This window comes from Marinobacterium aestuarii, from assembly GCF_001651805.1.
Classification (GTDB): domain Bacteria; phylum Pseudomonadota; class Gammaproteobacteria; order Pseudomonadales; family Balneatricaceae; genus Marinobacterium_A; species Marinobacterium_A aestuarii.
The window spans coordinates 2129377-2360062 of record NZ_CP015839.1 but is presented as its reverse complement, the minus strand read 5'-3'; the positions used below and the strand labels follow the sequence as shown (position 1 = coordinate 2360062).

210 protein-coding genes, 1 tRNA gene and 3 pseudogenes (2 of these 214 running past the window's edge) are annotated in these 230686 nt (G+C 59.8%); 96 read left to right on the top strand and 118 right to left on the bottom strand.

All coding sequences use genetic code 11. The features are described from left to right. Positions 1 to 1275 carry the 3' portion of a sigma-54-dependent Fis family transcriptional regulator gene (locus A8C75_RS10395; RefSeq protein ID WP_067381697.1) on the top strand. It extends 444 nt beyond the left edge of the window, so only the last 1275 of its 1719 coding nucleotides appear in the window; the start codon falls outside the window, past its left edge; its stop codon occupies positions 1273 to 1275. 1 nt (position 1276) lies between these two features. Here the strand turns inward: A8C75_RS10395 and A8C75_RS10390 are convergent, their stop codons facing one another. Continuing rightward, positions 1277 to 4678 carry an adenylate/guanylate cyclase domain-containing protein gene (locus A8C75_RS10390; protein ID WP_067381694.1) on the bottom strand — a complete coding sequence of 1134 codons (3402 nt, stop codon included), beginning with the start codon at positions 4676 to 4678 and terminating at the stop codon, positions 1277 to 1279. A gap of 285 nt (positions 4679 to 4963) precedes the next feature. On the opposite strand from A8C75_RS10390, the gene A8C75_RS10385 reads away from it, so the two are divergent. Then, on the top strand, positions 4964 to 6517 hold the full coding sequence (locus A8C75_RS10385; RefSeq protein ID WP_067381691.1) for a PAS domain-containing sensor histidine kinase: 1554 nt from the start codon (positions 4964 to 4966) through the stop codon (positions 6515 to 6517). A 60-nt stretch (positions 6518 to 6577) separates the two neighbouring features. Next, on the top strand, positions 6578 to 7192 hold the full coding sequence (locus A8C75_RS10380) for a response regulator transcription factor (protein ID WP_067381688.1): 615 nt from the start codon (positions 6578 to 6580) through the stop codon (positions 7190 to 7192). Between the two features lie 14 nt (positions 7193 to 7206). Here A8C75_RS10380 and A8C75_RS10375 read toward each other — a convergent pair whose 3' ends face one another. From A8C75_RS10375 to A8C75_RS10365, 3 genes are all read right to left on the bottom strand, one after another. Next, positions 7207 to 8040, bottom strand: a complete 834-nt coding sequence (locus tag A8C75_RS10375) for an alpha/beta fold hydrolase (RefSeq protein WP_067381685.1) — start codon at positions 8038 to 8040, stop codon at positions 7207 to 7209. A 32-nt stretch (positions 8041 to 8072) separates the two neighbouring features. Next, the gene (locus tag A8C75_RS10370) at positions 8073 to 8501 is read right to left on the bottom strand and encodes a PaaI family thioesterase (RefSeq protein WP_067381682.1); all 429 of its coding nucleotides are present in this window, start codon (positions 8499 to 8501) and stop codon (positions 8073 to 8075) included. Between the two features lie 77 nt (positions 8502 to 8578). Beyond that, the gene (locus A8C75_RS10365) at positions 8579 to 10222 is read right to left on the bottom strand and encodes an AMP-binding protein (RefSeq protein ID WP_067381678.1); all 1644 of its coding nucleotides are present in this window, start codon (positions 10220 to 10222) and stop codon (positions 8579 to 8581) included. A gap of 235 nt (positions 10223 to 10457) precedes the next feature. Here A8C75_RS10365 and A8C75_RS10360 point away from each other — a divergent pair, with 235 nt between their 5' ends. The 7 genes from A8C75_RS10360 to A8C75_RS10335 all read left to right on the top strand — a co-directional run bounded on the left by A8C75_RS10360 (position 10458) and on the right by A8C75_RS10335 (position 18035). After that, on the top strand, positions 10458 to 11009 hold the full coding sequence (locus A8C75_RS10360; RefSeq protein WP_067381675.1) for a TetR/AcrR family transcriptional regulator: 552 nt from the start codon (positions 10458 to 10460) through the stop codon (positions 11007 to 11009). A 375-nt stretch (positions 11010 to 11384) separates the two neighbouring features. Then, complete coding sequence (locus A8C75_RS10355; protein ID WP_067381672.1) at positions 11385 to 12551, top strand: isovaleryl-CoA dehydrogenase; 1167 nt, start codon at positions 11385 to 11387, stop codon at positions 12549 to 12551. A 30-nt stretch (positions 12552 to 12581) separates the two neighbouring features. After that, positions 12582 to 14189 (top strand): carboxyl transferase domain-containing protein, encoded by a 1608-nt coding sequence (locus tag A8C75_RS10350; protein WP_067381670.1) that lies wholly within the window; start codon positions 12582 to 12584, stop codon positions 14187 to 14189. A gap of 35 nt (positions 14190 to 14224) precedes the next feature. Next, the gene (locus A8C75_RS10345) at positions 14225 to 15019 is read left to right on the top strand and encodes an enoyl-CoA hydratase/isomerase family protein (protein WP_067381668.1); all 795 of its coding nucleotides are present in this window, start codon (positions 14225 to 14227) and stop codon (positions 15017 to 15019) included. 4 nt (positions 15020 to 15023) lie between these two features. Continuing rightward, positions 15024 to 15152 carry a hypothetical protein gene (locus A8C75_RS24140; RefSeq protein WP_257737043.1) on the top strand — a complete coding sequence of 43 codons (129 nt, stop codon included), beginning with the start codon at positions 15024 to 15026 and terminating at the stop codon, positions 15150 to 15152. Then, on the top strand, positions 15142 to 17136 hold the full coding sequence (locus tag A8C75_RS10340; RefSeq protein ID WP_067381665.1) for an acetyl-CoA carboxylase biotin carboxylase subunit: 1995 nt from the start codon (positions 15142 to 15144) through the stop codon (positions 17134 to 17136). Before A8C75_RS24140 ends, A8C75_RS10340 begins: the two co-directional genes overlap by 11 nt. Continuing rightward, positions 17136 to 18035, top strand: coding sequence for a hydroxymethylglutaryl-CoA lyase (locus tag A8C75_RS10335; protein WP_067381662.1), 900 nt, complete (start codon positions 17136 to 17138; stop codon positions 18033 to 18035). Before A8C75_RS10340 ends, A8C75_RS10335 begins: the two co-directional genes overlap by 1 nt. A 293-nt stretch (positions 18036 to 18328) precedes the next feature. Here the strand turns inward: A8C75_RS10335 and A8C75_RS10330 are convergent, their stop codons facing one another. The 5 genes from A8C75_RS10330 to A8C75_RS10310 all read right to left on the bottom strand — a co-directional run bounded on the left by A8C75_RS10330 (position 18329) and on the right by A8C75_RS10310 (position 21404). Then, positions 18329 to 19351: an LLM class flavin-dependent oxidoreductase gene (locus A8C75_RS10330; RefSeq protein ID WP_067381659.1), complete on the bottom strand. Its 1023-nt coding sequence runs from the start codon at positions 19349 to 19351 to the stop codon at positions 18329 to 18331. Between the two features lie 153 nt (positions 19352 to 19504). Next, positions 19505 to 19726 (bottom strand): hypothetical protein, encoded by a 222-nt coding sequence (locus A8C75_RS10325; RefSeq protein ID WP_067381656.1) that lies wholly within the window; start codon positions 19724 to 19726, stop codon positions 19505 to 19507. Then, entirely contained in the window at positions 19723 to 20259 is a 537-nt protein-coding gene (locus tag A8C75_RS10320) for a hypothetical protein (RefSeq protein ID WP_067381653.1), read from the bottom strand. Before A8C75_RS10320 ends, A8C75_RS10325 begins: the two co-directional genes overlap by 4 nt. 2 nt (positions 20260 to 20261) lie before the next feature. Beyond that, a complete protein-coding gene (locus A8C75_RS10315) occupies positions 20262 to 20900 on the bottom strand; it encodes a glycine-rich domain-containing protein (RefSeq protein ID WP_067381650.1) in 639 nt (212 codons plus the stop codon). Positions 20901 to 20975: 75 nt separating this feature from the next. Further along, a complete protein-coding gene (locus A8C75_RS10310) occupies positions 20976 to 21404 on the bottom strand; it encodes a CBS domain-containing protein (protein ID WP_067381647.1) in 429 nt (142 codons plus the stop codon). A gap of 311 nt (positions 21405 to 21715) precedes the next feature. On the opposite strand from A8C75_RS10310, the gene A8C75_RS10305 reads away from it, so the two are divergent. After that, positions 21716 to 22642, top strand: coding sequence for an ABC transporter ATP-binding protein (locus A8C75_RS10305; protein ID WP_067381644.1), 927 nt, complete (start codon positions 21716 to 21718; stop codon positions 22640 to 22642). Then, on the top strand, positions 22639 to 23400 hold the full coding sequence (locus A8C75_RS10300; protein ID WP_067381641.1) for an ABC transporter permease: 762 nt from the start codon (positions 22639 to 22641) through the stop codon (positions 23398 to 23400). Before A8C75_RS10305 ends, A8C75_RS10300 begins: the two co-directional genes overlap by 4 nt. A 65-nt stretch (positions 23401 to 23465) precedes the next feature. Here A8C75_RS10300 and A8C75_RS10295 read toward each other — a convergent pair whose 3' ends face one another. Continuing rightward, positions 23466 to 23981 (bottom strand): hypothetical protein, encoded by a 516-nt coding sequence (locus A8C75_RS10295; RefSeq protein ID WP_157890260.1) that lies wholly within the window; start codon positions 23979 to 23981, stop codon positions 23466 to 23468. Between the two features lie 580 nt (positions 23982 to 24561). Between A8C75_RS10295 and A8C75_RS10290 the strand changes: the two genes are divergently transcribed. Together A8C75_RS10290 and A8C75_RS10285 are read left to right on the top strand one after the other, a co-directional pair. Beyond that, entirely contained in the window at positions 24562 to 25644 is a 1083-nt protein-coding gene (locus A8C75_RS10290; protein WP_227819884.1) for an extracellular catalytic domain type 2 short-chain-length polyhydroxyalkanoate depolymerase, read from the top strand. Between the two features lie 31 nt (positions 25645 to 25675). Further along, positions 25676 to 26182, top strand: a complete 507-nt coding sequence (locus A8C75_RS10285) for a hypothetical protein (protein WP_067381636.1) — start codon at positions 25676 to 25678, stop codon at positions 26180 to 26182. An 82-nt stretch (positions 26183 to 26264) separates the two neighbouring features. On the opposite strand, the gene A8C75_RS10280 is transcribed toward A8C75_RS10285, so the two are convergent. Both A8C75_RS10280 and A8C75_RS10275 read right to left on the bottom strand, forming a co-directional pair. Next, positions 26265 to 26846, bottom strand: coding sequence for a hypothetical protein (locus A8C75_RS10280; protein ID WP_067387179.1), 582 nt, complete (start codon positions 26844 to 26846; stop codon positions 26265 to 26267). A 139-nt stretch (positions 26847 to 26985) separates the two neighbouring features. Then, positions 26986 to 28986, bottom strand: a complete 2001-nt coding sequence (locus A8C75_RS10275; RefSeq protein ID WP_067381633.1) for a sigma-54-dependent Fis family transcriptional regulator — start codon at positions 28984 to 28986, stop codon at positions 26986 to 26988. Positions 28987 to 29278: 292 nt separating this feature from the next. Here A8C75_RS10275 and A8C75_RS10270 point away from each other — a divergent pair, with 292 nt between their 5' ends. The 11 genes from A8C75_RS10270 (at position 29279) to A8C75_RS10220 (ending at position 39583) form a co-directional block, all read left to right on the top strand. Beyond that, complete coding sequence (locus A8C75_RS10270) at positions 29279 to 29905, top strand: helix-turn-helix transcriptional regulator (RefSeq protein WP_067381630.1); 627 nt, start codon at positions 29279 to 29281, stop codon at positions 29903 to 29905. Positions 29906 to 30218: 313 nt separating this feature from the next. Next, entirely contained in the window at positions 30219 to 31205 is a 987-nt protein-coding gene (locus A8C75_RS10265) for a thiamine pyrophosphate-dependent dehydrogenase E1 component subunit alpha (protein ID WP_067381627.1), read from the top strand. 75 nt (positions 31206 to 31280) lie between these two features. Continuing rightward, positions 31281 to 32309, top strand: coding sequence for an alpha-ketoacid dehydrogenase subunit beta (locus A8C75_RS10260; protein ID WP_084783955.1), 1029 nt, complete (start codon positions 31281 to 31283; stop codon positions 32307 to 32309). A 1-nt stretch (position 32310) separates the two neighbouring features. After that, positions 32311 to 32544, top strand: coding sequence for a biotin/lipoyl-containing protein (locus tag A8C75_RS10255; RefSeq protein WP_067381624.1), 234 nt, complete (start codon positions 32311 to 32313; stop codon positions 32542 to 32544). 62 nt (positions 32545 to 32606) lie between these two features. Then, a complete protein-coding gene (locus A8C75_RS10250) occupies positions 32607 to 33299 on the top strand; it encodes a 2-oxo acid dehydrogenase subunit E2 (RefSeq protein WP_067381621.1) in 693 nt (230 codons plus the stop codon). Positions 33300 to 33304: 5 nt separating this feature from the next. Further along, positions 33305 to 34036: a lipoate--protein ligase family protein gene (locus A8C75_RS10245; protein ID WP_227819883.1), complete on the top strand. Its 732-nt coding sequence runs from the start codon at positions 33305 to 33307 to the stop codon at positions 34034 to 34036. Positions 34037 to 34124: 88 nt separating this feature from the next. Beyond that, positions 34125 to 34673, top strand: a complete 549-nt coding sequence (locus A8C75_RS10240; protein ID WP_067381618.1) for a gluconate 2-dehydrogenase subunit 3 family protein — start codon at positions 34125 to 34127, stop codon at positions 34671 to 34673. A 2-nt stretch (positions 34674 to 34675) separates the two neighbouring features. Further along, positions 34676 to 36256, top strand: coding sequence for a GMC family oxidoreductase (locus A8C75_RS10235; protein WP_067381615.1), 1581 nt, complete (start codon positions 34676 to 34678; stop codon positions 36254 to 36256). Positions 36257 to 36448: 192 nt separating this feature from the next. Beyond that, positions 36449 to 38122 (top strand): pyrroloquinoline quinone-dependent dehydrogenase, encoded by a 1674-nt coding sequence (locus A8C75_RS10230; RefSeq protein WP_067387174.1) that lies wholly within the window; start codon positions 36449 to 36451, stop codon positions 38120 to 38122. Positions 38123 to 38202: 80 nt separating this feature from the next. Further along, the gene (locus A8C75_RS10225; protein WP_067381612.1) at positions 38203 to 38661 is read left to right on the top strand and encodes a c-type cytochrome; all 459 of its coding nucleotides are present in this window, start codon (positions 38203 to 38205) and stop codon (positions 38659 to 38661) included. A gap of 64 nt (positions 38662 to 38725) precedes the next feature. Then, positions 38726 to 39583: a substrate-binding periplasmic protein gene (locus A8C75_RS10220; protein WP_067381609.1), complete on the top strand. Its 858-nt coding sequence runs from the start codon at positions 38726 to 38728 to the stop codon at positions 39581 to 39583. Positions 39584 to 39662: 79 nt separating this feature from the next. On the opposite strand, the gene A8C75_RS10215 is transcribed toward A8C75_RS10220, so the two are convergent. Continuing rightward, a complete protein-coding gene (locus A8C75_RS10215) occupies positions 39663 to 40277 on the bottom strand; it encodes a cytochrome P460 family protein (protein WP_084783953.1) in 615 nt (204 codons plus the stop codon). Between the two features lie 117 nt (positions 40278 to 40394). Here A8C75_RS10215 and A8C75_RS10210 point away from each other — a divergent pair, with 117 nt between their 5' ends. The 7 genes from A8C75_RS10210 to A8C75_RS10180 all read left to right on the top strand — a co-directional run bounded on the left by A8C75_RS10210 (position 40395) and on the right by A8C75_RS10180 (position 48612). Beyond that, complete coding sequence (locus A8C75_RS10210) at positions 40395 to 41210, top strand: AraC family transcriptional regulator (RefSeq protein ID WP_067381602.1); 816 nt, start codon at positions 40395 to 40397, stop codon at positions 41208 to 41210. A 303-nt stretch (positions 41211 to 41513) separates the two neighbouring features. After that, positions 41514 to 42122 (top strand): VOC family protein, encoded by a 609-nt coding sequence (locus A8C75_RS10205; RefSeq protein WP_084783951.1) that lies wholly within the window; start codon positions 41514 to 41516, stop codon positions 42120 to 42122. Between the two features lie 54 nt (positions 42123 to 42176). Next, the gene (locus A8C75_RS10200) at positions 42177 to 43493 is read left to right on the top strand and encodes a HupE/UreJ family protein (RefSeq protein ID WP_067381599.1); all 1317 of its coding nucleotides are present in this window, start codon (positions 42177 to 42179) and stop codon (positions 43491 to 43493) included. A 375-nt stretch (positions 43494 to 43868) separates the two neighbouring features. After that, positions 43869 to 44489 (top strand): hypothetical protein, encoded by a 621-nt coding sequence (locus tag A8C75_RS10195; RefSeq protein WP_067381596.1) that lies wholly within the window; start codon positions 43869 to 43871, stop codon positions 44487 to 44489. Positions 44490 to 44658: 169 nt separating this feature from the next. Beyond that, positions 44659 to 45387 (top strand): response regulator, encoded by a 729-nt coding sequence (locus A8C75_RS10190; protein WP_067381593.1) that lies wholly within the window; start codon positions 44659 to 44661, stop codon positions 45385 to 45387. After that, positions 45387 to 46226 carry a substrate-binding periplasmic protein gene (locus A8C75_RS10185; protein WP_227820011.1) on the top strand — a complete coding sequence of 280 codons (840 nt, stop codon included), beginning with the start codon at positions 45387 to 45389 and terminating at the stop codon, positions 46224 to 46226. Before A8C75_RS10190 ends, A8C75_RS10185 begins: the two co-directional genes overlap by 1 nt. Continuing rightward, the gene (locus A8C75_RS10180) at positions 46198 to 48612 is read left to right on the top strand and encodes an ATP-binding protein (protein ID WP_084783949.1); all 2415 of its coding nucleotides are present in this window, start codon (positions 46198 to 46200) and stop codon (positions 48610 to 48612) included. Before A8C75_RS10185 ends, A8C75_RS10180 begins: the two co-directional genes overlap by 29 nt. A 49-nt stretch (positions 48613 to 48661) precedes the next feature. Here the strand turns inward: A8C75_RS10180 and nhaC are convergent, their stop codons facing one another. From nhaC to paaN, 18 genes are all read right to left on the bottom strand, one after another. Continuing rightward, complete coding sequence (nhaC, locus tag A8C75_RS10175) at positions 48662 to 50191, bottom strand: Na+/H+ antiporter NhaC (RefSeq protein ID WP_067381587.1); 1530 nt, start codon at positions 50189 to 50191, stop codon at positions 48662 to 48664. Between the two features lie 239 nt (positions 50192 to 50430). After that, positions 50431 to 50892 (bottom strand): GNAT family N-acetyltransferase, encoded by a 462-nt coding sequence (locus A8C75_RS10170; protein ID WP_067381584.1) that lies wholly within the window; start codon positions 50890 to 50892, stop codon positions 50431 to 50433. Positions 50893 to 51253: 361 nt separating this feature from the next. Continuing rightward, complete coding sequence (locus tag A8C75_RS23335) at positions 51254 to 52141, bottom strand: S1 domain-containing protein (RefSeq protein ID WP_120785181.1); 888 nt, start codon at positions 52139 to 52141, stop codon at positions 51254 to 51256. Positions 52142 to 52398: 257 nt separating this feature from the next. Further along, positions 52399 to 52938 carry a hypothetical protein gene (locus tag A8C75_RS10165; protein ID WP_067381580.1) on the bottom strand — a complete coding sequence of 180 codons (540 nt, stop codon included), beginning with the start codon at positions 52936 to 52938 and terminating at the stop codon, positions 52399 to 52401. Positions 52939 to 53045: 107 nt separating this feature from the next. Next, positions 53046 to 53606, bottom strand: coding sequence for a hypothetical protein (locus A8C75_RS10160; protein WP_067381576.1), 561 nt, complete (start codon positions 53604 to 53606; stop codon positions 53046 to 53048). 571 nt (positions 53607 to 54177) lie between these two features. After that, the gene (locus A8C75_RS10155) at positions 54178 to 55305 is read right to left on the bottom strand and encodes an ISAs1 family transposase (protein ID WP_067381573.1); all 1128 of its coding nucleotides are present in this window, start codon (positions 55303 to 55305) and stop codon (positions 54178 to 54180) included. A 693-nt stretch (positions 55306 to 55998) separates the two neighbouring features. Beyond that, positions 55999 to 56739, bottom strand: coding sequence for a hypothetical protein (locus tag A8C75_RS23605; RefSeq protein WP_157890259.1), 741 nt, complete (start codon positions 56737 to 56739; stop codon positions 55999 to 56001). 87 nt (positions 56740 to 56826) lie between these two features. Further along, positions 56827 to 57210: a hypothetical protein gene (locus A8C75_RS10150; protein ID WP_067381570.1), complete on the bottom strand. Its 384-nt coding sequence runs from the start codon at positions 57208 to 57210 to the stop codon at positions 56827 to 56829. Positions 57211 to 57308: 98 nt separating this feature from the next. Next, positions 57309 to 57635 carry a hypothetical protein gene (locus tag A8C75_RS10145; protein WP_067381567.1) on the bottom strand — a complete coding sequence of 109 codons (327 nt, stop codon included), beginning with the start codon at positions 57633 to 57635 and terminating at the stop codon, positions 57309 to 57311. A gap of 1678 nt (positions 57636 to 59313) precedes the next feature. After that, entirely contained in the window at positions 59314 to 60027 is a 714-nt protein-coding gene (locus A8C75_RS10140) for an RluA family pseudouridine synthase (protein ID WP_067381564.1), read from the bottom strand. Between the two features lie 661 nt (positions 60028 to 60688). Next, positions 60689 to 62065, bottom strand: coding sequence for a flavin-dependent monooxygenase QhpG (gene qhpG, locus A8C75_RS10135; protein ID WP_067381561.1), 1377 nt, complete (start codon positions 62063 to 62065; stop codon positions 60689 to 60691). A gap of 128 nt (positions 62066 to 62193) precedes the next feature. Further along, positions 62194 to 63156: an MBL fold metallo-hydrolase gene (locus tag A8C75_RS10130; protein WP_067381558.1), complete on the bottom strand. Its 963-nt coding sequence runs from the start codon at positions 63154 to 63156 to the stop codon at positions 62194 to 62196. Between the two features lie 127 nt (positions 63157 to 63283). Continuing rightward, complete coding sequence (locus tag A8C75_RS10125; protein WP_067381555.1) at positions 63284 to 63508, bottom strand: DUF2783 domain-containing protein; 225 nt, start codon at positions 63506 to 63508, stop codon at positions 63284 to 63286. A gap of 14 nt (positions 63509 to 63522) precedes the next feature. Further along, a complete protein-coding gene (locus A8C75_RS10120; protein WP_067381552.1) occupies positions 63523 to 65199 on the bottom strand; it encodes an FAD-dependent oxidoreductase in 1677 nt (558 codons plus the stop codon). 151 nt (positions 65200 to 65350) lie between these two features. After that, the gene (locus A8C75_RS10115) at positions 65351 to 66286 is read right to left on the bottom strand and encodes a LysR family transcriptional regulator (RefSeq protein ID WP_067381550.1); all 936 of its coding nucleotides are present in this window, start codon (positions 66284 to 66286) and stop codon (positions 65351 to 65353) included. 189 nt (positions 66287 to 66475) lie between these two features. Then, a complete protein-coding gene (locus A8C75_RS10110; protein WP_067381547.1) occupies positions 66476 to 67261 on the bottom strand; it encodes an enoyl-CoA hydratase-related protein in 786 nt (261 codons plus the stop codon). Positions 67262 to 67321: 60 nt separating this feature from the next. Continuing rightward, positions 67322 to 67915: a phenylacetic acid degradation protein PaaY gene (gene paaY, locus A8C75_RS10105; RefSeq protein ID WP_067381544.1), complete on the bottom strand. Its 594-nt coding sequence runs from the start codon at positions 67913 to 67915 to the stop codon at positions 67322 to 67324. A 6-nt stretch (positions 67916 to 67921) separates the two neighbouring features. After that, a complete protein-coding gene (gene paaN, locus A8C75_RS10100) occupies positions 67922 to 69610 on the bottom strand; it encodes a phenylacetic acid degradation protein PaaN (protein ID WP_067381541.1) in 1689 nt (562 codons plus the stop codon). A 494-nt stretch (positions 69611 to 70104) separates the two neighbouring features. On the opposite strand from paaN, the gene paaF reads away from it, so the two are divergent. The 15 genes from paaF (at position 70105) to A8C75_RS10025 (ending at position 86967) form a co-directional block, all read left to right on the top strand. Beyond that, positions 70105 to 70878: a 2,3-dehydroadipyl-CoA hydratase PaaF gene (paaF, locus tag A8C75_RS10095; RefSeq protein ID WP_067381538.1), complete on the top strand. Its 774-nt coding sequence runs from the start codon at positions 70105 to 70107 to the stop codon at positions 70876 to 70878. Positions 70879 to 70976: 98 nt separating this feature from the next. Then, the gene (paaG, locus tag A8C75_RS10090; RefSeq protein WP_067381535.1) at positions 70977 to 71768 is read left to right on the top strand and encodes a 2-(1,2-epoxy-1,2-dihydrophenyl)acetyl-CoA isomerase PaaG; all 792 of its coding nucleotides are present in this window, start codon (positions 70977 to 70979) and stop codon (positions 71766 to 71768) included. A 13-nt stretch (positions 71769 to 71781) separates the two neighbouring features. Then, entirely contained in the window at positions 71782 to 73302 is a 1521-nt protein-coding gene (paaH, locus tag A8C75_RS10085; protein WP_067381532.1) for a 3-hydroxyacyl-CoA dehydrogenase PaaH, read from the top strand. Continuing rightward, entirely contained in the window at positions 73295 to 73807 is a 513-nt protein-coding gene (paaI, locus tag A8C75_RS10080) for a hydroxyphenylacetyl-CoA thioesterase PaaI (RefSeq protein WP_067381530.1), read from the top strand. Before paaH ends, paaI begins: the two co-directional genes overlap by 8 nt. Beyond that, a complete protein-coding gene (pcaF, locus tag A8C75_RS10075) occupies positions 73804 to 75015 on the top strand; it encodes a 3-oxoadipyl-CoA thiolase (protein WP_067381527.1) in 1212 nt (403 codons plus the stop codon). Before paaI ends, pcaF begins: the two co-directional genes overlap by 4 nt. Before the next feature lie 386 nt (positions 75016 to 75401). Continuing rightward, positions 75402 to 76712: a phenylacetate--CoA ligase PaaK gene (paaK, locus tag A8C75_RS10070; protein ID WP_067381524.1), complete on the top strand. Its 1311-nt coding sequence runs from the start codon at positions 75402 to 75404 to the stop codon at positions 76710 to 76712. A 149-nt stretch (positions 76713 to 76861) separates the two neighbouring features. Beyond that, the gene (paaA, locus tag A8C75_RS10065) at positions 76862 to 77848 is read left to right on the top strand and encodes a 1,2-phenylacetyl-CoA epoxidase subunit PaaA (protein ID WP_067381521.1); all 987 of its coding nucleotides are present in this window, start codon (positions 76862 to 76864) and stop codon (positions 77846 to 77848) included. 15 nt (positions 77849 to 77863) lie between these two features. Beyond that, a complete protein-coding gene (paaB, locus tag A8C75_RS10060) occupies positions 77864 to 78145 on the top strand; it encodes a 1,2-phenylacetyl-CoA epoxidase subunit PaaB (protein WP_067381518.1) in 282 nt (93 codons plus the stop codon). Positions 78146 to 78157: 12 nt separating this feature from the next. Further along, a complete protein-coding gene (gene paaC, locus A8C75_RS10055; RefSeq protein WP_067381515.1) occupies positions 78158 to 78919 on the top strand; it encodes a 1,2-phenylacetyl-CoA epoxidase subunit PaaC in 762 nt (253 codons plus the stop codon). A 41-nt stretch (positions 78920 to 78960) separates the two neighbouring features. Beyond that, positions 78961 to 79521, top strand: coding sequence for a 1,2-phenylacetyl-CoA epoxidase subunit PaaD (gene paaD, locus A8C75_RS10050; RefSeq protein ID WP_084783946.1), 561 nt, complete (start codon positions 78961 to 78963; stop codon positions 79519 to 79521). 321 nt (positions 79522 to 79842) lie between these two features. After that, positions 79843 to 80913, top strand: coding sequence for a 1,2-phenylacetyl-CoA epoxidase subunit PaaE (gene paaE, locus A8C75_RS10045; protein ID WP_067381512.1), 1071 nt, complete (start codon positions 79843 to 79845; stop codon positions 80911 to 80913). 345 nt (positions 80914 to 81258) lie between these two features. After that, positions 81259 to 82278 (top strand): TRAP transporter substrate-binding protein, encoded by a 1020-nt coding sequence (locus A8C75_RS10040; RefSeq protein ID WP_067381509.1) that lies wholly within the window; start codon positions 81259 to 81261, stop codon positions 82276 to 82278. Positions 82279 to 82289: 11 nt separating this feature from the next. Further along, complete coding sequence (locus tag A8C75_RS10035) at positions 82290 to 82838, top strand: TRAP transporter small permease (protein ID WP_067381505.1); 549 nt, start codon at positions 82290 to 82292, stop codon at positions 82836 to 82838. A gap of 24 nt (positions 82839 to 82862) precedes the next feature. Further along, positions 82863 to 84191: a TRAP transporter large permease gene (locus tag A8C75_RS10030; protein ID WP_067381502.1), complete on the top strand. Its 1329-nt coding sequence runs from the start codon at positions 82863 to 82865 to the stop codon at positions 84189 to 84191. A 160-nt stretch (positions 84192 to 84351) separates the two neighbouring features. Next, on the top strand, positions 84352 to 86967 hold the full coding sequence (locus tag A8C75_RS10025) for an AMP-binding protein (RefSeq protein ID WP_067381499.1): 2616 nt from the start codon (positions 84352 to 84354) through the stop codon (positions 86965 to 86967). Between the two features lie 81 nt (positions 86968 to 87048). On the opposite strand, the gene A8C75_RS10020 is transcribed toward A8C75_RS10025, so the two are convergent. After that, positions 87049 to 87666: a zinc-binding dehydrogenase gene (locus A8C75_RS10020; protein WP_269465730.1), complete on the bottom strand. Its 618-nt coding sequence runs from the start codon at positions 87664 to 87666 to the stop codon at positions 87049 to 87051. A gap of 383 nt (positions 87667 to 88049) precedes the next feature. Between A8C75_RS10020 and A8C75_RS10015 the strand changes: the two genes are divergently transcribed. Continuing rightward, positions 88050 to 88388 (top strand): LysR family transcriptional regulator, encoded by a 339-nt coding sequence (locus A8C75_RS10015; RefSeq protein ID WP_067381495.1) that lies wholly within the window; start codon positions 88050 to 88052, stop codon positions 88386 to 88388. 43 nt (positions 88389 to 88431) lie between these two features. Here the strand turns inward: A8C75_RS10015 and A8C75_RS23755 are convergent, their stop codons facing one another. After that, positions 88432 to 88710, bottom strand: coding sequence for a type 2 periplasmic-binding domain-containing protein (locus tag A8C75_RS23755; protein ID WP_162272090.1), 279 nt, complete (start codon positions 88708 to 88710; stop codon positions 88432 to 88434). On the opposite strand from A8C75_RS23755, the gene A8C75_RS10005 reads away from it, so the two are divergent. Beyond that, positions 88709 to 89350 carry a DMT family transporter gene (locus A8C75_RS10005; protein WP_227819882.1) on the top strand — a complete coding sequence of 214 codons (642 nt, stop codon included), beginning with the start codon at positions 88709 to 88711 and terminating at the stop codon, positions 89348 to 89350. The genes A8C75_RS23755 and A8C75_RS10005 overlap by 2 nt on opposite strands. Before the next feature lie 29 nt (positions 89351 to 89379). On the opposite strand, the gene A8C75_RS10000 is transcribed toward A8C75_RS10005, so the two are convergent. The 7 genes from A8C75_RS10000 to A8C75_RS09970 form a co-directional block, all read right to left on the bottom strand. Then, positions 89380 to 90780 carry an ABC transporter ATP-binding protein gene (locus tag A8C75_RS10000; protein WP_067381487.1) on the bottom strand — a complete coding sequence of 467 codons (1401 nt, stop codon included), beginning with the start codon at positions 90778 to 90780 and terminating at the stop codon, positions 89380 to 89382. After that, positions 90777 to 91610 carry an ABC transporter permease gene (locus A8C75_RS09995; protein WP_067381484.1) on the bottom strand — a complete coding sequence of 278 codons (834 nt, stop codon included), beginning with the start codon at positions 91608 to 91610 and terminating at the stop codon, positions 90777 to 90779. The genes A8C75_RS10000 and A8C75_RS09995 overlap by 4 nt, the downstream gene beginning before the upstream one ends. Beyond that, positions 91610 to 92545: an ABC transporter permease gene (locus A8C75_RS09990; protein ID WP_067381481.1), complete on the bottom strand. Its 936-nt coding sequence runs from the start codon at positions 92543 to 92545 to the stop codon at positions 91610 to 91612. Before A8C75_RS09990 ends, A8C75_RS09995 begins: the two co-directional genes overlap by 1 nt. Next, entirely contained in the window at positions 92542 to 94059 is a 1518-nt protein-coding gene (locus A8C75_RS09985) for an ABC transporter substrate-binding protein (RefSeq protein WP_067381478.1), read from the bottom strand. Before A8C75_RS09985 ends, A8C75_RS09990 begins: the two co-directional genes overlap by 4 nt. A 259-nt stretch (positions 94060 to 94318) precedes the next feature. Then, on the bottom strand, positions 94319 to 95050 hold the full coding sequence (locus A8C75_RS09980) for a siderophore-interacting protein (protein WP_067381475.1): 732 nt from the start codon (positions 95048 to 95050) through the stop codon (positions 94319 to 94321). Positions 95051 to 95106: 56 nt separating this feature from the next. Beyond that, positions 95107 to 95547 carry a MarR family winged helix-turn-helix transcriptional regulator gene (locus tag A8C75_RS09975; protein WP_067381472.1) on the bottom strand — a complete coding sequence of 147 codons (441 nt, stop codon included), beginning with the start codon at positions 95545 to 95547 and terminating at the stop codon, positions 95107 to 95109. 224 nt (positions 95548 to 95771) lie between these two features. After that, positions 95772 to 97346, bottom strand: a complete 1575-nt coding sequence (locus A8C75_RS09970) for an alkaline phosphatase family protein (RefSeq protein ID WP_067381469.1) — start codon at positions 97344 to 97346, stop codon at positions 95772 to 95774. Between the two features lie 132 nt (positions 97347 to 97478). Here A8C75_RS09970 and A8C75_RS09965 point away from each other — a divergent pair, with 132 nt between their 5' ends. The 4 genes and pseudogenes from A8C75_RS09965 to A8C75_RS09950 all read left to right on the top strand — a co-directional run. Then, positions 97479 to 98270 carry a helix-turn-helix domain-containing protein gene (locus A8C75_RS09965; protein ID WP_067381466.1) on the top strand — a complete coding sequence of 264 codons (792 nt, stop codon included), beginning with the start codon at positions 97479 to 97481 and terminating at the stop codon, positions 98268 to 98270. Positions 98271 to 98389: 119 nt separating this feature from the next. Further along, positions 98390 to 100282, top strand: coding sequence for a TRAP transporter permease (locus A8C75_RS09960; RefSeq protein ID WP_084783942.1), 1893 nt, complete (start codon positions 98390 to 98392; stop codon positions 100280 to 100282). 101 nt (positions 100283 to 100383) lie between these two features. Then, on the top strand, positions 100384 to 101412 hold the full coding sequence (locus A8C75_RS09955; protein ID WP_067381460.1) for a TAXI family TRAP transporter solute-binding subunit: 1029 nt from the start codon (positions 100384 to 100386) through the stop codon (positions 101410 to 101412). Between the two features lie 26 nt (positions 101413 to 101438). Continuing rightward, positions 101439 to 101810, top strand: a pseudogene (locus A8C75_RS09950) (dicarboxylate/amino acid:cation symporter); the annotation flags it as partial. A 9-nt stretch (positions 101811 to 101819) separates the two neighbouring features. Here A8C75_RS09950 and gdhA read toward each other — a convergent pair. The 9 genes from gdhA to A8C75_RS09910 form a co-directional block, all read right to left on the bottom strand. Next, positions 101820 to 103172, bottom strand: a complete 1353-nt coding sequence (gene gdhA / locus A8C75_RS09945) for an NADP-specific glutamate dehydrogenase (protein WP_067381454.1) — start codon at positions 103170 to 103172, stop codon at positions 101820 to 101822. A gap of 333 nt (positions 103173 to 103505) precedes the next feature. Next, complete coding sequence (locus A8C75_RS23015; RefSeq protein WP_157890258.1) at positions 103506 to 103667, bottom strand: putative quinol monooxygenase; 162 nt, start codon at positions 103665 to 103667, stop codon at positions 103506 to 103508. A 57-nt stretch (positions 103668 to 103724) separates the two neighbouring features. Then, complete coding sequence (locus A8C75_RS09940; RefSeq protein ID WP_067381451.1) at positions 103725 to 103979, bottom strand: zinc-binding dehydrogenase; 255 nt, start codon at positions 103977 to 103979, stop codon at positions 103725 to 103727. 63 nt (positions 103980 to 104042) lie between these two features. Then, complete coding sequence (locus A8C75_RS09935; RefSeq protein ID WP_067381448.1) at positions 104043 to 104747, bottom strand: NAD(P)H-dependent oxidoreductase; 705 nt, start codon at positions 104745 to 104747, stop codon at positions 104043 to 104045. A gap of 594 nt (positions 104748 to 105341) precedes the next feature. Continuing rightward, positions 105342 to 106286 (bottom strand): LysR family transcriptional regulator, encoded by a 945-nt coding sequence (locus A8C75_RS09930; protein ID WP_067381445.1) that lies wholly within the window; start codon positions 106284 to 106286, stop codon positions 105342 to 105344. 48 nt (positions 106287 to 106334) lie between these two features. Next, the gene (locus A8C75_RS09925; RefSeq protein ID WP_084783934.1) at positions 106335 to 107627 is read right to left on the bottom strand and encodes an MFS transporter; all 1293 of its coding nucleotides are present in this window, start codon (positions 107625 to 107627) and stop codon (positions 106335 to 106337) included. A gap of 173 nt (positions 107628 to 107800) precedes the next feature. Continuing rightward, entirely contained in the window at positions 107801 to 108121 is a 321-nt protein-coding gene (locus A8C75_RS09920; protein ID WP_067381442.1) for a hypothetical protein, read from the bottom strand. Positions 108122 to 108274: 153 nt separating this feature from the next. Beyond that, a complete protein-coding gene (locus A8C75_RS09915; RefSeq protein ID WP_067381438.1) occupies positions 108275 to 108718 on the bottom strand; it encodes a VOC family protein in 444 nt (147 codons plus the stop codon). A 46-nt stretch (positions 108719 to 108764) separates the two neighbouring features. After that, the gene (locus A8C75_RS09910) at positions 108765 to 109130 is read right to left on the bottom strand and encodes a SpoIIAA family protein (protein ID WP_067290143.1); all 366 of its coding nucleotides are present in this window, start codon (positions 109128 to 109130) and stop codon (positions 108765 to 108767) included. Between the two features lie 280 nt (positions 109131 to 109410). Between A8C75_RS09910 and A8C75_RS09905 the strand changes: the two genes are divergently transcribed. Beyond that, positions 109411 to 109851: a TetR/AcrR family transcriptional regulator C-terminal domain-containing protein gene (locus A8C75_RS09905; protein WP_335623200.1), complete on the top strand. Its 441-nt coding sequence runs from the start codon at positions 109411 to 109413 to the stop codon at positions 109849 to 109851. A gap of 188 nt (positions 109852 to 110039) precedes the next feature. On the opposite strand, the gene A8C75_RS09900 is transcribed toward A8C75_RS09905, so the two are convergent. Both A8C75_RS09900 and A8C75_RS09895 read right to left on the bottom strand, forming a co-directional pair. Next, positions 110040 to 110507 carry a GNAT family N-acetyltransferase gene (locus A8C75_RS09900; RefSeq protein ID WP_067381432.1) on the bottom strand — a complete coding sequence of 156 codons (468 nt, stop codon included), beginning with the start codon at positions 110505 to 110507 and terminating at the stop codon, positions 110040 to 110042. Continuing rightward, positions 110504 to 111163, bottom strand: a complete 660-nt coding sequence (locus tag A8C75_RS09895; RefSeq protein WP_067381429.1) for an SGNH/GDSL hydrolase family protein — start codon at positions 111161 to 111163, stop codon at positions 110504 to 110506. Before A8C75_RS09895 ends, A8C75_RS09900 begins: the two co-directional genes overlap by 4 nt. Positions 111164 to 111481: 318 nt before the next feature. On the opposite strand from A8C75_RS09895, the gene A8C75_RS09890 reads away from it, so the two are divergent. The 7 genes from A8C75_RS09890 (at position 111482) to A8C75_RS09860 (ending at position 125241) form a co-directional block, all read left to right on the top strand. Then, positions 111482 to 112267 (top strand): efflux RND transporter periplasmic adaptor subunit, encoded by a 786-nt coding sequence (locus A8C75_RS09890; RefSeq protein ID WP_067381426.1) that lies wholly within the window; start codon positions 111482 to 111484, stop codon positions 112265 to 112267. Then, positions 112264 to 113583, top strand: coding sequence for an efflux RND transporter periplasmic adaptor subunit (locus A8C75_RS09885; RefSeq protein ID WP_067381423.1), 1320 nt, complete (start codon positions 112264 to 112266; stop codon positions 113581 to 113583). Before A8C75_RS09890 ends, A8C75_RS09885 begins: the two co-directional genes overlap by 4 nt. Continuing rightward, on the top strand, positions 113584 to 115680 hold the full coding sequence (locus tag A8C75_RS09880) for a site-2 protease family protein (RefSeq protein WP_193788193.1): 2097 nt from the start codon (positions 113584 to 113586) through the stop codon (positions 115678 to 115680). Positions 115681 to 115851: 171 nt separating this feature from the next. Further along, positions 115852 to 116436 (top strand): GNAT family N-acetyltransferase, encoded by a 585-nt coding sequence (locus A8C75_RS09875; protein WP_067381419.1) that lies wholly within the window; start codon positions 115852 to 115854, stop codon positions 116434 to 116436. 91 nt (positions 116437 to 116527) lie between these two features. After that, a complete protein-coding gene (locus A8C75_RS09870) occupies positions 116528 to 117094 on the top strand; it encodes a phage tail protein (RefSeq protein ID WP_067381416.1) in 567 nt (188 codons plus the stop codon). 128 nt (positions 117095 to 117222) lie between these two features. Continuing rightward, the gene (locus A8C75_RS09865; protein WP_227819880.1) at positions 117223 to 123696 is read left to right on the top strand and encodes an Ig-like domain-containing protein; all 6474 of its coding nucleotides are present in this window, start codon (positions 117223 to 117225) and stop codon (positions 123694 to 123696) included. Positions 123697 to 123744: 48 nt separating this feature from the next. Then, entirely contained in the window at positions 123745 to 125241 is a 1497-nt protein-coding gene (locus A8C75_RS09860; RefSeq protein ID WP_067381409.1) for a TolC family protein, read from the top strand. A 188-nt stretch (positions 125242 to 125429) separates the two neighbouring features. Here the strand turns inward: A8C75_RS09860 and A8C75_RS09855 are convergent, their stop codons facing one another. From A8C75_RS09855 to A8C75_RS09840, 4 genes are all read right to left on the bottom strand, one after another. Then, a complete protein-coding gene (locus A8C75_RS09855) occupies positions 125430 to 126710 on the bottom strand; it encodes a TRAP transporter large permease (RefSeq protein ID WP_067381406.1) in 1281 nt (426 codons plus the stop codon). Beyond that, positions 126707 to 127282, bottom strand: coding sequence for a TRAP transporter small permease (locus tag A8C75_RS09850; RefSeq protein ID WP_084783932.1), 576 nt, complete (start codon positions 127280 to 127282; stop codon positions 126707 to 126709). Before A8C75_RS09850 ends, A8C75_RS09855 begins: the two co-directional genes overlap by 4 nt. Positions 127283 to 127285: 3 nt before the next feature. Then, positions 127286 to 128263, bottom strand: coding sequence for a TRAP transporter substrate-binding protein (locus A8C75_RS09845; protein WP_157890257.1), 978 nt, complete (start codon positions 128261 to 128263; stop codon positions 127286 to 127288). 192 nt (positions 128264 to 128455) lie between these two features. Next, positions 128456 to 129625, bottom strand: coding sequence for a dihydrodipicolinate synthase family protein (locus A8C75_RS09840; RefSeq protein ID WP_067381396.1), 1170 nt, complete (start codon positions 129623 to 129625; stop codon positions 128456 to 128458). A 218-nt stretch (positions 129626 to 129843) separates the two neighbouring features. On the opposite strand from A8C75_RS09840, the gene A8C75_RS09835 reads away from it, so the two are divergent. Further along, entirely contained in the window at positions 129844 to 130866 is a 1023-nt protein-coding gene (locus tag A8C75_RS09835) for a LacI family DNA-binding transcriptional regulator (protein WP_067381394.1), read from the top strand. Between the two features lie 232 nt (positions 130867 to 131098). Here A8C75_RS09835 and A8C75_RS09830 read toward each other — a convergent pair whose 3' ends face one another. From A8C75_RS09830 to A8C75_RS09765, 14 genes are all read right to left on the bottom strand, one after another. Beyond that, a complete protein-coding gene (locus tag A8C75_RS09830; protein WP_067381391.1) occupies positions 131099 to 132688 on the bottom strand; it encodes a GMC family oxidoreductase in 1590 nt (529 codons plus the stop codon). A 25-nt stretch (positions 132689 to 132713) separates the two neighbouring features. Then, a complete protein-coding gene (locus A8C75_RS09825; protein WP_067381388.1) occupies positions 132714 to 133487 on the bottom strand; it encodes a 3-ketoacyl-ACP reductase in 774 nt (257 codons plus the stop codon). Continuing rightward, positions 133484 to 135022 (bottom strand): FAD-dependent oxidoreductase, encoded by a 1539-nt coding sequence (locus tag A8C75_RS09820; RefSeq protein WP_227819879.1) that lies wholly within the window; start codon positions 135020 to 135022, stop codon positions 133484 to 133486. The genes A8C75_RS09825 and A8C75_RS09820 overlap by 4 nt, the downstream gene beginning before the upstream one ends. A gap of 13 nt (positions 135023 to 135035) precedes the next feature. After that, complete coding sequence (locus A8C75_RS09815) at positions 135036 to 136154, bottom strand: ABC transporter ATP-binding protein (RefSeq protein WP_067381385.1); 1119 nt, start codon at positions 136152 to 136154, stop codon at positions 135036 to 135038. Positions 136155 to 136159: 5 nt separating this feature from the next. Next, the gene (locus A8C75_RS09810; RefSeq protein ID WP_067381382.1) at positions 136160 to 137041 is read right to left on the bottom strand and encodes a carbohydrate ABC transporter permease; all 882 of its coding nucleotides are present in this window, start codon (positions 137039 to 137041) and stop codon (positions 136160 to 136162) included. Continuing rightward, positions 137038 to 137970 (bottom strand): carbohydrate ABC transporter permease, encoded by a 933-nt coding sequence (locus A8C75_RS09805; RefSeq protein ID WP_084783928.1) that lies wholly within the window; start codon positions 137968 to 137970, stop codon positions 137038 to 137040. The genes A8C75_RS09810 and A8C75_RS09805 overlap by 4 nt, the downstream gene beginning before the upstream one ends. Positions 137971 to 138058: 88 nt before the next feature. Next, the gene (locus A8C75_RS09800) at positions 138059 to 139324 is read right to left on the bottom strand and encodes an ABC transporter substrate-binding protein (RefSeq protein WP_120785242.1); all 1266 of its coding nucleotides are present in this window, start codon (positions 139322 to 139324) and stop codon (positions 138059 to 138061) included. A 92-nt stretch (positions 139325 to 139416) separates the two neighbouring features. After that, positions 139417 to 140958: an aldehyde dehydrogenase family protein gene (locus A8C75_RS09795; RefSeq protein ID WP_067381379.1), complete on the bottom strand. Its 1542-nt coding sequence runs from the start codon at positions 140956 to 140958 to the stop codon at positions 139417 to 139419. Positions 140959 to 140963: 5 nt separating this feature from the next. Then, positions 140964 to 141743: an enoyl-CoA hydratase/isomerase family protein gene (locus tag A8C75_RS09790; protein ID WP_067381376.1), complete on the bottom strand. Its 780-nt coding sequence runs from the start codon at positions 141741 to 141743 to the stop codon at positions 140964 to 140966. Further along, positions 141740 to 143323: an acyl CoA:acetate/3-ketoacid CoA transferase gene (locus A8C75_RS09785; protein WP_067381373.1), complete on the bottom strand. Its 1584-nt coding sequence runs from the start codon at positions 143321 to 143323 to the stop codon at positions 141740 to 141742. Before A8C75_RS09785 ends, A8C75_RS09790 begins: the two co-directional genes overlap by 4 nt. 56 nt (positions 143324 to 143379) lie before the next feature. Continuing rightward, entirely contained in the window at positions 143380 to 144390 is a 1011-nt protein-coding gene (locus tag A8C75_RS09780) for a Gfo/Idh/MocA family protein (RefSeq protein WP_067381370.1), read from the bottom strand. A 425-nt stretch (positions 144391 to 144815) separates the two neighbouring features. Continuing rightward, positions 144816 to 145301 carry a hypothetical protein gene (locus tag A8C75_RS09775; protein WP_067381367.1) on the bottom strand — a complete coding sequence of 162 codons (486 nt, stop codon included), beginning with the start codon at positions 145299 to 145301 and terminating at the stop codon, positions 144816 to 144818. 319 nt (positions 145302 to 145620) lie between these two features. Beyond that, positions 145621 to 146853, bottom strand: coding sequence for a cytochrome-c peroxidase (locus A8C75_RS09770; protein WP_227819878.1), 1233 nt, complete (start codon positions 146851 to 146853; stop codon positions 145621 to 145623). Positions 146854 to 146958: 105 nt separating this feature from the next. After that, positions 146959 to 147762: an AraC family transcriptional regulator gene (locus A8C75_RS09765; RefSeq protein WP_157890256.1), complete on the bottom strand. Its 804-nt coding sequence runs from the start codon at positions 147760 to 147762 to the stop codon at positions 146959 to 146961. Between the two features lie 145 nt (positions 147763 to 147907). On the opposite strand from A8C75_RS09765, the gene iolE reads away from it, so the two are divergent. The 4 genes from iolE to iolG all read left to right on the top strand — a co-directional run bounded on the left by iolE (position 147908) and on the right by iolG (position 152252). Then, positions 147908 to 148825, top strand: a complete 918-nt coding sequence (iolE, locus tag A8C75_RS09760) for a myo-inosose-2 dehydratase (RefSeq protein ID WP_067381361.1) — start codon at positions 147908 to 147910, stop codon at positions 148823 to 148825. 44 nt (positions 148826 to 148869) lie between these two features. Further along, complete coding sequence (locus A8C75_RS09755; RefSeq protein WP_067381358.1) at positions 148870 to 150042, top strand: Gfo/Idh/MocA family protein; 1173 nt, start codon at positions 148870 to 148872, stop codon at positions 150040 to 150042. A gap of 72 nt (positions 150043 to 150114) precedes the next feature. Next, positions 150115 to 151257 (top strand): Gfo/Idh/MocA family protein, encoded by a 1143-nt coding sequence (locus A8C75_RS09750; protein ID WP_067381355.1) that lies wholly within the window; start codon positions 150115 to 150117, stop codon positions 151255 to 151257. Next, positions 151254 to 152252: an inositol 2-dehydrogenase gene (iolG, locus tag A8C75_RS09745; protein ID WP_067381352.1), complete on the top strand. Its 999-nt coding sequence runs from the start codon at positions 151254 to 151256 to the stop codon at positions 152250 to 152252. Before A8C75_RS09750 ends, iolG begins: the two co-directional genes overlap by 4 nt. Positions 152253 to 152318: 66 nt before the next feature. Here iolG and mdoH read toward each other — a convergent pair whose 3' ends face one another. The 4 genes from mdoH to A8C75_RS09725 form a co-directional block, all read right to left on the bottom strand. Beyond that, the gene (gene mdoH / locus A8C75_RS09740) at positions 152319 to 154433 is read right to left on the bottom strand and encodes a glucans biosynthesis glucosyltransferase MdoH (RefSeq protein ID WP_084783924.1); all 2115 of its coding nucleotides are present in this window, start codon (positions 154431 to 154433) and stop codon (positions 152319 to 152321) included. Next, positions 154430 to 154684, bottom strand: coding sequence for a hypothetical protein (locus A8C75_RS09735; protein WP_067381349.1), 255 nt, complete (start codon positions 154682 to 154684; stop codon positions 154430 to 154432). Before A8C75_RS09735 ends, mdoH begins: the two co-directional genes overlap by 4 nt. Positions 154685 to 154687: 3 nt before the next feature. Further along, on the bottom strand, positions 154688 to 156223 hold the full coding sequence (locus A8C75_RS09730; protein ID WP_227819877.1) for a glucan biosynthesis protein G: 1536 nt from the start codon (positions 156221 to 156223) through the stop codon (positions 154688 to 154690). Between the two features lie 662 nt (positions 156224 to 156885). Further along, on the bottom strand, positions 156886 to 158676 hold the full coding sequence (locus A8C75_RS09725; RefSeq protein WP_067381343.1) for an acyl-CoA dehydrogenase C-terminal domain-containing protein: 1791 nt from the start codon (positions 158674 to 158676) through the stop codon (positions 156886 to 156888). A gap of 275 nt (positions 158677 to 158951) precedes the next feature. On the opposite strand from A8C75_RS09725, the gene A8C75_RS09720 reads away from it, so the two are divergent. Then, positions 158952 to 159341: a DUF1840 domain-containing protein gene (locus A8C75_RS09720; protein ID WP_227819876.1), complete on the top strand. Its 390-nt coding sequence runs from the start codon at positions 158952 to 158954 to the stop codon at positions 159339 to 159341. Between the two features lie 31 nt (positions 159342 to 159372). On the opposite strand, the gene A8C75_RS09715 is transcribed toward A8C75_RS09720, so the two are convergent. Continuing rightward, complete coding sequence (locus tag A8C75_RS09715; protein ID WP_067381340.1) at positions 159373 to 160434, bottom strand: substrate-binding domain-containing protein; 1062 nt, start codon at positions 160432 to 160434, stop codon at positions 159373 to 159375. 125 nt (positions 160435 to 160559) lie between these two features. Between A8C75_RS09715 and A8C75_RS09710 the strand changes: the two genes are divergently transcribed. The 6 genes from A8C75_RS09710 (at position 160560) to A8C75_RS09685 (ending at position 167293) form a co-directional block, all read left to right on the top strand. Next, positions 160560 to 161051, top strand: a complete 492-nt coding sequence (locus A8C75_RS09710) for a formate dehydrogenase subunit gamma (protein ID WP_067381337.1) — start codon at positions 160560 to 160562, stop codon at positions 161049 to 161051. Beyond that, a complete protein-coding gene (locus tag A8C75_RS09705) occupies positions 161051 to 162586 on the top strand; it encodes a formate dehydrogenase beta subunit (RefSeq protein WP_067381335.1) in 1536 nt (511 codons plus the stop codon). Before A8C75_RS09710 ends, A8C75_RS09705 begins: the two co-directional genes overlap by 1 nt. Positions 162587 to 162606: 20 nt before the next feature. After that, the gene (gene fdhF / locus A8C75_RS09700) at positions 162607 to 165510 is read left to right on the top strand and encodes a formate dehydrogenase subunit alpha (protein WP_067381333.1); all 2904 of its coding nucleotides are present in this window, start codon (positions 162607 to 162609) and stop codon (positions 165508 to 165510) included. Then, the gene (gene fdhD, locus A8C75_RS09695) at positions 165510 to 166409 is read left to right on the top strand and encodes a formate dehydrogenase accessory sulfurtransferase FdhD (RefSeq protein ID WP_084783923.1); all 900 of its coding nucleotides are present in this window, start codon (positions 165510 to 165512) and stop codon (positions 166407 to 166409) included. The genes fdhF and fdhD overlap by 1 nt, the downstream gene beginning before the upstream one ends. Before the next feature lie 11 nt (positions 166410 to 166420). Next, entirely contained in the window at positions 166421 to 166669 is a 249-nt protein-coding gene (locus A8C75_RS09690; RefSeq protein WP_067381330.1) for a formate dehydrogenase subunit delta, read from the top strand. A 288-nt stretch (positions 166670 to 166957) separates the two neighbouring features. Continuing rightward, positions 166958 to 167293, top strand: a complete 336-nt coding sequence (locus tag A8C75_RS09685; RefSeq protein WP_067381327.1) for a hypothetical protein — start codon at positions 166958 to 166960, stop codon at positions 167291 to 167293. A 96-nt stretch (positions 167294 to 167389) separates the two neighbouring features. Here the strand turns inward: A8C75_RS09685 and A8C75_RS09680 are convergent, their stop codons facing one another. Both A8C75_RS09680 and A8C75_RS09675 read right to left on the bottom strand, forming a co-directional pair. After that, the gene (locus tag A8C75_RS09680; RefSeq protein ID WP_067381324.1) at positions 167390 to 168349 is read right to left on the bottom strand and encodes an agmatinase; all 960 of its coding nucleotides are present in this window, start codon (positions 168347 to 168349) and stop codon (positions 167390 to 167392) included. Positions 168350 to 168464: 115 nt separating this feature from the next. Further along, positions 168465 to 169976 carry an aldehyde dehydrogenase family protein gene (locus A8C75_RS09675; RefSeq protein WP_067381321.1) on the bottom strand — a complete coding sequence of 504 codons (1512 nt, stop codon included), beginning with the start codon at positions 169974 to 169976 and terminating at the stop codon, positions 168465 to 168467. A 332-nt stretch (positions 169977 to 170308) separates the two neighbouring features. Here A8C75_RS09675 and betA point away from each other — a divergent pair, with 332 nt between their 5' ends. Continuing rightward, on the top strand, positions 170309 to 171988 hold the full coding sequence (gene betA, locus A8C75_RS09670) for a choline dehydrogenase (protein ID WP_067381318.1): 1680 nt from the start codon (positions 170309 to 170311) through the stop codon (positions 171986 to 171988). A gap of 217 nt (positions 171989 to 172205) precedes the next feature. Here the strand turns inward: betA and A8C75_RS09665 are convergent. Both A8C75_RS09665 and A8C75_RS09660 read right to left on the bottom strand, forming a co-directional pair. Next, a pseudogene (locus A8C75_RS09665) lies at positions 172206 to 172450 on the bottom strand (transposase); the annotation flags it as partial. A gap of 54 nt (positions 172451 to 172504) precedes the next feature. Next, the gene (locus tag A8C75_RS09660) at positions 172505 to 173956 is read right to left on the bottom strand and encodes an NCS1 family nucleobase:cation symporter-1 (protein WP_227819875.1); all 1452 of its coding nucleotides are present in this window, start codon (positions 173954 to 173956) and stop codon (positions 172505 to 172507) included. A 478-nt stretch (positions 173957 to 174434) separates the two neighbouring features. Here A8C75_RS09660 and A8C75_RS23330 point away from each other — a divergent pair. Then, a pseudogene (locus A8C75_RS23330) lies at positions 174435 to 174769 on the top strand (cytosine permease); the annotation flags it as partial. Between the two features lie 50 nt (positions 174770 to 174819). Here the strand turns inward: A8C75_RS23330 and A8C75_RS09650 are convergent. Further along, the gene (locus A8C75_RS09650) at positions 174820 to 178248 is read right to left on the bottom strand and encodes an adenylate/guanylate cyclase domain-containing protein (RefSeq protein ID WP_067381309.1); all 3429 of its coding nucleotides are present in this window, start codon (positions 178246 to 178248) and stop codon (positions 174820 to 174822) included. Positions 178249 to 178743: 495 nt separating this feature from the next. Here A8C75_RS09650 and A8C75_RS09645 point away from each other — a divergent pair, with 495 nt between their 5' ends. After that, the gene (locus A8C75_RS09645; protein ID WP_067381306.1) at positions 178744 to 179682 is read left to right on the top strand and encodes a LysR family transcriptional regulator; all 939 of its coding nucleotides are present in this window, start codon (positions 178744 to 178746) and stop codon (positions 179680 to 179682) included. 129 nt (positions 179683 to 179811) lie between these two features. Here A8C75_RS09645 and A8C75_RS09640 read toward each other — a convergent pair whose 3' ends face one another. The 8 genes from A8C75_RS09640 to A8C75_RS09605 all read right to left on the bottom strand — a co-directional run bounded on the left by A8C75_RS09640 (position 179812) and on the right by A8C75_RS09605 (position 184718). Continuing rightward, positions 179812 to 181302: a purine-cytosine permease family protein gene (locus A8C75_RS09640; protein ID WP_067381303.1), complete on the bottom strand. Its 1491-nt coding sequence runs from the start codon at positions 181300 to 181302 to the stop codon at positions 179812 to 179814. Between the two features lie 2 nt (positions 181303 to 181304). Beyond that, on the bottom strand, positions 181305 to 181511 hold the full coding sequence (locus A8C75_RS09635; protein ID WP_067381300.1) for a hypothetical protein: 207 nt from the start codon (positions 181509 to 181511) through the stop codon (positions 181305 to 181307). A gap of 156 nt (positions 181512 to 181667) precedes the next feature. After that, positions 181668 to 182660: a Vgb family protein gene (locus tag A8C75_RS09630; RefSeq protein ID WP_067381297.1), complete on the bottom strand. Its 993-nt coding sequence runs from the start codon at positions 182658 to 182660 to the stop codon at positions 181668 to 181670. Between the two features lie 69 nt (positions 182661 to 182729). After that, entirely contained in the window at positions 182730 to 183197 is a 468-nt protein-coding gene (locus tag A8C75_RS09625) for a VOC family protein (RefSeq protein ID WP_067381294.1), read from the bottom strand. Positions 183198 to 183292: 95 nt separating this feature from the next. Next, positions 183293 to 183538, bottom strand: coding sequence for a response regulator transcription factor (locus A8C75_RS09620; RefSeq protein WP_067381291.1), 246 nt, complete (start codon positions 183536 to 183538; stop codon positions 183293 to 183295). A gap of 50 nt (positions 183539 to 183588) precedes the next feature. Next, positions 183589 to 183792 (bottom strand): CsbD family protein, encoded by a 204-nt coding sequence (locus A8C75_RS09615; RefSeq protein ID WP_067381288.1) that lies wholly within the window; start codon positions 183790 to 183792, stop codon positions 183589 to 183591. Positions 183793 to 183868: 76 nt separating this feature from the next. Next, a complete protein-coding gene (locus tag A8C75_RS09610; RefSeq protein ID WP_067381286.1) occupies positions 183869 to 184054 on the bottom strand; it encodes a hypothetical protein in 186 nt (61 codons plus the stop codon). A 91-nt stretch (positions 184055 to 184145) separates the two neighbouring features. Then, positions 184146 to 184718 (bottom strand): outer membrane lipoprotein, encoded by a 573-nt coding sequence (locus A8C75_RS09605; RefSeq protein ID WP_067381284.1) that lies wholly within the window; start codon positions 184716 to 184718, stop codon positions 184146 to 184148. Positions 184719 to 185151: 433 nt separating this feature from the next. Here A8C75_RS09605 and A8C75_RS09600 point away from each other — a divergent pair, with 433 nt between their 5' ends. From A8C75_RS09600 to A8C75_RS09590, 3 genes are all read left to right on the top strand, one after another. After that, complete coding sequence (locus A8C75_RS09600; protein WP_067381280.1) at positions 185152 to 185856, top strand: Crp/Fnr family transcriptional regulator; 705 nt, start codon at positions 185152 to 185154, stop codon at positions 185854 to 185856. Positions 185857 to 186071: 215 nt separating this feature from the next. Beyond that, a complete protein-coding gene (locus tag A8C75_RS09595) occupies positions 186072 to 186383 on the top strand; it encodes a BON domain-containing protein (RefSeq protein WP_067381277.1) in 312 nt (103 codons plus the stop codon). Between the two features lie 56 nt (positions 186384 to 186439). Further along, positions 186440 to 186604, top strand: coding sequence for a DUF1328 domain-containing protein (locus A8C75_RS09590; protein ID WP_067381274.1), 165 nt, complete (start codon positions 186440 to 186442; stop codon positions 186602 to 186604). Between the two features lie 203 nt (positions 186605 to 186807). Here A8C75_RS09590 and A8C75_RS09585 read toward each other — a convergent pair whose 3' ends face one another. After that, positions 186808 to 187026 carry a glycine zipper 2TM domain-containing protein gene (locus A8C75_RS09585; RefSeq protein ID WP_067381271.1) on the bottom strand — a complete coding sequence of 73 codons (219 nt, stop codon included), beginning with the start codon at positions 187024 to 187026 and terminating at the stop codon, positions 186808 to 186810. 289 nt (positions 187027 to 187315) lie between these two features. Between A8C75_RS09585 and A8C75_RS09575 the strand changes: the two genes are divergently transcribed. The 3 genes from A8C75_RS09575 (at position 187316) to ptsP (ending at position 191860) form a co-directional block, all read left to right on the top strand. Further along, complete coding sequence (locus A8C75_RS09575) at positions 187316 to 188035, top strand: Crp/Fnr family transcriptional regulator (RefSeq protein ID WP_067381266.1); 720 nt, start codon at positions 187316 to 187318, stop codon at positions 188033 to 188035. 162 nt (positions 188036 to 188197) lie between these two features. After that, positions 188198 to 189256 carry a PA0069 family radical SAM protein gene (locus tag A8C75_RS09570; protein ID WP_067381263.1) on the top strand — a complete coding sequence of 353 codons (1059 nt, stop codon included), beginning with the start codon at positions 188198 to 188200 and terminating at the stop codon, positions 189254 to 189256. Between the two features lie 312 nt (positions 189257 to 189568). Beyond that, entirely contained in the window at positions 189569 to 191860 is a 2292-nt protein-coding gene (gene ptsP, locus A8C75_RS09565; protein WP_067387150.1) for a phosphoenolpyruvate--protein phosphotransferase, read from the top strand. Here the strand turns inward: ptsP and A8C75_RS09560 are convergent. Genes A8C75_RS09560 through A8C75_RS09550 form a run of 3 tightly spaced genes read right to left on the bottom strand, consistent with a single transcriptional unit; the run spans position 191857 to position 194128 of the window. After that, positions 191857 to 192753, bottom strand: a complete 897-nt coding sequence (locus tag A8C75_RS09560; RefSeq protein WP_067381260.1) for a LysR family transcriptional regulator — start codon at positions 192751 to 192753, stop codon at positions 191857 to 191859. The two genes, ptsP and A8C75_RS09560, sit on opposite strands and share 4 nt — an antisense overlap. A 34-nt stretch (positions 192754 to 192787) precedes the next feature. After that, positions 192788 to 193648, bottom strand: a complete 861-nt coding sequence (locus tag A8C75_RS09555) for an SPFH domain-containing protein (RefSeq protein WP_193788192.1) — start codon at positions 193646 to 193648, stop codon at positions 192788 to 192790. A 27-nt stretch (positions 193649 to 193675) separates the two neighbouring features. Next, positions 193676 to 194128 carry an NfeD family protein gene (locus A8C75_RS09550; protein WP_067381257.1) on the bottom strand — a complete coding sequence of 151 codons (453 nt, stop codon included), beginning with the start codon at positions 194126 to 194128 and terminating at the stop codon, positions 193676 to 193678. 351 nt (positions 194129 to 194479) lie between these two features. On the opposite strand from A8C75_RS09550, the gene A8C75_RS09545 reads away from it, so the two are divergent. The 3 genes from A8C75_RS09545 (at position 194480) to A8C75_RS09535 (ending at position 197072) form a co-directional block, all read left to right on the top strand. Next, positions 194480 to 194776 carry a SemiSWEET transporter gene (locus A8C75_RS09545; protein WP_067381254.1) on the top strand — a complete coding sequence of 99 codons (297 nt, stop codon included), beginning with the start codon at positions 194480 to 194482 and terminating at the stop codon, positions 194774 to 194776. Positions 194777 to 194995: 219 nt separating this feature from the next. Further along, on the top strand, positions 194996 to 195412 hold the full coding sequence (locus A8C75_RS09540; protein WP_067381251.1) for a universal stress protein: 417 nt from the start codon (positions 194996 to 194998) through the stop codon (positions 195410 to 195412). A gap of 46 nt (positions 195413 to 195458) precedes the next feature. Further along, positions 195459 to 197072 (top strand): BCCT family transporter, encoded by a 1614-nt coding sequence (locus tag A8C75_RS09535; protein WP_067381248.1) that lies wholly within the window; start codon positions 195459 to 195461, stop codon positions 197070 to 197072. A 169-nt stretch (positions 197073 to 197241) separates the two neighbouring features. On the opposite strand, the gene A8C75_RS09530 is transcribed toward A8C75_RS09535, so the two are convergent. The 4 genes from A8C75_RS09530 to ylqF all read right to left on the bottom strand — a co-directional run bounded on the left by A8C75_RS09530 (position 197242) and on the right by ylqF (position 200310). Next, on the bottom strand, positions 197242 to 198372 hold the full coding sequence (locus tag A8C75_RS09530; protein ID WP_067387147.1) for a BaiN/RdsA family NAD(P)/FAD-dependent oxidoreductase: 1131 nt from the start codon (positions 198370 to 198372) through the stop codon (positions 197242 to 197244). A 189-nt stretch (positions 198373 to 198561) separates the two neighbouring features. Continuing rightward, entirely contained in the window at positions 198562 to 198813 is a 252-nt protein-coding gene (locus tag A8C75_RS09525) for a CDGSH iron-sulfur domain-containing protein (RefSeq protein WP_067381245.1), read from the bottom strand. Positions 198814 to 199024: 211 nt separating this feature from the next. Further along, entirely contained in the window at positions 199025 to 199405 is a 381-nt protein-coding gene (locus tag A8C75_RS09520) for a hypothetical protein (RefSeq protein WP_067381243.1), read from the bottom strand. Beyond that, positions 199402 to 200310, bottom strand: a complete 909-nt coding sequence (gene ylqF, locus A8C75_RS09515) for a ribosome biogenesis GTPase YlqF (protein ID WP_067381240.1) — start codon at positions 200308 to 200310, stop codon at positions 199402 to 199404. The genes A8C75_RS09520 and ylqF overlap by 4 nt, the downstream gene beginning before the upstream one ends. A gap of 147 nt (positions 200311 to 200457) precedes the next feature. Here ylqF and A8C75_RS09510 point away from each other — a divergent pair, with 147 nt between their 5' ends. The 3 genes from A8C75_RS09510 to A8C75_RS09500 are packed head-to-tail and all read left to right on the top strand — an operon-like array spanning position 200458 to position 202723. Then, a complete protein-coding gene (locus tag A8C75_RS09510) occupies positions 200458 to 201684 on the top strand; it encodes an EAL and HDOD domain-containing protein (RefSeq protein WP_067381236.1) in 1227 nt (408 codons plus the stop codon). A 53-nt stretch (positions 201685 to 201737) separates the two neighbouring features. After that, positions 201738 to 202166, top strand: coding sequence for a MaoC family dehydratase (locus tag A8C75_RS09505; RefSeq protein WP_067381233.1), 429 nt, complete (start codon positions 201738 to 201740; stop codon positions 202164 to 202166). A gap of 11 nt (positions 202167 to 202177) precedes the next feature. Beyond that, a complete protein-coding gene (locus A8C75_RS09500) occupies positions 202178 to 202723 on the top strand; it encodes a hydrolase (protein WP_067381231.1) in 546 nt (181 codons plus the stop codon). Positions 202724 to 202845: 122 nt separating this feature from the next. Here the strand turns inward: A8C75_RS09500 and dsbD are convergent, their stop codons facing one another. Further along, positions 202846 to 204774, bottom strand: a complete 1929-nt coding sequence (gene dsbD / locus A8C75_RS09495; RefSeq protein ID WP_257737042.1) for a protein-disulfide reductase DsbD — start codon at positions 204772 to 204774, stop codon at positions 202846 to 202848. Positions 204775 to 204986: 212 nt separating this feature from the next. Between dsbD and A8C75_RS09490 the strand changes: the two genes are divergently transcribed. Then, on the top strand, positions 204987 to 206054 hold the full coding sequence (locus tag A8C75_RS09490; protein ID WP_067381226.1) for a 3-deoxy-7-phosphoheptulonate synthase: 1068 nt from the start codon (positions 204987 to 204989) through the stop codon (positions 206052 to 206054). Positions 206055 to 206527: 473 nt separating this feature from the next. On the opposite strand, the gene A8C75_RS23780 is transcribed toward A8C75_RS09490, so the two are convergent. Together A8C75_RS23780 and A8C75_RS09485 are read right to left on the bottom strand one after the other, a co-directional pair. Continuing rightward, on the bottom strand, positions 206528 to 206686 hold the full coding sequence (locus tag A8C75_RS23780) for a hypothetical protein (RefSeq protein WP_169822845.1): 159 nt from the start codon (positions 206684 to 206686) through the stop codon (positions 206528 to 206530). Between the two features lie 89 nt (positions 206687 to 206775). Continuing rightward, a complete protein-coding gene (locus A8C75_RS09485) occupies positions 206776 to 207642 on the bottom strand; it encodes an NAD(P)-dependent oxidoreductase (protein WP_067381223.1) in 867 nt (288 codons plus the stop codon). 132 nt (positions 207643 to 207774) lie between these two features. Between A8C75_RS09485 and A8C75_RS09480 the strand changes: the two genes are divergently transcribed. Then, entirely contained in the window at positions 207775 to 208272 is a 498-nt protein-coding gene (locus tag A8C75_RS09480; protein ID WP_067381220.1) for a TlpA disulfide reductase family protein, read from the top strand. 44 nt (positions 208273 to 208316) lie between these two features. On the opposite strand, the gene A8C75_RS09475 is transcribed toward A8C75_RS09480, so the two are convergent. The 7 genes from A8C75_RS09475 to A8C75_RS09445 form a co-directional block, all read right to left on the bottom strand. Further along, entirely contained in the window at positions 208317 to 209492 is a 1176-nt protein-coding gene (locus A8C75_RS09475) for an ABC transporter permease (RefSeq protein ID WP_067381217.1), read from the bottom strand. Beyond that, positions 209489 to 210490, bottom strand: a complete 1002-nt coding sequence (locus A8C75_RS09470) for an ABC transporter permease (RefSeq protein WP_227819874.1) — start codon at positions 210488 to 210490, stop codon at positions 209489 to 209491. Before A8C75_RS09470 ends, A8C75_RS09475 begins: the two co-directional genes overlap by 4 nt. Continuing rightward, the gene (locus A8C75_RS09465) at positions 210490 to 212406 is read right to left on the bottom strand and encodes an ABC transporter substrate-binding protein (protein ID WP_067381215.1); all 1917 of its coding nucleotides are present in this window, start codon (positions 212404 to 212406) and stop codon (positions 210490 to 210492) included. Before A8C75_RS09465 ends, A8C75_RS09470 begins: the two co-directional genes overlap by 1 nt. Beyond that, positions 212403 to 214280, bottom strand: a complete 1878-nt coding sequence (locus A8C75_RS09460) for an ABC transporter ATP-binding protein (RefSeq protein ID WP_067381212.1) — start codon at positions 214278 to 214280, stop codon at positions 212403 to 212405. The genes A8C75_RS09465 and A8C75_RS09460 overlap by 4 nt, the downstream gene beginning before the upstream one ends. Before the next feature lie 549 nt (positions 214281 to 214829). Further along, on the bottom strand, positions 214830 to 215588 hold the full coding sequence (gene mtnN / locus A8C75_RS09455) for a 5'-methylthioadenosine/S-adenosylhomocysteine nucleosidase (protein ID WP_067381209.1): 759 nt from the start codon (positions 215586 to 215588) through the stop codon (positions 214830 to 214832). 282 nt (positions 215589 to 215870) lie between these two features. Then, positions 215871 to 216605 (bottom strand): pseudouridine synthase, encoded by a 735-nt coding sequence (locus tag A8C75_RS09450; RefSeq protein WP_067381206.1) that lies wholly within the window; start codon positions 216603 to 216605, stop codon positions 215871 to 215873. A gap of 42 nt (positions 216606 to 216647) precedes the next feature. After that, a tRNA-Ser gene (locus A8C75_RS09445) sits at positions 216648 to 216735 on the bottom strand. A gap of 119 nt (positions 216736 to 216854) precedes the next feature. On the opposite strand from A8C75_RS09445, the gene A8C75_RS09440 reads away from it, so the two are divergent. From A8C75_RS09440 to A8C75_RS09415, 6 genes are all read left to right on the top strand, one after another. Next, a complete protein-coding gene (locus tag A8C75_RS09440; RefSeq protein WP_067381203.1) occupies positions 216855 to 217520 on the top strand; it encodes a Bax inhibitor-1/YccA family protein in 666 nt (221 codons plus the stop codon). Between the two features lie 181 nt (positions 217521 to 217701). Beyond that, entirely contained in the window at positions 217702 to 218094 is a 393-nt protein-coding gene (gene tusD, locus A8C75_RS09435; RefSeq protein WP_067381200.1) for a sulfurtransferase complex subunit TusD, read from the top strand. 1 nt (position 218095) lies between these two features. Beyond that, entirely contained in the window at positions 218096 to 218461 is a 366-nt protein-coding gene (tusC, locus tag A8C75_RS09430) for a sulfurtransferase complex subunit TusC (RefSeq protein ID WP_067381197.1), read from the top strand. Positions 218462 to 218463: 2 nt separating this feature from the next. Then, entirely contained in the window at positions 218464 to 218751 is a 288-nt protein-coding gene (gene tusB / locus A8C75_RS09425; RefSeq protein ID WP_067381194.1) for a sulfurtransferase complex subunit TusB, read from the top strand. A gap of 1 nt (position 218752) precedes the next feature. Continuing rightward, positions 218753 to 219088 carry a TusE/DsrC/DsvC family sulfur relay protein gene (locus tag A8C75_RS09420; RefSeq protein ID WP_067381191.1) on the top strand — a complete coding sequence of 112 codons (336 nt, stop codon included), beginning with the start codon at positions 218753 to 218755 and terminating at the stop codon, positions 219086 to 219088. Between the two features lie 8 nt (positions 219089 to 219096). Next, positions 219097 to 220026, top strand: coding sequence for an NAD(P)-dependent oxidoreductase (locus A8C75_RS09415; RefSeq protein ID WP_067381188.1), 930 nt, complete (start codon positions 219097 to 219099; stop codon positions 220024 to 220026). A 44-nt stretch (positions 220027 to 220070) separates the two neighbouring features. Here the strand turns inward: A8C75_RS09415 and A8C75_RS09410 are convergent, their stop codons facing one another. The 13 genes from A8C75_RS09410 to acpP form a co-directional block, all read right to left on the bottom strand. Further along, positions 220071 to 220490, bottom strand: a complete 420-nt coding sequence (locus tag A8C75_RS09410; RefSeq protein WP_067381185.1) for a secondary thiamine-phosphate synthase enzyme YjbQ — start codon at positions 220488 to 220490, stop codon at positions 220071 to 220073. A gap of 43 nt (positions 220491 to 220533) precedes the next feature. Continuing rightward, the gene (locus A8C75_RS09405) at positions 220534 to 220989 is read right to left on the bottom strand and encodes a DUF1223 domain-containing protein (RefSeq protein WP_067381182.1); all 456 of its coding nucleotides are present in this window, start codon (positions 220987 to 220989) and stop codon (positions 220534 to 220536) included. A 74-nt stretch (positions 220990 to 221063) separates the two neighbouring features. Then, positions 221064 to 222098: an MBL fold metallo-hydrolase gene (locus A8C75_RS09400; RefSeq protein WP_067381179.1), complete on the bottom strand. Its 1035-nt coding sequence runs from the start codon at positions 222096 to 222098 to the stop codon at positions 221064 to 221066. Between the two features lie 111 nt (positions 222099 to 222209). Further along, positions 222210 to 222860: a class I SAM-dependent methyltransferase gene (locus tag A8C75_RS09395; protein WP_067381176.1), complete on the bottom strand. Its 651-nt coding sequence runs from the start codon at positions 222858 to 222860 to the stop codon at positions 222210 to 222212. 221 nt (positions 222861 to 223081) lie between these two features. Further along, positions 223082 to 224182, bottom strand: coding sequence for a malate dehydrogenase (locus tag A8C75_RS09390; protein WP_067381173.1), 1101 nt, complete (start codon positions 224180 to 224182; stop codon positions 223082 to 223084). A gap of 222 nt (positions 224183 to 224404) precedes the next feature. Further along, positions 224405 to 225181 carry a TatD family hydrolase gene (locus A8C75_RS09385; RefSeq protein WP_067381170.1) on the bottom strand — a complete coding sequence of 259 codons (777 nt, stop codon included), beginning with the start codon at positions 225179 to 225181 and terminating at the stop codon, positions 224405 to 224407. A gap of 30 nt (positions 225182 to 225211) precedes the next feature. Beyond that, on the bottom strand, positions 225212 to 225562 hold the full coding sequence (locus tag A8C75_RS09380; protein WP_067292278.1) for a PilZ domain-containing protein: 351 nt from the start codon (positions 225560 to 225562) through the stop codon (positions 225212 to 225214). Between the two features lie 22 nt (positions 225563 to 225584). After that, entirely contained in the window at positions 225585 to 226595 is a 1011-nt protein-coding gene (locus A8C75_RS09375; protein ID WP_067381167.1) for a DNA polymerase III subunit delta', read from the bottom strand. Next, the gene (gene tmk / locus A8C75_RS09370) at positions 226588 to 227229 is read right to left on the bottom strand and encodes a dTMP kinase (RefSeq protein WP_227819873.1); all 642 of its coding nucleotides are present in this window, start codon (positions 227227 to 227229) and stop codon (positions 226588 to 226590) included. The genes A8C75_RS09375 and tmk overlap by 8 nt, the downstream gene beginning before the upstream one ends. Positions 227230 to 227232: 3 nt before the next feature. Next, complete coding sequence (gene mltG, locus A8C75_RS09365; protein ID WP_227819872.1) at positions 227233 to 228267, bottom strand: endolytic transglycosylase MltG; 1035 nt, start codon at positions 228265 to 228267, stop codon at positions 227233 to 227235. After that, complete coding sequence (gene pabC, locus A8C75_RS09360) at positions 228261 to 229106, bottom strand: aminodeoxychorismate lyase (protein WP_067381158.1); 846 nt, start codon at positions 229104 to 229106, stop codon at positions 228261 to 228263. The genes mltG and pabC overlap by 7 nt, the downstream gene beginning before the upstream one ends. Before the next feature lie 54 nt (positions 229107 to 229160). Then, positions 229161 to 230399, bottom strand: a complete 1239-nt coding sequence (gene fabF, locus A8C75_RS09355) for a beta-ketoacyl-ACP synthase II (RefSeq protein ID WP_067381155.1) — start codon at positions 230397 to 230399, stop codon at positions 229161 to 229163. Positions 230400 to 230489: 90 nt separating this feature from the next. After that, on the bottom strand, positions 230490 to 230686 hold the 3' portion of the coding sequence (gene acpP, locus A8C75_RS09350) for an acyl carrier protein (RefSeq protein ID WP_067381152.1). It continues 37 nt past the right edge of the window; 197 of the gene's 234 nt are visible here — the last part of the coding sequence; its start codon lies off the right edge, out of view; it ends in the stop codon at positions 230490 to 230492.

Here is a 230686-nt window from a genome sequence, read left to right as displayed (position 1 = left end):
ACCCTGATCGGATATGCCAGCGGATTTACGACCTTTTACATGGGCCGGACCATTATCTACAAGGAGCAGGAATGCGCCGGCTGCGGTGCCGATCACTGCCGCATTATCGGCAAACCGGTGGAAGAATGGGAAGACCGTGCCGAACTCGAGCGCCTGCTGCTGCCCGACCCTATCGCCGATGAGCTGTTTGCCCTGCGCCATGAACTCAGCGAGCTGCGGGACAATGCGCGCTATTCCCCCCAGGACACGGACCTGCTGATCAACTCAGTGGGGCGCTCCAGCGCCTTTATGAACGTCTGCCAGCTGATTCGACGCGCCTCCAGCAGCCGCGTTACCGTGCTGTTGCAAGGGGAAACCGGCGTCGGCAAGGAAGTGGTGGCCAAAGGCCTGCACCTGAGTTCGGATCGCGCCGACAAGCCCTTCATCGCCGTAAACTGCGCCTGCATCCCGCCGGATCTGATCGAGGCCGAGCTGTTTGGCGTTGAAAAAGGTGCCTATACCGGCGCCACCCAGTCCCGTGAAGGCAAGTTTGAACGTGCCGACAAAGGCACACTCTTTCTTGATGAGGTGATCGAACTGTCGCCCCGGGCACAGGCGACGCTACTGCGCGTGCTGCAGGAAGGCGAACTGGAGCGCGTCGGCGACAGCCGCAGCCGCAAGATCGATGTTCGCGTCGTCGCCGCCACCAACGAGGATCTGGAGACAGCGGTCAAAAACGGTACCTTTCGTGCCGACCTCTTCTATCGGCTTAATGTCTTCCCGGTACATATCCCGCCGCTGCGTGAACGTACCGAAGACATTGCGCTGCTGATCGAGCATTTCCTCGAGAAGTATCACAGCCTCTACAACAAGCGCACCCTCGGCGTTTCGGACATGGCGCTGCAGGCCCTGCTGCAGTACAAATGGCCGGGCAATATCCGCGAACTGGAAAACATGATCGAGCGCGGCATTATCCTCAGCGACAACAACCATACAATTGATATCGAAGCCCTGTTCCCGTCGCTGTCCGAACCCAGCCACCCGCTGAACACCATTAACCGGGCAGGCAAGATCGGCATGAACAGTGCGACAGCCGATGACGCAGCCGCCGACACATCCATACAGGCCCTGTGTCACCAGGCCATCAGGGATGAAGTCAGCCTGGAACAGCTCGAAAGCCAGATGATTCACACCGCCATGACCAAGGCGGACAATAATGTTGCCCAGGCCGCCCGCCTGCTGGGCATGACGCGGCCGCAGCTGGCCTACAAACTGAAAAAGCACCCAACAGGATAAGTCAGGGCTGCAACTGTTCGAGCAGTGCCAGAGCGGCATCGAGGTCACCGTCACGCCCATCGTCCAGGGTTTCACAGAGCCCGGCGAGCGCAGCACGGGCTTGCGGTGCCCGCCCCTGCTGCAGCCAGAGTCGACTGCGGCTCAATACCGCACGCAGTTCCAGCGCCCTGGCGCCCTGGCGGTGCGCGGTCTCGATCGCGCGTTCGAAGCAGGCCTGAGCCAGCAGCTCCTCGTCGCCGCCCCTGTCCGCATCACTGCGCTGCATCAGCATCAGATCGCCCTCGAGCCGCTGCAGTTCGGCCTGGTACATCCACTCGCCCGTCTGCGCCACCGCGTCCCTCGCCTGGGCCAGCCGCTCCAGAGCCGCGTCTGTCCTGCCTGCCCGGCCCAGGGCTTCGGTCAGCAGCGCCAGGAAATGCGGGCACCAGAGCTCCGCCCCCGTCGCACGGAAAGACACAAGCCCCGCCTCCATCCGAGCGATGCCTGCATCGCTGCGCCCGCCCTGACACAGACCCGCCCCCAGCAGCACCGCCGCCCAGCTCCCCCAGAAGGGATAACCGTACTCGCCGGCCAGTGCTACCGCCGCATCCGCGCGCTCGCAGGCCAGATCCGGGCGCCGCTGCTGCACATCGACCTCAGCCGCGAGCACCAGGGCGTAGGTGGTGACATAGGGAATATTCAGCTGCTGCGCGAGTTTCAGGGCCTCACCCGCACACTGTCGGGCAGATTCGGGACAGCCCAGTAGCGACAGTACCCAGCCCAGATATCCCAGCGCGAACACGCCGGGGTCAAGACCATAGCGGAACAGGTGGGCCTGGTGCTCACCGCGGTCGTACAGCTCGACCACCCGCTCGAAATGCGCCCTGGCCTCTTTCGGCTCGCCCTGGTTGAAACAGCTCGACCCCAGCGCCCGGTACGCCTCCAGTAACAGGGATGGGTCCTGCGAACGCTGCGCCAGCGACAGCAGGCACTGGGCATAGTCCCGGCCACTCTGCATCTGGCCCCGCACATGGTGGTAGTTGCGCAATCCCAGCAGCACCGGAAACAGCTGCTGCTCGGTACCCGCGCCCCCTTTGAGTTCCAGCGCCCGGCTGTAGCTCTCGCCAACCTCAGGCGCGGCGTAACCCTGAACGGCGATCAGCGCAGGTCCGAGATCGAGGCGGATAGCGAACTCCAGGCGGTCGCGCTCAGTGCTGTCCGGCAGGTTGCGCAGCAGTTTCAGCGCCGAACCGAAGTGCCGTACAGCTTCCGCCACCGACGACTGCTGCATCGCCTGGCCGCCGGCGCGGTGCAGGTACTCAACCGCCTTGTCGATATTGCCGCTGCGGCTGTAGTGATGCGCCAGCTCCTTGCAGTGTGCCTCCAGGCGCCCTTCAAACAGTGTTTCGATGGCCCGACCTATATGTTCGTGCAGCTCACTGCGCTGCACCCGAAGCAGGGAGTTGTACGCCACCTCCTGGGTCAGGGCATGCTTGAAGGTATAATCGATCTCGGGAAAGGCCGTGCGCTCGTACAGAAATTCGCCGCGCTGCAACCGTGCCAGCAGGCGACGCAGCCTGTCTTCCGGCAACGCCACAACCTGGCGTACCAGGCTCCATGGAAACTCCTTGCCGATCACCGCCAGGGTCTGCAGCAGCGCCTTATCCCCGGCATCGAGCCTGTCCATGCGGGCACAGAGCACGCCCTGTACCGTGGTCGGAATCTGCAGGCTGTCCGGCTCCCGCTCGAGACGGTAGTGCCCCACATCGCCGCCGAGCACCTGTTCTTCGACGAGCGTCTGTACCAGCTCCTCGATAAAAAAGGGATTGCCCTGGGCCTGGCCTCGGATCAGCGGTTTCAGGGGCAACAGCGAGACATCCTTGCCGAGCAGGGTTTCCAGCAGCGCCTCGGACTCGGACTGCGCCAGGGGCTGCAACCGCACCTCTGTGTAGTCGCGGCGACCGTCCCAGTGGTGGCGGTACTCCGGCCGGTAGTTCAGCAGCAGCAGAATGGCGGCGCCATCAAGGGTATCCACCAGCGCATTGAGAAATCCCTCGGTGTCGCTGTCCAGCCATTGCAGATCCTCGAAAATCAGCACCAGAGGGCCGTTGCGGCTCTCGCGGATCAGCAGCCGACGGATCGCATCCAGCGTGCGCTGACGTCTGAGCTGGGCATCCATCCGCGCCAGCGCCCTGTCCGCTTCGGCCATGCCCAGCAGATAGGAGAGGTAGGGCAGACAGTCCTCCAGCGCCGGGTCCAGCGCCCGCAGCCTATCACTCAACTGGCGACGCTGCAGGCCGTTATCATCCTGCGGACTGATCTGCAGATACTGCTTGAGCAGCTCGATTAGCGGCAAAAAGGCAAAGGCCTTGCCGTGGGACACCGAGAAGGTTTCCAGCACCCGGCTGCGCGCCTGCAGCCGCTGTTTGAACTCCAGAAAGAGCCGCGACTTGCCAACACCGGGCTCCCCCATCACGCTGACGACCTGACCCCGCCCGGCCTGCACCCGGCCGAACGCCCGCTCAAGCCTGGCCAGTTCCGGACCACGGCCAACAAAGCGGGCCAGGCCCCGGTGTGCCGCGACCTGCAACCGCGTGCGCAGCGGCCCGTTGCCCAGCACTTCGTAGGCGTTCACAGGCGCGCTCAGCCCCTTGACCGCCGTCGCACCGAGATCGCGAAACTCGAAATAGCCCCGCACCAGGCGGTGGGTCGCTTCGCTGACGACAATGCTGCCGGGCGCCGCCAGCGATTCCATCCGCGACGCCAGATTAATCGAAGGCCCCACGGGGTCGTAGTCGACCTGCAAGTCCTCGGTCCGCACCGCCCGCACCACCACCTCGCCGGTGTTGACGCCGATGCGGATCTGCAGCCCAATCCCCTGCGCGCGCTGAACCCCATCGGCATACAGACGCATGGCCTGCTGCATGCGCAGGGCGGCGTAGAGCGCACGCTGGGGGTGATCTTCATGGCTGATGGGCGCACCGAACAGCGCCAGGATGCCGTCGCCCAGGGATTTGGCGACATAACCCTCGTAATGGTGCACCGCCTCCATCATCAGCGACAATACAGGGTCGATCAGACGGCGGGCATCTTCCGGATCAAGGTCGGCCACCAGCGCGGTGGAGCCTGCCATATCGGCAAAGAGTGCCGTGACAATCTTGCGTTCACCACCGTCCGCGCCGCGGGCTGCCAGCAGTGCCTGTTCCGCGAGGATGCGTTCAGCCAGGTGCACCGGCGTATACTGAATGGGCGCCGCGGGTACGCCGGCGTCCGCCTCCAGGCGGCTACCGCAACTGTCACAAAACCGCGCCTCAGGCCGCAGCCGCTGACCGCAGCTGAAGCAGGTTTTGCACAGCGCGCCGCCACAGCTGCCACAGTGATTTGCGTTAGCCTGATTGTCGTACCCGCAATGCTCGCAACCCATGACGCCTCACCGGGCGACGGTCCATTATGGCGCGGCACCCTGGCTGGAAACACAAGACTCAACCCTATCCCTGCAAGCTTCAAAAAGCCGGTCACCCAGAATCTGAATTCTCCGTCCGCGGCACGCGATTGCAACAGCCATGACGGACACTATCAAGCATAGTTCAGGCGAGCGTACAGCCCGTTCAGCGGGCCACTACGACCAGTTTGCGAGGGTATTCCCCTAAGGCTTTGGGTACACTGGGGGCTCAAGCGCCTGCCGCATGTTGTTCAGACAGAAACCGCCATGACCCTGACCGCAGCCCAGCACGATAAACTGCTCGCAGAACTCGATGAATCCCGCCGCGAGGCGCAGCGTTATCGACTGCTGGCAGAACAGTCCACCGACATGATTTCACGCCACACGCCCAGTTCCGAGTGGACCTATGTCGACGTCAGCCCCGCCGTCGAACGCCTGCTGGGCTACAAAACGTCAGAGATTATCGGTACACCCGGCTACGACCTGTTCCACCCGGATGATGCCGACAACCTGATAAAGCGGGCCGAGTCGGTGAGTTATCGCGGGGGTCTCTACACCAACGTCTACCGTTATCGTCACAAGGAGGGTCACTATGTGTGGCTCGAGACCACCAGTCGCACCATCCGTGATGACAGTGGCGATCCGATCGAAATCATCTGCGTCTCCCGCGATGTCACCCAGCGGGAACAGGCCCAGCGGGCCAATCGCCGGCTGGCGCGGGTGGTGGAATCCAGCTCCGACATGATCATGTTCTGCAGCCCCGACACCCTGGCGCTGACTTACCTGAACGAGGCCGCCTCCAGCACCCTTGGCAGCGGCCCGGACGGCACCATCGCGCTCAATCTGCGTGAACTCGTCGATGCCCACAGCTACAGCACCCTGCTGCTGGCAGGCCTCGAACACGCCGCCCAGCACGGCTGCTGGTATGGCAGCATCGCGCTGCAGCTGCCCGCGGGCAAGGATTCACGCATCGCCGAAATTCGCGAGATCATCGCCCACTGCAATCATGTCGAAAACCGCCGGGTGGAGTACTACTCCATCATTGGCCGCGATATCACCCTCAAGCGCAGGGCCGAAGACGCCGCACGGCGCCAGCAACTGGAGCTGGCCCATATGTCGCGCCTGTTGTCAGTGGGTGAAATGGCCACGGGGCTGGCCCATGAAATCAACCAGCCCCTGGCCGCCATCCTCAACTACTGTCGTGGCACGCTGCGCCGAGCGGAAGACGGCAAGGATCTTAGCCTTGCGCAGGCATTGCACGCCATGCAGCTGATCGGCGGCCAGGCCAAGCGTGCCGCCGAGATCATCAAGCGCATTCGCAGCTATGTAAAACGCACCGAATACCAGCGAATCGAATTTCCGATCAACGACAGCTGCCAGGATGTGGCCGGCTTTCTGCGCCAGGAAGCCAGCGACAATCGCATCGAGTTCATCTTCGACCTCGCCGCTGAAGACCCAAGCCTTACCGCCGACCGCATTCAGATCGAACAGGTGCTGCTCAACCTGATACGCAACGCCATCGAGGCCTACAGCGATTGTGAGCAGACTCTGCGAACGGTTACCATTAGCAGCCGCTGCGACCAGGGCCATATTGAGGTGACGATTACCGACTGCGCCAAGGGCGTGAGTGCCGAGGCGTTGAGCCAGCTGTTCGATGCCTTTTTTACCTCCAAGCCCAGCGGGCTTGGCATGGGGCTGGCCATATCCAGAACCATTATTGAAAGCCACGGCGGCCAGCTGTGGGCCCAGAGCGATGGCCACAGCGGCACTGTGTTCAAGTTCAGACTGCCCGTCAGCCGGCATCAGGACCAATGGCCCTGACCCCATGCGCCTTTACCACGGCACACCCTACTCTATCGATTCAACTATTCAGGATGAGTTATGAAGACTCCACCGGACGGGACGGTTTTTATCGTCGATGACGACGATGATTTTCGCGCCTCCATGCAGTGGCTGCTTGAGTCAGACGGCCTTAGCGTTACCAGTTTCAATTCTGCCCGGGCCTTTCTGGATGGCTATGACGGCAGCCCCGGCTGCATGTTGCTGGATGTGCGCATGCCGGACATCAGCGGTCTGGCGCTGCAACAGATGCTGCTGGAAAAGGGTATTGAGCTGCCCATCATTGTGCTCAGTGGCCACGGCGATATTCCCATGGCGGTGACCGCCATCAAGAACGGCGCCATGGATTTTCTGGAGAAACCCTTCGACGACGCTCTGCTGCTGCACCGGGTTGGCCTGGGCCTGCGCCAGGCCTGCGAACTGCAGCAGCAAAAGGATCAACAGGCGCACACCCGCGGCCGCTACGACAGCCTGAGTCGGCGGGAAAAGGAAGTCATGGCGCTGGTCGTCGCCGGGCGCGCCAACCGCGAGATCGCCGAGGATTTAGGCATAAGCCCGAAAACAGTGGAAGTTCACCGCGCCCGGGTGATGAACAAGATGGAGGCCAGCAGCCTGCCCGTATTGGTCACCCAGGCGGCGCAGCTCGGCCTTTCTTAAGCCAGCCTGGCGCCCTATGACGCTTCCAGACTTGCCACAAAGTCGGCAATCGCCGGCAGAGTGGCAGCCGGTGTTTCCAGGTGCGGGATATGGCCACAACGGGGTATCAACAGCGGCTGCGCGCCCGGGCCTATGCCGGCACAGATATCGCTCACCTGCTCAGACACGCCATACTGATCATCCTCACCCTGCATGATCAGCGCCGGACAGCGGATATCGCTGAGCCAGGGGCTTAGATTGAAGGCGGTATAGGCCGGCCTGGCCCAGGTTTCATGCCAGGCCCGGAACAGCAGATCGGTACGCTCGCCATGATAACGCGCCAGGCGCGCCGGCAGGTCACTGTCAGGCGCCCGGTAACGCGCCACCGTCTCGCGAATCCCCGCCAGGGTCAGGTGATCGATATAGATATGCGCCGCCATGGTCACGAGTCCCCGCACCTGCGCGCCCAGTACTGCCGCGCCCACCAGGGCGATAGAACCGCCATCGCTGTGGCCCACCAGAATCACCGGGCCCGTAATACCGGCACTCTCCAGTATCCCGGGCAACCAGTCACGGCCCTCCTGCTCCAGATAGTCATCCGGGCGTGGCAGCGTAATCGGGCTGGAGCCGCCATATCCCCTGCGCTCGTAAACGAAGACATCAGCGCCGGTCAGCGCCATCAGCTGTTGTGGCACCGCTTTCCACATGGCGATGCAGCCCAGGGCTTCGTGCAGCAGCACCAGGGTTGGGCGCGGCGCTTTCGTATCAACGTCGGTATCAATCTGGGTATCAAAATGCCGACCATGCAGGGCATGAATATTCACACCCGGCTCCAGCGCCAGCTCAACGCTATTCCACTTAACGCTCATGGGTCATCCCTCTGTATGTATCCAGGCCCAGATCACTGCGGAATGGCATAGGTCAGGGTTGCGTGGGCAACCGGGTCCGAAGCCTCTGCCGCCGCCGCTTTACCCGAATACAGATAGACCTCACCCACCGCCAGCATTCGGCCCACTTTCAGCATGCGGGCATCGGCAATCAGATCCGCATCCGCCAGGGGCTTGCGCAAAAAATTGATATTGAGATTGCTGGTCACCGCCAGCGCCACCGGGCCAATGCGGGTCAGTAGCGCCGCATAGACCGCGACATCGGCCAGCGCCATCATGGCCGGCCCCGACACAGAACCACCCGGACGCAGGTGCTGCTCGGACACCGCCAGGCGCATCACCGCCGACCCGCGCCCCACCGACTCAAGCACGCCGTATTGATCACCCTGGGGGAAATGCTCGGCAAGAAACTGATTCAACTGCTGCAGATCCAGTACAGGCATGGATGTATTCCTTGTTAAATTGGCTGCATCACCAGCGCACACGGGCGCCGGTGATAAGGTTGCGTACAAGGTGGCTGCTAACCCGCTTCGCTCTCTTCCCGTGCCTGGTTGCGCAGCACGAAGCGCTGGATCTTGCCGCTGGGTGTCTTGGGCAGTGCCTCGATAAACTCGATTTCGCGGGGGAAGGCATGGGTCGAAAGGCGCGAACGTACCAACTGTTTGAGCTCGTCCGCCAGTGCTGCGCTGGGTTCGCACCTGGATTTGAGCACTACATAAGCCTTGATGATGGCGCCGCGCTTCAGATCCGGCTTGCCCACCACGCCACTCTCGGCCACCGCCGCGTGCTCCAGCAGCGTGCTCTCGACATCGGCGGGACCAACACGGTAGCCTGCGGTGGTGATGATATCGTCATCACGACCGGTAAAGGAATAGCTGCCATCGCCATGGCTGATCACGACATCACCGGTGAGGTAATAGCGGCCGTGGAAGGGGTCTTTCTCGCCCCAGGTATACCCCTGGAAAAAGAACAGCGGCGACTGGGAGGTATCCACCGCCAATTGGCCAATTTCGCCTTCGCCGATTTCGTTGCAGTCCGTATCCAGTGCCACTACGCGATGCCCCGGCATCGAGAAACCCATGGAACCGACCCGCAGCTGATGCTCCAGCTTATGATGATTGCAGCAGGTCATGCCGGTTTCGGTTTGGCCGTAATGATCCATCACCGGGCAGCCCATGCGGCGCTTGACCCAGCTGATCACCTCCGGATTCAGCGCCTCGCCGGCACTGCTGGCCAGGCGCAGACCCAAACCTTCTCCGCTACCATCGTCATTGGCCATCAGTAGTCGATAGGCCGTGGGTGCCGCCGCCAGGTTGGTAATACGGTACTTGCGCAGCATGTCGTAAGTGCTGTCGGCGGTAAAAGCATTCTCATTGAAATGGGTGGCATTTCCCAGCAGCAGGGGTCCGACCACCGCGTAGTAGAGACCGTAGGCCCAGCCTGGATCCGCCACGTTCCAGTAACGATCCTGGGGTTCAAGCCCTATGACATGACGCATATAAACGTAGAACGACAGCAGCGCTCGGGCCGGCACAGCCACACCCTTGGCCTTGCCCACGGTGCCTGAGGTAAACATCTGCAGAAAGGGATCGTCGGCGCCAATGCGTACCGGTTCAAAGCGATCAGATTGAGCGGCGAGCTCAGTTTCAAAATCTGCATCGGTGGCGTACTCGGCAGCCGCTGCATCACGGCCGACCAGCAGAATGGGCGGGCAGGTTTTTACGCTATCGAGCTTGCTTCGATTGGCGGCATCGGTGACCACCAGCCGCGTACCGGCACGCTCCAGACGATACTCGATGGCGCCGGAGCCAAAAGCGGTAAACAGCGGCTGATAGACGGCACCGGCCCGCAGCGTCCCCAAAATAACGACTAAGAGTTCCGGCGTACGGGGCAGCAGACCTGCTACCCTATCACCCTTGCCGATACCCTGGGCACTAAGGTAGTTGGCAAAACGCGCCGCCTTTTCACGCAGTTCGGCAAAGCTGTGTTCGCTTGCGGGCCGCGCTACACCTTCGTAGTACAGGCCGATGCGGCCATCCTCGACCCAGCGGTCGCAGATTTCTTCGCAGACATTGAAACCTGTTGCCAGATCGCCGATCAGGTGCGCTTCCACCTGTGCCGGCGTGAAGCCTTCGCTGAATGCGGCATACGTTTGACTGCTCATGATGCTCTGCCTCGCTTATTAATGTTGTCAGGCCAGTTCATATCGAGCCCGGCTAGGGGCCCGCCTAAGAAATGAAAATAAGGGAATACCCCTAGTAATACCATCATGTTGACGTAAACGTAAAGATTAAATTATCAAAACCTGCACCAGAGCAGGCCGGCGCGTCACGCCCATACGTTTACGTATATTTGGATTTTGAGGTACCCTGTGCCAGAGCGTATCCAGGGATTAGAAGATGAACGTCAAACTGAGCCGCGAGCAGTGGATCAACGAAGCCTTCACGGTACTGGCCGAGGGCGGCGTCGACAGTATCAAGATCGAAGGGCTGGCCAAGCGTCTGCGTGTCACCAAGGGTGGTTTCTACTGGCACTTTCGCAACCGCGACGAACTGCTGCAGAACATGCTGGAGCAGTGGCGCCTGCGCCGCATCGAGATTATTCACGAGCAGACCCGGGATGAGGAACACGCCGCCGATACGCTGAAGTACCTGATTCGCCTCTACACCGACAACACCAACCCCCGGGGTAACGCCATAGAGCTGGCGGTACGGGGCTGGGCACGCATCAACGCCCAGGCGGCCAGTGCCGTGCAATCCGTGGATGAAGAACGCCTGAAATGTGTCTCCGGCCTGTTTGAAAAGCTCAAGCTGTCAGCGGAAGAAGCCTATTCCCGCGCCTATCTGTTCTATGCCTTCGTCTTCGGCCAAAGCCTGCTCAATGACCAGAGCTGCAGCCTGGACCCCAAAAAAATCAAGCAGCACTGCACCCGCTTCCTGATCGAAGACTGACGTCTTTCGGGGTGCTTAGAGCTTTCAGCCGTAAGCTTAAAGCTGTCAGCTTACGGCTGAAAGCTTGCCTTCGCCCCCCCCCAAAATCTTCGCTGCGGGGCGCATCTCCTACGGGCGTTCCCTTCGCTCCCTTTCACCTTGAACCTTGAACCTGCCCCTTGCACCTCGCCCCTTTTACCTTGCACCTTGCACCTCGCCCCTTGCACCTTTCACCTGCTCTGCCCGGCATTAGTCTACGCTTGTAGTCAGGCATCGAACTCAAACATACGCACCCGTATTGACACAACCGAAAAGCGAACATACGATAGCGTATAGTTAATTTTAGCGCGGGTTTTCCCGTACCGAATATTTACCGCACTGCGAGGGCTGACAAAGATGATTTCTCAATACTCCGAGCTAAATTTTGGTCTGGGCGAAACACTGGACATGCTGCGCGAACAGATAAACGCCTTCGCGACCAAGGAAATCGCCCCACTGGCCGAGGAAACCGACCAGAAGAACGAATTTCCCAACCAGCTGTGGCGCAAGTTTGGCGACATGGGCCTGCTGGGCATCACCGTCAAGGAAGAGTACGGCGGTGTCGACATGGGTTACCTGGCCCACGTCATTGCAATGGAAGAAATCAGCCGCGCCTCCGCCTCCATTGGCCTGTCCTACGGTGCCCACTCCAACCTGTGCGTTAACCAGATTCACCGCAACGGCAGCGAAGAGCAGAAACAGCAGTACCTGCCAAAGCTCATCAGCGGCGAGCACATAGGCGCCCTGGCGATGTCCGAACCCAACGCCGGCTCAGACGTGGTGTCCATGAAGCTCAGCGCCCGTGACAACGGCGATCACTACGTGCTTAACGGCAACAAGATGTGGATCACCAATGGCCCTGATGCCCATGTCTATGTGGTCTACGCCAAGACCGACCACGCCAAGGGCGCCCATGGCATCACCGCCTTTATCATCGAACGAGACTTCCCCGGTTTCTCCCGTGCGCAGAAGCTCGACAAACTGGGCATGCGCGGTTCCAACACCTGCGAACTGGTATTCCAGGACTGCATAGTGCCCAAGGAAAACATCCTCGGTCAGCTCAATGGCGGCGTTAAGGTGCTGATGAGCGGGCTGGATTACGAGCGTCTGGTGCTCTCCGGTGGCCCGCTGGGCATAATGCAGGCGGCCATGGACGTGGTGGTGCCCTATATCCGCGAGCGCACCCAGTTTGGCCAGGCCATCGGTGAATTCCAGCTGGTACAGGGCAAGGTCGCCGACATGTATACCCTGATGAACGCCGCCAAGTCCTACGTCTATATGGTGGCCCTGGCCGCCCAGCGCGGCGAAACCAGCCGCAAGGACGCCGCCGGCGCCATTCTGTATTCCGCCGAGAACGCCACCAAGCTGGCGCTGGATGCCATCCAGCTGCTGGGCGGCAACGGCTATATCAATGAATTCTCCACCGGGCGCCTGCTGCGCGATGCCAAGCTGTACGAAATTGGCGCCGGCACCTCCGAAATCCGCCGCATGCTGATCGGCCGCGAACTGTTTCTTAACAAGTAAGCGACCCTTCAAATTTCCGAGGATTTTGTCATGACCCAGCTACAGTCCAAGATCAATCCGCGCAGCGACGAGTACCGTTACAAGTACGACGCCATGGCCAAGGCCGTGGGCGACCTGCGCGAAAAGGTCGCCACCGTGGAACAGGGCGGCGGCCCGGCCTACCAGGCGCGCCACACCGCCCGCGGCAAGTTGCTGCCCCGCGAGCGCATCAACCGCCTGCTGGATGAGGGTTCGGCCTTTATCGAACTGTCGCAGCTGGCGGCCTACCAGGTGTACGAACATGATGTGCCGGCGGCCGGCATTATCACCGGCATAGGCCGGGTTTGCGGCCTTGAGTGCATGATCATTGCCAACGATGCCACCGTCAAAGGCGGCACCTACTTTCCGCTGACGGTGAAAAAACACCTGCGGGCCCAGGAGATCGCCGAGCAGAACCACCTGCCCTGCATCTACCTGGTGGATTCCGGCGGCGCCAACCTGCCCCAGCAGGACGAGGTTTTCCCGGATCGCGACCACTTCGGCCGCATCTTCTACAACCAGGCACGCATGTCCGCCAAAGGCATCGCCCAGATCGCCGTGGTCATGGGCCTGTGCACCGCAGGCGGTGCCTATGTGCCGGCCATGGCGGACGAATCCATTATCGTGCGCAACCAGGGCACCATCTTCCTGGCGGGCCCACCGCTGGTAAAGGCCGCCACCGGTGAGGAAGTCTCGGCCGAGGATCTGGGCGGTGCCGATGTGCACTGCCGCGTCTCGGGCGTAGCGGATCACTACGCCGAAAATGATGTGCATGCGCTGCAGATCGCCCGCAGCTGCATCGCCAACCTCAATCGCACCAAACCCATGGAGCTGGCCATCAAGCCGGTACAGGCTCCGCTGTACGACAGTGAAGAGCTGTACGGCATTGTCGGCACCGATCTGAAAAAGCCGTTCGATGTGCGCGACGTTATCGCCCGCCTGGTCGACGGCTCCGAATTCGACGAATTCAAGCAGCTCTACGGCACTACCCTGGTGACCGGTTTTGCCCATATTCACGGCTACCCGGTGGGTATCGTCGCCAACAACGGCATCCTGTTCGCAGAATCGGCCCAGAAAGGCGCCCACTTCATCGAGCTCTGCTGCCAGCGCAAGATTCCGCTGCTGTTCCTGCAGAACATCACCGGCTTCATGGTGGGCCGCAAGTACGAAGCCGAAGGCATCGCCAAGCACGGCGCCAAAATGGTAACGGCCGTGGCCTGCGCCGATGTGCCCAAGCTCACGGTACTGATCGGCGGCAGCTTTGGCGCCGGCAACTACGGCATGTGCGGCCGCGCCTATGGCCCCAACTTCCTCTGGATGTGGCCCAACGCCCGCATCTCGGTGATGGGGGGCGAACAGGCCGCCGGCGTTTTGGCTACCGTCAAGCGCGATGGTCTGGAACGTGATGGCAAGGACTGGTCCGCCGAGGATGAGAAAGCCTTTAAGCAGCCCATCAGCGAGAAGTACGAAGCCCAGGGCCACCCCTACTACGCCAGCGCCCGGCTGTGGGACGACGGTGTCATAGATCCCGCCCAGACCCGCGATGTCATTGGCATGGGGCTTTCCGCGGCGCTGAACAAGCCCGTCAGCGACAGCAAATTCGGCGTCTTCCGGATGTAAGTCAGCTGACGTAACGGGATCTAACGGAGAACCCCATGAGCGATCAAACAGTTCTGCTGGATATTCAGCCCGATGGCGTCGCCCGCCTGACGCTGAACCGGCCCGAGATTCACAACGCCTTTGACGATGCCATTATCCAGCGTCTGACCGAACACCTGGTCGCGCTGGATGAAAACCCGGCGGTAAGGGTGCTGGTGCTGGCCTCCAACGGCAAGAATTTTTCCGCCGGCGCCGACTTCAACTGGATGCAGCGCATGGCCGCCAACAGCCATGCGGAAAACCTGCAGGATGCCCTGGGCCTTGCCGGCCTGATGTCGACACTGAACGGGTTAAGCAAGCCGACCATCGCCCTGGTACAGGGGGCTGCCTACGGTGGCGCCGTGGGCCTGGCGGCCTGCTGCGATATCGTCATCGCCACCCGGGCCAGCCGGTTCTGCCTCTCCGAGGTGCGCATCGGCCTGACCCCCGCCACCATCAGCCCCTACGTGGTACGGGCCATTGGCGAGCGTCAGGCCAGACGCTACTTCCAGAGCGCCGAGGCCTTCAGCGCCGAACAGGCACAGCACTTTGGCCTGGTGCATGAAGTAGTAGAGGACAATGCTGCCCTCGATACCGCCTGCAGCAGCCTGGTCCAGGCCCTGCGCCGCAACGGCCCCCGTGCCATGCAGGCCGCCAAGGAACTGGTGTTCGCCGTCAGCCAGAAACCCATCGACAGCGCCCTGATTAACGATACCGCCCGGCGCATCGCCGATATCCGCGTCAGCGACGAAGGCCAGGAAGGGCTCAGCGCCTTCCTGCAAAAGCGCACGCCGAACTGGATCGAGGACTAGAAGTATGTTTAACAAGAAACTGATCGCCAACCGTGGCGACTGCATGCGCAGCATTGCAGCGGCGAAGCCATTTCGACTGAGCTGCGCAGCAGCTGCAGGCGATCTCGACACGGAGACTTACCATGTTCAGTAAAATATTGATCGCCAACCGTGGGGAGATCGCCTGCCGGGTCATCAAGACCGCCCACCGCCTGGGCATTCGCTGCGTTGCCGTCTACTCCGAGGCCGACGCCAATGCCCGCCATGTTGCCATGGCGGACGAAGCCTTTTTGCTCGGGCCTGCCCCCAGCAGCGAGAGTTACCTGCGCGCCGACAGGATCATTGAGATCGCCATCGCCTGCGGCGCCGAGGCCATACACCCGGGCTACGGTTTTCTGTCCGAGAACACCGGCTTTGCCCAGGCCTGTGAAGACAACGGCATTGCCTTTATAGGCCCGCCGGCGTCGGCCATTGCGGCCATGGGCTCCAAGTCCGCTGCCAAGGCCATCATGCAGGATGCCGGCGTCCCCCTGGTGCCTGGCTACCATGGCGATGACCAGACACCGGCCGTCCTCAAGCGGGAAGCCGAGAAATGCGGCTTCCCGCTGCTGCTCAAGGCCGTCGCCGGCGGCGGTGGCAAGGGCATGCGGGTGGTCGAAGCGCTGTCCGAGTTTGACGAGGCGCTCGCCTCCGCCTGCCGCGAGGCAAAGAATGCCTTCGGCAATCCGGACATGCTGATCGAGCGCTACCTGACCCAGCCGCGCCACGTCGAGATCCAGGTGTTCTGCGACAGCCAGGGCAACGGCGTCTACCTGGCCGAGCGCGACTGCTCGGTGCAGCGCCGTCACCAGAAAGTCATCGAGGAAGCACCGGCACCGGGGCTGTCCGACGCCACCCGCAAGGCCATGGGGGAAGCCGCCGTGCTGGCCGCCAAGGCGATCGACTATGTCGGTGCCGGCACCGTGGAATTTCTCTACGACGTCGACGGCTCCTTCTTCTTTATGGAAATGAACACCCGCCTGCAGGTGGAGCACCCGGTCACCGAGATGATCACCGGTCAGGACCTGGTGCAATGGCAGCTGCTGATCGCCGCCGGCGAGCCGCTGCCGCTGCAACAGCACGAAATCAGCATCAATGGCCACGCCTTTGAAGCCCGTATCTACGCCGAAGATCCGGACAACGATTTCCTGCCGGCCACCGGGCGCCTGGACTACCTGCGCACGCCCACCGAATCAGACCATGTGCGCGTGGACACCGGTGTGATCGAGGGCGATGAGGTCAGCGTCTATTACGACCCCATGATCGCCAAGCTGATCGTGTGGGACGACAACCGCGAGCGCGCCCTGGCCCGCCTGGCCAAGGCGCTGGGTGACTACCGTATCGGCGGCATCAAGACCAACGTGCGTTTTTTGCGCAACCTGGCCCTGGCCGCGCCCTTCAAGGCGGCGGACCTGGATACCGGCTTTATCGACAAGCACCACACACTTCTGTTCCCGCCGGCCAAGCTCGACACCGCCGAGTGCCTGCTGATGGCCGCCTGCTTCTTCCTGCAGAGCGACAAGGCGGGACTGCCCGGCGGCAACGACCCCTACTCGCCCTTCGGTCGCCAGACCGGCTGGCGACTCAACTCCAGCTTCGCACGCCCGATGCAGCTGGTGCAGGGTGAAAAACAGCATGATCTGCGGATACTGGAGCAGGACCAGGGCTATGACATCAGCCTGGACGGTGCGCGCTATAACGTCAGCGCCACGCTGAACGGTGACACCCTGGATGTGATCATCAACGGTCACCGCCGCACCGTCTTTGGCCATCGCAACGGCCCCCGCCTGACCCTGCTGGACCAGGGCGAACAGTTTAGCTGCCAGCTGCACGTCGAGACCTTCGGCGAAGCAGATCATCAGGGTGATGCGTCCCTGACAGCCCCGATGAACGGTGCTGTGGTCGCCGTGCTGGTCGAACCTGGCCAGGCCGTCAGCAAGGGTGACACCCTGGTGGTGATGGAAGCCATGAAGATGGAGCACAGCATCCGCGCGCCAAGGGATGGCGTTGTCAGCGCCGTCTACTTTGCCGAGGGCGAACTGGTATCCGACGGTGCCGAGCTGGTGGCCCTGGATGCCAACATCGAGGAGGCATCCTGATGGCGCTTCCCGACAAGGTACGCCTGGTGGAGGTCGGCCCGCGGGATGGGCTGCAGAACGAAGCCAGCCAGATCAGCACGGCGGTGAAAATCGAACTGGTGGCGCGCCTGGGCGCCGCCGGAGTCCGGCATATCGAAGCTGCCAGCTTCGTTTCCCCCAAGTGGGTACCGCAGATGGCGGATTCCCGCGAGGTGATGGCGGGCATAGAACGCCGCAACGGCGTGATCTATGCCGCGTTGACTCCCAACCTCAAGGGGTTTGAAGGCGCCCTGGCAAGCGGTGTGGATGAGGTGGCGGTTTTTACCGCCGCCTCAGAAGCCTTTACCCAGAAGAACATCAACTGCTCCATCGCCGAGAGCCTCAGCCGCTTCACCCCGGTGATCGAGGCGGCCAGGGCCAACGGCATCCGCGTGCGCGGTTATGTTTCCACGGTGCTGGGTTGCCCCTACGCCGGTGATATTGCGCCGGCGCAGGTGGCGGCGGTATCCCGCGAACTGCTGGACATGGGCTGCTTTGAAATATCGCTCGGCGACACCATAGGCACCGGCACACCGCTGAAAGCCAAGCGCATGCTCGAGGCCGTGGCCCGCGAGGTGCCGATCGGCCAGCTAGCAGCACACTTTCACGACACCTACGGCCAGGCGCTGGCCAACCTCTACGCGGTGCTGGAAGAAGGCCTGGCCGTGGTGGATGCCTCAGTCGCCGGTCTTGGCGGCTGCCCCTACGCCAAGGGCGCTTCAGGCAATGTCGCCAGTGAAGATGTGATCTACCTGCTACAGGGCCTGGGCATCCGGACCGGCATCGACCTGGAACTGCTGGCCCAAACCGGTAACTGGATCAGTGCCCAGCTGGGTCGCAGCAACGGCTCCAAGGTGGGCCAGGCCATGGCCTGCAGCTAAACCATGATGTCATGGGCGCCTGTGGGAGCTCGCTCTGCGAGCGAATAGCCAGTTTCCAAACCCACGCGGGGCCCTGCTCTAATTCCAGACTTGGGGGTCCCACAGATATGGCAGAACGGTGCCCACCCCCCCTCAGCAGCCGACGAGCACCGGGATTATGTTCCGATCAGACCCAAAGGGGTGAGGCAGGGACTGCCGAGCCGCCGATTGGGGACAAAGCAATCAAAGGAACCTCGGTCGACAGATAAGTGTTTCGTGAAAATGCTCTAACCATTCGCCCGGAGGCCGGGCTCCTACAATACCGTTGCGTTCTGCGCCGCCAGCAGTTCGTAACTGCGCAGCCGGTGCTCGAAATCATGGGTGACCGTAACGATGCCGATTTCATCGGTGCCGTAACGCTCACCCAGTGCCAACAGGCGCGCCTGGCACTGCTGCGGTGAACCGCACACCACCGAGGCCAGGGTCTGGTCAAAGTATGCCTGATCAGATGGTCCAAGTTTTGTTTTTAAATCAAGCGATTCGCTGGGGGACTTAATTGTATCCCGCACCCCGTGACGAAAGGCTTTTACCTTCCAGTACACCTGGGAGGCCGCCAGGTACTCCGCCTCCTCCTGTGTGTCCGCACAGACTGCCGCCACCGCGATCAGTGTCTCAGGGTCACCTTCGTGACCCGCCTCACGCCAGGCGTTCTGGTAGTCATGCACTATGCTCACAGGCCTGTCTTCGGGGCCAATAAAGAGCGCCAGCGCCATCTTCATGCCAACCTGGCCCGCCAGTGCCGCACTGCCGCCGCTGGACCCCAGCATCCAGAGCTCGGGACAGGGTGATTCATCCGGCATGACCTGCAGATCGTGGTACGGATGATGATCCGGTATGCTGCGGGTCAGAAAGCCTTTTAGCAGCGCCGCCTGCTGGGCGTAGTGATCCTCCCGCGCCTGGGCGTAGGGGTACGCCAGCGCATGACTGGCCAGCCCATCACCGCCCGGCGCCCGGCCGATGCCCAGATCGATACGCCCGGGAAACAGCGTTTCCAGCAGCTTGAACTGTTCGGCCACCTTGTAGGGGCTGTAATGGGGCAGCATGACACCGCCGCTGCCCACGCGCATGCGTTCGGTAATACTGGCGATATGGCTGATCAGAATCTCGGGGCTGGGGCCGGCAAAGTTAACGCTATTATGATGCTCTGCCACCCAGTAGCGGGCATAGCCGGCCCGTTCACAGGCCTGAGCCAGCCTGGCGGAAAGCGCCACGGCGGACAGCGGTTGCGCCTTGCCGGGAACCGGCGACTGGTCGATAACGGTGAGTTTGAGTGTCATAGCGCGGTAAACCTGAATCCTTTAACTGGTAAACCCCGGCGCGCGGCTGCTGTGTCGGAACCCGGCACCCAGGCCACAGGGGTAGACAAGGCTAAACCAGTCGGTCGGTTTTGGCCACGCCGCGCGGGTGAAAACCTGGAAACCGCTCCTGTTTTACCGGCGCCGCCATACAAGAATGGCTGCTGGCACCGCCAGAAGGCTGTACACCAGGACGTAGCAAAAACTGGCCGGCCCCGAGTGCCCGACCAGTTCGATTGCCAGCCCCGCTTCCAGCCAGGACCAGAGCGGCATCAGCAACAGCGTTAGCAGCAGAGCCAGCGGGATCAGTGCCAGTAATACCGCCAGCCATTTGAAACAAACGCCGGCCCTGATCATTCGACACCCGCACAGGGGGGCTCGGGCATCTTCAGGCTCAGGCTGTAATAGGTGTAGGGTTTGCCACCCACATGGGGCAGCGGCACCCACCAGAGTAGCCAGTCGGCGGCATATTTACGCACCCTGACCGGCACCGCAGGCCCGTCACAGTTGGGGGTACTCAAACTGACGCTGTGCACACGATCAGCCCAGCGGGGAATCCAGCGCGCCTGCGCCTCGAAGCACGTCTGCCAGGCGCTGCGCCCGGCTGTCGAACCCATTGCAGCCTGCTCGGCCACATTACAGTCCCCCACCTGCGGATGGACAAGGCGCACGAAGTTGTACTGGCTGTCCGTACGCCCACGGGCCAATTCAAGTCCCATTGCATCCCGCAGGATAACATCGGCGCCGGGAACAAAGCCCCTAATGCCCTGCTCCTTGTCCGCCGCCAGCCGCAGCGTGATCGAGAAAGCCCCGTGGGTGGTGCCATGCCAGTAGCCGTACCCCAGCACCAGGGCCACAACAAGCCCCAGTACGAACAGCACCCGCAGCATACTCAGTCCCCGCCACAGCTGCTGCAACCGCTGCCACTGTCGGCACCGCAACCCGCGCCACCACAGCCTGAGCCGCAGCCGATATGACCGGCACAGTAGGCAGCGGCATTACGCGCCTTGCAGTCCAGCGCATAGTGAAAGCCATCCGGTATGGCCAGCTGTGCATCCAGGGCAAACAACAGCGACAAATGCTGCGGTGAGCCCGGCGCGATGCGCTCGCGCTGACACGACAGTTTCCAGGCGCGCTTGATACCCTCCGGCGCCACCGTGGCAGAGCGCATGGCCTCGGCGGGACAATGGTGCAAAAAGCGCCCGAAGGCCCGCTCACAGAACGCCTGGTACTGGCGGGTATGAAGTATGAATTCGTGCCAGGCACTATCGACGGCCTGGGATGGCATCGATACCAGGCGGCCACCGGAGGCGTGGCACAGATGGAAGTACTCCCGCAATCCGGCCAGTACCTGGTGGCTCTGCGCCTCGCTCAGGTGGGGGTATTGGCCGGAAATTTTCGGCCGGAGCATGCCGGGCAAGGGGTAACGGTCAATCAGGCGGGTACGGCGGCTGCGGCGATAACGCCGATAAAAATGCCAGAGAACAAGGCCGGCACACAGCAGTAGCAGCCCAGGGACGAGTTGATCCATCACCGTCTGTAGCCATTTTCAGGGGACAGGAGTTTCAGCATAGCCCGGCTATGTGCCAGCCGTCACCCCGGCCCGTCAACCGGGGTGGGACATTTCGGACAACTTGTGCACCAGCATTTTCAGAATATGGCGCCTTGTGATAACGCCGATCACCCGGCGCTGTGCGTCCAGCACGGGATAGGATTTGGGTTTCTGATGGGGCACGGGGCTTAGCATCTGCCGGGCCAGATCCAGCGGATGATCCGCCAGCGACACCGTCAGCACGTCGGTGCGCATGATGTCACGCACATTGGCGACCCGCTGATTGTGATAGACCACCTGAATGGTGACCTGCAGGCACTCCTGCTCGGAAATCCAGCCCACCAGCTCGCGATTTTCGTTTACCACGGGGCCGCCCAGCATGGCCTTCTGGATAAGTTTTGCCGATGCCTCATCCACCTGCATATCGGGCGTGATGATGGCAAAGTCGGTGCTCATGTACTCACGGATCGAACCTGAATCCATCGCTCTACCCTCAATCTGGTATATCTCGAATCAACCGGGAGAGATGCCTGCCCGGCCATGGCAGTGACTCCGGTGGCATTGCATGTTCCGCACAAAGGCAGCACAGACAGCGCCGAAACCGCACCTGCCAGCAACACTCAAGCCACCCGAAACCTGTTTTACGCACAGCAGGTTCTGGCTCAAGCCCCTGTTAAAACATAGCCCATGGCCTGCAAAACGGCTGCTACTCAGGTCCCCCGTGGTGTGCGCTTTGGGTTACACTCCCGTCTGGCCGTTGTCGGGCGGCCGTTTCAGCAAAGCAAGGAGCCCGCGTGCAGCACGTTATTTCGGTTAAAAACATCAACAAGACCTATGCATCCGGATTTACCGCACTGCATGACGTCAGCCTCGATATCCGCCGCGGCGAGATCTTTGCGTTGCTGGGCCCCAACGGGGCCGGCAAGACCACCCTGATCAGCATTATCTGCGGTATCGTCAACGCCACCCGTGGCACCGTCAGCGCCGACGGCCATGATATCAAGACCGATTACCGCGCCGCCCGCAGCAAGATCGGGCTGGTACCCCAGGAGCTGGCCACCGATGCCTTCGAAAGCGTACTGGCGACGGTAAAATTCAGCCGCGGCCTGTTTGGCAAGGGGCCCAACCCCGCCTATATCGAACAGCTGCTGCGCCAGCTTTCCCTCTGGGAAAAGCGGGATTCGCGCATCATGGCGCTGTCCGGCGGCATGAAGCGCAGGGTCATGATCGCCAAGGCTCTGTCCCACGAACCCGCCATTCTGTTTCTCGACGAACCCACCGCCGGCGTCGATGTGGAGCTGCGCCGGGACATGTGGAACATGGTTCGCGGGTTGCAGGAAACGGGGGTGACCATCATTCTCACTACCCATTACATCGAAGAGGCCGAAGAAATGGCCGACCGCATCGGTGTCATCAACAAGGGGCGGCTGGTCTTGGTGGACGACAAAACGGCTCTGATGGAAAAGCTCGGTACCAAACAGCTGAGCCTGCACCTGCAAACACCGCTGGACGCCCTGCCGGCCTCCCTCGCACCCTTCAACCTTGAGCTCAGTGCAGACGGTCAGCATCTCACCTACAGCTTCGACGCCCAGCACGAAAACACCGGTATCACCGAACTGATGCGGGCCCTGAGCGCCCAGGGGCTGGATTTCAAGGACCTGCACTCCAAACAGAGCTCACTGGAAGAAATCTTCGTCAACCTGGTGAGGGAACAGGCATGAATTTTTACGGCATAGCCGCGATCTATAAATTCGAGATGGCGCGAACCGGCCGCACCCTGATGCAGAGCATCGCCTCGCCGGTACTGTCGACATCGCTGTATTTCATCGTTTTTGGCACCGCCATAGGTGCACGCATGGGCGACATCGACGGCATCAGCTATGGCGCCTTTATTATCCCGGGTCTGCTGATGCTGTCGCTGCTGAGCGAGAGTATTTCCAATGCCTCCTTTGGCATCTTCTTTCCCAAGTTCTCCGGCACCATCTACGAGGTGCTGTCGGCGCCGGTCTCGCCCGTTGAAATCGTTGCCGGCTACGTAGGGGCTGCTGCCAGCAAGTCGATTATCCTCGGGCTGCTGATTCTTGCCACCTCGCGGCTGTTTGTTGATTACAGCATTGAGCATCCTGTCTGGATGCTGGCCTTTCTGGTACTCACCGCCATCACCTTCAGCCTGTTTGGCTTTGCCATTGGCATCTGGGCGGACGACTTTCAGAAACTGCAGATTATTCCGCTGATGGTCATCACGCCGCTCACCTTTCTGGGCGGAGCCTTTTATTCCATCAACATGCTGCCAGAGCCCTGGCAGAGCCTGACGCTGTTCAATCCCGTGGTATACCTGATCAGCGGCTTTCGCTGGTCGTTTTATGGTGTATCCGATGTGAACATCATCCTGAGCCTGTCGATGACACTGGTATTCATGGCATTGTGCATGGCCGTTATCGGCTGGATCTTTCGCACCGGCTATCGCATCAAGCCCTGAGCCGGCTATCCAGAACTCGGTGCACCAGGCAACCTGAGATCTGCGCGCCCCCCCTTCACAACAGATTAGGGGTTGTGGCGCACATAGGCTTCGCCGTTCCAGCGATACAGCGGGAAGGCCGCGAAGCCCGGACCGCCAACTTCAATATCGGGCCAGCCCTGATGGCCCGTCTCCCTGATCACCGGGATACCCACCGCTTCGACAAGAATCCGCCAGCCGCTCGGCTCCCGGGTCAGCAACACAAAGTACTGCGCCGTATTGCCATAACAGAACAGACTGCTTTCAGTCACCCAGGCCTCATGCTGACCATCGCCGTTCAGATCCGCCAGCTCCGCCTTGCCGGGCTGATAGGACAGGGTGACGGGTTCTTCACTACAGCGCTGATACTGGCCATTGCCGGCCAGACTAAAACCCGCGGCATTAAACAGCGCCCCCTCTTCACTGGCGGACAAGCCCTCAACAATACTGCCGCCCCGCACCGGCCCGACCGCCAGCAGGGACACCGTCGTCACCAAGGCTGCGGCCAGCGTCAACAATCCTGTATCGCCGGCCCCTATTAACCAACGTCGACTGAGTTTCATGACAACTACTCCCCTTGCCCTGAATGGGCCCGCTGGGGCAACACTGCTGGACAGCAATGCTGAAACAGCCCACACCCGTTCGCTGCCCTTAAGTATGGCTGCCTGTCCTCTGGCTTCAAGCATCTGCCAGGCACCCTTGATGTAATAAAGCAGACAGACAGCACTCTGTGACACGCCGTCTGTGATAAACAATGAAATCGCCACAGACAGTCTCACAGGCGCCCGAGAACGTATAACGCAGCGCAACATAAATGTCTCTTAAGACCGACAGAATGGGTTATATCAACCTGGGCACTTCACAAACGAGCATTCAATAATGCAGCTAAAATCAGAAAAAACTGCAACTTTATGAATAATTGACGGTATTAATACGATTGTTTAACTTTCATGGGGCAGTGAAAAATAAAGCACTACAAAAATTTGTGCAGGTGCGTTATAACATCCAATACATCGACACTGCCGTGCGCCAAAATCACAGTCCCAGGGACAGGTAAAAACCATGAAACCAGCTCTTAGCTCTTTTGACGGCCAGATAAAAGCGCCGACGTTCGCCCCGCGCCACTCAGGGCCATGCAACGCCATGAGCGGCCTTCTGGCGGCAGCTATCCTTGTCACAGCCGCCATTGCAACCCCGGCCCTGGCAGCAGGTGAAAAGACCGACAATAATGCAGCCTCTGTCGCGGCCCTGCCTGCAATAGGTGCGGACATCAAGCGCACCTCAGTGTCGGGGCTGTCATCCGGCGCCTTCATGACCTCGCAGCTGTATGTGGCCTACTCCGACATTATGGTAGGTGCAGGCATCATCGCCGGCGGCCCCTATCTGTGCGCCAAGTCCTGGTCACTGAGCCCGCTGGTCATTAATGCCACCACCAGCTGCATGAACCCGCTCACCCCTGCGGTCGGCCCCAATACACCGCTGCTGGTAAAGCTCAGCCAGGCACTGCAAGAGACCGGCGACATTGCTCCGCTGGACAACCTGAAAGACGATCACCTCTACATCTTCAGCGGCCAGAAAGACAAGACCGTGACCACCACTGTGGTTGATCAGACCGAAAAATACTTCGAAGCCATCGGGGTTCCAGCCAGTGCCATCCAGTACGACACCAGCGTCGCCGCCGGCCATGCCATCATCACCAACAGCAGCCAGGACAGCGACTGCCCGGTGACAGCCGCACCCTATATCAATGACTGCAACTTCGAGCAGTCGACCCGCATTCTCGATCAGATTTATCCCAACATGAAAGCGCCGGCCACCTTGTTGAGCAGCGCCGTGCTGGCATTTGATCAGTCCGCCTTTCTGGACTCCAAAACCACCAGCATGAGTGACACGGCCTACGCCTATATCCCGGCCACCTGCCAGGCGGGCAAGCAATGCGCAGTACATGTGGTGTTTCACGGCTGCAAGCAGGGCGCTGCGGTGATTGGCGACAAGTATTATGCCGACACCGGCTACAACTATATGGCCGAGGCCAATGACCTGATCATGCTCTACCCCCAGGTACAGCCATCCAATGGCGCGCCGCTGAACCCCGAGGGTTGCTGGGATTTCTGGGGCTACTCATCCCCAACCGACGCGCAGCCGGATTTCTATTCGCGCAAGGCGCCGCAGATTAGCGCCGTGTACCGCATGATCGAACGTCTTTCCCAACCCCGTGCCCTTTGAGACACACCTTAAAAATAACAGGAGACCTGTGATGACCCAAACCACACCGCTGATAGACCCTAACCTGACCGATGCCTTGCAGCACTGGAATCAGTACTGCGCCGAGAGCCGACAGAACGCCCTCATCCTGCTGAATGCCATCACACCGCTGAAGGATCAGATTCAGGTCACCGGGCAGTTACTGGAAAGCGCCCAGAAGACCAACTGGCTGGAAGCAAGCACCAAGTTCACCGACCCGACGACACTGGCCGGTGCTTTCGGTGAGCTGGCGGATATCCAGATCGCGGCTCTGGGCAAAATGCAGGAGGGGTACAGCGCCTTTCTGAAAACCGCCCAGGCATCGGGCGATCAGTTAAGCAAGCTGGGCAAGGATGTCGACTCCCCCCAGGCACTGCTGGCCGCAAGCCTTGAGACCAGCCTGAATATACTGAAGCAGTACGAAGCCGATGCCACTGAAGAGGCCAGCAGCATGAGCACCATCCAGGCGGCCTACCGCGCCTGGCTGCAGAAAAATCTGCTGGCCCTCGGCGGCGCCTGAGCCAGGCCACAGAGCCTGGGCCGCCCGGCCCAGGCTTTCTTATTTTCTTATTCAGTCGGCGACTGTTCGGCTGCTGCCAGTCTCAGGGCCAGACGTCCCCTGCGGTACAGTCCGCCACATGCAGCACATTGTTGCGGGCATCATTGGGGATATACACCTGGTTAACGGCGGATTTGGCGTAGGTCATCTGTTTGCACTGCGCACTCTGGCCCGGCCCCACCACGAGTTTTGCACCCACTTTAAGGGTACAGGCGCTCATGCGATCCAGCTCGCTCCAGGACGGGCAGATACTGTTATCCTCGCGGTACTGCAGGCGCGGCCCCTCGGGCATCTGAAACGACCACCAGCTACCGTAACGGGTATAGTCCCGCGCACTGTCCCACACCCGATACACGGTGACCGGCTGCTGGGCTATGAGTACCTGGCCTGCACAGAGTTCACCGGCGCCACTGGCCCCCAGAGCCTCCTGCAGCAAGGCATCATCCGATACCACCGCAAGACCCGGCGGCGGACTCTTGATCTCGCCAACACAGGCCACACCATCAATACCTGCAAGTGCCGCGGGCTCCGGCTGTTTATCGGCACTGTCGAAACCGGCACAGCCGGTCAGCAACAGCAGCAGCCCAATTCCCGCGCCTCGCAGCACGCGTCCTTGTATTCTCATGTCGAACTCCTTTTCTTGCAGATAGATAATGGAAGGCAAAATGTAGCCTGCGCTGCCGATACCGACGCGCCAACAGCCTGGCAGGGTCAGCGAACAGAAGCACTGAGCCGAAACAAGGTTACAAGGCCGGCCCTGGAAATCAAGCCTCGCTCAGGCCGTATTTTTTGATTTTACGGTGCAGTGTCGAGCGGCTGATGCCCAGTGCCTGGGCGGCACGCAGCACCACCCAGCGATGTTGACGCAGTGTCGCCAGAATGCGGGCGCGCTCATCCTGCTCAGCGCTCGCAACAGACTCATTCCCTAGCACAGCGGTACCCAGCGACATCAGCCGATCCGGTGGCAGCTGACCCGTCGATGGCCCGTTCTGCGACGAAATTGCTGCATCGGTCAGACTGGCAGACCCCATACCCGGCTCGCCGGGCGCCTGCGGAAAAACCTCATCCGGCAGATCGGTAATGCGCAGGGCACGGCCGTCACACATGCACAGCGCAAATTGCAGCGCGTTTCTAAGCTGGCGGATATTACCTGGCCAGTGATAGGCCCCCAGCACCTGCAGCGCAGGTTCATCGATCTGTATGGATTCGGATTCTCGCAGCTGCGAGAAGACCTTTTCGATCAGGGCCTGTCGGTCCTGACGGTCACGCAGCGCCGGCAGGCCAATGCGGACACCGCTGATGCGGTAGTACAGATCCTCGCGAAACTCGCCCAGGCTCACGGCTTCGATCAGATCCCGGTGGGTGGCGCAGATCACATGCAGATCAACTGCGACCGGCTTGATCTGACCCAAGGGCGTGATCTCCCGTTCCGCCAGTACCCGCAACAGGCGCGCCTGCAGCATTAATGGCATATCGCCTATTTCATCCAGAAACAGGGTGCCGCCGTTACTGGCCTCGATCTTGCCGACCTTGCCACCTTTCAGCCCGCCGGTAAAAGTACCGGCGCTGTAGCCAAAGAGCTCGCTTTCGATAAGAGATTCCGGGATAGCGGCGCAGTTGAGCGTAACGAAAGGCTTGTCATGTCGCATGCTGCTGGCATGAATCGCCCGGGCCCAGACTTCCTTGCCGGTACCGGTCTCGCCCTGCAGTAAGATGCAGATATCGCGATTCAGCACCCGGTGACAGATATCCGCATTGCGCTGCAAGGAGGGATCCGTGCCAGCGGCCTGATAAAGCGGTGAGTCGAGGTTGGCGCGAGGCGTTGTACCCGATACGGCCGGTGCCACTGACACAGGCGCCCGCCGCGTTTCACCCGCCAGGCGCATCAGCCAACAGCTATTGCTGCCGCCAGGCTGCAGCGACCAGGGCGCACGCTGCACCTCATCAAGCGTCGCTCCGGTCAGGGCCGCCAGCCCCTGCCCGACGATCAAACAGCGCTCAGGCACACCCAGCTGCATAAGCGCCGCCGAGGTCGCCCCCAGTATCCAGCCGGAATCATTCACCGCCAGCAGCGCATTGGACTGACTGGCATCGGCCAGGGGTGAGCTGACCAGTGCCAGCACCTGATGGCGGGCAAAGGCATAGCGAAACATCGACGCTTCGATCTGATCGGCGGTATCGCACACCAGATTCAACGCCAGCCCCTGGCCGATCTTGTCACCCTGGGCATAGGTCGAGATATCCAGCGCGCCTATAATGTTGCCATCGGGTGCAATCAACGGTGCCGTGGAACAGCTGAAACGCTGCAACTCGCGGCCAAAGTGCTCACCGGCATAAACGGTCAGCGCCTCACCGGTAGCCAGGCAGGTCCCCAGACCGTTGGTGCCAACCAGGTTTTCAGTCCATACAGTGCCCAGACTCAACCCTTTCTCGGCCAGCTCCTGGCCACGGTTCGAATCGATATATTCGCGCAGGACTATGCCGCTGGCATCGGTGACCAGTACACAGTAACCGGAATTTCCACCCAGATAACGCAGGCGCTCAAACACGGGTTCAGCCGAATGCAGCAGGCTGTCCTGCAGGCTGCGGGCCTCGCGTACTTCGCTATCGCTCAGGCGCGGAGCTCTCAGGTTACGGCCCGGATCCAGCTGGTAATCTTCAATACAGCGCTGCCAGGATCCGACTATTTCGGGGCCCGCCTGCTCAGGTGCGCTGCGCTGCGGAGCAGCCTGGGGATGGTTTCGCGGAGAATTACGGCTAGTCATGGGAGGTTTGGACTTTTCCCGTCAGTTTATTGTTGTTATCAGGCCCATCATAGGCTGGCCGTCCGTCTGATGTCCACTTGCCCGCGGGCAGCAGTGCGACACTGTCACCCTATTGTTGCGACACCGCAATGGAACAGTTCGTCGCATTGCACAACCCGCGACCCGACTCCAAGCCCCGGACGCCCCCTACCCGCTGCCGCCCCCTGACTTGGTTCGGTTCTTGCTGCGAGCTCAGATAATGCGCTTGCGATTGAAGCGCAGACTTCATGCAACAAGAAGAAGAGGCCCGCCCATGAACAGCCCCCTGAACATTCTCATCGCCCACCGCTCGCCGCTGTACCGCCGCGGCCTGGAACTCGTCCTGGAGCAACAGGGCATTCACTACCAGAGCCGCCACTGCGACACCTTTCGCGACCTGTCGCAGCACTGGCTCAGCGCCAGGGGCCATAGCCTGCTGCTACTGGATGACAGCCTGCCGGGCCTGTCCTGCCTGTGCAAACTGACCGACCTGGTGGAACAGCATGCAGCCCCGGTACTGCTGTGCAGCGCCGTTACCGACAGGGCCCTGATCGCAAAATTTCGCCGCAGCGGTGTGCGCGGCCTGCTTCCCGCCGCCATGCAGGCGGCGCATCTGGTGGCCGCGCTAACACAACTGCATGAAACTGACAGCTGGATCCAGCCCACGCTGGCGCCGCCGCGACCGCAATTGAGCCCGCCTTCGCTGCACCGCCTCACCGCAACGGAAATGCGCGTGCTGCACTCCCTCGGCGATGGCCTGGCCAACAAGCAGATTGCCGACAGCCTCAACCTCAGCGTGCATACCGTAAAAACCCATATGAGCAATATCTTTCGCAAGCTCGATGTCAGCAACCGCACCCGCCTGGTCATGAGTCTGCAGCAGATACGACTGTCCGCCTGACCTCTGCATGTCCTTTTCGCTTTTCCTTGCACCTTGCGACTTGCCCCTTGCCCTTTGCTCCAGAGATGAGCCTTCTGTCCGTCCTGCCCATGCGCCCGAAAACTGTGTCAGCGGGCGCGACAGTCTGTGTCAGGGCTGCGGCAGCCGTCGCGACAGCCTGTACCAGCGCTCTCAATAAAAACTCGAACCTCTCCATAAATAATAGAGAAAACAGTGAGTTATAAAACTGGCACGGTGGTTGCTCTACCTATTACAGGCATCAGGCGTGCACCTGAGCTGACACCGAACATCAAGAATAAAAGGAGTGGTTTCCATGAAGCCCAGCAAAGAACAACAACTCTGGATGTACGAGCACATGCTCCTCAGCCGCTACTTTGAGGAATCCATCGAAACCATCTACATGGAAGGCAAGACACCTGCGTTCAACATGGCCAAAGGGCCTATTCCCGGCGAGATGCACCTGTCCAACGGCCAGGAACCCTGCGCCGTGGGTGTCTGCGCTCACCTCAATGCCGCCGATGTCGTCACCTCCACCCACCGTCCACACCATGTTGCCATCGCCAAGGGCGTGGACCTGGATCGCATGACCGCAGAGATCTTCGGCAAGAAAACGGGTCTGTCGGGCGGTCGCGGCGGCCATATGCACATCTTCGATGCGGCGGTGAACTTCTCCTGCTCCGGCATCATTGCCCAGGGCATGGGGCCGGCCGTCGGCGCTGCCCTGTCACGCCAGATGCAGCAAAAGGACGGCGTTGCCGTGGCCTTTCTAGGTGAAGGCGCCGCCAACCAGGGTGCCTTCCACGAGACCCTGAACCTGGCCGCGGTCTGGAAACTGCCGGTGGTGTTCGTCATCGAAGACAACGCCTGGGGCATCTCGGTTTCCAAGAGCGCCTCCACTGCTATCGAGCGCAACTCTCAGCGCGCCGCCGCCTACGGCATGCCCGGGCACTTTGTTCCCGGCAACGACCCACTGGCGGTGTTCGAGGCCGCCGGTGAAGCCATAGAACGCGCCCGCCGTGGCGAGGGGCCAAGCCTGATCGAAATCGAAACCTACCGCCTGGCCGGCCACTTTATGGGTGACGCTGAAGGCTATCGTCCCGAGGGCGAGAAAGACGCCCTCTTTGCCAAGGATCCGATTCCCAAACTGCGCGCGCACCTGCACGCCCAGTACGGCTGGACCGACAGCGACGATGCAGCTCTGGTGACACGCTGCAACGCCCGGGTCGACAGCGCCATTGCCTTCGCCCGGGACAGTGCCTACCCGGCACCGGAAGAAGCCATGGAAAAGGTTTTTGTGTAATCCGGCCTTTACGTTGAACTTGCCCGGAACCATGGCGCAAGAATTCCCCTATTCCAAGAACAAGAGGAGCAGCAAATGACTGTTGCCACTAAAGAACGCAAGCTCACCATTGCCCGGGCCATGGCAGAAGCCATCGCCCAGGAAATGCGCATCGACGAAAAAGTATTCGTCATGGGTGAGGATGTAGGCACGCTCGGCGGTGTCTTTGGTAACACCCGCGGCCTGCACGAAGAATTCGGTTCAGTGCGTGTACGCGATACACCTATCTCCGAAACCGCCTTTATGGGGGCCGCCGTGGGCGCCGCCTCCGATGGCATGCGCCCGATCGTCGAACTGATGTTTGTCGACTTCTTCGGCGTCTGCTTTGATGCCATCTATAACCTGATGGCCAAAAACACCTATTTTTCCGGCGGTGAAACCCCGGTGCCGGTGGTACTGATGACCTCCACCGGTGGCGGCTACAGCGATGGCGGCCAGCATTCCCAGTGCCTGCATGCCACCTTCGCCCACCTGCCGGGCATGAAGGTCGTTGCGCCCTCCAACGCCTACGATGCCAAGGGACTGATGACCGCCGCCATTCGCGACAACAACCCGGTGATCTTCATGTTCCACAAGGCGCTGCAGGGCATGGGCTGGCTGGGCACCGAGAAGGACGCCATCGTCCATGTACCTGAAGAAGCCTACGAAGTGCCCATCGGCAAGGCCGCGATAGTACGTGAAGGCAGCGATGTCACCATCGTCGGCATTACCTCAGGCGTGCACCACGGCCTCAAGGCCGCCCGTACGCTTGCCGAACGCGGCATCAGTGCGGAAGTGGTAGATCTGCGCTCCCTGGTGCCGCTGGACCGCGACACCGTGCTGGCGTCGGTACGCAAGACCGGTCGACTGATCGTGGTGGATGAGGATTACCACAGCTACGGCATGAGCGCCGAGATCATCAGCAGCGTGGCGGAACAGGGTGTGACGCTGAAAGCCCCGCCCCAGCGCGTAGCCTACCCCGACATCCCGATTCCCTTTACGCCGGTGATGGAGCAGTGGGCCTTGCCCAGCCCCGAAAAGATCATCGCTGCGTTTGAAAAAATGCAAAAAATGGAGACCCGCTAAGATGAGTATTGAAGTCCGTGTGCCCGAAACCCTGTGGGAAGAAGACAGTGAAGCGGTCATTACCGCCTGGCTGGCCAGTGAAGGCGGCGACGTGCAGCAGGGCGATGTGATCGCCGAGCTGATGGTGCAGAAAATTCAGTACGAACTGGAAGCACCCGCCAGCGGCACCCTGCAGATCCTCAAGGATGTCGACGATGTCATCGCCAAGGGCGAACTGATCGGTCATATCGGCTGAAAGAGCCCGTAAAACGATGCGCGGAGGTCAGGCAAGCCTGGCACCCGCGCCGGAGAATAATAATGTCCACCAGCACAGTCGAGGCCCAGAGCCTCAACGTCATACCGCTACGCGGTGTGCGCGGCATGATCGCCGACAATATGCGCAAAAGCCTCGATGAGGCTGCACAGTTGAGCCACCATGCCGACTGCGATGCCACGGCACTGTTTGAAACCAAGGTGCGCCTGGCCGAACAGGGCATCAAGGTATCGATTGAAGACCTGATCGCCCAGGCGCTGATCAGCACCCTGGCCCGACACCCCGATGTGAACGGCCGCGTCGAGGGCCGGGAAATCCAGCTCAATCCTGCGGTACATCTGAGTTTTGCCATGGCACTGCCCGGCAACCTGCTGGTCGCACCCACCCTGTTCAATGCCGACAGTCAGTCGCTGATAGAGCGCAGCGATGCACGCCGCGCGCTACAGACCCGTGCCCGCAGCGGCAAGCTCAGCGTACCTGAGATGACCGGTGGCACCTTTACCATCAGCAACCTCGGCCTGTCCCGGGTGCGCCACTTCACCCCCATCGTCAACCTGCCCCAGATCGCGATTCTGGGCATCGGCGAAACCCGCCTCAAGCCCTGGGTCATGCCAGAGGGTCAGATCAGCGTGCGTCGCATTATGGGGCTGTCGCTGAGTTTTGATCACCGCGCGCTGGACGGCGGCCCCGCCGGCGCCTTTCTCAGCGATCTGTGCGACCAGATCGAACAGGGGTGAATCCCATGATCAGCCCGATGCCTGCAACACCCGAAAACACAGCCACTCAGCCCGTGCTCAGCCCTGAGGAAGGCCTGAAGCAGGAGCTGGCATTGCTCGAGCGTGTGGTGCAGGGCCAGCAAAGCTCAGGTGTTTTTCTGTGGCGCTGCGAACCCTGCCTGGTGGTGCCGCGCAGCCTGTGCCGCAGGCCTGGGTTCGACCAGGCCAGTGTGGCCATGCAGGCCCAGGGCTGGCCCGTGGTGGTACGGGACACCGGTGGCGATCTTACGCCCCAGGCACCCGGGCTGATCAATATCGCCATCGCCTTTCGCCAGCGCCGCACGCCGGGGGCCATTCGCGACAGCTACCTGCGCCTGTGTCAGCCCCTGATTGAAAGCCTGGCGAGTCTGGGGATTGAAGCCTACTGCGCCTCGGTGGAAGGCGCTTTCTGCAACGGCGATTACAACCTGGTGGTGGAGGGCCGCAAGCTCGCCGGCACCGCCCAGCGCTGGCGCAAGGTGGCAAGCCACACGGGGGCCGCCGCGGACGAATTCGCCGTACTGGCCCATGCCGTGATCCTGTGTGACGAGAGCCTTGGGGCACTCTGGGCCGCTGGCAACAATTTCTATCAGGCATGCGACATGCCTGATCGCATAGACCCCGCGCTGCACGTATCCCTGGCCGAATTGCTGCCAGGCAGTACGGAAAATCTGATCCAGCACAGCCTGCAGCGCTTCAGCGCTTGCCTGCAAAGCTGAATCCGCAGACAGAACCTAACGACCCACAAAAACAACAACACGACAGGCGCGTCGGCTCTTCGGCCAGACGCCACCTGAAGGAGGCTCCATGAACAAGAATAAAACCGCAGTTCCCAGCCCCAACCTGAGCCGTCGCCGCTTTCTGGCGCGCAGCACAGTCGCCGCAGTGGGCGCAGGTGCCCTTGGCAGCGCCCTGCTGTCACCGGCGGCCTGGGCCGCCAGTGCCATTGGCGATCATGCCAGCACGACCCTGCTGCGCATGGCGCGGGACGTTTTCCCCCACGACAGCCTGGAAGATAAATATTACGCCCAGGTGATGAGTCCGCTGGCCGAACAGGCGGCAAAGGACAGCGATCTGCAGACTCTGCTCAAGGACGGCGTTGCAGCCCTGGATGAACAGGCGAAAAAACGTTTTGGCAAAGTCTACCTGGAGGTTGCCACCGAAGCCGACCGCGTCACGATTCTCAAGGCGCTGCAAGACAGCCCCTTTTTCCAGAAGATCAAGGGCGATCTGATGATGGGCATCTACAACAACCAGGAACTCTGGCCCCGCTTTGGCTATGGCGGTTCGGCCTGGGAAAAAGGCGGTTATGTGAACCGCGGCTTTGACGAAAACGACTGGATTGAGGGAGTCTGAGCATGACAACTACATTTGATCTCAATGACGACAGCCTGGTCGTCATCATAGGCTCAGGCGCCGGCGGCGGCACCCTGGCCAACGAACTGGCCCAGAAAGGCATCAAATCGGTGGTGCTTGAAGCCGGCAAGCGTTTCAAGATGGACGACATCGAAAATGACGAGTGGAAGATGTTCGGCAAGATATCCTGGCTCGACAAGCGCTACGTCGAAGGCCCTGCGCGCCTGGCAAAGGACTTCCCCAACCTGCCCGCCTGGATCGTCAAGGGCGTGGGCGGCGCAACTGTGCACTGGGCCGGGGTTGCCATGCGTTTTCAGGAACACGAGTTCAAGATGAAGACCCTCAATGGCGTGATCCCCGGCGCCAATGTGCTCGACTGGCCCGTCACACTGAAGGAAATGGAGCCTTATTACGTCAAGGCCGAGCTGAAAATGGGTGTCTGCGGTACCGAAGCCACCGGCATGCCCTACCACCGCAAGAGCAGCCATTATCAGGTGGTGGCGGAAGGTGCCAAACGCATAGGCGCCAACTGCGAACAGGCCAAGCTCGCCATCAACACCGAAGTACGTGACGGCCGACCGGCCTGCCAGGTGGCGGGCTTCTGCATGCAGGGCTGCAAGATAGGCGCCAAATGGTCGACCATGTACACCGAAATTCCCAAGGCCGAAGCCACCGGCAATGTGGAGGTACGGCCGCAATCCATGGTGCTGCGCATCGAACACGACAAGACCGGCAAGGTCACAGGCGTGCTCTATGCCGACAAGGACGGCAACCAGCAGCTGCAGAAAGCCCGCCTGGTCGCGGTGGCCGGCAACTCCATCGAGTCACCGCGCATGCTGCTCAACTCCGCCTCCAGCCTGTTCCCCGACGGCCTGGCCAACGGCTCCGGTCAGGTCGGCCAGAACTACATGACCCACACCACCGGCGGTGTTTACGCCGAATTTGAAAAACCCGTGCACATGTACAAAAGCACCGTAGTGCCTGGCATCGTCAAGGAGTGGCAGAACAATGACCCGAGCCGTGGCCATGTGGCGGGGTACGAACTGGAAATCCTGCATCTGGGTCTGCCCTTCATGTCGGCCTTCATGAAGCCCGGCAAGGGCGGCTGGGGCCGTGAACTGGCCGACTCCCTGGCCAACTACGACAACATGGCGGGCTTCTGGATCTGTGGCGAAGACATGGCGGTGGAATCCAACAACATCACCCTGCATCCCACGGAGAAAGACCAGTACGGCCTGCCGGTGCCTGTGGTGTACAAGACCGACCATATCAACGACACCCGCATGCGCAACCATGCCTATGACCGTTCCAAGGAGCTGTTCGACTCCATCGGTGCCCTCAAGGTCAACAACCTGCCACCCTACCCGGCCAGCCACAACATGGGCACCAACCGCATGAGCGAGCATGCCCGTGATGGTGTAGTGAACCGCTGGGGCCAGAGCCACGAGATCAGCAACCTGTTCGTCTCCGATGGCAGCCAGTTCACCTCCAGCGGCACTGAAAACCCGACCCTCACCATCGTCGCCCTCGCGATCCGCCAGGCCGATTACATCGCCGAACAGATGAAAAAACAGCTGATTTAACACCCGACCTTCCAGGTCATCTTGGCGCGCACTCCACGCGCCCTTTTTATCACCGGGTGCGCCGCCAGCCGCTGCGCGGCGCACCCATAACCCCCAAACCCGGACAGCTGAACGCCTGCGATGAACATCACAGGCGCAGCTCTCCACGCCCGACAGATGACACCTCACAACAATTACAACGAGGCCTTTTCCATGCGTGCACTGAAAAAACTGCTTTTGATCTCGGCACTCAGCTCAGCCGCCCTGCTCAGCGGCCCCCAAAGCGCCCAGGCGGGCGAGCCCGCCGCCGATAACCCTGACAACTGGCCGCAGTACCACCGCACCTCCAATGCCTGGCGCTACAGCCCGCTGGACCAGATCAGCCCCGACAATATCAAGAACCTCAAGGTCGCCTGGATTCATCAGCCCGGTGATATTCAGATGGGACTGCAGGCCACTCCCATAGTGATTGACGGCATCGTCTATTACATAGGCCCCAACAACAATGTGTTTGCCGTGGAGGCCGCCAGCGGCAAACAGATCTGGCACTACCAGCCGGATCTCGATGACGTGGCCTATGAGGTGTTTTACGTTGCCGCCAGCCGCGGTGTCACCCTGGGGCACGGCAATGTCTATATAGGCTCGCTGGACGGGCGTTTTATCGCCCTGGACCAGAAAACCGGCAAGGAAAAGTGGTCCACCCAGATCACCCAGCCACGGGAATGCTATGGCTGCCTGTTCTCATCGCCGCCGCAACTGGCCGGCGACATACTGTTTGGCGGCACCACCGGCGGCGATCAGCCCACCCAGGGCAAAATCTACGCGGTTAACGCCATCACCGGTGAAAAGGCCTGGACCTTCGATATCCTCGACAAGGACAACCCCGCAAGCTGGCCCGGTGACTCCGGCGAAGTCGGCGGCAGCGGCGCCTGGTTGCCGGGTACCTACGATGAGGAAAGCGACACCATCTTTATCGGCACGGCCAATGCGGCACCGGACTTTTACGGCGCCGAACGCGAGGGGGACAACAAGCACAGCGCCAGCGTGCTGGCGCTGTCACCCAAGGATGGCTCGCTCAAGTGGGCCTACCAGGAAATCCCCCATGATGTGTGGGATTTTGATTCCGCCTACGAAGTCATCAGTCTGAAGCGTGACGGCAAGGATTTGCTGGTACACCTCAACAAGAGCGGCTTCGTGTTTGTGCTGGAAAAAGACACCGGCAGCCTGGAAAACGTCTGGCCGCTGGCGCAAAACATCAACTTTGTTGAGAGCATCGACACGAAAACCGGTGCCCTGATCGGCCGCCTGGACATGCCCGAAGGCGAAGAAACCACCGTCTGCCCTTACCTGCTGGGGGCGCGCAGCTGGAATCACGGCGCCTACAACCCCGATACCGGCCTCTGGTACACCAATGCCATGGAAGTCTGCAACCAGGTGGTACCGGCACAGCAGGAACACGAAAGCGTGGGCATTGCCGGCCTCTACCTGGGTGTCAGCAAACTGGTAGCGGTACCACCGCCAGGCGGCAAGGCCTCTGCGCGCCTGGACGCCCGCGACCCCATTAGCGGCGAGCTGAAGTGGACCGTCGACTACCCGCTGCCGGGCCTTGGCAGCGTGCTGACCACCGGCGGCAACCTGGTGTTTAACGGCGACCCCCGCGGCGTTATCCATGCCTATAACGCTCAGAACGGCGACGAAGTATGGAACTTCAACGCGGGTTCAGGCCTGCGCGGCGGTATCGTCAGCTATGCCGTGGATGGCAAGCAGTACATTCTCGCCGCCACCGGTTTTGGCTCCCATGCGCCTGGCTTCATGGCCAGCGCCTTCCCCGAGGTAAGCGGCCTGCCAGGCGGTGCCGCCCTGGTGGCCTTCACCCTCGCCGACTAGCACCCACTAAGGGACTCATCAACCTCTACGCCACCCGGGGGCCTGGCTCCCGGGTACGGCTGTACTTTCGGAACACCACTATGTCTTCTAACGCTCTCAATACCTTCAACAGATTAAAGGCAACAGCACTCTGGCTATCGCTGTCACTGTTGCCGGCGACCAGTTTCGCCGTCGCACCGCCGGCCGATACAGGCAACACCCACCCAGCCGCCGGCGCATCGTCCAAGGCCTCTACTGCAAGCGCCGATGCCGCTGCCAAAACCCAGGTGTTTGACGACCTCGACCAGTCCGTCGCCAAAGGCGAAAAGCGCTTCAACCAGGCCTGCGTTTACTGCCACGGCAACCGCGGCTCAGGCGGCAAGGCGAAAAAACTGCAGGGGCGCAATTTCGACGCCGACTACCTGTTCAAGACCATCACCAAGGGCAAGCGCCGTGGTGCCCTGGTCATGCCGCCCTGGGAAAAAACCTTTTCAGATCAGGAACGCTGGGAACTGGTGACTTTCATTCTGTCGCTGAGCCCGCCAGGCAACCAGAAGTAAGAAGTCCGCACCGACAATTTTCCCTCGGCTCTCCCATGATCGATACGCAACAGGGACACTCACCATGACCATAGCGCGACTGCGCCCATCGCTCCTGCTGGGGCTGGCGATACTAACCTTTGCAGGCACCGGCGCCCGGGCGGCGAGCCTGGATCATATTCAGGCCAGCCAGCAGCTGGAGCTCTGCGCTCACCCCGATATGCTGCCCTTTTCCAAACAGTCAGAGCCGCCGTCTGGCTTTCAGGTCGAGCTGGCCCAGGCACTGGCTGACAGGCTCGGCGTCGAGCTGGACATTTCCTGGATCATCAGCCGGCGCAGCGCCAGCAAAACCGGCTGCGATCTATACGCCGGCGTCGCCCGCATCGATGACGCGCCATCCAAGTACCTCAAACTGACCGATGCCTTTATGCGCATGGAATCCGTGCTGGTAACCGCTGCGCACAGGCCTGCCCTGCACTCCATCACCGACCTGCAGGGCATGACCGTGGGTGTGGCGCCGGGCAGCGTTGCGGCGCACCGGCTGAATCAGCAGGGCATCCGCACCTCCACGCGTTTTCTGGATGAAAGCAAACGCCTGCAGGCACTGCTCAATCACGCAATAGACGCAGCCGTGGTCACCCAGCTATCCGCCGGCTGGCTGCAACAGCAGTTACAACAGCAGCAAGAGGATGATGAGAAGAGAGCGGAGAATGAGAAACACAGCGCACTGAACATTTTGGATGCTGAACAGCTGCTTGGCGCCAGGCTGAACTACGACTATGCCCTGGGGCTGCGCAAAGCCGACCAGAGCACGCTGGAGCATTTCAACGCCCTGCTGGCGGAGATGAAAGCCGATGGCAGCCTGGCCGGGCTGTTGCGCCACTACGGGCTCGATGCCGCCGGCCATATTGCCCTAAGCTCTAAGCCAATCACAACTAACTAATAACTAATAACTAATAACTAATCACCACTTACGAATCACCAATAGCCGCCCCGGGCTCCACGAGCCCGGGGCTACGTCTTTATTTCATCATTGGTGCCTGCAGGGTCGGGTAGCCCTCGGTGAAGACCCAGTCATTCTGCTGCGCAGGTACATGGCAGCCCTTGCAGGTCTCGGTAAAGCTTGCCGACGCATTCACACTGGCATCGTCCGCCTTGAACAGCGCCCAGCCCCAGCCTTCGCCCCAGTGCGGAGTATCAAAGCGGGCCTGATTGTCCTTCACCATCACAAACCAGACCGCCGGATCCTTGGCCCAGAGCGCAGGGCCTGTAGTCTTGGCGCCGGATTCAATGGTGCGGATTTCCTTGATCAGTACGGCACCATCGGGAAAGACACCCTTTTCACGAAAAGACCTGGCGGCCTCTGCCTGAGTGTAGACATCATGAAAGCCGGCCCCCGGCGCTGTCGCCTCCGACACGACCCAGGACCCCAGATGGGTCCAGCCGAGACGAAAATCCTGCGGCAGTGAAATGCTGCCGCTGGCGTCGACATAACGACTGTAGGTTTCTTCTGCCAGTGACTGCGCCTGTGCTGCGGTGGAACCTGCCAGCAGGGCTGCCAGAGCGCCTGCTTTCAAAGCTCCCGTCATGCCGACCCTCAAGCCTGGCAACACCCGTTGCGTCATCATCCTGTTCATGCTGCACCTCCGATACATTGTTTTGGCTGTAGCCCCTAAGTGAACAAGGCAAGTGTGGACGACAAAGCGAGACTGCTGGTATCTTTTAGTCTCCATTATTTATCCAGGCGTATCTTTATGGACAGGCTTGCCGCCCTGCTGCAACATTTTCATTTGCGCGCGCGCATTTTCAACAGCGGCCCGCTGTGCGAAGCATCCCGTTACGACAGCACCGATGGCATAGGTCACATCCATCTGCTGAAAAAAGGCAGCCTGCGCCTGCAGGTCGATGGCGCCCCCGACCGCCTGGTGGCAGAGCCCAGCCTGATCTTCTTTTTGCAGCCCACCGGGCACAGCCTGGTACCGGGCACAGAAGGTGCCGAAACCCTGTGTGGCAATTTCAGTTTCGGCTCGGCCCGCAACCCGCTGTCCCGTGCGCTCAGCGGCCCAATACTGCTCGAGCTGGCACAGCTCGACGGCCTGAGTCGCACCCTGGAGTTGCTGTTTGACGAAGCCCTGATCGACCGTTGTGGCCGCCAGGCGGCGATGGACAGATTGTGCGAACTGCTGATCATCCAGCTGTTTCGCCACCTGATGGACAGTGATGAAATCGACGTCGGCCTGCTGGCGGGCCTGGCCGATCCGCGCCTGGCCCGCGCCCTGATCGCGCTGCACGATCAGCCCCAGGCACCCTGGACCCTGGCGCAAATGGCCTCGGAAGCCGGCATGTCCCGCGCCCGCTTTGCCGCCGCCTTTCGCGAGACCCTCGGGCAAACCCCTGGCGACTACCTCACCCAGTGGCGCATCAGCCTGGCCCAGTCATTGCTGCTGGAGGGGCGCCCCACCGATTGGGTTGCCCAGGCCGTGGGTTACAGCGGCCCACCAGCGCTGGCCAAGGTGTTCCGCCAGACCCTCGGGCTATCACCGACGCAGTGGCTGAAAAACAGCGACTGAAACCCGTTCTGTTGCCTCATCACATAAAGGCCCCGCCCCCGCACACAAGAAACAGCTCAAGCCCTGCCACAGACTGTCGCACAGACCGCTGCGACAGTCTGACCCCGGCGTAGCGCCACTGCGGCACTTCCCCCCTGCGAGTCCGAAAATTCAGCCCCTGAACATCTGCCCATGCCCACCTGAACAGCCTAGAAGGCCCGTAGTTTCTGGCTTTTCCAGTAATTCGCCCGACATAAAGACGGGCTGGCATCCAATTTGCTTTGTCTTGCTGGCAACCCCATAACCACAAGAAGGAAAATATTTATGGCTTCCCGTTATCGCAAGGCGCTCTCAGTGCTGCTACTCAGTTCTATCGGCGTGCTCAGCACCTTAGGCGCATCCGCCAATGCAGGCAGCACACCCGGCGTACGCGGCACCGATCATTTCGGCTTTACCGTACCGGACACCGATCAGGCGGTGAACTTTCTGGTGGATGTGATGGGCTGTCAGGCCTTTTTTACCATTGGCCCCTTCGGCCCCTTTGAAGACAACTGGATGCAGGACAATCTGGATGTAAACCCCCGCGCCGAAATTCCGGTGGCCCACCTGGTGCGTTGTGGCAACGGCACCAACTTCGAGATCTTCGAATACAGCTCGCCGGATCAGCGCAAGACACAGCCCAAAAACAGCGATATCGGCGGTCACCATATCGCCTTTTACGTCGATGATCTGGATGCCGCCATCGCCGCAATGAAGGCCGAGGGCGTGCGTTTTCTGGGCGAACCCCACCCCTTCACCGATGGCCCCCTGGCCGGCCTGACCTGGATCTACTTCATGTCACCCTGGGGCATGCAGATGGAGCTGGTCTCGGCGCCTGATGGCAAAGCCTACGAGAAAACCACCCCGGATCGTCTCTGGGATCCGCGCGGCTGATCGTACCTACACAACCGCCGCCCGCCGGGCGGCGTTTTCGGGAGTCTAGCGATCATGCATTCATTCACTGGCCGAATCAGATCCACACTGGCACCGACACTGGCGCTGTGTCTGCTGCTGGCCGCGACACAGGTCCAGGCCCACTTTCAGAATTTCCTTGCCCGCATCGTGCATATAGAAGCCCATATGGGCGGCACCCTGATCCATGCCCGCCTGCCCCTGGCATCGGTACTGCTCCCCAAAGACTGGAATCCACAGGAGCCGCTACGAGGCGTCCCCTATGTCGCCTCCAATAGCGCAGAGGACAGCCCCGATGCACTGCTGCTGGATACCCGCGCCCTGCAGGCGGCGCCACAACAGCTGGAAACACGGCTGGCCCAGGCGCTGCAGCTGCTAAGGCCCAGACCGCAAAACGCCAACACAAGGCCCATTGAGACCGCGCCTGTCATCAGTACCATCCGCATTCAGGCTGTAACCGAGCGCAGCCCTTTCACCCATCTGCCACAGATCCGCGCCGCCCTGAACCTGCCCCTGGATATCAGCCAGGCGCCCCGGGAGATGGCCGATGCCCTGGTGGATTTTCGTGCCTTTTACCCGGATATTCCGTTCAGCGATCTGATCGAAATCCGCAGCAGTCCGGCTGAGTGGGCCGATATTGCCGCCCGCTCGATCAATATCATTACGCTCTATGGCAGCGACACTGGCAGCAAGGGTCAGCGCACCCGCCTCACCTCGTCCGGCGTGCTGGCACAGCGCCTTGGCAGCGACAGCCAGCTTGAATGGCGCTTGCGCGACAGCCTGGGCTCGGGTTTTCACCATGTAATGATCGGGCTGGATCATGTGCTCTTCATGCTGATTCTGATTCTGGCGGCACGCCACTGGCGCGGCTTTGTGCGCAACTCCCTGGCCTTTACCCTCGGCCACTCCATCACCCTGGCCCTCGGTGCCGCGGGACTGGTCGCCCGCGCGCCCTGGTTTATACCCCTGATAGAAACCGGCATTGCGCTGTCGATACTCTACAGCGGTGCCTGTCTGCTGCTGGGCGCACAGCAACGCCTGCTGGCCGGACGGGTGTTCCTGATCGGCCTGCTGCACGGCCTGGGCTTTGCGTTCATGCTGCAGCAGGCCAGTGGCCAGGCCCCTGGCGACACGCTGCTGCTTTGGTTTGGTTTCAATCTTGGTGTTGAACTTGCGCAACTCTCGATCTATGCCCTGGCACTGCCGCTGTTCTGGCTGCTGGGGCGTTACTGGCCACCCCGGAGACTGCCGTTTCGCACCCTGCTGGCCACCCCCTGCGTACTGGCGGCACTGATCTGGTCGGGCCAGCGCAGCCTGGATCTGATCAATGTCATGGGCCAGCACCTGTCCTGAATACCCACCCACCAACAGGCACGCCGGTGTCAGACAACAGCTCTACAGGCCGGTTTGCTCAGGTATAACGCCGCCCCACCGCGCCCCACCGCGCCTCGCACAGCGCTCCCTTCGCTGCCACCGCGCACTGCTGCCCAGCGCCGTTACAGGCGCTGGCGCGGCGCCTGTAACTTGGCTATACTCGCCGCCGCGATACAGCGCTCCCTCCTGCATTGGCGCGGCAGGGCGGCCAGATCGCCCCTGATGACTCAACCGCAACACTGCTCGCGCGACCCGACATCCATCCAGTGGCGGAACCGGCGCTCTGCAGCCTGCGGGGCGGAGCCCTTCATGCCGGAGCTGGCGCCTGCGCGAACTTCGACAGATACTGCTTTTATGAACAACCGTTCTCATACCACCACAGTCCTGCGGGCGATGGTTCGCTTTTTCGTGCTGGCCATGGCCATGCTCTGGGTTCCCCTGGCCCTGACCCTGGACACAGGCCTGTTCCATGACAGGGTGTCAGAAACCAGCGTAACCGAACTGTCCCAGGAGCTTCTGCTGCTGGGGTCCACTGGACTCTTCTGGCACCTGTCGGCACGCCGCCCTTTCGGGCGGGGCTTCTATACGCTGGTCGCGGGCTTTTTCAGCTGCATGTTCATCCGCGAGCAAGACGCGGTTTTCGACCTCATCAGCCATGGTTTCTGGGTCTATCCCGCCCTGCTGGTAACCGCGATTACCCTCACGCTCGCCGCCTTCCAGCGCAAGACCATCTTGCCGGCAATGGCGGCGGCAACACACTCAGTCCCCTTCACCCACATCATGATCGGCCTCGCCATTCTGCTGTTTTTCAGCCGCGTTCTGGGCACCGGTTCCGTGTGGGAACTGGTCCTGCCCGCCCCGCATCACTCACTGGTTAAAAACATGGTGCAGGAAGGACTGGAACTGCTGGGCTATATACTGATTTTCTACGGCACCCTGCTGTTCCGGCGCAGCAGCAAGCTCGATCCCCGTTAGGCTGCTGATCTGTAATAGCCGCACTTAAAAGCCCGGCGCTTGAGCGCTCTTGCCTGACAGGCACCGCCCTGTGCGCCATTGCGACAGCAACCCCCCGCCTTGCTGTCGACGCCGGTGTTTATTGGGTACACTGGCCGCGATGCCCCCGATGTACGGAGTTGCCCATCCCATGTCTGCCGTCGCCACGGTCATGGTCGTCGACGACGACGAACTGACCCGCCAGTGCCTGTCGAGCTACTTCGAGAACGAAGGCTTTCGGGTGTTCTGTGCCAGCAACGCCGAAGACGCTGAAACCCTGCTCAGTGAAGAAAGTATCGAGCTGGTGCTGCTGGATATCCGCCTGCCCGGCAAGGACGGCCTGACCCTGACCCGCGAGCTGCGCGTCGGCTCCGAGATTGGCATCATTCTGGTCACCGGCCGGGACGACGATATAGACCGGCTGATCGGGCTCGAATGTGGCGCCGATGACTATGTCACCAAGCCCTTCAACCCCCGCGAAATCCTGGCCCGGGGCAAGAACCTGATCCGCCGCGTGCGCCGCTGCCAGCAGCCACTGGCCGGCGCCAAACCCAGCGCCAATCTGAGAAAGTTCGACCGCTGGACCCTCAACATGGACAGCCGCCAGCTCAGCGACGAGCAGCACAACAGTGCCCCGCTCACCGAAGGCGAGTTTCAGCTGCTGACCACCCTGATGCGCCACGCCGGCCAGACCCTGAGCCGCGACCAGTTGATGGACCGGATGCGCAACCGCCAGTGGGCACCCAGTGACCGCACCATCGATGTGCTGATCGGCCGGCTAAGGCGCAAGCTGCAGGACAACCCCGCCGACCCGCGCCTTATCCTCACGGTGCATGGCGCCGGTTACCTGTTCACACCCCAGAGCACCGATTGCAGCTGATGCGGGCCTTCCCCATCCTGCTGGCCTGGCTTGTGCTCGCAGGATCTGCGCGGGCGGCCGAGCCGCTCGTCGCCTGTGGCCACCCGATCTACCCGCCGCTGTCCTGGGACCAGAACGGCCAGCTAACCGGCGTGGCACCCGATGTGGTGCAGCGCCTGTTTGGCGAGCTGGGTTACAGCGTGCAGCTGGATGTACGCGGCAACTGGAAGCGCTGCCTGCGCGAGGCTCGCGAAGGTCAGGTCGATATTGTGGTCAGCGCCTATATCACCGATGAGCGGCGGGAATACCTCAGCTATGCCAGCGAATACGTGGTCAACGACCCGGTGGCGGTCTTTGTTAACCGCCAGCACAGCTTTCCCTTTCAGCAGCTGGATGACCTGAAAGACAAAACCGCAGGCCTGCTGCTGGGCGACAGCTTTGGTGACCGTTTCGACCGTTATGTGCGCCGCGAAGGCCATATCGAATGGGTCTCCAGGGGCGAGCAGAACTTTGCCAAGCTGGCACTGGGGCGCATCGACTACATGCCGCTGGGGCGTGAAACCGGCCGCCTGCAAAGCCTCAGACTCAAACTGCACGGCATCATTGAGCCGCTGCCAGGCGCCCTGACCACCGAGCATTACTACATTGCGGTGCGCCGCGCAGGCGCGCTTGAAGCGCACCTGGCCTACATCAACCAGCGCCTGCGCGAACTGCACGCCGATGGCACCCTGGCGCAATTGCAGACCCACTACAGCCAGCAGTATCTCAACGCCGACACCTCGAGTCCTGCACAGCCCAGCCAGGCCTCGCCCAGCCTAAAGGCCAGTCCCGATGAAACGCCCACGCCACCCGGCCCTTAACGGCCTGCTGCGCTACCCCCGCGAACACCCGCTGGGCTATCGCATGATGCTCTGTGTACTGGGCTGCAGTTTCGTGTTCATCCTGCTCTCCACCGCACTGCAGCTGAGCCTCGATTACCGTCGCGAAATGCAGGCCATCGAACAGCGCCTCGAACTGATTCGCAGCAGCTACCTGAGCTCCCTCGCCAAAAGCCTGTGGGATCTGGATGAAGCCCAGCTTCGCCTGCAGCTCAACGGCATCCTGACCCTGCCCGACACCGTACAGCTGCAGCTTGAAGACACAGGCCCCAGCTCTGATCTTGGCATGAACCGCAGTTCCACCCCCGTAACCGGCGCCCGCCTCAGGCACGAGTTCGTACTGGTACATACCCTGGCAAACGGCGAGCAGCGCGGGCTCGGGCGTCTGTACGTCAGCACCGACCTGCAGGCGGTCTATCAGCGGCTGTGGAACACAGGCCTGAACATCCTGTTCAGCCAGAGCGCGCTGGTACTGCTTATCACCCTGGCACTGCTGATTATCTTCCAGCGCCTGGTCACCCGGCACCTTGAAAGCATGGCGCGCTTCAGCCACCAGATCGGGGCCGGCGAACTCCAGAGCCCGCTGCAGCTGGCACGCCAGCAACCCGGCCGCGCCGACGAGCTGGACCAGCTGGTCAATGCCCTGAATGACATGCGCCTGGCCATTCGCCAGGATATAGACCGCCGCGAACAGGAACAGCAGGCACTGCGCTACAACCGTGACCAGCTCAAGGCCCTGGTGGACAAGCGCACCCGCAGCCTGCAAACCGCCAAGGACATCGCCGACGCCGCCAACCAGGCCAAGTCGCAGTTTCTGGCCACCATGAGCCACGAAATCCGCACCCCCATGAACGGCATGCTCGGCATGATTCAGCTGCTGCAGCACGCCAGTCTGGGCACCGCGGAACAGCAGCAGCTTGATGTGCTGCACCAGTCCACCGAAGCCCTGCTCGCAACCCTTAACGCTGTGCTGGACTATGCCCGGCTGGAAAACGGCGTGCAGATTCCGCCGCCGCGGGACTTCTCACTGCGCCAGCTGATCGACACCCAGGTGCGGCTGATGTCGGCCCGGGCCGAGCAGCAGGGCCTGCAACTGAGCGTGCAGCTGGACGCCAATCTGCACGACGCCTGCCACGGCAGCGAAACCGGCCTGCGCCAGATTCTCGCCAACCTGCTGAGCAATGCCATCAAGTTCACCCGCCAGGGCCAGGTCAGCCTGGCGGTACACCGGCTTGAGAGCCCGCCGGGTAAACAGCGGCTGCAGTTTCGCATTGCCGATACCGGCATCGGCATTCCCCGCGACATGCAGCAGCATATCTTTGAGCGCTTTACCCAGGCCGACGACAGCATTACCCGCAGCTTTGGCGGCACCGGCCTTGGCCTTGCGATCTGTCGCCAGCTGGCCGAGGCCCTGGGGGGCGACATAGGCGTAGAGAGCGAGGTAGGCACGGGCAGCACCTTCTGGTTTGAACTCAGTCTTGACTGCCTGGCACTGCTGCCGCAGGTACCGCGCATTGAGAGCCCAAGGCTAGAGAGCCTCAGCCTGCTGCTGGTCGAGGACATGGCCATCAACCAGCAGGTTGTCACCGCCCTGCTGGAGCGCCACGATCACCTGGTGACGCTCTGTGAAGACGGTCACCAGGCCATCGCCTGCTGCAAGCAGCAGCGCTTTGATGCCATTCTGATGGACATGCACCTGCCACACCTGAGCGGGCTCGATGCCAGCCGCGAGATCCAGCATCAGACGGACTCCCTCAACCGCGATACACCCATCATTGCCCTCACCGCCAGCGTGGGGCCCGAAGACATTCGCCGCTATCTGGCCCAGGGGCTGCGCGATGTAGTCGCCAAACCCGTGCACTGGGAGCAGCTGCACCGGGCGCTGCATGGCGCCTGTCAGGCCCATGCAGCCCTGACCTCGCAGACAAGCGGCGAAACGCGCTTTGAGACGCTGGCGCCAGGCTTCAAGCCGGCGCTCAGCTCGAGCCTGAAAACAGATAAGACTGAGCCGCCGTTGCTGGATAGCCAGCTGCTGCAGGTGCATCGGCAGGTGCTGGGCGACGACAAGCTGCGTGCCCTCTTTGGGCTTTTCTGCACCAGCTACGCTGAGCTTGAGCCCCAGTTGCAGCAGGCCATTGCCACCGCTGACCCCTTCGAAGCCGCATCCCTGGCCCACCGTCTGGCCGGCAGCTGCGATACCCTGGGCCTGGCCCGCGCTGCCAGAGGGCTGCACGCCCTTGAACGGCTGGCGGAACAGGCGCAGAGTGACCCGCCGCAGCACCAGCAACGGCTGCAACAGGCGTGGGCCCAGCTAAGCCCCGTGCTGCAGCAAAGCCTGGCAGACGCAAAAAAGCGGGCCGGTGATTAACCGGGCCCGCTTTATGTAACAGCTTTCAAACTTTTAAGCTTTCAACAGATCAACTCCTGGCGGGCGCTGCGCCTTGGGCGTTGGCAGCTGAAGCCGATACCGCAGCATCATCGCCGTCAGTGTCGTACAGAATGGCTTCGGACTCGTCGTGCCAGCGCTGGCGCTCGGCCTTGGACGCCCTGGGTGAGAACCAGCCCAGGTAACCGTAGGCAATGCCCAGCAAGGGCGACAGCCAGCAGGCAAAGGCCAGCGGAATATAGAGCAGGTTTTCGATCTGGCCATCACTGATGCCAAGGCCCAGCGCCGTGATCACGAAGGCGCCACCGGCATTCCAGGGCACCAGCGGAGACACCAGGGTGCCACCTTCTTCCACCGCCCGGGACAGGTTCAGGGTCGAATAGCCCTTGCCACGGTAGGCCGGTGCAAACATGCGCCCCGGCAGCGCGATAGACAGGTAGGGATCGCCCGCCACCAGGTTAGTCGCCACCGCGGTACCGACGGCCGACGCCTGCAAGCTGCCAAAGCGTTTGGCGCGGCGCAAAATGGCGGTAATAATCACCTCCAGACAGCGGGTTTTCTCCAGTGCGCCGCCAAAGCCCAGCGCAATCATCACCAGGGTAATAACCCAGGTCATGGACTGGATACCGCCGCGGTTCAGCAGGCTGTCGATCTCACTGACGCCAGTTTCAAGCTTGTAGCCGTTCTGCATGTAACTGAAGACATCATGCAGACTCTGCCCCTGCATCACCATCGCGAGCGCGGCCCCCACCAGCGCTCCAGCAAAGAGTGACGGCAGGGCCGGCATTTTCATGACAGCCAGACCAAGTACCAGAATGGCCGGAATCAACAACACCCAGGACAGATCGAAATTCTGATCCAGTGTGGCGGTAATCAACTCGATCTTGCTGAAATCCACCGCCTCGTTACCGATGACGTTAAAGCCCACCACCAGGTAGATCACGAAGGCGATCAACATGGCTGGCACCGTGGTCGGCAGCATGTTGCGGATATGATCGAACAGGTTAACCCCGGTCACGGCCGGCGCCAGGTTGGTGGTATCGGACAGCGGCGAGATCTTGTCGCCAAAGAAGGCGCCGGACACCACCGCGCCTGCAGTCCAGTACATCGGAATATCAAAGCCCGCACCAATGCCCATCAGCGCAAGACCCACGGTGCCGGTGGTGCCCCAGGACGTACCCAGAGATACCGACACCACCGCACAGAGCAGCATGCCGGCGGCCAGGAAGATATCAGGCGTAAGCGCCTGCAGGCCGTAGTAAATCAGCAGCGGCACAGTACCACTGGCGATCCAGACGCCAACGATCATGCCGACCGTCATCAGAATGGCGATGGACGGCAACCCCACCCGCACCACGTGCAGAATGCCCTCTTCCATGTCCACCCAGCGATAACCCTGCATCCAGCCGATGGAGGCCGTGATCGCCAGGCCAATGGCCAGGGGAATATGGGGCGTGAAATCGCCAAAGTAAAACAGCTGCACGCCCAGCACAGCCAGCGTCAGCACTATGGGTAACAACGCAAGCACAAGGCCTGGTCGAGGTTTATTGTTATCGGTCATTCACCTTTCCTCTCAGTGTAAGGCCAGGAGCCAAGACGGCAGAGTGTGCCGCCCTGTCCCACAGCGCCCTGCATCTCGCAGGACTGAAAGTCAGGCTATCAAGCGCGTGTAAATGGCATACCGGATGGATGTTCGATCTTGTAAATGAAATAACAATGGGCTGTTTACATTTGCTCGGCCCCTGGCGCAAGCGCAGTGACCGGCAGCCGGGCCAGCTGCCGACGCTTCACCTCCTGCATTCATCCAAAAGCCCTATGGTAGCCAATCACCCCTTTGGGCACCGTGCCGCCTGCACGCAACACTTGAATAACAAAATATTCAGCCGGTACGCCGGGCAAGGTGAGATCAGGGTTGGCCTTGAAACCAAAGCGCCCGTAATATGCCGGCTCGCCCAGCAGTACGACACCGCCAGCCCCCCGCTTCTTCAATCTTTCCAGACCATTGCGTATCAGCTGGCTACCGATACCTTCTCCCTGACGTTCGGGCTTCACCGATACAGGGCCCAACCCAAACCAGTCAGAATCCCGGCCATTAATGGTGACAGGCGAAAAAGTTATCTGGCCGACAATGGCGCCGTCCTCTTCTGCTACCAGGGAAAGCGTCAGCGCACCGGGTTCGTGATGCGGGTGGTTTTCAAATGCCTGATAGGTCAGCGTCTCTATGGCTTCACCATCACCCGCCTTTTCTTCCCGTATGTTCATCCGGCTTCCGCTTTTTGCATTGCAAATACCGGGTAGCCATAGTTACCCAGGTGTTGCTGATGAATATTCAGCTCTTTCTCAATATCGCTCAGAACGTTTGAGTCAAAGTCCCGTCTGGAAAACTCTGCCAGCTTGGCACGGAGGAGTCACGGAGTCACATCAGACTTTTGCCTTCAGATGCAACTAAAGCAAAAGGCAAGACCACCGTCAGCTAATGGGTGACCCCATTCGCCCTGTTGGCTATAATTCGAGCGAAGCGAGATAGCCATCTCTATTTTTTCCTTGTTGAACAGCTTATTAGCCACATTTAGTCACATTCATACATATATTTCTGACTAGACAGCTATTATTACACTTAGGTTCAGCCATTTATATTCTTATATGAAACAAAACTTTTAACCCGTGAGTCCGTATATTTATTACTTAACCCTAATCTACGGCAAAGTTCTTTATAGTGCTTAGGATCAATGCCACCATCAAATACCCACTGACTTGAAGAATTTTCCATTTCCAGTTTTCCTGCTAAATTTTGATACTTATCACCCAATCTATTTTTAACAATATAATTTGAAACTTCGTGTGATTTTGTAAGCCTCACCTCAAGATTTTCGACTTCATTAACTAATAGCTCAAATTCAAACAAGGCAGGATTAGCAATAGCACGTTCCCATTTTACTACCGCCGAGTCACGCTCTCTTTTGATTTGTTCTAATTGTTTTTTGAACGATCTCAATTCATCACGCAAATCTTCGCATTCTTTTTTTGTTACTTCATGCAACTCTTTCGGTACAGTTCTCAGCATACTAAGACGGTTTTGTTCTTCGATAATTTTAAGATTCTCACTTTCTCTTTGTTTTATATTTCTTTGTGAGTTTAAATGTTCAATATCCAAGTCGAATGTTGCTGATGCCAACTCCAACCATTTAGGGGTACTATTTGATATATCTAGCCAGTATGACTCTAACTTAGATGTAAATATTTCAAGGTCATTTATTTGTTCAATAATATCGGATTCTCTAATAGTGGTTGTGACCTCAAAACCTTTTTTTCCCTTTATAAAATCGAACCAAAAGTAATAAGAATTATCGTAATCATCTGATTTTAACTTATTTACAAGAGATTTATTTTTGATTGTTGATATATGAAAGAAAATTGATTCAACTCGTTTATCATGCATGAACACAGGTTTAATAAACCCAAACCCCTTATCACTCAGATACTTATCTACTTTACCTAAAGCTAATGACATATATTACCTTTATAACTTATCTATAAATTAAAACTAAACATTACGACTATATGCATAAAATTCGATACAATATTTGCAATATTTGGGGTCAGAGTAAATACTTTTTAAGAGACCCTCAATAGATGTTTGTTGCCGCATTCATCGGCGGTCAACGGACCGGAAATGCGAAGCGGGCAGATCGAATTGTTGAAAAACAAGCATGAGCAAAAAGCCTAGAGCTTTTTAATGCCTATTGACGTGGGGACGGCTCATAGGTGTTATGTAATTCTGTGTTTGTATGAGTCACTTACCTGCCTGAAAAATGACTCTCTAAGCTCTTTGATTTCAGACTTTGCGGTCTCCATTTCGGCCTCAGTCATTTTCATGTTCTCGCAGTAAAAGGTACGCCGAAATTTAATTACCTTTTCCGCATAAGCACGAAGTGCTTCATAAGCCCTACTCTCGCCGACCAAGAGCAGTTTCGCTTCGGCTGACGTGACAGCCTTGAAGGCATGGAATAGCTCTTCTTTTACTTTTTCGAGCTCTTCCTTTCGTGTCTCGGGCCACTGATTATTGCCGTTTTTGTATCGCAGCCATTCAACCACTAGCGCCCAGTACTTGAGGTAGACATGATTCACCGACTCAAGGTTATCAGCAACTTCTTCCAAAATGGAGCGATACCTTTGCCTGTATTCTTTTTCTGCGTCGGCGCTGTTCTTCAGTTTCGTTACCCAATAGGTACTGACGCCACTGATGAGCGCGCCTATGCCGATCTTTACTGCTGTGTCCACGACATCGAGAATCGTTTTATCAGGCATACTTACTCACATAACGCCGTGGTTTGGGGCTGGAACGAAGCGCAGCGCAGTGGAGGTTCCAGCCGCGACAGCGGCGAACAACACCACTTTGTTATGCGCAAATTCTCTCATAGCTTGAGTACTCTCCGGACAGCTTCAATAGAAACAGCGGATACTATGGCTGCTTGGATATCAGCAGTCGCTAAAACAAGCAAATCTAGTACTAAATTGACACATATCCATACCAAAATATAAGCTCTCCTAAATGCGATAGTTTGATAAAGCAATTCATGCCTCATTCCAAATCGAACTCTATTGAGTAGGAGAGAACCATCTTCTTGAACAAGCTCTGCTTCATCGAAGTCCGATTCAGGCTGAAGAAACAAATACTGCTTAAAATACTTATAGTAAAGAACTTGATAAAGTCGTTTTCTTAGTAGGTTTGTAAACAGTCCTGCAGGGACGAGATTACTTACATGTAAGAAATGTCCTACCTTCTCAATCTTTCCCTCATTATAAGCAGAAGTAATTATAAGCTGCTCTAATATTTCCGCGCCAAAAAATATCTCTATTACAGTCAAAACTATCCAATCAGAAAGCGTTATCTCTTGTACTCGCTCACCGCGTCGAAAAACCAAGCTAAAATAAGAGACCGGAGTCTTTGGATCATTGTCTCTTATTTCTCTCACAAATTCACTCCTGCCTAATTCGCATAACAGTCTGTTAATGAGGCCTTCGCCCTCATAATAATTATTAGAAAGTATACCTTTTAATTTTCCCCATCAACCCCAGCATGGCATCTATCACATTGATTTTCATATAAAAACCACCCCCTTAAAGACGCTATTGAATGGCAAAAAAGGTATTTTTCTCGACAGCAGCCCGCCCAAAAGGTATCAGTGTAGACTTTCTGAAGATTTCAAGGACAAGGTCTCGGCAATCCGTGCAGGCTGTCTGGGGATACTGGCCTGCGGGGCCATTTGCACTACATAGGGTCCTGTACTCGATACCTCTGTTGCCCTGCCCTGCCCTGCTCTTCCCTTCTCTTCTCTTCTTAACGGTCTGAACGAACTGAAAAACCACGCTACCGCCCTAACGATGACGAAATACGGACTGCCTGCGATGTAGGCAGAGCCAGGAAGAACGGAGAGATTGAGATTGGGGAGGGAGAATTCACCCAGCCTGGCTTCCGTTGCTCAGCTGACGATTGTGCTTTTATGACGATCAAATCATGCACCAATACACAGGGCAAACGCATGATCACATTTTGATCTCCCCAAGCACTTTGAGCATGTAGTCGAGGTCCCAGCCACAGGCTTTGCGCTTGTTCTTGATGCCCACCTTGTGCGTCGTATCCTGCTTGAGAAGATTCAAGACGATTTGCCGGGCCGTCGCCAAATTTTCGGCGGCAAAGCCTTGGCGGGCACGAGAGCGGTCTTCGTCGAAGGCTACATCCAGCACCCAGTGCAGACAGTTTTCGACCTGCCAGTGCTCGCGAGTAGCGGCCAAGACCTCCTGGGCCGTCAACGTGCGGCTGGAGATGTAATAACGGATCATGGTGTCACCCTTGCGAGCGTCCTGGCGGTCCAACTGCACGGCCGCCACCGTCTTGGCCTGCCAGCGCTTCGCGGTGGCCAGTGCCGACGGCTCGTTCAGAACCCAACAGCGACGGTGTTCCTGGCGGCCGTGCTGATGCTCTGCTCGCTCGGCAAACACGGGGCCCGGCGCGTCTTCAGGGGTGTTTTCCCAGTACCGATCGAAGTACTCGGCCACCTCTTTATGCAGACTCTTCTGGTTGGCTTTGACCGCCAGCAGATAGTCGGCACCGCGCTTGAGGATGCTATCGGCGATGCGCTTCTGGCACCCCATCGCATCCAGGGTGACCAAGCACCCTTGAAGCTCCAGCAACGCCAACAATTTGGGGATAGCGGTGATCTCATTGGACTTACCGTCCACTTTGTATTGCCCCACCGCCATGCCCAGGTCGGTGGACCAGGCATTGACCATATGAATGGCGTCCTTGCCCTTGTTCCAGGCGGATCCTTTGACCGTCTTGCCATCGATAGCGACAGTGCCTGACAGACCGCTACCCACCATCACGTCCTGGACCCAGGTAATGAACAGGGTTCGGAAAGCTTTCGGGTCCAACAGGCTGAACATGCGATTGAAGGTATCGTGGGAGGGAATACCACCAGGCAACGTCAGGTGCTGACGGAACCAGCCCTCTCGAGTCTGGGCAAACAGGGCGATAGAGTTCCAGTCGTCGGCCCCACAGAGGATTCCGCAGATACTCATAAACATAACTTCGGCAAAATTGTGAGTGCATTTTGCGCTTTGTCGAGGGTCTTCAATCTCTTGGAGATGGCTGAGCAGAGAACGCTTTGACATAGGGTATTCGCGCCTGTCCTATGATGGAAATTCTCTGAATACCAGCCGGGCTTGTCGGTTGCAAGAGAGAAGTAAGATCCGTGCTGCGCTGTGCAAAAAACGTTCATGCGTTTGCCCTGCACCAATACACCGTTGGTGCTCGAAGCATGATGCCGAAAGCAGGGGCAACGAGCAAGGGGCTAGACGAAAGGTTAAAAAGCAACAGCTGATTCGTGATTAATCATGGCGGCCGGTACATTTCAGCACCACCGGCATAACAGAGCGGCTTCGATCCCCCTCAGCGGCCGACGAGCACCGGGACTATGCTCCGATCAGACCCGAAGGGGTGAGGCAGGGACTGCCGAGCCGTCGATTGGGGACATGGATGTCCCCTGAGCGACGTCCGGGGCATCGTTCCGGCGCACAGTGTAGCCGAAGGCCGGCTGATGGGTGGCGCGCTTCCTTTGCCTACTTTCCTTGTCGCGTAACAAGGAAAGTGGGTCGCCGAGAGGCGAAACACAGACTCTCAGAGAACCTCAAGGCTATCCGTCCACACAGCCAGTTATATAGTCCCACCGTATACTTGTCATCCACGACCATATAGCGCGAGTATGTCTCGGGGTCAGATTTTGCCTATTGCCCTCAGATGAAACTATAGCAAAAGGCAAGACCTGACCCCATTCGCCTTTTTGGGTCAAGTGCTTACTCTTATTATCAGTTAAGTTCTTCAATCCAGTAATCCCCAGCATAGTAGTGAGGAAATGGATTAATATTACCTTCTTTAAGGTTACGTATAATATTATCTAGAATAGTACCCGCCATATTGCTAAGAAAGCTTGCTGGATAGACAAGCTCAATCCGCATAGGAATAGTTGATTGTACTTCATCAGGCTTCAAAATTACTTGGTAAAAAGGCTCTTTAGGATCAGAAGGTAAAATCTCATCTGCTCTAGATTGAAATTGATGAACAAGTGCATTTCTCATCTTATAGAGGAGATTGCTGTGAGTGAATAAGTCAATTGAGAGATCAATACCCGACTCCTTATCCTTCTTCCAGCTAATACGCTTAATATCCGTATCGCTTAGCCTTGGATCTTCAGAAATGAGGATATTCTCATTTTGCCTTTCTCTCCAACGATCTAACACCGGTCTTACATATTTTCTAACATCACTCAATGATGGATGAGGATTACTATAAACGTATTTTCCCAAATGAGTTATACTAACTCTATCTCGATCATCCCAGTGCGAGAATCTTTCAACAGTTGATATAAAACGATCACGATTGCCCTTTCTAGGGAAAACACATGCAGCAAGGGAATCAATAAAGGATACATATATTATCTTTTTGAAAAGGGCGCTATCATTACCTGTCATTTCCTCTACAGAGCACAGCTTTGATTTCAAAAATCGCTCAAAATTCTCTATATTTCCAGAGTAATCTTTAATAATCATAAACTATCGCTCCGATGTACTGATAACGCTGAACTCAGCCGCGCGCTTTAGCGCGTCGGCTGCAGTGACTTGTTAAAAACTACGCTTTCATGGAGTTCCTCTCAACCGCTCGACTACTGCAACAGCCTCAGAATGATTTTCTTTAAAGAAATAGCTCGCAAACGAATATGCATCCTGCCAGTTAGGATGCGCCAGCTCAAACTTTCTGATCTTGTCTAAAAGCTCATTGATAACTTGATCCGAAGATGTTGATTCTTGAATAACTCTATCCAGAACCATTGATTGAAGAGTGACCTGTAGCATTCCCAAGAACTTAGAGTATGACTGCTGCCCTTTGTCACGACCAAAAAAAGTTTTTTTGCCTGAATTCTTTGTTACCGCAGCCATTGCCATAACTAGTTTTGTGAGGGCATTGTATGTATGCGGCGAATGGAGACGCAATTGCTCCTGAAATAATTGATTACCAGCCATAAAATTACCTCCATGTCTATTTTTAACGTCTGTAACAGCGGCCGAGCGTAGCGAGGTCCAGGCCCGCAGGGCCGATGCTGCTTGCACTTGTTAACTGGCTACCAGCCCTTAAAGTCACCATTAAGATTGCGCGCAATCTCACCCAAGTCAGCTTCCCTATAATTAGGGCCGGGATACCCTTGCTTACAAGTACGGCAAGTCCAGTAATCCTCTCCATTATCTTGCAACCTAATCTGCTTTTCAGAACTGTCGTAACATTGTTGACAAAAAGGACCATCTCTCTCAGAACCATTTCCTTTCCAGTAAAATGGGGCTTCATAGACCAATTTGGACTTTTCAGATAAAGCCTTTTCCAGAGCCCTAACTTTTTCTTTCAGCTCTAAGTTTTCTTCTTGAAGTTCAAGAGCAGCCTCCCTCAACTCCATTATTTTCTCTTGAGCTTCAACCGTAGCTCCTTTTTTTCACTAGCTCAGCTATATCTTTATACCGAGGTAACATGATTTCTCCTTGCCAGTTAACATTTGTATCGTAGCCTCGGAGGCCGATTTGCCTGAGGCCAGTATTTCCTGATAAATTTTCGTCAAAAAACGGGCGCAAAGCCAAGCGGCATAAGTCGCTCAGGTCATTTTCTCATTCGAACACCATTTTGACAAAACGATCACCAAGCCTCATATCCACATTTGGGCGTTACACTGTAAATTCATGATTTCAAAAAAGTATCAGCACAGTTTAGGTCATTTGCCAAGATACTGGCCTACGAGGCCGTTTGCACTGCATACGGCCCTGAACTCAATACCTCCACCTCGTTGCCCTGCTCTTCTGAAAGGGCTGAACGGGCTGAAAAACCACGCTACCGCCCTAACGATGACGAAATACGGACTGCATTCGATGCAAGCAGCGCCAGGAAGAACGGAGGGATTGAGATTGGGGAAAGTTCACCCAGCCTGGCTTCCGTTGCTCAGCTGACGATTGTGCTTTTATGACGATCAAAACATGCACCGGTACTCCGTTGGTGCTCGAAGCATGATGCCGAAAGCAGGGGCAAGGAGCAAGGGGCGAAAGCGAGGAAAAAGGGGCTAGGTGAAAGGTTAAAAAAGCAACAGCTGATTCGTGATTCGTGATTAATCATGGCGGCGTACCGGCCCACGGTGCAGTTCAGCACCACCGGGATATCAGAGCGGCTTCGATCCCCCTCAGCAGCCGACGAGCACCGGGACTATGCTCCGATCAGACCCGAAGGGGTGAGGCAGGGACTGCCGAACCGTCGATTGGGGACATGGATGTCCCCTGAGCGACGTCCGGAGCATCGTTCCGGCGCGCAGTGTAGCCGAAGGCCGGCTGATGGGTGGCGCGCTTCCTTTGCCTACTTTCCTTGTCGCGTAACAAGGAAAGTAGGTCGCCGAGAGGCGAAATGCAGACTGACAGAAAACCTCAAAATTATCCGCCCACACAGCCAGTCATATAGCCCCACCGTATGCCTGCCATCCATGGCCATATGTCGGCGAGCACTGGCGCTATTGTGCGATCAGGCCCGCAGGGGCGATGACAGGGACTGTCGAGCTGCAGATTAGGAACAGGATGTTCCGACTCTTCACCTTGAAGGCAGGCCCCCGCACAAGAGCGTCAGAGCGCAGCGTCAAGGCTTCATCGGGGCACCAGCTTTCAAGGTAAAGAGCCTTGCACTCTTCCCCTTGTAAAAAGCCCTTGTCGCGTAACAAGGGCTCTCTACAAGGTGAAGTAGGTCGCCGAGAGGCGAAATACAGACTGACAGATAACCTCAAGGATATCCGTCCACAGAGCCGGTTATATAGTCCTACCGTATGCCTGCCATTCACGGCCATATACCGCGAACGACCAGCCAGCAGGCGCGAAGACAGGAGATGTCGAGTTGCCTATTAGAAACAGGATGTTCCGACTCTTCACCTTGAAGGCAGGCCCCCGCACAATGGCGTCAGCGCTCCGCGAAAATACTTCTGCGGCAGCGCATTCTTGAAGGTAAAGAGCTTTGGTTACTTTCTTTGCGCGTGCACGACCGCCCGGTCGACACAGGGATAACCAGTAAGCCACCGACGCTCTCGATGAACACACTCAAGACATCCTCGATCAAAACGGGCAAGCACAGTCCCCATGAAACGCCTCACCTGTACCTGGATGCTCAAAATACAAATCACTGGCATGCAACAGCAAACGCTCTGCCATCTGTTCACTCTGCTCGCTTTTATACAGATCACACCCAAGAATGGGATGGCCCATTTCCAGGCTGTGAATGCGCAACTGGTGTGTACGCCCGGTAAGCGGATTAAATTGCACCCGGCTGCACCGCGGTTGCTCCAGGCGCTCTAATACCCGGAATTCACTGATGGCTGCTTTACCGGTGCTGTGGCAAATTTTCACCCGGGGAAAATGGTTTTTATCTTTCGCGATGGGCGCTGTGATCTGCCCCTGATCGTCGGGAACCCAGCCCTGGAGCAGAGCCAGGTAGCGCTTTTGAATCCTGCGCGCTTGAAACTGTTGATTGAGATGTTGTGCCGAGGCTGCATTCAGCCCCACCACCATAATGCCGGAGGTTCCAAAATCCAGTCGATGGGGTAACTTTGCTTGCGGGAATGCGGGGCTCTGCCCCGCCTGGCCGTGCACCAAACGGTAGTGCACCGAATCCCAGTTGAGGGGATTTTTGCCCGACAAACTGAGCAGGCCACTGGGCTTGTTGATCAGCAAGATATCGTCATCCTGATACAGAATGACCACCAAAGCGTCACACACCGGCGCCACAAAGTCATCAACGATGGCATTCATCGGCGGGCTTGCACTGGACATCTAAAATTCCCCGCTATTGATATGCATAGGCCCTGGCAGACAGTGTGGGCTGGCGGTACTGGTGACTGTTGTTCGAAAAATGACGGCCATTATCGCACCGACCCAAGCACGACGACCACCGAAACATCAGAGCGGCTCCAATTCCCCTTCTGAGCAGAAAATTGCTCCTGCATTTTCTGGCTACTGGCCATCCATGGCCATATGCCGGCGAGCACTGAGGTCATTCGGCGAAATGGCCCGCAGGGGCGCAACAGGGACTGTTGCGCCTCCGATGAGGTACATGGATGTACCGTCAGCGGAGCCCGTCTAATGATCTCAGAGCGCAGCGAACAGGCTTCTGCGGGGGGCGCATTCTTGAAGGTAGGAGCTTGGTTACTTTCTTTGCGCGTGCACAGAAAGTAACACGACCAGGAGATCGTAACAGGGATTATCAGATAACCACCGAAGCTGGATGTAGTGCGGATCCCTCCGAAGAATGCCCTCATCACCGATGGCCAAAACCCGGAAGGGTTACCCATGTCATTGAATTGAACTGTTACCTATGTGGTTGAACTGTAACCGGGCTTTCTTTGGATTCTTTAATTACACGAGTAAAGAAAGTATCGCGCCAACAACTCTGGATTCTCCGCGACTCCCGGCGCAACCACAGCCCCCAATAAAACTACACCCAGCCCGCATTTTTCATCCACAGCAACAGCGCACCCGCCTGGGCCCGGTGCTGGCCAAGCGCCCGCGCCAGCGCGTCCTCTGGCTGATCCGGCGCATCCCGACAAGCCCGCAACAGTGGCGCCAGGGCGACACCGTTGAGGTGCCACATTCCCAGCGGCTGATCCGGCGTCACCACCACCTCGGCCTCGTCGATCAGATCACCATTGAGCACCACCCGGCGGGCAATCTGCACCTGGGTGGGGGTTACGCTCTGGTGCATGGCCTCGGTATCCGGCCAGGCACGGCGCGCCTGCCAGAAGGGCTCACCGGCACAGTCCTGCTCCATGTCATAAAAGTCCCGCCCGATACGGGCAAAGCGATAGAACAGATGCTCCACCCGCGCCTGGTGAAAGGCACGGGCCTGGGCGCTGCGCTCGGGGTGGCGCAGCAGCGTATTGATCACCGCCGGCGCCTGCAGCGCACTGGAGAGCGACTGGAAAATACCATTGCCAGACAGCGGATCCACCGCCATGGCCGCATCCCCTACGCGAATCCAGTTATTCCCCACCGGCTCCAGACACAGGATAGGCGTGCTGGTGCGGGCCTGGGGCTGGCCTATGGGCGCCGCATCCTGCATAAAGGGCTGCGCCTGGGACAGGCTCGCAAGGCGCTTCACGCAAAATTCGGTGAGCTGCTCCTTGGGTGGCAGGGCGGCACTGGCAACATCCAGCGTCAGCTGCAGATAGCGCTGCCCGTCCGCCGTGGCGGCCATCCAGGCCCAGCCGGCATCGAAACTCTGCACCGCCGAGCGCGGCGCCATGGCAGGCCCCTGCCAGGCTTGCAACAGGCTCACGGTTTCAGGCCCGCGCAGGCGTTCAAGCCCGGCGCCAGGGGCTGCGCGCCCCCGCGCTTCCACCAGGAAATCCGCCTCCAGCATGAACGGGGGGTCACCGCCGGCTTGCACTTCGACGCTATAGCCCTCGCACCCGCCATCCTGCACCTGAGACAGGGACTGGGCACGACTGCTGCGCACCCGCCCGGCAATCAGCTTTACACCCTGGGCCACAAGCTCAACACCGATGGCCAGATCCAGCTCGACGCGGCGAATCAGACGCTCGGTATTGGCGCCACTGGTCTCGCCATTCCAGGTGACCTGGCGCGGCGACGGCGCTGGCATTGCGGCCAGCGCCTGAGCAAAGCCCGCCTGTTTAAGGCCCGCCAATACCCGCTCGGACACGCCTTCAAGGGCGGCAAAGGGCCTGGGTTCGGCCACCACCGTGACCCGGTAGCCCAAACGCCGCAGGCCGAGCGCCACGGCACCGCCGGCAGGCCCCGCCCCCAGCACGACTATATGCGGATCGGCTCTGTGCAATTTTTCAGTCGCCGCCATCTATCGGTCTCCAAGCGCTAGCCAAAGGTGAAAAATGAACCAGTGTAGCGGCTGGGCCTCACCGGATACAGACGCAAAAAAGCCGATGCACCCAGGGGCGCATCGGCTTTTTGTTCTTCTAGCCCAACTCAGTCCTGCAGCTTGTCCCAGACTTCCTGATCGCGCTCGTCGGTCCAGATACGCGGCCAGTCGATACCATCGAACTCGTCCCACAGGCGCTGCACGTCGAACGGCAGGCAGTGCTCGAAGATCGGCCACATGCCGAACTTGGGCGCCAGGTGATCACGGGTCGCCTCGAAGGCTTCCTTTACAGTACCGCCACGCTTGTGAACCTCACCGACCTTCTCTTTCATGCCGTTGAGGAAACCACGGGTCTGCTCGATGGCGGCATCCACGTCTTCACGGCCATGGGCCACAGCACCGCGGCCACCGATCAGGGTCTCGGCGCCATAGGCTTTGACCTTGTCCAGGGTCTCGGTGGACCAGTCAAAGTGGAACGCATCACCGGTGTAGAGCGCGGCGGCCGCTTCCACCAGGTCACCGGCAAAGAGGATCTTGTGCTTGGGCAACCAGGCCACAATGTCGCCAGCGGTGTGGCCACGGCCACAGTATTCCAGAATCAGGCTGCCACGGTCGCCGCCCAGCGGAATTTCCAGACGGTCGTTAAAGACGATATCCGGATGGGTCAGGCCCGGGATGCCTTCAGGTTCGCGGAACAGGCGCGGCATGCGGCCGAACTCGCTGGCCCAGTCCTGCATGCCGCGCTCTTCGATCAGGAATTGGGTCTTTTCGTGGGCGATGATGCTCTGGGCTTCATAGGCAGAGGCACCCAGTACACGCACGGCGTGGTAGTGCGACAGCACCAGGTATTTCACCGGCTTGTCGGTGTATTCACGCAGCTGTTCCAGCCAGTCACGGGCCGCCTTGGGGGTGGCGCGGGCTTCGAAGGCGATCAGGAAGTCTTCAGCTTCGATCACGCCGACATTCGGGTCCCCTTCGGCGGTGAGGGCGTAAACGCCATCGGCCAGCACTTCGAGGGTTTCTTTCTTGTCGCCAAGGTCCGCAGAGGACGCAAAAGGTTTTTTAGCCATTGTTCTCATTCCTGCATCAAGTCAGTTATCCGCCAGGCCCTGAGACCCGCCGCGATAGGGTTTGGCACCAGGCTGCGCTATACAGTGCCCCCGGATACCTGCTTAAAATTCTGTGTAGCGCTATTTACTAAATATCTTTCGCCAGGGTACTGGCCGCCGGCAGATGTTCGCGGGCGATACGGGCTGCCTCGGCCAGCACGTCCAGGTCGCCGATATGATTACCCAGCAGCAACAGCAGGCGGGCATTCACATCCATGCACTGGGCTGGCTCCAGCTCGCGGTACAGTTCAGTCAGCATGGCGTAGTAGTCGTCCGGTACGGCCAGATTGTTGTCTGTTATCAGTTGCGGCATCTGTCCTCTCCTCTTCAGTGTCCGGTTGCGGTGCGCTGCATGGCCTGGATGCGCTGCGGATCGAAGCGGCGTCCGCGCCCGCAGACATGCTGATCGGGCCGCATCAGGTAAAAGGTGCCGGGCATGGCATCAAAGCGCTCGGCCACAACCTCCCGATGATCCACCAGCAGCTCAACCCCCGCCGGCAACTCGATATCAAGCGCCACCGGGGACACCAGGCGGGTTTTGATCGGCACGGGTTGGGCGCCAAGCTGCGCCAGCGCGGCCATGTCGGCGGCATCTGGCAGGCTATCGCCATCGATAAACCAGAGCGCATTGAAATCATTACCCAGGGCGCTGAGCAGATAGTCATCCTGGTGGTTTCGCAGTACCGGGCCATCGGTGCTGGGCGCACCGGGCACCATTGCGCCGGCAAAGGGCTCGGTATCGGCGGTATTCAGGCTGGAATCGACGTAGACCGAGGGCAAGGAGAGCCGGCCGGAATTCACCAGATTGCGGGCAAACGGATAGCTGCGCGACAGGTTCAGCACGGCATCGCGCAGCGCCCGGCTGGCGTCGTTTTTAGGCGTAATAAAGTCGGTGGAACGGGTCGAGTTGAGGATGTTTTCATCCGCCGCCTGCAGACGCTCGCGGGTGTAGCTGTCCAGCAGCGCTTCGGGCGCCTGGCGATTCAGTACCAGCGCCAGCTTCCAGCCCAGGTTGTCGGCATCCTGCACACCGGAATTGGCGCCGCGGGCGCCAAAGGGCGATACCTGGTGCGCCGCATCACCGGCAAAGATCACCCGGCCGTGGCGAAAATCATCCATGCGGCGACAGCAGAAGGTATAAACGCTGGCCCACTCCAGTTCGAACTCGACATCATCGCCGAGGAAGGCCTTGACCCTGGGAATGATATTTTCGGGTTTCTTTTCCTCCTCCGGGTCCGCATCCCAGCCAAGGTCAAAGTCGATACGCCAGACGTTGTCAGGCTGGCGATGCAGCAGGGTCGACTGGCCATCATGGAACGGCGGGCTGAACCAGAACCAGCGCTCCGGCGGAAAACGCTTGGGGTCCATCAGCACATCAGCGATCAGGAAGCGATCCTGGAATACCTGGCCGCTGGAGCTCAGGCCGCAAAGCCCTCGAATATCGGAGTTGGCGCCGTCGCAGGCCACCAGATAATCGGCTTCAAGCTGATAGGGGCCATCCGGGGTATCGACACTCAACAACACGCCCTCGCCCTGCTGTTCCACCGCGGTAATCTTGTTCTTCCAGCGCAGATCGACCTGTTCCAGCTCGCCGATACGCTCCACCAGATACTGCTCGACATAGTACTGCTGTAGATTGATAAAGCCGGGACGACGATGGTGAGATTCGGGTAGCATGTTGAAGCTGTAGACCTGATCCTCTTGAAAGAAAACCTTGCCCAGATTCCAGGTCACGCCCTTTTGTATCATGCGCTCGCCAACCCCCAGGCGATCCATGATTTCCAGCAGGCGCTTGGCATAGCACACCGCCCGGGAGCCGACACTGACGGTGTTGTTGTCATCCAGCACCACCACCGGAATCTCGTGCAGCGCCAGGTCAACCGCCAGCGCCATGCCGATGGGGCCGGCGCCGCCAATCACCACCGGACGACGCACAGGCGTCGCGCTGTCCTGATCGGCGCTGCGCACATAGGGATAGGTCGGAAATGCGTAGGTTTTAATCATAGTCCCGCTCTTCTTCTTGTGGCCCGTCCCGGGGCTGCAACTCTGGCAGCAGCGGGAATCAGTCTTGAGTGGGACCAGCATAACCAAGCAGTACGGCGGGATAATCAGGCGTAGAAGAAGAACTTTATTTCCATACAGGAAACAAACCGGCTCAGACAGCGCCCTTGTCTGCCGGCGGCAGGCTCTGGGGCAGGTGCTCGTTAAGCCAGCCGGCAAAGAAATCGACAAAGCGACTCACCTTGAGCGTGACCGACTCACGGTTGGGGTAAAACGCATAGGCGGCCAGGCGCTCGGGCTCGGCATGGGGAAACACCGGCACCAGCTCGCCGCGGGCGACATGGGGCGCAATAATGAAGGATGCCAGGTTGGCAATGCCGCGATGCGCCAGCAGGGCTTCGCGCACTACTACACTGTTATTGGCGCGCAGATCGCCGCTGACCGTGGCCACCTGGGGCGCCTCGCCCGGGGCACCCAGTTGCCACTGATGGGCGTTTTCGGCATGCACGAAGATCAGGCAGTTGTGGCCCTGCAGCGCCTGCACCGAATCGGGCACCCCCTGATCGGCCAGATACTGCGGTGTGGCGCAGATAAACATCGGGATATCGCAGAGCTTGCGCGCCACCAGGCTGGAATCCGGTAGCTGGGAACCCTTGATGCGAATCATCAGGTCGTAGCCCTCGCGCACCATGTCCGGCATGCGGTCATCCAGCGTTACTTCAAGGCGAATATCGGGATAGCGCGCCATGAATTCGGGCAGCGCCCGTGACAGCACCAGCTGACCAAAGGTCATGTTGCTGGAAATGCGCAGCAGGCCGCGGGGCTCACCCTGAAATTCAGCCACCAGATTTTCGGCCCCCGCCACCTCCTCCAGCACCACCTTGCACTGGCGATAAATGGCCTCCCCTATATCGGTGACATTGAGGCTGCGGGTGGTACGGTGCAGCAGGCGCGCCTTGAAGTGCTGCTCCAGCATGGCGACCTGCTTGCTCACCGCAGAACTGGACACCCCCTGATCATCTGCCGCCTGGGTAAAGCTTCGCAGCTCGACCACCCGTACAAAGACCCTCATCGCCGACAGCAGATCCATCCTTCAGCCTCCCACATGCGTTAACCGGCGTCGCCGGCAGAGCGCCAAGGCTGACATATTTATTCCTGATTAGCATCAATCCACTTTCAGACCGCAGTACCCGCAACAGCAGTACCGCCCGGCGCGACCAGGCCCGGAATGCAAAACGGCGCCCTAAGGCGCCGCTGGGCGAAAACACTACCACGACAATCAGCGGTGCTTGAACTCTGGCCTGCGCTTTTCGGCGAAGGCGGCCATGCCTTCAGTGCGATCTTCAAAACTGAAGCTGGAAGCAAAGGCCCTGCGCTCGAACATCAGGCCCGCGCTAAGTCCTGACTCGAACGCCTGATCCACCGATTCCTTCACCATCATGGCGATGGGACGGGACATGGCGGCGATGCGCGCCGCGGTTTTAATCGCTTCGGCTTCGAGCTCCGCCACCGGCACTATGCGGCTGACCAGCCCGACCCGCTCGGCTTCCTCGGCATCCATCATGCGCCCGGTAAGACACATTTCCATCGCCTTGGCCTTGCCGACTGCCCGTGCCAGACGCTGGGTACCGCCGGCACCCGGCAGGGTACCGACACTGATTTCCGGCTGGCCGAAACGCGCCGTGTTACTGGCCAGAATAAAATCACAGGCCATGGCCATTTCACAGCCACCGCCGAGCGCATAGCCCGACACCGCCGCGATCACCGGCTTGCGCCGGCGCTCCAGTCGCTCCCAGCCGGAGCCCGGCAACTGCGGAAAGTCGGTAAGGTAAAGCTCGGTAAACGCCTTGCTCTGCATCTCCTTCAGATCGGCGCCAGCGGCGAAGACCTTTTCACCGCCGCTGAGGACGATGGCGCCGATAGCCTCATCCTGTTCCAGCGCCTGCAGGGCGACCCCGACCTCATTGATCAGAGCGACCGACAGTGCATTCATGGCATCAGGCCGGTGCAGCCGGATCAGGCCCACCGCACCCTGGATTTCAACCTGAATCAGTTCATAACTCATGGCAATGATTCACTCTGTTTGATTCACTTTGCATCTTTCACTCTGAACCTAAGGCGCGTATCAGGACTGATACTTGGGCTTGGCCGTACCACCATCGCAGCGGGGACGGTTGGGTTCCACTTCCGTCTGGGCCTCACAAAGCTCCATGCTCTCCAGGCAGCGGCGCGTCAGGCGGTGGTACTCGGCGGTACCCTCCGCCTTCCAGCGCACTTCCTCGGCGCTGAGGGTGCGCCGGACCTGGGCCGGCGAGCCCACCAGCATGGCGCGCGGCGGACAGTCAAACCCCGCCTTGACGAACGCATTGGCGGCGACAATGGACTCTGGGCCTATATGGGCGCCGTCCATCACCACGGCGTTCATGCCCACCAGGGCATTTCGCCCCACGCGACACCCATGCAGGATGGCACCGTGGCCAATATGGCCGTCCACCTCGACCACGGTATCGGTCCCCGGAAAACCGTGCATCACACAGTTGTCCTGCACATTGGCGCCCTCTTCCAGCACCAGGCGACCGAAGTCCCCCCGCAGGCTGGCATTGGGACCCACGTAACAGCCCGGGCCTACAATGACATCGCCGATCAGCACCGCGGTGGGGTGCACATAGGCGCTGGGGTCTATAACCGGTGTCACACCCTCGATTCGATAAATAGGCATCGGCGGTTACTCGGCAGCAGGTGGTGGTACATCACGGCGGCTCTGCACCACCACGAAGCGACGGCTGACAAAAGCGCCATCGGTGAGGCTGGCATTGGCCGCAGGGTTGCCCCCGGTGGCGTGAAAGTCACTGAACGCCGCCGACTGGTTGACAAAAACGCCGCCTGTCAGGTTGCACGACAGCGCCACTTTCACATCCAGTGCCAGTTCCTGCGCCTGATCCAGCACGCTGTCAGACGTGGAGTAGACCCCCAGGGTGATAGCACCCTTCTCGCTGATGACCTTGCGGGCCAGGGCAAAGCTGTGCTCGGTGCTGTCGGTGGCGATCAGGAAGGTCACAGGCCCGAAGCGCTCTTCGCTGTAGGTCTCAATAGCGGCGGCATCGACCTTGAGCAGCAGCGGCGTGCGAATGCGCGCATTGGCGAAATCAGGATGCGCCAGGGTTTCACTGGCCAGCAGTACCTCGCCAAGGCCCGCACATTCATCGATGCGCGCCAGGGTGTCCGTGCTCTGGATCGCACCCAGCACATTCACCGCCACCTCGGGGTTGGAAAGAAATTTGGAGATGGAACCGCTCAGGGTAGCCGCCACCTCATCAAAGCTCAGGTGACCGTCGTCGGTGTCGATACCGTCGCGGGGAATATAAATGGCCTGGGGCGTGGTACACATCTGGCCGGAATACAGGCTCAGGGTGAATGCCAGGTTGCGGCCCACAGGCTTCAGGCTCGCGGCGCTGTCGATAATCAGCGTATTGACGCCGGACTTCTCGGTAAAGACATCCGCCTGGGGACAGTTCTGTTCCAGCCAGTTGCCAAAGGCGGAAGAGCCGGTGAAATCGATCAGTTTGACCGCCGGGTGCTGCGCCAGGGCCTTGGTGACGGGGCTCTGCCTGCTGTCCGGTGCCATGGAGACCAGGCAGGGATCAAAGCCCGCCTCTGCCAGCACCTCCTGTGCAATCTGTACGCTGATGGCCACCGGCAGCACCGCGCCCGGGTGGGGTTTCACGATCACCGGGTTGCCGGTCACCAGGCTTGCGAACAGGCCCGGGTAGGTATTCCAGGTCGGGAAGGTGGCGCAGGCCACCACCAGGCTGATGCCCTTGGGCACCACGCGGAAGGTTTTCTGCATCGCCAGTGCCGGATGCTTGCCCTGGGGCTTAACCCAACTGGCGCTTTGCGGCACCTGCTGCATTTCGGCAAAGGCGCGGGCCACGGCTTCAAGGCCGCGATCCTGGGCATGGGGGCCGCCGGCCTGAAACGCCATCATGAAACCCTGGCCGGTGGTGTGCATCACCGCATAGGCCATCTCGAAGCTGCGTTTGTTCAGACGGTCGAGAATCTCAAGACAAACACCGGCGCGGGCCTCTATTCCTGCATCACGCCAGGCCGGCATGGCCGCCAGCTGACGGGCGATCAGGGCCTCGGTATCGGGGCGGTCATAGCCAATGTTCAGCGCCAGACCATAGGGCGACTCTTCCTCGCCCACCTGCTCGGCCACGGCTGGAACCTCGAGCGCGAACGGCTGGCCCAGATAGCCATCAAAGCGGGCACGGCCATCGATATTGGCGGTTTCGCCATAGATACGTCCGCTGGCGACTTCCGGATAGGGTGACCAGAATTCCCGCGACCGGTTCGTCGCTATGGCCTTTTCCAGCGTGCCTTGGTGCGCATCATAAAAACTCTGAGCCTTGGACATATACCGATACTCCTGTTCGTGACCATAAAGGCGCCGCAGGTTGCGCCACGCCTAGGGCGGAGCCGCCTGAGCAACCCCCCTGGCGCTACAGAAACCCCTGTTCCTGCGTCGCCCTGCAATGATCGAATCCTAATTACACGGTTTTTATTTGTCAAAGACATATTTTGTAACATTAAATATATGCACCTTCAGACAGCAACACTGCAGCCCTGTTTTCCGGGTATCGAAAAAACGCTAACAAAACCCACTTAATTAATACAAAACAGCTAGTTACAATCCAATTACGATCATTAAATCAGTCTATATCAGGCGTCGATATCGGCCCGGCTCAGGCCTCAACCCTCTTTAAAAACAGGACACCATCATTACAAATAGACACGTAAAATTACTATTTATCTATTTATTAGTATCTCTTTAGAGATTATCCTGAGCTTCTCAGCTAATCACTGCGCACAAACACAGCAGCGCGGACAGACAGAACAAGAGGGAGAAGGATGCTGAAATTCCTGCTTGCCGAGACAGCCAGCGAGGGCGTACTGCTTATCCGCCTTAACCGCCCCGAGGCGCTGAATGCACTCAACACCGAATTGCTGGGAGAACTGGCAGACCTGCTGGACGCTGCCGCCATAGACCCCCAGGTACGCGCGGTGGTGATCACCGGCAGCGACCGCGCCTTTGCCGCCGGCGCCGACGTGCGCGAGATGGCACAGCTTGACGCCGTGGGCGTACTCAAGGATGCCCGCGTGGGGCACTGGGCCCGCATCGCCGCCTTCCCCAAACCGCTGATCGCAGCCGTTAACGGCTTTGCCCTGGGCGGTGGCTGCGAACTGGTGATGCACGCCGACATAGTCGTGGCCGGGCACAGCGCCCTGTTCGGCCAGCCGGAAATCAACCTGGGCATCATTCCCGGCGCCGGCGGCACCCAGCGCCTGATTCGCACCGTCGGCAAGGCGCTGGCGTCTCAGATGGTCATGACCGGTGAGCCGATCAGCGCAGAGCGCGCCCGCCAGGCAGGCCTGATAAGCGAGATCACCGAACCCGAACTCACCCTGGAGCGCGCCCTGACCCTGGCCCAGACCCTCGCCACCAAGGCACCGCTCGCGCTGCAACAGGCCAAGGATGTACTGGCCCGGGCGCAGGAGTCGCACCTTGGCAGCGGCCTGGCCTATGAGCGCAAGGCGTTCTGTCTGCTGGCGGCCACACAAGATCGCAACGAGGGCATCAGCGCCTTCCTGGAAAAACGCACACCGACCTATAAGGGACGCTGATCGCGCTTTCAACAGCAGAGTACTGCTCTGCTGGTCTGAACCACCCCGACAGCCGCACCCCTGTTCCAACGACAAGCATCGCCAAGGAGCCCTTGCCCATGACGTACCAGCACATCGAATACAGCGTTGAAGAAGGTGTCGCCCTGCTGACCCTGAACCGCCCCGCCAGCCTCAACAGCTTTAACACCCAGATGCACGAAGAGGTGCGCGACGCCCTGAAAAGCGCCCGCCGGGATCCCGCCGTACGCTGCCTGATGATCACCGGCAATGGCCGTGGCTTTTGCGCCGGCCAGGACCTGTCGGATCGCAACGTGGCACCGGGGGCCGAACGGCCGGACCTGGGCCTGTCGATCGAACGCTACTACAACCCCATGATCCGGACACTGCGCAATTTCCCGGCGCCGGTGATCTGCGCCGTGAACGGTGTCGCCGCCGGTGCCGGTGCCAATATTGCACTGGCCTGCGACATCGTCTTTGCCGGTCGCTCCGCCAGCTTTATACAGGCCTTCTGCAAGCTTGGCCTGCTGCCGGACTCCGGCGGCACCTGGACCCTGCCCCGCCTGGTGGGCCAGGCCCGGGCCACCGCCCTCGCCATGCTGGGTGACAAGATCAGCGCCGAACAGGCCGCCCAGTGGGGCATGATCTGGTCCTGCGTGGAAGACAGCGATCTGCACGCCACCGCCCTGGCCTGCGCCCGACACCTGGCAACGCAGCCCACCCAGGGGCTGTCGATGATCAAGCGCGCCCTCAACGCCAGCAGCACCAACAGCCTGGACGAGCAACTCGATCTGGAGCGTGATCTGCAGCGCCTGGCCGGGCGCACCGACGACTACCGCGAAGGTGTCGCCGCCTTTATGGCCAAACGCAGCCCCGCCTTCAAAGGTCACTGAGGAGACAGCATCCATGCACGCATTGGACACAGAACAGAGCGTCGCCGTGATCGGCGCCGGCGCCATGGGCGCCGGCATTGCCCAGGTCGCCGCCAGCGCAGGCCACCCGGTGATGATCTATGACACGGCAGCCGGTGCCGCCCAGGCCGGTATCGCCAGCATTGCCAAAGGACTCGAGCGCCAGGTGGCACGCGGCAAGATGGACAGCGCCCAGCGCGATGCCATACTGGCGCGCCTGAGCCCGGTCAGCGATCTGCAGGACCTGACACCGGCCCGCCTGGTGATCGAGGCCATCGTCGAGAACCTCGCCGTAAAGCAGCAGGTACTGGCCCAGGTCGAGGCAATCTGTGGCGTCGACTGCATCCTGGCCAGCAACACCTCGTCGATCTCGATAACCTCAATCGCCGCCGGGCTCACACGACCACAAAACCTGGCCGGGCTGCATTTTTTTAATCCGGCCCCCGTAATGAAACTGGTGGAAGTCGTTGCAGGGCTGGATACAGACCCCGCCATCGCTGACTGCCTGCTGGCCACGGCCCGCGGCTGGGGCAAGCAGGCCGTGCTGGCCAAGTCCACGCCGGGCTTTATCGTCAATCGCCTGGCACGGCCTTTTTACGCCGAAGGTCTGCGCCTGCTGGAGGAAGGCGCCGCCGACAGCGCCACCCTGGACGCACTGATGCGCGATGCCGGCGGCTTTCCCATGGGACCTTTCGAGCTGATGGATCTGATCGGTCACGACGTCAACTACGCCGTCACCCGCTCGGTATTCGATGCCTACTACGGTGACGACCGCTTTCTGCCATCCCTTACCCAGCAGGCACTGGTCGAGGGCGGCCGACTGGGGCGCAAGAGCGGCCGCGGCTTCTACGATTACCGCGACGGTGCGGCACCTGCCGAGCCCCGCAGCCTGACCGGCGACGGGAGCATACCCAGCCAGGTTCTGGTGGAAGGCTCGCTCGGCCCGGCCGAGGGTCTGGTGCAGCGTTTCAAGGACAGGGGCATCGAGGTGGTGCGCCGCGATGGCAGCGGCCTGATGCGCATCGGCGACAGCGTACTGATGCTCAGCGATGGCCGCATGGCCACCGAGCGCGCCGCCGTTGAGGGTATCAGCAACCTGGTGCTGTTCGATCTGGCACTGGATTACAGCCGTTGCCGTCGCCTGGCGATCAGCCGCTCCAACCAGGCCGCTAGCTGCGCCCTCGCGCCCGTTGTCGCGCTGCTGCGCGCCGCCGGCATTGAAGCCTCTCTGCTGGATGACGCACCGGGCCTGGCTGTCTTGCGTACCGTCGCCATGCTGGCCAACGCAGCCGCCGATGCCGTACACCAGGGGGTGTGCAGCGCCAGCGACGCCGATACCGCCATGCAGTTTGGCGTGAACTACCCGGCAGGTCCGCTGGCCTGGGCTGACCGACTGGGCCTTGAGTACATTCACCGCACCCTGACTCATCTGCAGCAGAGCTATGGCGAAACCCGTTACCGCCCCTCGGTGCTGCTGCGCCGCAATGCCTTTGCAGGAGTATCCATGCATGACTAACTTAAACACCCAACCAGACCCGGCCGGGATGAGCCCGCAACAGCTGGCAGAGGCCTGCGCCCAGGCCATGTTCGCCAGAGACACCGCCACCCAGGCACTGGAAATGGAGATCCTTGAGATCGCCCCCGGCAGCGCCCTTATCCGCATGCCGGTTGGCCCGCGCATGATCCAGGGTCACAACAGCTGCCACGGCGGCTATATCTTCACCCTGGCCGATTCCGCCTTTGCCTTCGCCTGCAATACCTACAACGCCATTACCCTGGGCGCCGGCTGCAGCATCGACTACCTGGCTCCGGCCAAGCTTGGCGACCTGCTCTGCGCCCGCGCCCAAGAGCGCTCGCGCAGCGGCCGCACTGGCGTCTATGACGTGACCATAGAAAATCAGCATGGCGACTGCATCGCCCTGTTTCGGGGTAAATCCCACCAGGTTCGCGGCACCCTTCTGCCCGAGCCTGCAGATACACAGCTCTCAGACCAACCAGCTGTAAAGGAGACGCGCGCATGAAAGAGGCTCTGATTATTGATGCGATACGCACCCCCATCGGTCGCTATGCCGGCAGCCTCGCAAGCGTGCGGGCCGATGACCTGGGTGCCGTGCCCATCAAGGCCTTGATGGCGCGCAACAGTTCGGTGGACTGGGGCCAGGTGGATGACGTTCTCTACGGCTGCGCCAACCAGGCCGGTGAGGACAACCGCAACGTGGCACGCATGTCCGCGCTGCTGGCGGGCCTGCCCGTGACCGTACCCGGCACCACCCTGAACCGCCTCTGCGGGTCGGGCATGGATGCCGTGGGTCTCGCCGCCCGTACCCTTAAGGCCGGCGAGGCTGATCTGATGATCGCCGGCGGCGTGGAGTCCATGTCCCGCGCGCCCTTCGTGATGGGCAAGGCCGAATCTGCCTACAGCCGCAGCGCGGCGATGTTCGACACCACCATTGGCTGGCGCTTCGTCAACCGGCTGATGAAGGCCCAGTTCGGTGTAGACTCCATGCCGGAAACGGCGGAAAACGTGGCAGCGGATTTCAATATCTCCCGTGCAGACCAGGATGCCTTTGCGCTGCGCAGCCAGCAACGCACCTGTGCGGCCATCGAGGCCGGGCGTCTGGCCGAGGAAATCGTGCCGGTGAGCATCCCGCAGCGCAAGGGCGATGCAGTGCTGTTCGACACCGACGAGCACCCGCGCGGCGACACCCGCATCGAAACCCTGGCAAAACTCGCCACGCCCTTTCGCGAGGGTGGCAGCGTCACCGCCGGCAATGCCTCGGGTGTCAACGACGGTGCCTGTGCCCTGCTGCTGGCAAGCCGGGCGGGCGCTGAACGGTACGGCCTCAAGGCCCGTGGCCGCGTTGTCGGCATGGCCACCGCCGGCGTGGAACCGCGCATCATGGGCTTTGGCCCGGCGCCGGCGGTGCGCAAGGTACTGGCCCAGGCGGGTCTTGCACTTGAACAGATGGATGTCATCGAGCTTAACGAAGCCTTCGCTGCTCAGGCCCTGGCCGTGCTGCGCGATCTGGGTCTGCCGGATGACGCCGAACACATCAACCCCAACGGCGGCGCCATTGCGCTCGGTCATCCGCTGGGCATGAGCGGTGCCCGCCTGGTCACAACGGCCCTGAATGAACTGGAGCGCCGCCAGGGCCGTTACGCGCTTTGCACAATGTGTATAGGCGTGGGCCAGGGTATTGCCATGATCATTGAGCGCCTGGGCGACTAACCCCATGCCAGCGCCAGTACGAACAATGCGGAGCGACGCCAGGGCCGGTACGCCCTTTGCAGCATCTGCATCAACATCTGCATCGGCGTGGGCCAGAGCATCGCCATGGTCATAGAACGCCTGGGCGACTAACCCCATGCCAGCGCCAGTACGAACAATGCGGAGCGACGCCAGGGCCATTACGCCCTTTGCAGCATCTGCATCAACATCTGCATAGGCGTGGGCCAGGGCATCGCCATGGTCATAGAACGCCTGGATGCTTGATACCGATTCGCCTTAGTCCATTTGCCTTATGTCTTTTTAAGAATGCCCCAGCCCGCCGCAGCGCTGCAGTAACGCGACAGCGCCAGGCAAAGCGACAACAATAAAGAACAGGAATGACTGCCATGAACAGCCCGGTAAAAAAAATGACTCATCTTCTGGACCCGATCGAAACGGCCAGTATCGACGCGCTGCGCCAGACCCAGCTTGAGCGCATGCGCTGGAGCCTGCTGCATGCCTACGAAAATGTGCCCTTCTACCGCCAGAGCTTCGATGCCGCCGGCGTGCATCCGAGCGAGCTTAGCAGCCTGGCGGACCTGGCGAAGTTCCCGTTCACGGTAAAAAACGACCTGCGGGACAACTACCCCTACGGCATGTTTGCCGTGCCGATGCGGGATATCGTGCGCCTGCACGCCTCCAGCGGCACCACCGGCAAACCGACGGTCGTGGGCTATACCCAGAAGGATATCGATACCTGGGCCAACGTTGTGGCCCGTTCCCTGCGGGCCGCCGGTGCCCATGCCGGCGACATCGTCCATGTGGCCTACGGCTATGGCCTCTTTACCGGCGGCCTGGGGGCGCACTACGGCGCCGAGCGCCTGGGCTGCACCGTGATCCCGATGTCCGGCGGCCAGACCGAAAAACAGGTCCAGCTGATCCGTGACTTCAACCCCGATGTGCTCATGGTCACACCGTCCTACATGCTCAACCTGGCCGATGAAATGGACCGCCAGGGTGTGGATCCGCACCAGTTGAACCTGCGCCTGGGCGTGTTCGGCGCCGAGCCCTGGACCGGCACCATGCGCACGGAACTGGAACGGCGCCTGGGCATTGATGCCATGGACATCTACGGCCTGTCCGAGGTGATGGGCCCCGGTGTCGGCATGGAGTGCCTCGAAACCAAGGACGGCCCCACCCTGTGGGAGGACCTCTTCTACCCGGAAATCATTGATCCTGCGACCGGCGACGTGCTGCCGGACGGCGACTATGGCGAGCTGGTGTTCACCACCCTCACCAAGGAAGCCCTGCCCATTATTCGTTACCGCACCCGGGACCTCACCCGCCTGCTGCCGGGCACCGCAAGGCCCATGCGCCGTATCGACAAAATTACCGGCCGCAGCGACGACATGCTTATCATCCGTGGCGTCAATGTGTTCCCGACCCAGGTCGAGGAACAGATACTGCGCCTGGCGGAACTCTCGCCCCACTACGAGATGGTCATCAGCCGCAATGGCAACCTGGATCAGGTGGAAGTGAAGGTCGAGCTCAAACCCGAGGCCGCCGGCATTGGTGCCGAAGGCAAGGCCCGCGTGATCAAGACTCTGTCACACCATATCAAGTCCTATATCGGCATCAGCACCGCCATCAGAGTCACGGCGCCCGGCAGCCTGACCCGCTCCGAAGGCAAGGCCAGGCACGTTACAGACCTGCGCTGATACCACTGCGGGCAGGCCCTCACAGGTCTGCCCTTTTTTTAATCTTAATATGACACGTATTTTTATCTTTACTTATTATTATCGTGTCATATAATCCTAATCAACAGACAGCGCCTGGGCGCATGCAGTTGAAATGAACAGGAGCCTTTATGTACGCACAACTGGTAGATACCGGCGTTAAACGCGTCAAGACACTGGATGAAATGGCCCCCCAAGAGCGGCACTTCCAGGAAAAAATCGATGCCGACATCAAGATCGAAGCCAAGAACTGGATGCCGGAAGCCTATCGTCGCACCCTGATTCGGCAGATGTCGCAGCACGCCCACTCCGAAATCGTCGGCATGCTGCCAGAGAAGAACTGGCTCACCCGGGCGCCAAACCTCAAGCGCAAGCTGCAGCTGCTGGCCAAGATCCAGGATGAAGCCGGCCACGGCCTGTACCTGTACAGCGCCGTGGAAACCCTGGGCGCCGACCGGGATGAAGAACTGGAAAAGCTGCACAGCGGCGAAGTGAAATACTCCAGCATCTTCAACTACCCGTCCCGCAGCTGGGCCGATATGGGCACCATCGGCTGGCTGGTCGATGGCGCCGCCATCGTCAACCAGGTTGTACTACAAAGAACATCTTATGGCCCATATTCCCGTGCCATGATTAGAATTTGCAAGGAGGAGAGCTTCCACCAGCGTCAGGGTTACCAGATCCTGCTGGAGATGATGCACAACGGCACCGAGGAACAGAAAGCCATGGTGCAGGACTCGATCAACCGCTTCTGGTGGCCCTCTCTGATGATGTTTGGCCCCCACGACAGCGACTCGCCAAACTCGGCGCAGTCCATGCAGTGGAAGATCAAGCGCATGAGCAACGATGACCTGCGCCAGCGCTTTATCGATCAGACCATCCCGCAGCTCGAACTGCTGGGCTGCACCGTGCCGGACCCCGAGCTGAAGTGGAACGAAGAGCGCGGTCACTACGACTTCGGCGCCATCGACTGGAGCGAGTTCTACAGCGTGCTCAAGGGTAACGGCCCCTGCAACAGGGAGCGCCTCAAGACCCGTCGCGACGCCTACGACAACGGCGCCTGGGTGCGCGAAGCCGCCCACGCCTACGCCAAAAAACAGCAACAAGAAGCCGCTTAAAACGAGGACACGCCCATGTCTGACTGGACCCTTTTTGAAGTATTTGTACGCAGCAAGCACGGCCTGAATCACAAGCATGTTGGCAGCGTGCACGCCGCCGATGCCACCATGGCCCTGGAAAACGCCCGCGAGCTGTACACCCGCCGCAGCGAAGGTGTCAGCCTCTGGGTCATGCCCTCGGCGCAGATCACCGCCTCATCGCCGGATGACAAGGACCCGCTGTTCGACCCCAATGACGACAAGGTCTATCGCCATGCCACCTTCTACGATCTCCCCAAAGAAGTCGGCCACATGTAACGGAGGCACCGCATGACCACGCAACACGCCTTGACCGAATACCTGCTGCGCCTGGGCGACAGCAATATCATCCTCGCCCAGCGACTGTGCGAATGGATTGGCCACGCCCCGGTGCTGGAAGAAGAGCTGGCGCTGGGCAACGTGGCACTGGACCTTTTCGGCCAGGCCCGCAGCTGGCTGGAGTACGCGGCCCAGCTGCAGGGCGAAGGCCGCAGTGCCGACGACCTGGTGTTTGGCCGCAACGAGCGCGAATACCGCAACCTGCTGATCAGCGAACAGAGCAATGGCAACTACGCCGATACCCTGGCACGTCAGTACCTGTTCGATGCCTGGCACTATTACCTGCTGCAGGCACTGCAGCACAGCACCGATGAGCAGGTCGCCGCCATTGCTGCCAAGGGCCTGAAGGAAGTGACCTACCACCTGCGCCGTTCCAGCGCCTGGATCAAGCGCCTGGGGGACGGCACCGAGGAAAGTCACCAGAAGATGCAGCAGGCCATAGACGACATCTGGACCTACAGCGGCGAAATGATGATGACCGACGCCATCGATGCGCCCCTTGTCGCCGCCGGTATCGTCCCCGACATGACCGCCATCACGGCACAGTGGCAGGCCCATGTAAGCACCACCCTGACCGAGGCAACGCTGTGCTGCCCGGCACAGGACAGCTACATGCAACGCGGTGGCAAACAGGGACTGCACGGCGAACAGCTGGGCTTTCTGCTGGCCGAAATGCAGTTCCTGCCCCGCGCCTATCCGGACGCGGTCTGGTAGGCCGATTCAGAACCCTAGCGTCGAATACTGGAGGTATCGCCATGCGTCAGCCACCGCTTATGAGCCACAGGGCCAATAGCCTGATCGTCAGCGACCGCACGCCGCTGATCAGAGCGCAGTTGCCGTCGCTGCAAGGCGTCTGGGACATACTGGACAGGGTGCTGGATCCGGAGGTGCCGGTGGTGAGCGTGGTGGAGCTGGGCATTATTCGAGACCTGGAATGGCAGCAGCAGCGCCTGCAGGTCACGCTGACGCCCACCTACTCCGGCTGCCCGGCCACCGCCTTTATCGAGGAGGAGATTCTGCAGGCGCTGCACCAGGCCGGTATCCCGGATGTGCAGCTCAGGCAGCAGCTGGCACCGGCCTGGACCACCGACTGGATCAGCGAGAGCGGGCGCAACAAGCTGCGTGACTACGGCATAGCCCCACCGGTGGGCAGCGCCAGCAAACGCAGCCTGCTGGGGGAAGATCCCATCGTCGCCTGCCCGCAATGTGGCTCGGAGCACACAGAGCGGGTCAGCGAATTTGGTTCCACCGCCTGCAAGGCGCTCTATCGCTGCACCGACTGCCTCGAACCTTTCGACTACTTCAAGTGCATATAAACAGCTGCTGCCCATAGCACCTGTGGACAGCCGTTGAGTAACGAAGGTTAGGTTCCGGAATCTTGGGTTTCGGACTGTTGGGTTGCGCTGCGCTCCATCAACCTACGAATCACGAACCACGAACCACGAACTACCAATCACCAATCACCAATTACCAATTACCAATTACCAATTACCAACTACAAATGACATTTCAGAATTCGTAGAACGCAGGGCCAAAACCCAACACAGACACAGCATGCACGGCGCTAACCCAACAGCAGCCTTGCCAGACGCGAGCCTGACCGCTAACCGAACAGAGCTAACAAGAGTGAGAAAATTATGAGCCGTTTTCATCTGCTGGACGTTGCGGACGTACGCCAGGAAACCCGGGACGCGGTATCCATTGCCTTTACTGTCCCCGCTGACCTGAAACAGGAATTCAGCTTTACCCAGGGCCAGCATCTGGTGCTGCGTACCACCCTGGATGACGAAGAAGTGCGCCGCTCCTACTCTATTTGTAGCGGCGTTAATGACGGCGAACTGCGTATTGCCGTCAAACGGGTGTCCGGCGGTCTCTTTTCCAACTACCTGAATGACAGCGCCAGGGCCGGCATGCAGCTCGAAGCCATGCCGCCCTCAGGGCATTTCTACACGGAGCTCGACAGCGCCCGCAGCGGCAGCTATCTGGCCGTGGCTGCGGGCAGCGGTATCACGCCCATCCTGTCGATCATCAAGAGCACCCTGGAAGCCGAACCCAACAGCCACTTCACCCTCTTCTATGGTAATCGCGCCACCGCCAGCACCCTGCTGCGCGAACAGCTCGAGGACCTGAAGAACCGCTATATGGGCCGCTTCAACCTGGTGTTCATCATGACCCGCGAGCAGCAGGACATAGAGCTGTACAACGGCCGCATCGACGCCGACAAGTGCCGCGCCCTGTTTGATCGCTGGCTCGATGTACCCAAACTCGATGCCGCCTTCCTCTGCGGTCCCCAGACCCTGATCGAAACGGTGACTGAAGAGCTGCAAGCCCACCAGCTCGACAAATCTCGCATTCACTTTGAACTCTTTGCCGCCACCGGTGCCCAGCAACAGCGCCGGCGTGAAGCGCCAGCGGATGCCCCAACCGAGCTGTGCCAGGTGACGGTGATTTCCGATGGTCGCCAGCTGGCGTTTGAGCTGGCCAAGAACAGTGACAGCATTCTGGATGCCGGCAACGCCCATGGCGCCGACCTGCCCTACTCCTGCAAGGCCGGCGTCTGCTCGACCTGTCGCGCCCGGGTGCTGGAAGGTGAAGTGGAAATGGACGCCAATTTCGCCCTGGAAGAATACGAACTGCGCGAAGGCTACGTGCTGTCGTGCCAGTGCTATCCACTGACTGACAAGGTGGTGCTGGACTTCGATCACTGACAGGGATTGAAAAGCTACCTGCATGGCCAATTCAGCGTTAAAAATCCGTTCAAAATCCTCATTTACAACACGTAAACTGCGGTTTCTCACGGATTTTTGCCTTGTCTTGGCTGCTTCGCCAACGCTTTTCAATACCCTGTAAACCAACCCCGATTCCTGCGGTAACAACACCGCAGGAGCCAGGATTATTTCCACAAAAGAAACAATGTTGTGAGCAAGACCCCGATGATCAGCGCCCGTGCCGGCGTTAATCTGGATAGCATCCATGCTGCGACCTAAGTGCGGCCTGGCGGCTTTAGCACCGATCATTGCACGAAAGTTGATAACCATAATAAGGATACTTCGATGAACGCCAAAAAACTCATTGCCCTCGCGACCTCCGTCCTCGCCCTGTCCGCGACCTCCGTGCTGGCCGAAACCCAGATGCACGTGGCCAGCTGGCTGCCACCAACCCACCCGCATAATGCCGTGGTGCTGCCCACCTGGGGCAAGTGGATAGAGGACGCCACCGAGGGCCGTGTCAGCCTTAAAATCGACTACGACCTGGGTCATCCCAAGGACATGTTCACCCTGGTGGAAGACGGCGTGGCCGATGCCGGCTGGTCCTTCCACGGTTACGTACCGGGGCGCTTTCGCCTGACCCAGATCGTTGAGCAGCCACTGCTGGGCGCCAATGCCGAGGCGGCCTCCGTGGCCTACTGGCGCATCCACGAAAAATACCTGGCCCAGGCCAACGAGCATGTCGGGCTCGAGGTGGTCGGCCTGTTCACCCATGCCCCCGGCCAGATTCAGACCGCGGCCCCCGTCAACAGCCTGGCGGAGCTTGAGGGCAAGAAAATTCGCCTGGGCGGCGGCGTCCAGAGCATCCTGGGTGAACGCCTGCATGTCACCGCCGTCAACGCGCCGGCCCCCAAGGTCTACGAAATGATGCAACAGGGTGTGATCGACGGCGCCCTGCTGCCGGTGTGCGAACAGAAAACCCTGCGCCTGAGTGAAGTCGCCACCCACCTCACCCTGCTACCGGGCGGACTCTACCTGGGTAGCTTCGGCATCTTCATCAACCAGGACTTTATGGCTGACCTGTCGGAGGCCGACCAGGCCGCCATTCGCAGCGTCTCCGGCGAGAAACTGTCGCGCCTGGCGGGGGAAGTCTGGGACCAGTGCGGTACCGATGCCCTGGCCGAAAGCCGCAGTAACGGCGTCAATGTCGTCGAAATCGACACCAATGCCCCCATGATGGACGAGTTCCGCACCCTGGCCGCGGGCCTGGATGATGTATGGCTGCAAGAAGTCAGCGACCTGGACGTGGATGCAAAGGCCGCTTTGCAGGAACTGCGCGACGCTGCCCGTAGCTATCAGCACTGAGGAGTCACCCCATGCATTTCTCTGCCTGGCTGCACCAGCACTACAAAGAGAAAGGCCCGGTTCGCTGGCTCGCCTTCGCCCTTGAGGCGTTGGCGGCCCTCGCCCTGGCGCTGCTGATGCTGCTGACCTGCGCCGATGTCATCGGCCGCTATTTCTTCAGCAATGCGGTGGATGGCGCGGTCGAAATGACCGAAATCGCCATCGCCATTATCGTCTTCGCCGAGATACCGGTGATCACCTGGCGCGCCACCCATGTGGTGGTCGATATCATGGACAACCACTTAGGCCCCGCCTGGGTACGCGCCATGGAAGTGCTGTCGGTACTGCTGATTTCGACCGCACTGTTCTTTCTCGGCCAGCAGGTATTTGCCCAGGCGGCGCGCTCGATCCGTCGCAACGAAGTGACCGAGCATCTGCAGATGCCCACCGGTTACGTGGTGCAGTACATCGGCGCGATGTGCTGGATCGCCGCCGCCGGCACCCTGGGCTGGGGCCTGTACCGCCTGTTCGCGGGCCGCACTCCCGGACACGGCAGTGACGCCCAAGACATCCCGCAATAAGAACAATATTCGGAACCCAATGCCATGACTGTCGCCCTGATAGGCTTTGCCCTGCTTTTGTTGCTCATTGTAATGGTGCGTATTCCGTTGGCCTTCGCCATGGCCCTGGTGGGCTTTTTCGGCTTCGCCTACCTGTCGGGCCTGCGCATCGACAACCTGATGGATTTCCGCTGGACGGCCCCGCTGGCCATGGCGTCATCCCGGGTCATTTCCACCGCCCAGGAATACAGCCTGTCGGTGATTCCGCTGTTTATCCTCATGGGCAACCTGGTCACCCGCTCAGGACTGTCCCATGAGCTCTACCGCGCCTCCAACGCCTTTATGGGCCACATGAAAGGCGGCCTCTCGATGGCCACCGTGGTTGCCTGCGGCGGTTTCTCCGCCATCTGCGGCTCGAGCCTCGCCACCTCCGCCACCATGGCCAAGGTCGCCATGCCACCGATGCGCAAATACGGTTACGATGACTCGCTCGCCACCGCCTCCATTGCCGCCGGCGGTACCCTGGGCATCCTGATTCCCCCCAGCGTGATCCTGGTAATCTACGGCCTGCTGACCGAAACCAGCATCCGTGAACTCTTTGCCGCCGGCTTTATCCCCGGCATGATCGGCATACTGCTGTACCTGGGTGCGGTGCGCTGGGTGGTCTGGCGCAACCCCGAAAAGGGCCCCGGCGGCGAGCGTCAGAGCTGGCCGCAACGCCTGAGTGCACTCAAGGATGTGCGCGATATCCTGCTGCTGTTCATGCTGGTGATGGGAGGCATTTACCTCGGCGTCTTTACCCCCACGGAAGCGGCCGGCATAGGCGCCGGCGGTGCCTTTGTGATCGCCCTCTTGCGCAAGTCCCTGACGCTGAGTTCGCTGTTCGAACTGCTAACCGACACCGCCCGCACCAGCGCCATGCTGTTCACGGTGCTGATAGGCGCGCTGATTTTCTCGAACTTCATCAACCGCGCCGGCCTGCCGGACGAGTTGCTGACCTTCGTTACCTCGCTGGACATATCGCCCATGGCGGTGATCTTCGTCATCCTGATGATCTACATGATCCTGGGGATGGTGTTCGAAAGCCTGTCGATGCTGCTGCTCACGGTACCGATCTTCTTCCCGCTGGTGCAGAGCCTGGGCTTCGATCCGGTCTGGTTCGGCATCGTCGTGGTGATCGTCACCGAGATCAGCCTGATCACCCCCCCGGTAGGGATGAACGTCTTTGTGCTCAGCGCCGTGCTGCCGGATGTGCGCACCGGCACCATCTTCAGGGGCATCACCCCCTTCTGGTGCGCCGATATCATTCGTCTGACGCTGATCACCCTGGTCAGCTGGGTATCCCTGGTGCTGCCCCAGCTACTGTACCGCTAGAGCGCAGGGCAGGCCCCGAACACAGGGGCCTGCTCTTAAACGCATCAATAATACGACTTACTCTTATTTACAAAAGTGAATAGGAACTACTCGCATCTATGGTTACAATAGCCGGCTGAGCCCCCGACCCTGTTGCACCCGTACGACACGAGTAGTCACGATGTTTTTCGATCTCGACCACCTCCGGGCCTTCGGCGCCCGCCCCTGCCTGCTGGACACCCAGGGCACGACGCTAAGCTATGCACAGCTTGCCGACCAGGCAGACGCCTTTGGCGCCAACCTGGCCGAAAGCCTGGGTACGCCCGCTGCAAAGCAGCCGGATCAGCATGGCAGCCGCCGACTGATAGCGATTGAAGCCGCCTCGGATCCGGTGGCGATCAGTGCTTACATTGGCACCCTGGCCGCAGGCCATGCGGTGCTGCCGATACCCGCAGGCGCCACTGATGCAGCACAGGCGCTCGAGCAGCGTTTCCGCCCCGCCGCCAGCTTTCGCCACATCGACGGCCGCTGGCAGCTGCGCACCCATGCTGGCCCGGCAACGCCGCTGCATCCGGACCTGGCACTGCTGCTGCAAACCTCGGGCAGCACCGGCCAGGGACGCGGGGTGCGACTCTCGGCCGCGGCGCTACAGGCCAATGCCGAATCCATCGCAGAATACCTGGAACTCAATGCAGCGGATCGCGCCGCCCTGGTCCTGCCGCTGCATTATTCCTACGGCCTCTCGGTGCTGCACTCGCACCTGCTGTGCGGCGCAAGCCTGTGGCTGCATCCCGACACGGTACTGACCCCCGGTTTCGGTGCTGCCCTTGCACAGAGCGGCGCTACCAACCTTGCCGGCGTGCCGCATCACTTCAGCCTGCTCGAAAGCGCCGGGCTGGACCGATCCCTGCCTTCCAGCCTGCGTTTCCTGAGCGTCGCCGGTGGCGCCATGGCACCACAGAATGTGAGCCAGTGGGCGGCACGGATGGAAGCCCGCGGGGGGCGCTTCCAGGTCATGTACGGCCAGACCGAGGCCTGCGCCCGTATCGCCTGGCTGCCGCCTGCGCTGGCGCAACAGGCACCCGATGCGATCGGTATCGCCATTCCCGGTGGTGAACTTGCACTGCGCGATGAACAGGGCCGCACCCTCCAGGCACCCGAGGCCGAAGGCGAACTCATCTACCGTGGCGCCAATGTAATGATGGGCTATGCCCAGGACCAGACGGACCTGGCCCGCGGCGCCGAACTCAGGGAACTGGCCACCGGTGACCTGGCCCGGCGCGACAGCAACGGCATTTACCGTATCACCGGGCGACTGTCACGCATGTCCAAGATTGCGGGCCTGCGCATCGGTCACGACGCCCTGGAACGCGCCCTCTGTGATGCCGGGCGCGAGGTTGCCGTCTGGGGGGATGACCGGCGCATCGGTATCGCCGTGATCGGCGCCACCCACGATCCGGGGGAGATCCGGGCCCGCGCCGCCGAGCTCAGCGGCATCGGGCTGCAACATTTCGATATACAGCTGCTAGAGGCGCTGCCAAGACGCAGCAACGGCAAGGTTGATTACCCCGCGCTCAAGGCACAGTTCGCCAGCAAGCCGCGCAACAACAGCGTACTGGCCGCCTACCGCGCCACTTTCGCCCCGCGCCCCGTAGAGGCCGGGGACAGCTTCGCCAGCCTGGGCGGCGACTCCCTCAGCCATGTGGAACTGACCCTCGCACTGGAAGAGCGCATCGGCGGCGTACCCCAGGGCTGGGAACGCATGAGCATCGCCGACCTCGAGCAGGCAGAGCCCCCCCGGGGCCAGAGCGTGCCCACCGAGCTGGTGGCCCGGGTACTCGCGATCATGGCCGTGGTAGTGTCGCACCAGACGCTCTGGCCCCTTTATGGCGGCTCGGCGGCAATGATCATCCTGATGGGCATGAGCATTGCCGCCTATCGCTGGGATGCCCTGGCCAGCGGCGACATGCGGGCCTATTTCACGCCGATGCTGGGGGTGCTGGTGCCCTACTATGGGGTACTGGCGGGCTATTCCCTGGCCTGGGGCGAGATACCCTGGGTATCGGCACTGCTGCTGGGGAACTTTGCCCTCACCACACCTGAAACCCAGCAGATGCTGCCCTACCTCTACTGGTTCGTGGAGGCCTACGTACAGATCTCGCTGCTGATCGCCATTCCCTTCATGATCCCGCCCCTGCGGCGCGCCCTGGCAGGCAACACCCATACCCGGGACAAAAAGCGCTTCGGCTTTGGCCTCTGCCTTTTCGCCGTCGCAGCAGCCCTGCGGTTTACCGTCCCTGAAATCTGGCCCATGCAGGGCCGGGCACTCTTTACCGTGCCCTGGGTTCTCTACATGTTTGCGCTGGGCTGGTGTATCAGCACGGCCCAGACGCAACGCGACCGCCTGCTTGTGCTGGGCCTGGCCTGCCTGATCATGCCCCTGGCCGCGTACCTGGGCGGCAACTGGCTTGGTGGCTGGATCAAGTACATGAGCCTGCTCGCCCTCGTGGGGTTATTGTGCTTCGTGCCACAGGTCCACCTGCCCCGCTGCGCCATACGGCCGGTCATGCGCCTCGCCCAGGCCGCTTTTCCCATTTACCTGCTGCACCGGCTGGTGCCCGAGGTACTGCTGCCCCTGGCGGGTATCGAGGCCCGCGGCCCGGTGATCGATATCATCGCCATCACCGGCGGTATCGGCCTCGGGCTGCTCGCCGCCACCGCGCAGCGTCGCCTGCTGGCACAGCGCCTGGAACGCAAGGAACGGGAGCCGGAACAGCTCGCGAGCGCCGCTCGGTAAGCGGCGCCCGGCACCACCTGGCAAAGGCTGGCGGCTATACCGAGCCGCCACACCCGGCTGCGCCTGGTTTGTGGCCGGGGATCAAGCCTTCTCCTGTGGCGGAACCAGCACCAGCTTGCCGGTAAAGGTTTTCGCCATGAAAGCCTCCTGCGCCTCCACAATCTGTTCCAGCGGATAGCTTTTTGCCACCAGCGGGCGAATCTCGCCCCGTTCGATATAGCCAATCAGGTTCTCGAACACGGCCCTTGGCTGCCAGGTACAGCCCAAAAAGGTCAGATCCTTGAGATAAAGCGTGCGCACGTCCAGCTCCACCAGCGGCCCCGCGATGGCACCGGACACGGTATAACGCCCACCCCGGCACAGCACCTCACATAGCTGCGGCCACTGCGGCCCGGCCACCAGATCCACCACCACATCGACGCTGTCCGCGCCCAGCGCCGCCACCAGATTTCCACCCCGGGCGATCACCTCATCTGCGCCCAGTGCCAGCACGTCATCGCGCTTTTGCTCACCACAGACCGCGATCACGTAAGCACCACGACGCTTGGCCAGCTGCACCGCCGCCGAGCCTACACCACCGGACGCACCGGTAATCAGCACCCTCTCCTCTGCGCCCAGCCGGGCACGTTCGAGCATGCCCTCCGCCGTGGAGTAGGCGCAGGGTGTCAAAGCCCTGGGCTGCGCCCTGGTTGGTGGCACCTCTGACACCCTTGGAATACCAGCCAATCCGGGTATTGATGTCGGTATTGTTGATACCCGCCGCGCCCACGCGGATCAATACCTCGCCGGCCCCCGGTTGCGGCACGGCAAGATCCTGCCGGTACTGCAGCTTGTCGAATCCACCGTGCCCACTGAGCTGGACGCCCGCCATCTGCTTCGCAATGGAATTGCTGTTCATGTCATCTCTGCCGTCGGTTCGTATGCAAAAAGATCAATACTGATCATCTCTTGCCTGACACCTTAAAAAGCCTGCATATTTCAGCCAAACAAATACAAGTAAACCATTAATTCAATATTTATGAAGAACCAGGGTCTACTTCCGCCCGAATGCCTCGCGGATGTCCCCATAACCGGGAGTCACAATGGAACCTGTACTCGATCTTGAACTGCTGCGCACCTTTTGCGAGGTCGTCAAGGCCGGCGAGTTGAAAAAGGCCGCCGCTGCTGTATTTCGCTCCCAGGCCGCGGTCAGCATGCAGATCAAGCGCCTCGAAGAACAGCTCGGCGCCCGCCTGCTGGAGCGCAGTAACCAGGGCATCCGCCTTACCGCGGCCGGGGAAACCCTGCTTGATTACAGCAAGCAGCTGCACATCAACCTGTGCTGGTCAGCGACAATCGACCAGACCGCGGTGCAACAGGTTGCCAGCTGCATGCAACAGGCCGCCGCGCAGCTGAACAGCCGGCAATCCGGCGCGGCATAGCTTATGGCTTGTTATTGCTGCTCCCATCTCTCGCTTCCCGGGCCTAGGCCAGCAGCCAGCTGATAACCCGGCCACAGGCGGACTCCGGCCGCACCGGCTGCGACGTAATAATGTAAAAGCCCGCCTCGCTATCCAGGCGGTACTCGTCCCCCAGCGCCTGTACCAGGCTCCCACAGCCCAGCGCCGCCTCCACGAAAAGTGAGGGTACCAGGGCGACACCCATCCCCTGCTCCGCCGCTTCAATCGCATGGCTGGTTTGGGAGTACCTGTTGATGGGTGAGAGCCTGCGCCATACCAGTGCCGCCCACGTGGTGATTTTCATGTACACGGCACCGCTGTTCTCCGCCCTCGGGCTGCACTTCAAGGTCGCATCGGAACGCCTGGCGCCCCTGCAATGGCTTGGTATACTGCTGGCGTTTTCCGGCATTGCCGTGGCCTTTCTGGGCCCGGCATCCGAGACCGAAACACCGGACCTTGGGTCCATGCTCTGGGGCGATACCCTGGCACTGCTGGCCGGCGCCGCCTGGGGCATGACAACGGTGGTACTCAGAACCACCGGCCTGTCCCGCCTGCCGGCCACCCATACCCTGATGTACCAGCTGGTCGTCGCCTTTGTCGTGTTGATGATTTTTTCGATCTGGCAGGGTCAAACCACCTTTAACCCGACGCCTGCGGTCTGGGCGAGCCTGGCGTTCCAGTCCGTGGTGGTGTCCTTTGCCAGCCTGCTGCTGTGGTTCTGGCTGCTAAAACACTACCTGGCATCGCGTCTGGGAGCTTTTTCTTTCCTGACGCCCCTGTTCGGCGTGGCACTGGGCGCCTGGTTACTGGATGAGCCGATCGAGCCCCGCTTCCTGCTCGGCGCCCTGTTCGTGCTCACAGGCATCCTGCTGGTCAGTGGGTACACCACGGTGCAGCAGGCCCTCGCGTCCCTGAAACACCGTGCCGGCCCGAAAACGACCTGAGTTGCTCTCCAGCAGCGCCGGTTGCGCTCTTAGCCTTGCAGCACGCCACTGGACGTAAACTGCAGGGTGCGGTCGGCGACCTTGCTGACCAGCTCGGCTTCGTGGCTCACCAGCAGCAGGGCACAGCCCCGATCCCGGGCCAGATCGGTCAGCAGTTTAATCGTCTGCTGCTGGGTCACCAGGTCCAGGCGGGAGGTGGGCTCATCGGCAAACAGCAACACCGGATCCAGCAGCAGGATGCGCAGGATTGCCAGCCGTTGCAACTCGCCACCCGACACTTCCTGCGGCCTGCGCGCCAGCAGACCTCGCGAAAGCCCCAGCTGCGGCAACAGCCGTTCCACTTCGGCCCAATCCTTTTTGTGCAGCCGCACCACATCCCTGAGGCTCTGCCCCAGGCTGCAATAAGGCGCGAAAGCGGCGGGAGGATCCTGGTAGAGTTTCTGGTAACGCAGGCGAGGCAAGGCTGCATCGCGCCATACAGTGCCGGCATCCGGCTCCAGCAGCCCCAAACAGAGACTGCCCAGGGTACTCTTGCCGCAGCCGCTGGGGCCCACCACAGCCATCACCTCACCCCCGTGAAGCTCGAAAGACAGATCCTGAAACAGAAGGCGGTCGCCTCTTGCCTTGGTCAGCCCCTCGACCCTGAGTACCGGGCCGCCGGCCTTGAGTGGTGCAAGTGCGGGCCAGGCAGCGGGTTCCGCCGCCAGCAGGGCCCGCCCGTAATCACTGGTTGGCGCCCTGAGTACCTGCTCTGCCGGGCCAGACTCCAGGACCTCGCCGTTGCGCACTATCATCACGTCGCCACCCAGCTGCCGGGCCACCGCGATGTCGTGGGTGATGGTCAGCAGGCCTCCGCCCCCCTGCGCCACCTGCCTGAGCAGGCCGGTTACCTGGTCTCTGCTGGTCGCATCCAGCCCCTTGGTGGGCTCATCGGCAATAACGATATTGGCACCGCCGGTACTCGCGGCCGCAAAAGCCAGTCGTTGCATCATCCCGCCCGAAAGCTGGCCCGGCAGCCAGTGGATGGCGTGGCCCAGACCAAGCCGGGTCAGATCCTGTGCCGCCTGGCTGCGCGCCTGAACCCAGTCGGCCCCGGCCACGTAGCGGTACCCTTCGGCCACCTGCTCACCGGCCTTCATGGTCGGATCCAGTGCCAACCAGGGTTCCTGGGGCAACATGGCCAGCTCTCGCCCCCAAAGCCTGCGTCGGGCGGCGACATCGAGTGCGGTGAGTTCCTCGCCGCGCAGCCAGACCTGCCCCCGGCCGCGCAGCGCCGCCGGAAGGTTGCCCATAATGGCCTGGGCAATCAGGCTTTTTCCAGAGCCGGTTTCCCCCAGCAGGGTCAGCGGCCGACCGGCCTTGAGGCTGAACGACAGCGGTTGCACAATGCCCGCCACAGCCAGCTGTTCCACTTGCAACAGTTCGGTCATGGCTTGCGCCCTCCTGCCAGCAGATTAAGCGCCAGGACCAGCAGGAACACCGCCGTGATGGGCTGTAACAGCACCCAGGGCGCATCATGGTAATAGGGCAACAGCTCGGTCATCATTAGCCCAAGCTCTGCGGTCGGCGGGCGCAGCCCCACACTGACAAAGCCCAGAGCCGCAATGGCCAGGATCGCAGTGGCGGCGCCAAAGGCGCCCAACGTCAGCACCACCGGCGCCAGGGCCGGCCAAAGGTGGCGGCGTAGGATGTAGCCAGGGCCAAAGCCAAGCAGCCGCGACGCTTCTATCTGGGGCGAGACCATCAAACGCACAGTGGTCTGTCGTACCACGCGGAAATATTCAATCCACAGTACCAGGGCAATGCCCACATACAGGGCCCAGAAACTGCCGGGCGCGATGGCGACCAGCAGTAGCACCAGCAACAATCCCGGTAACGCCAGCAGGGTATCGGCCAGTACAGTCAGGCAGCGGTCGACCCAGCCACCGCGCCAGCCGGCCAGCACTCCCAGCAGTACGCCGGGCACAGCCGCAGTGACGACCCCAAGCAAGGCAAGGCCGAGGGAAAGCTGCACGGCCGAGGCCATGCGGGCCAGCATGCTGCGACCCAGATGATCGGTACCGAACGGCTCGGCCAGGCTCGGAGCTGCCAGGATCTGGCTCAGGTTCTGACGGGCCGGATCCAGATCACTGATCAGTGGCAGGCCAAAACCCAGTAACGCCAGGGCCAGCAACAGGCCGACCCCCAGACGCTGACGGGAATTTAACAGGCGGCGCTCGACGGTGACCGCCGCCGGCGTGACCAGAGTGGCGGTTTGCATCAGGCTTCCCTCCTTCGTGGATCGATACGGTGGCACAGCAGATCCACCAGGGCATTCATCAGCACGAACATCAGTCCCAGTACCAGGGCGGTGCCCTGGATCATGGGTACATCCCGCGCCACGATGGCGTGCACAAGGGCATGGCCGATACCGGGCCAGGCGAACAGGGTTTCCACCACCACCACTCCTTCAATCAGGTACACCAGCTGCATGGCCTGATGGGCCAGCACCGGCACCGCCACGTTGCGCAGGCCGTGCCGGCTGAATACCCGCCTCTCGCTAAGACCCTTGGTGCGACCAAAGGCATAAAAGGCCGAACCGGCCACGTCCTGCATGGCGTTGCGACTCACTCGGCAAGCCACAGCGGCCAGCCCCAGCGCCAGGGTCAATGCCGGCAGCAGAGTATGCGCCGCCGTGCCGTGACCGGCAGCGGGTAACCAGCCAAGCTGTACGGCAAGCAGCATCACCAGCAGAATGCCAATCACGAATTGTGGCAAGGCCCGCAGCACGGTAGCCAACAGCAGGGTCAGCCGATCAATCCGGCCACCGGGGTGAAGCCCAGCCAAAATGCCGATAGGCGGGCCCAGCAGCATCGACAGCCCCACGGCGGCAACGGCCAGCTGCAAGGAATGACCCAGCTGATGGCGCAGCTCATCGACCACCGCCTCCCCGCTCACCAATGACTGACCCAGATCCAGGCGCAGCAGGTCCCACAGCCAGTAACCCAGTGCCTGCCAGGCGGGCAAGCCCAGCCCCAACTCGGCGCCTACCGCTGCAGCGGCGGCGGCATTTACATAGTCGTAACCGTAGCGACCGGCGGCGATGCGAAACGCCATGTCCCCGGGCAGGGCATGGGTAAGGATAAAGGTGAGCACCCCGACCATCAGTGCCACCAGAACGGCCTGCATCAGCCGATAACTCAACACCGGAATCACTGCACCCACCTCATGTCACTCACCCGGTAACTGCGCTCGAATGGATCGATGCTAAAGCCGGCCACCTTGCTGGATACAGCGGCACTCTGCTGATACCAGGCTAACGGGATCATCGGCAGCTCCCTGTGCAGCAAGCGGGCCGCTTCCTGGCGCAACCCGAGCGCAGTCTGGCTGTCGGTTTCCTGCAGCAATTGCTGCAGGATCTCGCCCAGACGCGCCGAGTGCCAGTTCATGGCACCCCAGTCGCCTCCCCGGGGACCGAAGTCCTGCAACAGGGTGCCCAGAGGATCAGACACCAGAGCAAAGTTGCGGGCAACCAGGGCCAGCTGCAGGCTGCCATCTCGATGGCCGGCCGGAATTTCACTGGCGTTACTGACATTCACCACCAACGCAACGCCCAGTTCGCGCAGCTGAGCCTGGATGGCAGTCGCCAGCAACGGCAGCTCGGGCCTGTCCGCGAATGTGGTCAGGGTCAGGGTAAATGGCTTGCCATTGCGGCTCAGCATGCCCTTGTCGTCTGCCTTCCAGCCCAGCCCGGCCAGCAATGCCCTCGCCTGCTCCAGATCCCGCTCGGCACCGGATAATGCCTGCAGGTGCCAGTCGCCCATAGTGGGTGGAAACAACTGACTGGCCGCCGCCTCAGGGGTTCGCAGCAACCCTGCCGCCATGCCACGGCGATCCAGCGCCAGGCTCAGGGCCTGCCGCGCCTTGGGATCGGCCAGAAAGGGATGGCCGGCATTGATCTTGAGAGACAGGGTGCGGGAAATGGCCACCCCGTGTACCTCGAGCCTGCTGTCACGCTGCAGCCGTGCCTGGCTGGCCGGGTCCAGGGTAAAGACGATGTCGGCATCACCGCTTTGCGCCATCAACGCCCGGGTTTCACCCCGACCAGCGGCCAGGTAACTGAGCTTCGCTATGGCAGGAGTCTCACCCCAGTAATCGTTAAACACTGTGGCACTGAGCTTTTGCGGCATCTGCAGTCGCTCGATACGGTAAGGGCCGGTGCCAATCACCTGGCTGGCCTCACCCGCCTCATTGTAGGAAGCCGGTGCCAGAATCTGGGTAGAACTGTGAGCCAGCAACGCCGGTAGCGGCGCAAAGGGGCTGGATAAGCGCACCACCACCTGATCCCCGTCTACGCCTATCGCCTCGATCGGCGCCACGGCCAGCATGCCCGGCTTGGCCAGAGCCCGCTGCAACGCCCTGGCCGCCACCTCGGCGGTAAGCGGGCTGCCATCATGGAAGCGCACACCCTGGCGCACGGTAAAACGCCAGCTCAGCTGATCATCAGAGATTGTCCAACTCTCGGCCAGACCGGGTCGGGGCTTGCCCTGATCGTTTACCTCAACCAGGGTTTCGCCGATCTGCAGCCGGGTATACACATAGCCGGCCTTGGCAGGATCAGTACTGCCAACTTCCCAGGGCGCCACTATGTCGAGTACGCCATCGGAAGCATGCACAGATACGGCGGCCAGCATGCTGGCACCAATAAGGATTGAACGCAGTTTTATCATGATGCGAGTTGCCAGGGTCAGAACGAAAGCGAGATGTTATAATATAACCAATAACACAAAGTCAATCGCGAGCAACACCTGCCTGTCGGCTCTGACCCGGGAACTCTGCTCATCGGGCATCTGCCTGCAGAGGATCAACGCCCAGTGCACCAGAGCCTTGGATGCACGCCGCTGCGCTGGCTTACAGCCCAGCGCAATGCAATGCACAGACTGACAGTCGGGGTCCCCTTGCAGGCCCCTTACCCGCCGTGGAGCGCCCTCAACTGTCAGCCCGTTTCAGTACCTTGTGCGCTTCCTCGCCAACCCCAAGCTTCCAGTAGCTGGAAATATAGAGGTTGCTCCGGTCGAGTTCCGGCCGGGCACGCAGATGCTCGCGTAGCCTGCGCATGCTGGAAAACTCACAGGCACACCAGACGCTGGGGCGCCCCTCAAACCAGGGCAGCTGCTGCACCTGGTCGAGGAGAACGTTGTCGCGGGTGCCCGGGTGTGGATTCAGCACCCAGTGGATGTCGATATTGTCGGGGGCCGCCAGCGGCTGGATGTCAGCCTGGTCAATGATTTCGATCACCGCATAACCCCTGGCATCTCGCGGCAGCTGTTCCAGATTCACGCTGATGGCCGGCAGGGCTGTCATGTCGCCCGCGATCAGAAACCAGTCGGCACTGTAATCAAGCATCTTTTTCGGGCCCGGGCCACCCACCCGAATGCGATCACCCGGTTGCGCCTCCAGTGCCCAGCGCGATGCGGGGCCGCCATCCTGGTGGATTACAAAATCTATATCAATTTCCGCCTCCCGCTGCGCCCGTACCGTATAGGTACGCATCACAGGCCGGGCCCCGCCCTGGGCGGCAAAAATCAACTTCACGTAAGCACTGGCCTGGTCGGCCGGGAACTCGGCCATGGCACTGCCCCCGAGCGTCACACGCAGCATGTTGGGCGTCAATTGGGCTTTGCGAAGCAGGGTCAATTCGCGGGGTAAAGGTCGGGTCATGGGATCTCCGTAGAAAGATAAGTGCCGAAACGGGGTCGCCAATACGGCAGGACGGTTCAGGGCTTGAGATTGCGTGTCATGCCTTTGGCCAGACGGACAAAGGTATGCACCTCATCCTCGTTCAACCCCTTGGCCATACGCTGGCTCGTATGCCGCTCCGCGGCCTGGATACGCGCATACATTGCCTCCCCCGCCGGGGTCAGGCGCAGGATCTGACTGCGCCGATCCTGCGCGTTGTCCTGTTTCTCGATCAGCTCTGCCGCCAGCAGGTCCTTCACCAGGCGGGCGATCTGGGCCTTGTCACGCTGCAGCCGTGCAGCAATTTGCTGGGCGGTACAATCGGATTCAGGCGACGCCTGAGCAGCACGAATCACTTTAAGGGAACGAATATGGGCGATACCAAAGGTAATGCCATGCTCCAGGAAGGACTGCTGCAACGCCCTTTTATAGGCATGGAGCAGTTGATGCAGGGCTTCGCCCATCGCGCTGTCTGTCATGGAATACACCCATATTAGTTGATCCTATCAACCATAAAGACAATAGTTGATGTTGTCAACCATATAAATACCTCGTTAGTAGGCAGCTGCTCAGTACCCCGTGCTCTGCAAAGCCCCACGCTCAACCGAGTCGCAAACTGGAAAATGACAAAAGCCGGACATTGAGTACCGGCTTCAGGAAAGACAAGGTGCCGCACAACTCCGGCACAGGATGCAGCTGGGGTTTACCAGAGCCCGAACAGGTATCCTCGCTTGTGGGCAGAGCCCGTGCTGGCCGCAACCTGGCTGTTGCTGATGGTAATGCGCATCTTGCGTTCACGGAACCAGCGATTCAGTGCCTCAGCCAGCTCCTCGCCGACCTCGGCGTATTCCGGATTGCTCGCAAGGTCGCGCAGTTCGCCAGGGTCAGCCACCAGATCAAATAACTGCGGGCTGAAATGTTCGTAGTACACATATTTCCAGCGGCCGTCGGTCACCATGAAGGCTCTGGCCTCGTCTGCTGCCAACCCCAGCTCTGTACGTGCCGGGCGCCATGCATAATCGGCTTCACTAAAGGCATGGCTACGCCACTGGGCAGCGGACTCGCCCCGGATCAGCGCCAACAGCGAGCGGCCTTCCAGCACATGCTCGAAGTTCCCACCCCCGGCAGACTCGACAAAGGTCGGCACCAGGTCAATTGCTTCTACCAGCCTGTCTGAGCGAACACCGCGGGTTGCATCAGCCTCTGGCCGCGGATCGACCAGAATCATCGGGATCCGCGCACTGGCATCGTGGAAAAGCTCCTTCTCGCCAAGCCAGTGATCACCCAGGTAATCACCGTGGTCGGATGTCAGCACGATCAGTGTATTGTCGAGCTCTCCTTGCTGCTCCAGGAACGCCACCAGTCTGCCAACATGTTCATCCAGCTGGGTAATGAGCCCCATGTAGGTCGGGATCACCCGTTCCCGGACTTCATCCTGGGCAAAGGCGGTGGATTCGGGATGCCCCATAAAGGCGCCCACCACCGGATGCGGCTGCGCTCGTTCCTGTTCGCTGCGCACCACCGGCAGGATATCGTCCTTGCCATACATCTGGTGGTAAGGGGCGGGCGCCATGTAGGGCCAGTGCGGCTTGATGTAGCTCAGATGCAGGCACCAGGGGCTGCCCTTGGATTGCTCGATAAACTCCATGGCGCGCCGGGTACTGTAGGCGGTTTCCGAATCTTCCTCCCGTACCCGGGCAGCAAGGTGGCTGTTGCGCATGTACCAGCCGCTGACGACTTCGCCATCCGCTCCCAGGGCCGAGTTGGCATAATCATGCCAGGGGTTCTTGCCCTCGTAGCCCTTGCTACGCAGGTAATCGTTGTACTTCAGATCCGGATTGACCGACTGGTCCGGGTGCAGACCATCATCCCGCTCAAAGGGTTCGAAGCCACATTCACTGACCAGAACACCGCGGGAAGATTGCACATCAATACCCAGGCGTTGCATGCCCTCGTCGTCGCGTCGCATATGGGTTTTACCCACCAGCGCCACGCGGTAACCTTCGGGCCTCAGGTAGTCACCCAGGGTTTTCTCGCCGATGCGCAACGGTACGTTGTTGTAGCTGGCACCGTGGCTTGAGGCGTAGCGACCGGTATAAAAGGACATGCGTGAGGGCCCGCACACTGGGGCCTGGCAATAGGCGCGGGTAAAATTCACTCCCCGTGCGGCCAGCGCATCGATATTGGGCGTCTTGATCGTTGGATGACCGTTGCAGCCCAGATAATCTGCCCGCAACTGGTCAGCCATGATAAACAAAATATTGGGTTTCTTAACCATATCAACCTTCCAGACAACGCTGTGCGACACCGGGGCAGGTACAGGCACCGGTCTAAGTGTCGGTCTACTTTCCATTGACAGAGGTGATGAAACAATCCAGCCTTTCACCAGGTGAAATACTGGAGACCTGGAATGACGAAACAGATACGCGCACTGGCCCGGGGACTGACCGTACTCAATGCTATCAACGCAGCGCCAGGCCCCGTCAGCCTCGGTGACTTGCATCAGGCGACGGGCATTGACCGGGCCACACTGCTGCGCATTTTGGCCACACTCGACCAGGAAGGCTGGATCTTCAGGGGCATGGGCGATCGCCTTTACCGCCTGGCATACAAACTGCATGAGCTCGCAGAGCAAGTGCATATCCACGATGCCATCGCCCAGGTTGCGGCGCCCGTACTGGAGCAACTGCAACAACGACTGCACTGGCCCTGCGATATATCCGTGTTTGATGGCGAAGGCATGGCAATCATCGAAACCTCGCGCTCGCGCAGTCCCTTTGTATTGAACCGGGAAGTGATCGGCTACAAGCCCAGCATGCTCAAGTCCGCCATCGGGCGCACCTATCTCGCCTACTGTGATCCCCGCCGACGGGAATCTATCCTCAGGCGTATTCGTGAACAGGGTGGCGAAGAAGGACGATTGGCGGCGGACAGCAGCTACATCGAACGCATCCTGCAGGAAGTGCGTGAGCGCGGTTATGGCATACGCGATCCCAGCGTCATGAGTTTGCCCGCCGACACCCTGGAAGAGTTCAGCGCCATAGCGCTGCCGATTATTGTGCGGGACGACATTCAGGCCTGCCTTTCCTTTGTCTGGATGAAATCGGCCGCTGCCCTGGACAGTGAAGACAACTTCTACCGGCAACTCAAACCCGGTGCTGACAAGCTGGCAGAGCTGTTTGAACAGAACGGTCTGTACTGAAACGAGCGGCGCACACAGACATTTTCACCTGGTGAAAACCTGTCTGTAAAAGTTTACCTCAAGCCCCTAGAGTGAAGCCGTATATCACTCAAGCTCGTCTGTAGCCTAAAGGTTGCCTAATGATAACGATAAATCCAGACACGACTTTACTGCGTTGGGCCCGGTTGCTGCGCCATGGCCTGTTCCTGCTGCTGGCGACCATCCTGATCGTCGGCACTTTCTATACTGCCCGCTTCGGTATCTACGACGACACCCTGGTGAGGGTCGGTGGTCTTGCGCTGGGTATTCTGCTCCTGCTGAGCCGCCCGGGACCTGCAACGACACCCATCAAGCTGATCGTGGATATTGCGCTCTGTGCCCTGCTGCTGGCCGCCCTCGCACGCTACGCGCTCATCGCCCAATCCCTGGAAACCGGCCTCTATTTTCTCGAGCCGATCGACGTCTGGCTCGGCATCGGCGCCCTGGTCGTGGTGCTGGAAATGGCACGCCGCAAGGTCGGCCTGCCGCTGGTGCTGGTCTGCGCCATCGCGATGGGTTACGGCCTCTACGGTGAGCAACTCGGCGGCATTCTCAGCCATACCGGCGTTAGCTGGCCGGACATGACATTCACCCTCTGGTACAGTTTCGACGGCGTTTTCGGCCGTCCCCTGGCCGTGGTCGTCAGCACCATCATTATATTCATCATCTTTGGCGCCCTGTTGGAAGTGCTCGGCGCTGGCGACGTCCTGCTGAAACTGGCCATGCGCAGCCTGGGCTGGCTGCGCGGCGGCTCGGCCCATGCCGCAGTCCTGGCGAGTGCGCTTTTTGGCTCCGTCTCCGGTTCTGCCGTTGCCAACGTGGTGGGCACCGGTGTGGTAACCATTCCGATGATCAAGCGCAGCGGCTTTTCGGCCCGCTTTGCCGGTGCAGTGGAAACGGCGGCGTCCAGCGGCGGGCAGATTATGCCCCCCATCATGGGCGCTGTGGCCTTTATCATGTCCGACCTGACCGGCATCCCGTACCTGCAGATATGCCTGGCCGCCCTGATCCCGGCAGCTCTCTACTACGGCAGCCTCTTCGCCTGCATTTCCGCCGAAGCACGCCGTGCCGGCATCGAGCGCCCGGATCGCGACTCTCTGCCGCGCATGACTCGCCACGACTGGCTGATGCTGTCCATCTTCGCTGTACCACTGGTCACCATTGTCGCCATGCTCATGGACGGTAAATCACCGGCCCTGGCCGGATTCTGGGCCACCGTTATCGCCCTGGTTCTGGGCCTTGGCATCAACCCCAAGGTTCGCTCACTGACAACCCTGCGCAACGCGGTAGCCAGTGCCGCATCCGCCAGCGCAACCATCCTGGTCGCGGTCGGAGCCGTGGGCATCATTGTCGGCGTTATGAACCTCACCGGCCTGGGCCTGCGCTTCGCCGCCCTGGCTCAGACCCTGTCCGACGGCTCCCTGCTCATGTCTTTGCTGTTAATGGCACTCGCCTGCCTGGTCATGGGCATGGGCATGCCGACCGTCCCGGCGTACCTGATCATCATTCTGGTGATGGGGCCTGCAGTCGAAGCGCTTGGCGTGCCCACAGTGGCGGCGCACCTGTTCGTGGTGTACTTCGCGGTCATGTCCGCCATAACGCCCCCGGTAGCCCTGGCAGCCTTTGCTGCGGCCTCAATCGCCAAGGCCAACCCAATGGGTATCAGCCTGACAGCGGTGCGCCTGGCACTGATCGGCTTTCTGGTGCCCTTTGCCTTCGCCTTTAACCCGTCACTGCTGCTGATCGCCGATTTTTCGGTTACCGAGTTCTGCTGGATCATGCTGCGCCTGGGTTTTGCAATCTGGATGCTGGCGGCCATGGCCGGGCGCAGCACTCTCTGGACACTGTTCAGTATTGCCACTGCCGTTTGCCTGATCATGCCCATGCTGAGCCTGCAGATAACGGCCCTGCTACTGAGCCTGGGAATTGAAGTGTTCTACCGTATTCGATGCACGGCGAATAACCGTTCATTGGTACAGCCCGATAAAATCTGAAGCGACTTAACGAACCTGGAAAAGGCGGTCCCAAGTGCGCCCGCCATTTTCAAAATATTACCGCAACCAAGCAACATCACGATAAAAAGAAGGTACACAATATGCTTAATACGCTATATCAGAAAACTCTTGGCCTGGCGGCAACCGCCGCGGTATCACTGGCTGTCGCCATGCCTTCCCAGGCCACGGAAAATTTGCGGATGTCGACCCTGGGGCCCGGCACTTCCCCCTATGTGGTGATGAACACCTTTGCCAATATCATCAATGAGAAACTGCCGGAATACAGTATTCAGGTGAATGCCACCGGCGCGGCAACTCGCCATGCGGTAGAAACCGCCATGGACAAATCGCAGTTCTTCATGTCTTCCCCCAACCTGCATCATTTGATGAAGACCGAAACAGGCCCATTCGCCAAGGCCAAGGGGGTCGGTAAACAGTCAGAAAAACTGCGGGCGATCTTCAACTTCCCGATGGGCTACTACCATATAGCGACCTTCGCCGACTCAGGCATAGAGGAGTTCAAGGACCTGAAAGACAAGCGTGTGTTCCTCGGCCCTCCCGGGGGCGTGGCCTACCAGACGTCACGCATGATCATTGAGGCCATGACGGGATTCAAGCCTGACGAAGACTACAAGGTCGTCAGCCTGGGCTGGGATGCCGCCGCCCAAAGCTTCCAGGACGGCCATATTGATGTCTACTTTAACCCCACCCTGCCGCCGAGCCCGGCCATAAGCCAGGTCGTGATGACAAACAGCATCAGGTTGCTGGGGCTTCCCCAGGACACCAGCAATATCAGCGGGTTGCAGACACTGATCCAGCGTCCCGGGTACCGGCTGGGCAAAATCCCCGCTGGCGTTTATGGCGAAAATCAGGTCACTGCCGGGGATATCAGTACCGTGAGCGTCACCGTCGGTATCGTCACCAATCAGGAGGTATCGGAAGATACCATTTATAAAATGACAAAAACCTTCTGGGAGAATATCGGCCAGCGTGCTGAGCAGACCAAATTACTGGGCAATATTACCCTGGACAATGCCCTTGTAGATCTCAACCTGCCACTGCACCCCGGGGCCGCACGCTACTACCGTGAAGTCGGTATTGAAATTGCTGACGAACTGACCGCACGCTAAGGTACCGTGGCACTGGCACCGCGCTCAAGCATGACGGCGCGGCGGTACTGCAGGGTTTCAATGCCCTCTTTGTCGCCCAGCTGTTCAACATCGACATCACCAGCTCGCTGGTGATTACGGTCTTCACCACCGGCTTGCTGGTGAGCTTTTCCACCGCCGGTGTACCGGGCGCAGGTCTGGTGGCGATGACCACAGTACTGGGCGCTGCCGGCCTGCCCCTGGAAGGCGTTGCGGTAGTGGCCGGGGTCGACCGTTTCACCGATGGCCTGCGTACCGCCCTTAACGTGATGGGCAACTGTGCCAACGCCGCCTTGCTTGAGCGCCTTGATGGCCGCCGCACGCTCACACTGTCACCCGATGAGATCGGCGATAGCCCAACGGCTCAGGCACGGCGCTAAGCCCGGAGGTTAAACGAGCCCCTGTTCGATCATTGCATCGGCCAAGCGTACAAAGCCGCTGATATTGGCGCCCAGCACCAGGTTGCCCGGCTGGCCATAGGCCTGCGCCGTATCCCGCGTGCGCTGGTAAATACCGGCCATGATCTGCTGCAGGCGCCGATCGACTTCCTCGAATGTCCAGCTCTGCATGCTCGCGTTCTGGGCCATTTCCAGCTGACTGGTGGCGACACCACCGGCGTTGGCGGCCTTGCCGGGACCAAAGCTGACGTTGGCGGCCAGGAAAACATCCACCGCCTCCTGAGTGCTGGGCATGTTGGCGCCTTCCGACACCGCCAGACAACCATTGGCGACCAGGGCCTCGGCATCGGCCAGGGTCAGTTCGTTCTGGGTGGCGCAGGGAAAGGCAACCTGGCCTGAAATTCGCCAAACAGCATGACCATCCGCCGGATAATCACTGAGCGGAATAAACTCGGCTTGCGGATGCTCCTGAAGGTACTCAGCCAGGCCTGCCTTGCGGCCTTCCTTGAGCCTTTTCAGGCAATCCAGGTCGATGCCCTGGGGATGGTGCAGCGTGCCGGTGGAGTCGGAACAGGTAACGGGCAACGCACCCAGCTGGTAGAGCTTTTCGATGGTATAGATGGCGACGTTGCCGGCACCGGAAACCAGGCAGGTCTTGCCGATCAGATCCTGCTCCCGGTCCTGCAGCATGTGCTGTGCAAAGTAAACGCAGCCATAGCCGGTCGCTTCCTTGCGCACCAGGGAGCCGCCCCAGAGCAGACTCTTGCCGGTCAATACACCTTCATAGCGGCCGGTCAGGCGCTTGTACTGGCCAAACATGTAACCAATTTCCCGCGCGCCAACACCGATATCGCCGGCCGGCACATCGGTGTTAGGCCCCAGGTGCCGGTACAGCTCGTTCATGAACGACTGGCAGAACCGCATGATCTCCGCATCCGAACGCCCCTTGGGATTGAAGTTCGCCCCGCCCTTGCCCCCGCCAATCGGCAGCCCGGTCAGAGCGTTCTTGAAGATCTGTTCGAAGCCCAGAAACTTGATGATGCCGGCATTAACACTGGGATGGAAACGCAGGCCGCCCTTGTAAGGCCCCAGCGCTGAGTTGAACTCAATACGATAGCCCTTGTTAACCTGCACCATGCCCTGATCGTCCATCCAGGGCACACGGAACATGATCTGCCGCTCAGGCTCGACCAGTCGCTCGATAATGGCGTGGCTGCGATACCGCTTTTCGGTTTCCAGAACCGGCTGCAGTGAGTCCAGCACTTCTTCCACGGCCTGATAAAACTCAGCCTGGGCAGGGCTACTTTTCTGCAGCTTTTCAATAGTGTCGTGAACGTGAGTCATGCGGCGCCTACGCTGAAAATTTAGGAGCAAGAGACTATCACAGCAACACTTTTGGTAACAATTGTGACACGTTCTTACTGCCCAACAGTCATGCCAAGCGTCGATGCCTCTGAAGTTGCACAGGACTGTCCCATTGCCGGGGTGACGGGGTGACGGGGTGACGGGGTGATTTGTGATTTGTGATTTGTGATTTGTGATTTGTGATTTGTGATTTGTGATTCATGATTCGTGATTCGTGATTCGTGATCAGGCACTGAGTGCCAACACTGCGGTTGAATGCGATACAAAAACGGGCGCTCCCTTCAAGGAGCGCCCGTCTTTTTTGGCTCGGAATCAGACTGTTTTAAGCAGCTGAACCGACATCTGTAGCTCATCTTTGCTGAAGGCGGTGATGAATGCCTGGAAATGCGCCGAAGCACCGTGGGACTGCAGCGCCGCAGCGTCGCGCCAGCCTTCAAGCACCACTAAGTCACCGCCCGTGTTGGGCTTTTGCATCCGGTGACGCATGCAGGGTCACAACCATCTGAATGGGGAATGTCATTGGCCTTCTCCTTAATACTTGATGGCGATCTTGCCGATGGTCTTGCCGCTTTCGCTGCGACGGTGTGCCTCCTTGAGGGTCTCGACACTGAAGCCTTCTAGGGTTGCACCCAGAGTGGTGCGAATACGCCCGGCATCCACCAGCGCGGCCAGCTGGGTCAGAATATCCTGCTGACGGGCTATATCCTGGGTACCAAACATGGAACGGGTAAACATCAGCTCCCAAATGAAACCTGCGGACTTGCCCTGCAGTGCAGACAGATCCACGCCGCCTTCGCACTCGACGATGGACGAGATCAGCCCCTTGCAAGTCGACAGACTTCTGCCTGATCAGGCCCAGGTCACCATCTGATCCAGCGCGCGACGAGTCTTGGGATGCGCCGGTGCATCAGCACGGTAGCCAAAGGCCAGCATCACCGCCGGCTGATAGATGGCCGGATCTATATCAAAATGCTCCGCCAGCACGGCGCTGGTCTTGTCCATTTCAAAGCCTTCAATCGGGCAGGAATCGATGCCCATCAGCGCAGCCGTGGTCATCATATTGGCCAAGGGGATATAGGCCTGACGGGCCGACCAGTCGGTAATCTGGCGATCGCCTTCGATATGGAAATCCTGCTGCTGGAATTTCTGGTAGGCGCCATTGATAAACCCGATCACATCATCCGGCAGCTGCTTCACGTCTTTCATGTGCTTTTGCAGGTAGTCGGAGTGGTGCGTCATGGTGGCGCCGGTATGGGCGAGCAGAATGGCAAAATGACTGGCGGTACCCAACTGGCCGGCGGAACCGTTGAAGGCACCGTTGGCACCCCAGGCAAAGTCGCGGAACAGTTCGCGCTTGGCCGGATTCTGCACAATCAGCAGATGCCAGGGCTCCATGCCAAAGGAGCTCGGCGACAGGCGGGCAGACTGGAGAATGGTTTCAAATTCGCTGTCATCAATCTTGCGATCGGCGTCAAACACCTTGGTGGCATGCCGGAAGTTAAACGCCTGAACGATCAGGTCCTGGATATCGGATGTGGCGGTTTGCTGAGTCATGGTGAGTGCTCCGTAGTTGATGAGCACAGAATATCCACCCAAAGGACACAGCACTATCGAGCAAAACCCGAAAACATTATCCTGCCAGACGGAATAATAGCCCCTGGCTATCGCCCAAAGATCGGGATAATCCTGCGGTTATTGGACTAGAGCATTTTCACGAAACACTTATCTGTCGATCGAGGTTTTTTGAGTGTTTCCATACTTCGAGGTCGCCGGATATGGGGCGAGGTAAGATGAAAGTGCTCGAAACATCAGAGTGGCTCTTGTTCCCCCTTATGAAGCCGGCGAGCACTGAGGTCATTCGGCGATCAGGCCCGAAGGGGCGCAACAGGGACTGATGCGCCTGCGATGAGGTACATGGATGTACCGTCAGCGCAGCCCGCCGAATGATCTCAGAGCGCAGCGAATAGGCTTCATCGGGGCGTGCTTTCTTTGGTTACTTTCTTTGCACGAGCAATGAAAGTAACGCGCCAGCAAGGCGCAACATGAGCCATCAAACCGCTCCGATACCCTAGCCTGCACAGGCTCCAACACAGCCCCCCCTAATCTCGTCTTAACCATCGCAATGGGTCGATGTAAGATGAAAATGCTCTAGTCCGCGCGGCGGATGGCACCGCTCTCATCGAGCAGACTGGCGTACCGACTCGCATTGGTTTCGACAATCCGCGCCTGCATGAAATCCAGAAACGCCTTCACCCGCGCCGCCATAATGCGACCGGGCGGGCGCACGGCCCAGATTTTCGCCTCGGGCCAGACACGGTACTCCGGCAGCACCGGCACCAGACGGCCCGCTGCAATATCGGGCCCTGCATACCACAAGGACGCCAGGCCAATACCCATCCCCGCCAGCACCCATTCACCCAGCGCCTCCCCCAGGTTGACCGACACAGGCCCCGACACTTTGACCTCGTGCAGGGTTCCATCCGCTGCAATCAGCTTCCAGGCACGGGTATCCCCCAGGGGCAGACAGGCATGCTCGGCCAGGTCCTGGGGTACTTTGGGGTGCCCACGTCGGGCGAGATAGTCCGGCGATGCCACCAGTGCCAGCGGGTTGTCATCGATCTTGCGCGCCAGCAGGCTGGACGGCGCCAGGTCACCGATACGAAAGGCCAGATCGACCCCCATCTCAACGATATCCACCACCGTATCGGTGAGATGCAGATCCAGCGTCACACCGGGGTACAGGCGCAGGAATTCCGGCACGAATGGCACTATATGGGAGCGCCCAAAAGAGGCTGAAGCCGTTACCCGCAGTGACCCCGAGATCCGTTGGGTGGTTTGCGACAGTAGGTTACGGGCGGCCTCAACCTCATCGAGAATGCGTTTGGCATGCTCCAGCAAGAGCTCGCCATCCGGCGTCAGGGACACCGCCCGCGTCGTGCGGTTGAGCAGCTTGACCCCGAGCTCCTCTTCCAGCGCTTTGAGTCGCTGCGTCGTGTTGGTCGCGGACAGATTGAACTCGGCCCCTGCCCGGCCAATGACTCCGAGTGAGGCTACGCGAACAAACAGCTCCAGGTTCTTCAAATCAAAAGACAAATGTTCACTCCAGTGTCACGCCTTGGTCTGGTACAAGCTTCACATCCGTCAGACTCCGGCTGAGCTTTCCCTGGCCTTGCTGCCGGATTCTCCGCCGTTGCCTTTGGCACCGTTCGTACCCGAGGGCACCGGGCGCATATCAAGATAATCCCGTTTCACAAGGCTGGGGAACCAGTACACCCAGAGCGCCACCACACCCAGAGTACCCACACCGCCGACAATGATCGCCGGCACTACTCCCAGCCAGGCCGCCATAACGCCGGACTCGAACTCGCCCAGCTGGTTGGAGGTGCTGATGAAAATCGAATTGACGGCGCTGACACGGCCACGCATTTCATCCGGAGTTTCGAGCTGCACCAGTGTCGAGCGGATCACCACGCTCACCATATCGGCGGCGCCCATAATCAGCAGCGACAGGATCGACAGCCACAGCATTTCCGACAGGCCAAATACGATGGTCATGCAGCCGAATATCGCCACGGCAATAAACATCTTCACGCCCACGGTACGTTTCACCGGGCGCCAGGCCAGGTAAACCGACATCAGCACAGCGCCCACGGCCGGCGCACTGCGCAACAGCCCCAGACCCCAGGGCCCGGTTTCCAGGATGTCACGGGCGACGATCGGCATCAGCGCTGTGGCGCTCCCCACCAGCACGGCCAGCATATCCAGCGATATAGACCCGAAGATCACCGGATTATTCCAGGTAAAGCGCAGCCCGCCCAGCATGGAGTCTAGGGTCACCGGCTGCTTCTTGCGCGCTTCATGGCGATAGCGCAGATTCGCCAGAATAACCGCCGAGAGCAGGCACAGCAGCGTACTGGAGCCGTAGAGCGCGCCGGCACCGAAGATATAAATCACACCGCCGAGCGCAGGCCCGACGATGGTGGTGGCCTCACGCCCCGAGGCCGTCCAGGTCAGTGCTGGCGCCAGCAGATCCGCGCCGACGATATTGGGCACCATGGCCTGGGTCGCCGGCATCTCGAACGCCCTCGCCGTGCCCATCACCACGCAGCAGCCGTAGATAATCGCCGGGCTGATAATGCCCAGCACACTGGTCACAGCCAGCACCGCGATACTCAGGGTCAGTACCAGCCGACACTGCATCATGATCCTGTGGCGGTCGTTGTTATCGGCCACGTGACCGGCATAAAGCGTCAGCACCAGCTGGGGCAGATAACGCGCCAGGCCCACCAGCCCGAGACTCAGGGCGCTGTCGGTGAGGTTGTAGATCTGCCAGCCGAGCCCCACCATCAGCATCTGGAACGCCAGCGACGACGCCATCTGACCGATCCAGAAACGCATAAAGGTACGGTGTTTGAAAAGCGAATTGGACGTCATTTAAATCCCTGCAAACAGACCGAAAACAGCGCGGCGCCACACCCGCGCTGGGTATGGTACTGAATAACCGCAGCCAGTCACATCCATACCCGCAGATAGCCTGCCCAGGCAACACAACCAAAACTGCGATGGCCGCTACAAACCGCTGATGTTTAGGAAGTGAAACCTGACTATCAGGGCGTGCGAGACCGGCCTATGCTCATGGCATAAAGACCGCTGAGAATGACCACCGATGCCCCCAGCAGGGAGCGCAGCAGTTGCAGCCGCGGATGCGCCGAGCGCGCCGCCTTCATGAGCCCGCCGTTATAGTGCGCATAAATCAGGGCGAAGACTGTAAATGCCCAGTAGCGCACCAGCAACAGCTGGGATACCGCCATGTCCTGTATCAGCATTTTGACAATGGCATCCTGGCCGGCAAACACCAGCATCGCCAGCAAACACAGCAGTATGCCCCTGCGGCTGGTATCGCTCGCCACCTGCGCTAATTCACTCACTGTCCATTTCCCTGTGTAATTGATCAGTGCAAGGCTTTAACCTCTGCGGGTTAAGCTCCGCACAGCAATATTCAGTAGAGGAAAACCCAGCAGACGCCACTGTACAGGTCTATTCCCGCCAGCGGCGCTTGAACTTAAGGCCGGTATCAGAAATCACTCATCGGGATCAGGCCAGTGCGGATTCCAGGCGACCTCCCACAGATGAGCATCGGGGTCCTGAAAATAACCGGCGTAGCCACCCCAGAAGGTGTCCTCTGCCGGTTTCAATATACGGGCGCCGGCCGTTGCAGCCTGTGCCATCACCTGATCGACCTCCGCCTTTGAACCTACATTGTGCGCAAGACTGAATTCCGGCGCGCCACGCGAGAGTGCAGTCGCCCTGTCACCCGCTGTCAGACCGGCATCCCGCGCCAGGTTTTTGCGCGGGAAAAGCCCCAGCTTGAGCCCGGTTTGCAGATCGAAAAAGGCCACGGCGCCGGCCTCAAACTCGGCGCCGACAATACCTTCGGTGGCCAGCCCCAAACCATCACGGTAAAAGGCCACGGCTTCTTCCAGGTCATCGACACCCAGGGTTATCAGGCTAATGCGTGGTTTCATCCAGACGCTCCATAGCATTGGTATTCAGCAACAGGAATACCCCATCTTAACGGGCCAGCCAGGCTTCCGCCGCGGCCACTTCATCGTAATCAAAGGCCTTGATCTCAAGCCCGGGAAACAGATGGCCTTCAAACTCGCTCATGCGCTGAATCCACTTTTTGTCCGACAGCACCGCCGCACGGTCGAACCGGTGAATCAGCCCAAACAGCGACGGCAGGCGCGACAGCTCAACGCCTATGGCACCGAGCGTCGGAAAATCAAAATCACTGATTCGGTACAGCATGCGGCCATGCTTGATATCTTTGGTTTTGCTGACCAAGTCATCCAGCGCCACCCGCATCTCTTCACTGTTCAGCTTACCGGCAAGCTCGATATCAATACGATCCGGTGCGGTTACATCAATCCTGAACATGATTGCGTCCCTCCTGAAGTGCCGGCAGCGACGCTGCCTGACTGCAGTATAGAGGGTCAGGCTCTTTGCAACCGGCGGCATAGAGCACCCAAACAGGCTCCGAATAACGCCCGTACCCTGCGGCCAGGCAAATGACAGCCGCCCATCAGGGCTGCTGTACCAGCAGCGACTCATCAGGCGCCATCTCTTCTCGCCACCAGACATGGATATGCTCGCTCGCATGGCGCAGGTCTCCAAGCGTACGGTCTATAACCATTTTGGGAGCACGGAAGCGCTCATCATGCACCTGATTAGCGAGATGTGGCGCCAGGCGACGCTTCCGATAGGACTTTCCTACGACACACACAGACCCCTGTCCGAGCAGCTGTGTGCCGTTATCGAAGCAGAGATTGCGATGATCGGCGCAACCGAGTCCATCGAGCTGAATCGTGTGGTTTTTGGCCACTTTTTCTACCAACCGGACCTGTTGCAACGCGAAGTGCAGAAATTCTCCGCCCACGAAACAGCCGCAAAACGCTGGATTCGTGCCGCCCACGCGGATAAGCGCCTGAAGGATCTGGATATCGAGGTCGCCAGCGCACAGATCCATAGCCTGATAAAAGGCAGCTGCTTCTGGCCACAGTTAATGCAGATAACACCCCTGCTGGACGCCGAGCAACGCCACGACCTGGCCGAACGCACCGCCGCAATCTTCCTGAGTCATTACGCGGAATCGCAGTAGGTTGAGAATTGCCGGACAGCCTCCTAGCAGCCTGTCGGACTTGGCCGATCGTAGCGAGGGAAAGTCCGTTTTGAGGCAGTTTTTGAGCTCTTTTTAGGCAAATAGTGGTTCTATTTAACAAAAAAGAGCACGAAACATGACCAAAATCGGCTTTTCCGCAGTAGATCAGTGGTAAGCCCGACAGGCTGCTAGGCTATATCCCGCCTATGCATGCGGTAATTGATCAGCGTCTGGCCGCGACGACTGACGTTATTCTGTGCCTGCAGCTCAAAGCCGTGGGCTTCGAAAAATGCTCGGGCGGGTTTGCTCGCCTCGACATGCAGCTGCGTAATGCCAAAATTGCTGGTCTCCTGCATCAGGTGTTCTAGCAGTCGACCGGCAATACCCTGGCGTTGATACTCAGGATGCACATAAAGACAGTCGATATGCCCGTCTGGCTCCAGCTCGATAAAGCCGACAACCCGGCCAACGTAATCGGCCACCCAGGGCTGTCGCTGCTCAAGGCGCAGCTGCCAGGCGGCATAGTCCGGCGGTGTGGGCGCCCAGGCCTCCCGCTCTGCCGCGCTGTAGTCCCTGTCATCGAGTGCGTGTACCGCCGCGTGAAACAGATCGGCGATAGCGCGACAATCTGCCGCTCTATAGTTGCGAATAATCATGCCGTCTTGTTCTGCTCTTGGAGTAACAGGGTGTTCACAGTACGGGCCAGTGCCTCGCCGAGGCGGCGATGCTGATCTTCGTCCAGATGTACGCCATCCACGCGGCTGGTCGGCGTGACGGACCCCGCATCGAAAAACTGACAAGCACGCTCCCGGGCGAGCGCCTCAATCGCCGCCGTGAGACCAAGCGCCCGACTTTCGCAGCCCTCGAATTTTGGCGCTATAGCGCCTTTGGCCTTTTGCAGGGGTGGCGGTGCAACCATCAGAATCGGTGGCACCGGCATGCCGGGTTCAATGGGGGCGCCACGAATGGCACTGATGAGCGCACCCAGGCCCTGGGCCGAGTGCCAGGCGTTATACCCGTGCATGGACTGGAAATCGTTGGTGCCCAGTAGCAGGATGACCAGCGAGAGCGGCGAGTTCATTTCGATACAGCTATCAAGCCCCTGCAGACCGTTGCGCCCAGCCTTGAACGGGTCTTCCCATACGGTACGACGCCCGTTAAGACAGTTCTCGATCACCCGCACCGGCATCCCTGCGCTTGCCAGCGCCAGTTCCATGACGCCCGGCCAGCGCTGATCAAAGCGAAAGCGTTGCCGTGTATCGGGGATAATGCCCCAACTCAGGGAGTCGGCATAAACCAGAATTTGATGCACCCAAAGCCTCCTGCGAAATCAGCACAGTGTAGTCGACAGACACCTATTGCCCGGAATTCGAGTCCCCATATCAGCCCCCGAGCAGACAAGGCAGCGGAGGCATCAAGAGCCGGCTTAATATACCCGTATTTCCCGCCTGCACGGCACTAAAGCACCCACACACAGCCGTACTTTACGCCATAAAAATCAATACCGCCGGGGTCGCCCAGCCCTGTAGCAGCCCGCCGCTTCCGGGCCCGCGCTATCTGCAGCCTGCGATTTACCCCCGGGCCTGTCTCCTTTACACTGCTGCCATCGTTTATCTTGCAGGGAACGCAAATGCAGCGAAACATCAGCCCGATCTGTGCGCTCTTGTGCCTTCTGTATGCCGGCCACGGAACGGCCGCGACACAATCCGACGACCCTCTGCTCGATATCCCCATTCAGACCCAGAACACAAGCGAGCGCAGAGCGCGCGGCGTTCTGCGTGCCCGCGACCAGGCGGTACTGTCGAGTGAACTGGCCGGGCGCATCATCGAGATGCCCTACACCGATGGCCAGGCATTCAAAAAAGACGCCGTGCTGGTACGCTTCGATTGCAGCGCCTACCAGGCCCAGCTGAATGCCGCCCAGGCGGCGGTGCGGGCCGCGCGCGAAGAACTCAACCACAAGAAGCAGCTGGCGTCGTTTAACTCCGTCGGCCGCTTCGAAGTCGCACTGGCCGAAGCCCGCCAGGCCCAGGCCCAGGCCGAAGCCAGGGTCTATCAAGTGCAGGTGCGTCGCTGTACCGTCAGCGCTCCCTTTGATGGTCAGGTCGTGCAGCGCCAGGTACAACCGCACGAAAGTGTCTCCGGCGGTACGCCTCTGCTGGGCATCGTCGACAACCGCACCCTGGAAGTACAGCTGCTGGTGCCCTCGAACTGGCTGGGCTGGCTGCACCCGGGACAGCGATTTGAATTTGTGCCGGATGAAACGGGACAGCCCCTTGCGGTTGAGGTCAAACGCCTGGGCGCACGCATTGATGAGGGCAGTCAGACCCTGCTGCTGATCGGCACCCTGCCACCGGATGCTGCAGGCCTGCTGGCCGGCATGAGTGGCAGCGCGCGCTTTCTGGAAGCACCATGAGCGCCAGAGTACCGGACCCCACCGAACGCGTCTTCGCCCAGCTGCTGGCACTGCAAAGCCAGACCCGCGCCGCCGTGGATATCAACAGCTTGGCCTATAGCCTGGTCAACGATGCCCAGGCACTGTTCGGCTACCGTCATGCAGCCTTGCTGATCGCCGGACGCACCCAGGCGGTGACCGGCATCAGCCAGGTCGAGCCCCATGCGCCCTTCGTCGCCTTTGTCGAACGCGCCGCGCTTGAGCTGCAGGAACTAGGCATGGCGACCCAGGCGCAGCAGGTTGATACTGCAGCCCTGAGCGAACAGACCCGTGCCGACTGTCAGAGCCTGTCGGCCAGCGCGGTCTTCTGGCTACCCTTGCTCGATCGACAGCAAGTGCTCTTTGGCGGCCTCTGGATCGCCCGCGAGCAGCCCTGGAGCCATGCCGAACAGGCCATTCTGGCCCAACTGGGCGATTGCTACAGTCACGCCTGGCTCGCGCTGCAACCTCGCACGCCCTGGCGGTTGCGCTGGCCCAGACGCAAGATTCTGCTGCTTGCGCTGGCCGCCGCCCTGTTGCTGGCAGTGCCGGTGCGCCAGTCGGTGCTAGCGCCGGCCGAAGTGGTCCCCCTCAACGGTCGCGTCGTCACGGCACCGCTGGATGGCGTGATCGCCGAATTTCTGGTCAAACCCAATCAACCGGTCAAACGCGGCGAACTATTGCTGCGCTTTGATGCCACCTCGCTGCGCGCCCAGGCCGATGTCGCGGCGCGCAGCCTGGACGTGGCCGAGGCCGAGCTGAAAAGCAACGCCCAGCGCGCTTTCTCCGATACCGACGCCAAGGCGCGGCTCGACCTGCTGGCCGCCAGAGTGGAGCAAAAGCGCGCCGAACGGGACTATGCACAGGCGCTCCTCGCCCGCAGCGAAGTACGGTCCGAGCGCGACGGCATCGCGGTATTCGCCGATGCCGAACGCTGGAGCGGCAAGCCGGTGCAAACCGGCCAGCGCCTGATGGATATCGCCGACCCGGGCCAGGCAGAGCTGCGTATAGAGCTGGCCGTAGCCGATGCCATCGACCTGACACAGGGCGCCGAGGTCGCCCTGTTTCTGGACAGCGACCCACTGAATCGTCATGCGGCCAGGCTGCAGCGCCTGGCCTACGAGGCCCAGACCAGCGCGGCGGGCCAGCTGGCCTACCGGCTGGATGCAGGCTTTGTCGCCACCGCTCCGCGTATCGGACTGCGCGGCACGGCCAAACTCTTCGGTCAGCGCGTGCCCCTGGTACTCTATCTTCTGCGTCGCCCGCTGGCCGCGCTGCGTCAGGGGCTGGGACTGTAAATGATGCTACCGGCGCTGCGCCCTGACCTGCAACTGTCCCCCGCCGCCAACGCGCTCGACGGCTCGCCGCAATGGACCCTGGCCGACCCCTTGCGCGGGCGCTACTTCAAGCTCGGCGGCACGGCGCTAAGACTGCTGCGCCACTGGGCGCTGGGGGATCCGCAGCGCGTTCTCAAGGCCGCCAATGCACAGCCCGGCATAGCACTGGGCGAAACGGATCTGCAACAGCTGCTGCGCTTTCTGCGGGATCACGATCTGATTGCCGCACTCGATGCCGAACAGCGCGCCAGCTACGCCACCAAGGCCGCCGCACGGCAACAGAGTCTGTGGCAGCGACTATTGCACCAGTATCTGTTCTTTCGCATTCCACTGTGGCGCCCGGATGCCTTCCTCAACCGCACCTGGCCCTGGCTTGAACGCCAGGGCCCAGGGCTGCTGCGCATCGGCCTGCCGCTGGTCCTTGGCCTGGGGCTCTTTCTGGTAGCGCGGGACTGGCAACGATTTCTGGCCACCTTCCCGCACCTGTTCAGCCTCGGTGGCGCCCTGGCCTTTGGCCTGGCGCTGGTATTCGCCAAACTGTGCCACGAATTCGGCCACGCTTACATGGCCAAGCGCGCCGGCTGTCGGGTACAAAGCATGGGGCTGGCCTTTATGGTGCTGTTTCCGCTCTTCTATACCGATGTCAGTGATGCCTGGCGGGTAAATGACCGCCGCTCGCGCCTGCTGATCGGCGCCGGCGGCATGCTCGCCGAACTGCTGCTGGCGGCCATAGCCCTGCTGGCCTGGTCACTGCTGCCGGACGGCCCCGCCCGCACGGCCGCTTTCATGCTCGCCAGCGCCACCTGGCTGACCACCCTGGTGGTGAACCTCAATCCCTTCCTGCGCTTTGACGGCTACTACCTGCTCAGCGACCTGTGGCGGGTGGAAAACCTGCAGCAGCGGGCCTTTGCCCTGTGCCGCTGGCGCCTGCGCGAAGCCCTATTCGGCTACAAAGAGCCGATGCCGGAACCCTGGTCAGCCTCGCTCTACCGCCGACTGCTGACCTGGGGATACTGCGCCTGGCTCTGGCGGGCGGCACTGTTTTTTGCCATAGCATTGATCGTCTATCACCTGTTTTTCAAGCTGCTGGGCAGCGTCCTGATGCTGCTGGAACTGGCCTGGTTCATTGGCCTGCCTATCGGGCGGGAAATGGGCGAATGGTGGCAACGCCGCCGCCAGGCCCACCCCGGACGGCGGCTGTTCATCGCCGCCCTGCTGCTGACGGGTCTGGCCCTGCTGCTGGTGCCCTGGCGCAGTGCCGTTGAAGTCCCGGCCGTACTGGATGCCACGCGGGCCAGTGCCCTGCACCCACCTATGCCGGCACGTCTGAAGCAGCTTATGGTCAGCGATGGTCAACAAGTGCAGGCCGGCGACCTGCTGCTGGAACTCGAGTCGCCGGACCTCGATGCCCGCCAGGCCATAGTGCACAACCAGATACGCATCCTGCAGCTGCAACTGCGGCGCCAGTCCGGGCGCAGCGAAACCGCCGCTGACGCCGCCGTGCTCGAACAGCAGCTGGCCGAGTCACTGGCCGAATACCGCGGCCTGGCCGCACAACGCGAGCGGCTGCTGCTGCGTGCGCCCCACGCCGGCGTCATTCGGGACCTGCTGCGGGATCCAGCAGCAGGGCGCTGGCTGATGCCCGAACAGCCGCTGGCGCAGGTGGTAGAACAGCAGATACGTCTGCGCGGCTACCTGCCGGAAGAATCCCTGTGGCGCGTTGAAACCGGCGCCAGGGGGCGCTTCATCGCCGATGACCCGCTGCGCCCGGCACTGAAAGTGCGCCTGACATACATCAGTGCCACCGGCACAGCCTATCTGGATATAGAGTCACTGGCCTCGGATCACTCAGGCCCCATTGCCGTGCGCCGCGATGCCCAGCAACGCGCTCAGCCTTTGCAGGCACAGTATGGAGTGAGCCTGGCACTGGAAGATGAACAGGCACTGCCGGCGCAACCGCTGCGCGGCCTGGTGGTATTGCAGGGACGCCAGGAATCCATACTGGGCACTCTCTGGCGCCGCCTGGCAGCACTGGGCATACGGGAGAGCGGATTCTGAGCAAAACTGACACCCAAACGGCAAAGCTGGACACCAAGGTTCCCGCATTACCGGCCGATATCGACGGGCAATGTCTTGCTTGACAAGATGCCTCGATAGAGTAATCTGATCCCACGCTATATAGGTTGCAGCCGGACGCAGCAACCACACGATTGTCAAGGATGCTTATCTGTGCCCAGCTCTGACTACCAAATTCGTGCGCAACAAGCCATAGATCACGCCTTTCTTCAGCGCCTCTACGCCTCCACCCGCACCACAGAACTGTCCGCCTTTGGCTGGGAAGTATCGGCGATCAATGCCTTTTTGCAACAGCAGTTTTTGCTGCAGTCACGCTACTACCAGGACCATTTCCCCAACGCAGATTTCTGGCTGATCGAACGCCACGACCAGCCAATTGGCCGGCTTTATCTCTTGTGGGACCAGGCCTCCGTGCAACTGATCGATATCGCCCTGCTGCCCGAACAGCGTGGTGCAGGCCTGGGGAGCCGGTTGCTCAATGAGCTGCTGGCCCGCACCGATACCTGCGGCCTTGCCGTCAAACTTCATGTTGAATCACACAATCCGGCGTTGCGCCTTTACCTGCGCCTGGGCTTTGGCATCATCGCCGACAAGGGCGTTTATCTGGAAATGCAGCGGCCTCCCCGGTCGGCAACCACAGACCGTTTCGCCGATGTAACGCTCCCCAAACTCTGGCCGGATCAAAACATGCCACTTAGCCTCCCCTCTGCGGAGCGCGTAGCGGCGCGGCCAAACTAAGGTCTGGAACAACACAAAATTGCCATAGTGGCAACGGAGTACGGGCACCTCTGAACGCCCGTACACAATAAGCACGACAAGGAGAATAATAATGAGTGAACCCTTTATCGGCGAAATCCGCCTGGCCGGTTTTGACTTTGCCCCCCGCGGCTGGGCCAAGTGTGACGGTCAGCTATTGCCCATTTCCCAAAATACCTCGCTGTTTTCGTTGCTTGGCACCCAGTACGGCGGCGACGGTGTCACCACTTTCGCCCTGCCCGACCTGCGCGGACGCAGCCCGGTCGGGGCCGGCCATGGCCCTGGACTCGAGACTATCATTCAGGGAAAAACAGGCGGCACTGAGTCCGTGACTCTGCAACAAGCCCAACTGCCATCTCACAGCCACCAGGCCCAGGCAAGCATTGCCATTCCGGCCAACAGCACCAGCTCCGATACGACCCCGGCACCGGCTACCAACACCGTACTGGGACCGGCCAGCAACTCAGGTCGACCCGGCGCCCTTTACAGCACCGAAACGCCCAACACTACACTGGAACCCTTTAACAACCCCGTGACGGTGCAGCCGACAGGCGGCAGCCAACCTGTACAGATCCGCAATCCCTTTCTGGGCAGCAACTTCATCATCGCACTGCAAGGCCTCTACCCTTCGCGTAACTGATGACCCGCGCCGCCAATCCTGTCACTGGGCAGGACTGGCGGTACAGCAGGTATTCAACACCCAAAGACATCACTGTATGCGGCTCTCGACACTGCGTGGCGGCGACATGGATAGCACGGAGACAGCTTATGAAGTGGTTCACTAACTCAGGCAGAAGAACAGGGGCCGGCATGCATGCCCGCTCCGCAGCGGCGGTTGCACCTCTGGCCATGGCACTGGAACCACGCATGCTGTTCGACGGCGCCATTGCGGCCACCGTGATCGATACCCAGGACAGCAGCCCGGAGCCTGCCTCTGCAGACGATACATCTTCCGCTCCAGGCATAGACGCTACTGCGGTCGCGGGCAGTGCCGACAACCGCCAGGAAATCGTCTTCGTCGACACCCAGGTGCAGGACTACCAGCAGCTGCTGGCCGGGCTGCCCGCGGACGTCGAGGTAGTGATGTTTGATGGCTCCAGTGATGGCTTGCAGGTTATCGCCGATACGCTGGCCGGGCGCAGTGCTATCGATGCCATCCATATTCTCAGCCACGGCGACAACGGCCAGGTGCAACTGGGCAACGACTGGTTTGACAGCGCCGATATCGCCGCGCGCGGTGATCTGCTTGCCACGATCGGCCAGTCGATGAGCGAGGATGGCGATATCCTGCTCTACGGCTGTACCCTAGGCGGTGATGGTGCCGGCGTGGAGTTTATCGACGCCCTGGCCAGCGCCACGGGGGCGGATATTGCCGCCTCCAATGACCTGACCGGCGCGGCTGACAAGGGCGGCGACTGGGTACTTGAATCCTCATCAGGCGCCATAGAAACTCAATCGCTGGCATCCTATGACTACAGTCACTTGCTGGCGGTTCCCGCTGACCAAAATTTCGATGGCGAAGCCGTTGCCAGCCTGGGCAGCAACTCGGTCACCATCGGCAACGTCACTTACACCAATAACGACAGTTTCAATATTGCCATTGTCAATAATGGTGATCTCGCCTCAGGCGCCGACCATGCTCTGGCTTTCCGAAGTACCGGGTTCGGCACCTCCACGGAAGTCAGTTTCAAATCGGCAGACGGCTCCGAGTTCAAGCTCAACAGTTTCGATATTTCCAGCGGCCTCGGTGGTACTTTGGTATTTACCGTCAAGGGATATCGCGATAACGCCGAAGTCGCCAGCACCACCTTTGACGTTAGTGGCCTTTTCGCTGGAACCTTGAATGTCGCGGGAGACAGTAGCTGGGAAAATATTGACGAAGTCCGGATCAGCGGAACGGATCTGGATGTCGACATAGATAATCTGGACTTTGGCGCAGCTGTAGCCGCGGCTCCCCCCACCATTACCCGCGCCACCTACAATGCCGCCACCGGTGTGCTCACCGCCACCGGCACCAACATGACCACCGGCGACAATATCGATGTGAGCACACTCACGCTCACCGGTGAAGGCGGCAGCACCTACACCCTGACTGACAGCAGCAACGTGACGGCCAGCAGCAGCACCACTTTCTCCGTCACCCTCAGTGCTACCGACAAGGCCGCACTGAACCTGATCGCCAACAGGAATGGCTCCAGCTCCACCGGCGGTACCACATTCAACCTCGCCGCTGCAGATGACTGGAATGCAAACGTTACTGCGGGCGACACCGCAGATGCCACTAATGCCGTGACCGTCAGCAGCGTCGCCACACCCACCATTAGCCGCGCCACCTACGATGCCGACACGGGTGCAATGGTGGTCAGCGGTAGCGATTTCCTGTCCCGCAGCGGTGCCAGCAATGATATAGTCGCCAGCAAGTTCACGCTGACCGGTGAAGGCGGCGCCACCTACACCCTGACCGATACGGCCAATGTCGAGGTCACCTCAGGCACCAGCTTTACCCTGACCCTGAGCGCCACCGATTTGGCCCAGCTTAACCTAATCATGAACAACAACGGCACCAGCTCCACCGGCGCCACTACCTACAACCTGGCCGCTGCCGAAGACTGGGCCGCCGGCGCCGATGTGACTGTGGCGGTCGCCGACCTCACCAGCAATGGCATTACCGTCAGTAACGCAGCGGATACGACCCCGCCGACCGCCTCCATCCTGGTCGCCGACACGGCACTGGCGGCCGGTGAGACATCACTGGTAACCATCAGCTTTAGTGAAGCCGTCACCGGGCTCACCAGCGCCGACTTTACAGTCGCCAATGGCGCATTGAGCGGGCTGGGTAGTACTGATGGTGGTATCACCTGGACCGCAACCCTCACCCCCACGGCCGATGTGACAGACACCAGTAACCTCGTGACCCTCGATAACAGCGGCGTTGCGGACACCGCGGGCAATGCCGGTAGCGGCAGCACGAATTCCAACAACTATGCCATCGATACCCTGCGCCCCACCGCGAGCATTGTGGTGGCCGATAGCTCGCTGATCGCCGGTGAAACCTCAGGCGTTACCATTAGCTTTAATGAAGCGGTGACCGGCCTGACCAGCGCCGACTTTACAGTCGCCAATGGCGCATTGAGCGGACTGGGTAGTACTGATGGCGGCATCACCTGGACTGCAACCCTGACCCCCAGCGCCGATGTGACCGACGCCAGCAACCTCGTGACCCTCGATAACACCGGCGTTGCCGATACCGCGGGCAATGCCGGCACAGGCAGCACGGACTCCAACAACTACGCCATCGATACCCTGCGCCCCACGGCAAACATCGTGGTGGCTGACACAGCACTGGCGGCCGGTGAAACCTCCGGCGTTACCATTACCTTCAGTGAAGCCGTCACCGGCTTGACCGTCGGCGACTTCACAGTGGCCAACGGTGTGCTCTCCAGCCTCAGTTCTGCCGACGGCGGTATCAGCTGGACGGCAACACTCACTCCCAGCACCAGCGTGGAAGACAGCAGCAACCTGATCAGCCTGGATAACACCGGCGTTGCCGATACCGCGGGCAATGCCGGCACAGGCAGCACGGATTCGAACAACTACGCCATCGATACCCTGCGTCCCACGGCAAGCATCGTGGTGGCTGACACCGCGCTGGCGGCTGGTGAGACATCCGGCGTCACCATTACCTTCAGTGAGGCGGTAACGGGCCTGACCGTCGGCGACTTCAGCGTCGCCAATGGCGCGCTCTCCAGCCTCAGCAGTGCCGATGGCGGCATCAGCTGGACGGCGACCCTGACCCCCACTGCCGATATAACAGACGCCAGCAACCTCGTGACCCTCAATAACACCGGCGTTGCGGATAGCACGGGCAATGCAGGCACAGGCAGCACGGACTCGAACAACTACGCCATCGATACCCTGCGCCCCACCGCCTCGATTGTTGTCGCCGACACAGCACTGAGCGCCGGCGAAACGTCCGGCGTCACCATTACCTTCAGTGAAGCCGTGACCGGCCTGACCGTCGGCGACTTCAGCGTCGCCAATGGCGTGCTCTCAGGCCTCAGTTCTGCCGATGGCGGCATCAGCTGGACGGCAACCCTCACGCCCAGCACCAGCGTGGAAGACAGCAGCAACCTCGTGACCCTCGATAACACTGGCGTTGCGGATAGCGCCGGCAATGCAGGCACAGGCAGCACGGACTCCAACAACTACGCCATCGATACCCTGCGCCCGACGGCCTCGATTGTGGTGGCCGACACGGCACTGGCGGCCGGTGAAACCTCCGGCGTTACCATTACCTTCAGTGAAGCCGTCACCGGCCTGACCGGCGGCGATTTCACAGTGGCCAATGGCGTGCTATCAGGCCTCAGCTCTGCCGATGGCGGCATTACTTGGACGGCAACCCTCACGCCCAGCGCCAGCGTGGAAGACAGCAGCAACCTGATCAGCTTGGATAATACTGGCGTTGCGGATAGCGCCGGCAATGCAGGCACAGGCAGCACGGATTCGAACAACTACGCCATCGATACCCTGCGTCCCACGGCAAGCATCGTGGTGGCTGACACCGCGCTGGCGGCCGGTGAGACCTCAGGCGTTACCATCACCTTCAGTGAAGCCGTCACCGGCCTGACCGTCGGCGACTTCAGCGTCGCCAATGGCGTGCTCTCGGGCCTCAGCAGTGCCGATGGCGGCATCAGCTGGACCGCAACCCTGACACCCAGCGCCAGCGTGGAAGACAGCAGTAACCTGATCAGCCTGGATAACACCGGCGTAGCGGACACTGCGGGCAATGCCGGCAGCGGCAGCACGGATTCGAACAACTACGCCATCGACACCCTGCGCCCAACGGCCTCTATTGTTGTCGCCGATACCTCGCTGATCGCCGGTGAAACCTCCGGCGTTACCATTACCTTCAGTGAGGCGGTAACGGGCCTGACCGTCGGCGACTTCAGCGTCGCCAATGGCGTACTCTCCAGCCTCAGCAGTGCCGACGGCGGCATCAGCTGGACCGCGACCCTCACGCCCAGCACCAGCGTGGAAGACAGCAGCAACCTCGTGACCCTCGATAACACCGGCGTTGCCGATAGCGCGGGCAATACTGGCACAGGCAGCACGGACTCCAACAACTACGCCATCGATACCCTGCGACCCACCGCCTCGATAGTAGTGGCCGATACAGCGCTGGCGGCCGGTGAAACCTCCGGCGTTACCATTACCTTCAGTGAGGCGGTAACGGGCCTGACCGTCGGCGACTTCAGCGTCGCCAATGGCGTACTCTCCAGCCTCAGCAGTGCCGATGGCGGCATCAGCTGGACCGCGACCCTCACGCCCAGCACCAGCGTGGAAGACAGCAGCAACCTCGTGACCCTCGATAACACCGGCGTTGCCGATACTGCGGGCAATACCGGCTCTGGCAGCACGGATTCGAACAACTACGCCATCGATACCCTGCGTCCCACGGCAAGCATCGTGGTGGCTGACACCGCGCTGGCGGCCGGTGAGACATCCCTGGTCACCATTACCTTCAATGAAGCCGTTACCGGCCTGAGCGTCGGCGACTTCAGCGTCGCCAATGGCGTGCTCTCGGGCCTCAGCTCTGCCGACGGCGGTATCAGCTGGACGGCAACACTCACCCCCAGCGCCGATGTAACAGACACCAGCAACCTCGTGACCCTCGATAACACCGGCGTTGCCGATACTGCGGGCAATGCCGGCAGCGGCAGCACGGACTCCAACAACTACGCCATCGATACCCTGCGCCCCACGGCAAGCATCGTGGTAGCTGACACAGCACTGATCGCCGGTGAAACCTCAGGCGTTACCATTAGCTTTAATGAAGCCGTCACCGGCCTGACCAGCGGCGACTTCACAGTGGCCAACGGCAGTCTCAGCGGCCTCGCCACCACCGATGGCGGTATCAGCTGGACCGCAACCCTGACGCCGTCGGCCGATATCGAAGACAGCAGCAACCTGATCAGCCTGGATAACAGCGGCGTTGCCGATACTGCGGGCAATGCCGGCAGCGGCAGCACGGACTCCAACAACTACGCCATCGATACCCTTATTCCTGCAGTGACTTCGGTTGCCGTGCCTGCCGACGGCACTTATGTCGCAGGACAGAGCCTCGATTTCACCGTCAACCTGAGTGAAGCAGTCCTGGTCGATACGACCGGCGGTACGCCGCGCCTGGCCGTTACCCTCGATGTTGGCGGTACTGTCTATGCCGACTATGTTTCGGGCTCCGGCAGTACAGCGCTGCTTTTCAGCCTGACCGTCCTTGGCGGTCAGCTCGATACCAACGGTATCGCACTGGGTACAAACATCGAACTTAACGGCGCGACCCTGAGCGATGGTGCCGGCAACAATGCCACCAGCGCACTTAACAGCATTGGCTCTACCGCCGCCGTACTGATCGATGCCGTGGCACCCTCCGCGACCTCGATCAGCGTGCCGAGCGACGGCGCTCTGGTCGACGGTGAAATGTATTTTGAGCTGGTGTTTGATGAAGCTGTGTCCGGTGTCGACATCGGCGACTTCAGCCTGCTCGCCACCGGCAATGTGATCGGCACCCTGGATAACGTGCAACAAATCGACCCAAGTACCTATCGGATAATGCTGACCGGCATCAACGGCAATGGCTCACTGAGCCTGTCGCTGAACGCCATTGGCAGCGGTATCGAAGACAACGCCGGCAACCCTCTGGCCGCCGGGCTCACAGGCCCAGGCTATGACGTTGCGACCCTGACGGGAGATCCGGAGTTTCGTACCAGCACCCTCGGCGCCAGGCCTGCGAGTACGGCATCTCCCCTGTTCGCACCTGCCATACCTGAAATACCACCTTCGCCATACCAGTCGCCGTTGCAGCCACCGCAGCTGTTTGCTGCACCGACACTCGGCAGTGGCATCCCGACGCTCAGCGCCCTCTTTATCAACAATGGAGCCCCGGCACCCAGTTATATCGCCCAGGTTTTTGGCGGCAATGGCCACGGCCAGGGTTTTCTCGAATTCGGCGGTAGCGATGCCGGTGTCTTTGGCCACAGTACCCTGTCGAATATTTTCGACCCGGATTCAGAACTGGAGCCCATATCTTTGCCAACAGGGTTGGGTGACGTCTTTGGCACACCCGGCTCCGGCGCCCCGACACTGGGCCAGCAGTTAGAGCACATGCAGAACACCGAGCAACGTCAGATAGAACAACTCGCCAAAGCCTTGAGCGAGATTCAGCCTGGCGAACCACATGCCTGATCAGGAATGCGACCAGAAATTCAGCCGCGACAAGGGGGCGGCCCAAGGATGAAAACAAGCCATAAAGTATTCAGCACCAGCCTGCTGGTGCTGGCCATCAGCGGTTGCGCTGTCACCAGCCAGCCGATTGATCGCAGTATCAGCGAGCAACGCGCCAAGGCCGACCTGCTCAACATGTTCAAGGATCAGGAGCCGCTTGCCGGCGAACTGACACTGCACGACGCCATGGCACGGGCCTTGAAATACAACCTCGAAGGTCGCCTCAAGATCATGGAAGAAGCCCTGGCCAATCGCCAGCTCGACCTTTCCAGCTTCGATATGCTGCCACGCCTGGCGCTGCAGGCCGGCTACGCCGGACGCAGCAATATCAGCGCCTCCAGCAGCGAAAGCATTCAGACCGGCACCCAGTCACTGGAGCCATCCACCTCTCAGGATCGCGAGCGCGGTGTGGCAGACCTGACCATGGTATGGAACGTACTGGACTTCGGTGTCAGCTACGTCAGCGCCAAGCAGCAGGCCGACCAGCGCCTGATCGTGCAGGAGCGGCGCCGCAAGGTGGTGCATACCATTATTCAGGACGTACGCTCGGCCTATTGGCGTGCCATGGCGGCCGAAGGCCTGCTGACGAAAATTGACAGCCTGATGGCCCGCGTTGATACCGCACGCGCGAATAGCCAGCGTTTGAGTGAAGAGCGTATCGGCGACCCGATTCAGGCCCTGAGTTATCAGCGGGCCCTGATCGAAGCCACCCGCCAGCTCGAAGAACAGCACCGGGCGCTCTCCCTGGCCAAGACCGAACTGGCCGCGCTAATCAACCTGCCCATGGGCACGCCCTTCCGTCTGGCCGCTGCGGGTGGCTACGAGGAACCACAGCTGAAGGTGGAACTGAGTCAACTCGAAGAGGAAGCCCTGGCCAACAGACCCGAGCTGCGCGAGCAGGATTACCAGGCGCGCATCAGTGCCGCGGAAACACGCAAAGCCATGCTGCGACTGCTGCCGGGGCTTGAGTTCTCCGCCGGCAGGCACTACGACAGCAACTCCTTTCTGGTCAACCAGAGCTGGGCCGACTACGGCGTAAAGGTCACCTGGAACCTGTTTAATGTACTCTCGGGGCCGGCTGCAATCGATGTCGCCAAAGCCAGCGAAGCGGTTGCCGAAGCACGGCGCCAGGCTATGTCCATGGCCATCCTGGCCCAGGTTCATGTCGCCAATGCCAACTTTCACGAAGCCCTGCGCCAGTTCCATACCAGCCAGGAACTGGCGCAGCTTGATGGGCAGATCGTCGAACAGCTGCGCAATCGCTACAAGGCACAGGGGATCGGCGAGCTCGACCTGATCCAGGGTGAACTCAACACCCTGCAGGCAGACCTGCGTCGCGACCTCGCCTATGCTGCGCTTCGCAACAGCTACGGCCAGCTGTTCGCCAGTGCTGGCATGGACCCCCTGCCCGCCGAGCTGCCCTCAACCGGTCTGGACGCCATATCCCAGGCCCTGGCCAACAGCGAAGCCCGCTGGCAACAGGGCGACCTGCAACCCGGCTCCTGATCAGGAGCCCAGGCTTCACAACAAAGAACGCCGGGCGCAAAGCCCGGTATCGACATCGATTACTTTGCACTTTTCAGACGTGGTATCACACCAGAGCCCCTCCTAACCGCCCCTCGTCCATAGACAATATTGATTGGGAGGCAGGCTCACAGTACCGGCTTATTCAACAGCGCCAAAACGAGCGGTGTTTAAAGCAATTTTGGTAACGCCGTTGTCAGCTTCGGAATAAAAATAACGGCCAGCAAAATAATGCACATGACACCGAACAGCAGCATCGTTTCCTTTAGCGCCTTGTGCATGGGTATGCCGCCAATCGATGACGATATCAGCAGGCACAAGCCATAGGGAGGTGTTATCAGCCCCATCGACAGAGCAATGCAGGCAACCAGGCCAAAGTGCACCGTATCGATGCCAGCAGCCAAAACCGCGGGGACAAAGAGCGGTCCTATGATGATCGCAACAACCAATGCGTCCAGGAAGGTACCCAGCACCAGACAAATCAACGCAACCGCGATCAGAAGCACAGGCCCGCTGTCGATGCCACTGGCCAGCTCTGCCAGGATCACTGGCAAACGATAGTAAGACAGTAGATAACCGAACAGACCAGCAGATCCAAGACAGAAGAGCGACAGGCTTACCAGGCGTGCGCTTTCTCCCAACTGATGCCAAAGACTGGCGCCATTGAGGGTCCGATAGATAAGTGCCCCGAGCAATATTGCATACATGACTGCCAGGATCGACGCCTCCGTCGGCGTGGCGAAACCAAACATGATCCCACCGACGATAATCACCGGCAGGAACATGCCCAGCGCGGCTGACCGAAAACTGGCAGTCCATTGCTGGAAGGACTGGCGAGGCTCCATAGGAAAGCCCTCCCGCCTCGCCCGGTAGGCGGCATACAGCATTTGACTCATACCAATAAGCAGACCCGGCACCATACCGCCGGCAAACAGCTTGGCTACGGACGTATTGGTAATAGCGCCCCAGACAACCAGCATGATGCTTGGGGGAATTATGACGCCCATCACCGATGAGGCCGCGGTTATGGCCACCGCAAACTCTGCGCTATAGCCTTTTTTCTTCATCGCCGGAATTAGTACGGAACCCACCCCTGCCGTGTCTGCCGTCGAAGAACCCGATACACCGGCAAACAGCATACTGACGAAGATGTTGATATGGGCCAGTCCTCCCCTGAAATGCCCGACAGTAGCATCGGCAAACTTAATCAGACGATCTGTCACCGAGGTCGCATTCATCAAGTTGCCGGCCAACAAAAAGAACGGGACGGCCAGCAGTACGAAGCTGTCCAGGGTGTTATAGGTTCTTTGAGCGATCATGACCAGGGTCAGACGGTCTTCCAGTATTAGTGCCGGAAGGGCCGACATAAGCAGAGACACCGCAATTGGTACGCCCATTAGGATACAAAGGCTAAAGACCCCAAGCATCCAGAGTACGGGTTCGGGAATCATTTTCCAGCGCTCCCATTCAAGACATATTTTTTGTTCCGGCCAGGCAATATCATTTCTCCAAGATTAATGATCGCACCCAGCGCGATAAGGCCACCGCCCACAATCAGAGCGCTGTAGGTCCAGACGATGGGCAAGCCTGACGCAAAGGATATACGCCCCCAGCCACGCTGGGTGAACTGCACACCAGACACCAGGGTGAGAATGCCGCACACCATTACAATAAGCTGAACCACAATGTGCACCTTACGCTTGGTGGCAGGCGACAGGCCATCAACAAAGGCCGACATCAGGAAGTGTTCCTGTCTCAGGAAACCATAGCCGGCACCCAGCATCACCAGCCAGATAAGAAAGCCGCGGGAGACTTCCTCTGTCCACAACAATGGCGGCACAAAGGGCAGATGGCGGGCAAATACCTGATAGGCAACCAGCAAGCAAAGCGCTGACAAAACACTGGCCATCACCGACAGCAGTGCTTTCTCAAATAATATTCTCATGACCCTCTCCAGTATTGGTAAGGAATTGGCAGCGTAATAAATGACTGCTGCAAGCCTGGTGCTCCAGCAGCCAGACATTAATTACTGACTCAAGATGTCCCCAACCAACTCTTCCAGCCCCTGATTTTTAATGACAGGAACAAGCGCTTTTTGAACAAAGCTCTGGAAATTACCCTTGTCGACTTCAACGAGTTTCATGCCGTGCTCATTCGCAAGTTCCAAGCGACTGGCGGCGTCAAGTCGGTGTTCAAGCTCGTACTCAAATTCCGCAGCTTCCTTGCCTGCCTGAAGCACCGCAGCCTGATGCGCAGAGCTCAGAGACGCGAAGGTTTTGCCGGAGAACAGGAACGGACGGGTAACGATTTCGTGCTCGGTCAGCACATAGGTCTTTGCCTGCTCATAAAATTTCATTCGCAGAATCCACTCGGGCTCATTTTCCAGCCCGTCGACCACACCCAGCTGCAGGCCATTATAAATCTCGCCATAGGCCATAACAGTCGGTTGAATGCCGACTGAGCTCCAGGCGGTGGTCAGTATCTCGGATGGATGCAAGCGAATACGTAAGCCTTTCAGATCATCCAGGCTGGAAACCTCGGTGCGGGTAACCAGATTTCGTACCGAGCCACCAAAATAGCCAAGCACCTGAATATCAGCCTTGTCCTTAACAATAGCATTTATTTTATCGGCGACAGGGCCGTTTACCGTACGCTTCCAGTGCTCAAAATCACGGAAAACAAAGGGCACGACCAGCGCCTGAATCTGCGGGGCATATTCAGCCAGCACACCCGGTACGCCAACACCGATATCGATCTGGCCACCCTTGAGCTGCTCAAACGTTTCGTTGAGCCCGCCCAGCTGACCATCGTAAAAAACCTGAACCGTCAGCTCCCCCTGGGTCAGCTCCTCCAGACGCTCGCCGAATTTTTTCATGGCCTGCCCCTGCGCCGTGTCGGCCGGCCCTACGTTGGCCGCCACCAATTCCTTAGCCTGCGCAGTTAAAGGCATTGCCATAACGCACATGGCCAGGACACTCGCTTTAAAACACCGATTGATTTTCATTTTTATAATACCTTCCTTTATTGTTAGCATTTGATAAATGCCTGACTTGATCGGGTATGTACTCCATATTCACACAGCCGAATAGCCCGAATATCCAACTGTAAAACCCTGCGAACACATAAGGTCACCAGATTCGCTGTTAATCCTTTAACAAGCATTAACCCACCCCTGAAGGAGCGGGGATAAACTCCGCTACTGAGTGACGCCATAAACCGCCAGCAGCTGCTGCATGCGCTGTGCGGCGAGCTGTGGGTCTTTCAGCACCCCGGCTCTATCCGCCAGGCGAAAAACTTCAGCATAGTGACTGATGGAACGGCTCGACTGCATGCCGCCGGCCATGCTGAAGTGATCCTGATAACCGTTCAGCCAGGCGATGAATACCACGCCGGCCTTGTAGAACTGGGTCGGGGATTCAAAGATCTTGCGCGACAACGGGATGGTCGGCTGCATCAGGGCGCGGTATTGCTCATTGTTTCCCAGTGCCAGCGCTTCCAGCGCCTTTGCGGCCACAGGCGCAATGGGGTCGAAAATACCCAGCAAACCATGCGAGTAGTGCTGACCATCCCCCTCAATCAGCTCCGGGTAGTTGAAGTCATCACCGGTGAACATCTTGACGCCGGCAGGCAAACGCTTGCGCAGTTCACATTCATACTCTGTTTCCAGCAGCGAGATTTTGATGCCATCGATTTTATCGGCGTTGTCGTTGATGATCCCCGTCACCGTATCCATGTTCTGCCACACATCATTGCTGCCCCAGTAGCCGGCCAGCTGACCATCGAACATGTCGCCCAACCAGTGCAGTATCACCGGATTCCGGCAGCCTTGAATCAGTTCGTTATACAGGCATATATAGTCCTGCGGCCCCTTGGCTACAGCGGCCAGCGCCCGCGACGCCATCAGGATAATGCGCCCGCCCGCACCTTCAATCGCCTCGATCTGCTCGATATAAGCGCGCTTGACGTCATCCAGCGTCAAGCCTCTGAAGTCGGTCAGCTGATCGGTGCCGGCACCCGAGGCCAGATCCGCGCCTTCAATGCCGCGGGCCAGCTCCAGGCTGCGCTTGACCAACTCCAGTGCCGTGGGCCAGTCAACACCCATGCCGCGCTGGGCGGTGTCCATGGCTTCGGCGACCTTGAATCCCATGCTCCACAGGTGCTCGCGATAGGCCAGCGTCGCATCCCAATCCACCGCCACAGGCGAGACGCCAGGGTGACGTTCGGCCAGAGGATTCACCACCACATGGGCCGCGGCATAGACGGTGCGGGAAAAGGAGCCGGATGGCACGTAACTGCCATAGCCTTGAGAAACCAAATTGTAACGTTCCAATTTATTATCGACAGCTGGTAGCAAAATTGATGACATCTATGACCCCTCGAAATAGAGAACAAGTACCTGAAGCAACATGCCGCACGCCGGGAAATCGAGCCCAGGAGCGCGCGACACGCCAAGGATGTGCCGGTTGTTCCACGCATCCATATTTGCTAAGATCGCAAAATTAGAACGTTACAACAAGACTCTTCCAAATTCAACCACCCGTGCTGGCTAAAGCACCGATCACACTTACTGCACCGGGGTGCCCTGTGAACAGAAACAACATTACCATACCGGATGTGGCCAAGGCCGCTGGCGTGTCCAAGTCCACAGTATCCCTGGCACTGCAAGACAGCCCGAAACTCAAAACCGAAACCAAGAAAAAGGTCATGAAGGCCGCCAAGGAGCTCGGCTATGTCTACAACCGCACCGCCGCCAACCTGCGGCGCCGTTCCTCCGAAATGATTGGCATGGTTATCAACGACCTGACAAACCCTTTCTTTGCCGAGCTCGCGGTGGCACTGGAGCGCTGCTTTACCGATCTCGGCCTGGTCGTTATGATGGCCAACACCTCGGAAGACATCAAACAGCAGGAAAAAATCCTGCGTACCTTCTGCGAGCACGGTGCTGCGGGCATTCTGATCTGCCCGGTGTTCGGCACCACCCAGGATGACCTGGCACCCCACCTGGCCAAGGGCGTACCCGTGGTCAGTGTTATGCGCCAGATCGACGGCGACGAAATTGATTTTATCGCTCCGGACACCGAAGCCGGTACCGAGGCCGCGACCCAGCACCTGATCGATCAGGGCATGACACGACTGGCCTTTATGGGCGGGTTGCCTGAAACCAAGGTTTTCCAACACCGTCTGCGCGGCTTTATGGCCGCGATAGACAGAGCCGGCATCAGTCACGACCATATCGAAATTCTGCCCTGTATTCCCAACCGCACCGTGGCCAATGCCACCATAGCGCAACGCATTAGCCAGGGCGCCCTGCCACAGGGATTCGTCTGCTATAGCGATGTAGTAGCCTTCGGCGTGACCTTTGGCCTGGATCGCGCCGGTCTCAAGGCCGGCCGCGATATCGCCGTCACCGGATTTGATGATATCGAAGCCTGCACTACGCTGAGCCCAACCCTAACCAGCGTGCATGTTTTTACCGACCAGCTGGCCAAATTGGCCGCCGACAGCCTGATGAAACGTCTCAAGGACAGCAACCGTCCCATATCCAACCAGCTGGTTCGCACCAGACTGGAGATCCGGGAATCCTCACGTCTTATACCTCCCGCATAAAAGTCTAAACCAGGCTGACGCTGCCGGCGTTGACGTATTTCCGGTGATTCATCGACGTCCTGGCTCTGCCGTTAGTCTGCGCCCCACATAAAAAAGCGGCTGACCAGGTGGGTCAGCCGCAAAACTCCGCAGGTTGGACAAGACCTGTACAGCCCCGATAAACGCCTCGTGGGAAAGGCAGTTACCACCTGCAGAGCAGCCTATGCCCTTGCCTTCACCCCTGCTGCCATCCTTACATCGTGGCCTTGATCAGGTCCGCAGCCTTCTCCGCAATCATGATGGTGGGGGCGTTGGTGTTGGAGCTCGGCACCCGGGGCATCACCGATGAGTCGACGACCCTCAGGCCGTCAATACCTCGCACCCGCAGGTCTGGCCCCACCACACTGCGATCATCGTCTGCCGCGCCCATCTTGCAGGCCCCGACGGGATGATAATCGGTTTTTGAGTACCGCCTTGCATAGGCCATGATCTGTTCGTCGGTACGCGCCTCACTGCCCGGCATGGTTTCCTGCTTGATAAAGGGTCGAAAGGCAGGCTGTGCCATGATATCCCGCGCTAGCTTGAAGCCTTCTACCGACATCTTGCGATCGTACTCTTCGGCCCAGAAGTTGGGGTCGATCAGCGGCGCCGCTTCAGGGTCGCTGGAGCGCAGCCGGATACTGCCGCGGCTTTTGGGCCGCAACAGGGCCGAATTCAGCGTCACACCATTGCGGATTTGCTTCAGACCATGCTCAAGGCCTGAACCCGGCAGGAAATGGAACTGGATATCGGGTGAGCGAGCATCGGCGTCGGCATACCAGAAACCTCCGCCATCACAGAGGTTCGAGGCCACCGGTCCGCTGTTGAATAGCAGATACTGCAGCCCAGCCCAGGCATTCATGTACAGCGGCTTGTAGCGATCGAAACTGTAATCACCGCTGCACTCACTAACCACAAAGACGTCCATGTGGTCATGGAAATTTTCCCCGACGGCGGGCAGGTCGTGCAGCACCTCGATACCCACCTCTCGCAGATGCCGTGCCGGGCCAATGCCCGACAACATGAGCAGCTTGGGCGAGCCAACGGCACCGGAGGTCACCAGGACTTCTCGGGACGCCATCGCCCGGTGTGTCTCGTTACTGCCGCGCTTGCGATATTCAACACCTACGGCACGGTTGTTCTCCAGCAGTATCCGGCTGACTTGGGCTTTGGTGATGACCTTCAGGTTCGGGCGCCCCAGCGCCGGCTTGATATAGCCCACCGCCGTACTGCAACGTTTGCCGCCGCGATTGGTCACCTGGTAGTAACCAAACCCGTCTTGCGTCTGGCCATTGAAGTCCGATGAATAGGGAAAGCCGGCCTGCTGAGCGGCCCGCACGAATGTGCTGGTCAGTTCATGGGGCACAGGGTCTGAGACTTTCAGCGGCCCGTCCGTACCGTGGTAGTCGTTGCTCAGGCGGATATTATCTTCGGCCTTGCGAAAATACGGCAGGACCTCGGCATAGGACCAGCCTTCACAACCTTCCTCGCTTGCCCAGTCGTCGTAGTCCAGCGCATGCCCGCGGGTGTAGACCTGGGCATTGATGGAGCTGCCGCCCCCCATGACGCGGCCCTGGGGATACCAGACTTCGCGGTTATCCAGATGCTTCTGCGGTACCGTGCTGTAACCCCAGGTTGCCGTCTCACCGGTCAGCTTGGCAAAACCCGCCGGCATATGGATCAGCGGATTCGAGTCCGGGCTGCCGGCTTCCAGCAACAACACCCTGATATCGGGGTTTTCCGTCAGACGGTTGGCCAGAACACAGCCTGCCGAGCCGCCACCGGTAATGATGTAATCGTACATGCGCGACACCTGAGCCTTGCTCGTTTCAAAAGCGATTAATTGAAAGACCACCATCCAGCTGCAGCGTGCTGCCACTGGCGAAGGCCATGTCACCACGGGCAAAGGGCAATACTGCACGGCCAATGTCGCCCGGCTCACCCCAGCGCAGCGCCGGCACCAGCCCCTCGGCGATGCGCCGGTCGTATTTGTCGGAAACACCGGCCGTCATGCCGGTTTTGATAATCCCTGGACGCAACTCGAAGACGCCGATGTTATCGGCAGCCAGTCGCAGCGCGAACAGTTTCGTCATCATCCCCAGTGCCGCCTTGGACATGCAATAGTCACCGCGCTCAGGCGAGGCCATCTCCGCACTCACCGAAGACACCAGCAGCAGGGAGCGGTAATGGGGTGACGGATTAGCCAGCATCCAGCGCGCCACGGCCTGGGTCAGAAACAGGGTGCCTCGGGCGTTAATACCCATGACATGATCGAACGATTCAGGCGGCATCTCCAGCAAATCGCCACGCACCAGAGTGCCGACACCAGCATTGTTGACCAGGCAGTCCAGGCCACCACCCCAAGCCGTCACCTGTTCGATTAGCGCCTGGTGGGCCTCGATAGCACCCAGCTCGCTGGGGAAGTACTGCGCCCGTGCTCCCAGACTCTCACACTCGGCGATAATTTCGCCGCAGCTGTCGGTGGTACTGCGTGCGGTAAAGGCAACGTCGAAACCTGCCGCCGCCAGGCTATATACGATCGCCAGGCCTATGCCCTGGCGACCGCCAGTAACGAGGGCCACCGGCCGAGTAGTAGCGTTCATTGTGTCAACTCCGTCAGTTTTATATGGTCGGCCACCCGCAACGCCTGGGCGGCAATGGTCAGCGCCGGGTTCACCGCTGCCGATGTCGGCAGGAAGGAGGCGTCCATTACGAAAAGGTTTGAATGATCAAAGCTGCGGCAGTACGGGTCCAGCGGTGCACTGGCCGGATCATTGCCGATGCGCACGGTGCCGCACTGATGCGACGGCGTACGGCGGTCAAACGGCTGGCTCAGCACAATCGGATAGCCAGCGGCGCGCATCACCGCCTTGGCCTTTTTCAGCAGCTTGCGATGCGCCTGCATGTTGCTGCGCCGCCAGTCCAGCACAATGCGCCCGGCTGCATCTAGCCGCACCCGGCTGTCGGGGGATGGCAGGTCTTCACTCATGACGTACCAATCCACCGAATGGCGCGCCAGCCAGTTCATCGCAAAAAGCGGCGCCGCTTTGGCGTTGGCCTTGAGCATGCAGCCATCGACCTTGCCCAGCAGCTGTATATTGCCGAGCGGCCCACCGCCCTCACCGTCCGAGAGGTAAAAGTCGTTAATGGCCAGCGTCTTCTGATAGACGCTGTCATTGCGGCGCAGCGGATTGACAGCCAGCAGCGCGCTGCAGTTGTGGTTCATGAAATTGCGGCCCACCTGGTCTGAACTGTTGGCCAGCCCGGTGGGACATTGCGCGTTGGCGCTTCGCAGCAGGATGGCCGCACTGTTGATGGCGCCGGCACTGAGCACGAAGAGACCGGCATGAATCCGCTCCACCTCGCCATCACGCTCCAGTTCCACCGCACAGATGCGCTTGCCATCAGCTTCGGTATGCAGGCGCCGTACCCTAGCCCCGGTCATGAGAGTGACATTGGGATGCTCAAGCACCGGCCGCAGGGCCGCAGCCTCGGCATCCATCTTGCCGCAGCCCGTATCGGGGAAGGCGTCCCAGGGCGTATTGCCCCGTGCCAGCCAACGGTCGATATCCAGTGCCAACGGCAGGCTGAAGGGCCTGACACCGACCCTGTGCAGACGCTCCCGCACCCCAGCAATATCGGTCTCATCCGCTACTGCAGGTCCGACATAGCCCTTGGCACCCGAAGGTTCGCAGCTGTCTTCACCTTCGTTTCCGCGCACCCGATACAAAGCTTCGGCCTGCTGGTAGTAGGGCGCGAGCTGTGCATAATCGAACGGCCAGGCTGGCGATATACCCTCGTCAAACTTGAGCTCGCCAAAATCCTCCTCCCGGTAGCGCAGCATGACAGCACCATAGAACTTGGAGTTACCACCCAAGTAATAGTAATTACCGGGATTGAACAACTCGCCGTTGCCATCCAGCCACTGCTCCTGGGGGCGAAACCGGCCGTCAAAAAAGATGGCCTGGCTGTCCCTGGCATCCGCCGAGTCGGCCAGCGGCTGACCCCGCTCTATCATTAGAATCCTGGCGCCGCTGTCGGCCAAACGGTTCAGCAGGGTTGAACCGCCGATCCCAGAACCGATAATCACGATGTCGTACACTGAGTCCGTAGATTCACCCATGATATTGCTGCCCACTGTATGACTCCGACTAGCAAATACGATCGCCGGTGGCGAGATCGAAGGCGACGATTTGCGACACATCAAAGGCAAAGCGCGCCTCGCTGCCAGCATGGGCGGAAGCTCGGCTGCGCATCCGCCCTACCACCTCAACACCGCCCAGATGGGTGACAACAAACATGTCGGCACCGGTGGGCTCGGTCAGCTCCACCCGCAGCCCGGCCTCATGAATCACGCCCTCTGTGCGGTTGGCACTTTCAGGGTCTGTAATGGTTTCTGGCCGCAGGCCCACCGTGACGGTCTGATTGAGGTACTTCTCAACCGCCGTGTTGTCACGCCCCACGGGTAACAGCAGCGGTCGGCCCGCCTCGGCGGTATCAATTTCAAAGTTCAGCCGGCCTTCAACCTTGACCACCTTGCCGGTGACCAGATTCATTGACGGCGACCCCATGAAGCCGGCAACAAAGGTATTCACCGGGTTATGGTAGATCTCTTCCGGCGTACCAAACTGCTGTACCACACCACCATTCATAACCGCGATTTTGGTCGCCAGGGTCATGGCTTCAATCTGGTCGTGGGTTACATACACAATGGTGGCGCCCAGGCGCTGATGCAGTAGCTTGATCTCGGTACGCATGTCCACCCGCAGCTTGGCATCAAGGTTGGAAAGTGGCTCATCGAACAGAAACACTTGGGGGTCTCGCACCAGGGCACGCCCCATGGCCACGCGTTGGCGCTGACCGCCGGAAAGCTGAGAGGGCTTGCGTTTGAGCAGCGGCTCGATTTGCAGCATCTTGGCCACCCTTGCCACGGCGGCGTCCCGGTCAGATTTAGGCAGCTTACGCATTTCCAGGCCAAAGCTGATGTTCTTTTCCACCGTCATGTTGGGATACAGTGCATAGGACTGAAACACCATGGCAATATCCCGCTTCGACGGATGTACACCCTTCATGGCCCGCCCGTTGATACTGATCTCGCCATCGGTGATCTCATCCAGACCCGCGATCATGTTGAGCAATGTCGACTTGCCGCAACCCGACGGGCCGACCAGCACGAGGAAGTCCCCCTTGTTGATTTCTATATTGATGCGTTTGAGAACTTCCACGTCCTGGTAATGCTTGATGACGTTGTCGATATTCAGAAAGCTCATAATTATTATCCTTTCACTGATCCGGCCATCAGGCCGCGTACAAAGTAACGTCCGGCAACAACGTACACCAGCAGGGTGGGCAATGCGGCAGTAATGGCCGCAGCCATGTGCACGTTGTATTCCTTAACCCCGGTGGAACTGTTGACCAGGTTATTCAGGGCCACGGTAATAGGCGCACTGTCGCCCGAAGCGAAAGAGGCACCGAAGATAAAGTCATTCCAAATATTGGTGAACTGCCAGATAACCGACACCACCAATATCGGACCGGAACTCGGCAGCAATACCCGCTTGAAGATGGTAAAAAATCCTGCGCCGTCCATGATCGCCGCCCGAATCAGTTCATTCGGAAAGGCTTCGTAATAGTTACGGAAAAACAGTGTGGTAAAGCCCAGCCCGTACACCACATGCACCAATACCAGCCCGGAGGTCGTATTGGCTAGCCCGAGAAAGCCTAGAACCTGGGACATAGGAAGCAGGACGATCTGAAACGGTATGAAACAGGCAAACAACATCATTCCAAAGATGATGTTATGGCCACGAAAACGCCACTTGGTCAGCACATAACCGTTGAAGGCACCCAGCACGGCGGATATAGCCACAGCGGGAACCACCATCTTTATGCTGTTCCAGAAAAAACCCTTAATACCGGAGCACTCCAGCCCCAGGCAGGCCGAACTCCATGCCTGAATCCAGGGCTCGAAAGTGACCTCGATCGGCAGAGACATCATGTTGCCGGAACGTATCTCGTCCAGCGACTTCAGCGACGTCACCACCATCACAAACAACGGCGCTAGGTAGATCACAGCAATCACGATCAGCACGCTATAAATCAGCGCTCGCCAGTAGATCGCCGAGCGCAGGGCATTGTCTTGGGATGGGGCGCTCATTTGCGGCCTCCTTTAAGTTCCGAGTAAAGATAGGGCACGATGATCGCGGCGATGGTCATCAGCATGAACACGGCACTCGCGGCACCAACACCGATCTGGTTGCGGGTAAAGGAGTAGGAGTACATAAAGGTTGCCGGCAACTCGGTCGCATTCCCTGGCCCGCCGCCGGTCAGGGCGATAACGAGATCGAAACTCTTGATGGCCAGATGCAGCAGTACCACGAACGCACTCATGAATACCGGGCCGAGCTGCGGAATGATAATGCGGGTATAGATCTTCCAGGCCGGTGCACCATCGATCTGGGCCGCTTTCAGAATCTCATTATCAATACCTCGCAGGCCCGCCAGGAACATGGCCATCACAAACCCCGACGCCTGCCAGACCCCGGCAATTACCACGGTGTAGATCGCCATGTCCGGGTTAATCAGCCAGTCGAAAGTAAAGTCGTCAAAGCCCCACTCACGCATGGAACGTTCCAAGCCCAGCCCGGGGTTAAGGAACCACTTCCAGGCGGTACCAGTGACGATAAAGCTCAATGCCATCGGATACAGATAGAGGGTACGCAAACCACCCTCGACACGTATTTTCTGATCCAGCAGGATCGCCAGTGTCAGCCCGATAACAAGACAAAGCACGATGTAGAGCACACTAAAGACCGCCAGGTTATCTAGCGCAATCTGCCAGGTTAGTGTGTTCCAAAGGCGGTCCCACTGCGTCAAACCCGCCCAGGAATAGTTGGGCAGCATACGTGAGGCACTAAAAGACAAATAAACCGTCCACAGAATAAAGCCGTAAACGAACAGCACAATCACAGCAAAAGACGGCGCCAGCACGAGCTTGGGCAGCTGCTCCTGCAACCAGCCAATAGCCCTGTCGGAACCTTTGTCCGCGCGGCTCACTGCCGGCGCCTGATCGACAAGTTGTTTCATAACACTTTCCTGCTTTTATAGTAGAGGTCGCGCTCGCACTGCCAGATTAGAGCCTGGTCCGCACGGCGCGAGCGCCTTGTAACGACTATCAGAAAGCGTTCTGGATGGAAGCTGCCAGCTGTGTGACGGCCTCATCCGAGGACATGGTGCCGTTAAAGTGGGCAGTTACCACGTCGTAGAGCGCACTCTTGACCGCAGCAGGAGCCGCATGACCGTGAGCCATGCTGCCCACCAGTGTGTCCTTGGTTACCGCCTCACGCAGATCCGCCATGGCTTTCTTGCCGCAGGCATCAAACGCCTCGTCAGAGATATCGGTTCGTACCGGCACCGATCCCTTGACCGTATTGAACGCAACCTGGAACTCAGGTGAGAGAACCGCACTGGCCATCTTCAGCTGAGCATCCTGACGCTCGGCGTCCACCTCGAACATGGCGAACTGATCGGTATTGAACACCACCGCACCCTGACTGCCGGGGGTACGAAAGCAGACAAAGTCTGTACCCGGAACCTTGCCAGCGTTAAGGAACTCACCCTTGGCCCAGTCCCCCATCATCTGGAAGGCTGCATCACCGTTTATCACCATGGCCGAAGCCAGGTTCCAATCACGCCCCGGGAAGTTATCATCCACCAGACCGCGCAGCTGTCGCATGCGATCAAATACCTGCCTCATGGTGTCAGAGGTCAGGGCCTCCTGATCCAGCTCGATCAGGGCCTTGCGGTAAAAATCCACACCACCCGTGGCCATCACCACCCCATCAAACACCGTTGCGTCCTGCCAGGCCTGACCACCATGAGCGAGAGCAACAAATCCGGCTGCCTTGACCTTCTCCATCGCCTCAATAAAATCGTTCCAACTTTCGGGCACAGCGATATTAAGCTTGGACAGCAACGCCTTGTTACCCCAGACCCAGTTGGTGGAGTGGATATTGACCGGCGCCGCAATCCACTGACCATCGTACTTGGCAAACTTCTGCAGTGCTGCCGGTACAACCGCATCCCAGCCTTCCTCGGCCGCGACACCATTGAGATTGGCCACCACACCCTCCTGACCCCAGTCGAGAATATCAAACCCCATCATCTGTACGGCCGTCGGTGCCTGGCCCGACATCACACGCGAACGCAACACCGTCATGGCACTGCTGCCACCGCCACCGGCGACCGGCATGTCTTTCCAGCTCACGCCTTGGGATTCCAGCGTACTTTTAAGCTCACCGAGCGCCTTGGCTTCACCGCCCGACGTCCACCAGTGCAGCACTTCCACTTCGCCAGCCTGTCCTGCGACAGACCCTAGGCCCAGCGCCGATCCCAGCGCCATAATACCCACGAGTTTTTTAATAGTTATTGTTGCAGTCATCTCAAACTCCTCGTTCGACCGGAAGATCATGCTGATCCACCCTGTCACTTGGTATGTGCGCAACAGCAATGCCGCTGCACACGGAAATACTCTTAGCCCTTGGGCAGCCACCACCCGGTACGCGGGCCCATATGCATCTGAATGGTCTTCAGCTCGGTAAACTCTTCAATTCCAAAGCGCCCCAGTTCACGCCCCTGTCCACTTTCGCGGTAGCCTCCAAAGGGCAGCTCGGGATAGCCGCTCATCCAGGTATTGAGCCATACGGTACCGGCCTTGACCCGGCGGCCAATGGCTAGACAGTTCTCAATATTGGCGCTCCATACACCCGCCGAAAGACCATAAAGGGTGTCATTGGCTATGCTGATCGCCTCCTCCAGGTCACCAAAGGTCAGCACCGAAAGCACCGGGCCAAATACCTCCTCCCGCGCCACCGCCATCTCCGGCGATACGCCGGACAATATGGTCGGTGCCATGTAAAGCCCCTGCACATCCAGTGCCTGACCACCGAGGGACACCCGGGCACCGGCATCCAGCGCCCCCTGGACATAGCCCTGAATCGTGGCGAGGTGACCATCGGAGATAATGGCACCGACCTTGGTCTGTTCGCACAGAGGATCACCAACTGGTACCTTGCGTGCCCGTTCGATCACTGCCTGTTCGAAATCGGCGGCGATGGATTCATGTACCAGGATACGAGAGCCACTGTTACAACACTCACCGGCATTAAAGTAAGTGCCAAACACCACCGCATCCACGGCGGCGTCCCAATCACAATCCGGGAAGATGATCTGCGGATTCTTGCCTCCAAGTTCCAGCGAGACCTTTTTCAGTGTCTGGGCTGCCGTCGCGCTCAGGGCTTTGCCAACACCGGTGGAACCGGTAAAGGACACCATGTCCACATCCTTGTGCCCGCACATCACGGCACCGACTTCAGGCCCTGTACCCACCAGGATATTGGCCGCACCATCGGGCAAGCCGGCTTCCTTTAGTACTTCCCCGAGCAGCACCGTGGTGCCGGAGGTCAGCTCGCTGGGTTTCACGACCGCGGTACAACCGGCGGCCAGCGCGAAAGGAAGCTTCTGGCTGACGATCAGGAATGGAAAGTTCCAGGGCGTGATGATACTCACCACTCCAATAGGCTCACGCAGCACCAACGCCAGCATATCCTCGCCCAGAGTGTTGTAACTGTCGCCATGCAAACCACGGGCACAGACGGCGGCATAGCGCCAAAGCTCTGCCGCCCACTGGATCTCATCACGGGCCTGCGAGATCGGCTTGCCGGACTCAAATAGTTCCAGTAGGGCAAACTCTTCCTGCCGCGCCATTACCAGATCGGCAACCCGGTTCAGCACCGCCGCACGCTGGGCACCGCTCATACGCGGCCATTCACCCTGATCGAAGGCGACACGGGCAACCCCGATAGCCTCCTCGGTATCCGCTGCCGTGGCGCGGGCATAGTCACCTACCACCACACCATACGCCGGGCTAGTGCGTGTCAGGCGTTCGCCACCGCTGGCCTCACGCCACTGGCCATTGATGAACAACTGACCTCGGAATGGTTCACTGGGAACCTCTGCCACGCGGGGCCCCTGGGCCCAGGTTACGCTGCTCGTAGAATCTGTCTCGTTTGCCATACTTTTTATTCTCCTTTGAATTCGGGTTGGCGCCGTTCGCGAAAGGCCGATACGCCCTCTCTGGCGTCTTGGGTCAGGGCAGCCAGACCACCGGCCATCGCCTCGATGATCATGGCGGCATTGTCACCGGCACCGGCATCGACCATCTGCTTGCCCAGTTGCACCGACACCGGCGCCCGGACGCAGATCTCGGCGGCAAGCGCCCGCGCCCGCGCCAGTGTCGTGCCCTGCTCGGCCACTTCGTTGACCAGTCCCAGGGATAGCGCGCGCTGAGCGTCCAGCCTGCGGCCGGTAAATATCAGCTCCTTGATCAGGCTGGGGTTGATCAGTTTTGCCAGACGCTGCGAGCCCGACCAGCCGGGACAGGTCGCAATCGCGGCTTCCGGCAAACCGAAACAGGCCTTTTCATCGGCGACCCGCAGGTCTGCCGCGAGCGCCAGCTCAAAGCCGCCCCCTAGGGCCGGCCCCTGAATCACCGCGATCACCGGCTGGCGCAGCCCGGCCAGGGCATCAAATACACGGTGACCGCGCTTGATCCAGCTGCGCCACATATCCAGCGGCGCGTATTCGCCCCAGGCATTGATATCGGCGCCGACACAGAAGGCCCGCTCACCGGCGGTGCGCAGAATCACGACCCGGATTGACGGATCTTCGTCGAGCTTGAGCACGATGCTGTACAGCGCCTCAAGCATAGACACCGTCAGCGCGTTCAGCTTTTCCGGACGCTCGATCAGTATCTCCGCCACATGGCCCTGCTGAATCAGTCTCACCTGTTCGTTGCTCATGCCTTTGCCTCCAGTTCCAGACCGAAGGGTTGCGGCGAAAACAGCGCCGCATCCATGGTTTTCAGTTGCGCCGACACCCGCAGCGGGAAGGCCGCCTGAGCCAGTACATCCCGTTCCAGGTCGATACCTGGCGCAACCTCGATCACCTCCAGCCCCTCGGGTGTCAGCTGCATCACGCAACGCTCGGTGACATAGAGCACCTCCTGCCCACGTTTGACGCCCATGGAACCGGAAAAGGTGACATGCTCCACGTCTTCCACCAACTTCTGGAAGCGCCCCTCTGCAACCACTTCAATACGAGCATTTTCCAGCCGGTACTTGGCGCCGGCGGTAAAGAAGCCGCTGAAGACGATCTTGCGGGCATGGGCGGTGATATCGACAAAACCGCCACAGCCTGCGGTCAGGTAAGGCTTCTTGCCGAGCTTGGACACGTTGACGTTGCCGGCCCGGTCTATCTCAAGAAAGGACAGGAAACTCTGATCGAAACCGCCTCCCTGGAAGTAGGTAAACTGCTGTGGACTGGGCAGAATGCTGTCGGCATTGGCCGCGCAGCCAAACTCAAAGCCCAGCAGCGGCACCCCGCCGACGGGCCCCTGCTCTACCACCCAGGTCACTTCACCGCCCAGCCCCTCTTCCAGCAGAATACGCGGCACATTGGCGGAAATGCCAAAGCCCAGGTTCACAGCCTGGCCAGCCTTAAGCTCCTGGGAAACGCGGCGTGCAATGATTTTTTCCGGCGAGAACTCCGGCGTTTCAAAGCTGTCGTCGGGCCGCGCAATCATGCCGCAGATCGCCGGATCATAGGGCGTCTGGGTGGTCTGCATCTGATCGGGATCGACCACTACATAGTCCACCAGGTTATTCGGAACATGTACTTGATAGGGGCGCAGACTGCCGTTACGTACCACCCGCTTCACCTGGGCGATCACAATGCCGCCGTTGTTGCGCACCGACAGCGCCTGCTCGAGTCCACCCAGGTATGCACCTTCGTGCTCATAGGACAGGTTGCCCTTCTGATCGGACGACGTGGCGCGAATTATGGCGACATTGGGCACGATGGCGGGGAAATACAGATACTCAACACCTTCGAACTCACGCTTGTGCACAATGGGCTCGGCCTCGGCCAGCCCGTTCATCGCGCAGCCCTGGCGCGCAGGGTCGGCAAAGGTATCCAGCCCCACTGTGGTCAGTACACCCGGACGATGCGCAGCGGCCTCACGATGAATATCGAACAAGATGCCGCTGGGCACGTTATAGGCCGGGATGCGGTTGTCGGAAATCAACTTCCACACCTCTGGCATCGGCATGCTGGACGGCCCGCTTGGATAGGAGCCGGCAATGACTCTGGCCAGCAGCCCTTCTCTGGCGATATGGTCGATACCCTTGATGCCATACATGTCACCGGCTGCGATGGGATGCAGCGTAGTGATACCTAGCGGGGAGCCATCGCGCTCAAAGCGCTCACCAATAGCCTGCAGCATTCGATCCGGGCACCCCAGGCCGCTGGAAGACGATACTGTCACGATGTCACCGTCCTTGATGAACTTCGCTGCCTGCTCAAAAGAAATCACCTTAGACATAACGGGACTCTCACACTGATAGATTGAAATAAACGGCGCTGCTGCGCCCGCACGACTCAAACCGGGTACTGAACCCGAACAAGGCGCCCTTCACTGGCCGACTCGGCCACCGCCAGCGCCACCGCCAGCGACTTGACGCCATCTTCTCCGCTAACGGCGGCCTCGCCCCCCTCCCGCATGGCGCGGGCAAAGTGCGCCAGGGAATGGGCGTAAAGGTCGTGGTGCTCAATACTGAGCGTGCGGCGCCCCTGGGCCGTCACAAGCTCCACCTCGCCCAGCGGGCGCTGCGTCATCACGTCCCGCGCAAAGATGCTGCCCTGGGTGCCATGCACTTCCAGGCCGGTTCCGGCAAAAGGTACGACAAAGGACTCGTGGGTCTGTACTAGGGCACCACTCGGCATGCGCATGATAACCATGGAGCCATCTTCCACATTCGCCGCCATGCCACCGTGCTGAGCACAGGCCATGACATCCAGCGGATCCTCGCCGAGCAGAAAGCGCACGGTATCGGCGTCGTGCACCACTATATCCAGAATGACGCCGCCGCCGGCCTGGGGCTTGTTGATGCGCCAGGTCTGCAGATTCGACGGCAACTCAACGGCATGGAAAATGCGCAGCGCCACCACATCACCAATCACGCCGGAGTCAATTTCGGCCCGGATCGCCTGATGGGTCGCCGCATTGCGCAGATGGTGATTGGTGCCCATCACGACACCGGCAGTACGACAGGCCGCCACCATCTCGGTGGCATCCTGCAGCGTCAGCGCCAGGGGCTTTTCGCACAGAACGTGCTTGCCGGCGGCCGCGGCCGCCAGTACCTGATCCTTGTGCAATTCATTGGTGGTCGATATATAGACCGCATCAACAGCGGGATCCGCCAGCAGCGCATCCACCGAGTCGTAGGCTTCAGGGATTCCCAGTTCATCAGCATAGGCACGGCCACGCTCGAGACTGCTGCTCATGACCGCAACCACATCATGGCCGACCTGAGCGCGCACGGCCTTGACCATCCACTGCCGTGCGATGGTGCTCGCTCCGATAAATCCCCAGCCGATACCTTTGCTCATGCTCGCTTCTCCGTCGACGCTGCTGTTATTAAGCTGCTTTTGGAACGTTATTATTGGAACGATCCAATTATTCACAAAAATATGCCTCGCCGTCAACCCCCTCGACACAATCATCCAACGCCGTACAGCAGAAATGCCCCGAATCAAGCCACAAGCATCAGCCCACTGGCGCCCCTGAAGCTGCACCCTTAAGCCCTAAATGATACAGAGAACCAGGGGATTAGTTATTACGTTCCAATTTGGTGAAAAATATACACCAGCGCTAACGTGTACGGGAGCCAGAGCTATAACCGCATCAAGGCCGTACTCCGCGCATAAAGCGGACTGACAGAAGACTGCAGGTTATGGCCGCAGAGGTAAATGGCTATACGGAAGATCTCGCGAATCAGGCGACGCCGCCCAACTGTCTTATTGGTAATGAAACCCTAGCGCGGGTGCAGCACAGCACTCAATTTGGCCCATACCGGCACCATCTCTGTACTGGGGGTTTCGATATAGAGGTCCAGCACCTGCACCGAATCGCCCCGGTGTACCATGCCCAGAGTGATTACCTGCCCCTGATCCTCGCCCTTGACCGGGCGCTTGTGAACCAGCCGAAAGTCATCCACCGCGTCGTAACTGCGCCCAATGGCCGGACTGTCGCGGTGGACCATCAATTTGAGATCGAAGAATTTGCCTTGTCGTGACTTGCCGATGATGCTCCAGCCTTCGGTGAGCGGCACCGATGCCGGGGGGCTGATTGCGCTTTCGACCGCGGGGGTGGATGTCGGCGGCGTTGTAGCCGTGCCCAGGATGCCAGTCTGACTCAGTACAGCAATCAATGTCGCGGCCGCCGTAATCAGGCCACCCGCGGCCGTCAGGATACCGGGAAGGGTCTGCCACCAGGAGGCGGTTTTGTGTTCATCTGCCATGGTTCTGTCTCCGGATCTGTACGGACAGCTGCCGACAGGCAATGCAGAGCGAACATAGGGCGCTGGACGGGGTGCGGAATACTGTGCACCGTCATTTCCATCCATGAAAATGCACATGCATTCGGGGACGACGGGCCATGTCCTGTCTGTCGGGCACCTCTAAATATTGGCCCAGCTTTCAGGCTCCCGCCAGTTGGGATCGGATAGCACCGTTTACTCCTGGACCCGGAGGCCAATACAGCCTCTGCCGGCCTGCAGTTGCGCGACCCTTGCAAGCCGGCCGACCTGACACAGCCATTATTCGCCAGACGCCCAGGGTTCAGTCGAGCAACGCCTCATACCTTTTATCCGTCAGGGTCTTCAGGAAGGCCACCAGGGCGGCAATACGCTTGCTGTCCAGCGCAGGGCCGCTCTCCAGCTCCGTGAGCGACAGGTTCTGCGCCACCTCGGGCTGGCCCCAGGACTGCCCGGTTTGCGGATTGATCTTGCTGGCAGCGCTCTTGCTGTTGTAACTGTTGTAAAACCGCACCACGGTTTCCAGCTCGGCAAAGACACCGTTATGCATGTAGGGCCCCGTCACCGCAACGTTGCGCAGCCCTGGTGTGCGGAATTTGCCGCGTTCATGTTCCTCGCTCACCTGGGGGTTGTTCAGCAGTCCCCCATCCAGGGCATCGGGCGCCATACCGCTGGCCGCCCGCACCGCCGTATTCACCGGTACGCCTATGTTGTGGTACTGATAATTCGAGAAGGTTTCATCCGCGGCAATGGCCGACTGGCGCAGCTGATGGCACTGATTGCAGTTGGTGAACTGCTGGGAAAAGAACAGAGTGCGGCCCAGCTCTTCCTGTTCCGTCATGCGGTATTCACCGCGCAGGTAGCGGTCGTAACGGGAGTCAAACGGCGATACGGCATCACTGCGCTCAAAGGCAGCAATACTGCTGGCCATGGCATCAAACGCAGCTTCATCACTTGCCAGACCCGCCTCACCGAAGAGTTCAGTGATGCGGGAGACGTAAAACGGATTTTCCTGCAGCCGGGCACGCAGACTAGCCACATCCGGCAACCCCATCTCGATAGGGTTCAGCGGCGGCCCCTTGGCCTGATCTTCCAGGCTAGATGCCCGTCCGTCCCAGAATTGGCCGCCAACCAGGCGCCCTTCAGAGTCGCGATGAAATTCAGGCGTAAAGGCTGCATAGGTGACACTGGGCGCATTGCGATCCCCCAGAGAATGACCATCATCCCCCAGCGATACAGCGCCGGCCTGGGTGTTGACCCCAGGATCGGCAAAGCCCCGGGCCGGGTCATGACAACTGGCGCAGGACTGACTGCGGTTGTTCGACAGGCTGGTATCGAAGAACAGCGCCTGCCCAAGACTTTCCAGCGCCTGCTGGCGTGCGCCTGTGCCACTTTCGGCCTGCGCCGGCAGGCTCAGCAGCGCAACACTACTGATGGCCGACGCAAACAGCAGCGGGACAGAGCCCACCGGCATAAGGTTCACTGCAGTTTTCAGCGCAGCCATTTTCATCATGGACAGGGATAGAACCGCCACCATCGAACCTCATGCCTAAATAAATACATTTGCGAGCGGAGGTGATAATTGTTCGTATTACGTTTGATGTCAAGTTTGGACGCCTGACACCTTGCCCAAAGTACCGCCTCACTGCGATCGGCAATGGACGCGGTACTGTCGCGGCGAGACCTGATGCGACGCCTTGAACAGGCGCGAGAAATGGAACTGCGACGCGAAACCGCACTGTTCGGCAATGGCCGAAATTGGAATGTCGGTGTGCTTAAGCAGGGATTCGGCGCGCACCAGCCGGGTCTGCCACAGATAGCGAATCGGGGTAACCTTCAGGCTCTGTTTGAACTGGTTAATCAGATGATTCACCGAACAGTGCGCCTGCTGCGCGATCAACTCCAGCGTCAGTGGATGCTGGTAGGCGCTGGCGATGTATTTACACGCCTGGCGCACTGCCCTGGGCATCGGTGATGGCCGTTCATTGGCTGGCAGGGCATCGAGGGACAGATAGTAGTGCAGCAGCGCTTCACCCAGCTTGACCAGGGCGATACGGTTGTCGATATGACTTGCCCCGGTCACCGCCAGCCCCAGCTCCATCATTTGTTCGATTTCGGTATTGATCGGCAGTTGCGGCGATACGCCGGTAAAACGGCTGTTAAAACCCGGCCCGATCGTATCGAAGTCCAGCTGGCACCAGCTGTGTTCGCTTTCCTGGCGCGCATGGAAATGAAAATGCTCCCTGCGCCCGGGTAACAGCACCGCCATGTTGCCCGGCCGTAACTGCTGTAGTGCGTCATCAACCTCAATATCCACCGCCCCGGACAGCAGATAGACGAACTGCAACCCCCGCTGTACCCGCGGCCCATGGGTGCCTCCCGGCGGGTAGGTCACCCGACCGAAGTGAACCTCCGAAGGAACACTATCAATTGTGATTACAGACATATTTATGGAAACCTCAGTCATGTACGCCATTAGGCGCCTGCTTTAGATTATCTCCTCATTAACGGGCATTAGAGCACAGCAAGAATGCTGATCCCAAAGGCTTCGAAAACAACCAATAACAATTTCAGTTAATTGAGGATTCATCATGACGGATACCGGCGCTGCTATCAGAATTGGCATCAACCCCATTGGCTGGAGCAACGATGCCATGCCGGAACTCGGCGCTGATACGCCACTGGAGACCTGCCTGAGCGAGGCGGCACAGGTCGGCTACAGCGGTATCGAACTGGGCGGCAAGTTTCCCCGTGAGCCCGCGGTACTCAGTCAGATATTGAGCACGCACGCCCTTGAACTCATTTCTGGCTGGTACAGCGGCAACCTGATCGAGCACAGCGTCGAGCAGGAATGGACGCTACTGCAACCCCATCTTGAGCTGCTGAAAAGCCAGGGCTGCCGGGTGCTGGTCTATGCCGAGACCTGGCACGAGAGCTTTATGGAAACCCGCCGCCCCATGTCGTCGCGCCCGGTGATTGATGACGCCCAGATGCACGACTATGCGACACGCCTGACCGATCTGGCCGATCGTTGCCTCTATGACTACAACATGCGCCTGGCCATCCACCATCACATCGGCACCATCATCCAGAGCGATAGCGATATCGACCAGCTGATGGCACTGGCCGGCCCCAGCGTCGGCCTGCTGCTCGACACCGGACATTGCCTGAGCGCGGGTGCTGACCCTGTTGCGGTGCTTGCACGCCACGGCGCCCGCGTATGCCATGTGCATTGCAAGGATGTACGCGCGCCGCAGCTGCAACAGGCCCTGGGCGAAGACATGGGCTTTATGCAGGCCGTGCTGCACGGGCTCTATACGGTTCCAGGGGATGGCTGTATTGACTACCCCGCTCTGCTGGCCGGCCTCAAAGCCATCGGTTATCAGGGCTGGCTGGTCGTCGAGGCGGAACAGGACCCACAGGTTGCCAACCCGCTGGTCTATGCCCGCATGGGATATGACTACCTGCACCAGAGCGCGCGCTCGGCCGGTTTCGAGATTAGCCGTTAAGCCCCAGCACCACCGCAGCCATAACATCTAATAAGGATTCAGACATGCCGACTCCAACACTGAAAATCGGTCTGATCGGTACCGGCTTCATGGGCCAGGCCCATGCCGACGCCTATAGCCGCGCCGCCATGCTGTACCCCAATCTGCCTGCGATACCCCAGGTTTTTGCCGTAGCCGATACAACTCAGGCACTGGCCGACAAAGCCGCCAGGCGCTTTGGTGCCACCAGGGCCTATGATAACTGGCGCGCGCTGATCGACGACCCTGAAGTCGAGGTGGTGGACATCACCACCCCCAATACGCTGCACTTTGAGATGGCGATGGCGGCCATCAAAGCCGGCAAGCATCTGTACTGCGAAAAGCCCATGTCGGTCACACTCAGCGAAGCCCGGCAGATGACTGAAGCGGCCAGGATCAAGGGCGTAAAAACCTATGTCGCCTTTAATAACATCAAGACCCCGGCCGCGATGCTGGCCAAACAGCTGATCGAGCGCGGCGATATAGGCACACCCATTCGCTTTCGCGGCACCTTCGACCAGGGCTTTTTCTGTGATCCTGAGCTGCCCTGGTCCTGGCGTTGTTCACGCACCCAAGCCGGCTCCGGTTCCCTGGGCGACCTGGGATCCCACGTTATCAGCGTCGCCCAGTATCTGATGGGCGGCATTGAGCGCGTGTGCGCCCAGTCCCAGACCTTCTTCCCAAGCCGGCCCGTGCCCAGCAGCGGATCGGGCTATGGCAGCAAGCTGGATGCCGCCCAGGCTGAAATGCGCGAGGTCGAAAACGAGGACCAGCTGCAATGCCTGGTGCAGTTCGACTCAGGTGCCGGTGGCGTTATCGAATCGTCCCGCGTGGCCGCCGGCAAGATCTTCGGCATGTCTTGGGAGATTACCGGTACCCAGGGCACCCTGAGTAACGACGGCGAGCGCTTCAACGAGCTGCAGCTGTTCCGCTTCAACGATCCCAAAGCGGATCGCGGCTTCAAGACCCTCTATGCCGGCTCTCAGGTACCGCAGTACTCGGCGTTCTTTGGGTTCGATTTCGGAGGCGGCGGGCTCGGCTACTTCGATATCAAGGTGATTGAGGTGCATGACCTGGTCATGGGCATCACCGGTGCCGGCGACTGCTATCCGAATTTCGACTTCGGTCTGCAAAACCAGAAAATCATCGAGGCGATGGAGCAATCCATTGCGCAGGACGGCTGGACGACGGTGGAATAACCCCCTGCCCTGCGCCGGTCGGTTACTGGCCGGCCGGATCAATAACCACAACGATTAGCGGAGCGCGTCATCATGAAAACCCAATTGAATTTCGGCATCATCGGCAGCGGCTATATGGGCAAGGCCTACGCCGTCGCCCTCAAGGCGCTGCCGGCCGTATTTCCACTCTCAGCCGAGCCTGTATGCGACATGCTGGCCACATCGGATGCGCAAGGCGCCGCCCAAAGCGCCCGGGCACTGGGCTTTAGACGTTCAACCGGCGACTGGCGCGAACTGGTCACGGACCCCGCCATCGATGTGGTCGGCATCTGTTCGCCCACCTACCTGCACAAGGAGATGGCGCTGGCCGCCATTGCGGCGGGCAAGCATGTCATCTGCGAAAAGCCGCTGTCACTGTCTGCCAGCGATGCCCAGGAAATGGCCGACGCGGCCACCCAAGCCGGCGTCTGTACTCTGGTGGGCTTCAATTACATGAAGAACCCCGCCACAGCACTGGCGAAACAACTGATCGAATCCGGCGAGATCGGCGACATCATCCACTTTCGCGGCACCCACAACGAAGACTTCCTGATGGATCCGACGCTGCCGATGAGCTGGCGCCTGAAACGGGAATTCGCCAGCTCCGCCGGGGCCCTGGGGGATATCGCCTCCCATATCATCAATATGGCCCACTATCTCTGCGGCCCGGTGGCCGAAGTCGTGGGCGACAGTCAGATCATCCACCCCAAACGTCCCAACGCCAACGGCGAGCTCGAAGCGGTGGAGAATGACGATCAGACCAGTTTTTTACTGACGTTTGCCAGTGGCGTGCAGGGATCCATCGAAGCCAGCCGCGTGGCCGCCGGGCGCAAGATGGGGCTGACCTACGAAATCATCGGCACCCAGGGCAGCCTCTACTTTGACCAGGAGCGTCTGGCCGAGCTGCAGTACTTTTCCGCCAGAGACCCGGCCCACCTGCAGGGTTTCAGAACTATCCTGATAGGCCCGGAGCATCCCGACTACCGACACTTCTGTATCGGCACCGGCCACGGCTTTGGCTTCAACGACATGATCATGGTCGAGATGCGCGATCTTATCGAGGGTATTGGTGGCACAAGGACACTCTGGCCATCCTTCACCGACGCCGTGCACAGCGCCCAGGTGGTAGAGGCCGTGATGCGCTCGCAACAGGATCGCACCTGGGTCGCCGTCAGCCCAGCGGCGCCGGCCCCATGATCCGGCTGGCCCTGTTCGGCGCCGGGCGCATCGGCCAGGTTCATGCCTTCAACGCCGCCGCGCAGCAAGGCGTCTGCCTGAAATATCTGGTTGATCCGGTGACGTCGACCGCGCGTCAGCAACTGGCCGAACGCACAGGCGCACGTATCGTCGAAGCTGAGACCGTGTTTAGCGACCCGTCGGTTGATGGTGTGATCATTGCCAGCTCAACAGATACTCACGCCGACTTGCTGCTGCGGGCAGCCGACGCCGGCAAGGCTGTCTTCTGCGAAAAGCCGGTGGCGCTGGATTTTGCCTATGTCACCGACATTGTCCGCAAGGTCGAAGCCTCGGGCATTGCATGTATGCTTGGGTTTCAGCGGCGTTACGACCCCGATTTCAGACACGTCAGGGAGCGAATAGCACAGGGGCTGGCCGGGACACTTGAACATATCATCATGACTACACGCGATCCCGCGCCCCCACCCATCGATTATGTGCAGCGCTCGGGCGGGCTTTTCCTGGATCAGGCGATCCATGATTTCGATATGGCGCGCTATCTGCTTGGTGAGGAAATCAGCCGCGTTTATGCCGTGGGCGGCTGCCTGATCGACCCGGCCATAGGTGCAGCCGGCGATATCGACACCGCCATGATTACGCTAACGTCCCGCTCCGGGCGCTTCGTCCAGATGAATAACTGCCGCCGTGCGGCCTTCGGCTACGATCAGCGTCTGGAGGCCGTATGCAGTAAAGAAGTACTGTCACTGGGCAACAGCTTGCAAAACAACCTGACCATTGGCGATGCCCGGGGCTTCACCCGCTCGCCGCCGCAAAACTATTTTATCGAACGCTTTGCGATGGCCTACCGCCTGGAAATGGCCGCCTTTGTTGCACGGCTGCGCAACGGCGAGACGCCGCTGGCCGGTATCAGGGACGGCCTTGAAGCCCAGCGCCTGGCCGAGGCCGCACGGGAATCCCATCGCACCGGCCTGCCGGTGGACATTGCGCCGCACTGAAGGCTCCGCACTGAAAAGCACCACAGGAACAGGCACCGGCTGGCATGGCAATGCCAAGGCGAACCTTCAGGCCGCCGGCCAGATCTGGCGAATGCGGTTGTCGATGGCCTGGCCCCAGTAACTCTCGGCCGGTGTCCGCCAGCATTCGCGGTGCAGCCAGGCGAGGCTTTCGCGGTCGGTCAGCAGCAGGTTCTTTTCTGCCCGATTAAGGTTTTCAGGCCCCAGCTCCAGGCATCGGCTGCGCAGCTGCTTGAGTCGCTGATGCTTGGCGCCCCCGCCGTGGGAACGTGCCGTGGCCTGATGCACCCGGTTCATCACCGGGTCCAGCACCGCCCGCACCACGGCGGATTCACCAAACTCCGGCAGTATCTGATGGCTGTTGAGGTCTTCCAGCAATTCGGAACCCTGCTGCTCCTCCGCCACCATCAGGATGCGCTTGCGACGCAACGCCTGACCAATGCCCACCTTGCTCAGCAGCACCGAGGTGGGCGCCGCCAGAATCAGCGGCAGCGCCACCGGCAATGACCAGAAGAAGAACATCGGGTCCAGCCACCAGGCAAAACCCGCCCAGATCCCCGCCAGAATGGAGCCCGGCGCCTGATTGAGCAGCGCATCAATCCAGCGGGTTTCATCGCTGCGGTTCTGCCCGGCCCAGTTGAGTGTCACATTAAACAGCGCTTCCAGCACATAGCGGGTATGGGCCAGCATGCGGATGGGCGCAAGCAGGGCCGACACCAGTATTTCGGTGACGATACTCAGCAACAGACTGAAAAAACCGCCGTGAACCCGACGCCGGCCACTGAGCAATACATCCACAATGGCCAGCAGCTTGGGGAAGAACAACAGAAACACCACGCTGCTCGCCAGCCCAATGGCCCACTCGGGGTGCCATTCGGGCCAGAGCGGAAAGGGGCTGTACTGCAACGGAAAATAGTTCGTCGGCCAGAGCACCAGCCGGGTCGTCTCGATGGTGGTCAGTACCAGGAAGGCGAACCACAGCGGTGAAGCCAGGTACGACAGAATGCCGTTCAGAAACGCCATACGGTGCGCCATGCGCAGGCGCGGCTCGAACAGCATCAGCCACAGGTGCTGCAGATTGCCCTTGGACCAGCGCTTGTCGCGGGTCAACTCATCCACCAGGCTCGGCGGCGATTCTTCGTAGGTATGACTGAGCTCAGGTTCCAGCCAGACTTCATAGCCTGCGCGGCCCATAAAGGCCGCCTCGACAAAGTCGTGGCTCGCGATAGGCCCGCTGAACAGACCCGGTCCGCGCAGATGCGGCAGGCCGCAATGACGCATAAAGGGCGCTACCCGGATAATGGCGTTGTGGCCCCAGAAGGCCGCCTCGCCCAGCTGCATGGCAGCAAGACCAGTACTGAACAGCGGCCCGTACACCTGATTGGCAAACTGCTGTACGCGGGCAAACAGCGACTGGGCGTTAATGATCGTCGGGCAGCTCTGCAAGATGCCGATGTTGGGCTCGCGCTGCATCAGGCGCACCATTTTCAGCAGGGTGTCGCCGCCCATCAGGCTGTCGGCGTCCATCACCGCCATATACTCGTAAGAGCGACCCCAGCGGCGCAGGAAGTCCGCCACATTGCCGCTCTTGTAGTTCATGTTCAGGGTGCGACGACGATAGAACAGGCGCCCGTGGGCGCCCAGCTCGTCGCACAGCTGCTGCCAGGCGGCCTGCTCGGACAGCCAGACATCGGGCTCCCGGCTGTCGGACAGAATAAAGAAATCAAAATGTTCGATCTGACCGCTGTTTTCCAGCGAGCGGTAGATGGTGCGCAGGCCCCCCAAGGTGCGGTTGACCGGCTCATTGTAGATGGGCATGACGATGGCGGTGCGCGCCAGCGGCGTGTCCAGCAGTACGGTGTCGGGGTGACGGCGCAGCAGCGACTTGGGGTCTCCCCCGAGCCGGCGCAGCCAGAAACCGTAGAGACCAATCCAGAAGCCTACCGTGATCCAGGTGAACAGCAGTGTGAACAGACCTATCAGGGCCTGTTCCAGCAGGTTGCCACCGTGGTACGGCAGCACGGACGCCATGTAATAGGCCCCCACCAGCGCCTGGGCAACCACCAGCAGGGTCAGCACCCCGCGGCGCAGCAGCACCCGTGCACGCCAGGGGGTTGCAGCAGATGCAGCAAGAGTACTGGTTGGCGCTGATTGAGCCGTCATCCCTTGTCTCCGTAACCGATACTGCCGCGCACAATCACCGGTGCCACCGGCGGCAGCGGCCGTTGCGGCAGATCAAAGCGCCGTGGCAGCTCATCCATGACCCAGGCCATCAGGTCCGGTTGCCCGGACTGCAAACCTTCCTCGATCAACTTGAAGGCGATCAGGGTTTGGGCATCGGTGAGCTCTGCCCCGGTACCGGCCATATACTCCAGCACGCGGGACAGGGCGTGCTCCCCCAGGGTGTGCGCCATGAATTACTCCGCGGCCCGAATATCGTTGCTGGCCGGCAGCCGGTAGGCCCAGGTCTCGGTCAGGGTTTCGTCACCGATACTGAGGAACGCCCGCAGCGACAGCGATTTCTTGGCCGCAGGGCGCGCCAGAATAGACAGCCTCCAGCTTTTGAGCGCTTCGTTGTATTCCACAAAGTGCTCCAGTACCTCACCGCCATCCAGCGCGGTAACGTGGCTCAGAATCGGTGCCCGCGGACGCTGCTTGTCGAGCAGGCCACCGCCAAAATCCACCAGCACACGGTAGGCGCCAGGGGCATTACCGCCACCGACAACATTGCCGTCACCGACGAAGCTGTTCTGAACCTTGCCCATGGGGTTGCCACCAAGTTCTGCGCCACCGAACTGTACCTCATAGCTGTAGTCCAGGGACTTGCCGGCCTGCACCTTGTCCTGCGGACGCCAGAAGGCAACGATGTTGTCGTTGGTCTCGTTGGTGGTGGGCAGCTGCACCAGTACTACCTGGCCCGGGCCCCAGTCACCCTCGGTCAGCACCCAGCTGCTGGGGCGCAGTTCGTAACGCGCCTGCAGATCCTGGTAGTCGGAGAATTGATTGTCGCGCTGCAGCAGACCAAAGCCACGCACGTTTTCGGTCATCAGGTAGTCCATTTCCAGCTCATTCGGGTTCAACAGCGGCCGCCAGGTCCATTCGCCACTGCCGCCGTTCAGTACCTGCAGACCATCGGAATCATGCACCTGGGAGCGCCATTCACCGCGTGGACGGCCAGAGTTCTCACCGTAATAGAACATGCTGGTGAGCGGGGCTACACCCAGCAGTTCGATATCGGCACGGGGAAACAGGCGTGACTTGACCTTCAGTCGCGTCGTCTTGCCTGGGTACACGGTAAATTCGTAGGCGCCGGACGCACTCTCGCCATCCAGCAGGCCGTAGAAGGTCATGGCATGGGCATCGGGGGACGGTCGTTCCAGCCAGAATTCGACGAAGGATGGAAACTCCTCGCCACGGGACAGACCGGTATCGATGGCCAGGCCACGGGCCGAGATACCAAAGGTGTTGTCACGCCCTACACCACGGAAATAGCTGGCGCCGGCGAACACCATGAACTGATTGCGTTCCTTCTCGCCCTTGAGCGGATAGGTCAGCTTGAAACCGGCATAGCCAAGGTTGGCCGGCACGCGCTTGGCGACTTCCGGGTCGGCAAAGTTGAAGTCGGTTTTGCGAAACGGCACCGTGTGGCTGCCTTGCGCATCAATGACGTTCATTTTCACCGCATGACGGTAAAACAGGCCCGGCGGCACCATCATGACCTGAAAGCGTGAACTGCTTTCGCTCCACAGACTTTTGTCCGGATTGAAACGGATATTCTGGTAATCGTCGTAGCTCAGCGTTTGCATGAACTTAGGGATGGCCGCGGGCGCCTCGTAGGGCTTGGCAGCGAGCGCACGGGCCTTTTCAGCCACGTCATCAAAACCGAAAGCCGCCAGTACCGTCACTGGAAAAAAGGCACCCAGCAGTGCCAGGGCAGACAAAATCTTCTGCACTCTCGTACTCCAATCAAAGATTATCCCGCAAGCGGGTTTAATAAGGATATTGCGACAAATTCAGGCCGACTTATTACACCAAAAACGCGGCACACGCTAGCACTCTCAACCTGAATAGCGGCTGAGCCTGCATTAGATGAGCTCTTTGCCAAGGCAGCCATAACGGAAACGCTTTCAACAGCTCCCTGGCCCCCCGAAATGCAGACTATGGCAGCCCCGCGTTTGGCTTTAGCGGCATGAATTTCAGCAACCCCGTCGTCACAGTCTGACCATGATAGCGCAGTTGGCCCGGCACAGTGCGCTAAGCACGGCCAAGAAGCGAGGAAAGTGCTTGATCCGCAAGGCGATACAGGTTGTTTGGGTGCTCGAACAGGCGATACAGGTGCTGCTAATGGGGCAACCCTTGCGCTCGACACTCAGCAGGAAAAGCTGCTTGTGCCTCAATGCCAGGCGCTCTGGTGCGTCCCTTGGGCCAAACCTCTGCCTTCATACACGACGCCCTGTTAGCCGGCCGAACCACGCCCGCCCAGGATACTGAACTGATCGGACTATACGGACCCTGAGCGCTACCAGGGCTCCCATAAAAAACCGCCGTACTCCCCTGAGGAACACGACGGTTGATTTGACTCAGGCTTGCTCGGAGAGCCCCGCCCAGATGCCGATCAGAAGGCATCCTCTGGCAGGTCGAGCAGGGTATTGGCGCTGTCCAGCAGCGTCGCCGCCAGGCCTTCATTGCGCGGCAGTATACGGCGGAAATAAAAGCGCGCAGTGCTGAGCTTGGCGCCATAAAAAGCGGTTTCAGTGCTGCCCGCGGCCAGCGCCTGCTGCGCCTTGACCGCACTCAAGGCCCAGATATAGGCCAGCACCGTGTAACCGCTGTACATCATGTAATCGAAGGCGGCGGCGCCCAGCTGGGCCGGATCTGCGCCGATCTCGGTGATCAGTTGCCCGGTCAGACTGTTCCAGCGCTGCAGCTGGCGCTCCAGCTCGACAATCAGCTCAGCCAGCTCTGCGTTATTGCGCTCGGATTCGATAAAGGCCTGCACCTCGTCCGCAAAGCCCCGCTGCAGCGCGCCCTTGCTGCCGTTGACCTTGCGCCCCAGCAGATCCAGTGCCTGAATGCCGTTGGTGCCCTCGTAAATGGGGGCGATGCGGGCGTCGCGCAGAATCTGCTCCATGCCCCACTCGGCGATGTAGCCATGGCCACCGAAAACCTGAATTCCCAGACTCGCGGCCTCGACGCCAGCTTCGGTCAGAAAACCCTTGGCAATGGGAATCAGCAGCGCAAGACGCTCTTGGGCGCGCTGGCGCTCGGCCTGATCTTCGGCCCCGTGGGCCAGGTCAACCAGCTGGGCACAGAGGTAACTGAAGGCACGGCCACCCTCGGCAAAGGCTTTCTGGGTCAGCAGCATGCGCCGCACATCGGCGTGCACAATAATGGGATCGGCGCTCTTTTCAGGCGCAGCAACACCGCGCAGCGAGCGCATCTGCAGCCGGTCTTTGGCGTATGCCAGGGCGCCCTGGTACGAGAGCTCGGCATGGCAGATGCCCTGCTGGGCAATAAAGAGCCTGGCGTTGTTCATAAAGGTAAACATGCAGGCCAGGCCACGGTTCGGCTCACCGAGCAAAAAGCCCCGGGCGCCGTCGAAATTCATCACGCAGGTGGCGTTGCCGTGGATGCCCATCTTGTGTTCCAGCGAGCCACAGCCCAGGGAATTGGCCTCACCGAGACTGCCATCATCATTCACTGCAAAACGCGGTACCAGAAACAGCGAGATGCCCTTGTTACCCGCAGGGGCATCGGGCAGGCGCGCCAGTACTATATGCAGGATATTTTCCGCCATATCGTGCTCGCCGGCGGAAATGAAAATCTTGGTGCCGCTGATGCTGTAGCTGCCGTCCTCGTTGGGTTCTGCCCGGGTGCGCAGCAGGGCCAGATCAGAACCCGCCTGGGGTTCAGTCAGGCACATGGTGCCCGTCCAGCGACCTTCAACCAGCGGCGGCAGATAGCGGTCACGCAACGCCTCTGTGGCATGGGTCATGAGTGTCGCCATGGCGCCGTGGGACAGGCCCGGATACATGGTCCAGGACCAGTTGGCGCTGCCGTTGATTTCCGCGACTATGGTGGCCAGCGAGTCCGGCAACCCCTGACCGCCAAAGGCCTGCGCCTGCGCCAGCGATGGCCAGCCACCCTCGATATAGCGCGCATAGGCCTCCTTGAATCCCTCAGGCGTTTCCACTCCGGACTCACCCAGGCGACAGCCCTGATCACCCGTCTGATTCAGCGGCGAGAGCACCTGGGAGGCAAACTTGCCGGCTTCCTCGAGAATGGCATCCACCATATCCATGCTGGCGTCTTCCGCGCCAGGCAGCCTTTGATAGTGACCGTCAAAATCCAGCAGTTCCTGCATCGCAAAACGAATATCGCGCAGCGGGGCTTTGTACTCGGGCATTGGGGTAACCTCTTGCATCAGTCCTAAAGTGAAACGCGCGCTATCCCTGACAGAATCAGCCACTGCTCGAGCTTCGCAGCTCCGCGACCGAGGCACGGCAACCGCACACTCGACCTTGGTTGCAGCCGCAGACACACAGGATATGCACCGTCAAAACATAGCAAACAGTGTGGTTAATCAGCGCTTTAGCGGCAATAACAAATACAGTCGAATAATTGACATTAACGGCCAGGGGCAGGCGCAGGCTATTGCAGACAGGGCCGCCGCCAGACGCTATGCTTATTGACACAAAGGCGCACCGCCAGGCCCTGCAATACCCATCCGACCTCAGCTCAACCAAAGAAGGCAACACTCCCATGCTGGTGACTTTTAGCTCAGACGCCCACGCCGACATTACCCTCTTTGGCACTGAAGCCCTGCAACTGATTCGCATGATGGGCCGCACCGATACGGTGCCAGGCGCTGTGCTGGCGGACGATGTACCCGCCGCCCTGGCAAGGCTGAAACAGGCGCTCAAAAACGCTCCTGCGGCCGCGGACGAGACTGCGGACAACGAAGACGACGACGAGGAAGACAAGGTGCCGCTGGCAACCCGTGCCTTTGCACTGCTGCAGCTGCTGCAGGCCGCCGTCGACCACAAGGCCGATGTGATGTGGCGACATTGAACAGCAGCGCTTAAGTACTGCAGCGCCTGGATCAGGCATCAAACAGCTCGTCGATGGCGCAGATTTCACCGCAGCGACTGGGTGAATACCCCGGCAGGGCCGACACCGCCTGCCTGAAGGCTTCACTTTCCATCAGGCCGATCAGGCGCTGCAGCTTGGGATCATTCAGCGACTGCTTGTGGCACACCATCAGATAATGCTCGGTGGCCAGGGGTACAAAACCAAGCCCGAACTGGCGTGCCGCCGCCTCGACACCAAAGCCCACATCGGCCATGCCGGCAGCGATATAGGCCGCCACCGCCGAGTGGGTATATTCCTCCAGCTCATAACCTTTGATTTTTCGCACCGATAATCCGGCATCGCGCAGCAAGCCATCGAGCAGCGCCCGGGTGCCTGAATCCCTCTGGCGGTTGATAAAACGCACATCGGTCCGCAGCAGATCATTCAGCCCCTCGATCCCTCTTGGATTGTCCGGTTTGATCATCAGCCCCTGGCAACGGGTAATAAAACGGATGATGCGGTGGCTGCGGGGCTTGAGCAACCGGCGATAATTTTTCATCAGCGGCCCGCTGATCGCCGCCGTGGGCACATGGAACCCGGCCACATCACAGGCACCGCGATTGAGTGCCGCCAGCGCCTCCTGCGGACTGCAGTACTGCAGATCCAGTTGCAAATCCGCAGCGAAGCGCGGCAGCAGCGCCACCGCATAACCGTGGCTGGCATAGAGCCGCAACACCGGCTTTACCCCTTCGAGCAGCTGCTGAATTTCCAGATTCAGTTCAGAGCCCAGGCTTTCGAGCTGCGGCCCCAGGCGCGCAGCCACGCGCTGCTCGGCCCAGAGTAGCTTTTCGCCCAGGGGCGACAGCCAGGCGCCGCGACCTTTTTGCATATCCACCAGGGCGACACCGAAAAAGTCCGCCCACTTGTTTAGCAGGTTCCAGGCATGACGATAGGAAATGCCCACATCCGCCGCCGCCACCGTCAGCTTGCCGCTTTGATGCACGGCATTGAGCAGACCAAACAGCTGGGGGTCGAGTCGATTGCCCGCTTCATCGGTAAATGACCAGGCCGGTGTTATCTGTATTTTTTTCATATGAACTTTATTTCATATTTCGTGTTTAACGCAGCAATGCTAAGTTTGCCGCATCCTAAATGGAAACATAATCATAAAATATGCACCAAGGTGCATATATAACGATAAGAGCCCAGGTGAATGCAATGAGCGGCCTCCCCCAGTGGACCCCCGAGTTGATCCAAGCAGAAATCGACGCCCTGAAACACAAGCCCGGCGCCCTGCTGCCCATTCTGCACGCGATTCAGGACAGGTTCGGCTATGTGCCCACCGAGGCCGTGCCCCAGATCGGTGATGCGCTCAATCAGACCCGCGCCGAAATACATGGTGTCATCAGCTTCTACCACCACTTTCGCACCAGCGAACCTGGCAGCCACACACTGCAGATCTGCCGGGCCGAGGCCTGCCAGTCCATGGGATCACGCGCTCTGGAGGCCCACGCCAAGGCCAGCCTGAACGTCGACTACCATGGCACCACGGCGGACCGTGAAATCACCCTGGAGCCGGTCTACTGCCTGGGCAATTGCGCCTGCGCGCCCTCGGTGCGCATCGGTGATGACATCCACGGCCGCGTCTCGCCAGAAAAATTCGACCGCCTGGTAAGCCGCCTGACGACCCGTGCCCTGGAGCTGAAATAATGACTACACGTATTTTTGTCCCCTGCGATACAACAGCACTGGCCATGGGCGCCGACGCCGTTGCTGCCGAAATTGCACGCCAGGCCAAGACCCGCGGCGCCCAGATTGAAATCATCCGCAATGGCTCCCGTGGCCTGTTCTGGCTTGAGCCTCTGGTGGAAGTCGAGACAGCCGCCGGTCGCATCGGTTTTGGCCCGGTAGAGGTCGACGACATCGCCGCCCTGGTGGAGGCGGGTTTGTTTGAAGGCGCCGCTGAACATCCCCTGGCCCTGGGCCTGGTGGAAGAAATTCCGTTCCTGAAAAACCAGCAGCGCCTGACCTTCGCCCGCTCCGGCATCACGGACCCGGTGTCTGTCGAAGACTACCTGGCACTGGATGGTTTTCGCGGCCTGGAAAAAGCCCTGCAGCTGAACAATCAAGAGATCGTTGATGAGATCAAGGTGTCTGGCCTGCGCGGACGCGGCGGTGCGGCCTTCCCCACCGGCATCAAGTGGCAGACGGTACTCAACGCGCCAGCCGAGCAGAAGTACATCGTCTGCAACGCCGACGAAGGTGACTCAGGTACCTTCGCCGACCGCATGGTGATGGAGTGCGATCCCTACATGCTGATCGAAGGCATGGCCATCGCGGGTCTCGCCGTCGATGCGACCCAGGGCTACATCTACCTGAGATCCGAGTACCCGGTGGCCCACCGGCTGATGAATCTGGCCATCGAGCGCGCCTATGCCGCCGGCTACCTGGGCGACAACCTGATGGGCAGCGGCCGCCGCTTTGACCTGGAAGTGCGTCTGGGGGCCGGTGCCTACATCTGCGGCGAAGAAACCTCCCTGCTCGAAAGCCTTGAAGGCAAGCGCGGCCTGGTGCGCGCCAAGCCGCCGCTGCCGGCCATTGTCGGCCTCTTCGGCCAGCCCACCGTGGTCAACAACGTGCTGTCGCTGGCCGCCGTGCCCTTCATCATGCACAAGGGTGGCGAAACCTATGCCAGCTACGGCATGGGCCGCTCCCTCGGTACCCTGCCGATGCAGCTGGCCGGCAACGTCAAGCGCGGCGGCCTGATCGAACTGGCCTTTGGCGCCACCCTGCGCCAGCTGATGGAAGACTTCGGCGGCGGCACTTTCTCGGGTCGTACGCTACGCGCGGTGCAGGTCGGCGGCCCCCTGGGGGCCTACCTGCCGGAAAGCCAGTGGGATACACCGCTGGACTATGAATCCTTTGCCGCCGTGGGTGCGGTACTGGGCCATGGCGGCGTGGTGATGTTCGACGATACTGTAGACATGGGTGAGCAGGCGCGATTCTCGATGGAGTTCTGTGTCGTCGAATCCTGCGGCAAGTGCACCCCCTGTCGCATCGGCTCCACCCGTGGCGTTGAGGTTATCGACCGCATCCGCGCCAATGAAAATCGCGAGGCCAATCTCGAACTGCTGGCCGATCTGTGCGACACCATGGTCGACGGCTCCCTCTGCGCCATGGGCGGCATGACGCCGTTCCCGGTACAGAGCGTGATGAAATACTTCCCTGAAGACCTGCAGCGCTAAGCTGGGCGGAGACTAGAATCATGTTGCAACATTTTGATCCCAGCAAAGGCTCTGCATACAAGGGCTCTCCAGACAAGGACTACGGCACCCCGGCGCGCCTGTCCGAGACCCTGGTAACCCTCGATATCGACGGCGTTCAGATCACCGTGCCCGAGGGTACTTCGGTGATGCGCGCCGCCGCATTGCACGACATCAACATTCCCAAGCTCTGCGCCTCCGACAACCTGGAAGCCTTTGGTTCCTGTCGCCTGTGCGCGGTGCAGATCGAGGGGCGTCGCGGCTATCCGGCGTCCTGCACCACCCCGGCCGAAGCCGGCATGAAGATCACCACCCAGAACGGCAAGCTGGCCAAGCTGCGTCGCAATATCATGGAGCTGTACATCTCCGATCACCCGCTGGACTGCCTGACCTGCCCGGCCAACGGTGACTGCGAACTGCAGGACATGGCCGGCGCCGTGGGTCTGCGGGATGTGCGCTACGGCTTTGACGGTGAAAACCACCTGGACGCCGAAACCGACAGCTCCAACCCCTACTTCAGCTTCGACGCCAGCAAGTGCATCGTCTGCTCGCGCTGCGTCCGGGCCTGTGAAGAAGTCCAGGGCACCTTCGCCCTGACCATCGGAGGCCGCGGTTTCGACTCCAAGGTCGTCGCCGGTCAGGGCGATAATTTCATGAATTCGGATTGCGTCTCTTGCGGCGCCTGCGTCCAGGCTTGCCCCACCTCCACGCTGATGGAGAAGAGCGTTATAGACGCCGGCCAGCCGGAACACAGTGTCGTCACCACCTGCGCCTACTGCGGTGTCGGCTGCTCCTTCAAGGCCGAAATGAAGGGTGACCAGGTCATCCGCATGGTCCCCTACAAGGGCGGTGACGCCAACCACGGCCACTCCTGCGTCAAGGGACGTTTCGCCTTTGGTTACGCCACCCACGCCGACCGCATCAAGCAGCCAATGATCCGTGATTCCATCGACCAGCCCTGGCGCGAAGTCAGCTGGGAAGACGCCATCGGCTTTGCTGCCCGGCGCCTGAAGGAAACTCAGGCCAAGTACGGTCGTGAAAGCATCGGCGGCATCACCTCCTCGCGCTGCACCAACGAAGAAACCTACCTGGTACAGAAACTGGTACGGGCAGGCTTTAGAAACAACAACACCGACACCTGTGCCCGTGTATGCCACTCGCCCACCGGTTTCGGCCTCAAGGCAACCCTGGGCGAATCCGCCGGTACCCAGACCTTCGACTCGGTGATGCAGTCCGATGTCATCATCGTCATAGGCGCCAACCCCACCGACGCCCACCCGGTATTCGGCTCACTGATGCGCCGTCGCCTGCGTGAAGGCGCCGAGCTGATCGTGGCCGACCCGCGCCGCATAGACCTGCTGAAAACGCCGCACCTCAAAGATGCCCAGCATCTGGCGCTGCGCCCCGGCACCAACGTCGCCCTGATCAATGCCCTGGCCCACGTCATCATGGACGAAGGTCTGGAAGACACCGACTTTATCGCCAGCCGCTGCGACGACAAGGGCTATCAGGCCTGGCGCGCCTTTATCAGCGATGCGCGTCACTCCCCCGAGCAAATGGAAGCGGTCACAGGCGTGAACGCCGACATGGTTCGCCGTGCGGCACGCACCTATGCCAAGGCTCCCAATGGCGCCATCTACTACGGTCTGGGCGTCACCGAGCACAGCCAGGGTTCCACCATGGTCATGGGCATCGCCAACCTGGCGCTGGCCACCGGCAATATCGGCCGTGAAGGCGTGGGCGTAAACCCGCTGCGCGGCCAGAACAACGTGCAGGGTTCCTGCGACATGGGCTCCTTCCCCCACGAACTGCCGGGCTACCAGCATGTGTCCGACGATGTCGCCCGTGCCCGCTTCGAGCAGGTCTGGGGTGTAACGCTCGACGACGAACCTGGGCTGCGCATTCCCAACATGTTCGACTCGGCCATCGCCGGCACCTTCAAGGCACTTTATGTGCAGGGCGAAGACATCGCCCAGTCCGACCCCAACACGCACCACGTTGAGGCCGCACTCAAGTCACTGGACTGCCTGATCGTGCAGGATATCTTCCTTAACGAAACCGCCAAGTACGCCCATGTGCTGCTGCCGGGCTCCTCCTTCCTGGAGAAAAACGGCACCTTCACCAACGCGGAACGACGCATCAACCGCGTGCGCAAGGTCATGCCCGCCGTCGCCGGCAAGGAAGACTGGGAAGTGACCCAGGACCTGGCCAATGCCCTGGGCTACCCGATGAACTACAGCCACCCGTCCGAGATCATGGACGAGATCGCCAGCCTGACCCCGACCTTTACCGGCGTCAGCTACGACCGACTGGAAGAGCTCGGCAGCATCCAGTGGCCCTGCAACGAGCAGCACCCAGACGGCATGCCCACCATGCACGTGGAGGACTTCCCCATCGGCCGTGGTCAGTTTGCCATCACCGAATACGTCGCCACCGAGGAGCGCACCAACCGTCGCTTCCCGCTGCTGCTGACCACCGGTCGCATACTGTCGCAGTACAACGTGGGTGCCCAGACGCGGCGCACCGACAACCAGGTCTGGCACGACGAGGACGTACTGGAAGTGCATCCCTCCGACGCCGAACTGCGGGGCATCAAGGATGGCGACTGGCTCGGCATTTCCAGCCGCGCAGGCCAAACGGTACTGCGCGCCCGCATCAGCGAGCGCATGCTGCCGGGCGTGGTCTACACCACCTTCCATCACCCGGGCAGTGGCGCCAACGTCATCACCACCGACAGCTCCGACTGGGCCACCAACTGTCCGGAGTACAAGGTGACCGCGGTGCAGGTCGAGAAGGTCAGCCAGCCGTCTGAATGGCAGAAGAACTTCCGCTCCTTCGAAAAGCTGCAACACCAGCTGCTCAAGGGTGATGCCGCAACGCTCGCCAACGGCAACGGAGCCGGCTGATGGGCAGCAACGCCCGCGGCAGCTGCGAGATCCCCGGCAGCGTTGCAGCAACCGTGGACATTCGTACGCCTCAGCGGCCGGACTCTGTGGGCAGCAGCGCGGCCGAAAGAGCCGCGCAGCAGGCCACGGACTGCATCGCAGAGGAAGTGCCGGTGGCGCTGGTCTTCAACGGCATTTCCCATGCCGTGATGATGACCAGCCCCATGGATCTGGAGGACTTCGCCCTGGGCTTTAGCCTCACCGAAGCTATTCTGCAGCACCCCGCTGAGCTGTACGACGTCGAGGTGGTGCAGGAAGAGCGCGGTATCAGCGTGCAGATGCAGATCAGCGCCCAGCGCCTGGCGCAGCTGAAACAGCAGCGGCGTAACCTCACCGGACGCACCGGCTGTGGCCTCTGCGGCACCGAATCCCTCGAACAGGCGATTAGGCCCGTACCCCAGGTGCAGGCGCCGCCACTGTCGGATCAGGCCATTCAGCGCGCCCTTGGCGCCCTGCAGCAGCATCAGCCGCTGCAGGGGCTGACCGGTGCCAGCCACGGCGCGGCCTGGTGCAACGGCGACGGCGACATCCTGCTGGCGCGGGAAGATGTCGGGCGGCACAACGCCCTCGACAAGCTGATTGGCGCCCTGGTGCGGGCAGAACTGCCCCGCGACGGCGGTTTTGCGCTGGTTTCCAGCCGGGCCAGCTACGAGATGGTGCAAAAAACCTGCAGCGCCGGCATTGGCGCCCTGGTGGCGGTATCCGCCCCCACCGCGCTGGCCATTGAACAGGCACGCCTGGGCGGCCTGATGCTGGTAGGTTTCGCCAGGCCCGGGCGACACGTGATTTATCATCCTGGTAACCCAGGCCAACAGGATAACAACCCTCATTCGGTCAACACCGCCCGCGCGGCGGGTTAAGGACAGAGTCCATGAACCAGCTCGATACCCTGATCCACATGGCGAATCAGATCGCCGACAACAACAGCCACTACGGCACCCAGGAAGAGGCGGCCATACGCGTGGCGGCCCACCTGAAGAAATTCTGGGCGCGCAGCATGAAGCAGCAGATCATCGCCTACCTGCAGCAAGACGGCAGCAACCTGACCCCGCTGGCCCAGACCGCCATCACCCAGATGCAGGCCAGCCTGCGCCCGGAACCCGCGAATCTCTGCGACTAACGACGGGGAAAGATCGGAAAAAGCCCTGTATTTTCTGTTAATTTTGACGATAATAGCCGCTCACTGCAGGATCGCAGGACTCTAGAATCAGGATGATTCAACCAATTCCCTCTATCGGCCACGCCTACCACAGCACCGATTACGATTCTGCGTTATGCTTTTCGCAATCAGGTGCCCGGACTATTGCCAGTCTGATCACTGCACGATTGCGGAGCTTTCACCTTCTCGCTGTCGTCCAGATCACTGGTGCGGGGCTGAATATAGGGAACGTTTGAGGTGATTCCATACATGAGCGGAATTGATTCCAGCTATGCCGTTGTCTGTAACCCCAGTATTGAATTCTGGGTTATTGAATACACCTGGGACAACGAGGCCAATGAGATCGGCCACACTTCTCAACACCCGCTCATCGGTTTCGCCTACGGCGGCAATCGCACCCTGGCGCTGACCCCCATGGGCAGCTACCGCGTACTGGGAGCCTGCCCGGAGCTCTCATCCCAGGGCGGCTTCTACCGCCTGGAACCCACCCGCGCCGACACCCTGGTGTATCTTGTACGCACTACCCGCAGCCAGGCGCTGGAGTCTATAGTGGAACGCGAATTCATGGCCTTTAGCCGCCGCTAGCAAAGCCCTGTCACAGCACCCAAACAAAACACGCACGACAAAAAACGCGCAGGCCCGGGGCCTGCGCGTTTTACCTTTGGGTAACGCCCAGATGGGCTATTTGCGCAACGCCCGGCCATGGAAGACATAGCCGATCAGGTTCATCAATACCTGGGCGGCCAGAATGCTGGTCGAGCCGGTCTGGTCATAGTCCGGCGCCACTTCGCACAGATCAATGCCCACCACGTCACCGCTGAGCGCCACGCCCTGCAGAATTTCCATCACCTCGTAATACTGAAAGCCACCGTGGCTGGGCGTACCTGTGCCCGGCGCAATTGACGGGTCGAAACCGTCAATATCGATGGTGATGTAGTAATTCACGCCCTTGGGAATCAGCGCCAGCACCCCTTCTGCCCCCAGACGGCGCACATCACGCACCGACAGTATGGTGGAGCCCACCGCCTCGGCCGCCTTGTGATCGGCCCGGTTGGACGAGGATACGTTGCGGATCCCCAGCTGGGTCATGCCGGTCACAAAGTCCTGCTCCGAGGCGCGTCTAATCGGATTGCCGTGGCCAAAGCGCACACCGTGGCGCTCGTCGACAAAATCCAGATGCGCATCGATTTGAATGATATGAAGGGGCCCGCGGCCCTCGAAAGCGCGGATGCAGGGCGCATTCACCGAATGGTCACCGCCGACAACTACCGGCAAGACACCGGCATCCAGCATTTTGCGCACGCCATATTCGATATTGGCATGGCTCTTCTCGGTGTTGGTGTGCACCATGTCGGCATCACCAATATCGACAATATCCACCCCTTCCAGGTACATCACATCGTCTTCGTAGGAATAGGCGCCGCCGTGGCCAAAGGAAAACAGCGTCGAGGCTTCACGGATGGAACGCGGCCCCATGCGTGCACCTGAGCGCCACTGGGTACCGCAATCAAAGGGCGCGCCCATAAAGGCCACATCCGCCTTGATGTTGTCCCAGTCTTCGCAGGTGCGATTCTTGCCAAAGGTGCAGAAACCAACAAAGGGCAGATTCAGCCGGCCTTTTTCGTAAGCATTTTCACTCATTATTGTTCTCCTCGACCCAGGCGGGCTTTTTGCGCCCGGCCCGGTCATTTATCTAGAAAATTCAGCGCCTGTTCGCGAACAGCGAGAAAGCGGACAAATCGCTGGACGCAATGCCTCAGCTCAGCGTGATCCACACGGATTTGGTTTCCAGCAGGCTTTCGAGCTGCTCAGGCCCAAGGTCGCGGCCAAAGCCCGACTGCTTGTAGCCGCCAAAGGGCATGGCCGGATCAATGGTGCTGTGACCGTTGACGTAGACAGACCCCGCCTTGAGCTGCGGTATCACCCGGTGCACGCGGGTAAGATCATTGGAATAGATGGCCGCCGCCAGGCCGTAGATGGAGTCATTGGCCAGCGCCACGACCTCGTCTTCGTCGCTGAAGGACTGGCTCACCAGCACAGGGCCAAAGATCTCCTCCCGCACGATCTTCATGTCATTGCGACAATCGGCAAAGAGGGTCGGCGGCACGAAATAGCCAGACCCGCCATGGGCCTCACCGCCGAACACCAGCCGTGCACCTTCCTGCTTGCCGGCCTCGATATAGCTGAGCACGCTGTCCTGCTGCTTGGCGGACACCAGCGGGCTGATAAAGCAGTCGGGATCGAGCCCGGGCGCCATCTTCAGGCCACTGACATACTCGGTCAGGGCCTCCAGGAAGGGCTCGTAGATCGACGCATGCACATAGAGCCTGGAGCCGGCATCACACACCTGGCCGGAGTTGAAAAAGATGCCCTGGGCCACCGCTTCGGCCGCCGCCTTGATATCCGCATCCTCGAACACCAGCACCGCCGACTTGCCGCCGAGCTCCAGCGTCATGCGCTTCATATCGGCCAGCGCAGCCTCGCCCACGGTGCGCCCCACGGGGGTAGAACCGGTGAAGGTAATCTTGTCGATACCAGGGTGGCTGGACATGGCCGCACCCACCACCGAACCCCGGCCGGTCACGATATTTACTACACCGTCCGGAATACCGGCCTGCTGCACCAGTTCGGCAAAGCGCAGCGTGCTCAGGGAAGTCAGCTCCGCGGGTTTGACCACCACAGTGCAACCCACCGCCAGCGCCGCGCCCAGCTTCCAGGCCATGGTCTGCAGCGGGAAGTTCCACGGAATAATCGAGGCCACCACGCCCACCGGCTCCTTGCGGGTATAGGTCACGTAGCTGCCGGGCAGGGACGCCGGCTCAACGCTGCGACCATAAATCTTCGAGGCCCAGCCGGCGAAGTAACGGAAAGTGTCGATGGTGCCCTGGATATCCACCTCCAGCGCCTGTACCACCGACTTGCCCATATCAATGGACTCGATTTCGGCCAGTTCCTGGGCATGGGCTTCCAGCAGGTCCGCCAGTTTGTGCAGCAGTCGCTCGCGCTCCAGGGGTTTGAGCTGGCTCCACTCGCCCTGATCAAACTGATGCCGGGCTGCGGCAACGGCGCGATCCAGATCCAGGGCCGTGCCTTCGGGTATCTGTGTCAGCACGCCGCCGGTGGAGGCCTCTATCACCTCACTGACGGCGCCGTCGCTGGCGCCAACCCAGTTGCCGCCGATAAACATGCGCTGGGTTTTGGCGAGAAAGTCCCGCGTTGCCTGGGAAACCTGATAGTTGTCGAGATACGCCTTTACGGTAGTGTCCATCGTCGCCTCTTTCGTTGTGCTTGTTATTGGTCGGGCTTTCACCCTGTGGCAACCAGTATCGGAAAGGCATAAACATTTAAAAATATCGATCTATCAATACATAGATTGACTGAGAGTTATGAAAACAGACAGCGATGACGACAACTAAAAGGCTGGACAACACCGAGAACAGATACATTTATTTTTATTAATCTATCAATTGATACAACGATATTTATCAATTAAACCGCTTCATCAAGAATAGGAACTCTAAACAGGCCAGCGCACCAGGGTCTACAGGAGCCGGGGCACGAGGCCCTGATTCAAATAAGCATAATAAAGAGGTATCAAGCATGGCTGATCGGTATGACTACATCATCATCGGTGCCGGTTCCGCCGGTTGTGTGCTGGCTAACCGGATTTCGGAAGATCCCGCCACCTCGGTGCTGCTGCTGGAATCCGGTGGCAGCGACAAGAGTGTCATTATCCAGATGCCAACCGCCTTCTCGATGCCCATGAACACCAAGAAGTACAACTGGCGTTACGAGACCGTGCCCGAGCCCCATCTGAACGGCCGCCGTGTGCACTGCCCCCGTGGCAAGGTGCTGGGCGGCTCCTCATCCATCAACGGCCTGGTCTACATTCGCGGCCATGCCTGTGATTTTGATGAATGGGAGAGTCTTGGCGCCAAGGGCTGGGGCTACCAGAACTGCCTGCCCTACTTCAGAAAAGCCGAGACGCAGCAACAGGGTGGCGATGAGTACCGTGGTGACAGCGGCCCGCTGCACACCAACAACGGCAACAACATGGCCAACCCGCTGTACGGCGCTTTCGTCGATGCCGGCGAAGAGGCCGGCTATATCAAGACCCGCGACTGCAACGGCCAGATGCAGGAAGGCTTCGGCCCCATGCACATGACCGTGAAGAAAGGCGTGCGCTGGTCCACCGCCAATGCCTATCTGCGCCCCGCCATGGACAGGCCCAACCTGACCGTGGTCACCCATGCCATGACCCGCCGTATTCTGCTGGATGGCAAAAAGGCGGTCGGCGTCGAATACTCCCGCGCAGGCAGCACCCAGACCGTGTGCTGCAACCGCGAAGTGCTGCTGTCTGCCGGCCCCATCGGCTCGCCCCACCTGCTGCAGCTCTCCGGCATAGGCCCCAAAGCCGTGCTGCGCGAGGCCGGCATAGAGGTGCTGCACGACCTGCCAGGCGTGGGCGAAAACCTGCAGGACCACGCCGAGGTCTATATCCAGTACAAATGCAAAGAGCCGATCACGCTGAACAGTAAGATGGGCCTGCTGAGCAAGGCGCTGATCGGTGCCCGCTGGCTGCTGTGCAAGGATGGCCTGGGCGCCAGCAACCATTTCGAATCCTGCGGCTTTATCCGCTCAGAGCCCGGCCTGAAATGGCCGGACATCCAGTTCCATTTCCTGCCGGCAGCCATGCGCTACGACGGCAAGGCCCCCATCAAGGGCCATGGTTTTATGGTACTGACCGGGCCCAACAAGCCCAAAAGCCGCGGCCACGTACGTGCCGTTTCACCGGACCCGCAGGTACACCCGGCGATCCAGTTCAACTACCTGGAACACGAAGAGGACCGCGCGGGCTTTCGCAAATGCGTACGCCTGACCCGGGAAATCATCGGCCAGCCGGCAATGGACGCCTACAACGACGGCGAAATCGCCCCCGGCCCCAATGTGCAGACCGATGAGGAAATCGATGCCTTCGTGCGGGACAATCTGGAGAGCACCTACCACCCCTGCGGCACCTGCAAGATGGGCGAAGACCCGCTGGCAGTGGTGGACTCCGAACTGCGCCTGCACGGCATCGCGGGCCTGCGGGTGATCGACTCCTCGGTCTTCCCCACCGAGACCAACGGCAACCTCAACGCCCCCACCATCATGCTGGCCGAACGCGCCTCGGACCTGGTGCGTGGCCGCCAGACCCTGGCACCCGCCGACGTCGACGTCGGCCTGGTCCCCGGCTGGGAAACCCAGCAGCGGCCCCATGCACCGGTGCGCAAGGTTTGAACGATAGGTGAAAGGGAAAGGGGAAAGGGGAAAGTGAAAGGTGAAAGCCGTAAGCCGTAAGCCGTAAGCCGTAAGCCGTAAGCTGTAAGCTGTAAGCCGTAAGCAAGGGCCGATGAGGTAACTCATCGGCCCTTTTTTGTTTCAGTGTAGCTTCCGCTTTGTGCCCAATACGGACATTGGTGAGCTAGGAAATAGGTATACTGGCCCCGGAATCCCTTTTCTGCGACGCCCAGGCCTGAATGAGCGTGCCATCGACACTGAAATGCTCGTCGGAGAGCAGCTTGCGCTCCCGCGCTAGGTTGACCACTTCGTCGAATAGGTGCGTCACCACATCATGCTCCAACAGCCGATCCCGATTGGTGCTGAAGCTCGAGTGATGCCACACCGGGTCACATCAATGGTCAGCCCGACAAACCAGCGGTACAGCAGGTTATAGCTGATCTGCTCGACCAGTTGCCGTTCGCCGCCGGCAGTCTACCAAAGCCCCATTCGACGGGGGAGAAAATCAACAGCCTGCTAGACAAGGTGCGATTTTTTGCAACGGACGTAGTAGGTGACCCCGCCCAATATCGCGCCGATGATCCAGGCATAACCGGTGAGCTGGCCCAGAAACGGAACCCAGACCGTGGCGACCGAGAACAGGGCCCCAATGCAAAAGGCGACGAGTGCATCGTTGTTCCAGCCGTTGCCGAAGTGATAGGTGCCGCCTTTCAGGTCGTAGAGGTCGTCGCGCTTCAGCACCTGTTTCCGCAGGATGTAGTAGTCGACGATCATGATGCCGTAGAGTGGGGCCAGCGTCGCGCCGAGGGTATTGACGAAGCCGCTGATGCCGAACTGGCTGATGAAGCTCGTCCAGAATCCGCCGATGACCAGCGCGAACAGCGACGTGATCATGCCGGCCCTGCGGAAGCTAATCCTGTGCGGTGACAGGTTGGCGATGCCGTTGACCGCAGGTACGAAGTTCGCCACCAGATTGATCCCGACCGTGGCGGCGAAGAAAGTGATGGCGGCAATGATGCCGAGAAGCACGCTGTCGGTGCGGCCGACGATCTCGGTCGGGTTGATGATCGCCTCGCCATAGACGACCGCGGCACCGGCCGTGGTGAGCAATGCCAGGGCCGAAAACAGAATCATGTTGAACGGCAGCCCCGCCAGGTTCCCCTTGATCATCGCGTTCTTGTCCCGGGCGTAGCGCGAGAAGTCGCTGAAATTGATCATGACCGCGGCGAAGTAGGCCACCATGGTACCGACGATGGCGATAAAGCCCTTGAATTCCGAGCCCCAGGTTGCCTCTGGGTTCGCAAAGATCGTCTGGGCCTGGGACAGCAGCTGACCTTCCGATTTACTCCAGAGGACCATCACCAGGCCGATCATCACTGCGTAGACAAACGGGCCGGCGATGTTCAGAAAGGTTTCGACCCAGTCCATACCGTGCCAGAAGATCAAGATGTGGAACGCCCAGACGATGACGAACGACATCCAGTCGATGCTGTCGAGTCCAAGGAATTCCGCCCCCGCTGTGATCCCGGTCACTGACCGGATCAGTAACGCCAGCGCCGTCGAGGCGAAGTATACCTGAACGCCGTACCAGAAGACCGCGACCGTCGCGCGCAGAACGGCCGGTAGTTTGGCCCCGGTCGTACCCATACTGGCGCGGGCGAGCACCGGGTAGGGAATGCCGTAACGCTCGCCGGCAGCGCCGGAAAGGTTCACAAGCAGCATGACCATCAGGCCGGCGGTAATGAGCGCGGCGAACGCGGTCCAGCCGCTTACGCCATAGGAAATGAAAAGCGACGCCACCAGCGAATAGCCGAACAGCGATTGGATGTCGTTTGCCCAGATGTTGAAGATCGCGAACCAGCCCCAGGATTTCTCTTCCTTCGTAACCGGGCGCAGCGGGTTCCCGGTGCCATGCGCGGTTTCGCCCGTTTCAGACGGGGTGGCCATCATATTGTTGTCGGGTTGCATTGCTGAACTCCTTTGCCACTTGTTGTTGTCGGGTTGCATTGCTGAGTTCCTTTGCCACGCTCAGAATCCAAGGCCTCTGCTCGTTGTCGGCTTCTAAAGACTAGGCCAGGTCAAAACATCATGTCTAAAGGGCTCGCATCGGCCTTCGGCCAATGATGATGCATCCATGCATCATCAATACTGAACGCTACTGTCATACCGGCTCGATAAGGCCCCCTGCGGGGCCGCAGGCTCGCCAGCCCTGAGATTCCCTCCTGCATATGCCTGTCGGTTCGCCGCTGTTCTCCCTCTTTTGCGCCCACGATTTCCATTGGTTAGCGCTGTCGGATGCGGTCTAGCCCGGGTCGGCTGGCAATGAATCAAGATCAAGTTGTATCGTTTTACTACCGCAATTGTCAACAATTGTGTTTACAATATTGTTTTATTTATGGTTAATTTGTATCCAAAATCTGAATTACAACAACAGCGGTGGATAGAAATGGGCAAAGTTCTGAAGATTGAGAAGAGCGACTCGAGCCTCCACAACGAGGACCTGGCGCCGATTCCGGCCGAAAAGCGCACCTGGGGCTGGTTCGAAATATTCAATGTCTGATCGAACGACATCCAATCGCTGGCTATACTCTGGTGGCATCCCTGTTCATCTCCTACGGCCTCAATGGCTGGACGGTATTCGCCGCCATTCTCCTTGCCGGCTTTATCGTCATGGGGCTGGTGAATCTCTCGGGCAAGCCGAGCGTGCATTACGGCATCCCCTGTCCGGTGATGGCACGGGCCAGCATAGGGGTGCGCGGCGCTAACTGCCCGGCCGTGATCTCAGGGTGAGAGCGTGAACATTTTTTAAGCATGTATCACTTTTTCCAGACTCACCCCGCCCCGTCCAGTTTCATCAGCAGGGCTCTGGCGGTGCTGACACTAGTAATGTCGTCGTTTTCCGGCGCGGCGCTGCAGATGGCCTTCAGCAGCTCCCGCGCCTCCTCCGGCCGATTCTGCTGCACCTGCAGCTGTGCCAGGGACAGCATTCCCCGCCATTCCAGCAGCCGGGCGCCCTGCCGGTGAGCGATATCAATGGCACGCTGAAAACAGTCTTCGACCTGCAGGGCCAACGCGGATTCCGAGCCCGGGGACGGCACCTGCGCTACCAGGCATTCGCCCCTGAGCCGATAAAGCTCGGCCTCGTAGAACCGCTCCTGGGTTTTCGCCACCAGCGCCAGGGCATCATCCAGCACCGGCAGCGCTGCTGTGGTCTGCCCGGCCCTGGCCAGGGCCTCGGCCAGCAGCCCCATGAAATGGGTCACAAACATGTCCGCGCCTGTGGCGCGGTACGCCTTAATGCCCTGTCGGATCTGCTCAATGCCAGCCGCCTGATCGCCCTGTGCGGCCAGTGCCCAGGCGCGCAGGATACGGCCATGGGCCAGCCAGTATGAAAAGCCCTGCTCGGTCGACAGTTCTATCGCGGCCTCGGCACAGGACAGTGCCAGTTCGCTCTCCTGGCGAAACAGGTGCAGCTCAGCGGCATAATCCAGGGCAAATGCCAGGCTGATGGGGTGCGACAGCTGCCGCGCCAGGGCCAGCACCTCTTCGTTGCGGGCGTATGCCAGCGCCGGTTCGCCCGACAGTTCCAGCGTCAGGGCCAGATAGCACAGGCAGAGCACGCCCGGGTCCAGGCCATACAGAAAGGCGTGGGAGCGGTGCTGCCGGGGATCGTAGAGGGCGACGCCCTGCTCCAGAGTCTTGCGGGCCGCTGCCAGCTCGCCCAGCGGAAACAGTACAGGACCGACTGAACCATGGGCCTCCAGCAAAAAATCGGTATCCTGCTCGCGCTCGGCCAGTTGCAGCAACTGCTCGGCCATATCTTTTGCAGCCTGCAGCTCTCCTCTCACCACGTAGTAGGCATCCAGCCCGAAGAGCGCGGTGAACTGGCCGGGAACGTCACCACTGTGCTGACTGAGCGCCAGCGCCCGGCGATACGTCGTCTCCACTTCGCAGGCGGCATAGCCCCTGATCGCCATCCAGACCGGACCCAGCGCCAGTTGCAGCCCCAGTTCCTGACGCTGCCGTTCGGGCGTATCGGGCAGGCGTGCGAGCAGTTCCAGCGCCGCGCCCAGGTGATCGACCGCCTCGCTGTTGGCCGAACGGTGCAGCGCCTGTTCGCCGGCACGCTGCAGGTACTCCACCGCTTTAGAGATGTTGCCACTGCGGCTGTAGTGATGGGCCAGCTCGTTGCAATGGTCTTCCAAATGCTCCTGGAACAGCGCTTCGATCGCCTGCGCGCTGCGTTCGTGCAGCGTATTGCGCCGTTCGCTCAGCAGCGAGCCGTAGGCCACCTCCTGGGTCAGGCCATGCTTGAAGGTATATTCCACTTCCGGAAACGCCGCCCGCTCGTAGAGGAACTCGCCGGTCTGCAGACGGGACAATAGCCGCCGCAACTCGCCCTCAGGCCTATCCACCACCTGCTGCACCAGGCTCCAGGGAAATTCCTTGCCGATCACCGCCAGCGTCTGCAGCAGCTCTTTTTCGTCGGCGGCGAGGCGGTCGATACGGGCACTCAGCACACCCTGCACGGTGGTCGGAATTTGCAGGCTTTCAGGCGCCTGTTCGAGTCGATAGTAACCGGGCCCGCCCAGTAGCCTTCCCTCTTCGACCAGGGTCTGCACCACCTCTTCAAGGAAGAACGGATTGCCTTCGGTCTGGGCCATGATCATCGGTTTGATGGCGGCCAGGGTGGGGTCACCCCCCAGCAGAGAACCGAGCAACTCCTGCGCCTCAGCCTGCCCCAGGGGATCCAGCCGCAGCTGGGTATAATTGCTGCGGCCTCCCCAGTCATGCTGGTACTCGGGCCTATAGTTAACCAGCAACAGCAGCCTGCTACTTGCGATACCCTCGATCAGGTGATCCAGAAACAGGCCGGTTTCGCTGTCCAGCCACTGCAGGTCCTCGAAGATAACCACCACCGGCTGGTTGAGGCTCTCGCGCAGCAAGAGCTGCCGGATGGCATCAAAGGTACGCTGACGCCGCAGCTGTGAATCCATCTGTGCCAGCGCTGCGTTCGCGTCAGCCAGACCCAGCAAATAAAACAGATAGGGCAGGCTGTCTTCGAGCCTGCGGTCCAGCGTCAGCACCTTGCCGGTCACCTTTTCGCGGCGAAGCCGTTCATCGTCCTGGGGGCCGATCTGCAGATAGGCCCTGAGCAACTCGATCAACGGCAGATAGGCAAAGGCCTTGCCGTGGGACACCGAGAAGGTTTCCAGCACCAGGCAGTCCTGCTGCGCCCGGGGCCGGAACTCGTAGAACAGGCGTGATTTTCCCACGCCCGGTTCCCCCACCACCCCGACGACCTGGCCACGGGAGTTTTGCATCCGCGACAGCGCCCCGCAAAGCTGTCCCAGCTCCGGTTGGCGACCAACAAAGGGCGCCAGGCCGCGACGTGCGGCGATCTGCAGCCGGGTGCGCAAGGGGCCGCTGCCCAGCACTTCGTATACATCAAGCGGTTCGGCAACGCCCTTGACCGGGATAGCCCCCAGGGCCTTGAACTCAAAATAGCCTTCGGCCAGGCGGTGGGTCGCCCCGCTAACAACAATGGACCCCGGTGTCGCCAGCCCTTCCATGCGCGATGCCAGGTGAATGGACTGCCCCACCGGTTCATAGTCGGCACGCAGATCCTCGGTGTGGATGGAGCGCACCACCACCTCCCCGGTATGAATGCCAACACGGATCTGCAGCGGTATCTCCTGTTCCAGACGCACGCGATCGGCATACCGGTGCATCGCTTCCTGCATGCGCAGCGCAGCATAAAGCGCCCGCTGCGGGTGATCCTCGTGGGCGATGGGCGCGCCGAACAGCGCCAGAATGCCATCGCCCAGGGACTTGGCGACATAGCCTTCGTAGTGATGCACCGCCTCCATCATCAGCGCCAGTATCGGATCAATCAGGTTGCGCACCTGTTCCGGATCGAGGTTCTGGATCAGCGCGGTGGAACCGGCCATGTCGGCGAACAGTGCTGAGACAATCTTGCGTTCACCGCCGCGGCCACCCCGCGTACGCTGTGCCGCCTGCTCGGCCAGGATGCGTTCGGCCAGATGTTGTGGTGTGTAGTGAATCGGCGCCGGGGCATCTGCGGGCGCCGCCACATCGGCGTCAGTGTGTGACAACCCGGCGCCGCACTCGTCGCAGAACTTGGCCGCCGGCCTCAGTGTATGGCCACAGCTGGGGCAACTGCGCGCCAGAGCGCCACCGCACTGATTGCAGAACCTGGCTCCCCTGGGATTTTCGAACCCGCAGCCGGCGCAGCGCATGAGGCCCCTCGAATTGTTTTGCTGCCCACAGAGCCCTTGTCGATGTCGGCAGAGGGATGCGGCCGTTGTTAACAGCATAGCCCGCCCATCCAGAGGCACCCCCAGCATTCCAGCGCGCAGTGTCACGGCTTCTTCGGGCGTATTCTTCAAGATTAAAAGGTATTGCTTACTTTACTTCGGCCGTTCGAAGAAAAGTGAGTCGCCCAAGGGGCGAAACCGGATTATCCAACATCGGTAACACTCCAATAATTCGACAACATTGAAAGAAGGCAGCACCCCGCTGTTGGGTTACGATCCTTCGGATCTTCACCGCAAACTGTCCGCTGGCAATACATCTGGGTAGATCGACTCTTTTGATAATTCGTATATCTCAGTCTCTACCGACTCTGCCCACATCTGCCCAAACGCCAACAACAACATTGCCCCCGGTAGCCGTACCCATAACATTGAGCAATAATACTGTACTGAGAGTTACTTTGATAAAAGAAGAAGCATATGACCGCTCGTCACTACAGCCTGCCGAACCTTGCCGACTTCGACCTGCGCCTGCTGCGGGTATTCCATGCCGTGGTACACAACAAGGGCTTTGCCGCCGCCCAGGATGAGCTGGGGGTATCGCAGTCCACCATCAGTATCCAGATCGGCCAGCTGGAGGAGCGCCTGGGCATGCGCCTGTGCGAACGGGGTCGCAAGGGTTTCCACCTGACCGAAGAGGGGCAGATCGTGTTCGATGCCTCCCTGAACCTGTTTCGTGCGGTGGAGAATTTTCGCGGCATGGTGGGCAACACAAGAGGCCAGCTGATTGGTGACCTGCACTTTGGCATTGTCGATGCCATCGCCAGCAATCAGGAGATCAAGCTGCACCGGGGCATCGGCGACTTCGCCCGCCTGGCGCCTGAGGTCAAACTGCATATCAATGTGTCCTCACCCCAGGAACTGCTGCAGGGGCTGATGGAGGAGCACTACCACGCCATCCTCTCGCCGATGTCGCGACTGCACAGCTCGGTGCGCTTTATTCCCACCTACCTGGAACAGCAAAGGCTCTATTGCGGCACCGACCACGCCCTCTTTGAACTGCCGGACGCCGACATTAGCATTGAAATGATCAGCCAGTGCGCCTATGCGGGTCGCTCCTATATGCGCGACTGGCAACCGCCCCAGGCGCTGGAATTCAAGCATCAGGCCACCGCCTCCCATATGGAAAGCATCGCCCTGATGATTTTGTCCGGCGGTTTTCTGGGCTACCTGCCGTCCCACTACGCCGCCCAGTGGGTGGATGCGGGGCAGATGCGCCCGCTGATGGAAGATACGCTGTCGTACCACGAGCAGTTTTACCTCGCCTATCGCAAGAGCGAGCGCAATCGCGCCGCCCAGGCATTCACCCGCTGCATACGCCAGCAGATGGAAACAGACCCGGACGCACCCAAGGAGTAACAAAAAAGGGTGGCGACGTCCGTTAGACGCTGCCACCCTTTTGCTCTGCTTACTGCTCTCCACTCACTAACAACCAATCACTAGTCACCAATTCCTAATGACCAATCACCATTTACCGGCGGGTGCTTATCACTCAGCCCTCACCACCGGCTGCATATCGTCCTGAGCGTTTCTTTGGGCACTGCTGTTGGCAAGCCCCTGGGGGTAGTCACCCCAGCCGGTGCGGGCAACGAAAAAGCGCGTAAGAACCATATGCACCACCGCTGCCAGTGCACAGGAGGGCAGCGAGGCGGAGATAAAGGCAAAGATGCCGGCGCTGTCCAGTGTCTGCGGATTGAAGATCCACACATAGATCGCGAATCCGGCCACCAGCGCCACCAGGGCTGCGGGGTTAACGCCATGCCAGTAACGGAAGGCAGACTGGGCATTGGATGCAAACACATGCCGCAGGCTGACCCGCTGACGTCGCAGGATAAAGTAATCGGCGATGCCGATGCCGGCCAGGGCGCTGTTCAGGGCCGAGGTCCAGACCAGGAAGATAAAGAAGCCATCATAGATACCGGGCACCGTGAAGACGATGATCACCGGCGCTATGCAGAACAGCACCACCAGCAGCTCCCAGCGAATATGCCGCAGACTCTCCCCCACCACCTGCCGCAGGCCCACGATCGAGGTATAGAGAATGTTCGCCATGCTGGTGACATTGGCAAAGGCAACAAAGCACAGCGCCACTATGCCGAAGGCAAAGCCACCGATCTGCGTCATCCAGACCGTCGGATCACTGTCCCCAAACTTGGCCGCCGCCAGCAGGCCAACCACTTCCCCCAGCACAGCCGCACCGAAGACGCCGACGATATTGGGCCAGAAAGCGGTGCGTTCGTTCTTGCTCAGGCGCGCCAGGTTGCCGATATAGGGCCACCAGGAGAAACCCGCCGCCATGTTCACTTCCACCGCGATCATGAAGTTGAGCTGTTTGTCTTCAAAGGGCTCATCCAGTGCCGGCAATGCCATCAGTTCGGCCATGCTGCTGTTGCTGAAGATCAGGTACAGCATCACGCCCATGATGATCACCAGGGTCGGCGCTATGATGGTGTTGAACACCTTGATGGAGGTCGGACCCCTGGCGACGATAAAGGCGGTCAGGCCTATGGCGAAGAAGGCGGCCAGATACACCAGCCAACCCTGAGGCTCCGCCGCCCTATCGGTGACAAGCCCGGCCAGACTGTCGATGGAGCGCCCGAACATCAGCCCCAGTACGGCCAGCCAGCCCATGGTCAGAAAGACCACCGCCAGCAGGTACACCAGCCGGCTGCCGTTGCGGCCAAACATGCTGCGCAGGAAGGTAAATTGCTCGGTGCCGTATTTGCCGCTGGCCACGCAGGTCGACAGCGCCATGATCAGCACACCCAGGATGTTACCGATCACGATGGCGGCAATGCCCGCCTTGACGCCAACAAAGAGTGCCGTGGCGCCGCCAATCAGAAAGGCCCAGGTGGCAATGGCCAGGGCCGAGTTGGCGTAGGTGAATTCCCAGAAACCCCACATCCGCTCGGCGGGAAGCAGAGGCGCATCGCCGCGCTCGGCGGCCAGTCTCAGGTCCGCTTGTTTAGTCGAAGACATGCTCAATACCCCCACAGGTAGAAGGTGACAACGAGGCCAAGGGTCAGCAGGAAGATAAGGGTATATTCGCCGGAGCCCAGGGCGCCGGCCATATCGCCGTGGGCATCCAGCTCTTCGTAAATGCCGATACGGCGCTCAAGGTCCTGAGCAAACTCCGCTTGCCCGGTGTCGGCGGCAGGGATAGGTCGATCGCTGGTGTGTGTTGCCATCGTTTTCTCCAGGTTTTTATAGTTATCGGAGAGAGGCCTAAAACCCCTCATGCCTGCAGTATGGAAAGCGGGGTTAAGTTGAACAATATCGCGGTATCAATATATACGTTGATAGCGCGTAATGTGTAGCAGCGACTCGCACCGCCCTGAGCTGCGCTAATCGGTACGGATCAGCACTAGCCGGTCGAGACCGGATTCCGGCAGCCAAACCTCACCCGCACGGCCAAGGATCTGCCGCACCATGGCGCCGGGGGCGCTGCCGGGATAAGAGGTAAAGGTTTCAGTTTGCGGGTCGAAACTCAGCACGGCGTTGGCGCCAAAATCGCTGACCCAGATGATATCGCGCTCATCCACATAGACCGCATAGGCCCGTGGCCCCGCGCCCGGCAGCGTCCAGCCAGCCCAGCGGCTATCACGCGGATCAAACCGACTGAGGACGCCGGTATTCCACTCAGCCACCCAGATATGGCCGGTACTGTCTGACCAGACCCTGCGCGCGCCCTGCCCCGCGCGCGGCGACTCGATCAGGATGGCATCACCCGTGCTGCGATCGATACGGGCAATATAACTGCCGGCCAGAGAGGCGTAGTAGATTTCACCGTCGGGCGTTGCCGTAATGCCATAGGGTCCACGCCCCCGCGGAGCATCCCAAACCTGCATTACACCACTGGCAGGATCGAGCCTTCCATAGATTCCGTTCTGGCCGGTAAACCAGAGCAGGCCGTCGCCATCGAAAGCCGCGGTATTCAGGTTGGTTTGGGGCCTTTGTGGCGGCAGCGGGAACACTGTGACCGCCTCGGATGCCGGATCAAAGCGCACTATGGCATTCAGGCCGCCATCGGTGATCCAGGCGGCGCCATCCGGCCCCGCAATCACACCGTGGGGGGCCGAGCCCTGCCCCAGCGACACCTCACGCACCGCCCCGCTTTGCGGCTCCAGAATCCCGAGCACACCGCGGCGCTGGCCGGTATACCAGACCTTGCCATCCGGCGCCGGCGCCACATCGTGGGGCCTTGAGCCCGCCGGTAACTCATAGATCCGCGTGCTATTCCCCTCGCTGATATTGACCCCGGCGCTGTCCGACACCGCGACAGTACTCGCCACGACCAGCAACAGCAGCAGCGTGGCCCACAACACGCTTATGCTCATCTTCTTCAACCGATACATGCTGACCTCCCGCTATTCATGCTCTGTTACTTGAAAGTCTGCCGGCAGAAATCAGCCTTCGTGCTCGAACATCGCCTGGGCGCGCCGGGCGATCTCTTCCTCGCTCAGATCCTCAATATGGGTCGACAGGAACCAGACGTGTCCGTAAGGATCTTTCAGGCTGCCCAGGCGATCGCCGTAGAACTGATCCTTGACCGGATTCAGTACGGTGGCACCGGCGGCAATGGCCTGGGCAAAGCGTGCATCCACATCCTCGACGTACAGATGCAGACCGAAGCTTGAACCGCCCAGGGTGGCCGGGCTCTGAAAACCGGACTCACCGCACTCGTCGGCCAGCATGATATTGCTGTTGCCGATCTGAATTTCCGCGTGGCCGACGCCGCCGTCCGGCATGTTCAGGCGAAAGCGCTCAGTGGCGCCAAAGGCTTTTTTGTAGAATTCGATGGCCTCTGCGGCCCCCTTGATCGCCAGATAAGGCGTTGCCGTATGAAAGCCATCGGGAATGGGTTTAACGCTCATGAGGGGTGCTCCTTTAGCAGCTTGCTGCGATTGTTATTTCACAATCACAGCTTAGTCCTGCACTCGGCACCTGGCACGCGGCGGTGCGCCACAGCTTAACGCTTGAAGCCGCTGCCAGGCTCCCCCAAGAGGCCGTTTTCAAGCGCATAGCGTGTCAGTTCAGCCGCGTTATTAAGATTAAGCTTCTTGCGGATGTTGGCGCGGTGGTTGTCGACCGTGCGCTTGCTGATACTCAGCCGCGCGGCTACCTGGTCGCCAGTGGCCGCCAGCTCAGCCTGGATATGAAAGAGGGTTAACCCCTGGCCGGGAGGGCCCCTGCCCTCCCGCTGCGAACGGCTCACGGCGGGGACTGAAGCGTGGTGCAAAGGTGTGCTGCTGCAACCGATACCGGTTAATCCCTGTTTTGATCTTCAAACCGCCTGATCTGCGCTTCGGCTTCGTCTTTGGATACGCCGTACGCCTCCTGAATCCTGCCCACCAGCGCGTCACGTTTGCCGCCAATCTTGTCGAGGTGATCATCGGTGAGCTTGCCCCACTGCGTTTTCACCTTGCCTTTGAATTGCTTCCAGTTGCCTTCAACGATATCCCAGTTCATAGAGAACAGCTCCTGTTGCGGATCTCAGGGCAGACATCGCCAATCGATGTCTGCGTGTGTAGCAGCACAAGCCAGGTCATTTGTCGCTGGCCGCCTCCTTGATATCTTCGCCGGCCTGTTCAAGCTTATCGCCGGCCTCCTGCATTGCCTTGTCGACCTCCTTGCCGGCCTGCTCTGCCGGTCCTTCCTTCTCACAGCCTGGCAATGCTGCCAGCAACACTGTCGTGAACAACACAGTGCCGAAGGTCTTGAGCCTTTTCATAATCACTACCTCTGGTTGATTCGGTGTACGACAGCTGACCTGCGAACCCTTAACGGGCAACGTCATGTCGCCCTGTCGCCCTGTCGCCCTGTCAGTATCGTTCAATGACGCCATTACTGATTCTTACCCGGTCACCCAGGCGCAGGTCGGGGTTATTGCTCAGCAGCAGCGTTTGAGTGGAACCATTTTCCATGCGCACACGGACGCTGTAGGCATCGGCGGTCTGGGTTTGTTGCCGGTTTTCCAGCTCATGGCCGATATAAGCGCCGCCGGCCGCCCCTATGAGCGTCGCCGCCGTGTTGCCGCGACCGGACCCCACCTGGTTTCCGACCACACCCCCGACAACGGCACCGGCGATAGTGCCTATACCCACACCGCCACCACTGTTGGCACCGCTCTCCTGTCGTACGAGTTCGATGGATTGCACGACACCGTAACCCGAATAAATGGTCTGATTGCGGTTAGCATAATCGGATTCCCTGTAGCCGGACTCCCGGTAGTCAGGTGATCTGTAGTCGGGTGTACCGTAGGATCTGCTGTCGGATGTGTCGTAAGCGGATCTGTTGTCGGATCTGCCATAGACGGAACTGTTGGACGGGCTGTTCATGGTTTCACAACCGCCCAGCATCAGCACCGTCAGCAGCAATCCATAGATTAATTTCATGACGAGTCTCCTGCCTAACGTGTAGAGGGTACGAGCCCTGAGTGCCACCCGATCGAGGATTCATGCCCAGGCACGGCGCGCATGACGCCGACGGCAGCGGTCAATCCGGTTGCCTGTGTCGATCGTCAGGACCATCATCGCCCACTTTCGGCAGGGGCATCTGTACGCTAGCGCTCATAGGCGTGCAGCGGATAAACGGGCCTCGAAGACCCCGTCGCCGGCGCCTCCGACAGGCCCTGCCCGTTCACAGCCATAATCCTGAACGCACGGAGCAGCAGAAGTGCTATGTGCGCTAGCGTCCAGACAGTCTCCCGCTTTGGCTTCAAGCTTCAGTGGACGCTTCAGCGTCAGGGGGCGCTATCGGTGTTGCCTATCGACTGCAACCGATACCGCTTGCTGTATTTTCCACATCAGGAAAATCATTGTGCCCATTATGCAACCTGTCCCTGCCATCAATCGACTGATCGCGGCCTTGCCAGCCCCGGAACAACAGCGCTTTCTCGCTCGTTGCGAGCCGGTAACGCTGAGCTTCGGCGAGGTTCTGGCGACACCTGACGCCCCCCTGCTTTATGTCTACTTTCCGACAGAAAGCTTCATTTCCCTGACGACCACACTAAACGGGTCCACCCTCCTGGGGGTCATGCTGGTCGGGGATGAAGGCATGCTGGGCATCTCGCTGGTACTGGGCCTGAACCTGTCCTGTCTGCACGCCAGCGTACTGGCGCCTGGCCAGGCGCTGCGCATGGAGACCGCGCAGTTTTGCCGCGAACTCGAACTCAGCGCGGCATGGCGCCGTCTGCTGCAACGCTATCTCTATGTGATGATGGGCCAACTGGCGCAGACCGCGGCCTGCAACCGCTTCCATCTGCTGGAGGCACGCCTTGCCCGCTGGCTGCTGATGGCACAGGATCGGGCGCACTCGGACTGCTTTCATGTCACCCATGAATTCCTGGCCCGGATTCTGGGCGTACGTCGTGTCGGTATCACCAAGGCGGCCAGCAGGCTGCAAAAACGCAAATTGATCCGCTACCACCGCGGCGATATCCGGATTCTTGATCGCAACGGCCTGGAGGCGTCCGCCTGTAGCTGTTTTGGTAGCGACAATTCGCTTTACAGCCGGATCATGCAAGCGTCGTGATAGCCATTGGGCCTGGTCCTTGGTCGCCGCCATGCGCTACGGGCTTGGCGGTCGGGACGCTAAAGAAACGATGCAATGTGCGCTTGCGCACAGACGCAGGCTTCGAAGTAAACGACTATCGGAACCATGACGGGGGCGCGTACGCCTGTACCTGCTGCTCGCCACTGCAGTCGAAAGCTAACCCGACTGCCCCCTGACTATCGGAGTACTCAACCATGCCATTACTGAAACGTTTTCCCGCCTTCTTCCTGGTTGCCATGCTGGCCCTGCTCGTGGGCTGCGCATCCAGCGCGCAACAGGAAGGAACCGGTGAGTATATCGACGACACTGTCATCACCACCAAAGTGAAGGCGGCAATATTCAACGAACCCACACTGAAATCCATTGAGATCAACGTCGAGACCTTCAAGGGCGTGGTGCAACTGAGCGGTTTCGTCAGTTCACACGCCGATAGCCACAGGGCGGTCGAGCTGGCTCGTCACGTCGAGGGCGTTAGGTCGGTCAAAAACGACATGCGGATCAAATGACGGCAGCCTGACTGCCGGTTAACAGTCTGGCCCGCTAACCGAGGAGCGAAAAACAGATGCTGTATTATGCCGTGGTATTTTTCATTGTTGCCCTTGCCGCCGGGGTACTGGGATTCACCGGGATCGCCGCCGGCGCCGTTGAAATTGCCAAAATTCTGTTCCTGGTTTTTATCGTACTCTTCGTTATCTCGCTGGCCCTGGGCCTGAAACGGCGTCGATAAAGCTAGGTCCTCGATACAAGGCCACAAGCGCCAAGACCCAAAAAACCGGTGCCCTTTACCAGGGAACCGGTTTTTTTTGTGCCTAAGGTGCTCGGGCTGCACGGCAGCACGACCCTGCGTAAAAAACCACGCCCGCTCAAAACGGCGGGCGCGGCAATCCTCAAGTGAACAAGACGATGCGGGCTAACGTAAGCGGACCCGTCCTATTTGGTATCGATTTCGTGGCCAATGACGCCGCCGACTGCGGCACCACCCACGGTACCTATAGTGCTGCCGCCGGTCAGTACAGCACCGCCGACGGCGCCGACGCCGGCACCTATGGCGGTATTGGTATCCTGCTGCGACATGCCGGAACACGCCGCCAGACCAAGAAACATAACTGCGACCAGGGCGCAACGTGCAATATTGTGTAGCGTTTTCATGGAATGACCTCTTTCAGTGGCTGTACCGGACAGACCGTGAAGGCTTCCACGACCCCATTACCAGGGCAGTTTCCAATTCCAACGTCGATCCTTGACTCCATCATGTCGCGGATACTATAAAAGTTCTGTACGCTAACGCTCATAGTGCGTATTGCCTCGACCACTGCGGTCGCAATCGGCTGCCGGGCCAGGCCGAACTTTCTATAATAGTAGTACGTCAAGCATCGAATAAGCCCTGTCAACCAGGGGGACTTCGTGCGTGGCGTATGACCGGGACAGGAGATCGACCGTGCCGCCCCTTCATGACCCTCTCGAAAATCACCTGCTCGCCGCCCTGTCGGCGGATGAATATGCCCGCATCAGTCCACACCTGGAAAGAGTCCCGCTGCCGCTGGGTCACGTGCTCTACGAGTCCGGCCACGAGCTGCGCCATGTGTATTTCCCGACCGACTCCATCGTCTCCCTGCTCTACGTCATGCTCAATGGCGCTTCGGCCGAAGTCGCCGTGGTCGGCAACGAGGGCATCATCGGCATTGCCCTGTTCATGGGCGGCGAAACCATGCCCAACCGTGCCGTCGTCCAGAGCGCCGGCCACGCCTACCGGCTGCCGGGACAACTGCTGAAGCAGGCGTTCCAGGATTCGATCGCGCTGCAGCATCTGCTACTGCGCTACACCCAGGCACTGCTGACCCAAATGGCACAGACGGCGGTGTGCAACCGGCACCACTCGCTTGACCAGCAACTCTGCCGCTGGTTGCTGCTGAGCCGTGACCGACTGCCGTCGGACGAGCTACTGATGACGCAGGAACTGATCGCCAATATGCTCGGCGTACGCCGCGAGGGCGTCACCGAGGCCGCCGGAAAACTGCAGGCGGCCGATCTGATCCGCTACCAGCGCGGCCACATCAGCATCCTGGACCGGGCCGGGCTGGAAGCCAGGGCCTGCGAATGCTACGGGGTGGTCAAGCACGAGTACGACCGCCTGCTGCCGGAAATTGCCGTTACATAATCCGGCACCCTGCGCAGCAGGCCGAACGCCTTGAATGGCATGCAGGTCTGCGCCATCTCCCTCCCTATCCATTTATGCCCTGCTGAACTGCGCAACAGAGATTCGCCTCCCCGACAAAATGCTGTATATTTAAACAGTACTAATTCGCAGCAGTAGTCCGCAATGTCCAATCCCCTCAAGGGCCGCGGCGCCCTCTCCAATCCCGCCAACCGCTTCGCGCCGACCCGCAGTGACATCGATCCTGTTGAGGATGGCGAAATGCCGGCGCGCATCACGACCGTGCAAATCAACGAAAGACCGAAGACGATTATCAGTCGCAACAAGTCACCCGACGTGCCTTTCGAACAGTCAATCAACCCCTACCGCGGCTGTGAGCATGGTTGTATTTACTGCTTCGCACGCCCGAGCCACGCTTACTGGGATCTCTCACCCGGGCTCGACTTTGAGACCCATATCATCGTCAAGGAGGGCGCGGCCGAACGGCTGGAACAGGAACTGCGGGCGAAGAATTACCGCTGCAGACCCATCACCCTGGGGGCCAACACCGACCCCTACCAGCCGCTGGAACAGCACAGGCGCATCACCCGCGACCTGCTGGAGGTGCTGGCGCGCTTTCGTCACCCCTTTAGCATCATCACCAAGGGCGCTCTGATCACCCGCGACCTGGACCTGCTCGCCGACATGGCTGCCCAGCAGCTGTGTTCGGTAATGATCAGCATGACCACCCTGGACCCACAGCTCAAGCGCACGCTGGAACCCCGCGCCGCCGGCCCCCAGACGAGGCTTCACGCCATCCGCGCACTGACCGACGCCGGTGTGCCGGTCGGTGTGCTGCTGGCGCCACTGATCCCCATGATCAATGACCGCGAACTGGAAGCCATGCTCGAAGCCAGCGCAGCAGCCGGCGCACGCTGTGCAGGTTACGTCTTTATTCGCCTGCCACGGGAGGTTGAAGGCCTGTTCCGGGAATGGCTCGACTGCCATTATCCGGAGCGCGCCGAACACGTCATGAGCCTGATTCAGCAAAGCCGAAACGGCGCCGCCTACGACAGCCGCTTTGGCAGCCGGATGCGCGGCCAGGGCTTGTTCGCCGAGATGATCGCCCAGCGTTTTCGACTGGCCAGCAACAAGTTCGGTCTGCGCGCAGATCGCAGATCCCCGCTGCGCACCGACCTGTTCTGCGTACCGCCCCAGGCGGGAGATCAGCTGTCACTGCTGTGACCGGCCCTGCCGTGACGAACACTTCGCGTCAGCGACCAGACAGGGCCTCGCTATACCGCCTTTATTCTGTAAATCCCCCTTTTCCGACAATGACAAGACCCTGCTGGCCCTATAAAGTGATTGCCATACAGTAGCCTGGCCGCATGGGGCGCACCTGTGTGGTTGCGCCAGGCTCCTGATTCTCCAGAAGGAGCAATCATGTCGAACAAGACGCCACCGCGAAACGCCCTCGATGCTGGTGCAGATGCCAGCCATCACTCAGAAAAAAAGCCCCCGCCCCCCCAGACGACCCCACGCAAAAGCGCCAGTTCAGTGAAGAAACTGACCGAACTGCACCAGATCATCCAGCAGGTCAGCCAGGCGGAATCACTGGAATCGGCGTTGCAGGCCATTGTCGCCGGCGTGCGCAATACCCTGCACACCGATGCCTGCTCGGTGTACCTGAGCGACCAGGCCCACAGCCACTATGTGCTCATGGCCAGCGAAGGGCTGAACGCCCAGGGCGCAGGCAAGCTGCACTTACGTCACAGCACCGGCCTCGTGGGCTGGGTCGCCGAACGGCAGGAAGCGGTGAATGTGCGCAACGCACCGGCTCATCCACGTTACTGCCAGCTGCAAGGTACCGATGAGGAGGCTTACCACGGTTTCCTCGGTGTACCTATTATTCACCGCCAGCAACTGCTGGGCGTGCTGGTTGCACAGCAGTGTGCACAGAACCGCTTCAAAAAATCCGAGCAGGCGTTTCTCTCGACTCTGGCGACACAGCTGGCCGGCAGCATTGCGCTCTCCCTCAGCCAGAATGCGTTGCAGGGCAGCACCCAGGTCCAGAGCAACAGTCCAAGCCAGTACGAAGGCGGTGCCGGCGCGCCAGGCATCGCCATGGGTACCGGCGTGCTGGTGTTTTCAACGCTGGACCTCGATCAGGTACCGGACCGCACGGCTGAGGACAGCGAGGCCGAAGTTGCGGCGTTGCAGGCAGCCGTCGATGGCGTGGCGGCGGATTTCGAGCTGCTGGCCGAACGCCTGGAGCCGGGTCTCAGCGCAGAAGACCGGGCGCTGTTTCGCGCCTATGCGCTGATTGCCCGCAGCCAGGAGCTGTTCGACGCCACTGTACATCGCATTCGCCAGGGTAACTGGGCACCCGGGGCGCTGCGTGAAAGCATTCTGGAGCATGTGCGGCTGTTTGAAGCCATGGACGACCCCTACCTGCGCGAGCGGGCCCACGATATCCGTGATATAGGCCACCGCCTGCTGGCCAGACTGCTGCCCAGTGACGCTTCCTGCGAAACAGACTACCCGCCCCACACCATTCTTATTGGCGAGAATCTGAGCCCGGTGGATCTTGCCGCCGTGCCGACCGAACGGCTGGCCGGCGTAGTATCAGGACACGGCTCTAGCCTCTCGCACCTGGCGATCCTGGCCCGCTCCATGGGAGTACCCGCCATCATGGGCATCACCGGTGACGTCGAGCTCGGCAAACTCGATGGCACACGCCTGATCGTGGACGGCTACCAGGGGCGACTCTACCTGAACCCCGGCGAATCCCTGCAGAAGGACTGCAGACGCGTGCAGCGCCAGGAGAAAAAGCTGTCACAGGAGCTGCAGAGCCTGCGGGATCTGCCCGCCGAAACCCTGGATGGCGTGCGCCTGCCGCTCTATACCAACGCAGGGCTGCTATCGGACCTGAGCCATTCGCTGTCCCGGGGATCCGAGGGCATCGGGCTCTATCGCACCGAGTTTCCCTTTATGGTGCGCGACAGCTTCCCCACCGAAGACGAACAGTACCTGCTCTACCGCCAGGTGCTGGAGGCCTTCCACCCCCGCCCGGTGACACTGCGCACCCTGGATATCGGCGGCGACAAGGCGCTGACCTATTTCCCGGTACAGGAAGCCAATCCTTACCTGGGCTGGCGTGGCATTCGTATCTCGCTGGACAACCCCGATATATTCCTCACGCAGATTCGCGCCATGCTCAAGGCCAACGCTGGCCTGGGCAACCTGCGTTTGCTGCTGCCGATGATCAGCCGTGTCGAGGATCTGGATGAAGCCATAGTACTGATCAACGGCGCCTGCCATGAGTTACAGAACCAGCAGGACCATATAGTGCTACCACCGCTGGGTGTCATGATCGAGGTACCCGCCGCCGTCTACCAGGCCGAGGAACTGGCCCGGCGGGTGGAATTTCTCTGTATCGGCACCAATGACCTGACCCAGTACCTGCTGGCGGTGGATCGCAACAACGAACGCGTAGCGCGCTGGTTTGATGCGCTGCATCCTGCGGTCATACGGGCGCTGATTCAGGTAACAGATGCCGCCAGGCTGCATGGCAAGCCGGTCTGTGTCTGCGGAGAAGCCGCGGGGGATCCCGCCGTCGCACTGCTGTTACTGGGGCTGGGGGTTGAAAGTCTGAGCCTGAGCTCGGGGGATCTGCCGCGCATCAAATGGGTAATCCGCTCCTTCAGCCGCCAGCAGGGCCAGGAACTGCTCCGCCTGGCACTGGCGCAGGAACAGGCCACCAGCATTAGAGCCATGCTGCTGCAGGCGCTGAATGCGGCGGGCCTCGGTGCCCTGGTGCATCCGGGTAATGATATTCCAGTGGCTTAACGGCTCGGGGTGCTGGCGCCCGCACTGGTGAGGGAATCGATCAGCCAGCGAAAGGCCTGACCCGGTGCCCGATCACGGCTCCAGATCAGATCCACCCCGGTCTGGATATCCACCTGCTGAAACGCCAGCGGCAGCTGCCTGACCTCCTGCCGGTCCAGCGCATTTTGCACGAAATGGCGTGGCAGATAGGCCCAGCCAAAGCCTTCTCGCACCAGCGCCAGAATGCCGTACTGGCTTTCCACCCGCCAGTTGCGCCCACCCCTAAGTTCGGGCTGGCGGCTGAAGTGCATCGACCTTGTGGTCGCCATGAGCTGGCGGTACTGCTCCAGATCCGCCAGACGCACGCTGTCCAGCACCGCCAATGGATGGGAGGGGCCGGCCAGGGCTATGACGTCCACATGACCAATACCCTTGAAATGAAAGTCGCGGGGATAAAATTCCTGCTCGAACATCACCCCCAGATCGACCCGGCCGCTGCTGACCAGCTCAGCGACATCGCTGCTGGTTGGGTTCAACAACTCCAGCTCCAGATGGGGGAATCTCTGTTCGAACCCCTTGAGCGTCTGCACCAGAGATTCCAGCGGAATGGCCGCATCGACCGCCAGTGTCAGGCGAGACTCAAGCCCCTGACTCAGGGCCGCTGCACTGCTGCGCATCTCGTTACAGCGGTGCAGAATGGCCTCGGCGTCCGCCAGCAACGCCTGTCCCTGCGGGGTAAGAACCGGGCTGCGAGCACTGCGATCGAACAGTGCCACACCGCAGTCGATCTCCAGGTGGTTCACCGCCACGCTGACCACCGACTGCGCCTTGCGCAGATGCCGCGCCGCCGCCGAGAACGACCCCTCCTGGGCCGTGGCCACAAAGGCCTGCAGCTGCTCGATACTGAACCCCATCCTGCTTCGCGCCTCGCCGTTCAATTAGCCGTGTTTATTTGCTAAAGCCACCCATGATGCCACGCACCGCCGCCGGGATATCCCCTGGCAAAATAATGGTCTTGGCATTGTCAGAGCTGGCCAGGTCTTTCATCGCATCGATATAGCGCTCGCCCAGCAGGTACATCACCGGCAGTTCGTTACCCTGAATCGCCGCGGTAACCTTCTCGATGGCGGTCTGGCTCGCCTGGGCCAGTACCACCTGAGCCTCGGCATCGCGACGGGACGCTTCGAGGCGGCCTTCGGCTTCAAGAATGGCCGCCGCCTTTTCACCGCCGGCCCGGGTCACAGTCGCGCGACGGCCACGTTCCGCAGCGGCCTGCTCTTCCATCGCATGCTGCATGGTATCTGACGGATTGATGTCCTGAATTTCAACGGTCTTGAGGGTGATGCCCCAGTCGGCGATATCGTCGGAGATGGCACCCTTGAGCTTGGCCTTGATGGAATCGCGGTTAGACAAGGCATCATCCAGATCCATTTCCCCGATGATCGAACGCAACGAGGTCTGCACAAGATTCTGGATGGCAAAGCGGTAATCTTCCACACCGTAGACTGCCTTTTCCGGCGAGACGATATTGATGTAGGCCACGGCATTGGCAATGATCACGGCGTTATCCCGCGTAATCACTTCCTGCGACGGAATATCCAGCACTATATCCTTGGTGGTCACCTTGTAGGCCACGGCATCTATATAGGGAAAAATGATATTGAGGCCAGGCCCCAGTGTCTTGTGGTATTTGCCCAAACGCTGCACCACGGACTTGCTGCCCTGGGGGACTGTTTTAACCCCCAATGCCACGGTAACAATAACCAGCACCAGAAAAATCCCGGCCAATACGATTCCATCAATAAACATAAGCACTACTCCTTCAGACCTTAAGACTTAACGTTTTTCCACAATCAGGGTATTACCCGACACATCCTTGACGTGCACCCGGTCTCCCAGAGCCACCTCTCTGTCGCAGATGAAATCCCATTCATCATCCCCCAGCAGCGGCGTCGTAAAGCGCACCACACCGCGCCCGCCGGGCTGCGGCACCTTGATCACCTGGCCGCTTTCACCACTGATCGCCTCGCGAGCAATGCCCGCCTTGGTACGATCCACCATCAGCGGCTTGAAAAAGCGGAACCAGAGCACTGCGAACAGACTCGACGACAGGGCCCAGACCACCAGCTGCCAGCTGAACGCAAAGTCCGGAACCAGCCAGAGAATGGCTGCCACTATCACGGCGCCAAGACCAAACCAGAAGATGGTGAAACTGGGGATAAATACCTCCGCCATCACCAGCAACATGCCAAAGGCCAGCCAGTGCCAGTCCTGTATTACAAACTCCATATTTCGAACTCCATTGCTCGCTGCCATAACCTGCTGCAAAGCAAGGTAACCCAAAAGCCGCAAGCACGACAGCCTGACGGCCAAAAAGCCCTTCTCGATCAGTCGTTTTGATCCCACTTCGCCGGTTTGGTAACCACTGAATAAATATAATCAATGTGCATCACTTATATCACTTGATCACCGGCGCTTTGCTTCCTAGAATGCCGCCTATATGCAACCGTGACTCACCTTCTGCGCTCGCAGCCATACAGATCACGACACCATAGCCAACTTACCCCTTAATATTGATGACAGTGGTTACGCCAGACGTGACACAGCTGTGCTATTGGACATGACGCCGAGGGCTTTCCCATGGATAACACAACATTGATCGGCATGATTGCCGCCGTTTGCACCACCGCCGCCTTCGTGCCGCAGGTACTGCAAATTCTGAAAAGCGGCAATGTCGACGGCATTTCCGTGGCCATGTACTCGATCCTGACCTTCGGCGTTGCCATGTGGCTGGTCTACGGCATTATTTTGCAGGATCTGCCGATGTTTCTGGCCAACCTGGTGACCTTCCTGCTGTCGTCCTCCGTACTGGCACTGACACTGCGCAAGCGTTTTCAGAATCGCCGCAACCTGGGCGGCGCCGTCCCCCACATTTGAACCACGCCGAGTGGCCGCGGCCCCATGGCCGCCGGCAATCTTGATAAAAAGTCGGCCTGCGCCGGCTTTTCTGCATTCAAGGCCGCAAAACGCTGGCCGAATCCGCCCCCTACCCACTGTTTTTAGAAAAACTCCCCTTATTGTTCAAGCATCTGCAATAATTGTCTGTGTAACTCACTCTCGAAAAGTGTCACCTGCCACCCAAAGGGAGAAAACCGCATGTACAGTCACATAATGGTGCCGGTGGATCTGGCCCATGCCGAGCAACTTCAAAAAGCACTGCAAAGTGCTGCCGATCTGGCCAGGCTCTACCACGCCTCTGTCTGCTATGTCGGCGTTACCGCCAGTGCGCCTAGCAGCGTTGCCCATACGCCTGAAGAGTTTGCCGCCAAGATGGAGCAGTTCAGCCAGACCCAGGCCGCCAAACATCAACTGCCCAACGTCAGCAGTGCCACCTACACCAGCCATGATCCCACTGCGGATCTGGACGACACCCTGATGCGCGCCGCCAGCGAGACAGGCGCCGATCTGGTGATCATGGCATCCCATGTGCCCGGCCTGCTGGAACATGTGTTTGCATCCAACGCCGGTTACTTCGCGTCTTTTTCCAAGGTGTCTGTGCTCGTTGTGCGCTGAGTTAAACCCAAGAAACGAATAAATCATCAGTCTACAAGGGAGACACATGACTGAACCTGCCGATATAACCCCCGATGGGGATTCCAATCTGATTGAGACCGACTATGAGATTGGTCAGGACAATATCAATACCCAGATAGGGCCCTTCAATCTTGATGTGCACAACCCGGTCTTTCTGATCTCTGGCCTGAGCATCGTCGCCTTTGTTTTTCTGACCCTCGCCTTTCAGGACAGTGCCGGGCCTATGTTCAATGCCATGCGCGTCTGGCTGACCTCCACCTTCGACTGGTTCTTTATTGCCTCGGCCAACGTCTTTGTGTTGCTCTGTCTGGTCCTGGTGGTATCACCCCTGGGCCGCGTGCGCCTGGGTGGTACCGATGCCACACCGGATTATTCCTACAGCGGCTGGTTTGCCATGCTGTTCGCCGCTGGCATGGGCATCGGTCTGATGTTCTACGGCGTGTCGGAGCCCCTGTCGCACTATGCATCCTCCGTTGCCGACAACGCAGGTTCACCCGACAGCTGGGCACCTCTGGCCGGTGCTGCGGGTGATTCTGAAGCTGCCAGGCGCTTAGGCATGGCTGCCACCATCTTCCACTGGGCGCTACATCCCTGGGCGATCTACGCCATAGTCGCGCTGGCACTGGCATTGTTTTCCTACAACAAGGGCCTGCCGCTGACCATGCGTTCGATCTTCTACCCGATTTTCGGCGAGCGCATCTGGGGCTGGACCGGCCATATCATCGATATTCTGGCGGTGTTCGCCACCCTCTTCGGCCTGGCAACCTCACTGGGTTTCGGTGCCGAGCAGGCCAGTGCCGGGCTCGAGTTCCTGTTCGGATTGCCGGCCACGGAGACCACCAAGGTATTTCTGATCATCGGCATCACCGGCATTGCGTTATTGTCGGTGGTGGCCGGGCTTGATGCCGGCGTCAAGCGGCTGTCTGAAATCAACATGGTACTGGCGGTGCTGCTGTTGCTCTTCGTGGTCATCGTTGGCCCGACCGTCGCCATCCTCAGCGGCTTCTTCCATAACCTGGTGGCCTATGTGCAGAACCTGCCGGCGCTGTCCAACCCCGTTGGGCGTACCGACGCCAACTTCAGCCAGGGCTGGACCGCCTTCTACTGGGCCTGGTGGATTTCCTGGTCGCCTTTTGTCGGCATGTTTATCGCCCGTGTGTCCCGTGGCCGTACCGTGCGCGAATTCATCACCTGCGTGCTGCTGATCCCCTCCCTTGTGTGCGTGTTCTGGATGACTGCATTCGGTGGCACCGCCATCAGCCAGCTGGTCAATGATGGTGTCCAGGCTGTCGCCAGTGCGCCGCTGGAACTGCAGCTATTCTCCATGCTGGCGGAACTGCCGCTGACCGAGATCACCTCCTTCTTGGGGATAGTGCTGGTGATCGTGTTCTTCGTCACCTCATCGGACTCCGGTTCCCTGGTGATTGACACCATTACCGCCGGCGGCAAGATAGATGCGCCCACTCCGCAACGGATATTCTGGTGCGTGTTTGAAGGCCTGGTGGCCATCGCCCTGCTGCTCGGTGGCGGCCTGGGCGCCTTGCAGGCCATGTCGGTCTCAACCGGCTTCCCGTTCACCATTGTGCTTCTGCTAGCCTGTGTGGCCATCGTCAAGGGACTGATGAGCGAACCGCGCTAAACTCCGGTATCCACAAGACCAAAAGGCCCCATCAGGGGCCTTTTTTATATCTGAACTACATCGTCATGGTGGCGTGGCGCTGCAGCTTCAGTCCTGACGCCACCGCTGTCATCGGAGCTGCTGGCACCCTATCTGACCCCATAAGACCACAGGTTGAGGGCGGTGCTGTTCAGACATACTGCCCGGCGGCATCGCCGCAGGCCCAGGCAAACTGAAAGTTGTGGCCACCCAGATGACCGGTGACATCCAGGCACTCGCCGACAAAGTACAGCCCTGGGGCCTTTTTCGCCTCGAAGGTCTTGGATGAAACCTCGTCAGTGTCGATGCCGCCGCGGGTCACTTCCGCCGTGCGATAACCTTCGGTGCCGGCGGGCTTGATGACCCAGCGATGAAAGGCCTCGGCCACGGCGGCCAGCTGCGGACCATCGAAGCGGTTGATGGGGCCCTCGAAGGACCAGAGATCACAGAAGGTCTGCACCACCCGCTTGTGCATCTGCTGGCAGAGCAAGGTGCGAATATCCGCTTTGGACCGACTCTCCCGCTGCTCACCCAGCCATTGCAGCAGGTCAAGTTCCGGGAAAAGATCAATCTCCACCTCGGCGCCCGGATCCCAGTAAGACGAGATCTGCAATATCGCCGGACCACTGAGGCCACGGTGGGTAAACAGCAGATTTTCCACAAAGGCGGTCTCGCCAATACGGGCACGAATGCGGTGCGACACGCCGGACAGCGGCTTGAATACTTCCAGATCCTTGGGTTGCAGCGTAAAGGGCACCAGCGCGGCCTGCAGCGGCAAGACACTGAGGCCAAACTGCTTCGCCGTTTCATAGGCAAAGGGAGTAGCACCGCCATTGGGTATCGACAGGCCGCCGGTGGCAATCACTAGCGACTGGCATTGCCAGATGCCAGCGGAGGTCTTGACGCGGTAACCATCGGCGACCTTGTCGATGCGATAGATCGAGCTATCGGTACGCACATCCACCCCGGCCCAGTCACACTCAGTCAGCAGCAGCTGCAGTATTTCCTTGCTGGAAACATCACAGAATAACTGCCCTAGCGTCTTTTCGTGGTAATCAATACCGTGGCGCTCCACCAGCTCGATAAAGCGCGACGCCGGATAACGGCTCAGCGCCGATTTGCAGAAATGCGCATTGGCCGACAGGTAATTGGCCGGACTGTTATGCAGATTGGTGAAGTTGCAGCGCCCGCCGCCGGACATGAGTATCTTGCGGCCGATCTTGTTGCTGTGCTCGAGCAGCAGTACCGAACGGCCCCGGTAACCGGCCGTGGCGGCACACATGAGACCTGCGGCGCCGGCACCGATGATGATGACATCGCGGGAGAAATCCTGGGAATGCAAGGAGCTTACCTGGCTGTATTGGAAAGGCGCGTATGCTAGCACAAAGTACCTACCACAACCGCACCCAGGTGGCGTCAGAGCATTCGTTAAGCGCAGGCCTCCCAGCAAGGCTATGGCGTATAAACAGTGTCAGGGGGAAGGTTTTTTGTGACTGGAATCACAGAGCGGCGGGGTGCCGGTTTGCTTGCACAGACAGAGCCAGACCCCGCCCGTGCGCTCAGCCACAAATACCACCGGATCGATACCGGTGCCCTGATGGGAGCCGTCACACCAGGGCTGGCTTGCGGAGCGCCCGCAGGCACACCAGGTATAGGTCTCACCCTGGGTGAGTTCGACCTTTACCGGCCCGTTGCCGGCGCGGTGAATCGGTGAGTGGGACATACTGCTGGTCTCCGCTTGTCGCAATGACCTAAAGCTAGCAGCCTGTCGGACTTAACGCTAATCGACTCGGCTCGGGCATCCCAGCCCTAGCTCCTGCATCCATGCAGTCGTGCGGAAAAACCGGCGGCAGTCCACCGAGGTGAACGCCAACCGAGACCTGCGCACAGGCAGCCTGACGAAACGGCACCCTGGAACAGGTGCCGACTGGGCGTCAGTCTTTTGTGCCCGGCACCGTCTGCTCTGCGGACTCTGCAGCGGTATCGGCGACTGACTCTGCTGCAGTGTCTACGGCAGCCTCTGCAGCGGCATCCGCTTGCGGCACTTCAGCCGCGCTCTTTTCACGGTTCAGCCGGCGGATTTTTTCCGCCAGACGGCCACCGCGCGGTTGCTGCTGCGCACGCAAACGCGCTTCGAGCTCTTCCTTTTCAAGCTGTTTTTCGTACACGGACTTCTGCTGCTTGCGCTTGTCCAGCGACTTGCGCTTGCGGCTTTCGTAACTGCCGGGATCAGCCAGCTTTTCACTGCGCCTTGGCGCACTGTCGCCCCACTCGATACGGTTGGCATCGGAGCGTTTCTTCTTTAAACGTGTCATGTTGGATCCTGCTGTTGCTCGTCTAGCGCCGCCAACCGTTCGGCTTCTTCCAAAGCGGCCTGGCGTCGTTTCTCATCCCATTCAGCGACGGTCTCGAAACTGACTCGTCCGAGTTTGCCGCTACGTAATTCCATTAACAGTATTTCAGATGCCTTGTGCCGATCGACGATGCCGCCCGGCCTGAGACATCCTCGCTTGCGCCCTATCTGGTCGAGCAACTCATCGCCAATGTCGGCCAGAGTCGTCAGGCGGTATCGCTCCATCAGCCGCTGCGGGTACGACACCAGCATAAAGCCGGCGGTAAACAGCGCTATATCTTCCAGCTCAATGGCGGTATCACGGATGGCACCACTGGCGGCCAGACGGTAACCGGAATCCCGATCGGCTATTTTCGGCCAGAGGATACCCGGTGTGTCCGACAACGCCATGCCCTGCATCATGAAACGCTGCTGGTGACGCGTTACCGCCGGTGTATTGCCGACCTTGGCAATGCGCTTGCCCAGCAGTGCGTTGATCAGGGTGGACTTGCCGACGTTCGGAATCCCCATGATCATGGCCCGTACCGGCCGCCCCTGGGCCACGCGGGACGGTACCAGCTGCTTGCACAGCTCCGGCAGGCGCTTGATCAGCTTGCGGTTCTCGGTATCCAGCGCCAGCGCCTGCACCCCGTCCATGGCATTGAAGAACTCCAGCCACTGGGCCGTCACGTCCGGGTCGGCAAGATCGGACTTGTTCAGCAACTTGATAACAGGTTTGCCCTTGCGCAGTGAATCCACCAGCGGATTCTCGCTCGATTGGGGCAGGCGGGCATCCAGCACCTCGATCACCACATCGATCTCGTCCATGGTCTTGGCGATCTCTTTGCGTGCCTTGTGCATGTGCCCTGGAAACCAATTAATGCTCATCTTTACCCTGCCCTGTTCGAAGGCCGCCTATTATAGCCTTGTGGCGCCAAAGCGATACTCCCGTGGCCCTATCAACCCTATCGGTAAACGCCTATTTGCGTATACACTTCTGGGTTGTAACTCGAGAACAGGGAGAATGGCGGGAAAATGGACAGAACTCCTGATGACCAGTGTCTGCTTGTAGCCCGTCAGCCGATCTTCGATCAGCATCAAAAGGTCGTGGCCTATGAGTTGCTGTACCGGCCCGATGATGAAGGCACCGGCGCTACACGACTCGAAGGATCTGCCCCCAACGGCGAAATCATCCTCAACATCTATACCAGCATTTCCGATGCAGGCTCCGTGCGGCGGGTACCTGCCTTCGTACCGGTCAGCCGCGAACTGCTGCTGTCCGGTTATTTTCCCGACTTGCCCAGCAAGCAGGTGGTTATCGAGCTGCAGCCCGGCACTGAACCGGATCAGGATTATGAGCGCGCGGCGCTTAAACTGGTAAAAGACGGCTATCGTCTGGCGCTGTGCAATTTTAACTACAGCCCCAAACACGACAACCTGCTGCGGGCCGCCCAGATCGTCAAGCTGGACGTGCGCCTGTTCGGCGAAGATCAGCTGGATCAGCAAATGAGCCTGATGGCGCCTTTCAAGGTGGCCTTTCTCGGCGAGGGCATCGACAGTTTCGAGCAGCTCGAGCGCTGCATCGACATGGGCTTCAAGCTTTATCAGGGCGGTTTTCTCAGCAAACCCAAGCTGGTGCAGGAGCGCCGCGTCAGCGCCCAGCAGTTCACCCTGCTACAACTGATACAGGAACTGCAAAAGCCTGCCACCACGCCGTCCAAGCTCGAAGCCCTGATCATTCGCGACCCGGTACTGACCTTCAAGCTGCTGCGCATCGTCAACTCCGCCGCCTACGCCCTGGTACGCAAGGTGGAGTCCGTCGCCCAGGCGGTGGTACTGTTGGGTCTGGAGCAGGTAAAAAAGTGGGCCACGCTGATTTCCATGTCCGCCAACAAGGACAAGCCCGAAGAACTCTCCCGGGTGCTGCTGATTCGCGGGCGCATGTGTGAACTGGTGGCCATTACCCAAAACCTGCCCTCGCCCACCAGCTACTTTATGGCCGGCATGATGTCGGGCCTGCACGCCATGCTGGATATCCAGCAGGAATCCATGCTGGCCCAGGTACCGCTCGGAGATGACGTCAAAACCGCCATCCGCGGCGGCGAAGGCCCCATCGGCGACGTACTGAAAAATGTAATCAACTATGAAAACGGTGACTGGGACCGCCTGCCGGTAGACTTCAACAGCGCCGCATACGACTGGGCCTACCGCGCCAGCCTGCAGTGGGCGCAGGAATCCATGCAGGCAATGCACGAAGACTGACAGGTTTCATCCACCCCGCCACCTCGCACAGAATTTATCGACGGAGAAACAGCATGAGCCAGGCCCACGGCCTCTTTTTGGAAGATCTGGAAATAGGCCAGAGCGAATCGGTCTTCAAGACCGTCAGCGATCAGGATATCCGCCTCTTTGCCGAAATCACCGGCGATACCAATCCGGTTCATCTGGATGAAGAATTCGCCGCAAACACCCCGTTCAAGAGCCGCATCGCCCACGGCATGTTCAGCGCAGGACTGATATCCGCCGTGCTGGGCACACACTTGCCGGGCCCAGGTGCAATCTACCTGGATCAGAGCCTGAAGTTCCGCTTGCCAATTTACCTCGGCGACGAAGTCGAAACCCGCGTCACCGTCACCGATATCAATTTGCGCCGCGGCCGTGTCACCCTCAGCACCGAGTGTTTTGTCGCGGGCAAACGTGTCACCCAGGGCGAAGCCGTGGTGATGGTCGACAAGAAGCCCTGAGGACAACCGCCATGCTGATCCATCCCGACAAGTCGCTGCTGCTGGTAATAGACGTCCAGGAAAAACTGCTGCCCGCGGTTGAAGCACCGCAGCAACTGCTGGACAACTGTCGCTGGCTGCTGGAGATCGCCGCTCAGCTCAAGGTACCGGTACTGGGCACCGAGCAATATCCCCAGGGCATTGGCCATACACACCCGCATCTGGGCGAGCTGATCCCCAGCGAGGCCATGCTGGAGAAAACCCATTTTTCCTGCATGTCGGAGCCGGCCTGCGACGCCGGGATCAACGCTGTTGCGCGCGAACAGGTGGTGGTGATCGGTATTGAAGCCCATGTCTGCGTACTGCAAAGCGCCATCGAACTGCGCCTGCAGGGTCGCGACGTCTTTGTGGTTGCCGACTGCATTGCATCGCGCAACCCACAGGACAAGGCGTTTGCCATCGAACGCATGCGCCAGCTGGGCGTCCATATAGTGAGTCGGGAAATGGTGGCGTTCGAATGGATGCGCAAGGCCGGCACCGACAGCTTTCGCCATATCAGCCGCACTTACTTGCGCTAGATTACTTGCGCTAAATTACTTGCGCTAAATCGCGACGCTAAAAGTCTGTTCTAAATCACTGCAGCAGATACTAAAACGCGCCCCCCAGGTGCGCGTTTTACGTTTGAGCTTTACTGCATAGACTAGCCTGGCACACGGGCGACATGGCGCACAAAGTCATCGGCCGCCATCACACCCACCACCGTCAGCTGCGGCAGCAAGGTGCCATCGGCGCCATAGAACAGCAATGCCGGCGGACCTATAACGCCATACTCCCGATTCAGCACCTTGGCCGCTTCGTCATTGGCCGTCACATCCACCTTGATCAGCTGATAGCCGGACAGCGCCTGGCGCACGCCATCGTCATTGAAGGTCACATACTCCAACTCATAGCAGGACACGCACCACTCGGCAAAGAAATCCAGCATGACCGGCTGGCCATTGCGCCGTGCCTGTTCCAGCAAGGGCTCCAGTTGCGCCATGGACGTGACCTTCTGAAACGGCAGTGCCTGGGCCGCAACGGACTGGCCACCAGACAGTCCCTGCAACGGATACACCAGGCTGCGACTGCCAGCAAAGAGCCCCACCATCAGTGCTACACCGTACACCAGTAACACCAGCCCGACGCCCTTCCAGAGGCGGTGCCAGCCGCCATTCACATCGGGCAAACGATCCAGTGCATTCATGTAGACCGCCGAGACCACCAGCACAATCGCCGTCAGTGCCATGGTTAGCTGATCGGCAATGATGCGGTCCAGCATCCAGATGGCCATCAGCAGCAACAGCACACCAAAACCTGCCTTGACCGACACCATCCAGGCTCCGGCACGGGGCAGCAGCTTGCCCGCCGAAGCACCAATCAGCAGCAGCGGAACGCCCATGCCAAGACTGAGGGAGAAGAGCCCGAGGCCGCCGAGCACCGGGTCACCGGTCTGGCCGATATAGATCAGGGCACCGGCCAGGGGCGCCGCCATGCAGGGACCGACAATCAGCGCCGACAGCAGTCCCATGAACGCGACACCGCGCAGACTGCCGGGCTTGCCACGGCTGCTCGCCCGGGTCAGCCGACTCTGCCAGCTGGCCGGCAGCTGCAGTTCGTAAAAGCCGAACATCGACAGCGCCAGCAGCACGAAGATGCCGGCAAAGATGGATACGATCCAGGGATTCTGGAAGCCCGCCTGAATATTGGCGCCAAACAGACCCGCCAGCACCCCCGCCAGGGTATAGGTGGCGGCAACCGCCAGTACGTACACCAGCGACAGACTGAAGGCGCGCCCCGTGGTCATGCGCGCACCATGGCCGGCAATGATGCTGGAAATAATGGGAATCATCGGAAAGACGCAGGGCGTGAACGCCAGCGCCAGTCCGGCAAGGAAGAAGGCCCCCAGCGTAACCGTGAGACTGGCGTTTCGCAGCAGGTTGGCAAACCGGTCCTGCTCGCTGACGGGCCCATCCAGAGCGGCCGTAGTTGTGACAGCGCTCGTTGCATAACTCCTTGTCGCAGGGGCAGCAACGGCCTGGGTGACAGACGGTACAGCTGCAGTTGCTGTAGTTGCATCGACTTCGGCATTGGCGCTGCTATCAGCAGCCAGTACGGCGATCGCCGCCACCTCTATATCCTGGGTCACGGGCGGATAACAGATCCCCCCCTCCCAGCAGCCCTGATAGGTCACCGCCAGGGTATCGTCGGTGCCAGCACCGGTCAGGCTTGCCAGCTGCAAATCGACCTCGGCAAACTCGTGATAGACCCACACCTTGCCAAACAGCGGATCGTTTTTCTCCAGTGCCGGCGCATTAATACGCTGCACCACCTCAGAGCGCTGCGTGGTACTGCTGAATGCCATGCGATCGCGGTACAGATAGTAGTCCTGCGCTATGGTCCAGAGCAGCTTGACCCGACCATCCCCCAGGGGCTCAACGTCCAGCCTGAAAGCTTCATCGACCTGCAGGGGACCATCAGCCGCAGCAAAGGGATTTTTGTCAAACAGACCCGCCTGTGCCGCAAAGGCAAGCGGCAATAGCAGCATGAACCCAAGACAGCGACGTACTAATACAGAGAAATAACAGTGCACGGGATTCCAGTTTCCACAGATTGATCGAAATGGCAGCCAATAGACCACGCAGACGCCTATGAGTTCGCTATCAACAGCTTAGCGCTGAGCACTATTGTATCACCGGCCCGGAACAGGGGCCTGTTTGGGCTTATAACCGCCTGACTTATGTGTTAAAAAGATTCGCTAAGATGTAATAAAGAAGCAGCACACCACTGCTGCAGGGAAAGGGCATGACTGATATCCGCGTAGAAGACCTGAATATTGACTCCCACTCAGTGCTCATCACACCCGATGCACTGAAACAGAAGCTGCCGATCAGCGATGCCGCGGCCGAAACCGTAATGGAAGGCCGCAAGGTCATCCGTGACATCCTCGACAAAAAGGATCATCGCCTCTTTGTTGTTATCGGCCCCTGCTCCATCCACGATCCGGTCGCGGCCATCGAGTATGGCCAGCGCCTCAAGGCACTGGCCGAGCAGGTCAAGGACAGTCTCTATCTGGTCATGCGCGTCTATTTTGAAAAGCCCCGCACCACCGTGGGCTGGAAAGGCCTGATCAACGACCCGCACATGGATGACTCCTTCGACATCGAGGAAGGCCTGCACATTGCGCGCAAACTGCTGCTGGATCTGTCGGAAATGGGCCTGCCACTGGCCACCGAAGCTCTGGACCCGATTTCGCCGCAGTACATGCAGGATCTGATTGCCTGGTCCGCCATTGGCGCCCGTACCACCGAATCCCAGACACACCGCGAAATGTCTTCGGGCCTCTCCTGTGCCGTGGGCTTCAAGAACGGCACCGATGGCGGCCTGGCCGTCGCTATCAACGCCCTGCAGTCCGTCAGCCACCCGCACAATTTCCTGGGCATCAACCCCAGCGGTGAAGTCTCCATCATTCGCACCAAGGGCAACCAGTACGGCCACGTAGTGCTGCGCGGCGGCAACGGCAAGCCCAACTATGACTCGGTCAACGTGACCCTGTGCGAACAGGCTCTGGAAAAAAACAGCCTGGCCCGCAACATCATGGTGGACTGCAGCCACGCCAACTCCAACAAGGACCCGGCCCTGCAGCCCCTGGTGGCCGAGAACGTCGCCAATCAGATTCTGGAGGGCAACAAGTCTCTCGTCGGCCTGATGATCGAGTCGAACCTGGGCTGGGGCAGCCAGTCCATTCCGGCGAATCTGAGTGAGCTCAAGTACGGCGTGTCCGTGACCGATGCCTGCATCGATTGGGACACCACCGAAAAGAGCATTCTCAAGATGCACGCCCAGCTCAAGGATGTCCTGCCCAAGCGCTAAACGCATATCCCGGCTCATATCCCAGGCGCCGCCCTGGGGTAAGGCCTGAGATACGATCCTTAAGCAGCGCTGGCCCGAAATTCCTTTCGGGCCAGCGCTCTACTCCGCAATTGCGGCGTTATAGAGCCCCGCCCTTTCGCCCCTGTCTTTACGCAACAGCTGCCTGCTATCTGTTAGAGCGCACCACAACAGCGTCGCCACGTCGCGTGCATACACTGCCATGCAGGACGCAAAAACGCGTTCGGTACTTCGCCGGACAATCAGGTGCACTTCTGCACAGACGCTAAAACGCTAAAAAGACAAAGCCGGCAACCGCCTGGTACTGCTTTGGGGCAGTCAGACACAGGGCGCTGAAATAGAACAGAACAGAACAGAAAGTGGAATGCGGAGAATCAGACAGCAGAAAATACAGGCAGCTCGGGGAGCTTGCCCAACCTGCAGAACCCAGGCCGGGCAACAACAGATGGCAGCTCTTACTTGGTCTGGGCGTTGCCAGCCATGGCCGCAGCCTCATCTCGAGCGATGTTCTTGCGCAGGAAATTGATACCTACAACAACAAAAGCCACGCAGCCCGCAATGATCAGAACGCTAGGAGCAAAGGAAACCAGGCTGTATTTGTCGATCAGGGTCATGGAGCTAAACCTCATAATAGTCTGTTTTTTGTACAAATCTGGCGCGAATTATAAGGAAAGCGCCGGATAAGTCCAGCGCCAACGGCACCTTAATCCTGCTCCAGACGTTTCACCAGGCTACAGGTGTCCCAGCGCCCGCCCCCCATCGCCTGAACATCGCCGTAAAACTGATCCAGCAAGGCGGTTAACGGCAAGCGGGCGCCGTTGTTGCGCGCCTCGTCGAGGGTAATGCCCAGATCCTTGCGCATCCAGTCGACCGCAAAGCCAAAGTCGAACTCGCCGTCGAGCATGGCTTCATGGCGGTTATCCATCTGCCAGGATCCCGCGGCGCCATGACGAATGACGTCAAACACCGCACGCCCGTCCAGCCCCGAGCGCTTGGCAAAGTGCACCGCCTCCGCCAGTCCCTGCACGGCACCTGCAACGCAGATCTGATTGACCATCTTGGCCAGCTGTCCGCTACCGGCAGCACCGAGCAGGCGAATCGACTTGCCATAGGCCGCCATCACCGCCTCCACCTGGGCGAAGGCATCAGCAGCCCCACCGCACATGATGCTGAGCTGGCCATTCTGGGCTCCGGCCTGACCGCCGGACACGGGCGCATCAATAAAGTGAAAACCCTGTGCCTGCGCCGCCAGATCCAGTTCACGGGCAACATCCGCCGATGCCGTGGTGTGATCCACCAGCAAGGCGCCGGCTTTCATGCCGCAAAACGCGCCCTGCTCCCCCACAACCACCTGGCGCAGGTCAGCATCATTGCCCACACAGCTAAAAACGATATCGGCACCGGCCGCGGCCTGGGCCGGGGTATCGGCCAGGGTGCCACCGTACTCTTCGACCCACTGCTGCGCCTTGGCCCGGGTGCGGTTATACACACAGACGTCGTGGTCAGCTTTTTGCAGATGGCCTGCCATGGGGTACCCCATGGTACCCAATCCCAGAAATGCCAGTTTCATGTCATATCCTATGCACTGTTTGCGGGCCCCTGTTATGCCATATTTCGACCCCGCCTGACCAGCCAGGCAGCGACGGTGACGCCGCGTGGCTGGCCTGCTAAGCTGGCCCCACCGGACACAGAGGATGTTGCCATGAAGTCGATCCTGCTGGGCCTCGCCCTTGCCGCTGAAATTGCCATTAGCAGCCTGACGCCCGCCAGCGCGGCCGAATCGGTATACGAACTGAGCTTTGCCGATCTGCAGCGCAACCCTGCGCCACTGGAGCAATACCACGGCAAGCTGCTGCTGCTGAATTTCTGGGCCACCTGGTGCCCACCCTGCATCCGCGAAATGCCTTCCATGACACGGTTACAACAGCACTTCGACAGCACTGATCTGGCGGTGGTCGCGGTGAACGTCGGTGAAAGTCCCGAGGCGATAGCCAACTTCAGGCAGCAGCTGGATACACCGCTGGCCTTTGAGATACTGCTGGATGAGTCGGGCAGCGCCTTTCAGGAACTGGGCATTCCCGGACTGCCGATGAGCTACCTGTATGATCGAGAGGGCACGCTGCTGGAAACCGTAACCGGCGGCCACGAATGGGACTCGCCGGAGCGCATTGCGCAGATCAAAGCCTGGCTGAAGCCATGAAGCGGGCGCCACCAACCTCGGCTATAACGCAAAGCTGTAACCGATCAGTGCTTGTAGGGGTCGGCGGCGTCCAGCAGACCATCCCCCAGGAACTGGAACGCCAGCACCACCATAATCACCGGGATGACCGGGTACAGCAGCCAGGGATAGAGCACCACGTAATTGATGTTCTGCGCCTCGTTCAGCAGCACGCCCCAACTGGTCACCGGCGGACGCAATCCTAGCCCCAGAAAGCTCAGTGCTGTTTCGCCCAGAATCATGGTGGGAATGGAGAGCGTGGCCGAGGCGATCAGATGACTCAGAAAGCTGGGCATCAGATGTTTCATGATGACTCGCCCGGGCTTGGCCCCCATCAGCTGTGCCGCCACACAGAAGTCCTCTTCTCGCAGCGCCAGCAGCTTGGAGCGCACGGCTCGTGCAAGGCCCGGCCAGTCGAGCAACGCCAGCAAGACCGTAATGCCAAGGAATATGAGCGTTGGCGGCCAGGTGACCGGCAGTATCGCTGACAGCGCCATCAACAGCGGCAGCATCGGGAAGGAACGGATCACCTCAATGGTACGCTGGACGATGTTGTCCACGACCCCGCCATAGTAGCCCGCCACACCGCCAATGGTGATACCCAGGAAAAAGCTGATGGTGATGCCGATCAGCCCCAGTGTCAGGGAGATTCGCGCGCCATAGACAATGCGCGACAGCATGTCCCGCCCCATGCGATCCGTGCCCAGCAGGAACATGGGGGCGTCCGGCGACGGACACACCAGATGAAAGCTACCGTCAAACAACCCCCAAAATTCGTAACCGGCGCCCGGATAGTCATTGCCGACGCAGAAAAAGCGAATCGGATTCACCTGGCTGCGGTCTTCCTCATAGACCCACTGCAGGCGCTCCATATCCAGGGTTACGTCTATGCCGTAGACAAAGGGCCCGCGAAACTCGCCCTCGTCGAAAAGGTGTACTTCCTGCGGCGGTGCGAACAGATAATCGACGTGGCGCGCCTCAAGCTGATAAGGCGCTACGGCTTCGGCAAAGATCACGATCAAGTACATCAGCGCCAGGAAGCTGCCGCTGATCACCGCCAGGCGATGGCGCTTGAGTTTCCACCACACCAGGCGCCACTGCGACGCCATGTAGTAGCGTTCCTGCTCCGGCGTCAGTTCCAGCGCAGTATAGGGATTAAAAGGTGCGGGGCTAACGTAATGCTCCAGCGGTTCGCGGCTCATCGATTGCGCCCCCCGTCGAGGCGAATACGCGGATCAAGTACCGCCAGCGCCAGGTCCGAAATCAGGGTGCCGAAAACCGTCAGCAACGAAATAAACATCAGGAAGCTGCCCGCCAGATACATATCCTGCGACTGCAGCGCCTTGAGCAGCATGGGCCCTGTGGTTTCGAGCCCCAGCACCACCGAGACGATAACCGCACCTGAGATCATTTCAGGCAGCAGGTTACCGATATCGGCGATAAAGGGATTCAGCGCCATGCGCAGCGGATACTTGACCAGCACCTTGATCGGCCCCAGGCCCTTGGCCTTGGCGGTCACCACATATTGCTTGTGCAGCTCATCCAGCAGGTTGGCCCGCAGGCGCCGGATCATGCCAGCGGTGCCTGAGGTGCCTATTACCAGCACCGGCACCCAGAGATGCGCCAGCACCGACATGACCTTGTCCGTGGTCCAGGGCTGGTCAATGTACTGGGCATCCATCAGGCCGCCGATATCGGTGCCAAAATAGGCCTTCGCCATGTACATAAGCACCAGCGCGAGCAGGAAATTGGGGGTCGCAAGACCAATAAAACCGATAAATGACAGCGTAAAATCGCCAATGCTGTACTGGCGTACGGCGGAATAGACACCAATGGGGAAGGACATTACATAGACGAACAGCGTCGTCACGAAGGCCACCAGCATGGTCAGATACATCCGATCCCCGACCACCTCGTTGACCGGTTTGTCATGCTCGAAGGAATGACCCATATCGCCGTGCAGCATGCCCCAGACCCAGTGGAAATACTGCTCAACACCGGAGCGATCAAGACCGTACTGTTCGCGCAGGTAGGCTACCCGCTCCTGATTGACGTTTTCGCCCTGGGCCTGCAGCTCGTTGACCATGGTGGTCAGATAGTCGCCCGGGGGCAGCTGGATGATGGTAAACACCAGCACACTGATCACGATCAGTGTCGGAATCATCATCAGCACTCGGCGAAAGACATATCTCAGCATCATCAGTGCGCCGCACCCTGTTCGAACCAGAAAGTATCAGGTGAATAGAGACCGAAGTGAGCACCGGGATCCCAGTTCCAGATACCCTTGTCCGGCACATTGTGCAGACGACTGTTAATGGTAACAGGCTGCATGACCCCCGCCAGAATACCGATACTGAACAGGTTGTCGGCATTGATCTGCAGCATCTGCTGCCAGATGTCACGGCGCTGCTCGGTAGAATCCGCCCGGTACCAGTCATCCAGCAGACTCATCAACTGCTGGGCTTCAGGAAAATCAGGTGCAAGCCCCGCCACGCCATGGGTTTCCCTGAACTGGCCAAACTTGGGCCACTGGTAGTAATCCTGCTGCACCGGCGCCAGCTCCTGGGGCGAGTTGGCCGCCGTGGCGATACCGTTTTCAAGCCCGGATGAAATTGTCATCAGGGTTTCACCGGCATAGACACGGCGGCGCACGTTGTCGAGGTTGGAAGGTTTGATATGCAGCTTGATGCCGAGCTGGCGCCACTTGTCGGCAATCAGCTGCAGCACGTCGGCCTGCTCACTGGTGCCATCAAAAGTCTCCACAATGATCTCAAGCAGACGTCCATCCGGCAGCTTGCGCGTGCCGCCAATGTCTTTCTCGGTCAGGCCGATGTCATCCAGCAATTGGTTGGCCTGCTTGATATCGAACTGAGTCCAGCTGGTACGGTATTCCGGTTTGTACAGCGGCGAGCGCTCCAGCAGCGTGTTCTGCCCTTCAACCGCCATGCCGTAATAGATCACCTGATTGATTTCATGCCGGTCTATACCCATGGATATCGCGCGGCGAAAACGCACATCGCGAAACAGCGCACGCCAGACGGGATCGTTGTGGTTCAGGTTGGGATAGAGCGCCTGATGCGCGCCCTTGGCAATAGGCCAGAGCGTGACCCGGTATTTGTAGTCCTTTTCATTGCGTTTTAGCAGCGTGAAATCGTTGAAGCGCAGATACTGCGCCTGCAGATCGGTCTCCCCGGTGGCGGCCTTGGCCGATATCAGCTTGGATTCGGTAATCCCCATTATGACGGTATCAATGTAGGGCAGCTGTCGACCTTCCGGGTCCACGCGGTGAAAGAAGGGATTGCGCTCAAACAGATAGCGACTGCTGGGGCTCGCCGTGGTCTGATGCCAGGGCTGCAGTACTGGCAGATCGGGGTTATCGGCCCGGTAGAGCCTGCCCAGGGCCGTGTGAAGCGCGGCCCAGTCACGCTTGCCTTCGTCCAGCACCCGCTCGGCAAGCTTGTAGGCTTCGGTGTACTTGATGTGAAACTGCTTCAGGTAGTGCGCCGGCGCATAGAGGTACAGCGGTGTGGCGGATGCCAGATGGGCCAGAAACTCCGGATTGGGATCCTTCCAGGCATAGCGCACCGTAACGGCATCCGGAAAGCTGACCTCGGGGAACTTGCCGTTGATCATCAACTCGGCCGGCGGCCCCACCGGGTAGAGCTGATCGTTGTTGGCAACATCCTGCCACCAATACCGGAAGTCGTCCGAGGTAAAGGGAGCGCCATCAGACCAGCGGTGGCCCGGCCGCAGATGAAAGGTGAATACGCGATCCTGCTCAACATCCACGGACTCAACGATATCCGGCACCAGATTCAGATTTTCGTCATAACGCACCAGACGCGCATAGCCATACACGGTCATGCGGCGGGTGTCCTTTTCCTTGCCCATAAGCATCGACAGCGTGCCGCCATACTGGCCCAGCTGCTGACCGTTGGCGGCAAAGTCCATTTTCAATGGCACCTGGGGCAAACGTGCCTCAACCGCCGGCAACTCACCGCTGGCCACTCGTGCATCCAGCGAGGGCGCCTGGGAATAGTCGGCCGCCATGACGCCTAGGCTACCCCCCAGCAGCGATAGCAGAGCCAGACCACAACACCAGTCAAAAAATTTCATGCTACCAGCTCCTCGGGGCGCGTACCGGCCACAACGCGGACAAAGTGGCCTTTTTCAAATTCAATCAGGGATGCAGGGGCATCCGGATGATGTGTGAACGGCATGGGCCAGTCTTCCGGACAGGATGCACGGTCAAGCATCAGTCGCTCGAAGTCTAGCAGGTGATCCGGATTGGGATCAGGCACCGCGCTGAGCAGGGTTTGGGTATAAGGATGCAGCGGGCGACTAAATAGCTGTGCCTTGGGGGCAATTTCCACCAGCTGCCCGCGGCACATTACCGCAATGCGATCTGCAATATAGTCCACTACTGCGAGGTTATGGCTGACAAAGAGGTAGGTCAGGCCGAGCTGCGCCTGCAGATCCTTAAGCAGATTCAATATCTGCGCCTGCACCGAGACATCCAGCGCCGAAACGGGCTCATCACAGATTACCAGGTCGGGACTCAGCGCCAGGGCGCGGGCGATACCGATACGCTGACGCTGCCCACCGGAAAAGCTGTGGGGGTAGCGCTGCAGGTAGCGCACATCCAGCCCAACCAGCTCCATCAGCTCCCGCGCCAGTGACTGGCGTTCCTGGTGGGTACCAATGCCGTGGATAATCAGGGGCTCGGTAATAATGTCGAGAATCGTCATGCGCGGATTGAGCGACGAGAACGGGTCCTGAAACACGAACTGCATGCGCTGGCGAAAATCCAGCAGTGCCTTCCCCTTGAGGGATGACAGGTCCAGATCCCGATGCCCGTCGTAGAAACTGACACTGCCCTGGTCCGGATCCAGCGCCCGCATCAGAATCTTGCTCAGCGTTGTCTTGCCACAGCCGCTCTCCCCCACCAGCCCGAGACACTCGCCACGCTTAATATCAAAGCTGACATTATCCACCGCCAGGATAGTGGACTCGGACCCGGCGGAGGCCGAGCGAATGCGGAACTGCTTGCGAATATTGCGCACGCTCAGAATGGGCTTGTCCAGGTCCGCGGTGGCAGGTAACGGATGTTTGGGGGTGTGCAGATTGTCAGTATTGGGGCGGATTTCACGAATCGGCACCAGACGCTCGTCCGGACGCATGCCAAAGCGCGGCACCGCCTTGAGCAGCGCCTGCAGGTACGGATGCGACGGTTGGCGGAATATATGATCCAGGGTACCGGCCTCCATCAGCTCGCCGTGATACACCACCACGACCTCCTCGGCCATATTGGCAACCACGCCCAGATCATGGGTGATCAGCAGCAGTGCCATCTTGAGCTCCTGCTGCAGATCACGGATCTGTTTGAGAATCTGTGCCTGAATGGTGACATCCAGTGCAGTGGTCGGCTCATCGGCAATCAGCAATGCCGGATGACACACCAGCGCCATGGCGATCATGGCGCGCTGGCGCAGACCACCTGACAATTCGAACGGATAGGTTTTGAGGGCACGACGGGCATCGGCAAAGCCAGCCAGGTGCAGAATGTCCCGGGTCAGCTCAAGTGCTTCGGCATTGCCGACACTGCGGTGCAGCCGCAGGGCTTCACTGATCTGATCGCCAATGGTGTGCAGCGCCGACAAGGATGTACTGGGTTCAGGAAAAATAATGGAAATGGAACCACCGCGAATCGCCCGCATCTGGGCACTGTCTCGGTGCAAGGCTGCGATATCGACCGTTTGGCCGGTTTCCGGATCGCGAAACAGAATTTCGCCAGAATCGATGACGCCAGCCTTGGGCAACAGCCCCATGATTGCCTGGCTGATCACCGACTTGCCCGACCCCGACTCGCCGACCAGCGCCACGGATGCACCAGGCGCAATGCTGAATGACACTCCCTTGACCGCTTCGATCACACCTTCCGGCAGGCGGAATGAGACACGAAGATCCTTTACCGTCAATAAATCACTCAAAGCCAGGCCTCTCGATATACCGCATCACTAAAGAGATTCTGATCAATAAATGGCCTGTATCGGCTTGCGTGACACCTTGGAAAAGGTGTGCTTTGGGCCTAATCAGAAGCTGACCAAAGTTTAGCTGTTTTTGTTATATAGCCCTATTGTATTCATCAGATATAAATTGTCGCAAGCCCGCGACATTATGACACATCAAACTAGCATCAAGCGTTATCGATATAACAGCGCGCAGGCAAATGCTGCACTAAAGATACAGGCAATAGTGTGACAATACCCGCACAGACACAAAACGCACCAAGCAGGTGCGTTTTTATCGCTAACGGGACTATTAAGAGAAATCTCACCTGAGACGCGACAGCCTATGAGAGCAACGTTTCCGTCGGACACCCAACTGAAACCACCGCATCGGTGCCTGGAACGAGCGACCAGGGAACCCTACTCGCGCTATCAGGATAGCTCGGGCCCCTCGCACAGCGCCATACACAGCCCCCCGTAAACATGGCAGCGCGCATGGAGCAAAACCGAATATTCGCCAAAGCCTGCGGACTAGGCCCTGGGTCCTGCGTGAGCCGAAAGGTTCTTGACGATGGCCATTACCATTTGCGCCGAATGGGTGGCGGCTGTTTCAAGGAACTGATCAAACGACAGATTGGATTCCTTGCCAGCAATATCAGACAGCGCCCGAATAACGATAAAAGGAACATCGAAGCAGTGGCAGGTCTGGGCGATGGCCGCAGCTTCCATCTCAACCGCTTTCATCGTCGGAAACAGCGCCCGGGTTTTGGCCACCCGCTTGGGGCAGTTCATGAAGCTGTCACCGGTTGCGATCAGGCCGCGTACGGTCTTCATGCCCTGCATCTGACCGATGCACTGCTCGGCAATCTGCGCCAGCAGCAGATCGGGCTCGAACGCAGCGGGCAAACCTGGCACCTGGCCGGGCTCATAGCCAAATACCGTCACATCGACATCGTGGTGGCGTACCTCGGACGATATGACGATATCACCGACCTCGAGCTGAGCATCAAAACCGCCGGCAGAACCCGTATTAATCACACAGTCTGGCGTAAACACCTGCAGCAGCAGCGCCGTGCTCACCGCAGCATTGACCTTGCCGATGCCTGATTTGAGCAGCACAACGGATTGCCCGTGCATCTGACCTGTGAAGAACGAATAGCCCGCGTACTGGTGCTCTTCGATCTGCTGCAAAGCCGATTTCAGCAGCTCTACCTCCTGATCCATGGCACCAATAATACCGATGCGTAATCCATCCTTTTGCTTGAGTATGTCAGCCAGCCGCGTGCTCATCTATCGTAACTACCGTTGTTCTCTGTGAATTATGTTTTTCGCGGGGCAAGAATACGTAATTTACCCTGCAGAAAGAATAGTGCAGACAGCTTTAATGGCGCCAGTACTGATTATTTCTGCCCTGTTCGGAAAAGTCAGCAAGAAAACGCGGCACGTCGGCACCGTCGCGTCGCCAAACAGCAACGCAAAGCCCGCGCTTGATGCTGTCAGGCAGAGAGAAAGAGAAAGATACAGAGAGGGGGCAAGGCTGCTGACACCTGAAAGCCAACAAGCCCGATGGCGTCAGCTCAGGTAAAGACCATCCCAGCCAAAGCGCTGGAATAATCGATCACAGGCAGCATCCACGGGGCACTGCAAATGAATAAGCTCACCACTGACCGGGTGGGTAAACTCAAGCTCAGTCGCCATCAGCAGCAAACGGTGCAGATCGAATTTTTCGCGAAACAGGCGATTGTGCTTGCCATCACCATGGGCGGTATCTCCGACCAGCGGATGGAAAATATGCTTCAAGTGGCGTCGTATCTGATGCTTGCGCCCGGTGTGTGGTTTCACCTCCACCAGGGAGTAGCGCGCACTGGGATAACGACTCACCGCAAACGGCAGCTCAATGGTACCCAGACGGCGAAATTCGCTCTGCGCCTCTTTGGCAGGCTTGTCCGGATCCGCAAAAGGATCGGCTTTTTTGTCGAAAATAGGCTTGAGAGCATAATCAATCAAACCCTCTTCCGGCGTATAGCCACGGGTAACGCACAAGTAAGTTTTGCGTACCTGGCGCTCGGCAAAGGCCAGATTCATGTCATGGGCAGCCTGCTTCTGCTTGGCAAACAAAATGACGCCCGAAGTGGCACGATCCAGACGATGGATGGTATAGACAGTGTCCTGCAGGTAATCACGCAACAGGGCAACAGCATTGGGGGTATAGGCAGGCGCAATCCAGCTGGGGTGAACCAACAGACCCGAAGGCTTGTCTATAGCGACGAGGTATTCGTCCTCAAACAGGATCTTCAGCTCGGACATGGTGTTTTATCAGACTCAGACGGGATCCAGAACACAAGAGAATGGCGGTGGGGCAGGGATTTGAACCCTGGGAGCCTTTCGACTCGCCGGTTTTCGAAACCGGTGCTTTCGGCCACTCAGCCACCCCACCAAGTCTTGCGGCGCATAGTGTACGTGGAATTACCGGTAAGTCAAACGGTTGAAAGGCTTGTAAATTCATATATAAAGGGCATGATGTGCCTATCGGACTGAAATCAATCGAGGGAAACCATGCGTAACGTTCGTACCATCAATAACGATGCATACAGCTCATCCGCCCTGGCGACCAACAAGGTTTTGCGTAATACCTACTTTCTGCTGGGTATTACACTGGCATGGTCTGCCATTATCGCGGGTGTTGCTGCAGCCATGGCCCTGCCCCGTCCGGGCCTGATCATCACACTGGTGGGCTTCTACGGCCTGCTGTACCTGACCGAAAAGAACCGCAACAGCTCCCTGGGACTGCTGTTCGTATTCCTGTTGACGGGCTTCATGGGCTATACGCTGGGTCCGATCATCAACATGGTCATGGCCCGCGGTGGCTCTGAAATCGTCATGATGGCCCTGGGCGGCACCGCCCTGACCTTCTTCACTACCTCGGCCTACGCCCTCACCACCAAGCGGGACCTGTCCTTCCTTGGCGGCATGATGCTGGCAGGCTTTGTGGTGCTGATCGTCGCCGTCATCGCCAACATTTTCCTGCAGATGCCGGCACTGGCACTGGCCATTAGCGCCATGTTCATTCTGTTCTCGGCCGGCGCCATACTGCTGACCACACAGTCGATCGTGCGCGGTGGCGAAACCAACTACATCTCCGCAACGGTTACGCTCTACGTATCCATCTACAACATTTTTCTCAGCCTGCTGCACATCCTGGGCGTCACCAGCAGCGATTGAACTCTGGCGCCGATCACTGATCGGTAACAGGCAAAGCGACTGCCAAGCCCCGCTATCTTTGCTAAGATAGCGGGGCTTTTGCATTCTGAATCAGAGAGTTGTCCGGGGCAGCAGCGTCTTGTGGTACTGACCATAGGTTGCGCCGGTTTCTTTTTAACATGCTCTGCCCGACAGGTTGAAAATGATCTTTTCATTACTGGTTTATGCTGCGCCCCACAGCCATCAGGGCGCAGAAAGTGCCTATCGCTTTGCTGTTGCCTGCCTTGCCCAGGGACACAGCCTTCATCGCGTGTTCTTTTATGGCGATGGCATTCATGGCGCCTCAGCCCTGGCGGCACCACCACAGGACGAACCCAACCTATCCGCTCGCTGGCAGGCACTGGCGCAGACCCATGATCTGGACCTGGTGGTCTGCATTGCCGCCGCTGTGCGTCGCGGCCTGCTGGATGCCAATGAAGCCCGCCGCTACGAAAAGCCCGGCCACAACCTGCATCAAGGCTTTGAGCTTTCGGGCCTTGGCCAGCTGGCCGAAGCCGCCATAGTGTCCGATCGACTGATCACTTTCGGAGCCTGACATGAGTACAAGCAAACGCTTTCTGGTGATTAGCCGTCGCCCGCCCTATGGCAGCAGTCATGCACGGGATGCGCTGGATGCAGCGCTGACCACTGCAGTATTCGAGCAGCCCGTCAGCATGCTATTTCTCGATGACGGCGTCTATCAGCTGCTGCAGGCGCAACAACCCGCCGGCATCCAGCAAAAAAACCTGGGCGCAACGCTTAGCGCCCTGCCGATGTACGATATTGATCAGCTGTACGTCTGCGACAGCGCCCTGCGCAGCCGCGGACTCAGCCCTGACGACTGCCTGCTGCCGGTCCAGTTGCTCGACAGTGACGCCATTGCACAACTGATTCGCAACCACGATGTGGTACTGAGTTTTTGACCATGACCCTGCATACATTGAATCGCGCGCCCTCCAACGCCGCCCTGCTGGCCGACTGTCTGCGGGCCTGCAGCAGCGGTGACACCCTGCTGCTGATCGAAGATGGCGCCTACTGCGCCCTGGCAGGACAGCCAATTGCATGGCCCATCGGCGTTACCGTCTGCGCACTGGCAGCTGATGTCGCGGCACGCGGGCTCGACAACCGACTCGCAAGCAGTATCGAACAGGTGGATGATGCCGGCTTCGTGCAGCTGTGCTGCGAGCATGCCCGTGTCATCAGCTGGTACTGACATGACGCATCTGCAACTGAACGACCATAGCATTGAGCTGGACAACGAAGGCTACCTGCGCGATCTCTCGCAATGGTCCCCCCAGATTGCCGAAGCCCTGGCCGCCGAGATCCCGCTGCAGCTGAGTGACGCCCACTGGGAAATACTCTACCTGCTGCGCGATTTCTACCAGCGCTTCGAACATGCACCGGCCATGCGCCCGCTGGTGAAGACCGTCAGCCTGAGCCTGGGCCCCGAAAAGGGTCGCAGCATCTATCTGCTAAAGCTGTTTCCCGACAGCCCGGCCAAGCTTGCAGCACGCCTGGCCGGACTGCCCAAGCCAACCAACTGCCTGTGACAACAATAATGAACAAGCCCCGCATCGCATTTCTTGGAATCGGCCTTATGGGCCAGCCCATGGTCCTCAACCTGCTGCGCGCAGGCTATCCGCTCAACGCCTGGAATCGCACCTTTGGCAAGGCTGCGGCCCTGAGCTGCGAGGGTGCCAATGCATGCAAGCAGGTACAGGAGGCGGTGAAGGACGCCGATTTCATCATCAGCATGCTGGAAAACGGCCCCGTGGTGGACAGCGTGCTGTTTAGCGAGGCAACGCTTGGGGCCCTGAAACCTGGCGCGCTGGTCATCGACATGAGTTCAATTGCGCCCGCGATGGCCAAACGCCATCACCAGATACTGGCCGAACGCGGTCACGGCTACCTCGATGCCCCGGTATCCGGTGGCACCGCCGGCGCCGAGCAGGCCAGCCTGTCCATCATGGCGGGGGGCAGCAAGGCCGACTTCGAGCGTGCCGGCCCCCTGTTTGCCTGTCTTGGCAAAGCAGCCACCTATATAGGCCCCGCGGGCTCCGGCCAGCTGGCAAAATGCGCCAACCAGGCCATTGTTGGCATTACCATCGGCGCCGTGGCAGAAGCCTTGCTGCTGGCCGCCCGGGGCGGTGCAGACCCGGCCGCCGTGCGTGAAGCCCTGCTGGGCGGCTTTGCCGGCAGCCGCATACTGGAGCTGCATGGCCAGCGCATGATTGATCGCAGCTTTATGCCCGGCGGAACCGCCCGGGTACAGCTCAAGGACCTGCAGACCATACTGGATACCGCCCAGGACGAAGACCTGCAATTACCCCTGACCGAGCAGGCCTTCGCCCAGTATGAACAGCTGGTTGAACGGGGCCTGGAGGGCGTGGATCACAGCGGCCTGCTCTTGCAGCTTGAGGCGTTGAATGCGCCAGCCCGACTGAATGACAAAGCCACCACCAAGCCGGACAACACCCCAGACGCCTGATAACCGGTCATTGCCGGACGGATTGGCAGACGCTGGCCCGCTGCCTATTCGCCCTGCAGGGTAACCAAAATACTGCGACCGCCGCCCTGGTTTCTATGCTCACCCAGATAGATGCCCTGCCAAACACCCAGATTTAAGCCCCCATCAGTCACGGGGATACTCAGGCTCGCTCCGAGCAGACTGGCTTTCACATGAGCCGGGAGGTCATCCGGACCTTCGTCCAGATGCGTACACCAAGCGGCATTTTCCGGCACCAGACGACTAAAAAACTGCTCGAAATCCCGTCGTACACTGGGATCCGCATTCTCGTTGATCGTCAGCGACGCAGAGCTGTGCTTGATAAACAGATGCAGCAGACCCACCCGCAGACGACCAAGTTCAGGCAACGCGTGCACGACTTCGTCAGTAATCAAATGAAAACCACGCTCACGAGGTCGCAGCCGTACTTCCCGCTGAATCCACATCATTATTCCTGCTTAAAGAGAAGGTCACCCAGACAGAGCCCTGTTAAAGACCCGGCTCAATATAGCCACCGATCACTTGTAAGGGCTGCAGATCAGAACCCTGACTCACCCAGGCTACCAGCGCGGAACGGCTCTGCCCCTGCAGCCAGCCGCGCCACTCCTGGCCGTTCACCACCAGTCCAGGCGTGTACACCTGACTGACATGACCCTGCTGCACATAGGTGCGCTGACGCTCGGTGTAACGCGCCGACGAAAAGCGATCCGGCCAGCCCAGTCGATTCCAGTAATCGACATGAAACGCCACCGGGAACAGGCTGCGAAACAGCCTGGGATCATCCACCAGCGAACTCAACCAGGCATCGGCCGGCGGGCAACTGCTACACCCCTCCGAAGTATAAAGTTCCACTAGATCAGCGCCTTGCGGTCCGGACTTAAAGGTCTGGGCCTGCACTGCCCCGCCGAACAACAGCGCCCAAATGCAGACAACAATAACCTTCATTCCCAAACCTCCTCAAGCATACGCGACTGCCCTAAACCACTTTCAACCTCAACCGCGGCCGCACAGCATATATTTCAGCCTGCTTTCTCCAGCGGATAACCCGCCTCCGTCCAGGCCGCCATGCCGCCATCCAGCGCTGAGGTGCGCAAAAAACCGAGCTCGCGCAGCGTCGCCGCTGCCAGCGTCGAGATCTTGCCAAACTGACACAGGGTAACGATACGGCGGGTCGGGTCAGGCAATGCATCGTTGACCCGCAACTCCAGCTGCCCCCGCGGCAGGTTCATGGCGCCCGGCACATGGCCTGCATCAAAGGCGTCACGCTCACGCACATCCAGCACAATCAGATCAGTGCTGCCCGCAACAATGCGGGCACGCAGCTCAGACAGCGAAACAAAGGGCGTCTTGGTGGCCGCCTCCGCCAGCAGTTGCGCCACGCTCTTGCCACCGCTCATGTTGGTACGCAGCGCCTCGGTGAGGTGCGTGGGCGCATTCAGATCCAGGTGCTCCATCATTTCGATAAAGGCCGTGCGCTCAGTCCGCTGCAATCGCGGATTGTTCGCCAGCTCCTCGGCGATCGTGCTCGAGCCACGCGCCTTGTAATCATGGGCCGGAAACACAAGCAGCGACGGATCCAGTTTGAGGATGCCGCTAAACAGGCTGTCATAGAGCGCAGAGGGATCACCCGAGGGCAGATCGGTGCGCCCGGTACCGCCGATCAGCAGGGTATCGCCGGTAAATATCCGATCGTCCAGCAGCAGGCACATGGAGTCTGCCGTATGACCGGGCGTATGCAGCGCCTGCAGACGCAAATTACCGACGCGCAGCAGATCGGCATCCTGCAGCCGCAGGTCAGCGAAGGGCGCGGGACTGTCCCTATGCATCACCACCGGAACCTTGAGCCGCTGCGCAAGCGTGCGCGTGGCAGAGAAATGGTCGGCGTGGGTATGCGTATCGATCACATAATGAATACGCAGCCCGTCCCGGGCAGCAATGGCGAGATAACGATCGACCTGGCTGATTTCGGGATCGATCAGTACTGCCGAACAGGTATCACCACAGCCCACCAGATAGGACTGACACCCGCCTGTTGCAACCTGCTCAAAGATCATTGCCGCCTCCCGCCCCCTTGGGGGCTGCTAACGCTGCTGATGACTACAACTTTAGTCGTCAGCACCCGATGGCAACAGAGCAAAGTGCAAAGCGGACCCAGGGCCATAGGACTAACGCCTATAACTCAACACCTGACCGCGGAACGGCTGGGGCAGATAGTCAACGGTCACCGGTGCCGCCTGGCTGTGACTGTAGCCCAGGCTGATCATTTTCTTGCTAAAGCGGGCATGATTGCCACGGCCTGGATCCACCAGCACCACAGCACAGCGGGGCGCGGCATGCTGATTGATAAAGCCCGCCAGCATATCCACATGCTCATGTTCATACAGCAGATCGCTACCTACGATAAGATCAAACTCACCCAGCAGCGACTGTGGATCGCCCCATCCGGTGCGCACAAAGGGGATGCTGCGCCCTGCATTCAGCAGCACATTGGCACTGAGAAAAGCCGCCACCTCGGGATGATAATCGGTTGCCGTAATATTCGCCTGACGATGGTTCAGCACCAGACTGGCCAGCCCGATACCGCAACCCACCTCCAGAATGCGCTTGCCAGCGATTTCATAGTCAAACATAAGATGGGCCAGTACCTGGCCGGACGGCCAGACAATACCGAACAACGGCCAGGACGCAGATGAAATACCCAGCTTTTCAGCTACCTGATCAACATCAAGAAACTGCTGGTTATCTCGCAGGGAACGAATATGGATATCTACACCAGCAAACTCCAGAGTTTGGTATCGCACGCGTAACGCAGACATAGGTGTCCCTGATCTTGTTAATGCACAGACACATGGAAGGAATCCAGCACCCTGCACCAAGATCATAGAGTACTCTTTCTACGCCACCCTGACTAACGGCGCGTCTTCGCTGCGTAATGCACCAGGCGACAAAAAACGCCCGCCTTGCACCCTGTGAGAAGTACCAAGCGAGCGCTTTTGTCTGTCAACATTGACCCCAGGGCGCTGACGAGCCCCCTGACTCAGCCGATCCGATTGGTGGTGAGGTATTTGCTCGCACCGTCCGGCCCGGTACCATCGGCGTACAGGGTTACGCCTGAGCGCAGGCAGATATTCAGGTTCTCGTGCGATGCCGCGGTTTCGCTGGGCAGCAGATGCTCCACCATGGCCTTTTCCTCGAGTAACTCGGCTTCGGTCGCACTCATGCGCGCACGGCTGAATTCGTTGATTTCAAGCCCCTGCACGATCTGGTAGCGACCGTAGTCACAGCGCACCGGGAAGGAATAGATAATGCCTTTCTCGATGCCGTAGCTGCCATCACTGACAATGCCCATGCTGACAAACTCGCCGCTTTCGGTACCCAGCACCCAGTCACGCATGTGATCGACGATACCCTGGGCCGCCGAGGCCGCACTGGACTGGCCACGGGCCTTGATGATCTCGCCACCGCGAAACTGAATTTTGGGGATGTATTCGCCAACGTACCAGTCGAAGCTGATCTGATCCATGGCGGCGCGGTCCAGAACGGTCGCCTGATGCAAATCCGGGTACTGAGTGGGAGAATGATTACCCCAGATTACGACACGGCGGATATCCCGCGGGCTGGCACCTGTGTGATTGGCCAGAATGCCGCGGGCACGGTTCTGATCGAGACGCGTTAGCGAGGTAAACTGCGACGGACTCAGATCCGGGGCATTACGGCTTGCGATCAGGGCATTGGTATTGGCCGGATTGCCCACCACCAGCACTTTCACATCGCGGTTGGCAACGTTATTCAGCGCCCGCCCCTGACGGGTAAAGATCTCGGCGTTGACTTCCAGCAGGTCGCTGCGCTCCATGCCAGGACCCCGTGGTCTGGCACCGATGAGCAACGCAAAATGGGTATTCTTGAAGCCATCTTCAACATTGTCATGCAGGGTAATGGTATGGAGCAGCGAATAGGCGCAATCCTCCAGCTCCATCGCAATACCGCGCAGCGCTTCCATCGCCTGCGGCACTTCGATCAACTGCAAAATTACCGGCTGATCCTTGCCCATCATTTCGCCGGCGGCAATCTTGAACAGCAAATTATTCGCAATGCTGCCCGCCGCACCGGTAATGGCAATTCGTACTGGTCTTCTCATCTGGAGCTCCAATCTGGAATGCAGGAATAGTAAAGTCTGATATAGCCCTACTAATACCAAAGTCGAATGGGTAATGACAGTTAAGCACCCGACTCTTTTATGACAGACCACGACTGGAGAGAGCCCCAACAGGCTCCAATAGAGCACCGCTACAGCACTGGAAGAATCAGCACTTCACAGCAACCAAAACGCAGCAAAGGCCGTATGGGCAGACGAGAGAATTCAGGCGGCGCGACGGAACAGCCGATAAAAGTTTTCACTTGAAGCAGCGGCAATATCTTCCACCGAAACGCCCCTTATATCGGCAATACAGCGCGCCACTTCACACACAAAGCGCGGCTCATTCTTTTTGCCACGGTGCGGCACCGGCGCCAGGTAAGGCGAATCGGTTTCGATCAGCAGACGTTCCAGTGGCATTTTGCGCACCACATCACGCAGCTCATCGGCATTGCGAAAAGTCACTATGCCGGAAAATGAGATGAAGTAGTTCATATCCATCGCCGCCGCCGCCATTTCCCAGCTTTCGGTAAAGCAGTGCAGCACGCCGGCCACATCAGGGTTGCCGTGCTCCTCGATCAGCGCCAGAGTATCCGCCCGGGCATCCCTCGTATGCACGATCAGCGGCAACCCGGTCTGAGCGCTTGCCTGCAGATGATTCACAAAACTCGCTTTCTGCAACTCGGCGGATTCCGCGCTGTAAAAGTAATCCAGACCGGTTTCGCCGATGGCAATGACCTTGTCCCGCGCCGCCTCTCGCACCAGGGCGCCGACCTCCACCAGACCTTCATCGGAATGCAGCGGATGCACCCCTACCGAGGCGTATATGCCATCGTAGGGCTCGATACTTTTATAGAGTGCGGGGAAGTCCTGCATGCTGACCGAAACGCTGAGCAGCGTACCGACCTTGCTGGCGCGAGTGGCCGCCAGCATGGCATCAAAATCATTGTTGTAAGGGGCAAGGTCGATCTTGTCGAGATGACAGTGTGAATCAATAAACATCAGACGAAATAGGCTCGCAAGAAAATGATATTACAGGGAGTGCGTGCGGCGCCCGGAATTGAGAGTACCGGCAAGGTAGGTTTCTACCTTGCGCACAAGGGTATTATCGTCCGGAGACAGCTGTATGCCGATACCCGGCACACGACCACCCTGAGCGACCCTGGGCGTGACCCAGATAACCTTGCCGGTGACCGGCAGCTTGTCCGGCTCTTCCATCAGGCTTAACAGCATGAAAACTTCCTCGCCGAGCTGATAGGCTCTGGGCGTCGGAATAAACAGGCCGCCATTGGTCACAAACGGCATAAAGGCCTTGTACAGATCTTCCTTGGTTTCTATGGCCAAGGACAAAATACCATGACTGATGCGCGGCACTAAGGACATCGAGCTAAGCTCCCACTCAGTTTCATCTAACCAGCGCAGACCAACTCAACAATATCCGCTCCAGCAGCAATTGGCGGTTAGGGTTCAAGCGCTGCATCAGGCTGACCCGCTCGGTGTGAACCAGGTCAGAAAGTGCGTAAACAGTCTGAGCATCGGCTTTGCGCGACACGGCCCGCAGCATGTTATTCGCATCCAGATGACGCAAACAACTTTCATCACCGGTTCCCAGAACCCGCACAATATCTAAAAGCCAACCATACAACCATCCCAGCAAAAGCTCCAGATCTTCTTTGGCCAGCTGTTGCGCGACCTCCAGCGCCGAACGACGCTGTTTTAGAATATCGGCCAGACCCTCAATAAACTTACGCCGCAGCGCCATCAGGTCCTGCTCTATATACTCGCGGGCACGCAGCGGCGACCCCAAACAGATACTCAGCAACTGCTGCGCCTTGTCGGGATCTATATTCAACTGCGCCGACAACCAGGCCTGCGCCATATCCGGATCAGGCAGATGGCAGTCCACCCGCTGACAACGACTGCGAATTGTGGGCATCACCTGGCCCAGGCGATGGGTCACCAGCAGCAGTATGGTATCGCGCCCGGGCTCTTCCAGCGTTTTAAGCAGGGCATTGGCGGAGGATGCATTCATCGCCTCCGCCGGTTCCAGAATCACCACCCGGTATCCGCCCTGCTGCGCCGTGCTGTGCAGGAAGCCGGTAAGATCACGCACCTGCTGCACCTTGATCGCCTTGCCGGCCTCTTCCGGGCTCAGCTGGAACAGATCCGGATGACCGCCGCTGTCAAACAGTACACAACTGCGACAAGTACCACAGGCGGCATCATCACCGGGTCTCTGGCACAGCAGATAGCGCGACAACGCCTGGGCAAAGTCCCGCTTGCCAATACCCACAGGGCCATTGAGCATCAGCGCATGGGGCAGACGCTGCTGCTTGTGCAGACGGGTCAAGTGCTCCCAGCGCCCGTGCAACCAGGGGTAGATCTCGGCGCTCCTGCGTACGGCAACCTCATCCATGGCGAAGCGCCTGCAGCCGGTCCAGATGAGGCAACAACTGCTGGCGCACCTGTTCCATCTCCAGCGCAGCATTGATGACGGCAAAGCGCTCGGGCTCGGCTTCAACCCGCTGCAGATAGCTTGCACGCACGCGCTCAAAAAATGCCTGTTTTTCCTGCTCAAACCGATCCGGCATGGAGCGCTTGCGGGCCCGCTCAAGCCCAAGCTCCACTGGCAGATCCAGCAGGAAGGTGCAATCGGGGCGCAGCGCCCCCTGCACCAGAGATTCAAGCGTACGGATACGCTGGACATCAACCCCGCGACCGCCCCCCTGATAGGCAAAGGTTGCATCGGTAAAGCGATCACAGAGCACCCAGCTGCCGCGCGCCAGCGCAGGCTTGATGAGTGCGGCTATATGCTGGGCACGGGCAGCGAACATCAGCAGCAGCTCGGCATCTTCACAGACGCGCTCGTCCCGCGGACTGAGCAGCAGTGTACGAATTTCTTCGGCCAGCGGCGTACCCCCGGGCTCGCGACTGAGCACAACGTCGATGCCGCGCGCGTCGAGCTCGCTGCGTATAAATTCAATATTGCTGCTTTTGCCGGCACCCTCGGTGCCTTCGACGGTAATAAAGCGTCCTCGCATTGCGGTCATGCTTCAGCCCCCCGGCGTCGAACGGTAGTCTTCGCGCCGTTGCAGCTGATAACGCCGCACGGCGGAATTATGCTCCGACAAACGGGCCGAAAAATGATGACTGCCGTCGCCCTTGGCCACAAAAAACAGCCAGGGACCGGCTTCAGGATTGAGCGCAGCTTCGATAGCATCCTTACCGACCATGGCAATGGGCGTGGGCGGCAACCCTTCGATGGCATAGGTGTTATAGGGCGTTTTCTGCACCAGATCGGAGCGGCGCAGATTGCCCTTGTACTCAGCTCCCATGCCGTAGATCACCGTTGGATCGGTTTGCAGGCGCATACCCTGCTGTAATCGACGCACAAAAACACCGCTGATGCGCGGACGCTCCTGCGCCACCGCGGTTTCCTTTTCAATGATCGAGGCCATGGTCAGGGCCTCATACGCAGACTCATAGGGCAGCTCCGACGCACGCTTCTCCCAGGCCTGGGCCAGGGCTTCATCCAGCGAGGTACGAGCGCGACGCAACAGATCCAGGTCCGACATGCCCCGCAGATACTGGTAGGTTTCGGCCAGGAACATGCCTTCCGGGTGTTGCTCCGGCTCCCCTAGCTGCGCCATGACCTCGCTGTCGTCCAGCTCGCTCAGAGTCTGCAGCAGCACTGTATTGGCCTCCAGCTGCTCACGCAACTGCGCGAAGGTGGTGCCCTCCACCACGGTGAAAAAATGCCGCAGGGTGTCACCATCAATCATTTTCTGCAGCAGGACACGCAGTGTCAGACCCGGTTCCAACTCATACTCACCGGCTTTAACCCGGTGCGCCAGGCCATTAATACGCGCATAAATCCGCAGAAAAATCGGCCTTTGCACCAGATTTGCGGTCTCCAGGTCGGCAACAATCTGATTGAACCCCTGCCCCCGCTCAATCAGCAGCGTACGGGGCTCACCCACCGGCAAGGGGCTGTCGACATAGGCATTAATACGCTGCCAGGCGATGGCACCCAGCAACAGGACCAGAAAGGCGCCAACGGCCATCAGGCTTATAGATTTTTTCAACACGCAAGATAATCCTTTGCTAGCAGCGATTGCAGCGCTCGAGTAACCGGACCCACCGACCAGTGCCGTGCGTCCAGTGTGACCACAGGCCAGATATCAATCAGGCTGTTACACAGCATGATTTCGTCCGCCTGTTCAAGTTCCGATTTGCCAAAGCGCCCTTCAAGTACCTCGATCCCGGCTGCGGCCGCCAGCTGCAGCACGCGCTTGCGCACCACACCGGCCACACCGCAGCGATCCAGCAGCGGCGCATGGAGGACTTTGCCACGGACCCAGAGCAGGTTGCTCATGGTGCCCTCCACCACAAAGCCCTCAGTGTCACAGAGCAAGCCCTCGCGGATATCAGGATCATCCCACTCGCTGCGCGCCAGCACCTGCTCCAGACGGTTGAGGTGCTTGATACCCGCCAGCCGAGGACTCAGCGCCAGGGTCATGTCACACCAGCGCACCCGCACGCCAGCCTGAGCAGGACTGTGCGGATAGTCCGGCATAACAGAGACGATTACAATGCGCGTCGGCGCCATACCGACCTGAGGCAGATAACCACGCCCACCGGCGCCGCGAGTGACCAGAATCTTGAGGACACCGAAGTCCTGCATGGAGCACAAACGGGCCAGATGCTCCAGGTCGCTCTGCAAATCGTCAAACAGTGTGGGGGATTTGATCGCCAAACGCTCACAACCGCTGCGCAGACGCTCAAGGTGCAAATCCAGCAATAGCGGACGCCCCGCTCGCAACTGCACGGTTTCGAACAGACCATCGCCATAGGCCAGGCCACGGTCGGTTACCGCAACTGAATCGGCGGCAACACCATTGATCAGTGTGAAAGGAGACTTATTCATAGACGGGCACAGACTGCGCCCCTGCCCCGCAGGACAGGAACGCACGACTGCGGATCAAATTTTGCGAAACGCAAGAGTGCCGTTGGTGCCGCCAAAGCCGAAGGAATTGGACAGCGCTGTGTCTATCCGGCATTCCTGGGCCACCTTGGGCACATAGTTGAGATCACAACCGTCGGACGGGTTATCCAGGTTGATGGTGGGCGGCGCCACCTGGTCACGAATGGCCAGCAGGCAGAAAATGGCCTCTACCGCACCGGCCGCACCCAGCAAGTGTCCGACCATCGACTTGGTGGAACTCATGCGCACCGCAGAGGCGGAACTGCCAAGCACACGCTTGGCGGCATTGGACTCAGCGACATCCCCCGCCGGCGTCGAGGTGCCGTGGGCATTGATGTAGTGCAGCTCGTCCGGGTTCATACCGGCATCACGCAGGGTATTTTCCATCGCACGGGCAGCACCTTCGCCGGACTCCGGCGGCGCTGTCATGTGGAAGGCATCATCACTCATGCCAAAGCCCACGATTTCCGCATAGATTCGCGCACCGCGCGCCTTGGCGTATTCGTACTCTTCCAGCACCACTATGCCGGCACCGTCGCCCAGCACGAAGCCGTCACGGTCGCGATCCCAGGGCCGGCTCGCCGCCGTCGGGTCGTCATTACGGGTAGAGAGCGCACGGGCAGCGGCAAAACCACCGATACCCAGCGGGGTATTGGCCATCTCAGCACCGCCGGCCACCATCACATCAGCATCACCGTACTGAATCATGCGCATGGCATGACCAATGTTGTGCGTACCTGTAGTACAGGCCGTGGTAATGGCAATGTTCGGGCCGCGCAGGCCGTACCTGATCGCCAGGTTGCCGGCAATCATGTTGATAATGCTGCCTGGCACGAAAAACGGCGAAATGCGGCGCGGGCCGCCTTCGCGCAAAATATCATGATTTCTCTCGATCATCGACAGGCCGCCGATGCCCGAGCCCACCGCACAGCCGATGCGGTGTGAATTTTCGTCGTTCACTTCCAGACCAGAGTCATCGATCGCCTGAATCGCGGCTGCCATGCCGTACTGAATGAACAGGTCCATTTTGCGGGCATCTTTAACACTCATGTACTTGCTAACATCAAACCCCTTCACAGGGGCAGAGAAGCGTGTCGCAAACGCAGATGCGTCGAAGTGGTCAATCGGTGCTGCACCACTTTTGCCAGCAAGGATGTTGTCCCAGGTTTCTTTAACCGTATTCCCCACCGGTGTCAGCATTCCGATGCCGGTAACCACCACTCTCCTGCGAGACATTGCGATCCTCCAGTTACTCTGGCCGTAAAAAAGAAAAGCCGCACTATACTGCGATAGATGCGGCTTTTCACTTATTCTTGAACCTGTCGATTACTGGTGCGTGTTAATGTAATCGATTGCCAGCTGTACGGTGGTGATTTTTTCAGCTTCTTCGTCAGGAATCTCAGTTTCGAACTCTTCTTCCAGAGCCATAACCAGCTCTACAGTGTCCAGAGAGTCAGCGCCAAGATCTTCAACGAAAGAGGCTTCGTTGGTCACTTCGTCGCCTTTAACGCCCAGCTGTTCTG

Bases quoted from the DNA above. Each gene is read 5' to 3' on its own strand.
- A8C75_RS09850 (WP_084783932.1), bottom strand. From the start codon at position 127,282: ATGTCTGGCTGCTGGAGCACCAGGCTTGCAGCAGTCATTTATTACGCT.
- A8C75_RS09610 (WP_067381286.1), bottom strand. From the start codon at position 184,054: ATGAAAAGGCTCAAGACCTTCGGCACTGTGTTGTTCACGACAGTGTTG.
- A8C75_RS09865 (WP_227819880.1), top strand. From the start codon at position 117,223: ATGAAGTGGTTCACTAACTCAGGCAGAAGAACAGGGGCCGGCATGCAT.
- A8C75_RS09905 (WP_335623200.1), top strand. From the start codon at position 109,411: ATGCACCTGATTAGCGAGATGTGGCGCCAGGCGACGCTTCCGATAGGA.
- A8C75_RS09960 (WP_084783942.1), top strand. From the start codon at position 98,390: ATGATAACGATAAATCCAGACACGACTTTACTGCGTTGGGCCCGGTTG.
- A8C75_RS09470 (WP_227819874.1), bottom strand. From the start codon at position 210,490: ATGATGCTGAGATATGTCTTTCGCCGAGTGCTGATGATGATTCCGACA.
- A8C75_RS10035 (WP_067381505.1), top strand. From the start codon at position 82,290: ATGCATTTCTCTGCCTGGCTGCACCAGCACTACAAAGAGAAAGGCCCG.
- A8C75_RS09555 (WP_193788192.1), bottom strand. From the start codon at position 193,648: ATGTTTATTGATGGAATCGTATTGGCCGGGATTTTTCTGGTGCTGGTT.
- tusC (WP_067381197.1), top strand. From the start codon at position 218,096: ATGAGTACAAGCAAACGCTTTCTGGTGATTAGCCGTCGCCCGCCCTAT.
- A8C75_RS09650 (WP_067381309.1), bottom strand. From the start codon at position 178,248: ATGCGCTGCGCCGGCTGCGGGTTCGAAAATCCCAGGGGAGCCAGGTTC.
- A8C75_RS09855 (WP_067381406.1), bottom strand. From the start codon at position 126,710: ATGATTCCCGAACCCGTACTCTGGATGCTTGGGGTCTTTAGCCTTTGT.
- A8C75_RS09795 (WP_067381379.1), bottom strand. From the start codon at position 140,958: ATGGCAAACGAGACAGATTCTACGAGCAGCGTAACCTGGGCCCAGGGG.
- iolE (WP_067381361.1), top strand. From the start codon at position 147,908: ATGACGGATACCGGCGCTGCTATCAGAATTGGCATCAACCCCATTGGC.
- A8C75_RS09510 (WP_067381236.1), top strand. From the start codon at position 200,458: ATGGACAGAACTCCTGATGACCAGTGTCTGCTTGTAGCCCGTCAGCCG.
- iolG (WP_067381352.1), top strand. From the start codon at position 151,254: ATGATCCGGCTGGCCCTGTTCGGCGCCGGGCGCATCGGCCAGGTTCAT.
- A8C75_RS09590 (WP_067381274.1), top strand. From the start codon at position 186,440: ATGCTGTATTATGCCGTGGTATTTTTCATTGTTGCCCTTGCCGCCGGG.
- A8C75_RS09925 (WP_084783934.1), bottom strand. From the start codon at position 107,627: ATGACGTCCAATTCGCTTTTCAAACACCGTACCTTTATGCGTTTCTGG.
- A8C75_RS10370 (WP_067381682.1), bottom strand. From the start codon at position 8,501: ATGCCTGTACTGGATCTGCAGCAGTTGAATCAGTTTCTTGCCGAGCAT.
- tusB (WP_067381194.1), top strand. From the start codon at position 218,464: ATGACCCTGCATACATTGAATCGCGCGCCCTCCAACGCCGCCCTGCTG.
- A8C75_RS09395 (WP_067381176.1), bottom strand. From the start codon at position 222,860: ATGTCTGCGTTACGCGTGCGATACCAAACTCTGGAGTTTGCTGGTGTA.
- A8C75_RS09710 (WP_067381337.1), top strand. From the start codon at position 160,560: ATGAGCGGCCTCCCCCAGTGGACCCCCGAGTTGATCCAAGCAGAAATC.
- A8C75_RS09890 (WP_067381426.1), top strand. From the start codon at position 111,482: ATGCAGCGAAACATCAGCCCGATCTGTGCGCTCTTGTGCCTTCTGTAT.
- A8C75_RS09885 (WP_067381423.1), top strand. From the start codon at position 112,264: ATGAGCGCCAGAGTACCGGACCCCACCGAACGCGTCTTCGCCCAGCTG.
- paaD (WP_084783946.1), top strand. From the start codon at position 78,961: ATGCGTCAGCCACCGCTTATGAGCCACAGGGCCAATAGCCTGATCGTC.
- A8C75_RS10330 (WP_067381659.1), bottom strand. From the start codon at position 19,351: ATGACACTCAAACTCACCGTTATCGACCAGTCGCCGGTTCCCGGCAAG.
- A8C75_RS10225 (WP_067381612.1), top strand. From the start codon at position 38,203: ATGTCTTCTAACGCTCTCAATACCTTCAACAGATTAAAGGCAACAGCA.
- A8C75_RS10295 (WP_157890260.1), bottom strand. From the start codon at position 23,981: ATGAAACTCAGTCGACGTTGGTTAATAGGGGCCGGCGATACAGGATTG.
- A8C75_RS10125 (WP_067381555.1), bottom strand. From the start codon at position 63,508: ATGCCGCAACTGATAACAGACAACAATCTGGCCGTACCGGACGACTAC.
- A8C75_RS10325 (WP_067381656.1), bottom strand. From the start codon at position 19,726: ATGATCAGGGCCGGCGTTTGTTTCAAATGGCTGGCGGTATTACTGGCA.
- betA (WP_067381318.1), top strand. From the start codon at position 170,309: ATGGCTGATCGGTATGACTACATCATCATCGGTGCCGGTTCCGCCGGT.
- A8C75_RS09815 (WP_067381385.1), bottom strand. From the start codon at position 136,154: ATGAGCTTTCTGAATATCGACAACGTCATCAAGCATTACCAGGACGTG.
- A8C75_RS10155 (WP_067381573.1), bottom strand. From the start codon at position 55,305: ATGTCAAAGCGTTCTCTGCTCAGCCATCTCCAAGAGATTGAAGACCCT.
- A8C75_RS09825 (WP_067381388.1), bottom strand. From the start codon at position 133,487: ATGAACGCTACTACTCGGCCGGTGGCCCTCGTTACTGGCGGTCGCCAG.
- A8C75_RS09800 (WP_120785242.1), bottom strand. From the start codon at position 139,324: ATGACTGCAACAATAACTATTAAAAAACTCGTGGGTATTATGGCGCTG.
- ylqF (WP_067381240.1), bottom strand. From the start codon at position 200,310: ATGAGCATTAATTGGTTTCCAGGGCACATGCACAAGGCACGCAAAGAG.
- paaF (WP_067381538.1), top strand. From the start codon at position 70,105: ATGCTGAAATTCCTGCTTGCCGAGACAGCCAGCGAGGGCGTACTGCTT.
- A8C75_RS10030 (WP_067381502.1), top strand. From the start codon at position 82,863: ATGACTGTCGCCCTGATAGGCTTTGCCCTGCTTTTGTTGCTCATTGTA.
- A8C75_RS10220 (WP_067381609.1), top strand. From the start codon at position 38,726: ATGACCATAGCGCGACTGCGCCCATCGCTCCTGCTGGGGCTGGCGATA.
- A8C75_RS10110 (WP_067381547.1), bottom strand. From the start codon at position 67,261: ATGAGTTATGAACTGATTCAGGTTGAAATCCAGGGTGCGGTGGGCCTG.
- A8C75_RS10235 (WP_067381615.1), top strand. From the start codon at position 34,676: ATGACAACTACATTTGATCTCAATGACGACAGCCTGGTCGTCATCATA.
- A8C75_RS09615 (WP_067381288.1), bottom strand. From the start codon at position 183,792: ATGAACTGGGATATCGTTGAAGGCAACTGGAAGCAATTCAAAGGCAAG.
- A8C75_RS23780 (WP_169822845.1), bottom strand. From the start codon at position 206,686: ATGACCCTGATCGACAAATACAGCCTGGTTTCCTTTGCTCCTAGCGTT.
- paaY (WP_067381544.1), bottom strand. From the start codon at position 67,915: ATGCCTATTTATCGAATCGAGGGTGTGACACCGGTTATAGACCCCAGC.
- A8C75_RS09790 (WP_067381376.1), bottom strand. From the start codon at position 141,743: ATGAGCAACGAACAGGTGAGACTGATTCAGCAGGGCCATGTGGCGGAG.
- A8C75_RS09535 (WP_067381248.1), top strand. From the start codon at position 195,459: ATGACTGAACCTGCCGATATAACCCCCGATGGGGATTCCAATCTGATT.
- A8C75_RS23755 (WP_162272090.1), bottom strand. From the start codon at position 88,710: ATGAAAATCACCACGTGGGCGGCACTGGTATGGCGCAGGCTCTCACCC.
- paaA (WP_067381521.1), top strand. From the start codon at position 76,862: ATGTACGCACAACTGGTAGATACCGGCGTTAAACGCGTCAAGACACTG.
- A8C75_RS09780 (WP_067381370.1), bottom strand. From the start codon at position 144,390: ATGAGCAAAGGTATCGGCTGGGGATTTATCGGAGCGAGCACCATCGCA.
- A8C75_RS09500 (WP_067381231.1), top strand. From the start codon at position 202,178: ATGCTGATCCATCCCGACAAGTCGCTGCTGCTGGTAATAGACGTCCAG.
- A8C75_RS10215 (WP_084783953.1), bottom strand. From the start codon at position 40,277: ATGAACAGGATGATGACGCAACGGGTGTTGCCAGGCTTGAGGGTCGGC.
- A8C75_RS10315 (WP_067381650.1), bottom strand. From the start codon at position 20,900: ATGGATCAACTCGTCCCTGGGCTGCTACTGCTGTGTGCCGGCCTTGTT.
- A8C75_RS09415 (WP_067381188.1), top strand. From the start codon at position 219,097: ATGAACAAGCCCCGCATCGCATTTCTTGGAATCGGCCTTATGGGCCAG.
- A8C75_RS09450 (WP_067381206.1), bottom strand. From the start codon at position 216,605: ATGTCCGAGCTGAAGATCCTGTTTGAGGACGAATACCTCGTCGCTATA.
- A8C75_RS10250 (WP_067381621.1), top strand. From the start codon at position 32,607: ATGTCCACCAGCACAGTCGAGGCCCAGAGCCTCAACGTCATACCGCTA.
- A8C75_RS09640 (WP_067381303.1), bottom strand. From the start codon at position 181,302: ATGTCTTCGACTAAACAAGCGGACCTGAGACTGGCCGCCGAGCGCGGC.
- A8C75_RS09755 (WP_067381358.1), top strand. From the start codon at position 148,870: ATGCCGACTCCAACACTGAAAATCGGTCTGATCGGTACCGGCTTCATG.
- A8C75_RS10145 (WP_067381567.1), bottom strand. From the start codon at position 57,635: ATGGAGTTGAGGGAGGCTGCTCTTGAACTTCAAGAAGAAAACTTAGAG.
- pcaF (WP_067381527.1), top strand. From the start codon at position 73,804: ATGAAAGAGGCTCTGATTATTGATGCGATACGCACCCCCATCGGTCGC.
- A8C75_RS09490 (WP_067381226.1), top strand. From the start codon at position 204,987: ATGACTGATATCCGCGTAGAAGACCTGAATATTGACTCCCACTCAGTG.
- A8C75_RS10335 (WP_067381662.1), top strand. From the start codon at position 17,136: ATGGCGCTTCCCGACAAGGTACGCCTGGTGGAGGTCGGCCCGCGGGAT.
- A8C75_RS09860 (WP_067381409.1), top strand. From the start codon at position 123,745: ATGAAAACAAGCCATAAAGTATTCAGCACCAGCCTGCTGGTGCTGGCC.
- nhaC (WP_067381587.1), bottom strand. From the start codon at position 50,191: ATGACCGATAACAATAAACCTCGACCAGGCCTTGTGCTTGCGTTGTTA.
- A8C75_RS10120 (WP_067381552.1), bottom strand. From the start codon at position 65,199: ATGATTAAAACCTACGCATTTCCGACCTATCCCTATGTGCGCAGCGCC.
- A8C75_RS10380 (WP_067381688.1), top strand. From the start codon at position 6,578: ATGAAGACTCCACCGGACGGGACGGTTTTTATCGTCGATGACGACGAT.
- A8C75_RS10165 (WP_067381580.1), bottom strand. From the start codon at position 52,938: ATGCCTGATAAAACGATTCTCGATGTCGTGGACACAGCAGTAAAGATC.
- A8C75_RS10360 (WP_067381675.1), top strand. From the start codon at position 10,458: ATGAACGTCAAACTGAGCCGCGAGCAGTGGATCAACGAAGCCTTCACG.
- A8C75_RS09595 (WP_067381277.1), top strand. From the start codon at position 186,072: ATGCCATTACTGAAACGTTTTCCCGCCTTCTTCCTGGTTGCCATGCTG.
- A8C75_RS09735 (WP_067381349.1), bottom strand. From the start codon at position 154,684: ATGGCGCACACCCTGGGGGAGCACGCCCTGTCCCGCGTGCTGGAGTAT.
- A8C75_RS10320 (WP_067381653.1), bottom strand. From the start codon at position 20,259: ATGCTGCGGGTGCTGTTCGTACTGGGGCTTGTTGTGGCCCTGGTGCTG.
- A8C75_RS09600 (WP_067381280.1), top strand. From the start codon at position 185,152: ATGCAACCTGTCCCTGCCATCAATCGACTGATCGCGGCCTTGCCAGCC.
- A8C75_RS09465 (WP_067381215.1), bottom strand. From the start codon at position 212,406: ATGAAATTTTTTGACTGGTGTTGTGGTCTGGCTCTGCTATCGCTGCTG.
- pabC (WP_067381158.1), bottom strand. From the start codon at position 229,106: ATGAATAAGTCTCCTTTCACACTGATCAATGGTGTTGCCGCCGATTCA.
- paaN (WP_067381541.1), bottom strand. From the start codon at position 69,610: ATGTCCAAGGCTCAGAGTTTTTATGATGCGCACCAAGGCACGCTGGAA.
- A8C75_RS09680 (WP_067381324.1), bottom strand. From the start codon at position 168,349: ATGAGTGAAAATGCTTACGAAAAAGGCCGGCTGAATCTGCCCTTTGTT.
- A8C75_RS10350 (WP_067381670.1), top strand. From the start codon at position 12,582: ATGACCCAGCTACAGTCCAAGATCAATCCGCGCAGCGACGAGTACCGT.
- A8C75_RS10260 (WP_084783955.1), top strand. From the start codon at position 31,281: ATGACTGTTGCCACTAAAGAACGCAAGCTCACCATTGCCCGGGCCATG.
- A8C75_RS10140 (WP_067381564.1), bottom strand. From the start codon at position 60,027: ATGTCCAGTGCAAGCCCGCCGATGAATGCCATCGTTGATGACTTTGTG.
- A8C75_RS09810 (WP_067381382.1), bottom strand. From the start codon at position 137,041: ATGAGCGCCCCATCCCAAGACAATGCCCTGCGCTCGGCGATCTACTGG.
- A8C75_RS10015 (WP_067381495.1), top strand. From the start codon at position 88,050: ATGGAACCTGTACTCGATCTTGAACTGCTGCGCACCTTTTGCGAGGTC.
- A8C75_RS09970 (WP_067381469.1), bottom strand. From the start codon at position 97,346: ATGGTTAAGAAACCCAATATTTTGTTTATCATGGCTGACCAGTTGCGG.
- A8C75_RS10280 (WP_067387179.1), bottom strand. From the start codon at position 26,846: ATGAGAATACAAGGACGCGTGCTGCGAGGCGCGGGAATTGGGCTGCTG.
- A8C75_RS09765 (WP_157890256.1), bottom strand. From the start codon at position 147,762: ATGTCTGTAATCACAATTGATAGTGTTCCTTCGGAGGTTCACTTCGGT.
- A8C75_RS09560 (WP_067381260.1), bottom strand. From the start codon at position 192,753: ATGGGGTTCAGTATCGAGCAGCTGCAGGCCTTTGTGGCCACGGCCCAG.
- fdhD (WP_084783923.1), top strand. From the start codon at position 165,510: ATGGGCAGCAACGCCCGCGGCAGCTGCGAGATCCCCGGCAGCGTTGCA.
- paaH (WP_067381532.1), top strand. From the start codon at position 71,782: ATGCACGCATTGGACACAGAACAGAGCGTCGCCGTGATCGGCGCCGGC.
- A8C75_RS10180 (WP_084783949.1), top strand. From the start codon at position 46,198: ATGAAACGCCCACGCCACCCGGCCCTTAACGGCCTGCTGCGCTACCCC.
- paaB (WP_067381518.1), top strand. From the start codon at position 77,864: ATGTCTGACTGGACCCTTTTTGAAGTATTTGTACGCAGCAAGCACGGC.
- A8C75_RS09975 (WP_067381472.1), bottom strand. From the start codon at position 95,547: ATGACAGACAGCGCGATGGGCGAAGCCCTGCATCAACTGCTCCATGCC.
- A8C75_RS09405 (WP_067381182.1), bottom strand. From the start codon at position 220,989: ATGAAGGTTATTGTTGTCTGCATTTGGGCGCTGTTGTTCGGCGGGGCA.
- A8C75_RS09410 (WP_067381185.1), bottom strand. From the start codon at position 220,490: ATGTGGATTCAGCGGGAAGTACGGCTGCGACCTCGTGAGCGTGGTTTT.
- A8C75_RS09980 (WP_067381475.1), bottom strand. From the start codon at position 95,050: ATGACCCGACCTTTACCCCGCGAATTGACCCTGCTTCGCAAAGCCCAA.
- A8C75_RS10005 (WP_227819882.1), top strand. From the start codon at position 88,709: ATGTACACGGCACCGCTGTTCTCCGCCCTCGGGCTGCACTTCAAGGTC.
- A8C75_RS10205 (WP_084783951.1), top strand. From the start codon at position 41,514: ATGGCTTCCCGTTATCGCAAGGCGCTCTCAGTGCTGCTACTCAGTTCT.
- A8C75_RS09715 (WP_067381340.1), bottom strand. From the start codon at position 160,434: ATGAAAAAAATACAGATAACACCGGCCTGGTCATTTACCGATGAAGCG.
- paaE (WP_067381512.1), top strand. From the start codon at position 79,843: ATGAGCCGTTTTCATCTGCTGGACGTTGCGGACGTACGCCAGGAAACC.
- gdhA (WP_067381454.1), bottom strand. From the start codon at position 103,172: ATGACTCACGTTCACGACACTATTGAAAAGCTGCAGAAAAGTAGCCCT.
- A8C75_RS09750 (WP_067381355.1), top strand. From the start codon at position 150,115: ATGAAAACCCAATTGAATTTCGGCATCATCGGCAGCGGCTATATGGGC.
- A8C75_RS23335 (WP_120785181.1), bottom strand. From the start codon at position 52,141: ATGTCATTAGCTTTAGGTAAAGTAGATAAGTATCTGAGTGATAAGGGG.
- mdoH (WP_084783924.1), bottom strand. From the start codon at position 154,433: ATGACGGCTCAATCAGCGCCAACCAGTACTCTTGCTGCATCTGCTGCA.
- A8C75_RS09985 (WP_067381478.1), bottom strand. From the start codon at position 94,059: ATGATAAAACTGCGTTCAATCCTTATTGGTGCCAGCATGCTGGCCGCC.
- A8C75_RS09625 (WP_067381294.1), bottom strand. From the start codon at position 183,197: ATGAGCGTTAAACCCATTCCCGATGGCTTTCATACGGCAACGCCTTAT.
- A8C75_RS10230 (WP_067387174.1), top strand. From the start codon at position 36,449: ATGCGTGCACTGAAAAAACTGCTTTTGATCTCGGCACTCAGCTCAGCC.
- A8C75_RS09845 (WP_157890257.1), bottom strand. From the start codon at position 128,263: ATGAAAATCAATCGGTGTTTTAAAGCGAGTGTCCTGGCCATGTGCGTT.
- A8C75_RS09390 (WP_067381173.1), bottom strand. From the start codon at position 224,182: ATGAGAAGACCAGTACGAATTGCCATTACCGGTGCGGCGGGCAGCATT.
- paaK (WP_067381524.1), top strand. From the start codon at position 75,402: ATGAACAGCCCGGTAAAAAAAATGACTCATCTTCTGGACCCGATCGAA.
- A8C75_RS10310 (WP_067381647.1), bottom strand. From the start codon at position 21,404: ATGGATTCAGGTTCGATCCGTGAGTACATGAGCACCGACTTTGCCATC.
- A8C75_RS09485 (WP_067381223.1), bottom strand. From the start codon at position 207,642: ATGAAACTGGCATTTCTGGGATTGGGTACCATGGGGTACCCCATGGCA.
- A8C75_RS09935 (WP_067381448.1), bottom strand. From the start codon at position 104,747: ATGACTCAGCAAACCGCCACATCCGATATCCAGGACCTGATCGTTCAG.
- A8C75_RS10385 (WP_067381691.1), top strand. From the start codon at position 4,964: ATGACCCTGACCGCAGCCCAGCACGATAAACTGCTCGCAGAACTCGAT.
- A8C75_RS09550 (WP_067381257.1), bottom strand. From the start codon at position 194,128: ATGGAGTTTGTAATACAGGACTGGCACTGGCTGGCCTTTGGCATGTTG.
- A8C75_RS09690 (WP_067381330.1), top strand. From the start codon at position 166,421: ATGAACCAGCTCGATACCCTGATCCACATGGCGAATCAGATCGCCGAC.
- A8C75_RS09840 (WP_067381396.1), bottom strand. From the start codon at position 129,625: ATGTCATCAATTTTGCTACCAGCTGTCGATAATAAATTGGAACGTTAC.
- A8C75_RS10130 (WP_067381558.1), bottom strand. From the start codon at position 63,156: ATGGCTAAAAAACCTTTTGCGTCCTCTGCGGACCTTGGCGACAAGAAA.
- A8C75_RS09880 (WP_193788193.1), top strand. From the start codon at position 113,584: ATGATGCTACCGGCGCTGCGCCCTGACCTGCAACTGTCCCCCGCCGCC.
- A8C75_RS09380 (WP_067292278.1), bottom strand. From the start codon at position 225,562: ATGTCCTTAGTGCCGCGCATCAGTCATGGTATTTTGTCCTTGGCCATA.
- A8C75_RS10285 (WP_067381636.1), top strand. From the start codon at position 25,676: ATGACCCAAACCACACCGCTGATAGACCCTAACCTGACCGATGCCTTG.
- A8C75_RS09605 (WP_067381284.1), bottom strand. From the start codon at position 184,718: ATGAAATTAATCTATGGATTGCTGCTGACGGTGCTGATGCTGGGCGGT.
- A8C75_RS09635 (WP_067381300.1), bottom strand. From the start codon at position 181,511: ATGGCAACACACACCAGCGATCGACCTATCCCTGCCGCCGACACCGGG.
- A8C75_RS10115 (WP_067381550.1), bottom strand. From the start codon at position 66,286: ATGGATCTGCTGTCGGCGATGAGGGTCTTTGTACGGGTGGTCGAGCTG.
- A8C75_RS09955 (WP_067381460.1), top strand. From the start codon at position 100,384: ATGCTTAATACGCTATATCAGAAAACTCTTGGCCTGGCGGCAACCGCC.
- paaC (WP_067381515.1), top strand. From the start codon at position 78,158: ATGACCACGCAACACGCCTTGACCGAATACCTGCTGCGCCTGGGCGAC.
- A8C75_RS09385 (WP_067381170.1), bottom strand. From the start codon at position 225,181: ATGTTTATTGATTCACACTGTCATCTCGACAAGATCGACCTTGCCCCT.
- A8C75_RS09685 (WP_067381327.1), top strand. From the start codon at position 166,958: ATGAGCGGAATTGATTCCAGCTATGCCGTTGTCTGTAACCCCAGTATT.
- A8C75_RS10270 (WP_067381630.1), top strand. From the start codon at position 29,279: ATGAACAGCCCCCTGAACATTCTCATCGCCCACCGCTCGCCGCTGTAC.
- A8C75_RS10365 (WP_067381678.1), bottom strand. From the start codon at position 10,222: ATGAGCAGTCAAACGTATGCCGCATTCAGCGAAGGCTTCACGCCGGCA.
- A8C75_RS09965 (WP_067381466.1), top strand. From the start codon at position 97,479: ATGACGAAACAGATACGCGCACTGGCCCGGGGACTGACCGTACTCAAT.
- A8C75_RS10245 (WP_227819883.1), top strand. From the start codon at position 33,305: ATGATCAGCCCGATGCCTGCAACACCCGAAAACACAGCCACTCAGCCC.
- A8C75_RS10340 (WP_067381665.1), top strand. From the start codon at position 15,142: ATGTTCAGTAAAATATTGATCGCCAACCGTGGGGAGATCGCCTGCCGG.
- qhpG (WP_067381561.1), bottom strand. From the start codon at position 62,065: ATGGCGGCGACTGAAAAATTGCACAGAGCCGATCCGCATATAGTCGTG.
- mtnN (WP_067381209.1), bottom strand. From the start codon at position 215,588: ATGAGCACGCGGCTGGCTGACATACTCAAGCAAAAGGATGGATTACGC.
- A8C75_RS09420 (WP_067381191.1), top strand. From the start codon at position 218,753: ATGACGCATCTGCAACTGAACGACCATAGCATTGAGCTGGACAACGAA.
- A8C75_RS09785 (WP_067381373.1), bottom strand. From the start codon at position 143,323: ATGTCTAAGGTGATTTCTTTTGAGCAGGCAGCGAAGTTCATCAAGGAC.
- A8C75_RS09830 (WP_067381391.1), bottom strand. From the start codon at position 132,688: ATGTACGATTACATCATTACCGGTGGCGGCTCGGCAGGCTGTGTTCTG.
- paaI (WP_067381530.1), top strand. From the start codon at position 73,295: ATGACTAACTTAAACACCCAACCAGACCCGGCCGGGATGAGCCCGCAA.
- A8C75_RS10345 (WP_067381668.1), top strand. From the start codon at position 14,225: ATGAGCGATCAAACAGTTCTGCTGGATATTCAGCCCGATGGCGTCGCC.
- A8C75_RS09505 (WP_067381233.1), top strand. From the start codon at position 201,738: ATGAGCCAGGCCCACGGCCTCTTTTTGGAAGATCTGGAAATAGGCCAG.
- A8C75_RS09585 (WP_067381271.1), bottom strand. From the start codon at position 187,026: ATGAAAACGCTACACAATATTGCACGTTGCGCCCTGGTCGCAGTTATG.
- A8C75_RS09915 (WP_067381438.1), bottom strand. From the start codon at position 108,718: ATGAAACCACGCATTAGCCTGATAACCCTGGGTGTCGATGACCTGGAA.
- A8C75_RS10195 (WP_067381596.1), top strand. From the start codon at position 43,869: ATGAACAACCGTTCTCATACCACCACAGTCCTGCGGGCGATGGTTCGC.
- A8C75_RS10190 (WP_067381593.1), top strand. From the start codon at position 44,659: ATGTCTGCCGTCGCCACGGTCATGGTCGTCGACGACGACGAACTGACC.
- fdhF (WP_067381333.1), top strand. From the start codon at position 162,607: ATGTTGCAACATTTTGATCCCAGCAAAGGCTCTGCATACAAGGGCTCT.
- A8C75_RS10210 (WP_067381602.1), top strand. From the start codon at position 40,395: ATGGACAGGCTTGCCGCCCTGCTGCAACATTTTCATTTGCGCGCGCGC.
- A8C75_RS09475 (WP_067381217.1), bottom strand. From the start codon at position 209,492: ATGAGCCGCGAACCGCTGGAGCATTACGTTAGCCCCGCACCTTTTAAT.
- A8C75_RS09720 (WP_227819876.1), top strand. From the start codon at position 158,952: ATGCTTATTGACACAAAGGCGCACCGCCAGGCCCTGCAATACCCATCC.
- A8C75_RS09870 (WP_067381416.1), top strand. From the start codon at position 116,528: ATGAGTGAACCCTTTATCGGCGAAATCCGCCTGGCCGGTTTTGACTTT.
- A8C75_RS09770 (WP_227819878.1), bottom strand. From the start codon at position 146,853: ATGGTGGCGGTTCTATCCCTGTCCATGATGAAAATGGCTGCGCTGAAA.
- A8C75_RS10265 (WP_067381627.1), top strand. From the start codon at position 30,219: ATGAAGCCCAGCAAAGAACAACAACTCTGGATGTACGAGCACATGCTC.
- A8C75_RS09705 (WP_067381335.1), top strand. From the start codon at position 161,051: ATGACTACACGTATTTTTGTCCCCTGCGATACAACAGCACTGGCCATG.
- A8C75_RS10290 (WP_227819884.1), top strand. From the start codon at position 24,562: ATGAGCGGCCTTCTGGCGGCAGCTATCCTTGTCACAGCCGCCATTGCA.
- A8C75_RS10375 (WP_067381685.1), bottom strand. From the start codon at position 8,040: ATGAGCGTTAAGTGGAATAGCGTTGAGCTGGCGCTGGAGCCGGGTGTG.
- A8C75_RS24140 (WP_257737043.1), top strand. From the start codon at position 15,024: ATGTTTAACAAGAAACTGATCGCCAACCGTGGCGACTGCATGCGCAGC.
- A8C75_RS10390 (WP_067381694.1), bottom strand. From the start codon at position 4,678: ATGGGTTGCGAGCATTGCGGGTACGACAATCAGGCTAACGCAAATCAC.
- paaG (WP_067381535.1), top strand. From the start codon at position 70,977: ATGACGTACCAGCACATCGAATACAGCGTTGAAGAAGGTGTCGCCCTG.
- A8C75_RS09725 (WP_067381343.1), bottom strand. From the start codon at position 158,676: ATGCCCGAGTACAAAGCCCCGCTGCGCGATATTCGTTTTGCGATGCAG.
- A8C75_RS10000 (WP_067381487.1), bottom strand. From the start codon at position 90,780: ATGACCGAACTGTTGCAAGTGGAACAGCTGGCTGTGGCGGGCATTGTG.
- A8C75_RS09375 (WP_067381167.1), bottom strand. From the start codon at position 226,595: ATGGATGAGGTTGCCGTACGCAGGAGCGCCGAGATCTACCCCTGGTTG.
- A8C75_RS23015 (WP_157890258.1), bottom strand. From the start codon at position 103,667: ATGCAAAAGCCCAACACGGGCGGTGACTTAGTGGTGCTTGAAGGCTGG.
- A8C75_RS09995 (WP_067381484.1), bottom strand. From the start codon at position 91,610: ATGCAAACCGCCACTCTGGTCACGCCGGCGGCGGTCACCGTCGAGCGC.
- A8C75_RS09480 (WP_067381220.1), top strand. From the start codon at position 207,775: ATGAAGTCGATCCTGCTGGGCCTCGCCCTTGCCGCTGAAATTGCCATT.
- A8C75_RS09675 (WP_067381321.1), bottom strand. From the start codon at position 169,976: ATGGACACTACCGTAAAGGCGTATCTCGACAACTATCAGGTTTCCCAG.
- A8C75_RS09570 (WP_067381263.1), top strand. From the start codon at position 188,198: ATGTCCAATCCCCTCAAGGGCCGCGGCGCCCTCTCCAATCCCGCCAAC.
- A8C75_RS09540 (WP_067381251.1), top strand. From the start codon at position 194,996: ATGTACAGTCACATAATGGTGCCGGTGGATCTGGCCCATGCCGAGCAA.
- A8C75_RS09660 (WP_227819875.1), bottom strand. From the start codon at position 173,956: ATGCAACCCGACAACAATATGATGGCCACCCCGTCTGAAACGGGCGAA.
- A8C75_RS23605 (WP_157890259.1), bottom strand. From the start codon at position 56,739: ATGATTATTAAAGATTACTCTGGAAATATAGAGAATTTTGAGCGATTT.
- fabF (WP_067381155.1), bottom strand. From the start codon at position 230,399: ATGTCTCGCAGGAGAGTGGTGGTTACCGGCATCGGAATGCTGACACCG.
- A8C75_RS10170 (WP_067381584.1), bottom strand. From the start codon at position 50,892: ATGAACATACGGGAAGAAAAGGCGGGTGATGGTGAAGCCATAGAGACG.
- A8C75_RS09900 (WP_067381432.1), bottom strand. From the start codon at position 110,507: ATGATTATTCGCAACTATAGAGCGGCAGATTGTCGCGCTATCGCCGAT.
- A8C75_RS10025 (WP_067381499.1), top strand. From the start codon at position 84,352: ATGTTTTTCGATCTCGACCACCTCCGGGCCTTCGGCGCCCGCCCCTGC.
- A8C75_RS09530 (WP_067387147.1), bottom strand. From the start codon at position 198,372: ATGTGTGCCGCCACGGCCGGTTACCGGGGCCGTTCGGTACTGCTGCTC.
- A8C75_RS09520 (WP_067381243.1), bottom strand. From the start codon at position 199,405: ATGACACGTTTAAAGAAGAAACGCTCCGATGCCAACCGTATCGAGTGG.
- A8C75_RS10240 (WP_067381618.1), top strand. From the start codon at position 34,125: ATGAACAAGAATAAAACCGCAGTTCCCAGCCCCAACCTGAGCCGTCGC.
- tusD (WP_067381200.1), top strand. From the start codon at position 217,702: ATGATCTTTTCATTACTGGTTTATGCTGCGCCCCACAGCCATCAGGGC.
- A8C75_RS09440 (WP_067381203.1), top strand. From the start codon at position 216,855: ATGCGTAACGTTCGTACCATCAATAACGATGCATACAGCTCATCCGCC.
- tmk (WP_227819873.1), bottom strand. From the start codon at position 227,229: ATGACCGCAATGCGAGGACGCTTTATTACCGTCGAAGGCACCGAGGGT.
- A8C75_RS10255 (WP_067381624.1), top strand. From the start codon at position 32,311: ATGAGTATTGAAGTCCGTGTGCCCGAAACCCTGTGGGAAGAAGACAGT.
- A8C75_RS10185 (WP_227820011.1), top strand. From the start codon at position 45,387: ATGCGGGCCTTCCCCATCCTGCTGGCCTGGCTTGTGCTCGCAGGATCT.
- A8C75_RS09630 (WP_067381297.1), bottom strand. From the start codon at position 182,660: ATGAGCATAAGCGTGTTGTGGGCCACGCTGCTGCTGTTGCTGGTCGTG.
- A8C75_RS09400 (WP_067381179.1), bottom strand. From the start codon at position 222,098: ATGATCTTTGAGCAGGTTGCAACAGGCGGGTGTCAGTCCTATCTGGTG.
- A8C75_RS10200 (WP_067381599.1), top strand. From the start codon at position 42,177: ATGCATTCATTCACTGGCCGAATCAGATCCACACTGGCACCGACACTG.
- A8C75_RS10275 (WP_067381633.1), bottom strand. From the start codon at position 28,986: ATGACTAGCCGTAATTCTCCGCGAAACCATCCCCAGGCTGCTCCGCAG.
- A8C75_RS10300 (WP_067381641.1), top strand. From the start codon at position 22,639: ATGAATTTTTACGGCATAGCCGCGATCTATAAATTCGAGATGGCGCGA.
- A8C75_RS09805 (WP_084783928.1), bottom strand. From the start codon at position 137,970: ATGAAACAACTTGTCGATCAGGCGCCGGCAGTGAGCCGCGCGGACAAA.
- A8C75_RS09775 (WP_067381367.1), bottom strand. From the start codon at position 145,301: ATGGCAGATGAACACAAAACCGCCTCCTGGTGGCAGACCCTTCCCGGT.
- A8C75_RS09525 (WP_067381245.1), bottom strand. From the start codon at position 198,813: ATGTCCCACTCACCGATTCACCGCGCCGGCAACGGGCCGGTAAAGGTC.
- A8C75_RS10040 (WP_067381509.1), top strand. From the start codon at position 81,259: ATGAACGCCAAAAAACTCATTGCCCTCGCGACCTCCGTCCTCGCCCTG.
- A8C75_RS10355 (WP_067381672.1), top strand. From the start codon at position 11,385: ATGATTTCTCAATACTCCGAGCTAAATTTTGGTCTGGGCGAAACACTG.
- A8C75_RS09910 (WP_067290143.1), bottom strand. From the start codon at position 109,130: ATGTTCAGGATTGATGTAACCGCACCGGATCGTATTGATATCGAGCTT.
- A8C75_RS10150 (WP_067381570.1), bottom strand. From the start codon at position 57,210: ATGGCTGGTAATCAATTATTTCAGGAGCAATTGCGTCTCCATTCGCCG.
- A8C75_RS09545 (WP_067381254.1), top strand. From the start codon at position 194,480: ATGGATAACACAACATTGATCGGCATGATTGCCGCCGTTTGCACCACC.
- A8C75_RS09645 (WP_067381306.1), top strand. From the start codon at position 178,744: ATGACCGCTCGTCACTACAGCCTGCCGAACCTTGCCGACTTCGACCTG.